This window comes from Rhodococcus sp. 14-1411-2a (assembly GCF_002259485.1).
In the GTDB taxonomy this organism is placed as follows: domain Bacteria; phylum Actinomycetota; class Actinomycetes; order Mycobacteriales; family Mycobacteriaceae; genus Rhodococcoides.
The window spans coordinates 173,015-400,224 of sequence record NZ_NPGA01000009.1 but is presented as its reverse complement, the minus strand read 5'-3'; the positions used below and the strand labels follow the sequence as shown (position 1 = coordinate 400,224).

The following is a 227,210-nucleotide window of genomic DNA, read 5'->3' as shown; positions in this document are numbered from 1 at the left end:
GTCCGGCTGCTGCGCGGTTGAAGAGTGTATCGGCGGTGACGCTCATGCTCGGCTCCGTACGAGGGTCCATCGGGTGAAGTAGGCGGCTGCGCTCACGGTGAACAACACGGCGGTCAGTGCGAGCCAACGTCCGAGAAAGGGTTCCTGGGTCAAACCGGTTGCGGCTCGGTACGATTGCGCGCCCTGAGAGAGAATGCCGGGAAAGAACATCAGGAAGGTCAGGGCGGCTCCGAGTGCGGGAACTCGAACGAAGTTCACCGGCGACACGGCCAGGCGGTGACGCGGAATGCCGGTGAGCAGCCGATCGGCCAGTGAGTAGAGCGGGAAGAGTACGGCGTCGTGCAGCAGTACCGATCCGAAGAACCACACGAGAACGGATTTCCACCACACGTCGTTGTTCCACAGAGCCTGCGGCCCCATGAGTGCCACGACGTAGCCGACCAGCGCGAACGAGAGCAGCAGACCGACCGCGTGTAGCGGGTGTCCACCGTAGATCTTCGTGAAGGCTCTCATTCGAGGTTCCTGACCGTGCGATGCAAACACTCGTGCGCGAGCGCCGCCGTTTTCACGGCGACAACTCGCGCACGGGCGTTCAGGAGACAGTGATTAAGCGGTGTTGATCGTGATGGTCGCAACGCCCACGAGCAGTCCCGGGGTCACAGCATCGGTGTTGAAGGTGCTGTTGAGCAGTCCGGCAGCGGTCTCCGAGATCTTCACCTCGGTGCCCTGCAGGATCGCGGTGTTGTCCGGTCCGGTAGCGAGCGGCTGCAGGGTGCGGCCGTCGAGATCGAACAGAACTGCGTCTGCGGCAGCTTCCTCGCCGTTGACCATGACGTCACCGGTGAGAAGCGAAGTGCCCGGATCGATGTCGAAGTTGATGAGCTCGACGACGGTCTCGCCGGCGGTCAGCGACAGGCCGCTGCCGTCGTGCATGATCTCGCCCTGGACGTAGGGGTCGACGGTGCCGGGCTCCCAGTACTTGACGTCTCCGCCGGTGATCGGGAAGCGGATGGATCCGTCTGCGAGAGTGGCGGTTCCGACGACGCCGGGCGTGAGGCCCAGGGTGGTCAGCGCGCCGGTGAAGCCGGGATCCAATGCAACTGCGGTGTCGACACCGGTGAGGCTGTCGACCTCGGCTGCGGGCTCGGGCTCGCTCTCGGTGGTTTCCATGGCCGACGCTGCCGAGGAGGTGGCGTTGTCGACGGTGTCGGACGCCTCGTCGCTGGAGCATGCGGCAAGCGGGACGATGGTGAGTGCACCGATTGCGGTGGCGGCCAAAGCTTTACGAACAGTGAACATGTCGGTCAACCTTCCGTGCTCGTCTCTCGAGCGTTGTGGGTCATTCGGCGCTGCTTGCCGAGCGGATGGGTTCCATCTCGATCCCTTGCAAGGGAGCGTGTCCACCTGTTACCCGACAAACCGGACTGTCAAACCGGAATTTTTCCGAAGGTTCACTCGGGATCAACGAAGGATCAGGTCCGCAGCTCGTTCGCCGATCACCACCGACGGCGCGTGAGTGTGTCCGCGGATGATGCTGGGCATGATCGACGCGTCGGCGACGCGAAGGCGATCGACGCCCCGCACTCGCAGCTCGGGATCGACGACACTGGCGGGGTCGTTGCCCATACGCGCAGTGCCCACGGGGTGGTACAGCGTGTGCGCATTCTGTTCGAGGGCCTCGGTGAGCAGGTCCGCCGGGGAGATGTTCGACGCCACCCTGGGGCGTACGACGTCGCCGAGCAGTCCCTTCAACGACGGGGTTTCGGAGATGGCGACGCAGGCGCGCAGGCCTTCGATCATCGCTTTGCGGTCCAGTCCGTCGGGGTCGCTGAGGTAGCGGGGTTCGACGATGGGCTTGGCCGACGGGTCGGCCGATCGGAGGGTGATCTCGCCGCGGCTCTCGGGTTTGACGAGTACCGCGCCGATGACGGCGGCGTGCGAGTCCTGGCCGACGAGTCCCTCGTCGAAGAACGGTGCCGGTCCGAAGATGAGTTCGAGGTCGGGCAGGGCCAGGTCCTCGCGGCTCTTGATGAATCCGTACGCCTCGGCGACGTTGGAGGTGAGCATCCCGCGTCGGCGCGCGAGGTAGTTGACCAACTCGGGGATCTTCTCGGCGTGGAAGAGGGAGTCTCTTTCGGTTTTCCAGCCGACGAGGGCGGCCAGGTGGTCGAGGAGGTTCTGCCCGACGCCGGGCGCGTGGTGTTGGACGGCGATGCCGTGGGACTTCAGCTGTTCCTGGTCTCCGATGCCCGAGAGCATCAGTAGTTGCGGGGTGTTGATGGCTCCGCCGGAGAGGATCACCTCTTTGCGTGCGCGCACGGTGTGTGTCTGCCCGCCGGAGGCGTATTCGACTCCCACCGCCGCGCTGCCCTCGAAGAGCACACGGGTGGCGTGTGCCTCGGTGAGGATGGTCAGGTTCTTGCGCTTCTTCGCCGGTCGCAGGTAGGCATCGGCGGTGCTCCACCGTGCTCCGCGCTTCTGGTTGACCATCGTGCGGGTGAAGCCCTTGGGCTCGGGCAGGTTCGCGGTTTCCAGCGGATAGCCTGCTTCTTCGACGCCGTCGAGGAACGACGACGTCAGATCGCGGGGGCTGCGCTGGTGGGAGACGATGAGGGGGCCGTCGGTGCCGGCGTCGACTGCCGTTGTGCCCTCGATGTTCTCGATCCTACGAAAGTATCCGACGAGGTTTCGGAAAGACCACGAGTCGTCGGACACCGCTGCCCACTCGTCGTAGTCGGCGGCGAATCCGCGCACCCACATCATCGCGTTCATCGACGACGAACCGCCGAGCATCTTGCCGCGCGGCCAATAGATGCTGCGATCACGCAGTTCCGGTTGCGGTTCGGTCAAGTAGTCCCAATCGACCTCGCTGCGAAAGAGTTTGGAGAACGCAGCGGGAATGTGGGCGAACTTGTTCTTGTCCTCGGGGCCGGCCTCGAGGAGAACCACCTCGTTGCGTGGGTCTGCGCTGAGGCGATTGGCCACCACCGCGCCTGCCGAACCTGCGCCCACCACGATGTAGTCGGCCGTCGTGCGCTGAGAGCTCATGATTTTCCTTCGGTCGTCGACGGTGGGTTCTACCCGCGCAGGGCGGAGGCGAAGATTGCCGGCAGCTTGGACCAGGACGGTGCTCCCGCGAATGCGGTGAGCAGCTTGCCCGTCGATGCTGCGGTCTTGTTGGTGACGAACCACGGTGGCTTCGGGGAGATCGAGAGTTCGCCGTTGATCAGCGAGCGCGGCATCGGCCGGAAGGGCCCGCGCACCACTGTTCGCTCGGCTCCGTCGATCAGTAAGGCGTTGTGCACGATGCCGATTCCGCTCTGGACGTCGTCGACGGTGTGGCCGGGGAATGCGCCCCAGGTGGCTGCTGCGGTGAGGAATCCGATGGCCGTCCAGGCGTTGACGGCGATGGTGCCGTAGCGCAGGTCGGCGAGCATGGTGTCGAATTTCTCCCCGAGTCCCTTGATGGTGCCGGGGGTGCCGATGATGTTGATGCCGAGGGTGCCGCTGAATTCCTCGTTCGCGGCCTGAACCGCCTTGGCTGCGAATGCTGCTCCGCTGTAGGGCAATTCGATGATGCCCATGACCGGTGCGAAGTACTCGGTCTGCAGCAGCGGTGCGTATTCACCGGGGTTCAGGTCGGTGATGAGTACGCGGCCACCGCGCTCGCCGAGGCGCTCGGCGGACGGGTAGGTGGCGGTGGCGTCGGACACTCGCTTGTCGCTGCCGGGGTAGTACGGCGCACGGGCGGGCGCGCGGTCCAGCGCGGCGCGCAGGGCGGCGACGAACTGGTCGCGCTGCTTCCATTCCGAGGACAGCACGACGACCTGCGAAGCGACACAGTTGTATCCGCTGTTGTGCAGGCGTTGGGTGGCGATGTGTTCGGCCTGGAACTCGATATCGGCGCGGCTCCACTCTCCGGGCAGAACGATGGTGGGCGAGACGCCACCGAGTTCGCTGGAGATCTCCTTGGTGAGGATCGGGTCGTTGGCCGCCTTGCGGGCAGCGCCGTCCGGGCCCGGACCGAAGACGATCGCGTCGTGCGTGATGGCGCTGCCGGTCATGTGGACATGGTCGACACGATCGTGCTGCACCAGGTAAGTGCCCACGTCGGCTCCGCCGGTGAGCAGGCGCAGTGCACCGATGTCGACGAGAGGTGCGAGGACTTTCTCGAACACCGGCAACAGCGGATCCATGATCGGGTTGAGCTTGAGTGCGACGACTCGGTTGAACGCGATCAGTTCGTACAGCGCGTCCAGCGGCGCGATCGAGGTGATGTTGCCTGCGCCGAGTACCACTCCGATGCCCGCGGTGCGGGTGGGATCGAGCTGGGCGAGGCCTGCGGTCCGCTGTGCGGTTGCACGGTCGATTCCGGGCTTCAGCCACACCTCGGCGGTGAACCCGTTGAGCAGGAGCCGCTCGAAGATGTTGAGAGGCAGCACCGAGACCGTCGTGCGCCCACCGGGTGCGGTTCCGAACGTGGCACCGGCCAGCGGGCTGCTACCGGCTTCGAGCGCCGCCAGTGTGTGCGCCACGGTGCCGAGTCCGTTCAGGAACGAGTACGGACCCGACAACCATTCCTCTCCGACGAGGGTGGACGAGGCGTCGAGTCCCTTGATCGACGCTGCCGCCGTCACCCACTCCTGCGCGTGAGCTGTGGTCAGCGCGTGCACGCGTTCGAGCAGAGCACGCCGCTCGGCCAGGGTGAGGCGTCCCCAGTTCTTCTCTCCCTCGGACAGATCGGCGAGTGCGGAGTCGACTGCCTCGGTGGGTCCCGGCGTCGGTACGGGCTTCAGGTGTGGGGTGACGTCGCTGGTCAACTTCTCGGCTCCACTCGTCGTTCGGGTACACGCTTCCACTGTGATTGTGGTCGCACTCGGACGTGGGACGCTATGGGCCACGGCTCTCAATCGGATGCAGCGGTTTGTGCAGCCGCACAATTTGGCTGTGGCGTGGCTTACACGGGTGAGGTTAGAGTTCGGTCATGACCGCCACCGAATTCGACGTGCATCCGTCACCGACCGATCTGGCCGCGACGATGCTCGACGGCGTCGACGATCTGGCTACGGAACTCGTGCGACGGATCCTGGGGGCCGAGCACGCCTACCTGGAATCGACGCTGCTCACCACCGAGCAGCTCTACGAGGCGTCGCGGAGCAATCTGGCGTCGATGCTGGGCAAGCTGTCCGGTCGTGCTCCCATGCGACTCGAGTCGGCTCGGGACGCGGGCCGACTCAAGGCGGAGCAGGGGGTACCGCTGGCTGCCCTGCTTCACGCTTTTCGGCTGGGCGGCAGGTTGGTCTGGGACGAATTGATGGAACGTTCGGACGGCCGGGCGAGTCATGCGCTGCTGGACATGGCCGCCCAGGTCTGGGCTCTGGTCGACGTGTACTCCGACGAGGCAGCGGAGGCCTATCGAGAGAGTGCCGACATGCGTGCGCGGGAGAGCGCCGAAGCCCGTGGACGCCTCATCCGGGTGCTCTTCGCCGATCACGGCGCGAATCCGACTGCGGCAGCGGACGCATTGCGCACGTTTCGCATTCCCGACCACGGCTACTTCGCGGTGGTCTCGCAGGAGCCGTTGACCGCAGCGATGGGAATCGACGGGTTGATCTCTCGCCTCCGTACCGCGGGTGCCGAATCGGTGTGGGACGCCGAGGTGGACGGCAGCGTCGGGCTGATCTGTGCCGCAACGGAATCGGAGATCGATTGCGCGTTGATCACGCTGAGCGAGCTGTGTCCGGGACGAGTGGGGGTGAGTTCGATCTTCCGGTCTCCGTCGGGTATCGGTGATGCAGTCGGTCAGGCCCGGTTGGCGAGGTCGTGCACTCCGAACGCGGCCTCGCCGTCCGCGCCGGTGCGCTACGACTCCGTGCCGGTACCGCTGCTGCTGGTCCGCGATCCCTCGTCGGGCCGCATCGCCTCGCGTCAGATACTCGGTGATCTGCTGGCGCTGCCGCGAGCCGAACGGCAGAGCCTGCTGGACACTCTCGACGCCTGGTTCTCGTGCGGCGGTTCCACCCGCGACGCCGCCGAATCGCTGCACTACCATCGCAATACGGTGTTGTATCGGCTGCGTCGCATCGCCGAGCTCACCGGACGCGACTTCCGTGATCCGATTCAAGCCGCGGAACTCTACGTCGGGCTCAGGGCGTATCAGCTGCTGACGTGAGGGTCAGTGGCTGGCGAGGACGACGTCGAGAATTCCGGCTCCCAGCGGCACCGGTACGCAGGTCGGGGGACGCGCGTTCGCCGGGTCGAGTGCGTTGAGCGCCAGCCGCAGCGCGGTGGGGTCGTAGGTGAACGTGAAGTGCGCTACCTCGGTATCGGGGCACACGTCCTGCACCACGATGTTGTGCGCTCCCGGATCCCGCAGCAGCGCATTGGTGTACGGCTGGATCACTTCGTCGACCCTCGTCGCGATGGAGGTGTACTCCACTCCGGGCACGGTGTCGCCGCCTGCATTGAGGCGTTCGAGAAAATCGGATCCGGCCATCAGTTGGGCGAGCCCTGGGCCGAATTCGCCCGCTACGACCCCGGTTGCACCCGGCACTGCCTGTACGACGGGCGCTACTCCGTACATGGTGCCGCCGTAGGTCGGTGATGCGATGCCCACCCATCTGTCGACCACGTAGGCACCGCCGAGCCTGTTGACGAAGTATCGAGCGACCGCGGCACCCTGCGAGTAGCCGACCACGTCGACTGCTCCGGCACCGGTTGCCTGAAGTATCGACAGTGTCATCGACTTCAGTTGCGCTGCACTGTCTTCGATGACGCCGTACCCGTTGGATTTGCCGTCCGGCGAGGTGCCGTAGTTGATGGCGAAGACGCAGAATCCGGCTGCTTTCAGGATGGGTGCGAAGCCGGCCCAGTCGGAGTACGCAGTGGCGTCGGTGCCGTGTACCAGAACGACGGGATTCGGGTGCGCCGCAGTGGGCTTGCAGCCCATGTCGTTGGCTCCGGGAGGTGCGGCGTCGCGATTGGATGCGGCGTAGCGAATGGCATCGGCGTGATCGGGTTGCTCGGGGGCAGCGGCGATGGGCATCAGTGGCCCCGCGTGCGCGGAGGGTGTCAGCAGCGCAGCGGCAGCGACGAGTACGAGGGTGATCAGACTTCGCCGTGGCCCGCGCATGAATAGACGGTATTCCTCGAACTGTGGAATGTCCCTATGAGTGGGGGTGTGGACTGAGAAAAGTCACAAGAATTGTTCTTCGCGCGAAACCGTGCCTGGCGCGTACACCGCACGGGACCCAGCCGTGGTGGCTGGGCCCCGTGCGGAGAGAAGGATTGCTCTGCAGGTCAGAGGCGACTCACACGCAGCCAGTCGACACTCATCGTCTGGGGGTACGGCGTGCTGTTCAGCGTCTTGCCGGTCCAGTTGTTGCCCACGGCGACGTTGAACAGGATGTAGTGCGGCCATGCGCCCGAGAACGCCTTCCAGTTGCCACCCTTCGCCTCGTACTGGGCCTGAGTGAAGGAGTATCGAGCGACCCCGTCGACGAACCAGGTGATGCTGTTCGGTAGCCAGTCGATGCGGTACGTGTGGAATCCGTTGCCGACCGGATTCATACTGCCGCCGGTCTTCACATCTTGATTGGAGTTCCACTTCGAGGGACCGTGCAAATTGAATGACGGTCCGTACAGTCCGGGAATTTCGACGATGTCCACTTCCCCTTGGCTGGGCCATGAATATTCGCCACCGGGTTGTAGACCGAGGGTCCAGAATGCGGGCAGCAGGCCCTGGGCGCTCGGCATCTTGATCGATGCTTCGATGCGCACCGGCGGCGTCACCGATTGCTTGCCCATGCTGACCACGCGGGCGCTGGTGAAGTTGTACGGTGCCCGCTTGCGGTCCGGTGGTGTCTCTCGACGCGCGGTGATGTTCAGTGAGCCGTTGAACTGGTTGGCGTTGTTCCAGGAGTCCGTATAGTACTGCTGCTCACCGGAACTCGCGCCCCAGCGGCCGGTCTGAAACCCCCATTTGGAGGGGTCGGGTCCGCCGTACCCGTTGAATTGGTCTTCCCACAGCACGGTTCCTGCTCCGCCCTGGGTTCTCGGGGGCGCGGCGAGTGACGGGGCTGCGGTCGCCGACGAGACGGCCACGGCCATCGTCGTCAGGGCGACCGCGACAATTGTGAATAGTGATCGCATGAGGGGGATTCCTGTCAGGGTCATATGTCGGTGAACAAATGTCGAAATTTGATTTCTAGCACGGCAAACTAGGCGACAGAAGTTTCTTTTGAAATGCAGGAATTCTTGCGAATACAATGAATGAATTAGCCTATGTTACTGGTCGGTAGCAAGGGTATCGACCAATGGTCTGCGGTGGTCGGTTTGTTTCAGGAGTGACCGCAGTGACTAGGGAGGGTTAGCGAAATCAGCGGTGTGGGCGAGGCGGAAGCGACTCGAGGGGGAGCCAGCGTGGAGCCGGTGACGGGAATCGAACCCGCCTCTCAACCTTGGGAAGGTCGCGTTCTACCAATGAACTACACCGGCGTGTGGTGCGGTTCGAGGTTACCAGGGCGTTCAGATGTCGATTCGCACGCCGTGCAGCAGGGTGAGGGCGTCGTGTGCTGGTACCGGCTTGGAGAACAGGTATCCCTGTGCGCGAGTGCAGCCCAGTTCGATCAGGGTGTTTCTGGCGGTCTGTGTTTCGACGCCTTCGGCGATGATGTCGAGTCCGAATGCGTCGGCGAGTCCGATGATGGATTGGACGATGGCGAGGTCGCCGGTGTTTCTGGCTCCGAGGTCGGTGACGAAGGCGCGGTCGATCTTGAGTGCATCGACGGGAAGTTCCTTGAGGTGCGACAGCGAGCTGTATCCGGTGCCGAAGTCGTCTATGGCCACTTGCACGCCGAGTTCGCGGAGTTCGCGCAGTGTCACGCGGGTGCGGGAAAGGTCCTGTACCACTGCCACTTCGGTGATCTCGAGGCAGAGGTCGGGCCCGGCTATCGAGAACTCCGTGAGTGCTCTGGCGACGGCACCGACGAATCCGTTGGTGACCAGTTGGACGGGAGATATGTTGACGCGCATGGCGATGTCGAGGTGGGGGATCTCGCGTTGCCAGTCGGCGAGGGTGCGGCAGGCGTGGTCGAGCACCCAGCGGCCGAGTTCTCCGGCGAGGTTCGTGTCCTCGGCCACCGGGATGAACGCGGACGGGGGTAGTAGGCCTCGGGTGGGGTGTTGCCAACGGACCAGTGCTTCGACTGCGGTGATGCGTCCGGTGACGAGGTCCACCTCGGGCTGGAAGTGCAGGGTGAGGGAGTCGCCTGCGATGGCGTCGCGCAGATGGATCTCGACGTCGTTGCGGAGTTCGGCTTCGGCGTGCATCTCCTCGGTGAACAGGGCGATGTCGTGCCCGCCTCCGCGTTTGGCTACCAGGGCGGCTTGATCTGCCTGCCGCAGAAGCGACTCCGCGGTGTGCTTGCCCGGCTGGCCGAAGGCGATTCCGATGCTCGCGCTTCTGCTGATGCGTTCGACTCCGAGGGTGACGGGGGCGTACATGGCGTCGGCGATCATCTCGGCGTGGTGTGCTGCGACCCGGGCCGAGCACGGCCCGGCCAGTACCACCAGGAATTCGTCGCCGCCCAGGCGTGCGGCGAGACCGGCCGACTTGCCGACGAAGCTCTGCAGTCGGTCGGCGATGGTCTGGAGGTAGTGGTCTCCGGCGAGGTGTCCCAGAAAGTCGTTCAAGGCTTTGAGTCGATCGAGGTCGATGTGCATCACGGCGACGGGACCGGGCATGGCCGGGTCGAGTCGTTCGCGGAGGTGTTGTGTGAGCGCTGTGCGGTTGGGCAGTTTGGTCAGGTGGTCGTGCAGCGCCGAGAACCGGAGTTGCTCCTCGGCGCTCACTCGCGCCTGAAGTTGGGAGAGCAGTGCCGCAATCGCTTTGAGCGCGTTGAGTTCTGCCTCGGACCACGTTCGGTCGCCGATCTTGATGAAGCCGAGGATGCCGGTGGTGCGCTCCGAGTGCAGCAGCGGGACGACGGCCATCGAGGTCGCAGAGAATCCCGACGCGTCCTCGACGCGTCGGCGGTAGTCCTCCTGCTCCGGGTCCGGCCGAAACACTGCCGGTTCGGTCAGTGTTTCGGCCAGGCGGAACACCGAGTCTGCTTCGTCGAAGTAGACCACTGCCAGTGGGTCGGGATCGGGCACGCTCAGTCGCGGTGGCCATTCTGCGCTGAGTCTGGTGGCCCTGGCCTCGAAATCGTTGTGCCGGAGGAAGCTGAAATCGATGCCCAGGTAGTCCACGAGTTGCCGCAGCACGGAGTCGTAGGCCTCGCGCACCGTCGCCGCATCGACTCCCATGAGTTCGGTTGCGACGCCGGTGACGAGGACCTCGAGCGTCTGGTTGTGCTCCAGGGCCCCACTCCCGCCTCTCGTAGACGCAGTGCAGGACTGTTCCCCCTGGTCTCCGCCGGAACTCTACCCCGATACAGACGCTGAAACAGGAAGTCTGCGACTATGTATCGGAGTTTTCGGGGCGCTACCGAGCCGCAACACCAGCGCGACGGACTCTGTGTTTTCGATTTCAAGCAGAGCGCGGAGCTCGAAACTCAACTGCTGCAGCGTTTCTGCGTGGTGCGGTGCCAGTTGTCGATATTCCTCCGCGGTGCGCGCATAGAGGAACGCGGGGGAAACCGGCTGCACTGCCAATCCGCGCAAATGCGCAGTTACCCAAACGTTCTCCGTTGCACATCCCCCGATGATGTAATCTGCTGCGGTCGATCCGGGCACGACGACCACTGCGAGTGCCGAACTCGACAGCACACGGTCGCGCATGTCGGTCCCGAGCGCTGCACCGGCGTCCCACGCATCCACGAGCTCCATGACGTCCGGCCGTTTGACGATCTCGAGCTTGGACAGGTCCGCGTCGTCGATCCCCAGAGTCGATACCTCGATTCCCCGGTCGGGATCGAGATCTCCCGGCCAGCGCAACTCGGAGAACATGTCTCGATGCAGGTGCGGTGTGAGATACCGGATTCGATCGGCGGCGGCGAGGATATCCGCGGCCGCCGCGATGGACTCGGGTGCCGTCAGCAGCACTACCCGGCCACCCTCTGCTTCTGCCGCAGCGGCGATGTCGGCGGCGATGCCGGCATCCAGGGGTGCGCCGGTGCCCATTTCTCGATTGGTGCATCGCTCGAGAACGCCGTCGAGCAGGCGTCGATCCGTGACGGGTTGTGGGTCGCCCGCACTCAGGGTGATCTCGACTCCGTGGTCGGTGACCTCGCTGCGGTCGAGCCTGCCCTGCGCGGTGGCCACCACGCGCGCGTTGAAGGCGGCCGCACCCACTGCCACGTAGCTGCCCCGGAAGGCGACGTCGAGGGTCGACGTGCGGGAACGATCCACCCCGATCCGCACGGTGCGTCCGTCACGGGTGAACGTCCACGGCTGACTGTTTCCACCGGACGGTGCCCGGCGCGCAGCGTCGAGAACGAGCGCGTCGGGATCGACGGCTGCGTGGTGAGCCTCGACGGCGGTGTCGGTCGCAGACTGCTGCGCCCTCGGCGTCGGATTCGGGGTCGCGAGCGCGTCGAGATGGGTCTCGAGATCGACGCGGATTCGTCCGGACGGCAGGTGCGCTCCGGTGCCGAAGCGTCGAACGGCTGCTGCGATGGTTGCACCGCCGAGTTGAACGTCGCCGCCCAATTGTGGCCAGGTCTCGATCGTTTCGCTCACTTCCACCATCGAGGCGGCCATCCGGGCCGAGAGCAGTGAGGCGTCGAGCTGATCGAGCACGATGGGGATCTTGTCGCGCGTGCCCAGCCCCTGCAGGCTCGTCGAGTCGATCTCGCCGAGGACGCCGTGGAACACCGGACGGTCGGGTTCGAGGTCGAAGCGCTCGACGTCGAGCAGTCCCCGGTCGGAGGTCTCCATCAGTACCGGGATCCCGCGCGAGCGGGCTGCCTCGCGGGCGCGGACCTTGACATCGAGGGAGTCGCATTCCTCGACGAGCAGATCGAGTCCGTCGAAGAACTCGTCGATGGTGTTCTCGGTGATTCCGTCCTCGGCGATCTCGACGCGCAGATACGGGTCGATTTCGGCAATGCGTCGGGCCGCGACGACCGCTTTGTTGACCCCGAGATCGAGGATGGACGCGGGAATTCTGTTGAGGTTGGACAGTTCGATCTCGTCGAAATCGGCGAGTCGAAGCGTCCCGCAGATTCCTTCGAGTGCGAGAGTGTGGGCAATGGCGTGCCCGACGCTGAGGCCGATGATTCCTATCGTGAGATCTCCCAAGGAATTCTGTTCCTCGAGGGTTATCTTGTTTCTGTTCCTGTCCAGCCGCAGGTGTCGAAACGAGCGGGGTCCGAGTACGGCGACAACCGTCTTTCGCCACGGAAAGAAAACCCACCTGTCGTTTCCGTCGAGAAAGCTCTGCTCAGGGCTGGGAAGCAGTGAGCGCAGGCCATTTCTCTGCGTCTCTCGCTCGTCCAGGAAAGTGAGGGTGGGGTCGGCTCTGAGTTCGTCGAGTGCGTCGCGCTGTGTGGCGTCCGTCTCGTCGAATATCACAGGCTTCCAGTGGTGGCCGGGCGTGGTTCGATCGTTCATGATGCGACTGCTTCCGGGAGTTCGACGGCTGCGCGGCGGTGTGCGAGCAGGGTGACCGTGTTGTGCCGCATTCGGCGCCAGGTGGCCAGGTCGGCGTTGAATGCGAGTGTTGTTCTGTCCCACCAGAACACCTCGGTTCGATAGCGATCGTCAGGATAGGGGATCGGCGCGATCTCGGTGGCGATGACGGCGCCGGTGTCGAGCCATGCGGTACGGACGTGGGAGGCCGCGGTGGCAAGGGCGTAGCGCGCACCGAGAAGTGCTGTGCTGTAGGCGGGGGATTCGGCGATCATCGCGGTGACGGCGCGGCCGTGGGGTGCGTGCTGAGCGACCCACGCGGATTTGAGTTCGACGACTCCGTGGCCGATGCGTTCGTCGAGCATGGTGTGCACGTGCCGTAGGCCTTCTGGATGGTCGGCGAATTCGATCAGTGCGTGCGATTGATCGACCGAGGAATACGGTCCTTGTACCCGTACCCCGCCGACTATTTGTCCGGTTCGGTCGAGTGCGGCGAAGAACAGCGCCGTGGTGCTGCCGTCACGAATGGCCGATATTTCGAGAGCGGTGGTGACACCGTGTCGCATATAGCTTTCCTCTGCGCCATCCAGGAATTGTTTCCACAACGCCGGATTTTCTGTGGGAGTGGTGGCCAGAACGAAGCATTGGGATCGCTGATCCCAGTACGAGGGGACGTCGAACGCAATTGTCATTTCAGTCTTCCTGACAGGAGTTTGCCGAATGTGAATGGTCGTGCCGCTCGATTGTCCGGCTTTTCCTTTGCAGAGCTATGCGCCGCGATCGGGACTCGGGTGTGTCGCGGGGGACCGCCCAGGACCAGTAGCCTGCAGAGGTGCTGCTCTCCGACCGTGACATCCGTGCCGAAGTGACCCAGGGAAACCTGGCGATCGAACCGTTCGACCCGTCGATGGTTCAGCCGTCGAGTGTCGATGTGCGGCTCGACAAGCTGTTTCGGGTGTTCAACAACACCCGCTACACCCACATCGACCCGTCGCTCCAGCAAGACGAGTTGACGACGTTGGTCGAACCCGCGGCCGGCGAGCCCTTCGTTCTGCACCCGGGTGAATTCGTTCTCGGCTCCACTCTCGAATTGACGACGCTGCCGGACTACCTGGCCGGTCGGCTCGAGGGGAAGAGCTCGCTCGGGCGGCTGGGTCTGCTCACGCACTCGACTGCAGGGTTCATCGATCCGGGCTTCAGCGGCCACATCACGTTGGAGTTGTCCAACGTCGCCAACCTCCCGATCACGTTGTGGCCGGGCATGAAGATCGGGCAGCTGTGTCTGTTCCGGCTGTCGTCGCCGTCCGAGAATCCGTACGGCAGTGCCGCGGTGGGGTCGAAGTATCAGGGTCAGCGTGGGCCGACGCCGTCGAAGGCCTACCTGAATTTCGTCCGGTCGAGCGTCGAGTAACGATCCCGCAGTTTGTTTGACCGCCGAAAAACATGACGAACGGACGGTTGTAACGGTACTCTGGTGACCTGACGTGGGTTGGGGCCTACCAGAGTGAGGTTTCTTGTGTCCGCGGTTCCCGATGTGTCCGTACTCGGCGCTTCGTTGGGGTCGAGTGGTCTCCGCAGCGTGATCAGTGCCAACGCCCGCTCCGGCGCCGTGCTGGAAGTGCACGAGCCCGTCGCGTCCCGGCCCGCACCCAACGGCCTCGCCCCCGATCCGTGGGATGCCGTCATCGCATCGGTTCACAACCTGGCGTCGGAGTATGCGTCGGCGGATTTCTATCCGGTGCTCGCATTGCGTGAGAGCGACCCAAGAGCGGCCTACGATCAGGATTTCTCCGACGGTGTCGTCCTCGTGTCCGAACTCGGTGCCCAATTGGGCGCACTACGTGAGACACGTGTGCTGGCAGGCGAACGCTGCGTCGCCCTGTTCGACGTCGGCGCGTCCGGTACCTCGGTCTCCGTGGTCGACATCGACAGCGGCGACGTTCTCGCGTCGCGTCGAACGGACGCGCTCAGTGGTGACGAGTGCGATCGAATGCTGTGCGATCACCTCATCGCGACATTCGGCGCGGCCGAGGCGCTGACGATCGAGGCTCGCAGGCGGCTCGTGCACGACGTCCGCGACGGCAAACACGAGCTGGCTCTGCTTCGCAGCGTGTCGATCACCGGGCCGTTCGTCGGCGGACGCGCGTCGCTGTGGCGTGGCAATCTCGACGAGGTCATCGGCGACGCCGTGCACCGAGCTGTCTCGATGGCCGTCGACGTCCTCGACGCGGTCGAGGCGCAGGGCGTTCGCGTCGACGCCGTCGTCGCCGTCGGCGGCGGTGCCAACATGCAGATAATTCGTCAGGTCCTGTTCGACGCGGTGTCGATGCCGGTCTATGTGCCCGAGCAGCCGGAACTGCTGGCGGCGCACGGCGCTGCTGGGATCGCTCGGACGGTGGGTCTGCGGCCTGCGCCTGCGGCACCGGAGGCGCTCACCGATCGGTTCGATGCCGTGGACCGGGATTCCGCAGACCTCGAGGTGACCGCGGTTGTCCCGGTGGTCTCGAAGCGTCCGCGGCACAGCGACACCTCCTCCAAGCGGATGACCAGGGCCAACAAGTCCCGGCATCTCGGCGGTGCGCTCGCGGCACTCGTCGCGGTGTGTGCAGCCGGCACCGTGGTCACTGCGGCGGCACGGACCAGCGGCGAGGATCCAGCGCCGTCGGTGACCACGTCGCAGGACTCCTCGCAACCCGCCCGGTCGCAGTCCGTGGTGCCTGCGGCAGACGGGTCACCCGCCGAACCCGCCGAACCCGCCGGACCGTCGGTACCGTTCGCGACCACGACGGCGACGCCGACCTCTCCTTCGGCCGGCGCGCCGCCAACGTCGTCCTCGTCTCAGACACCGGCCACGACGGTCGCCGAAAGCGCCACCGCCACACGGCGCACCGTCACCACGACCGGTGCCCCGTCCGACATCGAGCAGACAACGGCACCGAGTAGGCCCACCGTCGATCGGTCGACCGTGGTGCAGACGACGGTCCCACCTGCCGCCACGACTCGTCCGACCACAACGCGTCCCACCACGACGACCCGGACCACGACGACAACAACGCGGCCGACTCGGACGATCGACTTTTCATTGCCGGATTTCGACTTTCCGCGACGCTGACCGGTCTGCGCTTTCGGCCGTCATCGGCCCGGGCACTCGAGGCAGGATGAGCAGTATGGAGTCGATTCAGACCGAGCGCGAAGACAAGTTCGACGTCGACGCAGAATTTCAGTTGCCCACTCTCGCTGCGCTGGTGCCCACCGGCGGCGCACTGGTGTCGAGCGAGACCGACCTGAGCAGTGAGTATTTCGACACTGCGGGCCACGACCTGTTGCGACGCGGGATCACCGTCCGGCGTCGTACCGGTGACTCCGACAACGGCTGGCATGCAAAGGTCCCGGCGGAGAAGGCGCGGACCGAGATTCGGCTCCCTCTCGGCAGCGGTGCGCACAACGCGGTGCCGGACGAGCTGAACGATGTACTGCGCGGTGCGGTGATGGGCGCGCAGTTGGCCGCGGTCGCTACTTTGACGACGCGTCGAACGATCCACACCGTGTCCGACGCCGATGGGGCCGTCGTCGCGGAAATCGCCGACGACGAAGTGTCGGTGGTCTTGATCGGCGGTGCGACCGGTCCGCGGTGGCGCGAGGTGGAGGTGGAACTCGGACCCGCAGGCTCGGAGTCGTTCCTGAAGAAGGCGGGCAAGGTGCTGCGCGCCGCCGGTGCTCGGCCCTCGGCGCATCCGTCGAAGTTGGATCGTGCGCTGTCGGTGGTGCGCCAGGAACCTGCCGAACCCGGGGTGGCGCTGCTGGCGGACTATCTCGACGATCAGGCGCAGGCGATCGTCGCAGGCGATGTGTATCTGCGTCGGGGGCTGGATCCGATTCACTCCACGCGGGTGGCCATTCGGCGCTACCGCAGTACCCTCCGCGTGTTCGGGAGTCTGTTCGAGGACGAGCCGGCTGCCCAACTCGAGGCCGAACTGTCCTGGTATGCAAGCATTCTCGGTGAGGTTCGAGATCGTCAGGTGCAGCGTGCTCGGTTCGCGGCAGCGCTGCGCGAACTGCCGCCCGAACTGGTGCTCGGGCCGGTGGCGTCGCGCATCGAGAACGATCTGTTGGCCGAGCAGATCCGATACCGCGAGGCGGCGATGACCGAACTCGACGGAGATCGTTACCGCGCGCTGCTCACGACGCTGTCGGAGTGGTCGCGGGGGCTACCGATCGACGGCGAGGTTACCGACCGCGTGTTGGTCAAGCTGGCGCGCAAGGCCGGCAAGAAGGCGATCGATCGCACGAAGAGTGCCGTGCGCGGTACCGACGACGAGGCGTTGCATCGTGCACGGAAGGCGTCGAAACGTGCGCGGTATGCGGCCGAGTTGGTGGCGCCGGTGGTGGACAAGAAGGTCTCGAAAGCGAACATCAAGCACTACAAGACAATTCAGGAGGTGCTGGGAGAGCACCAGGATGCGGTGATCGCGGCGGAAATTCTGCGAACTCTCGGCGCGCGGGCAGGGACGACGGCGGGGGAGAACGGTTTCACCTTCGGCCTGCTGTTCGAGCGCGAGCGTCGCGCCGCCGAGGTAGCCCGGGACGAGGCGAGCAGGTTGGAGTTCTGATCACCGAAACCGGGATGATTCCCCGATTCGAGACTCGAAGGGTACTCTGAGTCCGAATCGAATCGGGGGAGTCGACGATCATGGCCATTGCGCTCGGGGTGCACGTCGGTGACGACGAAATATCTGCTGCGTTGGTCGAGGCCGATCTACCCGAGCTCGGCCCCATTTCCACTCGCACCGTCTCCGTCTCCTCGGCTCCCGGGGGTGTCGGGGACGCCGTCACGACGATGCTCGGAATCATGAGGGTGCAGGCGGCCCAGAACGACCTGCTGATCAGCGGGTCCGGGGTGGTCTGCGACAGCATCGCGCTCTGCGGGACCGTTCGTGCCGCTCTGGCCGCCCACGATATTCATGACGTCGGGGTAGTGGATGCCGGAGATCCGCGGTTGAACTCCGCGGTTCCATCGGTAATTGCAGCGGCACTGATCGGAGCCAAGGCCGCCCTCGCCGAGCCGGTGGCCGTTCCGACTGCGACGGGTGAAGAAGACCGAAGTGGTTCCGGCAGCGATGTGGCCGGTACGCCCCGCAGCGCGAGACTGACGATGATCGGGTTGGGCGTCGCGGTTCTCGCCGCACTGAGCGGAGCCACCGTGTGGGCACTGGCGGCGTCCGATCCAACGCAGAATTCCGTGGTCGATACCGCCGATGTTGCCGAGGTCCCGTCGAGCGGAGACAACGAAGCCGCGTCCTCGGCGGTGGTGGTCGCCGATTCGGCGGTCCCCTCTACCGACCCGTCGGCGGTTCCGGCCGTCGACACCGGGTTGCTCGAGGCCCCCGCGTACGGGCCGATGCCGGTCGGTACCTGGAGCGCAGCACCCACTGCGGGTTCGGTCCCCACTCCGTACGTCGAGGCGTCGTCGGGAGGAGGCAACTCCGGGCGCGTCGATACGGGTGGCGTCGATGCGGGTGCCGTCGATTCGGGTGGCGGCAGACCCGGCGGGGGCAACTCCGGTGGCGGTGATTCCGGCGGTGATTCCGGCGGTGGCGACTCGGGTGGCGACTCGGGTGGCGAGGAACCGACGACCGTCGATCCCCCGCCCGAGCCGGAACCCGAAACCGAGGTGCCGTCCACGGACCCGGCCGAGCCGACCACCGAGGTTCCGGAGATCACCGAGCCCACCACCGATACAGAACCGCCGACAGATTCGTTCGAATAGCCCTCGATCCGTTGATTGCATTGTGAGCGAGCGGTTTTGATACTTGTACAAGTCCTTCGCGTGACGGGTATGTGAATTCGACTCGGACACCTGAACTTCTGCTCACCCGCCGCTACCATCGGGTGATCGACCAGTAGACGGTGAGTATTCGATGACCGAACATCCCGCAGCAGAACCGGTGACCCGTACGACCATCGACAGGGCAGTGGGTGTTCTCATCGCGCTGCGTGGCTGTAGTCCGGAGGAGGCGTTCGCCGAATTGGCGGCGCACAGCTTCCGCTTCGATGTCTCGCTCGTGCAGTCCGCCCGCTCCATCGTCGCGGCTGCGCGTGGGATGGATTCGGCCAACGGTGTCGCGTGCGCGGCGATGACGTCGGCGCAGGAGGAATGGGGTCCGCTGCTGGCGGACCGTCGAGAACCGTTCGACCACGTCGCGTGAGAACGGACGGCTGATGTCCTGCTGCTTGTTATATCTCCCAAAACAAACCAAAAGTTCATCGAGATACCCAGTTTGCTGTCCAGGCGACGGTTCGGCGGTTAGTATCGGCTGGTCGGAGTAGCCAGTCGAGTCGAGGAATCATGAGAACAGTCCTTGGTGTTTCGGTGGGTTCCGCCACTGCCCGAGGGGTCGCAGTCGATGCGATCGACGAGTCGGTGCGGTCGGCCCACATCGTTCACTCGTTCGATCCCGACGACCATCTTCGGGTCGCCATCGACTTGCTGGACTCCATGTCGCGCGACCAGATGGTCGACAGAACCGACATCGTCCTGGCTGTGCCCGACGATCCCGGTGCTCGCGCGCGAACCTCCGCCTACTCCACGTACGAGGCCGATCGTCTGTTGGTCGCCTCCGAACTCGGTGCTCAGCTGCGGTATCTGCGGGGCACCGGCCAGCTGGAGGGCGCTCGTACCGTCGCGATCTGTGACGTCGGAGCGTCGGGCACCACGGTGTCGGTCGCGGATCCGGCCACCGGCACGGTCTTCAGTTCGGTGCGCACCACGCTGTTCGGGGGTAACAGCTGCGACGAGCAGGTCTCCCGCTACTTGCTCTCGATGTACGGAGCGGACGAGTTGGCGTCCGATCGCACCCGAGCAGATCTGGCGGTGTCGGTTCGTACCGCACGCGAGCAGCTGTCCAGGCTGCGGGTGGCGGAAGTTGCCGGACCTTTCGTCGGTGGGCCGGTGCGATTGTGGCGCAATACTTTCGACGATGTTCTCGAGCGCAGCATTCGTTCGCTGGAGGACTGGGTGGCCAGTGTCATCGTTGACGCTCCCTGTGCCGTCAACGCCTTGGTGATGGTCGGCGGGTGCGCCAACATCCCGACGCTGCGGCGTCTGTTTCGTCGTGATCTGATGCTGCCGGTCGTCGCGCCCGCCAATCCGGAGTCCCTCACCGCGCACGGTGCGGCTCTGATGGCAGTCGACGCGGTCGCGTCGCGTCGCCATCGCCCGCGTGGTGCCATGATCGCCAACGTTGTGCCGTCGCAACACGCCTCGATGGTGGGCATGGTGGGCTACCACGACTCTCCGCGACACCGCTCGGCTTGACCCCTCCGGCCTGGCCAACCAACGCCGTTGTTCGGTAAGTTGCTCGGGTAATGGTGAACAGTGGGGTACGAGACGGTGGGACAACAGTGGCAGAGCAGGTAGCGGAGTCCGGTACGGCAGCGACCGGCGAGGAGGCGTTCGATCCGGCGGAACACGCTCGGAGCATGGTCGGTTATCACTACCGCACCGAGGACTACTACGAGGTGGGCCGCGAGAAGGTCCGTGAATATGCCCGCGCCGTCCAGGATTTCCACCCCGCCCACTGGGATGGCGACGCTGCCGCCGCTCTGGGTCACAGCGCCCTCGTCGCACCTTTGACGTTCATGTCGCTGGTCGGCACCCTCGCGCAGAAGAAGCTTCTCCAGTCCATCGCCGAGGGTTACGACCTGAGCCAGATTCTGCAGACCGATCAGGTGCTGGTGTTCCAGAAGCCGATCCTTGCCGGCGACCAACTGACATGCGATGTCTCGCTCGATTCGTTCAAGACGGTCATGGGTCGCGACATGATGGTCACCAAGAACGTCGTGTCCAATCAGAAGAACGAATTGGTGCAGACCACGTACACCACGCTCCTCGTCGGTCGGTCGGGCGAGATCGATCCGGCCATCGCCGAGTCCGCGAAGAACTTGGTCATGTTCGGTGCGACGACGGACGTCGGCGGAGCCGATTCCGGTCAGAGCGACACACTGTCCACTCCGCAGGAGCACGAGCCGCTGATCGTCGAGGAGTACCGGGGTCGGCCGACGCAGAAGTTCGACGACGTCAATGTCGGAGACGAACTGCCGCCGCGCACGGTGCGCCTGACCCGCGGTGATCTGGTCAACTACGCAGGCGTTGCCGGTGACGCGAACCCGATTCACTGGAGCGAGCAGTTCGCCAAGCTGATCGATCTCGAGAACGTGCTGGCCCACGGGATGCTCACGATGGGCGTGGGCGGCGGCTACGTCACCGAGTGGCTCGGCGACCCGGGCGCTGTGAAGGACTACACCGTCCGCTTCACCACCCCCATCCCCGTGGACACCCACAAGGCCGCCGAAATCGTCTTCACCGGCAAGATCAAGTCCAAGGACGAGGCGACGCGCACTGCAGTCATCTCACTGGGCGCGACATTCGAGGGCAAGCGCATCTTCGGCCACCGGGCCACGGCAACAGTGCAATTGGGCTGAATGCCTGTGGCAGTGGTGTGATTAAGTGCCCTGGGCGGCACTCAATCACACCACTCGGCGGCTTAGTTGGTTCGGCCTCTGCCGCGGATCGGCTCCCCAGTTTTGGATTTCTGACTCCGATCGGCGTCGGGTATCCGAATGTGGGGAGCTGATCGGCAGGGCCTAGCGGTAAATACGCCCTTCGTTGGAATCCGCACCCCCTGTAGCGGGCGTGAATCCATGCGAGGGGCGTAGACGTGCTCACCCGGCCTCTGCCGCGGATCGGCTCCTCAGTTTGGGATTTCTGACTCCGATGGGCGTCGGGTATCCGAATGTGGGGAGCCGATCGGCCGCGAGACGGTGCGCTGGGTTCATCCACCCACGAAGATGCAGAATGGATGGCCGGCCGGGTCGGCATAGATTCGGATCGGCTCCACCGGGTCGTCGTGCAGATCCCGAAGCAGAGTAGCTCCCAAACCCGTTGCACGCGAATGCTCTTTGTCGAGTTGCGCGACAGTGTCGACGCGGAAGTCCAGGTGCAACATCTGAGGGTGTTCGCCGTCCGGCCATGTTGCGGCCGGAAGTGCGCCGACCTGCTGAAACGCGATACGCCACGAACCGTCGGGTGCGGTGATCGCGAGCCAATCCGGATTGATCGGTTCGGCGTAGCCGGGGACGTATTCGAATCCGAGTAGTTGCCGGTAGAACTCGGCGGACTCACGGGTGTCGGTGCAGTCGAGGACCACTTGATGTACCGAAATGTTCATGATCGGGTCGTCTCCTTGGAGTGCTGCACCATTGCTGATCGGGTCGATCCTGCAGAAACAGTTGACCGCATCACTGGGCATCGCACAACGCCAGACGATTACGATCCGGCCCGTTCTGTAGATCGAGGACGGCGGCGGCAGCGGTGCGCGCATCATGACGACGATGGTTCACGCCCTCGCCGAACGTGAGCAGCGATTCGGCCTGCAGTCGATGTGCGAAGCGGGAGGACTCTCGAACGCAACCATCATCGAACGGCTGTAAGTGCCTGCGGCAGTGGTGTGGTCGAGTGCCCTGGGCGGCACTCGGCCACACCACTGCGGAGCAAATTCCCTCTTGGCACTCGTGGGCGGAGAGTGCTAATTTGGGTCTCGCACAGTGAAGACGCGGCCGCCACAGGGGCGGGCGCATCGTCGTTCAGGAGGTGGTTGCTGTGCTTCGCTTCGATCCGTTCCGTGACCTCGACTCGATTGCTGCCGGGATGCTCGGCGCGACCAGTGGTTCGGACCGTGCACCCAGGTTCATGCCTATGGACCTCTACAAGCTCGATGATCACTACGTCCTCAACGCGGACCTCCCGGGTGTCGATCCGGGCTCGATCGATGTCGACGTCGATCGCGGCACTCTCACGTTGACCGCGCATCGAACCGCACCCACCAGTGATGGCGTGCAGTGGCTTTCGTCGGAACGATTTGCCGGAACGTATCGACGCCAGCTCTCGCTCGGTGACGGGGTCGACGCGGAGAAGATCTCGGCGTCCTACGACAACGGCGTCCTGACGGTCACCATCCCGCTGGCGGAGCGGGCCAAGCCACGCAAGATCGAGATCGCCCACGACAACACGCAACGAACCATCGAGACTCAGACAAGCTGAGCGCCTGCGGCAGTGGTGCGGATAGGTGCCTTCAGTGGCGCTTGTCCACACCACTGTCGTGGGTAATCGCGGCGTCGTGAAATTCCATCTCGGCAGCCAACATTCCGACGAACCACGCGTCCAGGGTCGCGTCGTCCACCTCGTCCATCGCGTCGACTTCTCGGGCCAACGCGTCCACCTGCGCGACGAACGCGGGGCGGGTGTGCATCTCGATCCACTCCTGCAGTGCCGGTTCACGATCGACAGATCTGTCCATCGCAGCGCGGCACCAGGACAGATACAGGGTCTCGGCGGCGAACATTGCGACCAGAGCTGCGGCTCTACCGTCCTTACGGGCAAGTCCCAGTGCGTAGTTCGACAGAACGGACGAGCTCTCGATCAATTCGTCCACGTCACCGTCGTACGGAAACTGCTCGCGTAGTCCGGCGAAATATTCGCGCTGCTCGCCGACGAGGTTGGACAATGACGTCACGTGATCGGTGGCGTCGTCCAACGACGTCGACTCCGCGACCACGAGCCCGAGAATGCGCACCGCGGTGAGCACGAATGCTTCCTCGATCACCAGGTAGCGCCGAAAGTCGTCGTCGCGCAACGTGCCGTCGATCGAGTCGGTGATGAAGCGGACACGCTGCGCGGCAGCAAGATTGCGATGCTGCCGCGCAGTCAGTTCGGCGGAGCGAGTCACTTTTCGGACAACCAGGTGATCAGGCCGTCGAACAGATTCGTGTATCCGAGCCATTGTTCGCAGAACTCCGGCGGTGCCCAGTGCGGTGAGCAGTCCGAGGTGAACACTGCGGAGCGGCCCTTGCCGTAGGCGCCCGCCGCCACCAGCGGATCACCGTTGATGGTGGCCGGTACGGCAACCCCGTCCTTGGCGATCACTCGGTTGTAGCCGAGCAGGGCAGGCCACTCGGTGCCGCTGCCGCTCACGGTGGGGTGGGTGCCGTCGACGACGACGGGAATCATTCCACCGGGCGTCTCCACCCGGTCGTCTTCCGGGAGCATCGTCACCGGCAGTGCGTCGGCGAGGGCCGTCTGCCGGAACGCGGCCCGAGCCTGAAACCCGGAGAACGAGAGGTATCCGCCGATCATCATCAGCGCACCGCCGTCGTGCACCCAGTTCCGAAGCTCGACCAATCGATCCTCGCCCGCCTGGAAGCGGTCGAAAACATTGGGTGCCAATTGAATCGAGTTGGCACCGATATCGGAGAGCACCACCACGTCGAACTCCGACAGCGCATCTGCGTTACCGGGGAACTGGGTGGGTACCAGGTGCGCCGGCATGTGCACCACCTCGTGCCCACGGGAGGCGAGCGCGTCCCGCAGTGGGCCGACGCCTTCGACGTAGGAATGCACGGTGAACTCGTCGACACCCTTGACGTGGGTGGACGACGTCATCCAGCTTTCACCGGCGATCAGAACTTTCTTACCCATGACGCTTCTCTATCCTTTTCCGGCCTGCTCGAAGAGCGACCTCGGGTTGTCTTGCATGATTGAGGACACGCGCTGCGGATCCAGTCCGTTGCGAACCAGCCGAGCGGCGAAAGAGACGGGCACATAGGCCAATCCGTTGCCTCCGTACTTACGCAGCATCGATTTGAGGAACAGGTCGTGGCTGAGGAGGAGTTGCGCTCCGTATCCGCCACCGACCAGACCCACAACGGCGAGGGCAGTCTCGGCGGGCGGCGGCGACTGCCCCTCCCCGGGAAACTCGAAGGGCATACCGATCATGTCGAATTCGAGGAAGACCCCGCGATCGGCGAGCGCGCACTGGTAGTCGGGATCGTTGCCCGACGGGTCCATGTGGCACAGCACCACCGCGCCTGGATCGACACCCATCTCGTCCAGAACGATATCGAGCACCGCCGGTCCGTAGCGCTTCCAACCCGGAAGATGAACGAACAGGGGCACGTTCACCTCCCGCTGAGCGACGCATGCTGCGCGAAGCGCTTTCGCCTCGTTCTCGGTGAACGACGGTGAGATTCCGATCTCGCCGATCACGCCTGGCTTCGGCGCATCCGTATCGGCGGTGAACTCGGAGATGAGCGACGCGGCGAGGGTGTCGATGCCGACTGCGGCCACTTCGGGCGGATGCGTCGACTCGAGATACCAGCCCGAGCCCATGACGACCCGAACACCGGACCGGCGTGAGTAGTCGGCGAGAATCTGTGGTCGACGGCCGATACCCGGGGGTGTCAGGTCGACGATCGTCGTTCCTCCGTTGTCTGCGAACGTCTTCAGCTCGTCGAGAACGCCGGCTGCATCGTCGACTCGGCAGTTGTCGGCACTGTGGTACGGGTTGTCGTGCAACAGCCACGCGTTCTCCGACGCGACCGGGCCGGCGAGGATCTGCGCGACAACAGGATCCGGCGACGGTGAGTAGGCGACGGAAGCGTCGTTGTGCAGGTGTTCGTGCGGCAGGACGAGTCCGAGCCGATCGGATTCGATCGCTCCGGTGACGGTGGTGACGATCATTGCTTCCCCGGTGCACTCTGCAGGTGCTTGAACAGCGAGGCCAGGGAATGTCCGCGCATGTTGATCCAGATCGCCATCAGCAGAACGACACCGGTGATGATGGGAGTCAGGAATGGACTGACGCCCAGCAGGGTGAGGCCGTTCGCGATGATGCCGGTGAGGACCGCGCCGATGACGGTTCCGATCACGGTGCCGCGTCCACCGAAGAGGTTGGTGCCACCGAGTACCACCGCGGTGATGACGGTGAGCTCGAATCCGTTGGCGGAGTTGGCCGATCCGGATCCCAGCCGGGCTGCAATGAGAAGTCCGGCGATGCCCGCGGCGAGACCGGTGAACACCAACGTCATCATCAGCACCCGGCGAGTGTTGACGCCCGAGCGGCGAACGGATTCGACGTTGGAGCCGATCCCGGTGACGTAGCGGCCGAATCGAGTGCGGTTGAGGGTGATTGCACCGATGATCACCACGCCGAGGGCGATCCAGGCGCTGGCCGAGAACCCGAGCCACGATGCGGTGCCCAGCTTGGCGAACGCCGTACCGGGAGTGATCGGGACGGAGAATCCCTCGGTGCGGTACAGGGCGATGCCGCGAATGATGGACAGCGTCGCGAGGGTGACGATGAACGGTGGAATGCCCTGGTAGGCAGCGAGCCAACCGTTGACCAGACCCCACGCGGCCCCCATCAAGGGCGCTGCCACGAAGACCACCGAGGAGTCGACGCCGGCCTGGATCAGCTCGGCGCTCATCGCGGCGACGAACGCCACCGTGGCCCCGACGGAGAGATCGATCTGACCGGTGGTGATCACGAACGTCATGGCGACGGCGATGATCAGAACCGGAGCGATCTGCGTGGCGAGGTTCGAGATGTTGGTGAACGTCAGGAACGACGATGTGGTGACCGAGAAGATCGCGGCGACAGCGACGGTGACGGCCAGCATTGCCAGCGTCGGTTTGTTCGCCTGCTGCCACAGGGTGGGTCTGCTGGCGAGCTTCTCCACGCTGGGTGGAGCGTTCTTGTCGAGAATCGTCATGATGGGCCTCCCGGCCGGGACGTGGAGTGCGTGGGTACCGGGGTACGGGTGATGAGGCCGACGAGGGATTCGATGTTCAGGTCCCCGATGGGGACGTCGTCGACGCTCTGGCCCTCGTACATGACGGTGATGCGGTCGCAGACGCGGAACAGGTCCTGCAGTCGGTGCGTCACGAGGATGACGCCGACGCCCTGGGCCGCGACGTCCGTGATGAGTTTCAGTACCGACTCCACCTCGGCGACGGCCAGTGCCGCCGTTGGCTCGTCGAGGATCAGCACGTCGGGACGGAACGACACGGCGCGGGCGATGGCGACGGTCTGACGTTGTCCGCCCGAGAGCTGCCCGATCTCCTGGTACGTCGACTTCACCTTCACGTGCAGGTCCGCCAGGATCTTCGCGGCCCGCTCGTGCATGCCGTGCCGGTCGAGGAACGGGCCCTTCCTGGGCTCGCGCCCGAGGAACAGGTTGCTGGCGACGTCGAGGGTGTCGCACAGGGCGAGATCCTGGTACACGATGCCGATCTTCTTCTGCTGTGCGTCGAGCGGCGTCGAGAAGCGCACCGGGTTGCCGTCGACGCGCATCTCACCGCCGTCGTGTTGAACGGCGCCGGCAAGGATTTTCATGAGCGTCGACTTGCCGGCGCCGTTGTCTCCGACGACTCCGAGTACCTCGCCGCGTCCGAGCCTGAGATCGACTCCGCGGAGTGATTTGACCGGGCCGTACGACTTGGTGATTCCGGAGAGTTCGATCAGGGGTGGATCCGGTGAAAGCTGTTGTGTCATGGCTCTACTTCTCCAGGTAGTACATGTAGTCGCCGACGTTCGCCGGGGTGACGATCTGCGTCGGGACAGGGATGTCTGCGGGGGCGGTGCGTCCGCAGCCGAGGTCGATGGCGGCATTCATTGCCTCGTAACCGAATTCGAAGGTGTTCTGCTGTACGACGCCTTCCAGCCAGCCGGCCTGGAGCGCGGTGACGGCCTGATCCGACAGGTCCCATCCGACGGCCTTGACCCGGTCCTGTGCGCTCTGACTGTTCACTGCGGCAACGAGACCGATGAGCGCGGGTTCGCCGGTGGCGTAGACGTATTCCATGTCCGGATTACCGGTGAGCAGGTTCTCCGCGGCGGTCTGCGCGTTCTCCTGGATGTTGCGACCGTCGACCACCGTTCCGACGGTCATGCCTGCGGCGGAGACGGTGTCGGTGAAGCCCTTCTGGCGTTCGAGCTGGATGGTGCTGTTGAGCGCGCCGACGATACCGACTGTGCCGGTGTCGTTCGCGAGCTCGGCCAGGGTGTCGCCGATCTGCGCCCCGCCCTCGGCGTTGGCGGTGCCCACCTGGGTGGAGATGGCCGGATCGTCGACGGTGGCGTCGACGGCGACGACGGGGATGCCCGCGGCAGCTGCCTTGGCCACGGACGGCTTGATTCCGTCGGTGTCGATCGCGTCGACGATGATGGCGTCGACTCCGGAGGCGATGAGGTTGTCGAACGCGTTGGCCTGTGTGACGGAATCGTCGTTGCCGCTGATGATCTGGAGATCGACACCGGCCTGATCGGCCACGTTCTGAGCTGCGTTGTTGATCTGGTTGAAGAACAGGGCCTGAAGGTTGATCGTCACCAGCCCGATCTTGAGGGTGCCGTTGTTGCCCTCGCAGGTTTCGGCGACGCGGGTGGGCTCGGGGATCGACGACGCGGCCACGTCGGTCCCACCGGCGGTATCGCTGGGAGCGGCGGAATCGCAGGACGTGAGCGTCAGCGCCACGGCAGCACCGAGAACGAGAGGGAGTGCGCGTTTGATCATGGGATCTCCTGGAGGTCGAATGGTGCGTGCGTGGAGGTGAATTCGGTCAGTTCGGTGAGGCTGGGGCAGCCGCGTGGCCCGGGGGTGGCGCAGGCGAGGGCTGCCGACACTCCCGCGAGACGTGCCGAGTCGGCCGGCGGTGTGCCTGCGTCGACGAAGGCGATGTAGGTACCGCAGAAACAGTCGCCCGCGCCGACGGCGTCGACGATCTCGACGCGCACCGCGGGTTCGGTGACGGTCTCACCCGTGGGCGTGACCAGGGTCCACCCGTGTTCGCCATCGGTGACGACGAGGTGGGTGTCGTACTCGGCGGTCAGCGTCGACCACCGCTCGGCCTCGATGCCGAAGCTGTTCTGCCAGAGACTGCGTCCGACTATCACGTGGTCTGCGAGAGCGAATGCGCGCAGCGCGGCATCGGCGTCCTCGCAGCCGTCGAGGTCGATTGCGAGGCTGACGTTCGGGGGGAGTTCGGCGGGCAGCATCGCTGCTCGATAGCCGTCGAGGAAGAGTCGGCCGCCGCCCTCGGCGAGGGTGGCGAGCACCGCAGCCAACCGGGTGGCGTCGTTGGCGTCGTCCTGGCTGATGATGGATCGGTCGCCGCCGTCGGCGATGAGAACCACTGCGGTGGAGAGGAATGCGTCACGCGGTGACCAGCTGGTGTCGACGCCGTCGTGTTCGAGTGTGGCGAGGAACTGCGTCGAACGCGGGTCCGGTCCGACGGCTCCGGCGAAGGCGACTCGGGCACCCATGCGGGCGGCGGCGACGGCGGCGTTGGCGGTCATGCCCCCGTCGATGGTGTCGACGGCCGTCGCCTGAACCCGTTCGCCGAGCACCGGCACGTGCGGAACATGCACCGTCACATCGCTGTTGGCGTAGCCGAAGAAGACGATCATGCGCTACTTGCCTGCTGCGCGGGCGACGGCGCGTACCTTGTCGCCGTCCACCCGGCCCCACCAGCGCGCGTTCTCCTTGACCGAGGAGGCGATGATGGCACCGTCGCACTCCTTCATCAGATCGCCCACGTTGCCCGCGGTGATTCCGGAGCCGATGATGACCGGGAGCACGGTGTTGTTCTTGATCACCGACACCTCGTCCACCGAGGCGGCGTCACCGGTGCGGGAGCCGGTGGCGATGAGGACGTCGGCGTCGAAGAACTCGGCGTCCTCGGTCTGCTCGGCGATGGTGCGGTCGGCGACGATGGCGTGCGCACCGTGCTTGACGTGCACGTCGGCGAAGATCTTGACCGGGGTGGCTCCGATGCGATGGCGAAAGCGAGTGGTCTTGGCAGCCTGGCCCTCGATGAAGCCCTCGTTGGCGATGTATGCGTTGGCCCACTGGTTGACGCGGACGAAGCTCGCGCCTGCGGCCCACGCTGCGGCCACGCCGCATTCGCCTGCGTTGGACAGGATGCTGACGCCGACGGCTCGGCCGAATTCTGCGACCACGGCGGCGGTGACGACGCCCATTGTCGCCGCGGTTTCGTAGCCGTGTTCACCGGGCTTGAGGAACGGGATGTCCCAATGGTTCTCGACGATGACCGCGTCGAAGCCGTTGTCGATGTAGGCGTGTGCCTCGGCGACTGCGAAGGCGGCGATCTCGGCGACGGGCTGGCCCTTGTAATGCGGGCTTCCCGGGAGCGCGGGGAGGTGGATGGCCCCGATGAGGGCGGGGGTGGTGGCGACGATGTCGGCGAGCGCCGACGGCTTGGACGGGAATACTCCCAGCGACGGTGTCGGGCTGGCTTCCGGAGGGGGCGTGCTCACGTGGGTGGCTCCTGGGATCGGGGCAATCGAGTCGGGCATGTAATCGATTACCTTGCGTATATGCACCGTAGGGGATCAGCACCCGTTCATGTCAAGGAATTCTCGAGTCGTTTATGTAAACGATTGCCTCTATCGTGTTAACCAGACCGGACGGTGTCCACGGTTCGCTACCCTCAGGCCACACCAAAGACTAGGAGTCGGATGCGCAAGGCAACGATTCGCGACGTCGCCGAACGTGCGGGCGTCTCGACGGCCACGGTGTCGCGGGCACTGTCGGGTTCTCGGCCGGTCTCGGAGGAGGTCGCCGCGGCCATCCGGCGAGCAGCGGACGAGCTGGGCTACTCCGGCAACATCATCGCCAGCTCGCTGCGTCGCAATCGCACCGACACCATCGGCATGGTGGTTCCGTCCATTGCCAACCCGTTCTTCACGTCGCTCGTCGTCAACGTCGAACACGTGCTCTCGCAGCGTGGACTGCAACTGTTCCTCTGCGATTCGCGCTCGGATCCGGCCGTCGAAGCGCAGCGTCTGCGAAGCCTGGTCTCTCGTCAGGTCGATGGCATCATCATCAGCCCGTGCCATGGTGAACGATCCGCCGACGCCGTCCGAGCCTCGGCTCGCGCGATCCCCGTCGTTCAACTGGACCGATTCGCACTCGACACGCACACCGACTGGGTGGGCGTGGACGACGATGCGGCGCAAGCACTTCTGATGGATCACCTCGCCGCCCAGGGCGCACGCAGCGCCGCGTTCATCAGCTCGGAGCTCACCAACTCCTCCACCGAGCTGCGCCGGGCCGGCTTCTTTCGGCACGCCGCCCGCGTCGGCATCGAGACGCGAGAGGAGTGGACCCAGCTGGGCGACTACTCGATCGACTGGGGACGCGAATCGTCTCGGGCGATGCTCAGTTCGGCATCTCGTCCGGATGCGGTGGTGTGTGCCGACGACCTGATCGCGCTGGGAGTGCTGCAGAGCTGCCAGGCGCTGGGGCTCGCCGTACCGTCGGACATCATGGTGACGGGATTCGACGACATTCCGTTCTCCGCCTTGAGCAATCCGCCGATCACCACCATCAGGCAGCCCCAGGAACGGATCGCTGCCGAGGCGACGCGGCTGCTGGATCAGGCGATGAACACCGACCTCACCGGTACCGCGCACATCGCGCTCAAACCTGAACTGGTGGTGCGTCAGTCGACCGTAGGCCAGGCTCGCGTCACCGCGCCGTAGGCGGCGACGGCGGCGTCGAGTTCGGCCAAGGACACGCTCTCGTCGGCCGCGTGCATCAGCGCCGGCGTGCCCGGTCCCCACACCACGATCGGGGCCGACGGGGCCGCGGCGGCCAGGATGGAAGCATCGGTGAAGTAGGTGACCGGCTCCGCTGCAACGGGATTCGGGAGTGCTGAGATCCAGTCGTTGTCCGGCGTGGTGCGTACCCCGGGGAGGTCGATCCGCGCGTCGATACGATCCACTTCCGGCTGATCCCTCCACCAGGCCAGCAGATCCCGGCCATCGCCGACGGTACGGTGGTCGATCACCACGTGGGCCGCGTCGGGCACGATGTTGGGGGCCGAACCGCCGTCGATCAGTCCGACGTTGAACGTTTCCGCGCCCAGGAATGTATCCGAGGCGAGTGGCAGTTCCTCTTTTGCGCGCGCCAACACGTCGACGAGTTTGAAGATGGCGCTCTCGCCGCGTTGCGGTGTACTGCCGTGTGCGGCAACACCTGCGGTGAACACGTCGACCCACAGCGCACCGCGATGGCCGAGGTGTACGCGGTTTCCTGTGGCCTCCGGGACTACGACGGCCCCGACTCTGCAGTCGGCGACGGCATGGCGGGCGGCCTGCGCGCCGAGCGATCCGATCTCCTCGTCGCTGGTGAGCAGGAATGCGACCGGGACACCGTCGTCGATGGCGTTGAGCACTGCGGCCGTGGCCGCCACGAGACCGGCCTTCATGTCCGAGGTGCCTCGGCCGCGTAGGACGCCGTCCTCGATGTCGGCGACGAATGGATCGAACTGCCAGTGCTTCAGGTCGCCGGGCGGGACGGTGTCGACGTGACAGGCGAACATCAGCCGCGTCGTCTCGGGAGGTGCCTCGTTGGTTATCAGCATCCACGGGTGCGGACCGTCGGTGTCGCCTTCCACGGTCAGCATCGGAGTGCGCGCTCGAAGCAGCGACAGAACCGTGTTCATGGTCAGTCGCTGCGGTGCGGGGTCGCCGGAAACGGTGCTCGTGGTGACGAGTTCAGTGAGAAGGCCGGTGGTGTCCATGGTGCAGTATGCCTCCGGTTGTGGAGCGGTCACGTGCCGCTGAGGGCGATCGACCGCAACACTGCTGCGGCGGCCGCATCCGATGCCTGTGTTGGAATCCAGTGCGACACATCGGCTAATACGGTCAAGGTGTATGCCGCGTCGACGTAGCGCTGTGCATTGTCGACGGCGGATCGTCCGATGAAGGTGTCTCCGTCACTCCAGACCATCGACGTCGGCACGGTGATGCGTAGACGGCCGATGCCCGGGTTCGAAAACGGAAGTCCGCGGTACCAGGTAACGGCAAAGGGGAGTGCGCCGTAGTCGACGATCTCGGTCTTCGTTCGTTCGAGGTCGTCTTCGGTCATTCCGCTTCGTTCGTACCACTTCTCGGCCCGTGCGCCGGGACGCATCATCCATTTCTCGGGCAGTAGCGGCAGTTGGAAGAACGCGAAGTACCAGGAGTGCATAATTTGCTTCGAGGTGAGCATCGCAGTCATGAACGAGCCGGGGTGCGGAACCGAGAACGCCGTCAGTGACGCAACGAGTTGAGGGTGTCGGCCTGCGGCGACCCAGGCGATGTTCGCTCCCCAATCGTGTCCGACCAGATGAACCGGTTGACCGATCACCTCGATCAGGGCGGCGACATCGCCGACCAACGCTCCGATGCGATAGTCCCGTCGCCGCTTCGGCCGGGCCCGCGGTGAGTACCCACGCTGATCCGGTGCGACAGTGCGGAATCCGTGCTCGTTCAGAACGGCCATCACTGCGGACCACGACGATGCCCGCTCGGGAAATCCGTGCAGTAGCAACACGATCGGGCCGTCGAGCGGGCCTTGGTCGAGGACGTCGAACACCAATCCGTCATGGGCGTACTCGGTGATTCTCTCCGTCGCGGAGCCGCTCGTCAGCATGTGCTGGGCACGGTTTGGCCTGCGAACACGGCAGCCAGGAACTGCATGGCGGCCTCGTCGCTGACGTCGTGGCCCTGCTCGGGCTGCTCCTGCGCGACGATCGGATCACCCAGAGCGCACGCCTTTTCGACGCCGTCGGCGGTCCACTGCGGCAGCACGATGTCGTCTTTCGCGCCGTAGGCCACGAACATCGGGACCTCGGTTCGCACCTGGGGGAGTGTGTAGCGACCGATTACGTCGAGCAGCTGTTGCTCGGATTGCGCTGAATCAGCGGCGAACTCGTCCGGAGCCATTGCCTCGACGGCGCGCTCCTTGCCGTCCGTGTCGCCGCCCGAGCAGGTGAGCAGCAGCTCGTTGTTGGCCTCCGCGACGCTGCCGCTGTAGTCCATCGGATCGATCGACGGGTCGACTTGCTGTGCGCCGTAGAGCAGGTACGGCAGAAGCTCCTTCTGCGGTCTGGTGAGGTTTCCGTCCGTTGCCGCCTGCACCAGGGGCGTCAGGTCCGTCGGCGGCGACAGCGACACCGATCCCACCAGGTCGAGGCCCTGACCGTAGGTGGCGGCGAGTTCGTTTGCAGCCCAGGCTGCTTGGCCACCCTGTGACAACCCGACAGCGGCCCATCGGGTGGACATGTCCGGCAGCGCGCTCTGGGCGGCGCGGGCCGCGTCGATCATGTTGTGTCCCGAGGTGCGCGGTTCCAGGTACGGGTGGGTGCCGCCGCCGGTGCCCAGGCCCTGGTAATCGGGAAGCACGGTGACGTATCCGAGTTCGGTGAAGTCCTGCACAGCGAATTGGTAGCCGAGTAGATCGGGATACAGGGTGGGTCCGCAGTCGGCCTGAATTCCTGTGGTGCCGTGCCCGTAGACGACGGTCGGCCAACCGCCCTCGGGTGGGGTGCCTGCCGGAACGGCTGCCACACCCGAGACCGCCGTGGGGGAATTGTCGACACCCGACGTGGACTCGTAGACGAATCGGTACAGCGTGGCTCCGGTGTCGGTGAGCGCTGTCGATCGATCGCCGAAGTCCTCGGAATCGAGAACGGTGCCCGGCACTCCGGTGAGGTCGTACTGCGGGGCCGGTGCGGTCGTCGTCTCGGCGGGCGTGACCGAGGGCGCGGTTACAGACTCGGGCGTGGAGCTGCACGCGACGAGCGCGCAGGTGGACGCCGCAAGAACGGCTCCGACGCGTCGAGCTCGATTCGGTCCACTGATGGCATTCACTCCCGCGTGTCTACCAGACCCTGGCGGGAATCGGCAGCCTCAACTGCCAGTGGGCGTCCGGTGGACGTCGTCGACCAGGTCGTGAATGGTGGCCGATTCGGGTAAACAACCCGGCAGCGGTGTTTGCGACCGTCGTATTCAGGGGATCAGTGCTGCTATGAAAACAGTGGTCGTCGTCAGTGCGGTCGTGGCAGTCGTGGTGTCGTTTCTGGGGTCCGGTGCGTGGATCGGAACGCCGATTGCCGAGGCGGCGGGCGGGGCGCTGAGTGCCACGTCCACGCTGGTGGCACCCGCAGGCCCGGCGTTCTCGATCTGGTCGGTGATCTACACCGGACTCATCGCCTACGCCGTATGGCAGTTCCTACCCGGCCGCACCGCACGGCACGACGCGTTGCGTGCACCGATCGTCGCGTCGATGTTGCTCAATCCCGCGTGGATTCTCGTGATCCAGTTCGGCCAGGTGTGGCTGAGCGTGATCGTCATCGTCGCCTTGCTGTTGGTACTCGTCCGCGTGTTCGTGCTGATGCAGCAGCATCGACCGGAGGGTGTGGCCGACGCGGTGATCACCGACGGCACGATGGGCATCTACCTCGGGTGGGTGTGTGTGGCGACGATCGCGAACGTCTCCGCGTGGCTGGTGAGTCTCGGATTGACGAGTGGCGCAACGGTATGGGCGATCATCGTGCTCGTGGTGGCTGCCGGTGTCGGGGTTTTTCTGGCCCAGTTCTCCGGTGGTGCGGTCGCACCGATGTTGGCGATCGTCTGGGGACTGGGATGGTTGGCGCAGGGCCGCTTCTCCGGTGAGGTGGTCGATACGGCTGTCGCTTGGGCAGCCGTTCTCGCCGCAGCGGTGGTCGCGATTGCCACGGTAGGAATACGGGTCCGTGGACGAAGGACCGTCTCGGTGGGGTGATTCCTCCTCGATCTAGTCCGATCCTCGGAGCAATGCGACAGCACCGTCGATGTTCAGCGTGGGATCGAGAACCGGCGCGGTGCTCAGGCACGCAACGATGAGGTGCACCAGCCACTCGACCATCTGCTCGACGTCGATGCGCGTGTCCTCTTCCAGCCATCGGGCCGTTGCACCATCGATTGCCGCGACGATGCTTCGTCCGACCAGCCTGACGCCGGCGTTCTCCGGGTCCAGTCCGAGCCGTGTGGCCGACGCTTCCAGCACTGCGGTGCGAGCATCTTCGAATACTTCCCAGGCTTCTGGATCGGCACCTCTGCCGCCCAACACCATTCGGAGCGCCAGACCGCGGTGCACGCGCAGGTACTCGAGATGGCTGGTCAGAGCAGCCCGTATCTGCACGTCGGGTGTCGAATCGGGAATGTCGGCGAACGCCTGCGACATCGCCGCGGCAGTGGCCCGCATCGACTCGAGGTAGATGCCTCGCTTGTTGCCGAAGTAGTGGAACAGCAAGCCGTGGGCCACATCCGCCGACTCGACGATGTCCGCCACGCCCACTTTGTCGTAGTCGGTTTCCGCGAACAGTGCGACCGCCGCGTCGATCATGCGCTGACGGGTTTCTGCGGCTCGAGCGCTTGCCCGGGTGGCCCGGGCAACCGGCTGGGTGGATCGATTCGGCACCTCGAGTCCCCTCTGTCTCGGCCTCCCCGCTCGGCTGCTGCCCACGGTTCGACACAAGACTAGGTCCTCGTCAGATGATCGGCGTGATGTGGTCATGAAGTTCGAAGCCGAGGAGTGCCTTGCCGTAGGTTTCTATCGACACTCGCGGGAGCATGACGGCGTGGCGGGCACCGACGTTGGAGTCACGCCAAATGCGCTGCAGTGCATTGACATCGGCGAAGGCTCCGGCTCCGGTGGCATCCACGAGGATGTTGAGTGCCTCGTTGATGCTCTTCAGTGCAACGGCTGCGTCGCCGCGGACGCGAGCGCGCGAGAGGAGGTCCGGGTACTCGCCGGCTTCGGCCCACCGCATGACGTCCTCCGCCGCGCGGTACGCATGCAGGTGCGCGGTGTCGACCTTCAGTGCGGCTTCGGCGAGCATCATCTGGAAGGCCACCGAGTCGGCCTGCCGGTCGAACACCGTGTAGGCCAACGCTTTCTGGGACGCCTTCGTTCGGACGAGTTCTACTGCGGCACGGCCCATTCCGAGCTGCGGTCCGACGAGAACCATGACGAGCATCGGGCCGAAGGCCGAGCGGGCGAACGCGGAGTCGGTACGTTCTGCCACGTTGGCACCACTGAATGCCGGAATCATCGAGAGCATGCGGTGTTCGGGTACGAACACGTCTTCTGCAACGACGGTGTTGCTGCCGGAGGCGCGCATGCCGGCTACGTACCAGGTGTCGTCGACGCGGTAGTCCGAGCGAGGCAGCAATGCCATTCCCTGGTCGAGCATGTCGCCGTCTTCGTCGTTGATGATGATTCCGCCGGTGAACCACTCCGAGTGCAGGCTGGCCGAGGCGTAGGGCCACGTGCCCGTGAGACGGTAGCCGCCCTCGACCTTGCGGGCGGTACCGCCGGGGGTGACGACGCCGGCAATGACGGAGTCCGGCCCGTTCGCGTAGATCTCGGCCTGGGCCTGATCGCTGTAAAGGTTTGCGGCCCAGTTGTTCACGTTGGACAAGGTGGTGACCCAGGAAGCACCCGCGTCGCCTTCGGCGATGATGGCCGAGACGTCGAGCATGGTGCGCAGATCGGTTTCGAGTCCACCGAACTTCGCCGGTGCTGCGATTCGGAATACGCCCGCGCGGCGGAGGGCGTCGACGGTGCCCTCGGAGAGGCGTCGTGCCTTCTCGTTCTCGGCGGCTCCGGCCTTCAGGTCGGGCACGAGAGCTCGGAGATTGGCAATCACATCGGTTGCGGTCGCAACGGTCGGTACTTCGGTCGTCGTCATGGCGTCGCTTTCGGTTCGGCCCCGTACCTGTGAGGCGTGTCTCACGAAAGTAGGCCTGCGTTGACCTCATGTCAATATTGACTTCGGGTCAATCGTATGGCGTAGTTGTGGGAACACCGTTGTCGAACGAAGGAATTCGGATGCTGAACATCACCATGACGCAGGAGCTTTCCGCCCCTCAGGACGAGGTGTGGTCAACTCTGTCCGACGTCAGCACCTTCGAGAAGTGGCATGCCTTGCACGAGGAGTGGGTGCAGACGCCCCCGAGGGACCTCGAGGTCGGGTCGACGATGGTCGAGAAGATCAAGATCGCCAGCATCACCGACACCATCGAGTTCCAGGTCGAAAGTCTGCGTGCGCCGGAGGGATTGGTTCTGGTGGGAGCCGGATCCACCGGATCGATGATTCGGCTGACGATGAACTGCGCCGCCCGCGGCAGCGGATCAGCCGTCACGCTCGAGTTGGAGGTGACCAGTCCGCTGTTGTTCGGAGTGGTGGGCAAGGCGCTGCAGGGCACGTTCAGGAAGAAACTCACGGCCACCCTGAACGGACTCGCGGAGTACCTCGCGTGAAACGCCGATTGCCCCGCTCTTGCGGGCGGGGCAATCGTGGATGCGACTATCAGTCGAGAAGTTCTGCGGCGTAGCCACTTTCGAGTCTGCGCTTGACGTCACCGAGGTAGCGGGCGGCATCGGCACCGTCGACGATGCGGTGGTCGTACGACAGTGAGAGGTACACGGTCGGAACGGTGCTGACGTCGGCATCGAGCGAGGAATTGACGACGGGATTGTCCGCCAACGCCTCCACCGCAGCTTTGACGAAGAACGGCAGATACGACAGTTTGTTCCCGGTTCGGTGCAGGAACGAGTCCTTGTTCTCGCGCCTGACCCGAGCAATCGCGGAGACCTCGGCTTCCACGACCGTCGTCAATTGCGCTGCCGTGTGCAGGGATTGAACCATTCGGGTGGCGATGGTTCGTCTGATTCGGGGCAGCTTCTCGATCCGGTCGGCCGTGGGTGCGGCGACCTCCGGCTCCTGATCGGCGGAAGTGACGTTCTCACCGAGCGAGGGCATCGCAACGGTGTCGGTGGTGACGGTCGCTGTCATGTCTTCTTTCGTGTGCTCGATGGGGCGGGTGTCAGTGATCGGTGACGTCGAGTGCGGCACCGACAATGGAGTCGGTATCGATCTTGTGGTGCTTGTACACCTCGTCGAGTGATCCGACCTGCCCGAAGCTGCTCACGCCCAACGATGTCGAGGCCACTCGGTTGACGGTGGCGAGGAACGCCAGAGTGTGCGGGTGGCCGTCGAGCACGGTAACCATGGGCGTCGCCCGATCGGCGGGCAGGAGTTGATCGAGAATCCACGATTCACCGACACCGCGTCCTTGCCTGGCTTGCAGCGCGCGGTAGAGCTCGCCGGGACTGGTGATGCACAGAACGTCTGCGATCACGCCGACCTTGCTCAATCGCTCGGCGGCCTCGAGTGCCTCGGTGATCACTGCTCCCATCGCCGCGATGGTCACCGTCGCACCGTCCCGACGCACCAGTGGGTATCCGCCGGCCACGACCTGGCGTCGGCGACGTTCTCGTGCCGCCGGGTCGGTGGGGACGTCGGCCTTCGACTGGTCGACGGGTCGCGTCGACAACCGTAGGTAGGCCGAGGTTCCGTCGGGCCGGCCCAGCCGCGCGATGCTGGCGAGCAGGGTCCATTCGACGTCGATGGCGAATGCGGGTTCGTAGCTGATGCAGCCGGGTTGTTCGAGACCGATCGACGGTGTCTTGATCGATTGGTGCGCACCACCTTCCGCAGCCAGTGTGACACCGGACGGAGTACCGACGAGGATCGATTGACCGCCGGCGTAGATGCCGTACGACCACGGTTCGAGGGCGCGTTCGACGAACGGGTCGTACATGACGCCGATCGGGAACAGTGGCTGTCCCCATCGGCTCCACGTGGCACCGAGTTCGCCCATCAGTCCCACGAGGTTGGTCTCGGCGATGCCGAGTTCCACGTGCTGACCGGACGGTCCTTCGCGCCAGTGCATGATCGTTTCGGCGTCGTCACCGAACCAGTCGTGCCGATCGGAGGAGGACCACACACCGACTTTGTTGACCCAGCCGCCGAGGTTGGTGGTGGAGCTGACGTCGGGGCTCACTGTCACAACCCTTTGCGCTGCTTCCGGGGCCTCACGCGTGAGGTCTATCAGCGTGCGGCCGAGGGCAGCCTGGGTGGTGGCGGTGCCCTTCGGTGTGCGGCCGATGTCGGTGGGAACGGCAGGGGGGTTCGACGCCGGAACCGGTTCGCGGCGCAGCCGTTCCGCCGTGGCAGCGCACAGTCGCCCGGCTGCGCTGTCTTCGTCGAAGCGACCCCACGGCGCAGCGGGATCCAGGTCGAGGCTGCGAGCGAGCTCCGCGTACTCGTCGACGGTCAACAGTGAGGAGTGGTTCTGCGGATGTCCCTGAGTGGGCAGACCGAAGCCCTTGACCGTGTACGCGACGATCACGGTGGGCCGGGTGTCGTCGATGCGAGAGTAGGCCTCGCGCAACGCATCCAGATCGTGTCCGCCGAGGTTGCGAATCGACTCGGTCAGCAGTGTGTCGTCGAGATCGGCGATCAGTTCGGCGATCGCTGCGGCGTCGGGCCCGGATCCTGGAAGGCGGGTGCGCACCTCGTCGGCGCTGCAGCGCAGCAAGCGCTGATACTCGGGGTTCGGCATGTCCAGAATTCGGGTGCGGAGTGCGTCGCCGCCCGGCTTGGCGAAGAGGTCTTCGAGCAATCGGCCGAACTTGACGGTGATGACCTGCCAGCCGGCAGCGTCGAACATCTTCTCGAGCCGCCGCGCCGCGATGTTGGGGACCACTCGGTCCAGCGACTGCCGGTTGAGGTCGACGATCCACACGATCTCGCCGAGCTCGGTGATGCCCGGGTCGATGACGGCTTCCCAGACTGCGCCTTCGTCGAGTTCGGCGTCACCGACCAGTGAGTACTGCCGTCCGCTGAATCCCGATGTCCTGGGGGCGGAATCATCGGCACCGAACCGACCCTCGACGAAGCGTCGGGACATCGCACCCCAGATCGGGGCCGTGGCACCGATGCCGACCGATCCGGTGGAGTAGTCGACGGTGTCGGGGTCCTTGGCCCGGGACGGGTAGGACTGCAGTCCGCCGTACGAGCGGAGAGTCGTCAGGTACTTCTCGTCCAACTCGCCCAGAAGGTAGTTGATCGCGTGCAGCACCGGCGAGGCGTGGGGTTTGACCGACACGCGGTCGCCGGGCTGCAGCTGCTCGAACCACAGTGAGGTCATGATCGAGACCATCGACGCGCAGGACGCCTGGTGGCCGCCGACCTTCAACCCTGTCGGGTTGGGCCGAATTCGATTGGCATGGTGAATCATCGACGTCGACAACCACAGCACCCGCAGAGCGATGTCGTGCAGGTCTTCGCCGTCACCGGCAGACGAACGGCGGTCGGCGGGGCTGATGCTGGTCATGACAGAGGGCTCCTGAGTCGACGGTGAAGAACGTCCTGATGCCGGCCGAGGCCGAGAGGGTGAATGAGAACGCGGACGACGCGGGACCGAGTGTGGTCCGGTGGCCCGGGCAGGCGTTCGGGTCGCGAATCGCCGAGAGAGTGCAACTGAGCTGCGATGGGGGACAGTGGACCAGGCGTCTACCCAGCTGCGCAAGTGTTGCCGTTCGAATGGTGCAGATTGCTCAATTCGAGCCCTGTGCGGGGCTCGACCTTGGTCCTACTGATCCCGATTACCCGTCTCCGGAGGCGAGTGTGTTGCCGCCACGACAGCCTCGAAGGTGTCGACGATCAATTCGACCACCGCATCGAGTTCGAGATCGGCGGTGTCGAAATACGCGTCGGCCGTTCTATCGAGAAAGCCGGTCCACCCGGAGATGGCGGCACTCTGCAACGCAGACAGGGGTTCCGAGAGCTCGGCGAGGGCCGCGACCTGCTGAGCGCCCTCCGCGCGGGCCTTCCGGACGGCGTCTTCGACGACGGAATCGCCCAGTTCTCCCTCACGGATCACCCGTACGTAGAGGGCGCGGTGGCGTTCGAGGAACTCGATGTGTCGGCGCACGAAACCTTCCACGCGAGCCCGCACGGACTGCTCACCGGCCTCGGGTTCCTGGAATTCGGCCAGGTTCGCCAGGACGTCGGCCAGCGCTGCCGCGACGAGGCCCTGTTTGTCGGTGAAGTAGTAGAACAGCAGCCCGTGGGCCACTCCTGCGCGACGCGATATGGCCGCTGCGCTGATATCGGCGCTGTTTCCCTCGGCCAGTAGCTCGATCGCGGCGTCGATCAGGGCTTGGCGACGGTCTTTCCGAGGGCGGGCACGGTGGGACCGCTCGGCTCCGGGAGGCGGGTTGGTCGACACCGATCCGACACTAGCGCACCACACGCAGACCATCCTGACCTTCGTTCAAATTCTTGACCAGTAGTCAAAGTGGACGTAGCGTCGGTCACAACAAGTGACCCGAAGAAAGGTCGTTCGATGAGTACGACGCAGGATGCAGGGAGTCGGAAAGCGTCGAGGGTGGCGCCCGATCTCATCGCCCACTGGGTGGTCAAGTCCGCTCGCACCGAGGAGATGGTGCGGTGGTACGGAGCGGTGTTCGGTGCCGAGATCGTCTATCAGGACGAGGGAATCACGTTCCTGACATGGGACGACGAGTCGCACCGGTTGGCGATCATCGCAGTGCCGAAGCCCGTCAGGTTCCTGTTCCCGTTCGCCAAGTTCAGGCGCAAGGCCTACGGAATCGACCACATCGCGTTGACGTTCCACTCCCTCGAGCGGCTGCTGGAGAACTATGTGCGACTCAAGCGAATGGACATCCTCCCCGTCTGGTCGATCAATCACGGGCCGACGATCTCGCTCTACTACGAGGATCCCGACGGGGTGCGGCTCGAGTTCCAGGTCGAGAACTTCGACGCCGAGAACACCGCGGAATTCTTCTTCACCGAGGAGTTCGCCAAGAACCCCATCGGCGTCAACATCGACCCCGATTACCTGCTCAGTCAGCTGCGCAACGGCGTGCCCCACGAGGAGCTTCGCCGACGCGAGGCCGGAACTCGGCCCGGGCATCCGGTCGTCGCGAACAAGAAGACCATCACGCCGAAAACTCTGTGACACAACAAAGCTGCTGATCCAACGAGGGGGAGGAAGAATCACATGTCTGTCAACGTAGTTCGAACAGTCGACGGTTGGTGGCGTCTCGACGGCGACCGTGCAATCCGCATCGACACCGAGGCCCAGACCACCCGCGAACTTCTCGCCGACCGCGGTGCCATCACGGGTGCGTCGGGTGCGGGTACGAGTGTCGGCGAGCTCGAGCTCGTCTCTCCGATCACCACGCCGTGCCGGGTGGTGGCGCAGCTGCTCAACTATCGATCCCACGCGATCGATGCCGGCTCCGACCCGAACACGTTGCAGCCGACATTCTTTCGTAAGTCCTCGGCGTCGGTCTCCGGCCCGTTCGATCCCATTCGCCAACCGGCCGAGGTAGCGCTGCTGGATTACGAGATCGAACTCGGAATCGTCGTCGGTGCCGAGATCCCGATCGGTACGACGGTCACCGACGACAACCTTTCGGACTACGTGGCCGGTGTGGTCGTGGCCAACGATGTATCCGCTCGTGAGATCCAGCTGACGAAAGTCCAGGTCTACGAGAGCAAGTCGTACCCCACGTTCACCCCGCTCGGCCCGAGGTTGGTGTTGCTCGACAACGACGAGCTTCGCCGCATCCCCGAGTTGCACATGACGCTGGCCGTCAACGGCGAGACCCGCCAGGACCAGACGATCGGCAACGACCTCATCACTCCGCCGGCCGAGGCGCTCACCAGGTTGGCCCGTTTTCAGAACATGACCGCCGGTGACGTCCTCCTCACCGGAACTCCCATCGGGACAGCCATTTCCGCGCCACCGAGGATCGTGCAGAAGATCGGTGAGCTGATTCCACCGGCTCTGAAGTGGAAGTTCTTCTTCGCCCGGCAGGCGAAGAATCCGAAGTATCTCTCGGTGGACGACGTGATCACCGCCGGTATCAAGACCACCGACGGGACCATCGATCTGGGAACTCAGGAGACGGTGGTCCGATGACTGCGCCGATCGTCGTGGTCGGGGCGGGACCGGCCGGCTGTACCGCCGCATTGCTGTTGGCACGTAGAGGGATTCGCAGCGTCGTGCTCGAGCGACGAGGTGCGCCGCTGTTCCACCCTGCCGCACATGTGATCAATGCTCGTACCCTCGAGATCTGGAACGAGTACAGCCCGGAACTGGCCCGCTCCATCGCTGCGATGTCGCCACCGCACGAGACGGTCAATCTCATCAGCTGGTACGGCGATCTCGCGGACGAGGCTATCGGTTCGATCGACCTGCTCTCGGACCCCGAGCGTAAGGCCATCGTCGAGAGCCAGAGCCCGTTCCTGGTCTCGCACATCGGTCAGCATCTGCTGATGCCTGCCCTGTGGGATGCGCTCGACGCCGAACCGTTGGTCGAGTTCAGGCGCGGTTGCGCTGTCGAGTCCGTCGAATCCGACTCGTCCAGCGCTCGTGTGCGTGGGCGTTGCGCGAGTGGCATCACCGATATCGAGGCCCAGTACGTGCTCGCGTGCGACGGTGCCAACAGTGCGACTCGGGACGGTACCGGGGTGGGCCTGACCGGACCGGTGCTGGCAAACATGGGTAGCGCTTTCTTCACCTCGAAGACGCTCTTCCCCGACGATGCTCGGCCGCTGCTCAGTTGGATCTACACGCCCGAGCTGTGCGGCGTGATGATCGCGCACGCCGACCATCGATACATTCTGATGACCGCCTACCTGCACCCCGAGCAGGAGATCGCCAAGGACAGTCGAGCGTTCTGGTTGCGCACACTGCCGAAGGTGTTGGGCGATCCCGAGTTCGATCTGGAATCGACCGGAACCTGGGTGATGACCTCGCAGACCGCCGATGCGTTTCGACAAGGCCGGTTGCTCCTGCTCGGCGATGCAGCGCACCGGTTTCCGCACACCGGCGGTTTCGGCCTGAACTCGGGTGTTCAGGACGCCCACAATCTGGCATGGAAGCTCGACGCGGTGCTGTCGGGCGACGCCTCCGATTCACTGTTGGACACCTACGAGACGGAACGCCGCCCGGTGGTGGAGAAGTTCGCCGAGCAGAGTGTGGCGAACCATTTCCGGATGGACGACATCGGCAAGAGAGTGGGCATCACCAACAAGATGTTGGCAAAGGCGACACAGGTGATGGGACGTCCACCGCTGAACAAGATTCCAGGAAAGTTGATCGCGCCACTGGCGGCGGGGGCGACACGGCGGCAGATGGCGCGCTCGCAGAAGGTGAACCCCGGCGCGCCCGGTTCGGCTCGGCTTCGCCGCGAGATCGCCGACGCGATTCCGGATCAGGTGGAGCATTTCGTCTCGATCGGCCTGCAGTTCGGCTATCTGTACGCCAGTTCGTTGATCGCGCAGGATCCTGCGGCCAAGCCTGCCGAAGACGTGGTGGACTACCTGCCCACCACGTACCCCGGTGCCCGCCTTCCGCACGCGGTCCTGTCGGTGAACGGCACCTCGGTGGATGCGCACGACACTCTGGATCGAAACAAGTTGACGCTGCTGACATTTGCCGGCCGCGAGTGGGATCCGGTGGTGTCCGAGCTCGACGCAGGCGGCCCAGGGGTGGTCATGGTTGCAGCCGACGCGCCGTCGGGCAACGATCGTGACCGGTTGATCGACCTGTACGAGGTAGGTAATTCCGGGGCGGTACTGGTGCGACCCGACGGACATGTTGCCTGGCGTACGACAGGTTCGGCCAGCGAGGCCGGAACGGCGCTGGCCGATTTCCTCGAGACACGGTGGCGCAGCGTGTACGACGTCGCTCGGTCCCGGATCTGACTGTCTGCGCAGCGTCACACGAGAGATGGAGAGACAATGCCCCATCCCGACCGGGTACGTTGGCAGAGCATCGATTGGAAGGGCGCGACACGGGACATTCTCTTGGAGGGCAAACGAATCCGCTTGGTCGATCTGAATCCGAGCGGCAGCGACGAGGTGGTGATATTCCTCCACGGGATCGCGGCGAGTTGGCGTTGGTTCGTCGAGATCCTGCCGGAGGTGGCGCGGACGCATCGGGCGATCGCAGTCGATCTTCCGGGGTTCGGTGACTCGCAATTCTCGCGTGCCGGTGTCAGTTTCGAGGGCATGGCGCGTGCGGTGGCGGCGGTGTGCGATGCGCTCGAGGTACCGAGAGCGACCGTCGTCGGGCATTCGATGGGCTCCATCGTGGCCACCCGCCTGGCGATCGAGCGCCCCGATCTGGTCGAGCGACTCGTCATCACCGGTGGACCCATTCTGTCGCTCACCGGCCTGGCGAGAAGCCCGGTCAAGACCTTTCGCAACCAACCACGCTCGGTGGCAACGCTTCTGATGGAGCTGGTCACGATCGGTATGCCGCTTCCTGCACGCCTTGCCCGCAGAGTTGCACATTCGCCCACTGCGCTGTCTTTGGTGCTCGGGCCGTTCGTGGAGGCACCGCGACAGCTGGATCCGCAGGTGATGGAACAGGTCATGGCCAAACTGGGCGCAACCGGGTCGTTCCCTTCCCTGCTGTCGACTGTCGCGAGCGATCCCAGCGCCGATCTGCACCGCATCACGTGTCCGACGCGGATCATCAGGGGACCGGGAGACCCCCTGTCTCCGCTGTCCGACGTCGAGCGGTTCCTGAAGGCGGTTCCCGCTGCCTCGTCGGTCGATATCGAGGGAACAGGTCACTGGCCCCACATCGAGATGCCCGACCGGTTCCTCGAAGAACTCGAGCGATTTCTGAACGACCGGACGTGATGGATCCCGATACGGATGCGGGCGGTCCCCGATACAGTGCGCGCATGCACAAAGTACCTCGCGCGATTCGGGCCATGGGCATCAATGCGGTCCGTCTGTACAACCGCCTCGAAGTGTCCGTGGCGCAACCGGTTCCCGACGAGCCCGTGCTGTTCGTGTGCAATCACGGATTCGGCGGAGTGATCGATCTGAACGTCTTCGCGTTCTCGGCTGCGTACGACGATCTGAACCTGTCCAGGGAGATCATCGCGTTGACGCACCAGATCGCGTGGACACTGCGTGCCGGGAAATTGCTCGAGCCGTTCGGCGCGCGGCCGGCCGCGCGAGAGAACGCTCTCGACGCATTCGAGCAGGGACACAATGTTCTGGTCTTTCCCGGCGGCGACCTCGATGCACTGAAGTCGTGGCGGCACCGAAACGAAATCGTCTTCGCCGGACGCAGTGGTTACGCGCGTCTCGCGATGGAAGCCGGGGTGCCGATAGTTCCGGTCGTGACCGCGGGCGCGGGTGAGTCACTCCTCGTCCTCAGCAGTGGTCGTCGCATCGCCAAGGCGCTCCGATTGAACAAGACGGCATTTCGCGTCAAGACGCTGCCGCTGTCGGTATCCATTCCCTGGGGCGTGAATTTCGGGGTAGTCGGGTTGCTTCCGTATCTCCCGCTACCGACGAAGCTGCAGACGTCGGTTCTCGCGCCGATGCGTCCCGAGCCCGACGAGTCCGCAGAGGACTTCGCACATCGCGTTCACTCTGCGATGCAGGCTGAACTCGAAGAATTGACGAAGGATCGCCTGCCGGTGATCGGCTGAGCCGTCATCCCGGTCCTTCCCATCCGCACGCTTCACACGAGGCGTAGATGCGGCTGTTGGCCGGTCCCACCAGCGGTGAATCGACGACGTTCTCGCCCAACGTGACCTGGTCGCAGATGGGACACACCCCCCGATAGTCGAGGTTGAAACTGTAGGTGAGCACTTGGACTCGATCCTGTAGGTCATGTCGACGTGGGAGCGACAGTAGACCCCGAGCCCCTCGCCCGTCGATAGCAACGGAGTTCTGGTCCACGATGGTCGGCGCAGCGTGGACCGCATGGGAGGAACGCCGTAGTGTCGGTGTCACGCCGCTCGTCCAGCGCACACAATGGTTCAGCGAAACCGAACCGACCTGCGGATCGTAGGTCGAGAAGGTCGAGTCTCATGACCGACACACCTATCCACGACGAACTGCAGAACTTCTTGAAGATGAGCACGCGCGGTGGCGATCGGACGGTCGAACCCGTTGACGTATCGGTTCCCGTCGAGGTGCCTGTGCACGCCCGCGCGCGTCATCACAGAGCCTGAGGGTACGACCACCGCACGTCTGCCCTGTTTTTCCCGCGTTCGTTACGGCTGGGCTGCGGGGTCGATCGCTGCGTGCACTCCGCCGCTGTAAGACGTCGGAAGCTCGCGGCTGCACAGAGTTTCGGCCTCGTCGGCGGAGATCCCGAGCGCTCGGAGCACGCGCTGCGTCGTGTCGTCCACGGTTGTCGCTTCGTCGCGCTCGGGTTGGGCGAGCAGCAGTCGACCCATCGACAGCAGGGAGCCGGCCACGATGGCGAGTGCGACATCTGCGTCGTCCACATCGAATCGCCCTTGGGCGGCGGCCGATTCGATATCGCGGCGTGAACGCGGTGCCAGGCCGCCGGCTGCTGCGAATGCCGCAGCCTCGGAGTTGAGCAGAACGCGACTCAGTTCCGGCTCGAGGCGGAACAGTCGTCCGGACAATCGGAAGGACTGGGTGAATTTCTCGACGGGGTCGTCCAGGCCAACGGTGAGCGAGTCGAGGAAGTCGCCGGCGGATTCGAGGGCCGCGTCGATGGCCGCCTGCCACAGCTCTTCTTTGCTCTCGAAGTAATTGTAGAAAGATCCATTGCTGACCTCGGCGGCCTGGGTTATTTCCAGAACGGGCGCGTTGGTGTTTCCGCTCGCCAGGAACCCTTGTGCGGCCCGGACGAGAGCGGCTCTGGTGCGGGCCTTGCGGCGCTCGACACGGTTGCCTTCGGTCACGGTGTGCTCCTGCTCTGGAAGGTGGCGAGAGCAGCCTATCGCGACAAATATTGACGAATTCGTCAAAAATGCTTGACTGGGCGAGGTGCGGTGAGTGACGATATCGTCAATGTCTGACGAACGTCGTCGGATCCGTGGCCGCATCGAGGACTTGATGAGAACCGACGTGTCGATTCCCCAGTACCGCAGGAACATCTACTCCACCGACGCCATTCTCGATCCGTACCCGCACTACGCCAGGTTGCGGCAGCTGGGGTCGGTGGTGTGGCTCCCGGGTCAGCAGGTGTTCGCGATCCCTCGGTATGCCGAGTGCAAGGAAGTACTGCTCGACGACGAGACCTTCATCTCGGGTGACGGCGTCGCGCTCAACCCCATCGCCAACCGGCTCGGCCGGGGCACGACCCTCAACAGCGATGGCGACGATCATGCATCGAAGCGCGCGGTTCTGGCTCACCGCCTGACTCCGAGGGCGGTTCGGAAGATGACCACGGCAATTTCGGAGAAGGCGGAAAGCATCGTCGACGTCGCGTTGAGCAAACAGTTCGTCGACGGAGTCGACGAACTCGCGACGGCGCTGCCCATGTCGATCGTGCCTGACCTCGTCGGCTGGCCCGAGGATGGCCGCGAGGACCTTCTGCGATGGGCCGGAGCAACTTTCGACTCACTGGGGCCTGTCAATCGGCATTCCGCCACCGCGGTGAAGGCCGCCACCGAGATGCTGAGTTTCTCGAAGCGGGTGGTGCGCGAGCGGTCGGTCCTACCCGGAAGTATGGGCGAGGACGTGCTGATCGCCGCCGACGACAACCGACTCGAGAAGTCGGCGTGCCCAGCAATGATGATCGACTACCTCGGACCGTCACTCGATACCACCATCGGAGCTATTTCCGGCGCGCTGGACCTGTTCGCCCGGCATCCCGAGCAATGGCAGGCGATACGGCAGAACCCGGACCTGATTCCCAACGCCGTCAACGAGGTGGTCCGGTACGAGTCACCCATTCGAGCATTTTCTCGAAAGGCTGTGCGCGACGCCGATATCAGCGGATCGAGAATTCCCGCAGGAGCCCGTGTGCTGGTGATCTACGCGTCGGCGAACCGAGACGAGCGGGAATGGGACAACCCCGACGCCTTCGACATCACCCGCGATGCGGCTCGCCAACTCGGCTTCGGCTCGGGCACGCACGGCTGCGCCGGTCAAGGATTGGCGCGTCTCGAAGCGCAGACCATGCTCCGGGTGCTCGCGCGCCGGGTCGAACGAATCGTCTCGTCGGGAACACCGAAGAGGGCCGTCAACAACGTCATTCACCGATACGAACAACTCCCACTGAAACTGGTGGCTGCAGAGAGGACATCGCAATGAGAATCGACGTCGACTGGGATCGGTGCGAAGGGCACGGAATCTGTGCCGATCAAGCTCCCAAGGTTTTCAGCCTGGACGACGAGGGCGAGCTTCGCTACGCCTTCGAGGGCGGCGACATACCCGACGACCTCGCCTCCACGGCACGTTCGGCGATCGGAGCGTGTCCCGTGGCAGCTCTCCGAGAGAGCAAGTGAGCGCCACCGACCGTCGTATCGTCATCGTCGGAGACTCCATCGCCGGGTGCACCGCCGCCCGTGAGCTCCGTGCCCGCGGGCACCGGGGTTCGATCGTCATGATCGGTGCCGACGCCGACGGCTGCTACGCGAGACCGCCGTTGTCGAAGCATATGCTCAAAGGTGAAGCGGCCGAGGCCGAGACGTGGGACATGGCGGATCTCGACCTCACCTCGATCGTCGATCCGGCGGTGTCGTTGGATGCCACACGACGAATGGTCACAACGACTGCTGGAATCGACGTTCCCTACGACGCACTGATCGTGGCCACGGGAGCGTCCGCCCGGCGCATCGCCGGTCCGGATCAGTCGGGTGAGACGGTGCTGCGGACCTTCGCGGACGTCCGTGCCCTGCGTCCGGCACTGGACGAGGCCTCCACCGCGATCGTGGTGGGTGCAGGATTCCTCGGCATGGAGGTCGCCGGTGCCTGCGCTGCACGCGGGACAGCGGTGACCGTCGTCGATGTGGATCCACCGTTGCAACGGCTCCTGGGTTCCTTTCTGTCCGACGCGATAGTCGCGCGAGCCGAGGCTGCCTCGGTCGAGTTCGTTCGTGCGGACACCCCTGTCGCGTTGGTGGGTGATCCCGTCACGGGTATCGAGTTCGCAGATCGGACGCTGACTGCCGACCTCGTTGTCACCTGCGCCGGTGACGAGCCGCAGACCGGTTGGTTGGACAGTACCGGCATCGCGGACCGGATCGGGGTCGGAATCGACTACCGTTGCGCTACAGACATTCCCGGCATCTATGCGGCCGGGGATGTCGCATACTCGCGCACAGCGTCCCGTCGAGCACCGTTCTGGTCCAATGCCGTTGCGCAGGGCAAAGTCGCCGCAGCCTCCGCGCTCGGCATCGAACCGACCTGCGCACCCACCGACGACTACTTCTGGACCGAAATCCTGGGGCTGTCCATCAAAGTCGTCGGTCCTTTACCCCTGCAGGGAGATCCGACCGTTCTGGAGGGATCCGTCGACGACGGATCTGCCCTGCTGCAGTGGACTCACCAGGACGGCCGCACCACCATCGTCGCATTTGGCATCAAGAAGCCCGTCGGTCTGCTCCGGCGGTTGGCTCGCGAGAACACTCTCTCCACTACCTGAGGAACGTTTCATGGCTACTGGCTCCACACTTGTACGACGCCTTCCCGAGATTGTCGGAATAGGCCGTGCCGCAATCGGAATCGCTCATATGATCGCGCCCACTCGCGCCAACGAACTCCTCGCCGGTCCCGACGCGGCTGTGGCAACCACGCGTGCTGCCGCCCGGACCTTCGGAATCCGGGAGATCTACATCGGCGGCGGGCTGTTCGCGGCCACCAGGTATGCACCGAAGTTTGTGCGCCCCTTGCTGCGCGCCGGGGTGGCAGTCGATGTCTGGGATACCGGTGCCTTCGCTCTGACCGCGTATCTGCCTCAGCGGACGCGGGTGGCAGGCTGCGCCATCGCCGGAGGGTTCGCTATTGCCGGTGTCCTTGCCGACACTCAGCTCTGACGATCGAAGAGGGAGAGCCGCTCAGAACACCAGTGAACGCGCAGGCAGTCCGGCCACTCCTTCTCTGGCGAAAGCTGCCCATGTCCCACGTAGCCTGGCGGCCAATGCCGTCGGTGGTGTGTTGCCCGCCAACATGGGCGCGTCCGACCATGCCTCACCGAACAGCAGCGGCAACTCGATGCAGTGGCACGCCCCCAACGGGGCACCTTTCGGTGCCCAGTCGACGCGGTACGACGCGACCCGACCACCCGCGCCGTGCCACATCTTCACCATCGAATCCACACCGAACAGCAGGTTGGTGACGAGCCGGACCACCGGAGCGGTCAGTACCGAACTGACGACGCCGAACCTGTTGAGCCACAGCATGCCAGTCACGATGTCCACGAACGGGGCGGCGTCGTCCCTGGTGTGACCGATCAGCAGTTCGACGCGAGTGGCAGTGTCACGTAGGGCAGCGTCGGGGTCACCGGAGAGGGGCTCGAGGTGCGCAACCGGCCCGAACGGCATTCCGCCCGCGGCACCGAACCTGCGCACCGCCTGTGTCACGGCACGCTCGGCATCGAGCACCTCCGACGCAGGTGCGGTGGCCGGGTCCGTGGAGAACCGAGCTGCGAAAGCCTTTCGTGCCGTGCTGTAGAGAGCCGAACGGCCCGATCGCAATCCGAGTGGTGCGCTCTGCACGATGGCTCTGGTGAACAGCCCTGCGGCCGCTTCGCATGCCATCAGCGAGAGGATGGCATCGCCGCCCGCGGACTGACCGAACAGGGTCACGTTGGTGGGATCACCGCCGAATCGAGCGATGTTGGTCGACACCCAGTGCAGTGCGGCAATCTGATCCTGAACACCGATGTTGCTGTCCCCCGTGTCCTTCGGGGTCAGGTAGCCGAAACCGCCGAGACGGAAGGTGACGCTGACGACCACCACACCCTCCCGGACGAGGTGGTCTGCGTCGTACTTCTCGGCCTCGCCGCCGCCGGAGACGTAGCCGCCACCGTGCAGCCACACCATGACCGGAAGTCCCTCGGCCGCAACGGGAGCGGTCACCGACAGCACGAGACAGTCCTCGCTCTGGTCGAGTGTGTCGACAATCGGACCGGTGACGTTGTCGAGCCGGGACGGAATCTGAATGCAGGCCGGGCCACGGCGGGTGGCGTCGCGCATTTTCCCCGGGGTGTTCACCGGTTGTGGCTTCCGAAAGCGCGTGGCGGTGGCGTAGGGAATTCCCCGTGCGTGGATCAAACCGTCGGCCTCGATCACGTCGAGGTCTCCGCTGGTCGTTCCGGTGATCGTTTGCCGCGTCGACGCGGCCGTTGTCTGGTCGTTCAATTCAAGCCCCCTGTGTCGAACAGCGTGAGCATATCGTTTGCCCGTGGCGTCATAATCGGACCATGCGGTCCAAGCAGAAGATTCTCGACGCCACGCTCAGGTTGATCGCCGAGTCCGGCTTCGAGGGCGTCACGATCGCGGCGGTGGCTCGTGCTGCTGGTGTCACGCGTCAGACGGTGTACTCGATCGTCACCACCCGCGAGGACATGATCTCCGAGGCCATGATCGGACTGGTCGTCGATGTCATGGGTGGGATACGGGACAAGGCCGATCAGGCCGAGACTCCGACGCAGTTCATCGTCGAGACGATCGTCGCCGCACGCCATCTCATTCGGCGCGAACCGGTTCTGAATTCGTTGCTGCGCTCGGGCAACGCGAATCCACTGTTCGACGCGGACATGATGGAGCGTGCGCTACCGGTGGTTCGTCAGTTCCTGGACGGATACGTCGAGCGCAATCCAGGATTCGATTCCGCGCAGTTCGACGGTATCGATGGAGTCCTCGTGCGGGTGGCGCTGTCGGTCATCCTGTTCGACGACCCCTCCATTCACGAGGACGACGGTCTGCGTCGGTACCTCGAGCGGTGGTTGATTCCCGTTCTGCCGTTTGCTCAGCCTCCAAAACTTGACACCTGAGGACACATCTGTCTAGTTTTGCACGGCGCGCGTGTGATTTGAGTCTTGATGCGTGCTGTCCGCAACCCTGGGGGGAACGTGTCGAATCTGAATCGTCGGTCATTTCTGGGCGCAACTGCAGTTGCCGGCCTGGCCGCAGTCGCGGGTACCGGGGTGGCCCGGGCGGGGGTCAGAACTCGCATTCCGCTCACCCGGGAAGACCATCGGGTGGTCGTGATCGGCTCCGGATTCGGCGGTGGCGTCGCAGCGTTGCGGCTGGCCGAGGCCGGCATTCCCGTTTTGGTGCTCGAGCGCGGAAGACGTTGGCCCACAGGGCCGAATGCAGATACCTTCCCCAATGCGACCGCGCCGGACAAGAGGATGCTGTGGTACGGCTCCAGCCCCAACCTGTTCGGTAGGCCGGTTCCGTTCGATCCGTACGTCGGACTGCTCGAGGCCGTTCCCGGAGACAACATGACCGCGCTGTGCGCCGCGGGTGTGGGCGGTGGATCCCTGATCTATCAGGGGATGAGCTTGCAGCCGTCGCGGGCGGTGTTCGAGGCACACTTTCCGGCCGAGCTCGACTGGACGAGGTTGAACGCAGTCCACTACCCCCGCGTCGCGCGAATGCTGCAGCTCGCGCAGGCCCCCGATGAGTTGATCGACACTCCCAATTACCGAGCGGCGCGGGTGTTTGCGGACAGTGCGCGGCGGGCGGGACTGCCGGTGTCGAAGATTCCGATGCCGATCGACTGGAACTATGCCCTCGACGAGACCCGCGGGGTGATGACGCCGTCGTACACCAACGGGACCGGTGCGTTCGGAGTGAACAACGGCGGCAAGCATTCTGTCGACGTCACCTACATTGCGGCCGCCGAGGCGACCGGCCTGGCCACCGTGGCGACGCAGCACAACGTCACGCATGTCGAGCGCGCCGCCGACGGCCGCTGGATCGTCCACGTGGACCGAATCGATTCCGACGGAACGGTGTTGGAGAACAAGATCCTCACCACCGGTGCACTGATCATGGCCGCGGGAAGCCTGAACACCACCAAGATGCTCGTTCGCGCGAGCGCCACCGGGGCCGTTCCCGATCTGCCGGACGAACTCGGGCAGGGCTGGGGCACCAACGCCGATCGCATCTACGTGTGGTCGAGCGTCGAGCAGAATTTCGGTACACCGCAGGGTGGTCCGGTGGTGTTCGGCAGCTTGAACTGGGACGACCCGCGCACTGCCCACACCGTCATCCAGGCATCGATACCGCCACTGGGAGTCGATGCCCGCAGCACCATGCTGGTCGGATACGGAGTCAGCAACGGCCGTGGTCACTTCGGCTACGACTCCGCACGAGATCAGGCCCAGCTGCATTGGCCGGCCAACGGCGACTCCGTCATTCAGGAGGGTTCCATCGACCCGACGGTTCGCCGGATCGCCGGTACCGGCAGCATTCTCACCGACACCAATGCGCTGTTCCCGTCCACCTGGCATCCGTTGGGCGGGGCCAACATCGGCCCGGTGTGCGACCTCGACGGCCGCGTTCACGGCCAACGCGGACTGTACGTTCTCGACGGTGCGCTGATGCCCGGAAACACCGCGGCCTGCAACCCGTCCATGACCATCGCTGCGCTCGCTGAACGAGCTCTGGACAACATCGTCGCCCGCGACCTCGGCACCGTCATCTGACACCCGGAAGAAAGAGACCATGCACCCGTATCGCGCCATGCGCTTTCGACTGATCGCCGACCGCTGGCGATGGCGGGCGATGCGAGAGTTCCTTCGGCGCAACCGCATCGATGCCGCTCTGAGCGTCGAGCAACGGGTGAACGACTATCTCGCCGTTGCCGACGCCTTCGGCCTCACCTGGCCACGAGACGAGACGCGTCTGCACGCACTCCTTCTCGGTTTCGGAGAGTCCGATCCCTCGGCGGTGAGCGGATCGATCAGAGAGAATGCAGCGTCGATGACGCTCTGCTCGGTCGTACCCTTGCGGGCCCGTGCTACCGATTAGGGACGCCTCCCACCGGCGACACGCATCGCGTCGGATCCGGGCTGTCATCGACTCGGGTGGTCCGACCATCGTCTTTCAACCGATCGTTCGCGCGCTCGACGGCGCGATCGAGGGATACGAGGCTCTGTCGCGTTTTCCGGACGGCGGAGGCACAACCGAGAGCTGGTTTGCCGAATCCGTGCACTGTGGACTCGGGGCAGCTCTCGACACGTCTGCTGTCATGAATGCGCTGAAGGAGTCCGCTCAGCTCCCGCGCGGATCGTTTCTCGCCGTCAATCTCTGTGCCGCAACACTAGTGGCCGACTTCGGGTTGGTGGGCCACCTCGTGGAATTCGGACAACGACGGCACCTGATCGTGGAGATCACCGAGCACGCCACCATCGACTACGAGGTGGGGGTGCTGGCGGCATTGGCCGAACTCAGACGCGGCGGCGTCGACATCGCCGTCGACGATGTGGGCTCGGGCTATGCGGGGCTGCGGCGACTGGTGCTGCTCGAACCCGACGTCATCAAGCTCGACGCGTTCGTTGTGCACGAGATGGGCACGAATCCGACCAAAACAGCGGTGGCCGAACTCATCCTGGAGTTTGCACGAAAAACCAATGCTCGCTGCGTGTTCGAGGGTATCGAGACAGACGACGATCTCCACGCCGCAACATCGATCGGAGCCGATCTGCTGCAGGGCTATCGGCTGGGTCGCCCTGCAGCGGTGGATCGGTTCACTACAGACTGAGGCCCCCGAGGTGCTCGGCAAGAAAGCTCTCCACCTCACGGTAGTAGCGAATACTGTTCTCCGGATTGACGAACCCGTGGCCCTCGTCGTCGAACACGAGGTAGTCGACGTCGACGCCACGCGACCTCAGGCGCTCGACGACATTGTCCGATTCTGCCTTGACGACCCGAGGATCGTTGGCACCCTGCGCAATCAGCAGAGGCGCGCGTATCGCGTCGGGCTTCGAGATCGGTGACCGTGCCAGCATGTCGGCCAGCTGATCGGAATCGGCGGGGTCGCCGACGAAGCGGTGCCAGCTGTTGATGATTCCCGGACCGATGAAGGCCGGTTGGGTCCGCATGAAGTTCGACAGGTCCGAGATGCCGACGCAGTCGATCGCCGCGGCAAACGTGTCGGGAGTGAACGATGCGCCCACCAGCGCCGCATAGCCGCCGTAGGAACCACCCATGATCGCCACTCGCTCGCGGTCGGCGTACCCAGCCTCGATCGCCCAGTCCACCGCATCGATCAGATCGTCGTGCATCGCGCCCGCAAATTCACCGACCCCGGCGTTCGTGTGCGCTGTGCCGTATCCAACCGATCCGCGAAAGTTGACCTGCAACACCGCATACCCGCGATTCGCCAACATCTGCGCGATGGGATCGAATTTCCACGAATCCCGATACCAGGGACCGCCGTGCACCACCAGAACCATCGGTAGACCCTTGGGTTCCACGCCCACCGGAAGCGTGAGATACGACGGCAGAGTCAGACCGTCACGCGCCCGAATGTTCACCGCCACCATCGGGGCCATGTTCTCGGGATCCAGATGTGGATAGGGGCGCAACAGTTGGCGACTCGATCCGGTGGCGTGATCGTAGTAGTAGGTGACGGACGGGTCGCGGTCGTGGACGAAGCTGACGATCCACTTCTGACCGGTGTCATCGGAGGACAGTGCTCCGATGTCACCGTCGGACAGTTGCTCGAGATTCTTCAGGATTTCCGCGAAACCCGGTTCCAGTGCATGGATCACCTGGCGTTCGCCGAGGTAGCGAACACCGATGAGCTCGCCGGTTGCACTGTCGCAGATCAGCGGTGGCGAGGTCTGCTCGACGGCTCGTCGCGCACCGTCGAGTTCGAGTGTCGGGTGACTGTCGACGACGGTCTCCTCGCCGGTTTCGAGGTCGAGGCGGATCAGATAGGCCAAGTCGCGCCCTCGGTTGGAACCGAGCCACATGCCGGTACCGTCCGCGGTGATCTGCATCGGACTGATGCCCAGCGGGTAGTCGGTGCCGTCGCACGACGCCACCGTGGTTTCTGCGCCGGATTCGTCCAACCGCGTGATGTCGATGGTGCCGGCCGTGGTCATCGCGGTGGCGAACACCTGGCCGTCGGTACCGAGCATCGGATACCGGCCGACGCCGGGGCTCTGCCGGATCATCGTCAGTTCACCTGTGGCGATCTCGATTTCGTACAGGTCGAACTCGGCGAGGGTCCTGGCGTTGATCAGGACGGTGTACACCCCGGCCCTGCCCCGCACGGGTTCGATGGCCACCGCGCGGGAACCGGGGAACGGCGTCAGATCGACTGCCGCGGCATCGGGATCCTCCAGGTCGACGCGGAACACGTGGTGGTTCTCGTCACCGCCGGTGTCCTGCAGATACAGCAGCCAGCGGGGGTCATCCGTCCACTGAAAATCGTGCACACTGCGCGTCTCGTCCGCGGTGACGCAGCGTGGCTCGCTGCCGGGCGACAGGTCCTCGATCCACACGTTCAGACGGTTCTTCCACGGCGTGAGAAACGCCATCCTGCTGCCGTCCGGTGAAATCGTGGCACCGGAGCGAACAGGTGGGCCGAAGAAGTCCTCGACCGAGATCAGTGGGGGTGCAGTCATGATTCGTCCTTTCGTTCGGCTGCTACAGAGCGCAGCGGGCGTCGGCCGGTGGGGATTGGAGGTCGACGAGGTAGTTCGCGACGATGGCGTTGACGCAGGGGCTCGTTGCACCGAACGCCACGGTGTGTTGTTCGCCGTCGACGGTGAGCAGCGAGCCGCCCAAGGTATTCGCCAGGTTGACGCCTCCCTCGTACGGGGTGGACGGGTCGCCGGTCACCGAGATGGTCAGGGTGTCGGGGAGTCCGTCGACGTCGGTGGCGTACGGGATGTCGAGAGTCGGCTCTGCAGGCCAGAATTCGCAGGGGTCGCGTGCGCCCTCCGGTCCGAGGCCTGCGTCGGTGAACGGTGCTATCTCTTGGATCTGCCTCTTGAGGTCCACTTCTTGTTCTGCGGTGTTGCGCTGCTCGTCCATGCAGTTGATCGCGTACAGCGCCTCGGGGAAGTTTGGGAAGGTGCCGTCGGCGTCCCGTCCGCCGAAGATGTCGTTGACCTTCAGAAGCGTATCGGCCTGTCCTGCTTGCAGTTCGGCGATTCCCTCGGTGATGACGGGCCATGCCGTGGAGTCGTAGAGCCCAGCGATCACGGCACCGTACGCGGCGTCGAAGTCCATGATGCGGCCATCGCCGGTGACGATCGGTTTGTCGATCAGCGGTCTGACGATCTGCTGGAAATTCTCGACAGCCTGGCTCGGATCGGTGCCCAGCGGGCAGTCCGGGGCGCTCGCGCATGCCGCCGCCATGTCGTCGAATGCTTTCTGGAAGTTGGTGTATTGATAGATCCTGCGTTCTGCGGTGCCCTGCCCCGGATCTATTCCGCCGTCGAGAACCATCGCGCGTACGTTCTCGGGGAACATCTCCGCGTAGACCGCACCGAGGCGTGTCCCGTAGCTCTGACCGAGGTAGCTCAGGGTGTCATCGCCGAGCACGGCCCGGAGAATGTCCATGTCGCGGGCAGCGTCGCGGGTGCCGACGTGTTCGAGCACGTCGTCGCCCCCTGATCGTTGTGAGCACTGGCTCACCAGCTGCCGTGCACCGTCCTCGGTGAGGGTTCTCGAGCCGGTGAGGACGGTGGTGTAGGCCTGTCCTGCCTCGTATTTCTCATCGGTGAAGCAGTCGATGGCCGGGGTGGACGCACCGACGCCGCGGGGATCGAATCCGATCAGATCGAATTTTTCGGTCAGCGGGCTCTGCGCCCACGTCGCCGTCGCACCTGACGCCGCCATGCTCAATCCAGGCCCGCCCGGTCCGCCGGAGTTGAGCAGGAGCGAGCCCACTTTCTCGCCTCGGGCGGGTGCTTTCAGCAGCGCGATCTGCGCCGTGCGCCCATCCGGGTTCTCGTAGTCGAGTGGCACGTCCACGCGGGCGCATTCGAATCTGGGATCGCTGGCGAACAGTTGCTCGTCGGTTGTGGTGGTGGCGTAGCCTTCACACGGCTCGAATGCCACGCTCTGGTCGTAGAACTGCTGCAGATCGGCCGACGGCTCGGAGTCTGCGTCCGGTTCCGGCGGCGACTGGCTGCAGGCACCGAGCAGCAGCATCGACGCTGACGCTGCAGCGAAGAGTTTCGCTCTCCTGTTGGCGAATAGGGGCATGGTCGGTCGACTCCTGTCGAATTGCGTTGTGATGACGTTCTATTCGGGATCGGTGGCGTTGAATGCCGCCACCTGTCGCAGCACCTCGCGTTGGGCGGGGTTGTACAGGTCTTCCACGGCGACGGAGAGTGCGCGAGTCACCCGTTGTCTGTCGCCGTCGGTGTCGGCGAACAATGCCGGGAAACGAGCCGCCAGCTGACGAACATGCGGGGCCATTCGTTCCGCCAGATCCCTGGTGGTGGCGCTGTCGGCGTCGGCCGGGAGGTCGTCGAACTCCGGGTCTGTGGGCAGCTGCGGAGTGGACCGAAGTAGGTCGCAGTAGGCGTCGAGGGCCGTCGGGCTCAGTACCGTGCTGGCGAAGGTGATGAATTGTCGGTCTGCTGTTGTCAGATGTGCTGCAGCGGCACCGAGTTCGGGTGGCAGATCGGTCGGAAGGGATTCGTGGAGAAGCATCGCGATCTCCAACCGTGCTCGCTGCAGACGCTCGATCGTTGCGCCGAGTTCGGCATCCAGGGTGCGTAGCGCCTGTTCCGGATGGTCGCGCCCATCACCCTGAGCTGCAATGTCGGCCAACGAGAATCCCAGGTCGGTCAGGCGTTTGATCTGCATCAGCCGTACGAGATGTGTGACGCCGTACTGCTTGTAGCCGTTCGAGGCACGCTCGGGCTCATCGAGTAGTCCGACATCGTGGTAGTGCCGCACCGACTTCAGGGTGGTGCCGGCGAGATCGGCGATCTGCCGAGTGCTCCAGCCCATGTCGCTCTCCTCCGGTTCGATCAGGTCGGAATCAGTGTCGACTGTGACCTAACGGCACAGTCAAGGGCCAATTCGTCTTTACGCGGGGTTCGAGTGAACCAATTGCGCTGTCGAGCGACGGAACGCCCAGACGGTGACGAGAACTGCCAGCGCGAGCAACGGGGTGCCCATTGCGATCCGGGCGAACGCGAGCCAACCGGTGGCGTCGGTGTCGTACAACCAGTCCTGAACGATGTAGCGGGCGCCGAACAACACGGCGAATGTCGACGTCGCGATGTAGTGGGCGCGGATGACCGAGCGATTGGATCGCCAGGCGTACTCGTTGCCGTACAGCGCATTCCACAGCACTCCGGTCAACGGTCGTCGGGCGAGTATCGAGGCCAGCATCAGCGCTGCTCCGGCCAGGCTCAACCAGATGCCGATGAGGAAGTAGCCGCCTGCCGACCCCGTCCAGGCGGCGATACCGCCTGCGACGACGACGCCCAGTAGTCCGCCACTGGCCTGCGCGATCGGCTCGCCTCGCTTGACCCTGAGAACAGTGATCACGAGCGCGATGGCGATCGCGACGCCGACGGCGACAGGAAGGGACACCAGGGCATTGGCGGTGACGAATGCCACGACCGGAATGGCGGTGTAGATCATTCCACTGGTTCCGCCGAGGCTGTCGAGCAGAAGCTGTGTGGCATTGACCTTTTCAGTGGTCTTGCGACCGGGAACTGTCTGCGTCTCGTTGTTGTCGTCCGATGTCGATTCCGGCGTGTTCATGGTGCCCTCCTCGTCGCTGCTTCGGTTCGCTCTTGCTTCCCCTACTGTCGTCTCGGCGACCGGGGCACAACAGTGCACACAAACATCGAATCGGATTACAACATCATCGGCCGGCCATGACGGATGTCATGTTCTGGCAGTGTGAAGACCAGGTGGGTGGCCCTCACGTTCGAGCCCACCACGCTCCACTCGCCGCCCCGAACCGGGGGATTTCACGCTTCGGGCTTCTGCAGTGGAGCACCATTCGCACTACGCAGTTCAGACCTGGGTAACCATTTTCACGTGCGGGATTCCCGCTTCCAGGTATTGCTCTCCCTCTCGAGTGAATCCGAAACGCTCGTACCATTTTTCGAGGTGCGCTTGCGCGGAGATTTCGACCACCCCGGGGTATGCCGCCAGCGCGGCCTCGACGAGGGTGCCGGCATAACCGCGTCCACGACCCGCAGTCGCGGTCGCGACGCGGCCGATGTGGACCGTGTCGTCGACGAGGACGCGAAGGGTGGCCAGCACCTCGCCGCTCTCGTCCTGGATCCAGAACAACTCCGTTGTCGGAAGTAGGTCCGCACCATCGAGTTCGGCCTCGTCGACGATCTTCTGTTCGTGGACGAAGACCGCGACCCGAAGCGCCATGATGCGGTACAGGGTGCTCGGGTCTACGCCGGCAAGCGGAGCATGGTGGAGGGCGGGCATGAGGTCCGTTTCGTCAGGGGAGTAGAACGATCCTCGCACGGTGAACACACTGGATCACTGTTGCGGGTTGTGTTCCTCGCGCAGTTTGCGTCCCTGCTCGACGGCCTGCGCATCCTTCTCGTCGTTCTTGTCCGATACCCGTGTGTCTCGCGGCGGCAGTTGCAGTCGCTTCTCGGCGACGATTCCCGCCTGGAGCTGACGACCACGTTCGAGTTCGGAATCGAGTTCGGCTCCGAACAGCAAGGCCAAGTTGGTGATCCAGAGCCAGAGCAGGAACACGATGGCACCGGCGAGTGAGCCGTAGGTCTTGTTGTAGCTGGAGAAGTTAGCGACGTAGAAGCCGAATGCGACGGTCGCCAGAATCCACACGACGATGCCCACCGCGGCACCGGAACTGATCCACTTGAACTTGGGCTGCTGCACATTCGGCGTCGCGTAGTACAGAATCGCGACGGCGAGCACGACGACGATCAGAACCAGTGGCCAGCGAGCGATGTTCCAGATCGTCAGTGCGGTGTCGCCGAGTCCGACGGCGTCGCCCACAGCCTTGGCCACGGGGCCGCTGATCGCCAGCATGACGGCGGCCAGGGCGATGAGTACCAGAGCGATGAGCGTCACCAGGAGCATCACCGGGCGTAGCTTCCAGATGGGCCTGCCCTCGTCCACCTCGTACATGCGATTCATTGCGCGGCCGAATGCGCCGACGTAGCCGGACGCGGACCACAGCGCACCGGCGATGCCGATGATCAACGCAAAGCCCGCGGTGGGTGCCTGCACCAGCTGTTCGATCGGTTCACGCAGGGTGTCGACCGCCGATTGGGGTCCGAGATCGCCGACGATCTGCAGTACGCCGTCGACCGTTGCCTGTCCCTGCCCGAACACACCCAACAACGAGACGATGGCCAGAATCGCGGGGAACAGGGACAGTACGGCGTAGTAGGTCAGCGCGGCTGCCAGGTCGGTGCACTGATCCCGAGAGAATTCACGAGCCGTCTTCTTCAGTACGTAGATCCACGAGGGTTTGGTCAGATCGGCAGGTGAGTCTGCCTTGCGGGGATCGTCGGGGTCGGCTTCGGTGGGTGCGGGATCGGTTGCTTGGTCGGCCATCAGGAGCGCATACCCGGCTACTGTCGATGAAAACAGAGTCGGCTACTTCGCGAGTCGACGCAGCGCCACCTGCGCTGCGTTGTAGCCGCCCATACCGTGTACTCCACCGCCCGGAGGTGTTGCTGCAGAACAGATGTAGACCCCGTCGATGCCGGTCCAATACGGGTTGACGCTCACGCGCGGGCGCAAGGCCACCTGGCCCGGATCGTTGGATCCGGTGACGATGTCGCCGCCCACGTAGTTGGGGTTGTACGTAGGCATCTGCGTGGTCGAGCGGACTGCCCGCGCCACGATGCGTTTCCGAACCCTCGGCGCGAAACGTTCGATCTGATCGATGATCGCCTCGCTCGCGTCGCCGGTGTATCCGTTGGGGACGTGGGCGTAGGTCCAGATCGGGTGGATGTTGCCCTGCGAGCGGGTGGGGTCGGCCAAATATTGCTGGCCGAGCAGTACGAACGGCTTTCGCGGCATGACGCCTCGGTGCACATCACGCTCCGCGGCGGCGACCTCCTCGAAAGTTCCTCCGAGATGGACGGTTCCGGCGCGTCGGGCACTGTCGTTGGTCCAGGGAATACCGTCCTCGACGGCGAGATCGAGCTTGAACGCACCGGGTCCGTAGCGCCACCGACGGTAGGGTCGTGCTACTCGCCGGGGGAGGGCGTCGCCTGCGATATCGGCGACTGCGGTGGGTGAAAGATCCAGCATCACGATGTCGCTCGTCGGAATCTGTTGCAGCCGAGTCACTCTGACGCCGGTCTCGACCTTCCCGCCGTGTTCGGTGAGGATCGACACGAGCGCATCGCTGATCGCGCGTGAGCCACCTTCGGCCACCGGCCACCCGTACTTGTGACCGGCCGCGATCATCATGACTCCGACGGCGGAGGTGGTCGGCCGAGTCAGTGGATACAGCGCGTGGGCCGCGACACCGGAGAACAACGCGCGCGCCTCGGGAGTACGAAACCGGCGGGCGGTCAGCGTCGCCGGTGCCAGGGCGTTGAGGCCGAAGTTGGTCAACGTGATCGGGTGCCGCGGAACATGCAGCAGTGGCCGGAAGAAGTCAGTTGTCAGGTCGTCGAAGCGATCCGACAGTGGCCCGAAGAATCGTTGCCACGGGTCACCGTCGACCCCGAGTCCGGCAGCGGTCTCGGTGATCGACCGAAACAGCACCCCGGCGCTGCCGTTGTCGAGGGGTTGCACCGCGTCGATCTCCGGATACGTCCACGTCAGGCCGTGGGACTCGAGATCGAGGCTGTTGAAGAACGGTGACGCCGCGCCCACCGGGTGCACGGCCGAGCAGTCGTCGTGCAGCACTCCCGGCAGGGTCAGCTCCGAGGTTCGGGTGCCGCCGCCGACCGTGTCGGCCATCTCGAGGACCGTCACCTCGACGCCTGCCTTCGCCAGCGTCACCGCAGCCGCGAGACCGTTGGGACCCGATCCGACGACGGTCGCCGTGGTCACGGTCGATCCACCGCGTCGGTGACGGTGCGGTGGCTCTGAGTTCCTCGGTACATCGGCTGACCTTCGATCATCGGGGTGGGACCAAGAGGTGAACCCTCTCGACCACGCTCAGTGCTGAGTCGGCATCCCCGCCTTCGAACACCGCAGTGTGTATTCCGCGCATGGCGCCCGTGAGCAAATGGGCGGCAGCGAGTACGTCTGTGTCGCTGTCGATTTGGAGTGCGTCTGCGGCGGCGCGGAGCAACTGGGAGATCGCGACGACGAAACTGTCGTGCCACCGTTCTGCCGAACCCTCGGATTTCGGTACTCCCAGATTCCGGAACAGGACGTGTGTTCGCGGGGAGTCGTAGATGCTCTCTGCCGCGATGCGAAGAAACGTCTGCAGCTGCTCGAGTGGGGTGCCCGGCCAGGTGGCGGCGACCGATTTCTCGTGGATGCGGTCTATCAACACTGTGGCGGCGTCGTCGACAGCGGCTTGGAAGAGCACGCGCTTGGTGGGGAAGTGGTGGAATGCGGTTCTCGGTGCGAGACCGCATCGGAGAGCGACACTTTCGATGGTGATGTCTGCGTAATCGGCGTCCCGCAGTAGGTCCTGGGTGGCCTCGATCAGTCGGGCCGCCGCGGGTCCGGGTTCGTCGGTGGTCGACGACCCGGCCCAGCGATAGAGCGTCGTGGTGTGGATGCCCAGCGAAGTCGCTACGGCGGCCGGGCTCTCGGAACCGCCGAAAGCCCGTGCGACCGCTTGCCGACGATCGGCGAGTGTGAATCTGGAGACCCTGGCCATGCTGGTGACACTACATTCCTCGTGAGGTGCCTGGACGGTGCTGAGTTCGGCCGGGATCTAGTGGAGCATCCGGGCGAGGACGGGCAGCAGGATTCGCGCGGGGACCAGACCGGCCGCGATTGCCTGAACGGTGTTCATCCGGCCCGAAACCACCTGCGGGCGAGACCGTCTGGCATCGAGCGTGCGCATGGCAGTGGCGACCACTTCGGTCGGTGTCTGGTAGCTGCCGGTTGCTGCGGCGGTGTCTCCGATGACATCGAAGAACTCGGTACGGGTGGGGCCCGGATTGAGTGCGAACACTCTGACTCCGTGCTGGGCCGACTCGAACCACAGCGACTGACTGAAACTGAGCACGAATGCTTTGGCGGCCGCATACACCGCCAGTGACGGGACGGGTTGGAACGCAGTGGTGCTGGCGACGTTGACGATGGTGCCGCTCGAGCGGGCGATCATGTCCGGCAGAAACGCCGAGCAGATGTCCACGACAGCCCGGATGTCGACGGCGATGAGGCGCTCGAAGTCGTCGGCGTCGCTGTCCACGAACGGTCCCTGCACGGCGAAACCTGCGTTGTTGACGACGAGATCGATCTGCTCGGGCACCACCTCACGGAGTCGGCGTCCGCTCGCTTCCTCGGACAGGTCCCAGGCCACTGTGCGGCAATGGATTCCGTGGTTCTGTTCGAGTTCCGTCGCCAGTGTGGTCAGCCGGTCCTCTCGTCGTGCGACGAGTACCAGATCGGAGCCGCGGGCGGCGAGCGCTCGGGCGAATTCTTCACCGATCCCCGAGCTTGCGCCGGTCACCAGCGAGCGGCCCGGCCGGTAGCGGGACCGTCGGAGATTCATCGGCTCGCCCCGAGGGGAATGCCCCCGAGCTCGGCGGCCGAGCGCCGTGCGAACTGCTCGTGCGACGTCGGCGTGTGTCCGAGCAGCTTCGGCAGAACCGTCAGGTCTCCGGCCGGGAGTCCGTAGCCGTCGTAGTGGGTCATCATCGTGCGGTACGCCTCGCGTGCATCGGCCGGCCAATTCTTCATGTCACGAGGGTTGGACGCAGCCTTGGCACCGCGAACGAGGTGGCCGATGGAGTTCAGCGTCGTCGATTGGACCGCATGCCCGACCACCGAGGCCAGGGCAGGCAGCGCGTTCAGCGAGTTCGTCAACGACGAGGGCGGGATCCGAATGGCGGTGACGCGGTGGCCGAGCACGTCGGACCAGATCTCTGCCATCTCGTGCCGGGTGAGTTCCACCGTGGACAGGTCGTAGACGCGATCGGTGTGCGGCGAGGGGTCGACGAGGATGTTCGCGGCTGCTTCGGCGACGTCGGCAACATCGACGACACCCATGACGCTGTCCGGTGAAACCGGGTACGGCATGACTCCGGCCTGCAGAAATTCCCACACTTCCAGGTAGTTCTGCATGTAGTGGGACGGCCTGAGCACCGTGGTGGGAATTCCGCTGCTCCGCAGAATTCCTTCGGCGATGTCCTTCTGGTGGTGGTGCGTCAGTTGATGCAGGTTCGGATGAATCACGGAATGGAAAACGATGTGCTGCAGCCCGTTTGCCGGTCCGATTGTGATCAGATGATCGATGATCGGCCTCTCGTCGATGATCTGCGTCGGTGCCGCGTGGTAGAGGACGTCCGCCCCGGTGAGGGCGTTTCGGAGCGTTTCCTCGGACCTGAGATCGCCTACGACGACCTCGACGGCTCCGTCTGCGCGGGTGGTCGCAGCTTGCGCCGCGTTCTTGACGACTGCTCGAACCGGCACGTTCTGCGTGGCGAGCTGTCGAACGAGCAAGCGGCCGACACCACCCGCGGCACTGGTCACTGTGATCATGGGGCCTCCTCGATGGCGGGCTCGGCGGACGCTGAGCGCGATTGCAAATATTGCACAGTGAATGCATATAACGCAAGGGATCTGTGTGCAGCGCATTCGTCCGAGCACAAACAAAAATCCGGTGCAGCTGACCGCGCTCAGCGCGGTCAGCTGCACCGGATTCTGTTCGAAATCCAGCTGGAATCGGCCTACTCGATGGTGGTCGACTCCTGCGTGCGTTCGGCCGGCTTCGGTTCGATCGAGCGCCGCGACCAGTAGCTGGCGAGAAGTGAGCCCGAGACGTTGTGCCACACCGAGAAGATGGCCGCGGGCAGGGCCGCCGCTGGACTGAAGTGCACCGATGCCAGAGCCGCGGCCAACCCGGAGTTCTGCATCCCGACCTCGATGCTGATCGCGCGTCGGCTGGCGACGTCGAGTCCGCACGCCTTGCCGATGCCGTATCCCACGGCCAGTCCCAGCGAGTTGTGCAGCACGACGGCCAGGACGATGAGGGCTCCGATGGACAGCAGAGTCGGTGCACTGGCGGCAACCACGAACAGCACCACCGCGGTGATGCCGGCGACCGAAATCAACGGCAGAGCGTCGAGCATGCGGTCGATGATCTTGGGAAACAGCAGGCGCAGAACAACTCCCAATACGACGGGAACCAGCACGATCTGCAGGATCGAGACGAACAGTCCGCCGGCGTCGACGGGCAGGAACTCACCGGCGAGCCAGAGCACGAGCAGTGGCGTGAGAATCGGTGCGAGCAGGGTGGACACCGATGTCATGGCCACCGACAGCGCGGTATCGCCCTTGGCGAGGTAGACCATCACGTTGGACGCTGTGCCGCCCGGAGCCGAACCGACCAGCACCATCCCGGCGGTCAGTGCCGCAGAGAGGCCGAGCGCGTTGGCGATTCCCAGCCCGAGCAGCGGCATCGCGATGAACTGCGCGGCCACCCCGAGCAACAGTGCCCACGGCCGTCGGGCGACCACCGCGAAGTCGGAGAGCCGCAACGTCATTCCCATGCCGAGCATGATGATCGACAGCAGCCACGGAACGGCAGGAGTGCCGCCGCTGAAAGTATCGGGAGTCATCAGGGCCAGTGCGCCCGCCGCCACGACGATCAGAGCGAACCACTTGCCGGTGAACTCGCTGACGGATTTCAGCTTGGGCATGCAGAGTCTCCAGAGGTGGTCGGGGCGCGGCCCCGGGTGGGTGCGCAACCCGTCGAGCGTAACCGCAGCGTGGAACAAGACCAATTGGACTTGTTCTGGCAGTATCAACCCTTACGTGAACCGCTGCCGGCCATATGCGAAGGACGAGAAAGTAAGGACGTCACCGTGAACAAACTCTCGACGGTGGCACTGCTGATCCTGTTGGGCGCAGCCGGAACGTTCAACGGAGTGTCGCTGACCTCGGACCCCAGCGGGCGGTCACTGGGCTTGAACGTCGGAATGCTCCCGTCGTGGCATACCTGGGACTACCGCATATCCGGGTTGTTCGTGCTGTTCTTCCTCGGGCTGGGACCGTTGATCTGCGTGGCGGCCGTGCTCGTCGACGCCTCCGAAGCAGCGCTGTACGTCGCGTGCGCGGGGCTGGTGACCATCGGGTGGGTGGTGTGGCAGATCGTTGTACTGGACATCGACGCTCCGCGCGCTCAAATTCCCCTCACCGTGTTGGGGGCCGCGTTGATCGTCCTGGCAATCGGCCAATTCCGCACGCGTGCCCGCGATCGCAGCCGGCAATAGCCGAAGGCGAGCCGCTGCACGGGATGCTCCACTCGCGGCCCGGGTCTGAGGGAATCCCCCGAGGTCGTCGAATAGTGGAGCACCAGTTGCTCAGGAGTCGGAACCTGTTCGGCGCTGTCCCGGCACGCGTCACAACACGATGGGCCCCAGAAGCGACAGGGTCAGCACAACCAGACCGCCACCGATGCGTGAGGAGATGGACAGGAAGGGAAGCAGTTCCAGTCGATCGGCGGCACCCAGTACTGCCAGGTCACCGCTCGAGCCGAAGTCGGCCAGACCCAGTCCGCCCGAGATCGCCGATTCGATGAAGTGGAGATGCACCAGCCAACCCACGAATCCAGCAGCGAAGAGGGCGACGAACACGACTGCGATGGTGGAGAACATGTACACCGGGTCGTTGAGCAGGCTGAGCACCTGCTTGAAGTCGATCGCCACGATGCTCACGGCCACCAGAATGGCGGGGATGAAGGCGTTGGCGACGAGTTTGTACCAGATATCGGCACCCTGAACCAGGAAGTCGGGGATGGGCAAGAAGATCTTCGCGATTGCGCACAACACGATCAAGAAGACATAGCTGTGGATCGACGGAACGTAGAAGGACAGGGCGTCGGCGATCATGAACAGCATTCCGGCCGTGAACAATCCGATGATGGAGCTGCGCACGGCGTCGGCCGAGGAGATGGCCTTGCCCACCGGCACGATCATTTTCGATTTCTTGACTGCCAGTTCGCCGTTGCCGTTGAAGCGGGGGAACAGGTTCGGCTTGCGCCGCCCGAGCCATGCCAAGCCACCGGCCGCGATGATGCAGACGGTATTGGCCACCACGACGGCGGGCACGAGCATCGACAGGTAGTCGGTCGCGTTGCCGCCGCTGTTCTGTGCGATGACCTCCGAGATCGGAATGGCACCTGCCGCAACGCCTCCGCCCAGTACTGGCCCGACGACGTAGAACAGCATCTTGCCCAGGCCGTACCCGGTGAGTTGCCCGATGAGGCCGAACAGTGCGAAGCACACGGCAATGGTCGCGACGATCGGCACGATGATCCGCGAGCCCGCCTTGATCAGCAGCGAGCGGTCCATACCGAGGATGCTGCCGACGATCAGCGCCGCGACGACGAATTCACCGAATGCGGACAGCGTGTAGAAGTCGTCGATCGCCGTGGCGGTGCGCTCGGGCATCAGGTTGTAGCTGAACAGCACGGCCGGAATCAGGATGGTGAGGATGACGCCGCCACCGATGCGGTTGAACCCGGGGATCGCATTGCCGATCACCATCAGTAGGCCGCCGAGGGCCATCGTGGTGGCGAAGCCCGCCGTCATCCCTTCCGCGGGGGTGAACAGATACGCCAGCACCACGATGACCAAAGCCATCGGGACGAACCAGCGCATCGGTAGGCCGAGGGTCGAGTTCATGTCCGACGAGCGTTCGCCGTCCTCGGTGACGACTTCGGATTCGGTCGGTCGGGCTGACGTCAACGTGTTCTCCTGAATTTTCGGTGCACGACGAGGGGATCGAGCTAGCGCTACGTTATGTGTTGCGGGTCACTGCGTCAACATGATTGTATGCACCTGTTCCCATAAGCCTGGTAGAAATGGCCAGAGCGCGCACTATCGAGTACCAATTGCATGCAATAGAGGAGAAGTTGTGACTGTCGACGACCGAGCCACCAACGAGCCGAGCACCCCTCGTCCGGCGTCCACCGGCCCCCTCCAGGGCCTGCGCGTCATCGAGATGGGTCAGTTGGTCGCCGGGCCGTTCTGTGGGCAGATCCTGGGAGACCTCGGGGCCGAGGTGATCAAACTCGAACAGCCGGGAACCGGAGACCCACTGCGTGAGTGGGGCCGGACGCGTCCGCAGGGTGAATCGCTGTGGTGGTCGGTCGTAGGCCGCAACAAGAAGTCGGTGACGGTGAATCTGCGTACTCCCGAGGGGCAGGGCATCGCTCGAACATTGATCTCCCGGTCCGACATCGTTGTCGAGAACTTCCGCCCGGGAACGTTGGAGCGGTGGGGGCTGGGCTACGACACGCTCGCCGCCGACAATCCAGGCTTGATTCTGGCCCGGGTCTCGGGATTCGGCCAGACCGGCCCGTATTCCTCGCGCGCCGGCTACGGCTCCATCGGTGAGGCGATGGGCGGACTGCGTTACGTCGTCGGCGATCCTTCGACGCCGCCCTCACGCGTCGGAATCTCGATCGGCGATACCTTGGCCGCGGTGTTCGCCGCCATCGGAACGCTCGGCGCGGTGTACGAGCGAACCCGCAGTGGCCGTGGACAAGTGGTGGACTCGGCAATCTACGAGGCCGTCCTGGGCATTATGGAATCGATCGTGCCGGAGTGGGTCATCTCGGGCTATCAACGTGAACGCAGCGGTGCCATTCTGCCCAATGTTGCGCCCAGCAACGTCTATCCCACCGCCGACGGCGGTTGGGTGTTGATCGCGGCCAATCAGAACACGGTGTTCGCGCGTCTCGCCGAGGCAATGGGGATGCCGGAGTTGGCCACCGACCCGCAGTTCAGCACGCACGGTGCCCGCGGCGAACGGCAGGAACAACTCGACGCGATGGTCGGGAAGTTCACCGTTCAGCACGATGCGCGCGCACTCGAAGAGCTGCTGCTGGCGCATTCGGTTCCGGTCGGCAAGATCTACCGACCCGAGGACATGTTGGGCGACGAGCAGTTCATCGCCCGCAAGAGCATCATCACCACCCCGCATCCCACTCTGGGGGAGGTGCCGATGCAGAACACGTTCCCCCGGCTCAGTCGTACCGACGGATCGGTGCGCTGGCCCGGCCCTGCGCTCAGCGAACACACCGACGAAGTACTCACTGTCGTCGGCGAATTCACGCGCGACGCCATCGATGCCTTCCGCGCCGACGGGATCATCTGATGGTGTTCGACGGTGTGCCCACGAGCGCGAGGTTGGTGGAGGTCGGCCTGCGGGACGGCCTGCAGGCGGTATCGCAGTTCGTCGGTACCGATCACAAACTCGAATTGCTCCACGGCATTCTCGATTCCGGTGTGACCACCGTCGAGATCACGTCCTTCGCGCATCCGAAAGTGTTGCCACAGTTCAGCGATGCCGAGCGAGTCATCGAGGAAGCGCCGCGCAGAGACGGGGTTCACTACAAGGCGTTGGTGCCCAATGTTCGCGGCGCACAACGGGCTTGCGAGACGCAGATCGAGGAGATCGTCTCGATCATCCCGGTCGACCGGGACATGGCCGCGAAGAATCAGAATTCGACGCCCGAACAGTTGCTGCACGATTTCGCCGCGATCGTCGCCCAGGGACACCTGTCCGGGAAGAAGGTCAGCGCCGCAGTGGCGACCGCGTTCTTCGCGCCCTGCCACGGCGCGATCGACACCGCCCAACTCGACGCGGTGGTCGAGCGGGTGATCGACGCCGGAGCGGACTCGTTGTATCTGGCGGGTACCAGTGGGGTGGAAACCCCGAACGAGTTCTACGACGGTGTCCGACGCGTCAAGAGCCGTCATCCCACCATCCCGGTGGGGGTGCATCTGCACAACCGCAACGGCTTCGGCACTGTCAACGCGTTGGCGAGCCTGTCCGCGGGAGCCGACTGGATCGAGGCGTCCTTCGGCGGCCTCGGCGGAGACATGTGGTTCCCCGGCGACCCGTCCGTCCTCGGCAACGCGCCGATGGAGGACGTGGTGGCCCTGTTGGATTCGCTTGGAATCGAGACGGGCATCGACCTCGAGACCTACCTGGCGATGGTGCGAACGAGCGAGGGGTACACCGGCACACCGTCGTACTCGTTCGTCTCCCGAGGTGGCACCCGTCAACAGCTCGCTGATGCACAATGGCCCGTGTGAGAACACCCCCGACAACCAGGCACCTACCGTGTCCGAGCTGAGCGACAAGATTCTCGACCTGCTCATCTCCGGGCTCTACAGCCCGGGCGAGAAGCTCAACGAGGCCGAGCTCGCCGGGCGGCTGGGGGTCAGCCGCACTCCGGTGCGCGAAGCGCTCGCCACTCTCGCCACCACGGGTGTGGTCACGATGGAGAAGAACAAGGGAGCCCGGGTCACCGAGTTCACCCGAGACACCGTCGAGGCGATCTATTCGTCCCGCTCGCTGCTGGAGCCGCATGCCGCCAAACTTGCGACGGGGCACTTCTCGGCCGAGGAACTGGCTGACTTGCGTCGCACGGCGCAGCGGATGCAGGACATCGTCGTAGAGGCCGCCGACACGACGGAGATCGCGAGCCTGAACAACGCCTTCCACACGGCGATCCTGTCGAAGTGTCCCAACGCACGAATGGCCGAGATGGCCATCGCTTTGCTCAAACCCCTTGTCGCAGCACGAACCTTTCGGAAGTACTCACCGAAGGAGATCTCACGCAGCGCCGCCCATCACCTCGAGATCGTCGACGCGTTGGAGTACGAGGACGAGGAGTGGGTCGAGGCCATCATGCGCGCGCACATTCGCGCCGGTTGCCACAGCGCGATCGCGGCGGATTGAGCTAACAACGCGAGCGAACGCGTCGTGAACTAAGTAGGTTCCTCAGGATGAGGGGGACGAGCGCTGAGCAGGCTAAGGCCCTCCACCGGAGTCGAGGTTGAATATCGACCCCAATGCGCGGGATACCGCGTGCAGAGTGCGATCGTGCTCAGTGAGGTGTGCGTCGCCGTCGTTGCCGCCGCTACCCAGCCCCCGGATCACCGTGCCCCAAGGTTTGGCAGACGGTAAACAGCTCCGTGGTTGAGGCGACAGCCGAGAGCCGGCACCTGCAGGTACGTCGGCCGATGGAGGGCCATCGAGTCGAGTGGCACTGTCCTGCAATGGTTGTCGCTCCAAGTGAACCGTGGCAAGGTGACCGTCACTTGAACGGCATTCTGCACTCGATGCCTGCAACCCGAGATGCCCCACCCCGAGCCCCGGAATGGAGCACAGGTCGCAGACCGTTTCAGCTCACACAGCATCGACTCGTGGCAGGACCGGTCCGGTGCGACGGGGACCTCACATCACGGGAGTTCTCACCATGCGCAGAGCCACCACTCTCGTCCTTTGCCGCCGATGGGTTCGTTCCTCTCTGTTTCGCCGTCTCGGCACCCGCTGTGGCCGCGCCCGAGGACGTCACTTTCATAGCTGTGTCCGACGGCAATTCCATCACCGGCACGTTCTCGTTCACCGGCGACAGCTACCGGTCACGTGCCTGTTTCTCGATTTCGACACCTCCGACGCGATCACCCAGACGTACGCGGTGTACGGCCTCGTCTATTCGAATGTGGAATCGACGTCCGTTTCCTTCACCGATGTCGATGTGGCAGAGGGGGAATACACCCTCGACTGGAACTGTGCCGGTTCGGGTGAGCAGTGGGGTACCGGTGTCCGCGGCGGAAGCGTAGCCCAGGTTTCGGTCACTGTGGTGACAACCTGTCGACGAGCCGGATCCTGACTGCACCGGTCAGGTGTGTTTGCCGAACGGTTAGTTCGGTTTGTGACCCATGGCCGCGACCGCCTGAAACGGCTCAGCGTTGCACGGCATTCTGCGCTCGGCGCCGCGAAGCCGAGATTCCCACACCCTGAGCCCCGGACTGGAGCACGACTTGCGGGCCCTTAGCCGGGACCCCCAAGGCCCCAACATCTAGGAACCCGCCGCCCGCCGGCATCGGATCACCGTGACTCCTGCAAGCAGTAGCCCCGCCGCCGACACGAAATCGGATTCCGTCAACCCTGTCTGGTAGTCGATCGAGTAGAGCACCCGACCCTCGATGGGGTGGTTGAAGAACAGCCACAGGATCGAGGTGGTTGTCAGCGCGATGGCCGCCGTCCGACTCGGCTTCGCGAGGCTCCATGCTGCGCAGGCGAAGACGGCGTTGAGTAATACCAACGCGTGAAAAGGGTCCATCGATCCATGATTACGCACCGAGCGGGCAGGCGCGCCATCAGACGAAAGACGAGACCGTTCGGTATCGAATTCCCGCGAGCCTATTCATACATTCGCCCACACCTCGGTGAATCCGGTAATGGAATCGGTCGATGACCGGTCTGCGTACGGCTCGAAGAATGCGTATCGAGATGCCCAAGCCTCGATTCGAGGATCCTGAACTTCCTGCTGGTTTCCGTCGGGTAAATCTATAGTTGCGGTATTTCCACGAATGTCGATTTGTACTTCATGAATTGTATTTCCGTCCTCTGAGAGCGGAGAACTGAATGTTCCGGCTGCGAGGGTTATCAATTCGGCTCCGCCTCCGGATGTTCCGGGCGACACCGAGTAGTTCCAGCCGTCCCGGGTGACGATGAAGTGGAGGGGCATGAGCGGGGACGCGCCGCCCAGTGGGTCTGCCGGTCTGTCGGTGATCGCCATGGCCGCGACACCGGGTGTGCCCCCGGGCTGCGCTGTGAACGTCCACTTCATGCCCATCGACGTCACCGGCGTGCCGAGATCCCCGGTTCTGAAGTATGCGGCTGCCGGTCCGCCGCCGGTGGGGGCAAAGGTCAACTTGCCATTGGCGATTCGCAGGTTCATGGACGGATCGGGCACCGGTGCCACCGAGGCGGCCTGGCCGGTCTCGAAAGTGCTCGGAGCCGGGCCGTCGGGCAACGCTGTGAAATCGCTGTACACCGCGAAGTTTCGGGCTTCGCCACTCGTCGTTGGAGAAGAAGTACTTTCTTCGGGTACCAAAATGGTATCCGACGACTCGCCCGCGCACGACACCGATGTCAGGGCAACGGTCGTGAAAACAGCAATCGCGGCAACTCGTAGATTGTTTGTGCGGTTCATTGTCATGAATCTCCAGGTTTCGCTATTTTCTCGTGTTTGTTTATTTCCGAGCCTGGTGTACATATATGTGAAAGCCCTTCGGTGGCAATCGACTCTTCGCTTTTTCCTGCTCTTGTGGGCCTGTCCGCAGGAGTTGCACCTGTTCACTCCCGAGTAAGGCATTCGCTGTGAATATCAATTTCCGATCCCCCTCGCCGAGTGCCTCGAAAAGTAGGCCACTTCTTCGTCGCGCTCTGTCTTCCTCTGCAGCGGTGATCGTGGCGGCGTCCGTTGCGGTGGCTCTGCCGGCACCCGCGTCGGCCGCCTCGGGCCCGATGGGCGCGCGCACATTGGGTGTCACTGCCGTTACGTTGGAGACCTCCGATTCCGTGCGGCAAGCGCAGATTCAGTCGATCAAGCAAAATGGCTTCCCCGCCGTGCGCATACCGATCCAGTGGCCACAGGTCGAAGCTGTTCAGGGCGTATTCAATTGGGCGGGTACAGACAAGCTGGTCGTGGACGCGTACAACGCTGGTCTCAATATACTGGCTGTACCCACCTATACGCCGACCTGGGCGGCGATACCCGAGGGCAGAACGTTCCTGCATCCGGGCCCAGCCGATCCGGCCACGTACGCCAACTTCACCCGCCTGGCCGCAGAGCGCTACCGGGGTCTCATTCGAAACTGGGAGATCTGGAACGAGCCCAACGTCATACACAGCTTCGCGCCGAAGCCGGATGCTGCAAAGTACAGCCAGATGCTCAAGCTGTCCTATGCCGCAATCAAATCCGTCGATCAGTACTCAGTGGTCATCAGTGGCGGGCTTTCGCCTGCCATCGACGACGGCACCAACATCAGCCCGGCTCGATTCGTCGAGGCCCTGTACGCCAACAAGGCCGGAGCGTCGTTGGACGGAATCGGAAATCACCCGTACAGCGCTCCCGATCTACTCAGCGCAGGTACGGACTGGTGGACGCCGAAGAACTCGATCGACATGATCTCGTACCTGATGTACATCAACGGCGATGGTTGGAAGAAGATCTGGACTACCGAGTTCGGCGCAGCCACCACCACGGGACAGCCGCCGTACGGCGTCACCGAGGCTCGGCAAACCGAGATCCTGGTCGACGGCATCAAGTACTTGAGGTCGCTGCCCAACGGTGGGCCCATCTTTCTCTTCGACTACCGCGACATCAACACCGGAAGTCAGAATCTCGAGGAGAACTACGGGCTGACCAGAACCAACAACACCGCGAAACCGTCCCTGGCTGCAGTGAAGGCACTGATCAACTGATCGCGATAGATTTCAGTCGAATGAATGAATTCACGAACGCAAATTGCCTGGTGTGCCCGGTTCGTGCAATCGTGAGGGCGACTGAACGTCATGGCTGGTTTGTTCGATTGGAGTACGTCCTTGTCCCGTAATTCTGGTAACACCTACAGGGTCACGGGTGCGGACCTGTGCATGATCAACAGTCGCTACATCGGCGTTGCCGGCCCGGCTCGAGGGTTGAGTGCCGAGGCTGTCAGGTTGACGCTTCAGAGTCTCGCGGATTCTGGGACACACACACGAATCGGCTTGGTGCCGAAGCACGGAACGGTCACCTGGGAGGTGTCGGAATGCCTCGGTGCCGACGCGGTCCGGGTGGTCGAGCCGTGTTCGACGTCGGGGCAACTCGAGTCGGCCATCGCGGCCGTGCGTCGCCGTGACGGAGAGCGTCTGCCGCTCGAGGTCACCATCTGCGGCGAGTACCTGTTCATCGACACAGCGCACGGGTTGAGCGATGGAAAGCTTTTCGTCGATCTGGTGGAGGCCCTGCATCTCAACGATGTTCACGGCGCGAGTGTGTGGTCGCTCGGTCCCGAGTCGAGCCATGTCATTCCGCGGGCGTTGCTGCGATGGTTCGCCCTGCATCCACTGAGGCTGCGCGACGCGTGGCGTGCGGTGAAAGGGATGCAGGCTCTCAAACAGCAGGCTCTCGCTGAGGCGGGTCAACCGGAAGACAATGAGACAGTTCCGTGGAGCCCGTCGCCTTCGGTGGTGATCAGGCAGTCCACCGCGGCCACCGAAGCCGCTGTCTCCGCTTGGCGGAAGAAGAATGCGCCGTCGGCCGGTGCGGCCACCGTTGCGCTGTGGTTGGTCCGATGCGCGATGGAACGCGTCGGTCTGGAGTCGACGCCTGCCGTCACGATCGCCATCAATTGCCGCAGGTATCTCGACGCGAAGACCACTGTCAACGGCAACTTCGCCGTCGGACTGGATGTGGCGATCTCCGGCACCCGCCCCATCGAGCCGCAGGCACGTGTTCTCGATTCCGTGTACACCTCGGGCCTTCCGCTGGCCGTTCTGGGATTGGTATCGGCGACTGTTCGGGTCAAGCCTGCTATCGACCGGACGGCTGTGTGTCGGGTGTTGCGCAATCCGAAGGTCAAGCTCATGTACTCGGATCTGGGGCGGCCGCCGTCGTGGGCCAGGGTTCCGTGGAGCGAGGGGGAGGGCAGCCAGTTCGCAGGTCTGCTCGATCCGTCGGCTCCCGATGCCATCACTGTGATGTGCGGTGTCGTCGGTAAGGAACGCACCTACTCGGTGTCGTTCCACGACAACGTGTTCGAGCGAGCGAAGATCGAAGAGGCAATGGATCTGATCGTGACCGATCCGCTCCTGTTGCTCGATTCGGTCTCCTTCGACCTGGCCGAGCAACAGGGACGCGTCTAGCGCTTGCGGCTCGTGCTTGCCATTACCGCGGCGATCGGACGAGCGTCCGAACCCTGCAACTCCCGTACCGCTGCGGCAACGTCGCGATCACGAGCCATCTTGGTGTCGATGACGAGCAACGTTCCGTCGCACAGTCCGGCGAGAACAGCTGCCGAGCCGCTCGAGGCCAGTGGCGCAGTGTCGATCACCAGGTACGAGTAGGACTTTCTGAGCGTTTCCACCAGGTCACGCATTGCGACGGTGGAGAGCATCGGTGTTGCGTCCAACCCGACGCCGACAGGAATTGCGTCGAGGTAGCGGTCGGTTGTGGGTGCTGCGATCTGGTCGGGAGCGTCCGGCTTGTCGGCAGTGTCTGCCAGCACCCCTACCAGTCCTGCGGATGCAGGCAGGCTCAATTGCTCGGCCAGCGCGGGATGCGCGGAGTCGGTCTCGATCAGCACCGTCCGGTGATCGGATTCTGCCAGTGCCGCAGCCAGATCCACCGAGAAGTCGATGGTCGACTCCTTGGCGGAGGAGCTGGTCACCAGAATCACCTGTGGACCGGTGGGTATCGATTGCAGGTGGACGCGAACCTTGCGAAATGCCTCGGCGTCGGGGCTGGACCATTTGTCGAGCTGCGCACGACGACCTTCCGGACTACGGGTGACCGGTGCGACCGGGCCGAGAACCGGTAGCCCCGTCAGTGACTCGGCGTCGGATCGCTTGGAGACCCGTCGATCGAGCGTCGCCACCAGGATGACCAGCAGGATGCCGACCAAGATTCCACCGGTAGCGCCGTAGATGAGGTACGTCGTCAGTTTGGGTGTCGTGGGGCTCGCCGCAGCTTCTGCTCCGTTGACGATGGTCACGGTGGCTCTGGCCTGGTCCTGGCCGGTCGGCGTCTCCAACGGCACGATGTAAGCGATGAACTCGTCGGACAGAGTGTTCGCGATCTCGGCTGCCCGGTCGGCAGACGAGTCGGTCACGCTGACGTCCAGTAGCACCGTCTGCGGTACGACGGTTGCCGTGACCTTGCCTGCCACCGCATTTCCGCTCAGGTTCAGTCCCAGCGCATCTGCCACCCGCTGGCCGAGGATCTCGCTGGTCAGGATCTGAGCGTACGACGTTGCGCGCTGCTGAGAGAACTGATCACCCTGGTAGGACTCGGTGGAGCTGGTACCGCCGGTGGTCGAGACGAAGAGCTGCGCATTGGAGGTGTACTGCGGCGGAGTGACCAACGTTGCGACGATCGCTGCGCCGATGCCGATCACGAGGGTGACCGCGACGATCCACCAGCGCTCGAGGAGGATTACAAACGCCCTTTTGATATCCATTGTTAGCGAAGGTCTCCTTGGTTTTCGGGGGCTGGTTCGGGTGCTGGGCGGGCAACGATCATCGATCGACCGGGGTGGATCGGAGGGGGCTGCGGGATCGTCCGATGCTATCGATATCGGCCGCGGAACAACCGTTGAGGACAACTCCGGCGACCTGCTGACCGGAGAGCGTGAACTGCTGAGCGGTCGCGCGCAGTGTCTCGAATTTGGTCTTCCCGCTTCGGGATACGATCACCAGCGCGTCGGCGAAGTGCGAAAGCCGTTGCGCGTCACTGAACTTGCTGGCGGGGGCGGAGTCCAGAATTACCCAGCCGTGCAACTGCGCGGCCCGCTCGATCAGCAGCGTCGCTCGGGGCGAATCGACCACGCGTGCGGCGTTCTCCGATGCGTGGCCCTGGGGAACGACGGAGATTCCGTCGACCTTGTTGCTCAGGGCGTCGTCGGGTGCCACCAGGTCCTCGACCACATCCACGACCGATACGACGGATTCGTCGGGTGTGCCGCTGGGCTTCGTCCGTACGTCGAAATCGATCAACGCAACGCTTTCCCCCGAGTCCCGAAGCGAATCGGCCAATTGCTGTGCGATCGAGGTGGATCCGGTCGAGACGTCCGGTGCGGTCACCAGCACGATGTGCTTCTGGTCTGCCGGGAGCGCCGCCTGCAGCGCGTCGCGGAGTTGACGGCCGGGTTCGATCCCCGTCGTCTTCGACGTCTGAGCGGGAAATGCTGCGAACAGTGGCAAACCGGTTGCCTCGATTGCGTCCTCCGGCCGGCGGATGCGTGAGTCGGCGAGGGCCAGGAGCACCGCCAGAGTGGCCCCGGCGATCAGCCCTGCGGCCGTTGCGGCACCGAGGATCAGAGTGGGAGGGAACCCGCCCGGCAGTTCGGAGCTGGTCGGTGGCTCGACGACAAGCAATTCGGCTCTGGGGGTCAAGGCCCCGGGTATGGCTTCGAGAGAGGCGATTTCGGCCATGTACTCGTCGAGGTAGGCCTGGTTGATGGCCTGGGCCGAGGACGGCGAGCCGGCCGCTGTCGAGAGCAGGATCAGCACCGTGCCGGGGACCGGGGTGGCCGTCGTACTGGCGATCAACGCTTCCGGCGTGCTGTCCAACTGCAGATCGGCGATGACCCTTCTGGCCAGATCCTGACTCTGGATCAACGCCGCATAGGACGGCAGGCGCTCCTTGGCGTACAAGTCACCGCGGTAGTAGGTGTCGGAATCGTCGCGCGGTGTCGAGACGAAGACCGTCGACTGTGACTGGTAGGACTTCGGTTGCAGCAGAAGATAAGTCGCTGCCAGACCGACCACGACGAGGCACATCACGGCCACCCAACGCCAACGCTCGGTCAGGATGCGGAAGTACTCGGTGAGTGTGCTGTTCATCGGGTCCCGTCGGGTTCGATCAGTGCTGGAGTCCGGCCGGGCGTCATTGCAGCTGCCCGAATCCGTCGGCGATCATGGCGGCGGTGAGCTTCTCGGCAATGCGCTTGTGACCCTCGGGGTTCGGGTGGATGCCGTCATCGGCCAGCAGGGAGCTCACGTCTTCGCCTGCGAACCAGCCGAGGGAGCCGGGGTCGATGAACGTGACCGCACTGTTCTCCGGCACCTCCCGGAGCTTGCCCTCGAGGTACGGCCCCACCCTGACGGGTCCCGCGTCGGAATCGAATTCCACGTCGGGATCGTCGATGAACCACGGTGCAATGGCGACTATTCTAGCGGTGGGCCACGTCTCTCGGGCCCGCTCGACGGTGTACAGGAACATGTTGCTCAGGTAGATCGGGCCGAACTGGAGGTCGTTGCGACCGGCATCGAGCACCACGACGTCGGCGTCGAAGTTCTCACGCAAACGTGGAAGACGCTCCGAGGCATTCAACGACGCAACTTCGAGTGCGCCCAGAACACGCGGCAACCGGTGGTCCGGTCCGCCGCTGATGTACCCGGTTCCTGGCTGGGAGCCGAGATTGCAATTCCACCCCAGGTTGGTGGCGGTGAGGCAGGGGTAGCCGAAGTCCGGAACGGACGAGGGGCCGACGGTGTAGCTGTCGCCCACGAACAGAGCCGAACGGGCAGCACCACGATCAGCAGTGGGCCCGGTCGAGGTGGCCGTAGTGCCGGGGTCGGAGGCCGCGGTGTCGTGGCCGAGCATCACCGCGGCAACCCCGAGTACGACGACCATCGCCAGCGCTATCACTGCACCGGTCAGCACGCGTCCACGACGGACGTTGGTCGGCGAGATTCGGCGTGGTTTCGCGCCGGGTGCCGCTGAATGCCGTGATTGCTCAGACAAAGGGAACTCCGGTGTTCTCGAGGGACGCGACGATCTGCTGGGCGAGTACTCGTTGACCGGCCTCGGTGGGGTGGATTCCGTCTTCCTGGATCATTCCTTCCGGGACCAACCAATCTTCACCCACCACGCTCAGGTACGGCAACCGGAGCATCGACGCGGCAGCGCGTACCGAATCGTCGATGACGGCGGCTGCTTCGGGAACCGGGATCTCGTGCCATATCGGGCCCATGACCACGAGTTTGGCGCGGGGTGCCCGGCGAGCCAGTTCGCCAAGGGTGTCGATCGCGCGTTGCATGATCAGTTCCGGCGGCTTGCCGACGTCGTTGATCCCGCCGACGACGAACACGACGTCCGGGTCGTCGGCCACTGCCGCGTCTATCTGGTCCGCATAGGTGCCGTTGCCGTCGGTGGCGACGTATCCGGCGCTGAAGATGCTGACGTTGTTCACCGACCATCCGGTCGACTCCGCTGCCAGCGTCGGCCATACGACCGTGTCGGGAAGACCTCTGCTGTACGAGTCGCCTACCACCGAAACTTTCAGGGGCGTGTCGGCGGCGGTGACGGTGGGGGGCGGGGCGTCGTCTCGGACGACGGCTGCGACCACGAGGGCCACGGCTGCGATGAGGGCCACGACGACCGCTGCGTTCGCCGATGGGCGTCCGAACCGGAATCGGCTCGACCGTGTCTTCGGACGATCAGGCACGACGACCTCGATCGGCCGTCGCAGCGGCGTAGGTGTCGGTCAACCTGGTTGCCACCGACCGCATGCTCAGGTCACTCCTGGCGGCCGCACGACCACGTTCGCCCATCGCCGCGGCGAGGGCCGGGTCGGTCAGCAATGTCCTCATCGCTTCTGCAATCGGGCCTTCGCCCGGAACCGTTACGATTCCGCAGCCCGTGCGGGTGACGAGGGGAGCCAGCCCACACTCGTCGGTAACCACGACGGGGATGCCGACGGCCATCGCTTCGAGGACCGACATCGGGTAGGGCTCGTTGACCGAGGGAAGTACGTAGATCGCGGCGCGGCGCATCCGATCGGGGCCTTTGCCTCCGGGCAGTGGCCCTTCCCAGGTGATCTCGGAACGGCCGGCGATGGATTCCGTCACCTTTTCGGCTTCACCTTCGTCGGGTCCGACCAGGGTGAATCGAGCCGAAAGTCCGCTGTCCAAAACTTGTTTCGCGGCACCGACGAAGTCGAGTGGACGTTTTCGTGGGTGTAGTCGGGCCAGATACAGAATTTCGGGCGTTGTATCGGTCGATTCGACGGCTTCGTACTCGGGAACGCCGTTGTTCAGCATGTCGATTCGTACTCCGTCACCGGCCACCTGGGAAATGCCTTCCCGCTCTTGGTCTGTGAGACAGAACACAGTGTGGGCCTGACGAAGCAGCCGTCGGACGAACAGGGCATCGAGCGCTGGAGCCAGGGGATTGGACTTGGGTGCGAGCATGCCGTGCGATTGGACGACGAACGGCAGGCCCAGGGTGTGCACGGCCGTCGCGAACGGCAACATCACCAGGTCGCGGGCGAGGTGGATGTGCACCACGTCGAACTCGGCACGATGCTTCCGCAGCCATGTGAGCGATGTCGGCGCTGCGAGGCCGGCGAAGCCGACACCGGGCACCAGGTTTCGCGCCTTCTTCAGCGTGAGAGGTACGCCCTCCTGCTCGGTCGGGATCGGATCGTAACCGCGAACACCCGCGGTGATCGTCACCTCGTGACCCGAGTCCTGCAGGGCCGACGCTTGATTGAGGGCGACGCGGACCGGCCCGCCGTACGCCCCGTCGGGGCTGAACAAGGTGACCGCGTGGAGAATTCGCACGTCAGCGCGGACGAATCGGTCGAATGGTCGACGGCGGTGCGAGTGCGAACGACGATGCAGGAACGTCGGCCGACACCAGCGCTGCGGCTCCGATGACGGAGTTGGCACCCACCGTGACGCCTCGAAGAACCAGCGCGCGTGCTCCCACCCAGACGCCGTTCTCGATCACGATCGGGCCGTTGTCGTACTCGAACACCGGCGAGCGGTGGTCGTGGCTGCCGGTGCAGAGAAATGCCTGCTGGGACACGCAGACATCCGATCCGATGGTGAGCTGCTCGACGTTGTAGAGGTCGCACCCCACGCCGATCCAGGTGTTGTCTGCGATCTCGAGCTTCCACGGCCACTGGATGCGCACGTCGTGCTTGATCAAGACGCCCGTGCCGATCTTGGCCCCGAAGGCGCGCAGCGCGGCGCAGCGAATGCGGTTGGGGCACCACACTTTCGTGAACACCAGGGACGAGAAGGCCACCCACAGGGCTTGATGGACGAAACCTCGACCCTTGTCGTACGAGCGCCCGCGCAGTGCGCCGAGGGATCTGACTGATGCAGTGGAGTCGGTCACGCAGGTTGTCCTTTGCGAATCAGGTCATGAGTAGCGGTAGCAAAGATGGGATGCGCGTCGACCAGTCCGCCCATACGGATCGAGGCGTTTGTAACGGTACCGGAGTGGGGCCGCGATGGAGGATGTGAGCAACCTTCAGATGCCGAGCCCAGGAGTCGTTGCATTGCTACTCTTCAGTCGAACCGAATGTGGGCAGTGTGACGGCCGAAGATCGGCGTGCGCTCGCTCGAGCAGACCTTCCAATCCCATTGCAATCGAAAGGCCCTGTCGATGAGCCTGATCCAGCTTTTCACCTGGTTGTTGCCGCCACTTCGGTTGAAGAACCGACTCCTGAACTCCTTCGGTCACGACATCGCGATGTCCGCGAAAATCGGACCCTGCTTGGTCTCGGGAGTTCGACGCGCGAAGCTCGGCGAAAACGTGCTCATCGGTCCGTTCAACACGTTCAAGAATCTGTCCCTGCTGCACCTGGAGAACGAGGCGGGGATCGGTTCGTGGAACTGGATCTCCGCCCATCCGGCCTATCAGGCGCTCGATCCGGAAGCCGGCACGCTGGCGCTGGGATACGGGGCCAGGATCGAAAGCCGTTCCTACCTCGACTGCTCCGGGACCATCGAGGTCGGTGCCTACAGTGCGGTGGGGGGCCAGCGCTGCACGTTGCAGAGCCATGAGCCGAACATGCGAGACATGATTCAGACCGTGGGACGGATCGAGATCGGCCACCACACGTCGGTCGGTAGCAACGTGGTGATTCTCAAGGGCGCGAAGGTGCCCGAATGCTCCGTTCTCGCAGCGCATTCCACGATGACGGGTAAGCCGCTCGCCGATCCCAAGCCCGGTGTGTACGGAGGGACTCCCGCAAAGTTTCTCGCTCCCATCTCGGGGCAGTGGTTCGAGCGCACCCAGATTCCCATCACCGATGTCGCGATCGACGGGGTAGTGGGTCTGGATCGGGCCTCGCTGGCGCGAGGCACCGAAGCTCCGCAGCGGGACGCTCTGCACGTGGTCGAGGCCGACGGCACTGCATGATGAGAGCAACCGCTCAGACAGCAACACTCGATTCTCCGAAGCCGGCCTCGACCGGTCTCACCTTCGAGGCCAGGCGAGCCCTCGGTAAGCGTGTCATCTCGAGCGGTGTGCTGATCATGCTCGGTGCCACGTCGGGCCTGCAGGTCATGGGCTTCACCGTCACCGGTTTCTCGGGGCTGTGCCTCCTCGTGGCCCCGGCCCTCTTCCTGACGGCGACCTCGCGCGGTGATCGATTGATCATCGCGCTGTCGACCGTGGCGTTCGCCGGGTTCATCGTCTCCTCCCAGATCAACGATCTGAGTTTCTTCGACGAACGCGTCATCCAATGGGCCTCGTTCGCGATCTACTTCGTCGGCATCACCGTCATCGCAGGTCGGGATCTCGAGCGACTCTTCTCGCTCGCGGCCGGTGTTGCACTCGGTTCCTGCCTGTACTTCCTCACGTCAGGTCTGCCTTTCGCCAGCTTGTCCACATTCGAGGATCTGTGGAAATACGCTTTCGCTCCGTACGTCACGTTGATCGGTCTGTACGTACTCGTCCGGATGAAGGTCCCGGTTCAGATTCAGGCGGTATTCCTGGTGCTGCTGGCCGGGGCCAGTCTGGTTTTGAACTTCCGGTCCCATGCCTTGGTCTGCCTCGGCAGCGCGGCCATCCTTCTGGTGACATGGCTTGCCCGTGAGAAGATCTCGCGGTTCACGCAGTTCTTGATCGTTGCCGGAGTCGGCGCGGGTCTCGGGACCCTGATCCCAGCCATCGCGCGCAGTGGAATCGCAGGCGAGGCGGTGAAAGCCAAGACCGAACTGCAGGATTCGACGGGTGTGCCTGCGATTCTGGCCGGGCGCACCGAATCCCCTCTGTCGATAGCGGCGATCCTCGACAAACCGATCTTCGGCTGGGGCAGTGCAGACAACCTGACCACCGACGTTTTCGCTCGCGGCGAGGAATTCGCGATCGCGATCGGCTTCGACCCCAACCTGCCGTTCTACGGCTTCTGGCATCTGGCGAACGGTGCCACGTCGTTGCACTCCGTTCTCTTCAGCTCGTGGGCCGAGGGCGGCGTGTTCGCTGCGGTCCTTCCGGTGTTTCTGGTGATCGCGGCACTCACCGTCATCTGGAGCTCACCGCGGTATGGAATCTGGGGTGCGATGGCAGTGCAGATTTCGGTGCAGGCGGGGTGGGACCTGTTCTTCTCCCCGATGTCGTACAACCTGCTCGCGGCGTTCGCGTTGCTCGCCGCCGTCTTCGCCAGCCGGCACCTGACTACACCCGGTAGCCGACGGTCGAGAGCATCCGAGACCGAGCACCGTGAGGTGGCCCTGCCATGAAACCCTCTGTCAGCGTGGTGATCCCCACCATCGGCCGCAGTTCCCTCGAGGCTGCTGTGCGGTCTGCACTCGCGCAGACCCATCCGGTGTCCGAGGTGATCGTGGTGGTCGACTCCGATGCCGAACCCGTTGTTCCAGAAGACGATCGGGTGACCGTGATCCACACCGGCGGCGGCGCAGGGGCCAGCAGGGCGCGTCAGTCGGGGATCGACAAGAGCACCGGTGACGTCATCGGTCTGCTCGACGACGACGACGTGTGGTTGCCGAACAAGCTAGAAGTCCAATTAGCTTCGGTACCAACGGATTCACAGTTGTGGATCGCATCCAGTCGCGTCCGTGCAATCACTGCCGAGGGCGGTTCGGAGTGGCCGGTTCGGTTGATCGGTATGCACCAGCCCGTGGATCAGTACCTGGTTCGCTTCCACTCGCTCAGGTTCGGTGGAGCGAGTGCGCAAACGTCCACGTTGCTGTTCCCCCGTGAGATCGCCGAGACGGTTCCGATGGACCTTCCTCTCGGTTCCGTGCACGACGACCCGTCCTGGCTGATCGATGTGCGTCGACGCTTTCCCGACGTCCCGATCGTGCAATCGGCCGAGGTGTTGGTGCAGTACGACATGACGTCTGCGTCGCTGTCTCGAACCGATTCCGATCAGAGCGTGGCCTACATCCAGTGGGGCAAGGAGTATCTGGCGTCCTCGGACAAACGGAGCAGGGGAGACTATTTCCTGACGAGTCCGCTGTCTTCTGCTGTCAGTGGTCGGTCGATGCGTGGGGTGATCAGGTCCCTCGTCGCAGGTGTGCGGTACGGACGACCCGGGAAGTGGGCCTGGGGGTTTGCTCTCGTGAGCACGGTGCGATTGGTGTTGATGAAGGCCATGGGAATCGCCCAGCACCTGACGAAGAGATGAGATAGGCATGTCGTCGAAGATCGAGAAGATATCCGTGGTCACGATCAGTTTTCGTGACCTGGACGGGCTGAAGAAAACTGTCGACAGCGTTCGGGCTCAACAGTGTTCGGTGCCCGTCGAGCACGTGGTTCTCGACGGCGGGTCCGGCGCGGAGGTGGAGCAGTACCTCGAGTCGATCGGCGCAGGTCTGCAGTATTGGCGCTCCGAGCGCGACAACGGACGGTACGACGCGATGAACAGGGGCATCGCGCAGACCACCGGCGACATCGTCTGGCTCATGCATTCCGGTGACTGCTTCTCCGACCCAGGTGCACTCGAGTACATCGTGGAGAACTTGAAGGACCCTCGGGCGCAGTGGGGCTACGCCAAGGTGCGCCGCGTCGGTGCCGATGGCATCGATCTCGGTGAGTGGGGTTTCATGCCCTTCGACCTTCACAACTTCACCATCGGCAAAGCGCCCATCCCGCATCAAGGTTCGTTCGTGGGTGCCGATTTCGCGAAACAGCTGGGGCCGTACGACGAAGAGTTCGGGCTGGCAGCCGATCAGCTGTATCTGATGCGAGCGGCACTGATCAAGCCTCCGGTCACGTTCGACCGTGTCGTGTGCGATTTCGACACCACGGGTGCCGGCACGGTCCGGCCCATCAAGGAGAGCTTCGCAGATCTTCGGCGGGCCTGGGACAAGCTGGACCACTACCCGTACGGCACTCGTCGACGTTCCCGCCTGCAGTCGAAGGTGATCGAACTGGTGGTTCGGGTGGCGTTCCACGGTCGCGAAAGAGTCCGCGCGATGTTGGGGAGGGCACCGGCGAATGGCGGGTAGGCACCGCGCCGACCGTGGGCAGAAGGGATTCTCCAAGCCCCACCCGGCCGCGGTCCAGGACGTGCCGCCCAACGAACTGGTGGACACCGCGGCACCGGCGGGTGGACTATCGTCCCAGGAGCAGAAGGCCGTTCTGTGGGGGACGGTCTTTCGTGTTCTCGGGACGCCGATCATGGCGCTGCTCGGGCTTCTGAACACCGCGATCATCGTGCGCGAGACCGGTGAGTCGATCTTCGGTGTCGTGTCGTTGATCGCCACGATGAGCCTGCTCTTCCCGTTCGCGGACCTCGGTATCGGAGCCGTGGTAACCAACGCCAGCTCGCGGGCCGGCAAGTTGTCCGAGGACCCGGTCACGGTGGGAACGATTCAGCGTGCCTACCGGGTGCTGGCGATGATCGCCGCTGGACTGATCGTTGCGTTCGTGCTCATCATGATCTTCGACAAGTGGGGAGCCGTCATCGGTCTCACCACCGGACCCGATGATCGATGGGTGATCACCCTGGCGGCCAGCCTGTTCGCGTTGAGCCTGCCGACGGGGCTGGGCATCCGAATCCTGATCGGCATCAACAAGAATCAGCTCGCAGTGTTGGTGCTGATGTCGAATACGGTGTTCGGTCTGCTGATCACCGTCGGGTTGATGCTCGTCGGTGCTCAGGGAATCTTCTTCGCCATTCCCGGTGTACTCGGCGCGCTTCTCGGCAACATTGTGGGAACGATTGTCGCGCTGCGAATGTCCGGCCTGGGAACGGTGGTGTTCGCGGCACCCGTGCAAGAGATGGCTCAGGTGAAGTTGCTGGCGGGTTCTCTGTGGATGCTGATCGCCAGTGTGGGGTTGCCTCTCGGCCTGCAGTCCCATCGAGTGATCCTCTCGCACTTGTCCACGCCCGAGGAGCTGTCGAGATACGCACTGATGGCTCAGGTGTACGCACTGGGATGGTCGGTGTTCTCCACCGCAGGCATGGCCTATTGGCCGGTGTTCGTGAAACGGCGGGGCGATCAGGCGGGCACCATCAAGATGTGGATCAAGATCGTGCTGGTGTTCTTCGGGGTGTCCGTCGTTGCGGCGGTGTTCATCTCGCTGCTCGGCCCCTTCGCGACGAACATCCTCTCCAGTGGCGAGGTGAAGACCGGAACGTGGCTGGCTGTGGCGTTCGGCTGCCTACTGGTGGTGCAGTGCATCCACCTTCCCGCGGGAGTGCTGCTCACGACGCCGACGGAGATGCGGTTTCAGGCGTTCTGCATCATGGGAATGGGTCTGATCAGCGTGATCGGCGGTATCTTCGTGGCTCCGGAGTACGGAGCCGTCGGAGTGGTGTTCGTTGCTGCTGCAGCAGTACTGGTCACTCAGATCGTGCCGGATTTCGCGTTCGTTCCGAGATTGGTCAAGCGACGAGATCCGGTGGAACTCGATCAGGCCGAGACGTCGGGGCCGGTCTCGGTGTAACCGAAGGCCGGGTCGGTCCAGGCGACACCCCTGCGCACCACCTTCGCGGGCACACCGCCGATCAGGCAGTCGGGTTCGTCGAAGTGACCGCGCACCACGGCACCCGCGGCCACGATGCACCCGTCGGCTATCCGCGTTCCCGCGAGAACGGTGGCCCTTGATCCGATCCACACGTGGTTGCCGATGTGAATGCCCTTCTCGGCGTGCCGGAACGGGGCGTCGGGAGAAGACCGCGTCGGGTGGAAGTCGTCGTCGATCAGGTGCACGTCCCACCCGATCATTCCTTCGTTCCCGATGGTGATCTCGCTGGTTGCAACCACGACGGACATCGGCGAGACGGTAGTCGGTCCGCTCATGGTCATCGTTGCCCCCGGCCCGATGTCCCAACGGTTTCCGGACGTGATGGCAACGGAGCCGTCCACTTCGAAGCGGCCGCGCACGCGGAGTGATCCGGCCATTCTGTTGTCGGCGAAGCCGTAGTTGTTGATGCCCAGGGCCAGGAAGCCGTTGCGGACGGTGATGTTCCCCGCGCCTCGGACGCGGAAGTTGCGTCCCACGAAAATTGGCTTGCGGCGCAGAATCATCGGTGCGGTGCGCAGCACGGTCGGACGGAACTCTCCGAACAGTAGGCCGAGTTTCGCTCGCAGTGTCATCGATGTCCTTCACGATCGCGGCGGGCCAGGTTGTGTGCGAAGTGCCGGAACCCTTCGCGGCCGGCGGATTCGCTGTACCGGGCGTTGCCCAGATCCCTCGCTGCACGGATCAGTCGATCGACCTCTACCGGGTTGCCGTCCAGAGTCATTACCGCGCGGTTGAGGGCCGCTGGGTCGCCCGGAGTGGCGAACAGAGCAGAGGAGTGTTCTACCAGTACCGAATGTGAGATGCCACCGGGTTCGGTTGCGGCCACGATCGGCCGAGAGGCCGCGACATAGGACGTCAGCTTGCTCGGCAGCGACATCTCCTTGACGCCCGGGCGCTCGTTGAGCAGCAGCACGTCGGCGGCGGCAAGCACACTGGGGTAGGTGCTTTCGTCGACGGGGTCGACGAATTTCATCGTCGGGAGTCCGTCTGCAGCAGAAACGAGTTGGCGACGCTGATTGCCGTCGCCCACCATCACATAGGTGATCGGCATCGATTGTTCGTGCGCCATCCGAGCGGCGTCGACCACCGATTCCAGTCCCTGCTTCATGCCCATGTTGCCGGTGTGCACCACTACGCGGTGGTCGGTGTCGGTCCAGCCGAGTCGCGCGCGGGCCTCGCGCGTCGTCTCGGTCGATCCCGAGATGTGCGTGAAGATCGGCAGGTCGACGATCTTGGCTGCGTCGACGCCGTTCTCTGTCAACACGTCTCGGAATCGTGGGGTGATGACGCCGATGGAGTCTGCGCGTCGGGCCAGTCGGTACTCGAACGATCCGACCATGCGCCCAGCGGTGCCGCCGGTGGTACCGGATTGGGCCGCTGCGTTTCCGCTCAGGTCGTGAACGACCACTCCCAGGGGTCGTCCTCGATGCCCGAGGGATGCGGCGAGTAGGGCCCCGAGCAGTGGGGTGACGGCGATGACGACGTCCGCGCGCGAGGCGCGCACCAATGGCGCAGCCAGGGTGGCGAAGCTAAGTTCCATCCGGGCTCGGCCGACGAGATCGGGAGCGGCGGGCACCGCATGCCGGACGCGTCGTACCCGTACGTTCCCCACCTGTTCTCGCCATGTGATGCCGCGACGGTAGCGGGGATCCTGAATTGCCCACTGCGGGTAGTGCGGAACTCCGGTGATCAGGTTTACATCCGCGCCTGCGCTGCTCAGCGCTTCCACGAGTGCGGTGTTGTACGGAGCGCTTCCGGTGGTCTCGGGTGCGTAGTGGCAGGCCACCACGCAGACGGACAACCCATGGAGCGAGGGTGATGCGTCCTGCTCGTCGGGGACTTCTGCCACGTCAGTACGCGCCGTCCGATTTGAGCACTGCCGCAGCGGTACGCCAGATGATGACGAGGTCCTGGATGATGGACCAATTGTCGACGTAGTAGTGGTCCAGTCGAATTCGCTCCGACTCGGCCACATCCGACCGTCCCGAGACCTGCCACAGCCCGGTGACGCCGGGCTTGACGAGGCTGCGGCGCTCGACGAAGTGCTCCACGTCCGCGCCTTCGCCGGGCACCAGCGGCCTGGGGCCAACGATGCTCATCTCGCCGGAGAGGACGTTGAACAGCTGGGGAAGTTCGTCGATGCTCAGTTTCCGTAGCAGCCGACCGGTTTTGGTGATTCGGCTGTCCGTTGCCGACTTGTAGAACACCGAGGTCTGCTGATTCGCATCCTCCCGTGCGTGACCGATGGCCGAGTCTGCATCGACCACCATGGTGCGCAGTTTCCAGATGCGGAACTTCTCGCCCTGCAGGCCCACTCGCTCCTGGCGGTAGAAGATCGGTCCTCGGTCGCCGACCTTGATGGCGACAGCGGCGACGGCCAGCACCGGAAACAGAACGATCAAGGCGATGGTGGCGAGCACGAAATCGAAGACCGTTTTGCTCTTCCGGGTGGCACCGTCGTACTTGGGTCGGTCGACGTGCAGCAGTGGCAGGTTGTCGATGGGCCTGATCTTGAGCCGGGGCCCGGCGATGTCTGCTACTCCGGGAGCGACGACCAGATCGATCCTGTGCTTGTCCAGCTTCCATGCCAGATCGCGCATCCGCTCGTAACCGAGGTGCTCGACGGCCGCAACGGCAACCGTTGTCGCGGAGGTCTTCCGGAGTGCTTCGTCGATTGCGGTTTCGTCACCGAGGATTTCGATGGTGCGCCCGTTCGCGTCGACGGTTGCCCCGGCGGCACCGATGTATCCCGGGATGCACGCACCGATCACTCGGTAACCGGCGTCGGCCGCGTTGTCGAAGTTGCCGGAGATTCTCTTGATCGACGTGACGTTGCCGATCACGATGACCTCGCTCAGGTAGTACCCGGCCGACCGCTTGCGGGCGAGGCGTCGCCTCCAGAATCGACGACCGGTCAACAGGCCGATGAGGCCGATCGGCAGCGCGATGGCCAGGTATCCGCGGGCGATGCCCGACTGGACGAGAAGGTCCACCACGGCGATTCCACCGAACAGCCAGCCGGTTGCCGTCACGACTCGTCGGTATTCGTCGGCACCGTTGCCGATCAGCTGTGGGTCGCGTGACTGAACGAGACCGAGCGCGAGCAGCCAGACGGTGCCGAGGCCGGCGGAGAAGGCCGTGAAGAAGATCAGCGCACTGAGGGTCTCGGGTGAGTCGGTCGCAGGGGTGCCGAACCGGATCAGTTGAGCGCTGACGAGTGCTGCGACGATGACGCAGGCATCGGTCAGCAGAACCTTGCGCCGGTAGCTGCGCTGCCATTCGGTCCGCTTCGCCGGCACGTAAGCTTCTTCGGAGGACGAGATCAGCTTGGGAAGGTCCGGCGAATTCGAGCGCGACTTAACCGGGTTGTAACCTGACGTGAGTTTGCCGAGGGCGACATTCATGTGCGGTCTCCATGTCTGGCTGTGCAACGAACAGACTGAGCGAAAAACGAACTAGTAAGTACTGACTGAACGCATTTCCCCGAGCGCTGCTCATTCTTCGCAGGATCGGGCAAAAGTGTTACTGGGCACACCTAATTTGTGTCAGGTATCACCGGATCGACGAGTAGGACGTGAGTGGATGCAGGCCGCAAGACACCGACGGTGCCGAACATTCTTGGCATCGATCGGAGTGACGTCGGTGCTGTTGGCTGCCTGTTCTTCGGCCGAGGACCCCGCTGACGAGCAGGTGGAGTCCATTACGACCGCCGCAACCGAGGGCAGTGGGTGCCAACCGTCGGTGGAGCATCTCGGCCTGACGGCGGTGACTGCGTCGGAGTCCGAAGACCTGCTGGCAAAACAGAGTTCGCTGATTTCGCAGTATGGATTCGGCGCGGTGAGACTGACAATTCACTGGCCCGTAATCGAGCCTTATCCCGGTGTTTACGATTGGAAGTCCACCGACGATCAGGTCGCGGCATTCTCCGATGCCGGGCTCGACATCTTGGGGGTGGCGACGTGGGCACCATGGTGGGACGTCGACCCGGCCAATCGGAACGTCATGCACCCGAAACCGTCGGATCCACAAAAGTTCTCCGAGTTCGCAAAATTGGCCGCAAACCGCTACAAAGACCGAATTCGCACGTGGGAAATTTGGAATGAGCCCAATACCGGCGCAACATTCGGTCCTGGTGTCGATTTACAGACGTACGTTCCGATGTTGAAGCAGTCGTACGAAAAGATCAAAAGCATTGATCTGGACATCGAGGTCCTGACCGGAGGTACCTCGCCGACCATCGACAACGACACGGACCTGAGCCCGGCAAGTTTCATCAAGGGCCTGTACGCAGCCGGCGCGGGCCCTTTTTTCGATGCCATCGCGATGCATCCCTACAGTGCCCCGGATCGTCTCAGCGAGGCGTCAGTGCAGTCGTACAGCTCCAACACTGCGATCGCGCGGATTCGCGAGACGATGATCGTCAACGGCGATCGCAACAAGAAGATCTGGTTCACCGAGTTCGGTGCCGCCTCCGGCACGGGACCGGAGAGCGTCCCCGAGGACAAGCAGGCCGAGCTGTTGGTGGACGGCATCGACTACCTACGGAGCCTGTCCTACTGCGGCGGGATCTTCCTGTTCGACTTCCGTGACTACGACACCGGCAACGCGGTGGACGAGCTGAACGCGGGGCTGGTGCGGTCTGACTTCAGCCCTAAGCCCGCGCTCGATGCCGTGATTCAGGCCGGCGGTTCCAACTGAGTTCGACGGGTGGCTTTCGCGTGCTCGAGCGTCATGGCCGGCGGTGACACCATGACGGTTCCGGGCGCGACGTCGTGCAGAATCGTGGCGTTCGCGCCGATGGTCACGTCGTTGCCGATGGTGATCGGGCCCAGTACCGCTGCACCCGCACCCACGCGGACGTTGTCACCGATGACCGGGCGGCCCTTGGCCGTGTAGCCGAGGCTCACGTGCTGATTGATCCAGCAGTTCTTACCGATGTGTTCTGCGGTGATGATCGAGCCGAGGCCGTGTTGAATGAACAGGCCGGGGCCGATGGATCCCGCTTCGAGTGTCAACGTGGACAGACCCGGATAGAGCTTCTTGAGCAGCAGCCGTTGGACCGTCCCGATGTGCCTGATGCGGTAGTGCACAAGGGTTCTGAACTCGGGTAGCGCTCCGGCGATGTAGGCGAACCGGCGGTAGGGATCGAGTGCGCTGATGGCCTCGACTTCCAGACATACGGTCCATTTGGCCACGTCTGCCGCGATGTCGTCGGCCACGCCCGCTCGCTGCACTGCTTTCCAGAGTGGGTATGCCCAGACGGACGCTGCGGAGGTGAGAAGGGATGTCTTGTCGGTCACCCGAACCACTGTAGGGGCAAGAGCCGTCACCGTCCCATCGATCAGGGGCACTCGTTGGGTGCGTCCTTGTCCGAGAACCGCTCGAGCATCCACTGGTACATCTCGTCGCCCGCATCGGCATCGGCGTGGCCTTGACCTGCCATCTCGCGGTGGACGATTCGGTCGCCGATGCGGCATCCGGCGTCGACAGCCTTGGAAACCCATGCGGGCAGGATCAATTCGTCGTCGGATCCGTTGATCACCAGCATCGGTGCCGGTGCTCGTCGCTGGGGGAGCGAGGCCTCGGTGAGCCACTCGGTGAGTCGATCGGTCGCTTCGTCCGATGCCGGCTGCACCTGTGCTGCGTCGAGTTGGGTGGACAGGGCGGCCTTCTCGGTGTCGGGCAGTGCACACGACGTCAGGCCCGTCAGCTCGCCTGCTGCTGCGCCCCGCAGGTAGTCGCTCTGCTCGAGATCGGGGTGCACCACCGACAACCCGTCGATGATCAGCGGCATGAACGCAGTTTGTGCACCGGTCAATGTCTCGTCCCGAGCGGCCTCGGCGAAGCCGGTGATGTCTGCTGCAGGCGAGGTGGACACACTACCGACGAGGTTCAGGCCCGATCCGTAGTCTGCGCTGTATTCGTTTGCGGCCCATGCTGCTTGGCCACCCTGCGATCCGCCGACGGCCATCCATTTGTCGGAGGTGTCGGGGTATTGGTTGCGCACTGCTCGCACGGCGTCGATCATGTTGAATCCGGCGGTACGTGGCTCGAGGTAGGGGTGCTCGCCCGGCCAGCCCAGTCCCTGGAAGTCTGTCATCGTCACCACGAATCCGGCCTCGGCGATGGCGGCGAGGGTGGGTGCGTAGCCCCGTAGATCCGGGCTGAGCGACGGCCCACAGTCCTGGCCGAGTCCGGTGGTGGGGTGACCGTAGGAGATGACGGGCCAGCCGCCTGCCGGTGCGTCTCCGCGGGGACGGTAGACCGTAGACGCCACCTCGGACACCTGACCGTCGTATGCGGAGACGGAACGGTAGACGACGGTGCGGGCCTCGCCGAGCTTGTCGGCAAGATTGGGATCCAGGCCTTCGACCGGGGTGGATTGAACGATGGTGCCCCGCTGATCGAGCACCGACTGGGCGATGTCGGGAAGCGGGGTATCGAGGACTGCCACCGCGCGCGGTGTCTCCTGGGAGCACGCAGCGAGCGTCAGGATGCCGACTACGGCAAGGGTTCCGACGCGACAAGCAGACGAGGCCAACATGTGTTCAGGCTAGCGTGTGCTGCGATTTCGACCGACCAAGCTCTAAGCTCGGGTAACTGACCCTCGTCGACATTTCAGGTTGGAGCAAACTCGATGAAACGCGCGCTGATCACCGGTATCACTGGGCAGGATGGTTCCTATCTGGCAGAACTGCTGCTGAGCAAGGGGTATGAGGTGCATGGCCTGATTCGACGGTCGTCCACCTTCAACACGTCGCGCATCGATCACCTCTACCAGGATCCGCACGACACCGGCGCTCGAATGTTTCTGCATTACGGCGACTTGAGTGACGGTGCTCGACTGGTCACGCTGTTGACCGAGATTCAGCCGGACGAGGTTTACAACCTCGGCGCGCAGTCGCACGTGCGGGTGAGCTTCGACGAGCCCGAGCACACCGGCAACACCACTGGCATCGGTTCCATTCGACTGCTCGAGGCCGTCCGTCTGGCGGGGTTGCAATGCCGCTTCTATCAGGCGTCGAGCTCCGAGATGTTCGGCGCAACTCCGCCGCCGCAGAACGAGGAGACTCCGTTCTACCCTCGCTCGCCGTACGGTGCCGCGAAGGTCTACGCCTACTGGGTCACCAAGAACTACCGCGAGGCGTACGGCATTTTCGCCGTCAACGGCATCCTCTTCAATCACGAATCCCCTCGTCGCGGTGAGACATTCGTGACTCGAAAGATCACCCGCGCGGTTGCGCGCATCAAGGCCGGTGTGGAGCAGAACATCTATATGGGCAACCTGGATGCCATCCGCGACTGGGGTTACGCGCCGGAGTATGTCGAGGGCATGTGGCGGATGCTACAGGCCGACGAGCCGGACGATTTCGTGCTTGCTACCGGTGGAAACTTCTCGGTGAAAGATTTCCTGGTAGTTGCGTTCGAGCGGGCCGGTTTGGATTGGGAGAAGCACGTCAAGTTCGACGAGCGCTACCTGCGTCCGACGGAGGTCGATGCTCTCGTCGGCGACGCCAGCAAGGCAGAAGAGAAGCTGGGCTGGAAAGCCACCGTGCACACACCGGAGCTGGCGAAGATCATGGTCGACGCCGATATAGCGGCTCTCGAGCATGAGGGTCGTCCGTGGATCGACCGGCCGTCGCTGCCGGATTGGGCGTGAGCGCCGTGGTGCCGGACGGGTCGCCTGCACCCGCCTACGTACCAGCTCCTCTGGATCGAGCAGCACCCCTGTACGTCGCCGGACACCGCGGACTTGTGGGGTCGGCGATCTGGCGTCAACTCGAGAACTCGGGTTTCGATCGTTTGATTGGCCGATCGTCATCCGAGCTGGATCTCAAGGACCGCGACGCGGTGTTCGCGTTCTTCGCGGAGACCAAGCCTGCGACGGTGGTACTGGCTGCTGCCAAGGTGGGTGGCATTCTGGCGAACAGTACGTATCCGGTGGATTTCTTGTCGGACAATCTTCGGATTCAGGTGAACGTGCTCGATGCGGCCTTGGCGCAGGGCGTCGAGCGCGTCCTGTTTCTCGGTTCTTCCTGCATCTACCCCAAGCTTGCTCCTCAGCCGATCAAAGAGGAGTACCTGCTCACCGGTCATCTCGAGCCGACAAACGATGCCTACGCCATAGCGAAGATCGCGGGGATCCTACAGATTCAGTCGGTTCGCAAGCAGTACGGACTGCCCTGGATCTCGGCTATGCCGACCAACCTGTACGGCCCGGGAGACAACTTCTCCCCGCAGGGCTCGCACGTACTGCCGGCGTTGATCCGCCGGTACGACGAGGCCCGCCGCGATGGTGTCGATACGGTGACCAATTGGGGTAGTGGATCTCCGCGGCGTGAGTTCTTGCATGTTGATGATATGGCGGCTGCGTGTATTCATTTGCTCGAGCACTATGACGGGCCTGATCAGGTAAACGTGGGTACCGGTGAGGACGCGACGATCAAGGAGATCGCCGGGATTGTTGCTTCCACTGTCGGTTTCGAGGGTGAGACCGAGTGGGACACATCGAAGCCGGATGGGACACCGCAGAAGCTTCTGGACGTGAACAAGCTGCGGGATGCGGGGTGGAAGCCGCAGATCGACTTGGAGGCGGGGATCGCGACCACAGTCGAATGGTATCGGCAACACGTCGACTCACTGCGCACCTGACAGGCCGAGCCGGGCCGTCCTACGTTCGACCGACATCCTTGACACCGGCCGCGGATCTGGCGCTAATAGGTGGTCGAGGGTCGGTCGGGTGGGGCACGATCGCAGACATCGGTAAAGCAGTGGACGCGTTCGGTTAACGCAGTAGAAACGTGTGACGACCTGCAGGTTTCTGTCGATCAACCTATCGTGACCAAGTGACGCAATAACCACAACAAGATCATCTGCACGACGGGGTGGCACGGAGCTGTGTCGATCACGCAAGGGTTCGGCAACGCGTACGTACCGAGGGGAAATCAGTGTCAGTCAGCGATCTGGAAGCGCAGAGTTCGGTTGTCTCGCGGCGTGACGCTCGACGGTTGCGCAGGGTGACGTCGCGTCGTGAATGGGAAACGCATTACACCGAGGGCTTGCGTGTCACCGACACGGTGGTCGTTCTCGGTGCGGTGACGGTGGCGCAGATCATCCGATTCGGGGACATCGATTTTCGTGAACCGTGGTCCATCGTCGGCTACTTCGGAATATCCGGAATCCTCGCGATTCTGTGGCTGACGTTTCTCGCCATCTTCCGTACTCGTTCTCCGCGAGTGATCGGCAATGGGTCGGAGGAGTACCGCCGCATCGTGTCGGCCACGTTCCGGCTCTTCGGAACCATCGCGATTCTCTCACTGTTGTTCCGTCTGGACATCGCCCGTCTGTATCTGGCGATCGCACTGCCCGTCGGCCTGGTCGGACTGCTGTTGAGTCGATGGGTATGGCGAAAAATAGTGTCGCGCAAGCGTGCTCGTGGCGGATATCAAACCTCGGTGCTCATCGTCGGCAGTCGTAGTTCGGCCCTGGCCATGGCCAGGTCGTTCGAGCGTTCCCCTGAAGCCGGCTACAGCGTGGTGGGTATCTGCCTACCCAACTACGAACCCGGCAACGACTCGTCGTTCACCATCGACGGCGTGGAGATTCCGGTACTCGGGGATGAACACAGTGTCGTCGAGGCCATCGAGACCTCCGGCGCAGACACCGTGGCGGTGACGGCCACCGAGCACATCGGCCATCACGGACTGCGAAAGATGGTGTGGGATCTCGAGAAGAAGAAGGTCGACCTCGTGGTGTCGCCGGGAGTGGTGGACGTGGCAGGTCCGCGTCTGGTGATGCGTCCGGTCGCGAACTTCCCGCTGATCCACGTGGAGAAGCCGCAGTACAACGGTGCGAAGCGATTCAGCAAGACGGCGTTCGACTTCCTGTTCGCCGCAGCGATCCTACTGCTGATTTCTCCGGTTCTGATCACCCTCGCCGTGATCATCAAGCTCACCAGCAAGGGCTCGATCTTCTACAAGTCCGAGCGAATGGGCATCGACGGCAAGCCTTTCCAGATGATCAAGTTCCGCAGCATGGTGCAGGACGCCGACAAGCGAGTGCAAGAACTGGCCGCCCTCAACGAAGGGGCGGGCGGGGTGTTGTTCAAGATGCGCGACGACCCACGGGTGACCCGAGTGGGCAAGGTGATGCGCAAGTTCAGCCTCGACGAGCTGCCTCAGTTCGTCAACGTGATCAAGCGTGAGATGAGCGTGGTGGGTCCGCGGCCACCGCTGCGCAGCGAAGTGGAAACGTACGACGGTGAAGTGCGCCGGAGGCTGCTCGTCAAGCCGGGCATCACCGGGCTGTGGCAGGTGAGTGGTCGATCGGATCTGTCGTGGGAGGAGAGCGTTCGTCTCGATCTCTCGTACGTCGAGAACTGGTCCATGACAGGCGATCTGCTCATCATCGCCAAGACCGCGGTGGCCGGCCTCAAGAGCGACGGCGCGTACTAGTAACTCTGCCACTCACCCTGCGGTCGGTCGGTTTTGTTCGTATCATTGCGCAATGACAACTGTGTCGCAGAACGGGCGTGATGTTTCCATGGGGCAGAACATGTTTCATGATTTCCTGGCAGATCGCATCGACGTGATCGCCCGCGTCCATCTGAACAGGTCCACCTCGCTGCACGCTGTGATCTCCGACAGTGTGGACGCCTACACCTCGGCGTTCGCGGAGTTTCACGGCACCGAGGCACCGTTGGATCTTCTGGCTCCAGAGGTCCGCGCCGAGCTGAGCGATTTCGTCCACCGCTGCGCCGAGGCCGTCGAGGAGCCGGAGAACCCGCAGTTTCCCGTTCGTCGCTGAGAAACCTTCGCTTTGCTGGTTGTTCAGCTCGTCCTGTGACTGCAGTCTCCTGGGTGACGGGCGTGATGGCCTGTGTTTACTATTCCCCTGTGTGCGCGTGATCTGAAGGCGTTGTCCTCCAGATACTTACTGTGACGCTTCGTCACGGGCTCTTGTCGAGTACGCCATTGCTCAGAACGACTGACGGGGAAGATCAGATGCGAATCACAGTGTTCGGTACCGGCTATCTCGGTGCCACTCACGCCGCGTGCATGGCCGAGCTCGGCCACGAGGTTCTGGGCGTGGACGTGGACCCGGCCAAGCTTGCGAAGCTCGAAGCCGGCGAGGTCCCGTTCTGGGAGCCCGGTCTCGAAGAGGTGCTGCAGCGCAACATCGCCGCCGGACGGCTGCGCTTCACCGCGTCGTATCAAGAAGCTGCCGACTTCGCAGAGGTGCACTTCCTCGGTGTCGGTACTCCCCAGAAAAAAGGTGAGTTCGCGGCCGACATGAAGTTCGTCGACTCGGTCATCGAGACACTCGCGCCGTTGCTCACCAAGCCGGCCGTGATCTTCGGTAAGTCGACCGTCCCCGTGGGCACAGCCGAGCGGCTGGGCAAGATCGCCCGCGAACTCGCGCCTGCCGGCGACGACGTCGAGGTCGCGTGGAACCCCGAGTTCCTGCGGGAGGGCTTCGCCGTCAAGGACACTCTGCACCCCGACCGTCTGGTGCTGGGCGTCGATCGTGCGCGTCCGGGTCGCGCCGAGGAGCTGGCTCGTCAGGTCTACGCGCAGTTGCTCGACGAGAAGATTCCATTCCTGGTCACCGACCTGGCCACGGCCGAGCTGGTCAAGGCGTCCGCCAACGCGTTCCTGGCCACCAAGATCTCGTTCATCAACGCCATTGCCGAGGTGTGTGAAGCCGCGGGAGCCGACGTCACCGTGCTCGCCGATGCCATCGGCCACGACGAGCGCATCGGCCGCAAGTTCCTCAATGCCGGCATCGGCTTCGGCGGCGGCTGCCTGCCCAAGGACATCCGGGCGTTCATGGCCCGGGCGGGTGAATTGGGCGCTGACCAGGCGTTGACGTTCCTGCGCGAGGTCGACAACATCAACATGCGACGCCGGACGCGCATGGTCGAGCTGGCACGCGAGGCTTGCGGATCGCTCCTCGGTGCTCGGGTCGCCGTGCTCGGTGCGGCCTTCAAGCCCGATTCGGACGACGTCCGTGATTCACCGGCTCTGAACGTGGCCGGGCAGATCCAGCTGCAGGGTGCAGCGGTCAACGTGTACGACCCCAAGGCCATGGAGAACTCCCGGGCTCTGTTCCCCACTCTGACCTACAACAGCTCTGCGCTCGAAGCCTGCGAGGGCGCTGACGTGGTGTTAGTGCTGACGGAGTGGAAGGAATTCAAGGCTCTCACTCCGCAGGACCTGGATGGCGTCGTGCGCAGCAAGAAGCTGATCGACGGCCGAAACTGTCTGAACCCGGAGCAGTGGCGGGCGGCCGGATGGAGCTACCGAGGGCTTGGACGCCCCTGATCGCGTTCGACCCGAACGAATGATTCATTCGATGGAATGAATTCGTGTGCTCGTTTTTCTTCGATTCGACTTCTCGTTATTTCGGCGTCTACGAGCTTCGGAGTCAGCAATATGCTTGTTTCACCCCAGGCTGGGCGGTGTAGAGGTTTGTTCAGCACGCTGTCGGGACCACTGGGTCTATGGATCGCACGATAAACGGTGCTGTAACTTGTGAGGTCTCACATTGCGGTGGTCAATTGTGGTCAGTTGTAACGTTTTTGGGCCACGGCACGGTTACACCTGGTGGGTTCCTGTCGCACATATCGCCTCGTCAGCGATGGTGTGGTAAACCGGATACCTGCTGTTATTCATTTGTGATCTGCGCCGCTCGCGTGGTGCATCGGATAGCGGCGTGGGACTATTTCAATTCGATACCAGTTGCTCTCCGGATTGGTTCGGAACAAATTCGCGCGTTCACCTCTGGTGTTCGCAGTAATGCAGAGGAGGGGAGCACGTTGGCATCTGTCGGGGCTGCACAGCGCTCTCTGTGGGGATCTCCACGTCGATCGGACGTCATGCCGACGCGCAAGCTCACCTCACGTCACGTGTGGGAAGAGCAGTACATCAGGCGCCTGCGGATCACCGACATCGTCGTCATCATCGCTTCGGTCGCGCTCGCTCAGATCGTGCGCTTCGGCGACGTCGAGACCACCGGATTGCTGTCGACGACCACCTACACCGGGGTATCCGTCGCTCTGGCAGGTCTCTGGATCATGTTCCTTGCAATCTTCCGCACGCGGTCTCCTCGCGTCATCGGCAACGGTGCCGAGGAGTACCGACGCATCGTCTCGGCCACCTTCCGTCTGTTCGGGGTCATCGCTATCGCGGCTCTGCTGTTCCGCATCGACATTGCCCGTCTGTACCTGGCAATTGCATTGCCTGTCGGGCTGCTGGCTTTGCTGCTGAGCCGGTGGATCTGGCGCAATGCCGTGACTCGACTTCGCAGCAAGGGCGAGTACAAGACCTCGGTGCTCATCGTGGGTAGCCGTACAGCGGCGGTATCGATGGCGCAATCGTTCGAGAAGTCTCCAGCATCGGGCTACGCGGTAGTCGGAATCTGCATGCCGGGGTACGAGGCTCCGCGGGACGGCGTAGTTCACATCGAGGGCACCGACATCCCGGTACTTGGTGACGAGCACGATGTACTCGATGCTATCGGGGAGTGCGGTGCGGACACTGTCGCCGTGACGGCCACCGAGCACCTCGGTCACAAGGGCATCCGCAAGATGATCTGGGACCTGGAGAAGAAGGATGTCGACCTGGTCGTCGCGCCGGGTGTCGTCGATGTGGCCGGCCCCCGACTGGTGATGCGACCCGTAGCGGGCTTCCCTCTGATTCATGTCGAGAAGCCGCAGTACAACGGTGCGACCCGCTTTAGCAAGACGGCGTTCGACCTGACGTTCGCGGCCCTGGTCCTTGTCATGATCTCGCCCATCCTGTTGGCCGTCGCCATCGCTGTGAAGACCACGAGTCGTGGCCCGGTGTTCTACAAGTCGGAGCGGATGGGCATCGACGGCAAACCGTTCTCGATGATCAAGTTCCGCAGCATGACTGTCGACGCGGACAAGCAGGTTGCCCACCTCCTCGATCAAAACGAGGGTGCCGGCGGCGTTTTGTTCAAGATGCGTGACGATCCGCGGGTGACGCCTGTCGGCAAGGTGATGAGGCGTTTCAGTCTCGATGAGCTGCCGCAGTTCGTGAACGTTCTCAAACGTGAGATGAGCGTGGTGGGACCGAGGCCTCCACTGCGCCGTGAGGTCGAGACCTACAACGGTGAGGTTCGTCGGCGACTGTTAGTCAAGCCGGGAGTCACGGGTCTGTGGCAGGTCAGCGGACGATCCGATCTGTCGTGGGAAGAGACTGTCCGACTGGACCTTTCGTACGTCGAGAACTGGTCGATGGTGGGGGATCTGCTGATCATTGCCAAGACCATGAAGGCCGTGGCTGGAAGCGACGGAGCTTACTGAGTGCCATGTCCTAGCCAGATTGAAATGCCAGATATGGGCTCGGCCCTAGAGGAGCGGAAACGATGAAGCGCGCGTTGATAACCGGCATCACCGGCCAGGATGGCTCGTACTTGGCGGAATTGCTGTTGAGCAAGGGCTACGAGGTGCACGGCCTGATTCGACGGTCGTCCACTTTCAATACCTCTCGCATCGATCACCTGTACCAGGATCCGCACGATAAGGACGCCAAGCTGTTCTTGCACTACGGCGATTTGAGTGACGGCGCTCGGTTGGTCACTCTGCTCACCGAGATCCAGCCGGACGAGGTCTACAACCTGGGTGCGCAGTCGCACGTCCGAGTGAGCTTCGACGAGCCCGAGCACACCGGCAACACCACCGGCGTCGGATCGATCCGCCTGCTCGAGGCAGTACGCCTCGCAGGTCTGCAGTGCCGCTTCTATCAGGCATCGAGCTCCGAGATGTTCGGCGCGACACCGCCTCCGCAGAACGAGGACACCCCGTTCTACCCACGCTCGCCATACGGCGCAGCGAAGGTCTATGCCTACTGGGTCACCAAGAACTACCGCGAGGCGTACGGCATCTTTGCCGTCAACGGCATTCTGTTCAACCACGAATCCCCGCGTCGTGGCGAAACGTTCGTCACCCGCAAGATCACCCGCGCGGTCGCACGCATCAAGGCAGGGCTAGAACAGAACGTCTACATGGGCAACTTGGACGCCATCCGCGACTGGGGTTACGCACCGGAGTACGTCGAAGGCATGTGGCGGATGCTGCAGGTCGATGAGCCGGACGACTTTGTGTTGGCCACCGGTGGCAACTTCTCGGTGAAAGACTTTCTCGTCGTGGCCTTCGAGCGAGCCGGCTTGGACTGGGAGAAGCATGTCAAGTTCGATGAGCGCTACCTGCGCCCCACTGAGGTGGACGCTCTCATCGGCGATGCCAGCAAGGCCGAAGCGAAGCTCGGGTGGAAGGCCACGGTGCACACGCCCGAGCTTGCGAAGATCATGGTTGACGCCGACATCGCAGCGCTCGAGCATGAGGGCCGTCCGTGGATCGACCGTCCGGCACTACCGGATTGGGCATGAGCACCGTGGCCACGAATGGGTCGGCGGTAGCCGGCTACACGCCAGGACCGCTCGATCGTGACGCGCCGTTCTATGTAGCGGGGCACCGCGGTTTGGTCGGATCGGCCATCTGGCGGCAGCTCAAGGCCTCGGGGTTCAGTGACCTGATCGGCCGCTCGTCCTCCGAATTGGACCTCAAGGATCGCGACGCGGTGTTTGCGTTCTTCGAGGAAACCAAGCCAAAGACAGTGGTACTAGCGGCAGCCAAAGTTGGTGGCATCCTGGCCAACAGCACGTATCCCGTCGACTTCCTCTCGGACAACCTGCGCATACAGGTGAACGTGCTGGACGCGGCCCTGGCGCAGAACGTCCAGCGCGTGTTGTTCCTCGGTTCGTCGTGCATCTACCCAAAATTGGCTCCGCAGCCGATCAAGGAGGAGTACCTCCTTACCGGGCACCTCGAGCCGACCAACGATGCTTACGCGATCGCGAAGATTGCAGGCATCCTGCAGATCCAGTCGGTACGCAAGCAGTACGGCTTGCCGTGGATCTCGGCGATGCCAACCAATCTGTACGGCCCGGGTGACAACTTTTCTCCGAAGGGCTCGCACGTCCTGCCGGCCCTTATTCGTCGATACGACGAGGCACGTAGAGACGGTCTCGATACAGTGACCAACTGGGGAAGCGGCTCTCCTCGACGTGAATTCCTGCATGTCGACGACATGGCAGCTGCGTGTATCCACCTGCTTGAGAACTACGACGGACCAGAACAGGTGAACGTCGGTACCGGCGAGGACGCGACGATCAAAGAGATCGCCAGTATTGTCGCATCTGCCGTCGGATTCGAAGGTAAGACCGAGTGGGATACCACCAAGCCGGATGGCACCCCGCAGAAGTTGCTGGACGTGAACAGATTGCGGAACGCGGGATGGAAACCGCGAACGTCGTTGCCGGACGGAATTGCATCAACCGTGAGTTGGTATAGAAATAACTTCACAACCCTGAGAATATAGGTAGCAGTATCGTCAGATATTAACCGGCGGGATAGGCAGCCGAAATGACAGTTCATCAATCAACCTACGCGAGAACAAGGTAGGGGTTGCAGGAAGGCTGATAGCTCATGACTTTGCTAATGCTCGCTGGCCTGGCGGCCGGAGCGTTCTTGTTCATCGAGTTGTTGCGAAAATTTCCGATGCTGCCACTCCTTCTTGCTAGCTTGGCCGCTGCAGTCGTATGGGACTTTCCTCGGTTGCCACCGTTGACCTCAGTAGGCGGAATCACTGTTTACCCGCAGGACGCCCTCATTATTTGCCTCATCGTTATATGGTTAGCGTTCACTGAACGGGCCCCCAGGCTGTGGCCAAGGCTCCTCTTCCTGTTGCTCGCATTCTTGATCTCTTTTGGTTTAATGCTTGGCATTGTCGACTTCGGCATCGCTCAAGCTGTGAACGAATCCCGGATAATCGTATGGGTCCTTGTGATACTTGCTTGGTTTTCGAGGTTTCGGGCCCAAGAAATAAATCTAGACGGCATCAACCGCGCACTAATGGCAACCGGCTGGGTATTGGTCGGCGTGGCCTTCTATCACGCTGCTCGGTACGGCTTGGGTGGTGCAGGGCAGATAAGAAGGCTAGGCGATGGGTCGATAAGTACGAGTCGTATTCTAGTATCTGGACAGGCGATGATCCTAGTAGCGTGTCTCTGTTCCCAGATGAACGTCTATTTGCGAAGGCCGAACTTCTTTTCCGCAGTAAGTATTGTCTCATTCCTCTTGGTTATTGTAGCCGCCCAAAATAGATCAACCTGGATCGCTGCCGCGATTGGCATCCTCGTAATACTGGTGCTGCTGACCGGAAAATCGATCTCGCGCGCACTGATCTTCTTTCAGTCATTTTTGCTGGTGCAGCTAATTGCACTGACTCTCGGGTTATGGGATCCGATTTTTGACGCCCTGGGCCAGAGCGCCACCGATACCAGAACCTATGAGTCAAGAACCTCGGGTTGGTCTGAATTGATTGCTCTACAGGCAGAATCTGGAATTACCTCGATCATGTTCGGACAACCCTTCGGAACCGGATTTTCTAGGATTGACACCAATGGCCAGAGCATCAACTTCGCACCACACAATTGGTATGTCTTGATCCTTCTGCGTGTCGGGGTGCTCGGCCTCCTTGCGTACCTTGCGATCGTGATTGTAGTTACACGCAAGCTATTCAGGCGCGACGTTGAACCTATGTTTGCCGCCATATGGCTCTCTTTGGCGGCATACTGTTGGTTCTATTCAATCGAGTGGTACATGGCACCGATTGCAGGGATATGCGTTGCAGTGGCATACTCGTCAATAAATTCGCAATCGAATTCAGTACAAGCCCCATGCTCGGAAGCAGTAAGCCCGCGACGCCAAGGAGTGAGTAATGAATGCTAGCTATTCGAACGCCGACATCACTGTCAGTGCCGACAATATTGCTGGCGATTGTGCGGGAAAAAAGACTATATCCCTGATTTTCATCGTCGCGTGCCACAACCGTCGCGCGCAGACCACAGCGTGTTTGGAATCTATTGAAAGGGAAGCTAGCCGAGCAGGAGTGCGGTGGAGACTGGTCGCTTTTGATGACGGTAGTTCGGATGGCACTTTCGAGGCCCTGACCAATTTCGGCGATTCGGTGACCGTGCTCTACGGGGACGGGTCCAATTTTTGGGCAAGGAGCATGGCTACGGCCGAGCGTCATGCCCTTCGTGATGTGTCGGACTCCCCCGACGATGTACTAGTTTGGATCAACGACGACTGCGAACTATTGGATGGGTGCCTTGACCAGATAGTCACGCTGTTGCGTGAGCGTAATGATGGCATCCTTGTAGGTGCAATGGTCTCAAGTGATCGCCGAACTACCTCGTACTCCGGACTCGTTTCGAAGGGTCTTCATCCGCTCAAGTTCGCACTAGTTTCCCCCAACGGAAATCTGCAAGAAGTCGACACGTTTAATGGAAATTTGGTATTTGTGCACAAACGTACTGCGCTTAGATTGGGCGGTATAGATGGTGGATTCTCCCATGCGCTTGCCGACTTCGACTACGGACTTCGCGCAAAAGAGCACGGAATACCAATAATGTTGCTACCGCAGTTTATGGGTATATGCGATCGAGATCATATCTACACTTCTTCCACGGATTCTGTCTGGGCTGAGTGGCGAAAGCACATCGCTGTCAAAGGTGGGGGTGAACCGAAGTCGCTACGGCGAGCATTGTCTCGACACTCACCGGGCACGTGGATCCTCTTTTGGGTCGGCTCGTACACGGCGTGGTGGGCCCGCGCGGTCTCACGAAGCGGGCGATTATTCGCTCAAAGGGCGTTCAAATTCTTCGCCGTGCGCGGCAAAGGGGCAATTCAGAACCGCGACAGGAACGTGCGCTAATGAAGCTGCTCACGGTCTATATGCGGGAGGTAATAAAGAGACTTCAGGAAGGCATCACCCGCCGTTTGGCCGTACGGGAAAATGTAACCGTAGGCAAGAATCTACATGTTGGCCCTGGTAGTGTAATTTGGGCTCCTCGAACCCTGCAGATCGGAGCCGATGTTTACATTGGAAAACACGTGACAATACAGGTCGATGGTCAAATCGGTGACGGGGTATTGATTGCAAACGGTGTTGGGGTGGTTGGTAGGCGGGATCACGATATGCACGACATCGGCCAAACAATCCGGCGCTCCAAATGGGTGGGCGAGGACACATCCCTTTCGGATCCCGTTTCCATAGGTTCCGACACTTGGATTGGCTACAACGCAGTCATCTACTCTGGTGTGACTATCGGAAATAGCTCAATTGTCGCCGCGGGGTCAGTAGTCGTGAAGGACGTGCCAGCAAACACTATCGTTGCTGGAGTGCCCGCGAAAGAAATTAAAGTCCGTTTCACCCCTGAAGAGTTTGAAGAGCACTGGCGCGTTTTGCGTGCCGCTGGTGTGCACTGGATAGGCGGTAGCAAGTAGTGGTTAAGATTTCAGCAGCCAGAAAGCGTGTTGCGATTATTCACCCTTGGATGCCGCAATACCGGTTGGCGTTCTTTCAGCGACTTTCCGAAAAGTTAGAATCATCCGATATTGATCTGACCGTGTATTATGGAGAAACGCCGCCGGAGTGGAAGAAAAGAAACGATTCCCGAACCCCTGATGGTATGTTTTGCTTGCCAACAAAATTTACTCGGTTTGGCGGACGACTTGTATCGCGAAAAGACGTATCTGATTTGCGTAGCGCGGGACCCTTTGACCTACTGATCTTGGAACAAGCGATCAGGAACGTCGAAACCTATCAGATTGTCCTTAATCAACGTCGTTACTGCAAAGATATTGCAATGTGGGGGCATGGTAGGACTTATACGAAAAAGAAGACTAATCTTGAGGAACGCTTAAAGCAAGCTTTGACACGCAAGTCTAGTTGGTTTTTTGGATATACCGACGCAGGGGTGCAAGAAGTAGAGCGTAATGGGTTTCCCTCGTCGTCGACGACAGTGGTTCAAAACACTATCGATGCAGACTCTCTTCGCCGAGATCTATCGTCAGTTACTGCCGAGGAGATAGCAGAATTTGAATCGTTGCATTCGCTCGGCGGCACTACTGCGGTCTACGTCGGTGGCCTTGATTCTGCAAAGAAGATACCCTTTCTTCTCGACAGTGCTCGCATAATACGAGATATGGTGCCAGATTTTACACTGCTCGTGATTGGATCAGGCGACCTGGCGGGCATGGTCGAAAAGGTTAGCTCGAATTCGCACCACGTAGTATATCTAGGGCCATTGTTTGGCAAAGATAAGGCGCTCGCCCTGAGATCCGCATCGATCATGCTAAACCCAGGACGCGTGGGGCTAGTTGCTGTCGATAGTCTTTGTTCAGGTTTGCCAATCGTAACTACGGATTGGGAATTCCATGCACCCGAGTTCGAATATTTGACCGACGGATCGACTTGTTTGGTGTCATCCTCTGATGTTGAAGTATATGCGCACCAAACTGTGAGTCTATTCAATAATCCTCAGCGCCTTCGTCTAATCCAACAGAATTGCATGGCGCAATCGGCCCAGTTCTCGACCGATGACATGGTCGCCAGATTCGCGACCGGCATAGAGTGTGCCCTTGAGCGAGGAGACTAGTCATGATTAACGCAGATATTTCTGCGCAAGGCGACCTTTTGGCCATATCATTCGCCACGCGCCCGTCTCAAGGTAGTGAAGGTGGCGTCGGATGGACATTCGTTAGGGCAGCTGGGCAGCTTGCGGAATCAACCGGTACCCATGTCGACTTGATCTGTGACGGCCGTGACGAGATCGAATTGCGGGCGGCGATGGAATTTGAATCATGGTCGAATTCTATGACTGTGCATCCAGTAGCATTGCCCAGTGCAGCGCTCGCGAAGTTCGGAAATGCTCGGACTCGTCTAAGTTACTTGGCGTGGATGCCTAAGGCTCGGCTTCTAGCTAATCGCCTCGTTGCTAATAGCCGTTACCGTGCCTCCCATCAGTTCACGTTTGCAACCGCGTCAATGCCATCGTGTTTGCCGACCAAAGCCGCAATGAGGGTATGGGGACCGCTGGCTATTCCAGACATTTCGACAAGCAGCGAATTGTCAAAGTGCAATTTTCGTGATCGCATTGGGGTGAAAGCTGGCCAGTACGGTTCTCGTACCTTCATCTCGAGTGTAAGTCGACTTATCTGCCAGAACGACAATACGCTCTTGGTTGCCAGGACGCGGGGAGTTCCTGCGACTCTAGAACCAAACGTCGTTGCAGAGCCCAGGGTCCGGGCCGTTTCAACAGACCAAATCCTGACCCTTGCGGGCAGTCTAATTGAGAGAAAAAGGCCATGGCTTGCTTTGCAAATGATAAATGATGCAAAGATGAAGGATTTCAGGCTGCAAATAGTTGGCGATGGTCCTCTACGCCCAGAGATGGAGCGTTACTGTCGCCTGGAACGCATCTCTAGCCGGGTTGAGTTCACGGGACATATCAGCCACGCAGATGCAGTTGAGCGCATCTCCATTTCTGCCGCGCTTGTTCATTTCGCAGTTAGGGAAGGCGCGGGTTGGGTGGTTGGGGAGGCTGCTGCGGGGGGCGTCCCGTCAGTTGTGCTGGGCGCTACTGGTGCGGCGACCGTCCTTAGGCTGTCAGGGGATTTGGGAGTGAACGTTGCTGAGTGCGACTCGGCTGCTCCTCCCCTCGACCAAGTTCGGGAGGCTGTCTTGCACACTGTGGAGCGTGATAACTGGCTTCCTTCGTCCCGCTGGAGTGCTAAGCGGCTTCCGGAGCTCGTCGGGCAATGGACATCCTCGCCTGAGCCGAGATCCGGCTTCGACGAGAGAGCGTGAGGCTCTGATGAAAGTGCAGGGGTTAATCAATGACGTCTAGGCTTCTCGTGCTTACGAACGAGTCGGAGCTAGGGGTGGGTGCGCCTGGCGTTCATGACGTGCTGTTGCAGCTCGACCAGGAAGGCGAGACGTCTCTCGTGGCAGTCGATAGTTGGCGACCACAGCCGGGGGAGACCAAGCTGGAGGCCTCGCGCCGCGTCAGGCTGCATCTTGCTGACGTCAATTATGATTTCCTGTTTGTTGTGAGTCCACGAGGAGGGATTCTAGAGAAATCACTCGCTGAATCTCTCGATACTCTTGTGGGGAATCGCACCGTGATAATTTGGGAAGGCGACCCAATTGCGATGTGGAAAATCGATTCTGAATTACGTTGCTGGTTAAAGGCTGCAACGTTTGTATTCAGTCAATATGGATCCCCCCAGCCAGAGATGCTTCTCTCGATCGGCGTTCGTATGATCTATCACTTGCCGGCTACCTATTGCCACGTACAGTTCAAGGACGCGGAAATTCACGAACCAGCGCTGACGTCCGCATTTGAAGCTGTAATGGTCGCGAGCAATAATCGAAGACGTTCGTTGATCTCAGCAGTTCCAGGTGCAGGTAGTCGACGTCTGGTGGCGCGCAGTCTCCGGAGAGATCTCGGTGGTAATTTCTTACTGCATGGAACGAATTGGCCACGGAAGTGGAATGTACGGTCTGTGCCATTTCGAGGTCAGATTGAAGCTATTCGTCTTGGTGCAGTTAGTGTCAATTCGGACAACACTCCAGGATGGGCTGACTCAAGCAGCAATCGATTGCCCATCTCGCTGCTAGCGGGCCGACCACATATCACCTCAAGTCACAGGGGAATGCTATGGGCTCCGGACCCCAGCGTTGGGTTGCATATGAGTCCAACGCCCGCTTCGTTAGTCGCAACCGTGCACGAATTGCTTGGTGGGGACCGTTTTTTGCTAGCGAAGAGTGGACTAAAAGCGCGGGAATGGGCGTTAGGTAGGGTTAGTCATCGACAATCAATTAGATACATGCTCCAAACGGCGGAAGTAATTCGACAGTCGGGACTTCCTAGAGACCCTTGGCTACTTCTCCCCGGCCCATGGACGCAGCATAAGAATACCCAAAAATGAGCGCAGCGGGTGTCCTGCGAGGTGCCGCTTGGACATACGGGGCGCAGATAGCAACTATCATGCTCCAGCTAGCCTACGCCGCGACGACTTCACGTTTGGTGGGCGCAGGGGGCTTCGGTACCTACGCTGTGTCACTAATCGTGGCGGGGATGGTTACCCTCCTCGCCTCCAGTGGTTTAGGGCAGTCGGTCGGACGTCTCATGGAGCTCCAAGCGGGACAGTTGTCGAAACTCAACCTCTTCTCCTGGCTAGTTGGATCCATAGCCTCAGCGTTTGTGTATCTTTCTGCAGATACTTGGGCAACTATTTGGGGTGACAGTGAAGCGGCTTCGCCGATACGCATGACTGCGGCCCTTGCCCTCGTTTCCCCTCCGCTTGGCGTAGCGACGGGCTTGATGCGGCGCACTGGTGAATTTCGCAGTCTTGCTGTACTTACTCTATTTTGCAATGCGGTAGGGATGCTGGCCGGAGGCTTCGCCGCATATCAATGGAGATCGGCGAGTTCTCTAGTAGCCTCGGCGATCATCGCGCAATGCCTGCTTGTGGTGTGCGCTACCTATCAAAGCCGAAAATATCTGTTGAGATCTCCATGCGGTTCCAAGATACGTTCCTTGGTGATATTTAGCTGGAAAATCACTATCGCCAATATGCTGTCCTATTTTACAGGAAATATCACGAGGTGGGGCGTCTCGCGAATGATGGGCCCTGCAGCGCTCGGCTCCTGGAACCGGGCCGAAGTAGTTACGACAATTCCTTTTCAGCAGCTACAATCTGCGATGGTACAGGCTGTCTACCCAGAGTTTCGCCATGATATTGATTCACCGAAACGGGCGCGGCAGGTCTGGCCTGAAATGCTAACGTTGGCCGCTTGGGTTGCTTTTCCCACAGCTTCGGTGCTGGCAGTTCTGGGTCCGGAGGTGATCCCGGTTCTACTCGGACCTGGGTGGACCGAGACGAGTCAGCTGGTTCCCTACTTGGCAGTCGCGGCTGGCTTACAATTGATTTCCACGCTACTTGCATCAGCTGTTGAGGCACTGGGGCGATTCGGATGGATCTGGTCAACTCAGGGAATTTTGATTACTGTACAGCTCATTAGCCTTTTCGTGCTATGGATATACCGCGATCTAATCGTAGCAGTATCGGCATTGATCGTAACCGGCCTAGTGCGGCATGCTTACCACGTGTTCTTATGCGTGAGGGCGAACTACATTGGTTTTCCACGACTTGCGCGCGGATATGCGGAAGCCGTCACTGCTTCTTTGCTGCTATCGGGCCCATTGTTGCTCCTATTGAATGGTCTCAGCAAAACCGGTAGTCCTTTGCCTTATTTCGTTCTGGCATTAGTGCCGCTCCTCAGTTTCGGTTGTCTCTTTGTTTTGATTCGAAGATCTCTGCTCATTGAGATACTTGCGAAGTATGGATGGATTCCATCCAAGGTCCTTTCATTACTGCAGATTCGGAGGAAATAGTGCGTATAGCGATTGTCGGCCCAGTCAGCCCGCGTGGGCTTGCGTCGTTTTTCAACCGCGAAGATGCGGTCAGGGCGATGCAAGAGGGTGGAAACTACGGTCAGGCACCCACTGCTTTGGCTGCAGCTCTGTGCGATGCCGGTCATAGCATTACCGTTGTTTCTCATCGGCGTGGACAGCCGTCCCTTGAGTTGCGAGGACCGACTATGCGCTTCATTCAGGTTGCTTCGAGGATGAAAGCTGGAAGACAGGCCTTGGACTGGTGGCGGGAAGAACGACAGAGTATGGTGGCGGTTCTCGACCAATTAAGTGTGGATATCATTCACGCACACTGGACCTACGAGTGGGCTGCGGCAGCGCTATCCTCGACGGCCGCACCTACTGTAATTACAGCAAGAGATGCGCCCTTGACGATTTTACGTTATCAGAGTGACGCTTACCGGTTACTAAGGACTGTATTGGCCTACAATGTTCGGGTGCGTGCTAGAAACAGCCTTATTCTTGCCGCATCTCCGTACATGGCAGAGCGTTGGCGGCGAGAAATGTTCTGGTACAAACCTATCCCAATTGCTCCGAACTTAGTTTCATCCGCCGTTTCAATGCGGGGAATAGCGAAGACCGAGAATCCATCGATAGTCGAAATCGCGGATTCAAGCCCCCGGAAAAACGTATGGAAACTGCTTGAATCCTTCGCGATGGTGCGTTCGGATTTCGAGAATTCAACGTTAACTCTGATTGGAGATGGTCTGTCGGAGAACGATTCGCTTTATTTAAGGGCGTGCGCGGCAAATCTAACTGACGGAGTGCGGTTTGCGGGTATGCTTGAGCGGGAGCCTTTGTTGAAAATTCTCGAACAGTCCTGGATCCATGCGCATCTATCTGTGGAGGAGAGTTTCGGCAACACATTAGTCGAGGCCATGGCATTGAGGACTTCTGTTGTCGGAGGTGCAAAGAGCGGTGCCGTCCCGTGGGTACTCGGTGACGGGGTGTGCGGTGAGCTGGTGGAAGTGAATGACGTCATTGATGTGTCAAACCGCTTGAAGGAACTGATCTCTAATCCTGACCGACGTCGACAGTTTACTGATAACGGACTGTTGCGATTGAAAGAAGTGTTTTCGGCCGAAGCCGTTGTACGTTTGCACATCGACTCGTACTCGGATGCAATTGGAGGCTTAAATTGAGAGTTTTGCACCTGATGGGTTCGCTAAACCCTAGTGGCATGGAGAGGATGTTCATTTCGGCTGCTGAGGTGCCGGTTTGGATCTCGCCGGATTCCGAATCACAAACTGTAATCGTTTGTCAGGGCACTAGTCACCCATTTCGTCTTGAATTGGAGTCTGCAGGATACACCGTCGTGGCCATTTCTCCAATAGACAGCTTTTCGGGTATTCTGCAAATGTCGAAAGTTCTTAAAGATTTCACTCCCGATATCGTCCATATCCATACCGAAGGGGCCTTTGCAGTTGCGGTTTGGTTGGTGGTCACCCGGTCGCGTAAAAGTAAGATTATACGAACGGTGCACAACATCTTTCCTACGAGAGGTCGTACATCGTTTAGCCGTCGAGTTCAGGCAGCTCTGGCGGACTTTTGTGTTGATAGTTTCATTGCGCCGTCGCCGGACGTCGCCGAGAACGAACGGGCGCTTGGGCGCAACTGTCGGGTCATATTTAACTGGGTTGGAAGCAAGTTCAGCACAAGCCATGCATTGGGTGTAAGTAACTTAACGGCAGCTAAGGAGTTAGATGCTAGCGTGCCGTCGGTTGTTATGGTGGGAAATTGTTCAAGAATTAAGAACCACCAATTTGTGCTTGATATCTTAGTCTCGTCTTCGCTCGGCCTTTACCTTCATGGTTCGGAGGCGGATGCGAGTGAAAGGGAGGTTCGGCTGCTAGATAGGATTGCGGCTGAAGGCCGTCTGCTACATCGTGGTACCGGTGACCCGTTTTATAGTCTCTTGAAAGGCTCTGTTTACCTTATGCCTTCGTTGCGTGAGGGCTTTGCAGTCGCTTTGGCGGAGGCGTTGTCTATGGGGTTGCCGTGTGTTGTGTCCGACGTTCCAGGTTTGAGATGGGCGAGAGATCTACCGGGTGTCTTTATGCTTCCGCTCGACGATGCTCGTTGGCGAGAATTGTTGACTGTAGATTGGTGTAGGTCTGTAGGTAATTTCTGGGACCGACGTACACTTGTCGATTTTAGTGCAGAGCGTGGCGTTCGCGATTACCAAAATGTCTACCGAAATGCAATTTGTTCCTGAAGACGGATTGAGCTGGGAATTTTTGACAGCGAGCGCCTGACTGGGCCGTGCTACTTGCGACTGTCTATTACAGCGGAATAGAGGAATCTAATGTTGCCAAAGACATACCGCCTCCAAAGTCGCTTCGGCTCGACGGTGAAACGGTACAACCATTCGGTACCTGTTTTCTGCATCCAGTGCGGGGCCTCTCTCACTGTGCCTGCGCGGAAGTCGAATGCGGCACCGACTGCAATGCACGGTTTCGTGAGTCGGACGCTTAACTCTTTAGCTACGTAGTCTTGCTTGGGTGTTCCGAGTCCAATCCAGACGTAATCGGCGTTCGTGGGCTTTACGTGTGCTTCACAGTCGTCAATAAAATCTTTCGTGGCCTCCGCGAAAGGCGGTGCGTACATGCCTGCTATCTGTAGGTTTGGTAGGTCTTGCTTTAGTGCAGCTTGTAGCTTGAGGAGTGTTTCATCTGTGGTTCCCAGAAAGAAGTGCTTCAATGGCTCCGTGCTCGCTCGGCTGAGAGTCAACTCAAATAAAGATGGGCCTCGGACTCTTTGGGGCTTTAATTTTCCAGACTGTGCATGCATAAACCATACTACCGGTGCTCCATCAGGGTAATTAAGTCCGGTCCCGTTTAGTAGATCGCGATACTTAGGGTCCTTCGAGGCAAGGGCAACGCAATATGCATTCGCTAAACGCACAGGTATCGGTTCTGCTTTCCTGCCAGCTTCAATAACGCGGTTCGCGGCCTCGCTTAGGGTTGTAACTTGAAACACAACATGGCCAACGCGTACACGGTTAAGCGCTGCTCTTCTGTCAGGCATCGAAGCTCCTTGGCATTGTTGCTGGGCGTGGCGGATGGTGTTGAGATTGAGCATGGGCTGCACTTCAGGCGTGCGCCAATTACCTTACCGCAAGGCCACGGTTTCATGACATCGTGCCACAATCCCGCGTTCAGTCGTGCGAAACGGCGTCTTTTTCTTCTAAGAGTTTGTTCCGCTGCTTCTGGTTCACGCATCAAGCCAATAGAATTCTCCGCGACCATCATTGCGTCCTATTGTCAAACGCACCAGTCGTGGCTCGCAAAATTCATCGTTTAGATTTGCTAATTGTTGAATTTCGTGAACATTGGGTCCTCGCAATTGCATTCTTCACGATAGTGAGTTAGCTGAATTGCAACTAGGCGTATTGCAAACTGTGGGACCGTTAGCGGGTCTTGTTTGTGTAATTTGTCGAGGTTTACCCGGGTCTCCCGGTCTCGCGGTCACACTAGCCCGGGGGTAGGCCAAGTGCTGTCGCAACTGTCTGTTCCCAAAGCTTCCCTCCTCGGAGATTTGGATGGTATCCATCGGGGTTGAGTAGGGTCGTGAGATCAGGCTCTGCCCGGTAGGCGGAATCTACGTCGATTATGCCCGTTGGCATATTTTCAGCCGCAAAGATCGTTCGTTGTGAGTCGATTGCCAAGTCGTGTGACTGCGCTTTCTGGTCTACCCGAGGGTTCTGAAGTATTACGATCGCTTGTTGATCGGACTTTGCCGCGGTCACGTTTCGAACGATTTTGCGGACGTTGTTTGCGCTCGACGTCGAGACGTCATTGTGTCCGTGGCTGACTAGAAGAAGGTCTGGCGGGGCCGGGACTAGGTCTTGGTAGTGATCAATCGAATACTGTGACGGTTTGCCGGAGGCGGATCCGTTCCAAATATTGATGACTGGAGTTCCTCCAGGGCCGAGCTTGGTCTCGCTTACGTAGGCGTTGGTTTCAACCGACCAATCATGAATAAGAACTCCTCGGCCGAGCCGTGCTAGCCGCTCGCCAAGCATATACACCCATTCGTCCTTACCGTTCCCGGTTGAATCGCCCACTACCGCGATCGTATAGGTCTCGGGAGTGAGCAGTCGTTGGCCGATCGCCTCCAGATCAGGCTTCTCGATTGTATTGTTAAGCACTGGAGCCGTGTACGACGATTCCGATGCGTCGACGGCGCGACCATTGCGGTTGGTGTCGTACATGAGTCCCACGCCAACCGCAAGGACCGTCACTATGCCGAGGACAGAGGCAATTAGCAGATTCCGTTTAGGCTCGCCGACGGGCGTTGGCAGTGAGCTACGAAGTGAGTGTATGTGCTTAGCCATGTCTGGCATTGTGCCGTAAGGCAGGGGCGGAAGGCTTGGCGAACGGGCTGACAGTAGGTAGCTGACGGCAACCGAAGCCTCAAAGAGAACAAACACGGTCAATGAGCCTGGATCGTGATGTAGTGGTAGTACGAGCTCGCGTCCATGATCGATCCCAGAATTACGATGAAAATGCCACAAGTGCGACGAACACTAGATGTTGCCGAGTACAACATCACCCTGTTGGTCAGTGGAGCGGTGAAGTGAGTGGTCCTCCGATGCCGGCCGCGGGCACCGTTGCCGCACCCAGTATGGGGAGTGTCGCGGAAGGTGCAGGGAACGAGCCGGACCCGCTTATCACGAAGGCACCGATCGCGATGGTGTCGGGCCCCAGCCATGCCAAGGGTGTGCGAGCAGTGTGTGGCGAGTGGATTGGACCACCTTTCGTTGCGGCTTGTGATTGCTTCGCGCGATGGCAAGTGGATGCTGTCCAAGGTGAACTCGTGTCCCCGACCGACCGACCCGGCCGCCATCGCCGAAGACTGGCGGGGTTCACGTCGACGCCAACGGCCATGGGCCTACGCGCGAGCGGGCTGTGAAGGCGCTGCAACAGCGTTAGCTGCAAAGGGCATGCCTTCGGGAGCGGCTTACAGCAACGTCGCAAACTTAGCGAACGAACGGATTGATGCAGGCTATCCCGCTACTGATCTGCTGCCGGTGATCTCGCGTTGAGTCGACGGAGCCGCGCAGGACGGCCAGGCGATCATTGCGCCAAGAACGTCACTGCGGCCCGCCGAGTGTCGAGAATCACCCTGGCTTTCGGTGTTGTCCGTTTTCGGCCTACCGTCGCTGCGTACGGGGTCGGGGATCGGTTGGTGGCGCGCTTGGTGGCTGGTTCGTCCAAGCCCGAAAATTGGGCCGTCTTGAGCCAGTGAAACCTCACAACGGGTCATTCACTTGATAATGCTCGCAAATCAAACGAATGAAATGTCGAAAGCGTCGCGGCGTCTCATCCGGTGCACAGGAATCAAATACCTATGTAACGATTGAGCCACGCAGTGACACGTTGCGATTTGTGCGAACGGACGAGGGAGCTCGAAGCATGGAGATACAGGATTATCTGAAAATCCTGAAGGCGCGATGGATCATCATTGCCGTCACCGTGATCGTAGCGATCCTGGGGGCCTTGACTGCGTCCTTGCTGACGACGCCGCTGTACGAGTCAAGCGCCAGAATGTTCGTCTCCACCTCCGGTGGCACGTCGGTTAGTGAGACGTACCAGGGCAACCTGTTTTCTCAGCAGCGTGTGGCCTCGTACTCCGAGTTGGTTGCGAGCGAAGCGCTCGCTGCCCGTGTTCTCGAAGTTTTGCCGCTCGGTCTGACCCCTGCGCAGCTGGCTGCCAAGGTCAAGGCGTCGTCGACTCCCGACACCGTTCTGTTCGACATCACCGCCACCGACTCGTCCCCAGCGATAGCTCGCGACATCGCTAACGCGATGGCATCGGAGCTCACCACGCAGGTGCGTGACCTGGAGACCCCAGAAGACGGAGGTACTCCGTCGGCGGGCGTCAAGACTTTTCAGCAGGCCGACTCGTCCGCATCGCCAGTCAGTCCGAACACCAAGCGCAACCTCGCCCTCGGTGCCGCCGTCGGCCTGTTGCTCGGTATCGCACTGGCAGTGCTGCGGGACCGCTTGGACAACACGATCAAGAATCGTCGTGAGATCGAGTCGATCTCCGGCAAAGCACTCGTCGGCACCATTCCCTTCGACAAGGAACGCAAGGCGCATCCGGCCGTCGATTTCCAGGACCTCACCCAGTCGGCCAGCGCCGAGGCCTTCCGTGAGCTCCGCACCAACCTGCAATTCCTCGAAGTCGATCATCCGCCACGAGTCATCGTCGTCACCAGTGCGATTCCCAGCGAGGGCAAGACGACCACTGCGCTGAATCTGGCGATCTCGCTCGCCGAAGCCGGCCACCACGTCGTTCTCGTCGAAGGCGATCTTCGTCGTCCGCGTATCTCGAAGTACATGGGCCTCATCGGTTCGGTCGGCCTGAGTACGGTGCTGGCAGGGCAAGCGAAGGTGGATGAGGTGCTTCAGCCGACCAGGTACGAGGGTCTGCAAGCAATGGCGTCCGGTCCGATTCCGCCCAACCCGTCCGAGCTGCTGGGTTCGGAAGCGTCTCGCGCCCTTCTGGTGGAGCTGCGCTCCAAGTTCGACTACGTCATCGTCGACGGAGCTCCGCTATTGCCGGTGACCGACTCGGCCGTTTTGACCACCCATGCCGACGGCGCTCTGATGGTCACCCGCTACGGGCATACCAAGAGCAACGAATTGGTCAGGGCTATCGGCAACTTGGAAACAATCGGAGCGCACGTCCTCGGTGTGGTGCTGGCATTGACTCCCTCGAAGAAGGGTGACATGTACAGCTACTCGTACAACTACGTCGCCGATACCAACTTGCCCAAGCAGGTGACACCACCGGTTCCCGCGCCTGCACCTCAGGCACCGGTCGCCTCGACGACGCCGGTGACCCCTCCCGCTCCCGCACCGGTACATGCTCCGCCGACGCGACAGTCCTCTCCTCGGTCTGCTTCCGCATCGCCTGCTGCCGGCCCGCGTACCAGGGAGGCAACCCGGGAATCCGAGGCCTACCCCAAATCCCAGCAGCCGGAGACTCTGCACAGAAACGGAACCGAAAACCCGAGACTGCGGAAGTAGCAATCAGGGAGGCCGGACTCGACTCGATTGCGAATAGTTGAGCTTCGGCCGTCCGCTCGTTCTGTGACAATTCCTGCGAGCGTCATCGCCGCCAGTAGTACCGGCGTGGAAACATTTGGGATCTGCGCTGTGGCAGCTACCGCGACAAGCAGTTGGACGACCACGGTGAGCCTGTCGCTGATGCTGGGTTCGATTTTCTTTTCTTACTGATATGTAGTTCCTGACGTGGCAGTTGATGATTACCTCGTCGAAACTACACCCGTTGTGGTCGGGAAACTTGTTGACCAGCAATGGTTTTCGTGGATCATCTGCCGACCGAAAGCGGTACCTGACGCACGTTATGCCCCCATCGGTTCGGTCGGTGGCGGGTCCGGTTTGACCGACGACGGCACCGGCCTCTTCACAATCTCGTCCGGTTCCTCGATCACCGAAGACCCATCCAACGCCGGCCTCTACCTGATCGGAGCCTGACTCATGGCCAAGAAACTGATTTCCATCGACGACTCCGCAGCCGCAGGCTCGCGTCTCCCGTCTGCTGTCCGCACCGAACTCGCCGCAGTCCCGGCGATATCCGAGAAGATCACCGCACCGACCGGTGGTTCCACCGGCCAGGTGCTCGCGAAGGCGGCGAGCGGGTACACCTGGGCCACACCCGCAGCGGGCACCGGCGTCGCCACCATCGACCGCGGCGAAGCGGTGATGAGCCGCATTCGACTCAAGACCGGCGACAACAAGATCGGGATCATCGGTGACTCCACCGGCAACTCACCTACCGAATGGGCAGACCTTCACGCCACGTATCTCGCTGCGAAGGACACCGACCGGCGCTGCGAAATACTGCACTGGAACGAGACGACCCAGGCAATGGACGCTGCCACAGTGGTTCAGCCAGGAATTGCAGGAGCCTCTGCAGGAGTCGTTTTCCATGACACCTTCACTCGCACCGCAACCGAGATAGTGGGATCTACCCCAGACGTCGGCCCAGCATGGATCGGAGACAGTAGTAACTCATCAGGCGACTGGTCACTTGACGGAACTGCAGCTTTGCGGACAGCGGATGCCACAAACGGATACGTCGTTGCGAATGGCGGTGTCGACGCAAACAGTAGGGTGACCTTCGACTTCACTGTCGGTGCCGCGACAGGCGGCGGCGACAACCAGTCGCGGTACGCCTTCCGGTATCTGAACACTCAGACCTTGCTGTGGGTGTTCATCAGCATCACAAATTCGGGGTCGGCCACGGCCTTCCTGCGCAAGACCATCGCAAACGTGACTACCACAATTACACAGCAAACCTTCACCATCGACACTGCGTCGTCAGCCGCGCCGGTCTCCTTGGTGTGCGAGGTCGTAGGCGATTCTGTGACGGTTACCGTGAACGGCACCGTAATCACGGCAACGCTGACCGCAGACGACCTGGCCGCACTCGCTGGATCAACTAAGGCCGCGTTCGGCTATGGCCGTGCCGGAAACCGGATGCTCGAATTCAAGATGGAAACTACAAACCAGGTGACAGCTCGGCTGCTACGTGTCTACAACGCATCACAGTCAGGATCAACCCTCGCCTACCAGCAGTCACGGCTGGCGACGATGCTCCCTGAATCACTTGACCTGGTGTACATCAATTCGTGCCACAACTACTCCTCGGACACTATCGCTACTTACATTCCGAAAGTGGAAGAATTCGTCACCGCGCTTCGCACCGTGCAACCCACCGCATCAATCGTCATTTCAAGCCAGAACCTACGTCGATCTCCCGCCGACAACATCGCCGCTCACGTTTCGCGAATGTCAGCCCTGAAGTCCTACGCAGTCAAGCGCGGCTACGGCTACCTCCCGGTAGCGGAGGCGTGGGCTTCGAGCGCCGCGGACCCCGCATCACTCATGCTCGCGGACGGCATCCACCCGAGCACAGGGGCGAATTCGGGTTCGGTGCTGTGGGCCGGTGTAGCGAACGCCTACATGGACGCTCGCTAGGTCACGCTGCTGGCAGTCCGAACGCAGCAGCAACGGTCTGCGCCCACAACTGCTCACCCGCAAGGTTCGGATGGAAACCGTCCTCGTTGAGCAGGGACGCAAGGTCAGGAGTTTGCATGTACGCGCCGTAGACGTCGATGACGGCGGTCGGCATGTTGTCGGCGGCAAACAAGGCTCGCTGAGACTCCACGACCTCGTTCTGCGATTGGGCCTTCTGATCCACCCGCGGGTTCTGAAGAACGACGATCGCGTCCCGGCCGTCCCCGGCAGCGGTGACGTTACGAACGATCCTGCGGACGTTGCCCGCACTGTTGGACGGCCCGTCGTTGTGCCCGTGACTGACGATGAGCAGGTCGGGCGCTTCGGGGACCAGCGCCCGGTAGTTGTCGATCGAGTACTGCGATGGCTTACCGGAGGCGGACCCGTTCCAGATGGTGACGACGGGTGCGCCACCGGGGCCTAGCTTCGTCTCGGTGACGTAACTGTCGGTGTCGATCGACCAGTCGTGGATGAGGACTCCCTTCCCGAGGCGGGCGAGTTGTTCACCGAGCATGTAGACCCACTCGTCCTTGCCGTTGCCGGTCGAGTCTCCGACGACGGCGATGGTCAAGTCCTCGGGAGCAAGAAGTCGTTGGCCGATGGCGGTCAGGTCAGGTTTGGTGATCGTCCGGTCGACCGTGGGCGGAGTGTAGGAGGACACGTAGTCGGACGTGTCGTCGCGAGTGAGAGCGCTGACGGCCGCGTACCCAGCGAGCGTCAGCGCGAGGACGACCGCTACGACCATGCCTACATTCCAATAGTCCCGGATCCACGCCGATCGTCCACTGCTGCTCTTGGCCATGCGCTGCATCATGCCGTACCGCCCGGTTCGGTCGCTCGCCAACCGCTCCCGCTACCCGCCCATAACACCAAGTGTATTTACACATGTAGGTACAGCCGGTAGGGTTCCAGGCATGGACGCAATCGATATCAAACCCGGACAGCCCTGGTACGCAGCTTTTCCCAGTGGGTACCGCTGCATCGCGGTGAAACGGATGAAGCCCAAGGTTGACGACACCTACGAGTGGGTCATCATCGGAAGCGATGGCCGGTCGACGATTGGAGACCTGCCCGAGGATCTCGAACTTCAGTCGGCAGTGCCGACGTCACGTTCGTCGGCACCGGCCCGCGCGATTCAGACGCCGAGTCGCAACTTCCGCATTCCCGACGCGGTCTACCAGCCAGCTCGGGACGTGGCCGCTGCGAACGGCGAGACGGTGACGGACGTTGTGGTTCGGAGTCTGATTCTGTACACCGAACGAGCGAATCCGCAGTCCATGTAGCCGCCCATAACGTCAAGTATCGAACCGCATTCAGGAAGCTTGTTTCGCGCATTTGAACCGCATAGGGCGACCTAAATCAGATCAACGGACTGCGGCACTTATCTTATTCGGGTCGAGAAGGGGCGTGACATCGACTGCCCCGTTTGAAAGGTCACCAGAATCTGCAACCGCAGTTTGCGTTATCTGACCGGCGTTCAACACTCCGGAACGTCGATGCTCACTGTCGGCTGATCCACCAGAGGCTGCACGGGCACCGTTGCCTCGCCGGGAGCCGAGGGCTCCTCGAGTTCCCACGTCACTGTCTGCGACTTGCCCGGCGGAATGGTGAGGTACGCAGCCTGCACCGGCCGGCCCAGCTCGGTGCCGGCCTGGATGGAGAATCCCGTGATGCCGTTGACCTTCATGGACGTGATCTTCGCGCCCTGAGTGCCGTACAGATAGACGATCGATTCGTTGGTGCCGTACTCCACATTCGGCTGGAATGTGCTTGCCACGTAGGGCGTCAGGCCGTTCGGATCCACGGTGTTAGTCAGCGTTGCCGTCACTGTCGACTTGCGGGTACCCGCTGTGCAGGATTCGGCCGCATACGTGATGTCGCGGGTCAGGTAGTAATCGAGCTTGTTGCCGCCGGCATTATTGACCACCACGTTGGCGTACGGGGCCGGGCTGTCCGGCAACACGTGACCCACCTTGGTGCCGGCCAGAATTGCCTGCTCGGCCGGGTCTGCGCTCCACACCGAGATGCGGCCCTCGCTGCCGGCGCGGCCCACCGCGTCGAGCAGAGACCTGGTGGGTGCCGCGCCCGTGGTCATCTTCTGCACCACTGCCGCCGCGATTTCCTGCAGGTATGCCTTGCGAGCCAACTGGTCGTCGCCGAACCTGGAATACGCTGTGCTGAGGGTTATTTCGACGACCTTGTCTGCGGTGATCTGCTCACCGTCGGCCAACGTGACGGGGCCGGTGGCACCGAGGATGTAGCTCAACGCGATCGGGTCGGTGGCGATGGCTCCGTTGAGCACCTCACCCGTCTGCTCCGTCCACATCGACGACCAGATCTGGCCGGCGTACGGAAAGTGCGGACTCGCATTCGAGTTGCGGAAATCGGTGGTGGTGTTTCGCGGGGCCCACAGCGCGTTGTAGTCGGGCCCCAGATCGATGGGCTGTTCCGCGAATTCGAGTTCGTTGTTGGCACCGAGAGTGTCGACCCGGGCTGTGCCGTTCTCGGCCCGAATGATGCCGTAGCCACCGAGCAACCCGCCGGTGCCCCGAGCCTCCGCGTTGGTCTGGAACGCGAGAAAGTAACTGCGCGGGCCGTTATCGCCGAGCATCGACGGCAGCAATTCACTGGCGATCCGGGTGTTGGTGAGCAGATTCGCGAGTTCGTGCGTCTGATCGATCAACGACGTGCGAGCCTCGTCCACCACGCCGAGGAAGGCGGGCTCGTCCACCTGCTGGGCCCGCTCGCTGAGCTCGTCGGCCGCTGCGGAGGTCTGCTCCAGTACCGGCTGGGCGTCCCGCAGTGCTGCGGTGTCCACCTTGCCGCCGCCCTCGACGAGGCTGCTCGGATTCAAGCTCGCGCCCGCAGCCGACGCCGGGGCGAGCACGTCCACGGACAATCCCTGCACCACGTCGCTGATCTGCGCTACCGATTTGAAGGGACTACCAAGATATGGAACGGCTTTGGCTATCGAAAACGGGATGGACGTCGTCGCCGAGACCGCATCGTCGGCGGATTCGGAGGCGCGAGCCGCTGCGGCCTCGGCCCCGGCCGAATCGCCGTCGAGCAATGCGTCCTTGGCCTGTGTGGCCGAGTCGCGAGTGGCGGTCAAACTCGACTGCGCCGAATAGGCCTCGTAACCGAGCCACACCACAAAAGCGATGACAATGACCAGAAATACCCCCACCGAGATGAGAATGGGCCGCTTTCTGCCCGATTTCCGACCCCGGGTATCGGTGGAACTGGTTGCCATCGTCGGTGGCCTCTCGGTTGAGGAAATGTATTCGAGTGCACAGCCTAAAGGGGAGTGGTCGATCTGGCGTACCTGTCTTCGATCCAGGTAGAGCATTCACAGTGTGTCGACTAGTTTGTAGTGGGCGATGAAAAGATCGACGTCGATGAGCGGTGCCGCCGGCCGAATCGAAGCCGTCAGGGTGCGGGCGTTGAGGAGGTCGGGGAGTGTCGCCAGAGGCGGACGATCGGTTCGAGGATGGCCGCTTCCCTCTGTCGGCTGCTCAGATGAACATCTACCTCGCTCAGCAGCTGGCCCCGGATGTGCCGTTCACCATTGCTCAATACGTCGAGATTCGCGGTGATATCGACCCGTCCGTGTTGATTCGCGCGACGGACATCGCCTGCCGACAGCTGGAATCGCCTGCAGTGCGGATCGGCGTGGACGACGGTCACCCGTACCAATGGTCGGACCTGCGCGTGCCGTACGCGATGATCTACCGCGATTTCACCGACCGCGAGCATCCCATCGACGATGCCCAGCGCTACATGGACGAGCAGTACCGGAAGCCGGTGGATCTGGTTCGCGACCAACTGATCGCCTCCGAAATCATCCAGGTGGGCGCTTGCCACTACTACTGGTACAGCCGGGCTCACCACATCGTGATGGACGGCCTCGGCGCAATCTCGGTGCAGGAGCGCACCGCAGCGGTGTACACCGCGTTGATCACGGGCACCGAGATCCCGAAGACCCGCGCCATCGGAGTGCGGGAGATCTACGACTACGAGGCCGCGTACCCCGACTCCTCCCGCTACGAGACCGACCGCCAGTACTGGCTCGGTCGCCTCGACGGCCACCTCGAAGCCCCCAGGCTGGCCGGCAGCCCACACGAACCGGCCGCTCCCAGCGGAGTGACGGTCAGCGTCGGTGCTGTGCTGGACGCCGACCTCACCGAAGCCGTTGCAGCAGTGGCACATCGGTGCAACTCCTCCGATGTCCCCGTTGTGCTCGCCACCTTCGCGCTCTATCTCGCGCGCATGACCGACACCGACGACGTCATGCTCAGCCTGCCGGTATCGGGCCGAGCGACCACCAAACTGCGGGAATCGTCCGGCATGATGTCCAACGTCGTGCCGCTGCGCATCGGCGTCGAACAAGGGGTCACCGTCGAAGAACTCCTTCGACGGATTCAGGTGGAACTCACCGGTGCACTTCGCCATCAGCGATTCCGCGTCGAGGACATGCAGCGGGCCACCGGCGACGGTACCGGCAGTGCCGCAGCCGGACGCGGGGTTTTCGGTCCCACGGTCAACATCATGATGTACAACAGCACAATTCGGCTCGGCGACGTGATCGGCGAATACCGCGTGCTCTCGAGCGGTCCCATCGACGACATGATGGTCAACGTCTACCCCGGTGTCGCCGGCACCAGCACCCGCGTCGACTTCCTCGGTAACCCCGCGCTCTACAGCACCGACGAGCTCGCAGCCCACCACCGACGCTTCCTGGCGCTACTGGGCGAGGTGGTCCACGCCCCCGAGGGACTCGCGGTGTCCGAGCTCGACGTCCTCCATGCCGAGGAGAAGACAGCGCTGCTCGACGGGCACTCCACGGCGACCGTCGCCCCCGCACTGCTGCCGTCGTTGCTGACGACCGGCGCGGTGGTGCGTGCCACCGGAGTCGATCAATCCAGTGACGACTTCACCAGGGTCGCGGAACACATTGCTGCGCAACTCGTCTCGATCGGCGCAGGCCCGGAGAAGCGAATCGCCGTCGCGATCGAACGCTCCTACGAATCATTGCTGGCGTCGTGGTCGGTCTCGATCTCGGGCGCCTCGTTCGTTCCACTCGACCCCGCCGAGCCCGCCCAGCGGCTGGCTGCAGTGCTCGCCGATGCGCACGTGGAATTCGGCATCACGACTCGTGCCGGTGTGGACCACCTTCCGAGCACTGTCCGATGGTTCGTCCTCGAGGACCTGCTCGACGCCGACCCGGTCGCGTTCACGCCGCCGACCCTGCACGTCGACAACGAGGCCTACGTCATCCACACCTCGGGGTCGACGGGAAAACCCAAGGCCGTCAGCGTCACTCACCGCGGACTCGCGCAACTCGCAGCCAACGTCGTCGACCGATATGCCGTCACCCCCGACTCGCGCGTACTGCAGGCGGCGTCGCCGGTCTTCGACGCATCCATCCAGGAGCTACTTGCCGCATTCGCTGCCGGTGCCACCCTGGTGATCGCCCCAGCCGACGTCTACGCCGGTCCTGCCCTCGCCGGCGTGTTGGACCGCGAGAAGATCACGCATCTGATCACCTCGCCCACCGTGCTGGCGACTCTGGACCCGGACGACCTCAGCTCCATCGACGTCTTCGACGTCGGGGGCGAGGAGTGCCCACCCGCGTTGCGGGACAGGTTCGTCTCCGCCGATCGAACGATGCGCAACGCCTACGGGCCGACCGAGGCGACGGTGTTGGCCACGTTGTCCGACCCGATGCGCGCCGCCGAACGGGTGACGATCGGTGCGCCGCTACCGGGTATTCGCGCGTTGGTGCTCGACGCGCACCTGCGGCCCACGCCGTACGGAGGCGTCGGCGAGCTCTATCTCGGTGGAGACGGACTCGCCCGCGGTTACAGCGGTCAGCCGGGCGTGACGTCGACGCGGTTCGTCGCAGACCCCGGGACAGCCGGAGCTCGGCTGTACCGCACGGGAGACATCGTCCGTCGGTCGTTCGACGGGTCCACGATGGAGTACCTCGGCCGCAGTGATCAGCAGATCCAGCTGCACGGGCGTCGTCTCGAACTCGGCGAGGTGGAGTCCGCGGCCACCACGTGTGCGGGAGTGACCGCGGCCGTGGCCGTCGTGCGCGACAACCGACTCGTTCTGTACGTCACCGGTGCCTCGGCGGAGCTGGACGGTCGCCTGCGGAACCGTCTGCCCGCCTGGATGGTTCCCAGCACCGTCGTGGTTCTCGATGCGCTACCCATGACCGCGAGCGGCAAGGTCGACCGTCGTGCGTTGCCGGCCCCCACCGCATTCGTCGATACCGAATACGTTGCGCCGCAGACCGATACCGAACGCACCGTGGCGGGAGCCTTCGCCGACGTCCTCGGTGTCGAGAAGGTGGGGCGCGAGCACTCGTTCTTCGAGCTCGGCGGTGACTCGCTCAGCGCTACCCGCGTTCTCGCACGCCTCGGTTCCGCAATCTCGTTGACCGTACTGTTCGCCGATCCCACAGTCCGCGCAGTCGCGGCGGCCATCGACGCGTCGTCTGTTTCCGAGCCGTCACTCGAACTACTCGATACCGTTGTGCCGGGGCGTATCCCGCTGTCGTACGCGCAGCAGCGGCTGTGGTTCCTCAACCAGTTCGATCCCGCATCGCCCGCGTACAACATGCCCGTGGCAGTGCGAGTCGGAGCCGGTGACGATCCCGCGATGGTTCTGACGGCTCTGCGCGACGTCATCGAGCGACACGAAGCCCTGCGCACCTACTACCCGGCCGATGACGACGGTCCGCGGCAGGTGGTGCGGCCCACCGATACCGTCCTCGTCGAGGTACCCGAGCGCACCGTCTCCGAGCGGGATCTGGACTCCGCTGTCGCAGTGGTCGCGACCGAGGGCTTCGATGTGTCGGCCGAGGTACCCATCCGCGCAACGCTTCTGAACGTGCAGGAATCCGGCGACACCGTGGTCGTGGTGGTGGTGGTGCACCACATTTCGATGGACGGGTGGTCGGTCGACCCGCTCGTACGCGACTTCGCTTTCGCCCACGCCTCTCGGGCAGCGGGTCACGCGCCCACCTGGCCGCGTCTGCGCGCGCAGTACGGTCAGTACGCGGTGTGGAACCGGGCAGTGGTGGATTCGGTTGCCGACGAACAGCTCTCGTACTGGTCGTCAATTCTGGGTGATACCGACTTCGCAGCGGCGGAGCTACCTGCGGACTTCCCCAGGCCTGCGGTGCAATCGATGAGAACGGATGCAGTTCCGTTCGAGATCGGATCGCAGTTGCACTCGGGCATTCGTGAGCTCGCCCGACGGACGAACTCGACCACGTTCATGGTCGTCCACGCCGCAGTGGCCGCGGCCCTGAGCCGCTTCGGAACCTCGAATCGGGTGGTTGTCGGGTCTCCGACGGCCGGGCGTGGACACGAAGCGCTCGACGAGATGGTGGGGATGTTCGTCGGAACCCTGCCTCTCGCAGTCACTGTGGACCCGTCGGACAGTTTCACGTCCCTGCTCGATGTAGTCCGCACGGCAGATCTCGATGCCTTCTCGCATTCCGACGTCCCGTTCGAGCGCATCGTCGACGCCCTGGCGACCGATCGATCCCTCGACCGGCATCCGTTGTTCCAGGTGATGTTGGCATTCGACAATGCGCCGCACCGATCGGTCGAGTACCTGCCCGTCTCGGTGCTCGAGATACCCACCCGCACCTCGGAATTCGATCTGACGCTCGTGCTTGCGGACGAACAGTGTGATTCGGCATCGTCGACCGGCCAGATCGAGTACGCGGTGGACCTCTATCAGCGGGCCACCGTCGAACAATTCGCGTCGGTGATTCTGGCTTTTTTGAACGCAGCGGTCGCCAACCCGGCCTTTGTCGTCGGTGATCTTGCGCTTGCCGACACGCCGGCTCTGCCGTCGTCGATGATCGACGGCACGCTGCTGGATGTGTTGAGCGGTGGCACAGTCATGTCCGGTGCTGTTGCTGTCGACGGACTGGAATCGATGACGTACACCGAGCTCGATTCTCGCTCGAACCGGATCGCACGGCTGCTTATCGCACATGGCGTCGGGCCGGAAACTCTTGTGGCCCTGTCTCTCGAACGCTCGGCCGAATACATCGTCGCGCTGTGGGCCGTGGTGAAGGCGGGCGGCGTGTTCGTGCCCGTGGACCCGCGTTACCCGGCCGCTCGCCGCGAACAGATGCTGGGGCACATCGAGATCGGCTTCGGCGGGCTCGAGTCGACAGTGCACTGGCTCGACGAGACGCAGGCCCACCAGTTCAGCGACCTGGCCCTGACGGATGCGGATCGCCTGGCAGCGCTGCAACCTGCGCACCCCGCCTACGTGATTCACACGTCGGGTTCGACGGGAACGCCCAAGCCCGTGGTGGTGACGCATCAGGGTGTGTATGCGCTTGCGCAGCAGGTCATTCCGCGGTACGGCGTGACCTCGAGTTCGCGCGTGCTCCACGGCTACTCGGTCAACTTCGATGCCGCTGTTCTCGAACTCGTCCTTGCTTTCGGGGCCGGGGCGACCATGGTGATCGCGCCGCCGGACCTACTCGGCGGGGACGAGATGTCGGCCTTCCTCACTGCGCATCGCGTCACCCACTACCTGTCCACACCCGCGGTGCTCGCCACCGTGCCGCCGACCCCCGGGATCGAGACCGTCGCCGTCGGCGGTGACGTGCTGGGCACCGGTGTCGTCGACGACTGGTCGGCCGGGCGGTCGATGCTGAACGCCTACGGTCCCAGTGAGGCGACGGTGGTGGCCACGCTGGCCGAGTCGCTTCGTGCCGGTGAACCGGTCACCATCGGTCGGCCGCTGGCGCATGTGGGAGCGCTCGTGCTCGACGACCGGTTGCATCCGGTGCCACTCGGAGGCGTCGGGGAGCTGTACCTCGCAGGCTCGAGCGTGGCTCGCGGCTACCACGCGGACCCGGCGTCGACCGCCGCGCGCTTTCTCGCGGCACCCGGCGGCACGCGGATGTACCGGTCCGGAGACCTCGTTCGGCAGCAGCCGTCGGGAATGCTCGATTTCCGCGGGCGCCGGGACGACCAGGTCCAGATCAACAGTGTGCGCGTCGAACTGGGGGAGATCGAGAGTGCACTGACGGCGCACCCCGATGTCGGTGGAGTGGTGACAGCGGTACGTGAGAACAGAATTCACGCCTGGGTGGTGGGCCTCGATGGCCAGGACGCTGCCCAGTGGCTGCTGGACCGGCTGCCGTTGTCGATGCAGCCGGCGGTCATCACCCGGATCGACGGTATTCCGCTGACCGGCAACGGCAAAGTGGATTTCACCGCCCTGTACTCGGAGGCGCTTACCGGCGGCGATCCGGCGGTGGCGCGCACGTTGGCGCAGGAGGTGGTGCTCGGAATCTTCGCCGACCTGCTGGGCATCGAGAATCCTGCCGTCGACGACAATTTCTTCGTCCTCGGCGGGGACTCCCTCGTCGCGACGCGTGCGGCAACCCGCATCAGTGCGGCGCTCGGTACCCATGTTCCGGTGCGGACCGTCTTCGAATCTCCCACCGCGCAGCAGCTCGCGTCGGCGATCGAGTTGTTGTCCGAGAACTACACTCCGCTACCCGCTCTGGTCCACGATCCGGGCGCGCGGTCGTACCCCGGTCTTGCGTCGGCCGAACGCCGAATCTGGCTGCAGAATCGATACGACCCGACATCGGCCGCGTACAACATCGCTGTCGAGGTACCGCTTCCGGCGGATCTGGAGCTCGATGTTCTGCGCGCCGCGATAGCCGATGTGCTGGAACGTCATACACCGCTGCGCACGGTGTACCCGTCGACCGCGAACGGTCCCGTCACCGTTGTTCTCGACCCGCAGATCGTGCTGTCGACGTTGGACGATGCTCACGCAGGGCACGATGCTCTGGCCCTGCACGGCTTCGATCTGACCCTCGAAGCACCGCTACGCCTCGGCCTACTGGACCGAGGCGGCGAGCGGGTGCTGTCCGTTGTTGCACACCACATCGCGGTCGACGGGCTCTCACTTCGTCCGCTGGCCCGAGATGTCGAGACCGCCCTGCTGGCCCGAATAGCCGGATCGACACCGCAATTCGGCTCTCTCAGCGTCGACTACTCGGATTACCGAGTGTGGCAGCGCACTGTGCTCGACGCCGTGGCGTCGGACCAGCTCGAGTTCTGGCGAAACACCCTGGCCGGCGTGCCGGAGTTCCTCGACCTGCCGACCGGAACCCCTGATCCCTCGGCCGATGCGACGGCCGTGGAGTTCACCGTCGGTCCGGACACCCTCACGCTGCTGCGTTCGCTCGCGCATCGTGTGGGCGCAACGGTATTCGTCGTGGTCCACGCAGCGCTGGCCGCCGTGCTCGCAGAAGCCAGTGGTACCCAGGACATCGCCATCGGGACCCCGGTGGGTGGCCGAACCGACCCGGCACTCGATCACCTCGTCGGCATGTTCGTCGGTACCGTCGTGCTCAGGACGGAAGTCGATCCGTCGACGACGTTCGAGGACTTCGTCACCGCGGTCCGCGACCGGGATCTCGATGCATTCGCGAACTCGGACGTCCCGTTCGAGCAGGTGGTGGACGCGGTGCAGCCCACGCGCGCCGTCGATACCCATCCGCTGTTCCAGGTTCTCCTGGCCTTCGGTGACACGGCAACTCCGACAATCGAACTGGGGTCGACGTCGATCACCCCGCATCGCGTGGACATCACGGACACGCAGTTCGACCTCGAGGTCCTGGTCGACGAGTCCGAGGCCGGACTGATCGGCCATCTCGGATACTCGCCCGCACGGTTCTCGCGATCGGTGATTCTCGGACTCGCCGAGCGCCTGACCGAGGTGTTGACGATGGTCTCCACGCGGCCGAACATTCGGCTGGGCAGCGCGGAGTTCGGGCACGTCCCATCGGCCGTTACCTCGCACCACGACAGCGCCCCCGGACTCACACTGGCGACAGTGTTTCAGCAGGCAGTGCAGAGTTGGCCCGACAATGTCGCGGTGATCGAGGGCTCGCGATCGCTGACCTACCGCGAGGTGGACCGACAGTCGAATGCACTGGCAGACAAATTGATCCGCGTAGGTGCTCGGCCAGATGTGCTGGTGGCGATTGCCTATCCTCGCTCCGTCGACTACCTCGTCGCGATCTGGGCCGTGGCCAAGACCGGTGCCGGCTTCCTGTCCATCGACCCGTCTCAACCCGTGGCCCGGGTGCAGGAGATCCTCGAGCGCGCTGCCCCGGTCACGGGAATCTCGGCAGCCGACTTCCATTCGGCCGGTGCCGACTGGATGAGCGTCACCGGCGACGAGCTCGATCGTGTCGATGGTCGCGAGGCACCTCACGACAGTGTGGCGTACGTCGTCTACACCTCCGGTTCCACCGGGGTGCCCAAGGGTGTGCGGGTGACGCACCGCGGCATCGCGAATCTGGTGCAGAGCCAACGAGATCTCTTCGGAGTGGAGCCGGGATCGCGGGTACTCCAGTTCGCATCGCCCAGTTTCGACGCGTCGATCTTCGAGACACTGATGGCCGTCGGTGCGGGAGCCAGCACGGTGATCGTTCCGCCCGAGGTGCACGGAGGACGCGAGCTCGAATCGCTCATCGAGCAACACCAGGTGACCCACGCGTGCCTCACGCCGACCGTCCTCCAGGTGACCGACGCGGAAGCCGTGCCGTCGCTCCGAGTGATCGTCATGGCAGGTGAAGCTGCCAATTCTGCACTGCTGCAACGATGGTCGCGTCGATGCTCGGTGTTCAACGCCTACGGCCCCACCGAGGGGACCGTCATGAGTACCTGCACCACGGACCAGCGTGAGTGGGGCCCGGCGGTGCCGGTGACCATCGGTGGACCGGTTCGCGGCTTCGACGCAGTGGTACTCGATGCCCGTTTACGCCCGGTGGGCAACAACGTCGTCGGGGAGCTCTACCTGGGCGGGGCCGGCCTCGCCGAAGGGTATCTGGGACAGAGCGGAACGACGGCGAGTAGCTTCGTTGCCGATCCGTTCGGTGACGGTCGGCTCTACCGGACAGGCGATCTGGTGCGCTGGGTTGTTCAAAGCAGCGTTGTTCGGGGTAGCGATCGTGAACTCGAATATCTGGGTCGGATCGATTCGCAGGTCAAGGTTCGCGGCCATCGCGTCGAGCTGTCCGAGGTGGAAGCGGCACTGCTGCGTCACCGAGATGTGCGTCAGGCCAGCGTGATCGGTCGTGGACAGTCGCTCGCTGCCTACGTGGTGGGCGGCATCGAACCGCGGGAGGCCCGCGAGTTCCTGGCCAGGACACTGCCGGCGTACATGGTGCCCAGTACCGTCACCGTCGTCGATGCACTGCCGATGACGTTGTCCGGCAAAGTCGATGCGAGCACGTTGCCCGAGCCCTCGATCGTGTCGACCGAACGGCGTGCCCCGGTCTCCGCGAACGAAGTACTGGTACATGCCGTGTTCTCCGACGTCCTGCAGGTGGCCGGCGAGGGCATCGGTGTGGACGACAATTTCTTCGATCTCGGTGGGCACTCCCTCTCGGCGGTGCAGGTAATGGATGCGCTGGGGGACCGGCTCGACCGTCGGCTTCCGATCAGTCTGCTGCTGGTACATCCGACGATCTCGGCCCTGGCAGCACAACTCGACGCGGGCGATCACGGTGCGGACGGTGCCTTCGAGGTGGTGCTTCCGTTGCGAACCGAGGGGGTGGGCGCACCGCTGTTCTGTGTGCACCCGGCCATCGGAATCGCGTGGAGCTACCTCTCGCTGCTCGGGGAGACCGAACGTCCGCTGTACGGGCTTCAGGTGCCCGGCATCGCCGACGACGACGCTGCGCCGACCTCGATCGAGGAGTTCGCGGAGAGATACGTGCGCGGGATCCGGAGCGTTCAGTCGCACGGTCCGTACCACCTGCTCGGATGGTCGCTCGGTGGGGTGATCGCGCATGCTGTTGCGACGCAACTGCAGTCGGAAGGTGAGGACGTCGCGCTGTTGGCGCTCGTCGACGCGCAGCTCTCGGCACCGGAGGGCGCCGCAGAGTTCGGCATCGACGATCTTGCTCGTCAGCTCGGGGTCGAGGGTGACTCGTTCGAGACCATCGTGGATCGATTGCGCGAGAACATAAGTGAACTGGCGTTTCTCACCGTGGATCATCTGCGGCGAATGTATCGTCCCGTCGCGGAGGCTCCCACCTGGGTGGCGTCGTACGCGCCTGCGGTGTTCGCGGGGCCGGTGCACTACTTCGCCGCTCGCGGCTCGCACGGTGCGGAGCAGTGGACGCAGTTCGTGGGCGGGCGGATGTCGATTCACCGGGTCGATGTGGAACACGAAGACATGCTGGGCGAGTTCGGTGCCCGTGCACTAGGCCGAGTGATCGGCACCGCAGCTGTGGGGAAAGGTGTGGCGTGATGAGCGAACAATTGGAGCCGTACGTCGATGACGTGCGAGCGCACTACGACCTCTCGGACGAGTTCTTCGCGCTGTTCCTCGACCCGAGTATGACGTACAGCTGCGCCTATTTCGAGCGTGAGGACATGACGCTGGAGGAGGCGCAGACGGCCAAGATCGACCTCGCCCTCGGCAAGCTGGACCTGAAGCCGGGGATGACGCTGCTCGACATCGGCTGTGGCTGGGGAGCTCTCGCCAAGCGGGCGGTCGAGAAGTACGACGTCAATGTCATCGGTCTGACGTTGAGCCGAAATCAGTACGAGCACGGACGCACCGTCGTTGCCGACCTGTCGACCGACCGCACCGTCGACATCCGGTTGCAGGGGTGGGAGGAGTTCGACGAGCCCGTCGACCGGATCGTCAGCATCGGCGCGTTCGAGCATTTCAGACGTAACCGATACTCGGCATTCTTCGCGAAGTGCCGCTCGGTAGTTCCCGCCGACGGACGAATGTTGTTGCACACCATCGTCATCACGCCACCCGATCCGGTTTCCGGTGGTGGCGGACTCACCCGTGAGGATGCACATTTCTCGCGCTTCATCCTGCGCGACATCTTTCCCGGCGGACAGTTGACGCTCGTCAAGGTGATCAAGGCGAAAGCCGCCGACGCCGGATTCGAGTTGCTGCGGGAGCATCCTCTGAGGTTGCACTACGCGAGGACACTCGATACCTGGGCCGAGAAACTGATCGCATCTCGCGACGAGGCCATTGCCGTGTCCTCGGAGGCGACGTACGACAAATATGTCCAGTACCTCACCGGCTCGTCGGCGCGATTCAAGAGTTCACGCATCGACGTCGTGCAATTCACGCTGGCAGCTGCAGACATACCCGAGAAGTGACAAGGATGCCCACCATGATGAAAGCTCGACTCGGTTGTGTCAGTGGACTGTTCGCTGCCGCCGTCCTGGCCGTCAGCGCGATGGCTCCCGGAACCGCTGCTGCTGCACCTCTTCCGGTCGTCGGACCCGGTAGTGGTTTCGTCACCACCGGAGGCATCGACGACCTCACCGCCTGCTCCATCGCCGCCGTCGGATACGACGACGCCGGCCGACTCGTCGCCCTGACCGCAGGCCACTGCATTCTGCGTACGGGTCTGCCCGTCACCCTCGTCGGATCGCCTGCGGCCCCGGTCGGCACGACGGCCGTCGGGCATTGGGGACCCGATTACGGCGTCATCGTCCTCGATCCCACCAAGGTCACGCCCGTGTCCAGTCTGGGCGGAGTCACCGTGACGGACATCGGGACCGGATCGGTGGGGCAGCCGGTCTGCAAAAGCGGCGTCGGCAGCGGACTGACGTGCGGCACGATCGTGGAGAACCGGGGCGGGGACCTGATGTCCGATGCCGTCACCGTCTGGGCAGACTCGGGTGCACCGCTGGTGGCAGGCACGACGCTCGTCGGAATCGCCAGCCATTCCTCGGGCGTTCCGTTGCTCAGTCCCACCGCCTACGCATCGGCGTCGGAATCGATGCGTTTGCTGAGCGCATCGGGGGCACCGGGTGCGGGCTTCCGACCGGTGGGAAGCTGATGCAGCCTGACCGCGCACAGTGAACAAGCACAGCTTCGGACACATCATCAGGGCGGGATGGCGAATCGTCGCGGTGTGCGTCGTCGTATCCGTATCTGCGGCCTTCGGTATCAGCTTGCTGGTGACCCCGGTGTACGAATCGCGGGCTCAGATGTTCGTCTCCACACCGAATCAGACATTCAGACAAGATGAGTACAGGACGGACCTGTTTTCGCAGCAGCGAATCGCGGCGTATGCGGAACTGGTGAAGGGCAATCTGCTCGCATCGACAGTTGTTGCCGACCTCGGACTCGATCTCAGTCCGGCGGAGCTGGCCCAGAAGGTGACAGTGTCGTATTCCGCAGACAACGTCGTGTTCGACATCGTCGCCACCGACAGTTCTCCGGAGCTTGCACACGACATCGCCAACACCATGGCTATCGACTTGAGTGCGGTGGTCGCAGAGCTGGAGACTCCGGAAGACGGTGGGACTCCCGCGGCGGCGGTCGGGATACGCAACCAGCCCGAGATCCCGTCTGCTCCGATCCGGCCGAACACCCCGACGTACCTGGCGTGGGGTGCTGCAGTGGGGGTGCTGATCGGAATTGCTGCGGTGCTCGTCCGTCACCGCTCGCGCGGGACTGCGCAGTAGGTCCGAACTACACCCGATCCATTCCCGCCTTGTGGGTCGGGTCGATGAGGAACAGGCTGCTGCCGTCCAATCCGTCTCTGCGGTGGATGTTTCCGCGCAATCCGGCTTCGACCAGTCGTACCGCTATTTCGTAGATGTCTTCGAGGCGATCGTCGGTGAGATCGGGCCTGATCGCCAGATGGATTTCGTCGCCGATGTGCCGCAGTACCGCTTGGAAGCTCGGGCTCACCGCGCTGTAGAGCTCCTCGCACTGGACCACCAACGCGTCGGACATGACGAAGTCGTCCTCGGCCCCGAGCAGCGGCATCACACCGAAGTCCTCGAGCAGATCGATCAGCTGCACGGCACTACGGCCGGCTGCCGTCGAGCGGTCTGCCTGTACACCGGATTCCACTTCCTTCGTCGTGAAGATCAGTGTCGCCTCGGCGCTGGGATCGAGCAGACCCAGATCGGCGCGCATCGCCTTCAGCAGCAACGAGTGCATTCTGGTGATGTACGCATGCTCGCTCTGCAGACGTTCGTGTGCCGGAGCGGGGATTCCGGTTTCGGGAGCCAGCGGGGCGAACACCCGACGATCGATGCCCGTGGACAACTCGAGCGCCAATGGATGAACGCGCCTGCGTGCGACCACCAAAGCGGCGGTGAGCGCCAGATTCAGTTGGTCGTAGGCCTTGTCCAATGCACGCGTCGCAGCCTTCAGATCACCGACTGGAGTCGAGACCACCGCCGCCGAAATCTCCTCGGCCACAACCCGATCGACGTTGGACAGCGCAAAAAGTAGTTCCTGGTATCGCGCGGTCACCTGGTCGCGGTTCCACGAGTCGTTGTCGCTGGACTGACGCACCTGACGATCGACGGCTGTGTGCAACGCCGCCAACTCCCGCGACATCACCTCCTCCTTCGCGCCGACGCGTCGAACACTCAGCGCAGCCAACGCGGCACCGAGCGCAGCGATGACGACGAGAATCAAGGTCCACACCGCAATCGCGGTCACACCGGACTCGGTAGCAGCTACGACGCTGGTAGTCATGGGCACATCATGCACGAATGTGTTACATATCGTTCTTCTTTCGCCGCTCTAACTGCCAGGTAATTGTGGGTGCGGTTACCGCCATTCGGATTCAGCCGAGCGCGGTGTGGATAGCACCGATCTCCGTCGCCGTCGCCGAACTAGCGGCTTTCGGCTGTGGTTGTGCCGCGATGCGACGCGGATCGTCCTGGGGGAGTGAGTCGATGAGAATGCGCCGGGGATGCGAGGAGGGGCCGGTGATGAGGTATTTCTGACCGGGGCGCACGCGGGCTGCTTCGGCGAGGACCTGCTCCGATGGGGGTTCGGTGTCACGCAGTTCGTTGGTGTCACGCAGTGCGTCGCTGACGATGCGGCGGGGGTCGTATTGCCGCAGGTTCATCGATTCCCATTCCGAGCGTCGGAGCGGAACGCCCATGTCTGCTTCGGCCGCGGTGCGGGTGGTGTCGACGAAGTGACGCATGCTGCGCACGGCGCGGGTGAGTTGGTGCGCGTATCCGGGGAGGCGTTGGGGGCCCAGGACGAACCCGGCGATGATCGCGACCAGGAACAGTTTCTCGAAGGTCAAGCCGAACATGAGGAGAGCTCCGGTTTCGGTGGTGTGAGGGCGCGTCTGTCGTGTACCTCGGTGATCACGATTGCTGCGCCGAACAGCGTGGCCATGGGAACCGCGACCAGGAACATCGACAGGACATCGGCGGCGGGCGTGACCAGTGCACTGAACAGGGCGATGGCGACGACGCTGATTCGCCAGCTGCTGCGTAGCCTGCGCGCGGACAGGATGCCGAGGCAGTTCAGCATCACCAGCAGGGCCGGAAGGACGAAGGCGATGCCTGTGGCCAGGACGATCTTCATGACGAAGTCGACGTAGTACGAGGCGTTGAGGATGGTGCTGTCCTGGTCGGAGGAGAACCCGGCGAGGACGCTGACCATGCGCGGGAAGATGGCGAACCCGAACACGCAGCCGGCGACGAACAGTGGAGCTGCGGCCGCGGAGAATCCGTAGACATATTTCTTTTCCCGACGCGTCATGCCGGGGGTGAGGTAGGCGAACAGCTCACGCAGCCACACCGGAGACGACACGATGACGCCGGTGAACAGGGCGATCTTCAGTTCGAGATCGAAAGCGCCGGTGACGGTTTCGAAGTTGAGGCTGGCCTGGCGGGTGAGGGCGAGTTCTTCGACGGGTGCGCGCAGGATGTCGAGGATCTGATCGGAGAGCGCGAATCCGATCGCGATGCCGACGAGCAGCGACACCGCCGCGCGAATCGCGCGGCGACGTGCCTCGCGTGCATGCGCCGCAAGCGGCATCACTCCCCGCGCGGCGGTGGCTGTGGTCACGAGGTGTGTCGGTACGGAACCGGCGTGGACGCAGCGTCGGCGAACACCGGAGCGGTCGTGTCGTCACGCGTTGTGGGCTTCTTCTCCTCGCGCACTTCGTCTTTCAGGATGCGCATCGACTGGCCGACGCCTTTCGCGAGGGACGGGAGCTTGGTGGAGCCGAAGACGAGCAGCAGGATGGCGAGAACGATGAGGGCATGCCAGCCGGTGAGGTTGTGCAACATGGTGATTCCTTCGTGGGTGTGAGGTGGGGGTGATCAGTTGGTGGGTGCGGAGCCGGCATTCGGCGGACCACCGGCCGGGGGAGTGCCGCCGCCCATCGGGGACTGTCCGCCTCCGCCTCCGGATGGGGCTGCGCCGGCGGTGGGTTCGGTGGTGGTGTCGATGGCAACGGCCAGTGATCCGACGTAGCCGGCGGTGGAGTCGCCCGAGAACGACCCCATCTGCAACTCGTAGCCGTCGCCGAACACGTTGTCGTTGTCGATGCTGCCGAGCTGGGCGAGGTTCTGCGCCGATGACGGGTAGGTGTCGAGCTGGTAGATCGCGTCGAGCATGTCCTGAGGGAATGCGATCTGCGAAGTGGCGATGGCGTTGTCTGCGGTGGTCGCCGATGCGGCGTCGGGATAGACCTCGAAATGGATGTGGGTCCAGCGGCCGCTGTAGCAACCGGGGACGATCGTGTCGAAGGTGACGGTGCCGTTGGCGTCGGCGGCCTGGATGCCGCGCAGGTACGTCTCGTCCTCGACCCCCTCGGAATACATCGAATACAGCCCTGCCGCATCGCATTGCCACAGGTACACGGCGGCGTTCTCGAAGGGGCGATTGTCGTTCGCCATGTCGGTGAGGGTGAAATTCAGCGACAGGGGCACTCCGCTGACCGTGGTGCCGCCGTCGAGGCTGGAGGTGATGTCGCGGCGAACGATTCCCGATTCTTCGAGCACATTGACGCCGTTCGAGCCGTCGGCAGGGTAAGGGCCGTTGGTTTCGTCGGGGATCTCGCTGGTTGCCGCGGTAGCTGTGCTCGACGCGGTTGCCGTTGTGACGGTGGCACTTCCAGAGTTCGACGTGCTCGAGCAAGCAGCCAACGCCACCGCGCCGGCTCCCGCGCCGACGATGCTCAGCACGCGGCGACGGGTGACCAGGGTGGTCATGTCGAACCTAGCGCCCTGGTCGACGACCTCCTCGGCGGGGCGATCGAGCAGCCGGCCCTCGTAAGCGGGTCCGGCAGAAGTGTTGGTGGGCTCCGGAATTCGGGCCATTGTGGGATCTCCTCTGAGATGGCATCGGTTGTTTTCGGTAGTGCCAATACTCTGGGACGTTCCGGTGAGGACGCTGAACCTCCGCTGCGAGGTTCCTGTGAGCGGTGTGGCCCGGATTTCCGACGGGAGATAGCTAAGGCTAGCCTTATCGCCAATGCCCTCTCGAGCCACAGGATTGTCATGACTCATCGCCTCACGTTCCGCTTCGCCGCAGTGTTCGCCGCCGTGGCAGCCGCATCCATCGCACTTGCCGGTTGCGGCTCCACCGATTCGGCCGACAGTCCGTCAGCCGCATCGTCCACCGGCGCGTTCCCGCTGACCGTGCACCACATGTACGGCGACACCACGCTGGACGCCGTACCCGAACGGGTCGCGACATGGGGATTCGGCACCACCGACGCGGTGCTCGCACTCGGTGTCCTCCCGGTGGCAATGCCGTCGGCCGAATACGGCGGAGGTGACGATCTGATCTATCCGTGGGTGTCCGACGCGATCGAGGCCTCGGGCGGTCCGGCACCGGTTCTGCTCGACAACGTCACGGACGCACTGTCCGTCGAGAAACTGCTCGCTACCGACCCCGACGTCGTGTTGGCCCCGCACTCCGGCCTCACCCGAGCCGAATACGACGCGGTGACCGCGGCCGGAGTTCCCGTCATCGCCCCGCCCGAGGAGCTGTGGTCGACGCCGTGGCGCGACGTCATCACCACCACCGGCGACGTTCTCGGGGTCCCCGAGCGCGCCAGCGATCTCGTTGCGGATCTGGACCGCCAGGTGCAGGACGCAGGCGCGCAGCATCCCGAATTCGACGGCCGCACAATCGCATACGTGTCCGAGGCTGCCGACGTGTACTACCTGCTGTTGCCGTCGGACCCGCGAGTGGAGCTGCTCGAGAATCTCGGCTTCGCCTCACCGGCCTCGGTGACCGATCTCGCGACCGACGATGCCACCTACTCGACGACCGTCTCGGCGGAGAACATCTCGAAGATCGACGCCGACGTGGTGTTCACTCAGGTCGACACCGAGGATGCCCTGCAGCAGTTCCTCGATTCGCCTGTGTCGCGCCAGATTCCGGCCGTCGCCGCCGGTGCGGTCGCCGGATTCGTCGGCCAGGAAGCCGGAGCTGCAGTGGGCCCGACGGCACTGTCGATTCCGTACTTCCTGCCGACGCTCGTCGATGGTCTTGCGGCCGCTTGTTAGGTAGCCGAGGACTGACGAGCGCTACCTCGTGGCACCACTGCGTGCTGCCTCGAGATGGTGAGCGGAGGCAGCTTTCAGGTGCGTGAGATCGGAGGCGACGGTAGCGAACGTGTATCCCTCACTCAGTCGCTGCGCCGCGAGTTCGCCGGACGGAGTGTGGATCCCTGCGGCGATTCCTGCTGCCGCTGCAGCCTTCTGGACTCGAACGATGGCTTCCTCGAACACATCGTCGACGCTCGTGTCTGTCGGTGACGAGCCACCGACGGCCAGTCGCAGATCTGATGGGCCGACGTATACCCCATCCAAACCCTCGACTGCACAGATGGATTCGACGTTCTCGAGTCCCTGTGGCGTCTCGATCATTGCGACTACCGCGGTGTCGCGATTCGCCTCGGACGGCAGTGGTCCGACCCGGAGCTGGGAGCGCATCGGTCCGTACGAGCGGATTCCGGCAGGGGAGTAGCGAGTGGACGCTACCGCGCGCTCGGCGTCGGCAGCGGAGTCGATGAGGGGAACGATGACCATTCGGGCCCCGGCGTCGAGCGCCTTCCCGATGTAGGTGGGGTCGTTCGCTTCCACGCGAACGACCCCGGCAGATCCGGCCGCCGAATCGATGGCCTGCAAACCGCGCAGCAATCCGTCGTATCCCATCAGGCCGTGCTGGAGATCCAGCGCGATGTAGTCCCAATCCAGATGTGCGAGCCATTCGGTGGACACGGGTGAATCGATGACCGACCAGTATCCGAGAATGCGCTCGCGATTGCGCAGGCGGGTGGCGAAGTCGTTGGCAGGCATGAAGTTTCCTATCGGTTGTAGGCAGGCATCGGACCACGCAACGTGGCACCGACGTCGTCGCAGGCAATCATCAGGTCCTGCGCTAGTGGGCCGCGGTTCAGGGCATCGATGTTGGCTTTCAGGTGTGTCGCTTTCGAGCCGCCGAGCAGTATCGGCCCCACCACTGGCTTGGACCGGAGCCATCGTAGAGCCAGCTCGGTCAGAGGGAAACCGGCGTCCGACGCGATGGCCGAGAGAGCTTTTATCGCCTCGAAGATCTGAGCATTCCAGTATCGGTCGCGATACATCGACGCCAATCGTGAGTCACCGAATCGCCCCTCGTTCGGAGATTGCTCGAATGAGTGCTTACCGGTGAGCAATCCACCGCCGAGTGGGTTGTAGACCATGGTGATCAGGCCGGTGACATCGGCGAATTCGACGTACTCGTCCTCGATTCGCCGAGCCAACAGGTTGTAGAGCTGTTGCGCAACGATCGGACGCGGCGCTCCGACATCCCCTGCGATGCGTGACACCTCACCGATCTGCCACGCCGAGAAGTTCGAGACGCCGAGCGCGCGAACCTTGCCCTCGGCGCGCAGGGCGGCGACCGCCTCGAGAGTGTCCTGCAGGTCCGCTGCTCGGTCGGGTTGATGCAGATAGAGCAGATCCACGTACTCGGTGCCGAGGCGGGTGAGACTTGCTTCGACGCTGAGGCGCAGGCCCTTCGGCGACAGGGGCGAATTGCCATCGGTGTCACCGAGGTACATTCCAGCCTTGGTCGCGACTGTCACCGAGTCGCGTCGGGCAGAGATGAACTTCGAGACGATGCGTTCGGACTCGCCTGCGGAGTAGCCGTTGGCCGTGTCGATGTGGGTGATACCGGCATCGAACGCGAAATCCATCAACTCGACGGCAGCGTCGAGGTCGACCGTATCTCCGAATGTCATGGTGCCCAGCACCATCGATCCGAAACCGAGGTCGTTCATCAGGACACCTCGATTCCGAAGACCTGCATCACCGAGTACACGCCCAGCGCCATGATTGCCAAGCTGCTGATGACGAGTGCCACCGTGATGCCGGGATGGGGCCGGTGCTGCTTGTCGGTTTCGTCGGAGCGCAACTTCCACACCGCGATCACCACGGCGACCAAGAAGATTCCGCCGCCGATTCCGCCGATCTGAACCATCAGAACCGGTGATTGAACGAAGAGATAGAACACAGCCCACAGCGGCGGGAACGCGACGGTCAGGATTCGGATACTCCGTCGGCGGGCAACCGGATCGTTCCAGTCCAAGACACCGAGGATGCCCAAGGTATGCGTCCAGAGCCGGGGCACGCTGGCCACCGAGCCGATCAGGGTGGACCACAGCACCGCGATGGCCCCGACGAGGAAAACGATCTCGGCCCACGGACCCAGGGTGTCGGTGTACATGCGAGACAGGGTGGTGATGACCTCGTTGCCCGCCGGTACGAGTCCTTGCGGGTGCAGAACCGACGCGCCGATCACGTAGAACGCGAGAGTGCAGACAGTGCACACCAGCCAGGAGACCGCGACATCCATGCGCATCACCCGGAGCCATCCGTCTGCACGTCGAGCACGGGCGGGGGTGCCGTCGGCCGGACCGGTCCACCGTGCGTATCCTTTTTCGATGCACCAGTAGGTGTAGGTGGTCATCTCGTCGGCACCGACACCCGTCAAGCCGAACATCGCTACCGAGACGCCGATCAGTGCCGCAGGGATGGTGAAACTCATTCCGCTGGCGAGATCATTGGTGTCCCAGCCGAATTCGGTGAACGGGAGAGCCAGGGCCAGGGCGACAGTGATGAGGGTGAAGCCAGCCACCGATGCGACGGCCAAGCGCTCGATGATCGAATACTTGCTGGTCTGCAGCAGGGCTAAGGTGCTGACGACGATGATGACCGTCCAGGCAGTGAGAGACGACCGAGACAGCGGCTCGCCGACGATGGGCAGCAGGATGGAACAGGCTGCGGCCGTTCCACCGATGATGCCGCCGCGCTGGAACATCTTGGTGAAGTCCATGCCGATCCACAGGTAGTTGATCCACCCGCCTCGGCGAGTAGTGGGACCTACGTGTGAATAGAGTTCGAGGGCAGGCTTGCCGGCCAAGATGCTGATCCGGGCCAACTCCATCTGGACCCACACCTTCACCGTCGTAGCGATGATGATGAGCCAGAGCAGTACGAAACCGGCTCTGGCACCCAATGTCGTGGTCAGGATGAGTTCTCCAGAGCCCACGACGGCAGCAGAGAGGATCATGCCCGGGCCGAGTCGACGGACACGGCCGCCGAATGTGGTGGGTGGATCGAGTACGTCGGCAGGATCGAGCGCGTAGGGGTCGAGATCTCCGACTCCCTTGCGGGTGTGGGCGGTTTGCGTCATGTTGAGGGCTTTCTCGAGGGGGAAGTACGGAGTAGTTCAGTGGGCCGAGTGCACCGGAGTGTTGCCGGCCAGTACGCGCGCAATATCGAGTGCGACAGTCGTTCCCATGGTTCGATTCGCCTCTCGGGAACACGCACCGATATGTGAAGTCAGAACGACGCCGGGTGCAGTCCGAAGTGGTGAATCTCCGAGCGGTTCGATGGCGAACGCGTCGAGTCCGGCCCCGGCGAGATGGCCATCCACCAGCAGATCGGCGAGTGCTTGTTCGTCGACCAGACCTCCGCGTGCGGCGTTGATCACCACGGCGCCGGAACGCATGGCTTGCAGTCTCGCTCGATCGAGGATCGGGCCGACACCGGCGATGGCAGGAATGTGCAGCGTCACTACATCGGAGGACGATATGCAGGTGTCCATATCGACTGCAGTGACACCGGCTTCGGTGAAGGTGGCGGGGTCGATCATGGGATCGTGAGTGATGACCTGCATGCCGAATGCTGAACCGTACGCGGCCACCATTCGGCCGATCCTGCCGTAGCCGATCACTCCCAATGTGCGCCCGGCCAATTCGGAGCCGAACACCTTGGTCCACCGGCCCGCGCGGATCTCGCGGTCGCTGGCGGTGATTCCTCGGGTCACGTCGAGAATCAGGCCGAAGGTCAGTTCCGCTACCGCCCTTGAATTGGAGCCCGGCGCGTAGACAACTGCTATTCCCCTCTCCTTGGCTGCGTCCACATCGATGTTGTCGTAGCCGACGCCGTGCTTCGCCACCACCCGCAGAGCCGGTGCCGAATCCATCAGCTCCGCGTCCACGCGGTCCAGACCGACGATCATCCCTGCTGCGTTCTGCACGTGCGCTTCGATGTCTTCGCGCGACGGAGGGCCGGCATGGCCACCTGGTTGCGTCACGGTGTGGCCTGCTGCCTCGAGCACAGTGCGAGGTTCGGACGAGTAGCGACCGAAGGTTGGGGTCGTGACGAGCACCGTGCCGGGGGTGTGTGACGGAGCATCAGCGTTTCCGATGTTGTGGGCCATGTCACGACCCAATCAGAACCGCGCGAAATGCGCAAGTGATGCGCGTCAGTTGCGCGAAACACGCACAACTGGCACTGTGGTTGCAGAACCTCCTCGCCGTGCGGAGGGGCTGTGTTCTGTATGTAGGCATCGCAACAGGAGGGGGTGGCCATGCGGCCCAGCACATCCGGCATGCTCGTCATCGCCGACGACCTGTCCGGTGCCGCCGAGGTGGCAGGCGTCTTTATCGGCTTCGCGGCGGACATCTCTCTCGGTCTCGGCCCTGTTTCGCCCGAACCGGGCGCTTCGAAGCCGAGCGCGACGGTGACAGTGCTCGATCTGGACACCAGGGCCGCCGATGCGAGCGGTGCTGCATCGATCGTGCGAGCCGCAACGAGTGGAGTTCCCGAGGGCACTCGAGTTCTCGCCAAGATCGACTCGCTTCTTCGAGGCAACGTGGCCGCAACCGTCGGTGCACTCGCCGAGGTAGGGCCGGTCGTCGTCGCAGCAGGGTTGCCGTTGTTGCGCAGAGTAATTCGTGACGGTGTGCTGTATGTCGACGGAGTTCCTCTGGCCGACACCGACCTGTGGTCGGCGGAGGCGAGCGCCCCGCCCGTCTCGCTGGCCGAGCTTGTCGGAGCAACGGTGGTAGAGATCGCCGATCTTGCGGACACCAAGGGAATCGTGCTGTGCGACATCGCCAGTGACGACGATCTCGACCGTGTAGTGGCAGCAACGGCGGCTCGGCCGGAGATAGCGTTGGTCGGCACATCGGCGCTCGCCGCTGCAGTCGCACGAACCATGCCGAAGCGTCCGCATCGTCGATCGATCGCCGCCACCGTCGATCCCGTTCTCGTCGTCGTCGGCACTGCCTCGTCGGTCGCGGTCGATCAAATCGACTGTGTGGCCGCCGATGGTGTTCGAGTCGTGTCCGTCGATGTACAGGAGCTGCTCGACGGGCGAGCGGACGCCGGCATTCTGAATGCAGCCTTGCACCGCGGCTCGGTAGTGCTCACCATCGGAGGACCGGTCGATCCGACGGCATCTCGCGCACTTGCCGCAGCCCTGGCGACGTTCGTACACGACGGATTGCGTTCACACCCAGCAGATCTGGTCTTGACTGGCGGCGAGACTGCTCGTGCCGTGATGTCGGCTCTCGGAGTGCACGCCCTCGTACCTGTCGATCAGGTGCACTACGGCGCCGTTGTCTCCGTCGCCCCCGACGGCCGCCGAATCGTCACTCGTCCAGGCAGCTTCGGCGACCGAAACAGCTTGTCCACCATTCACTCGTACCTGATCGGCTCTTCGCCGGTCGCCGACGTAAGGAACTTCGCCATGCCGTCCACCCACACCCTTGCGCTACCCGTCGTTGCCGTCACGATGGGCGACGCCGCCGGGATCGGCCCCGAGGTGATCGTGCCCGCGTTGCTCGACGACCGAGTGGCCGGCTGGTGCAACCCCGTAGTGATCGGCGACAGTCGGCGCCTGCGCCAGGCCGCCGGAGTCCTGGGACTCGACCCCGAAATCGTGACGATCGAGAGCGTGTCGGACGCCGAGTTCGCTCCGGGGCGCATCAACGTGATCGATCTGAACTTGATACCCGACGAGCTACCGTGGGGCGAGCTGTCCTCTGTCGCTGGGCACGCCGCGTACGAATACATCCGGGTTGCATCGGAATTGGCTACCGAAGGCCAGGTCCATGCGATCTGCACCGCCCCGCTGAACAAGGAGGCGCTGCACGCCGCCGGGCACATCTTCCCTGGCCACACGGAACTGTTGGCGCACCTGACCGGGACCGAAGAAGTCTCGATGATGCTCTCGACGCCCAAGCTCAAAGTCATTCACGTCACTACGCACATCGGGCTGCTCGACGCCGTCGCCAAGATCGAGCCCGGTCTGGTGGAGCGAACCATTCGGCGCGGATACGAGGCCCTGGTTCGTTCGGGAACGGCGCAGCCCAAGATCGGTGTGTGCGGCATCAATCCGCACGCCGGGGAGAACGGACTGTTCGGTTACGGCGAGGAGGACCTCAAGATCGTTCCCGCCGTCGAGAAGCTCCGCGCCGATGGACTCGACGTCGTCGGTCCGCTGCCCGCCGATACTGCGTTCTTCCTCGCCGGGCGCGGCGACTACGACCTCATCGTCGCGATGTATCACGACCAGGGGCACGGGCCGGTCAAGGTGCTCGGCATCGAGGCGGGTGTCAACATCTCGGTCGGGCTCCCCGTCATCCGTACCTCCGTCGACCACGGGACTGCGTTCGACATTGCAGGCAAGGGAATTGCCGAGGCCGGTAGCATGATCGAAGCTCTGCGACAGGCAGCCGAGCTCGCAACCACCACGGCCGAGGTCGAGTAGCGGAGGTAGAGATGGCGGTTCGAGAATCGCAGGCGAGGCGAACGGAGATCGTCCGCCTTGCCAAGACGGCCGGGCTTGCCGACGTCGAAGCTCTCTCTGCGCAGTTCGGTGTCACCGCATCGACCATCCGGCGCGATTTGGCGCAGCTCACGGCGGAGGGTCTGATCGCGCGTACCTACGGCGGTGCCATCGCGCTTGCCTCACATCCGGAGTCGTCGCTTCGTCAGCGCTCGGGCGAGAGCTTCGAGGCCAAGCGGGCCATCGCGAAATGGGCGGCCAACATCGTGCTTCCCGGCGAAACGGTGATGCTCGATGCCGGCACCACAGTCGGTGCGATGGGCGAATTTTTGCGGGATACAGAACGATTGACCGTCATCACCGCCGGCCTCACCGCTCTCGAATCCCTGGCCGACGCGGACGGTGTTCGCGTTCAGTGTCTGGGAGGAACCCTGCGTCACGTCAGTCAGGGATTCGTCGGGCCGCTCGCCGAGTCGAACCTTGCGCGAGTGTCCTTCGACAGAGCCTTCCTCGGGGCAGACGCCGTCACCGCCGATTCCGGTATCTGCGAAGCGGAGCAGGAACAGACTCGCCTCAAAGAACTGATGATGGAACGAGCGGGCAGCGTCTACGTGCTTGCTCACGCTGAAAAGCTGGGTGAGCGCCCATTCCATGCCTGGGCACCGTTGCCCGCAGGTGTCACCTTGGTGACCGACGCCGCTGCGACAACGGATCAGCTTCGCCCGTTCGAGGACGTCGGCGTCGAGGTGGTCGTGGTGTGAAAGCTAGTGCGCGTGACCCGAACTACCGCATCGCGCAACGTCTTCGAGTGCACACCCACACCGCCGACGGTCCTGGAACGCTCGATTGCGGTCTCGATGTGCCACGAGGAGGCGTCGAACAGGGCGGTGATGTCCTTCGCGGTGACGGTGGCCTCGTGCGGCGGCTCGCCCTCGGATGAATGATGGTGTGCGCCATCGTCCAGATGCCCGACGATCAGCAGCGAACCACCCGGCGCGACCCACTGCGCGATGTGTCGATAGAACTCCAACTGCGGAATCGACGGATGCGCGTAGTGGGTCATCACCAGATCCCAACGCTCGGTAGGGTTCCAGGTCGTCAGGTCTGCGTCGATCCAGGTGACGTCGACCCCGGCTGTCTGCGCCTGCTGTGCGGCGGTGTGGAGGGCGGTTGCGGAGATGTCGGCACCGGTGACCTGCCAGCCCTGCTCGGCGAGCCAGATCGCTTCCGCTCCGGTGCCGCATCCTGCGTCGAGCGCAGTACCGGGTTTCGATCCGGCTGTTTCCTCCACGAGATACGGATTGGCGGCGACGGTGTGGGACGTTCTGTCATCCCAATGGTGCTCCCAGTAGTCCTTGTCGAATGCGTGCGTCATCGATCGTCCTCTCCCGGTGGTGTGCCGATATCAGAATTACAGCCCGCGCGCAGGTGCAGCAAGTATTGTTGCAGTATCAGCAAATCGACGACGGTGATCGCGCTGTGTCAGTGAGGTACGTCGGTGATCATTCGATTGCGGCCGGCGCGCTTGGCCTGAAACATCAGTGCGTCAGCTCTGTCGAGTGTGTCGCGAAGACCTTCGTCCGGTCGCTGGAGCGTGTACCCGGCCGAGAACGTCACCCCCGAAGACGTGGTGGCGGCTGCAAGAGCCTCGAGCGATCGAAGAGCATCGCGACGATCGCAGTTGCGGAGAGTGATCACGAATTCCTCGCCGCCCCACCGTGCCAGGAGGCCATCGACGCCGATGCAGTTGCGTGCAGTCGACGCGAAGTTACGGAGCAACGCGTCGCCGGCTGCGTGGCCGAAGTGGTCGTTGAACTGTTTGAAATGGTCCAGATCGAGAACCGCGACGACTGTGTCGACCGAATGGTCGTCGACGACGGACACCGCGTAGTCCGACCAGCCGCGACGGTTGAGTGCCCCGGTCAGTTGATCGGTTCGGGACGCAAGCAGGATGCCGTCCTCGACCTCTTTTCGTTCGGTGATATCGAGAGCGGCAGCGAGCGTCCACTCGGCATCGGACGGACCGGTGAAAGGAACCAGAGTCAGGAGAACCCAGCGAATCTCGTCGTTGGGTCGGACGAACCTCACCTCGACTTTCACGGATTCTTCCGCGGCCGTACCGGCGGCCATCAGGTCCTCGACACTGCCGTGAAGCGGGAGGTCGTCCGGGTGAGTGTGCACCGTTGCGGATCGACCTATCAATTCCGAGGTGGGCAAGCCGACGAGTTCGCAGTAGGCGGCATTGACGTCGACGAAAAGCCCATCGGCGTCGGAGAGAGCTTGCGCCACGGGGCTGGAGGCGAACATGCGCCTGTACCAGTGTTCCTCCACGACGCGACGACCCGCTTTCTCCCCTTCCCGCATCGGAAGTCTAGTCGAGGGCGGGTCGAGCTCAACGGCACGTGCGTCCGCCGACTCTTGCGGGAATTGCCACCGGTAGGCAGCAAACTGGCACGAATGTACGACTTTCGGGAACCGTGTGCGCTCCCGCGCCGTCCAAGGGGTTGGGATGGCCGGCCGACGATGGGGTCTTGATGACGACGAAGTGGCGAGAAGTGACGAGCATCGAGTGCCAACAGGATTTCGACGACCTGCTCGACGTCTGTATCGACATCGCCGCCGAGCGGATCAGCGAGAATTGGGGCCTCCACGCGTTAGCTGTCGTCAACGATTTGTCCGGCGGGCAGAGGGTGCTCGCGCCGCTGCAGCCGGAGGTCGGCGGGGCATCGAACGCCGCGATGCACGAGCAACTCGTCCACGATCTGCGAGCCGTCGCCGGGGATCTGCGGTCGTACGCCATCGTCTCCGACGTGACCGGCGAGGAGGCGTCGGGCACATATCTCGAGGTTTTGCTCGAGCACCGCGAGTACGCGATGCGAATACTCGTCCCGTACCTGATGCCCGACGCCACGACCTTCGATCTGGGTCCGACGAAAGCTTCGGCGGGGCAACGGTTTCTGTGGGGCTGATGTCGCCGCAAACGCGCGCGCCTTCGTCAGGTGCGCGCGATTTCTACCCGGATCGGGGGCGAATCCGGACGCGTCTGACAAACGCGCGCGCCTTTGCGAAACCCGGGGGTGCGCGCGCCGATCACCCTCGTCCAGGAGATTGGCACTCTCAACAGTCGAGTGCCAAAATAGAGGCACATACTCACTCGAAAGGAGTCCGCAGTGACCGTCACCTCTCCCCACTTCGATTCACGTGAATTGGACGACGACATGCCACCGAAGTGGTGGAATCGGCGCATTCGTACCCGCGCTCAGGTGACCGAATATGCCGTCATGTTCGGGGCACTGTCGATCGTCTCGTTCTGGGCTGCGGGCCTCGGTATCGCGGCGGGACTCATTGCCGTCGCCTCGGCATTGTGGGCCGATCGCAGCCCCGACCTCTCCGGGCCGCCCGCCGATCGCAGCGACAGGGCGCTTGCCCTCGGGACCGGCATCGTCGGAATTTTCGTCGGCATCGGATTCGTAGTGATGGTGTTGCCGTACTGGTGATGGAGCGACTTCGTCGCATGTGACTGGAACTTCGTAGCCTGCTACGAGCTTCTGCTCACGACCCCGGGCACCCGCCTTCGAGGCCGGTCGACCGTAATGCGGTCGGCCGGTTTCGTCGTTTCGACTCGATTTCTTCGAGTATCTGCGACGGAGCGTTGCACCAACCAGATTTATATGTGACGCTGTGTAGCGTAAAGATTTGAGGACGCGGGCGGAAGGATCACCATGACTGCAGTCGACGACGCACGAACGCTCTACCGAGACAGGCTGCACGCTCTGTCGACGGCATCGGTGCATCAGCACTTCGACGCCTTCCTCGACATCCCCTGGGATGAGCCCGAATATGCGATCGTTCCCAACGATCCACTCTGGGTGCTCCCGGACGCGGACCCGCTCGGCCACACCGACTGGTACAAGTCGCTTCCCCTGGACCGGCAGATTCACATCGGGATGTACCGCCAGGCCAGCATGGTCAAGGTCGGCCTGCAGTTCGAGCAGATCCTCATCAGCGGACTCATGCAGTACGCCCTCACACTCCCGAACGATTCACCCGAATTTCGGTACTCGACGCACGAAGCCACCGAAGAGTGCCACCACACCCAAATGTTCCAGGAACTGGTGAACCGCATCGGCATCGACGTGCCGGGTGGGCCCGCGTGGTTCCGCAAAGTCGTACCGATGCTCACGGTGTTCGCCGCTCGATCGGCACCGTTCGGATTCTTCGTCGGCGTCCTCGCGGGAGAAGAGCCGATCGACCACATGCAGAAGGGCGTCCTGCGCGCCGGTAGCGTCGGACACCCCTTGGTGCAGCGCGTGATGCAGATTCACATCGCCGAGGAAGCCCGTCACATCGGCTTCGCGCATCAGTACCTCGAGCACAAGGCCCCGCGGCTCGGACGCTTCGAGAAGGCATCGATCTCGATACTCATGCCGGTCATCATGCGACTGCTGTGCGACGTGATCATGAAACCGAGCAAGCAGATGCGACGCGACCTCGACATCCCCGACGAGGTTGTCGACGCCGTCTGGTGGGACAGCGACTCCTCACGAAAGGCATTGCGCGACACCTTCGGTGACGTCCGCATGCTCGCGGGCGAGCTCGGACTGATGAACCGCGTGTCCCGACGCGTCTGGCGCGCACTCGGTATCGACGGACGGCCGTCGCGCTACCGCAGTGAGCCGTCGTTCGGCTGAGTTTCGTCGACGACGCTTTCGAGTGGCACCTGCGGGATCGCGATGCCGCGGGATGCTCCGAGTCCCTTGACCTGCAGCCAGATGGTGTCGGCCAGGAATGTCGCGAAATGATCGAGCCCGGTGCGTGTTTCGGTCTGCCCGCTCCAACTGCGCACCGCGCCCATGCAGCCGGACACCAGGCCCGCCACCCACGGCCGCACCAGCGACCAGTCGTCGGTGGTCAGGTCTGCATGCACGAGGGACAGGAACGCCGCGACGCTCACTTCCAACTGCTCGGCCAGCATGGCGTTGGTTTCTTCGAGGGGAGTAGGCGACTCGGCACTGACGTCCTGCTCGACGAAACGCGTCCACGCGGGATGCTCTGCCACCCACCGCACGTAGGTACTCACCACTCGATGGACCACATCGCGAGGAGTGCCGGTCAGTGCGAACGACGTGACCAACGTGGCCGTCAACTCCGCGCAGATCGCCCGCTGAATGGCCGTATCCAAGTCGGTGCGATCACGAAAATGCCGGTACAAGCCGGTGCGATGTACCCCGGCCTCGGCGGAAATCTGTGCGGTGGTGAGCCGCTCACCAGGAGCGATATCGCGCGCCAGCACCGTCATGGCGGCGTCGATGATATGGCGTCGACGATCGGTGTTGTGCTGTTCCCAACGCCGCTTACGGCCATCGGACTTCGGGCGCGGGCCACCGTCACTCATGCTGCATGCTCTCACGTCCACCCTGGGTGAGGCTGTCAGTTGCTGCGTTTACGAAGCGCGAACAGAACGCCGGCGGCACCGACCACGGCCACCGCTGCGCCGATCGGCCAGAGTGGGAATCCGTCGTCGGTGTCCTCTGTCTGGGTCGCGGGCGGTAGGGCCTCGTTGGTGAAGTCGAGGTCCGTTGCCGGGGGAGCGGCGGCTTGGGTGAGCTGGAACGGAATGCTGCCGGTGATCGGATGCCCGTCGGCGGAGACGACCCGATAGCCGATGGTGTAGTCCCCTCCCGCGCCGAGTCCGTCCAGATCCACTGTCACCGTGCTGCCGTCGATGATCGGATCCGAAGTCGCCCAATCCATTCCGTCGGATCCGACGACGGTCACGGTGGCGAAGTTCGACTGCACGGACTGATTGAACGTCAGCGTCACCTCGTCCGGCGCGGCGTCGAGCACGGAGTTCTCGGCAGGGTTGCTGGACTGCAGAGTTGCATGGGCAGCTGCCGGAGCGATCGACAGTGTTGTCGCGGTGAGAATGGCGGCTGCGATCACGGCCAGGCGTTTCATGGACTGCTTTCTTGTTGTGGCTACTCGTGTGGAGGTTCGCCGGTGACCTTGTGGTCTGCGAAGTTGAGGCCCTCACGCACGAGACGGGCGAGGTGACCGTCGGCCAGGCGGTAGATGACGTTTCGGCCGTCGCGTCGGGTCTCGACGAGTCCGGTGAATCGGAGCTTGGCCAAATGCTGACTGACGGCGGTGCGGGAGGTTCCGGTGGCCGTGGTCAGTGCGCTGACGTCGGCGGGGCCTCGGTCGAGTAGCCAGAGGATGTGCAGTCGGGTGGGGTCGGAGAGCATCCGGAAGGTGTCGCTGGCCGTGGCCAGGCGCGCGGAGTCCGGTTCGACGGCATGGTCGAGACTGATGCGCGGTTCCTTCTTCGGTGGCATCGAACGTCGTCTCCCTACGCGGAGGCGACCACCGACATTCGGGTGCGACTCCACAGGCGTGCTGCGGTCAGTGCCGCAAGTGTAGCCAAGCCCGTGAGCACCATCGCTGCAGTGAACAGTCCGAACCGGGCCCCGACCCACCCCGCAATCGGATAGGTGAGCAGAAACGCCGCGTGCGACAGCGAGAACTGCGCCGTGAAGATGGACGTTCGGGTGCTCTCGTCGGATTCACGACGCAGAATCCTCGCCGACGGCGTGTTGATCATCGACGTTCCGACGCCCAGCAGCGTCCACGTCGTGGCCAGCGCGATCCAGGCTGCCGACCCACCGTTCAGGGTTGCAACTGCTGTTGCTGCTGCGGTTCCCACGACGGCTGTTGCGGCTCCGGTGAGCATGAGGGTGTGGTCGTTCGTGGATCTGAGGACCCGCGGAACGAACAGTGCAGCGAGCATCGAACCGCCGCCGTAGAAGCCGAGTGCGATGGCCAGCTGGCTGCTCGATCCGCCGAACAGATCGCGAACGTAGACCACGGAATTGACCACCACCAGAGCCGTTGCTGCGGCGACCACCGTGTTCAACGCGAGCAGCCCCTGCAGTTCGGGATTTCTGATGAACGTCGTGATGCCTGTTGTCGGCGTGTTGTGTTTGGGCGCAGTGCGTTTCGGCAGCACCGTGCCCACCACCATCACCGCGGAGACGACGAACCCCAGCGCCGTGCCGACGAACAGCGTGTGAAAGCCGATGACCGTCAACAGTGCTGCGGCGATGAGTGGACTGACCAGTGACTCGAGGTCGTAGGCGAGACGCGAGAGCGTCAACGCGCGGGTGTACTGCTGCGCGTCGGGCACCACGGACGGAATGACTGCCTGAAAGGTGGGAGTGAATGTGGCCGACGCCGCCTGCAGAACGAAGATCAGCACGTAGACCTGCCACACCTGATCGACGAAGGGCAGCGCCAGCGCGGTGAGCGCCCTGACGGCGTCGGCGGTGACGAGCACGAGCTTGGTCGGGAGCGTGTTGGTCAGCGACGAAACAATCGGAGCGACAAACACATACGCGATCATCTTGATCGCGAGAGCGGTGCCGAGGACCGCACCGGCGGCACTGCCGGCGATGTCGTAGGCGAGCAGCCCCAGGGCCACCGTCAACAGACCGGTGCCCAGCAACGCGACGACTTGCGCGGTGAAGAGGCGTCGAAAGGCGATGTTTCGGCGAAGCATGGCTTCAAGGTACACATGCGTGCGCACTTGCGCACTCATATGGTTTTGCTGATTCCGAGTTCCCGCAGGCACGGCAAGGAATCTTTGGGTAGCGTTGCGCGGTCGGCGTCACAAACGAGGTGGTCCATGACCGGTATGCGGAACGCATCGAGCGAGGTCATGCGTCGCGCCGTCGATCAGTTGCCCTCGATGATCGGATACTGGGACAGCTCGCTGCGGAATGTGTACGCCAACCAGGTGTATGCGGATTACTTCGGTATCGAACCTCGGGATTTGGTCGGTAAGCACCTCAGCGAACTGCTCGGCGAGGCTCTCTTTCAGTTGAACGAGCCGTACATCACCGGCGTCCTCGCGGGCGAGCAGCAGCAATTCGACCGGACCCTCATCGACGTCAACGGTGCCGTGCGCGTCACTCAGGCAACCTATGTGCCCGATATCGTCGACGGTGTCGTCGTCGGGTTCACCGCGTTGGTCGTCGATGTCAGCGCGCGCGCAGAGGTCGAACGCGAGCGCGATCGCGCGATCCGGCTGTTCCAGAACGTCATGGAGAACGCCCCGATCGGCAAAGCGGTGATGACCCGTGACGGACGATGGCTCCAGGTGAACAAGGCCCTGTGCGAACTACTCGGCTACACCGCAGAAGAATTGCGGCAGAAAACGTTTCGAGACATCACCCATCCCGACGACATTCCCCTCGCCGACGAACACCTCAAGGGACTGGCCGAAGGGACGCTGACGAACGTGGCGTCGGAGAAGCGATACATCCGCAAGGACGGTGCCACCATCTGGGTACAGCGAAACGCGACCGTGGTGCGTGACGACGAATCCGGCGACGTCATCATCGCGCAGATCCAGGACATCACCGCCCGCAAAGCCGCCGAGGCGTCGCTCGAACGCCAGGTGCTGATCGACGACCTGACGGCGTTGGGTAATCGACGACGACTGATGGCCGAGCTGGATGCGCTGAAGGAATCGGTCGGCGAACGTCCGGTCGGAATGCTCTTCGTGGACATCGATTCCTTCAAATCCATCAACGATCGGTTCGGTCACGCGGTGGGGGACCGGGTACTCCAGGCAATCGGCCGTCGCATCCTGGACAACACCCGCGCTCGAGACATCGCCTGCCGCATCGGCGGTGACGAATTCGTAGCCCTGCTGCACTCCGCCAGATCTGCCGAGGGAGTCGAGCGCCTTGCCAACCGGGTTCGTGGCCTCCTCGCCGGCCCCTACGACATCGACGGCACTGTCGTCCCGGTCTCGGTGAGCGTCGGATGGAGTTGGGAACCGACCACCGACCCGGACGAATTACTACGCATCGCAGACGAGCGAATGTACTCGTCCAAGCGCGCCTGAGATCTGGATCAATGTGGGTTTCAGTCGGTCGGAGTGCAAGAGAGTCGCATTGATCCGGTGGATCGGGCCGGGCTGGGGAATTTCACAGCCGTGTCGGCCGTGCACCCAGTGGCGGCGCGGGGGTGGGCCCGCGGTGCTTACGTGACTCGACTCGATACGCGATGTAGAGATACAGGACGCCGGTGATGGCACCGCCCAGGCAGCTTGCAGCGATATCGAGCGCGGTGGAGCCCGAGGTGATCGTCAAGTGCATCAGGAGGAAGCCGATACCGACTGCGGGGACGAGGGCAAGCGCATTGATGTAATCGGCTCGGGTTGCGCCGCACTTCTTGCTCAGAGCCCCGGTCACGACCCACTCGCGAAATGGCTTCTGCATCTCGGCCTCCGACCTTGTGCGGTCCACTTTGCCCGTTTTCTCCACGGTACCTGATAGTTCGCGGCGCTGACTATGTCATGGGAGGGTGCAGGTATGCGTGCTCTGGTGTTTCTCGCGGTCCTTGCGATCGTGTACACATGGCCGCTGTTCGGAAGCAGCCCCGGCCAGTGGTCTGCCCTGTTCCAGGGCGTCATGATCGGCGCGATAGTCAGCACCGCGGTGACTCCCGCGAAATGGAAGGCGATCCGACGCATCAGAAGTCGACTTGTTGGGTCGTACAGTCCACCCAGGTCCTCGCGGCGATGAAATCGGGTGCAGCTGACCGCGCTCAGCGCGGCTGGCTGCACCGGATTCGATCGAGAGTAGCGACTATCTCGGCGATCACGTGGTCCATGCGTTCGGTCAGGTCGACCCAGGTGTAGCGAAGGATCGTCCAGCTCTGAATGATGTCGTTCTGCCTGATCCGATCCTGATGGAACGCGTCGTGATCGGAGTGAAATGCCCAGCCGTCGATTTCGATCACCACCATCTCGGCGAGGAACGCGAAGTCGAGTTCGTATCCGCCCCATCGATAGTTGACCACCCAGCCGCCGATCTTGCGGGCCCGGAACTCTCGAATCAAGAGACGCTCTCCCTCGGAGCGTGCACCGTTCGCTGCGACTTTCAGCAGCCGCTTCGCTTCGGGAGCGCCGGTGCGACCTGGGTTTCGTGCATCTGCCCGCTGCAATCGCTCGAGGTCGGTGTGTCGCTGAAGTGCCCGATCCATGATGTGCGCCTTACCTATCGACGCTTCCAGAACAGTGAGTTCGAGAGACGTGACACGAAGTCCGCGCCGCTCGACGATGTCCTTGTTGTGAACGTCGCGGCGACGTAGTCGGCAGCCCTCGGCGCGGCTTCGACCCCTACGCGGAGCGGTGACCTCGATGATGCTCGGCACGTCGGAGATCACCCCGTGCCAGAAGGCAGCGGCTTCCCCGCTGAGTGCAGCGTTCGGTCCTGCACCCCACACAGCGCACCGAATGCGTGCGTCCGCAGTGAATGGGCGGTCCACGACGAAGTACACCCCGCGATGAATTGTTCGCCACGCACCCGCGCGAACCGAGCGATCCACAGCGTCGCCACTCAGACCGCAGAGTGCCGCCTGCGCGCGAGTGATCACGCCGTCGTGCTGTGCCAGCCATTCATCGAGCATGTCCACTTGGACGTTGACTGCGCCGAAGCGGTTCCACAAAGCGAATCGGGTGCAGTGAACCGCGCTCAGCGCGGCTGGGTGCACCGAATTCAATCGAGGTGAAGCTGTGTGTTTGAGTCATTCGCATGAATTGGGTCGCCAAGGAGCTCGGTCTGGCTGCGACCGTTGGCGCGGGCACGGCTGCGGTGCTCATCTGGCCAATCGTCGACGGTCGGTGGTGGGACCTGACCCTCCCCATCGTCGTCGGTGGCGCGTTCGGACTGGCTGTGGGCCTGTTCGCTGTCGCCGGTGGACACTACGCAGCTCGGACTGCAGCGTTCTGGCCACCGCGGACTCGCAATCGGTGGAGACATCGATTCGCGCTGTGCTCGGCAGCGGCCGTGATGCTCTCGGTTGGCGGACTGTTCGCATGGACCAAGGCGGGCTCGGGGAATGCATCTCTGGATCCGGAGTACTTGCTAGTGCTCGGAATACTGACGTCGGTGAGCTATGCCTTCGCGTACGTTCTCGCGCCTTCGACAGCGATCGATGTGGACCGCTGACTCGGCTTGCCACCGTCCGAGCATGCATTCGATCTTCGAGTGACTGCTTCTCTACCAGTTCCGTCCGCTTCTCGTTTTTCAATGCTCGACCTGGAGTGCGCTTGATGCTGCCGAGTGTTGCGGATGGTCAACGGCTCGGGGTCGACAGGCGTCGATTGTGGGACGAGGTGACAGCGATGACCGGAAGTGCAACTGCAGCAATGAGAGTCATACCTCCGGCCACCATGGACGGCGTCGCCGCACGGTAATCCCACATCGAGTCGAGCACGATCCAAGCGCCGACGGCAGACACTGCTTGTGCTCCCACCCGCCGCTGCGTGACGTCCTTCGATGGCGCAACCGCGAACTTGCCCCACGTCATGGGTATTCGATGCCCTTCGTTGACTCGTGCAAGGCGCAGCGTCGCATCGGTCATCATCACCGCACCGAGTGCCGCGACCACAAGACCCAAAAACAACATGCTCAGTACGTTACGCAACGGCTGCGCTTCAGGTTTGTCCCCAGGTCTATCGATCTGCAGGATGTGGTCAGCGAGGTGCCGGACTCCGCTGAGGAGTGCCCATGTCTGGTGCAGTTGGATGTATCCGCGCGCCAGGCGGTGATGGCCTGCGGAGCCCGCTGCTGGGCAAAATCGGGTGCAGCTAGCCGCGCTCAGCGCGGTCAGTTGCACCCGATTCGACCTCCAATTGCTTCAGCCCGCATAGCGTCGCTGCAACAGTCAGTGGCCTTGGGAGTAGATGAACAGCGACGACTGTCGTGCGTTCCTGGTGAGCAGGACGGTCACGGGGTCTGCCGTTCCCCTTGTGGGACGCGAGGTGGACAGCATCTCGGGTTCGCAGGTCAAGCCCAGTGCAGTCCAGTTGCTCGTCGATGCAGCGGCGCACGTCACCGGTTGCAGTGGCGGATAGGAAGGGTTCGCCGCCGATAGCGCTGTGTCGTCGCCGGCCTCGCTGGGCGCGTCGAATCGGGCCCGCCACGCGGGCTGGCCGACGAACTCCGTGTGGGTGAAGGCCTGAACGAACTCGAAGCCACTCGGCACGTCGAAAGCTATGTCCTGCAGACCACGCGACACTTCTTCTTCATTCATGGACCTGCGTTCGCCGGGCTCGAACGAACTGCACGACGCGGTGAGAACGACGACCAAACCGATGAGCCAGAACCGACACAGTCCCGCCGACGAACTCATCTCGCCGCACGGCTCGATGATTGTCGCGGGATCAATGTGGGAAGTGCCTTCTTCAGCGGAGTCGAGCCGTCGTCGCCGTTGAGTAGTATTTCCATTGCGGTTCGGGCGATTTGGTCGAATGCGGTGCGAACCGAGGTCAGGGGAACCGGCAACAGTTGCGCGAGCGGGATGTCGTTGTAGCCGACCAGTGAAAGGTCCTCTCCGACAGCCAGATTGTGTCGATGCGCTGCCGACAACACTCCGAGGGCGAGGTTGTCGTTGGCTGCGAACACGGCGGTGGGACGGCCTGAGCCGTCGAGCAGATCGTGTCCTGCGCTTGCCCCGGCTTCGATTCCGTAGCCGGTCTCGATCGTCCACTCCGGGCGTGGTTGCAGGCCGGCTTCGGCAAATGCCCTGTGCGCGCCCGCCAGACGACCGACAGCACTGGACGTGAACAGAGGGCCTGTCAGCACTGCGATGTCGGCGTGGCCGAGATCGATGAGGTGACGAACCGCGAGATATCCACCGGTCTCGTCGTCGCCGATCGAGGACGGGCTCTTTCCGTCGGTTCTCAGCACCAGTACGTGTGGAATTCCGTTCTCGCGCAGGTGACTGGGGAGGGGATCGTCGGTGCGACTCGTGGCGAGAACGACCCCATCGACATTGCGCTCCAGAAGCGACTGCGCGGCGTTCCATTCGTCGGTGGGATCGTCGCCGCTCGTCGCGACGACGGCGTGGTAGCCCTCCCTGCCCGCTGCCCGGTCGATGGCCTCGAACATCAGCGCCATCACGGTGTCCGAGAGGCGCGGGACCAGGACGCCGATGGTGGCGGTGGCACCGCGTCGTAGATTCGACGCGAACGTGTTGCGCCGGTATCCGAGATGCTCGGCAATTTCGCGCACCCGTACGGCCGTCGCGGATCGGGACGGTGCGACGCGGTCGTCGAGCACACGGCTGACGGTCGAGATGCTGACCCCGGCAGCCTTGGCGACGTCACGCAGTGTGACCGCGTCTGTGCGCTCCGTCGAGAGCCCACTTCGGGTGGAACGCATGTGCAGTTCCTGACTGTTCGTTGAATCTCCTGGTACGGCCGAACTTACAGATCGCCAGCCTGCGGCGCATGCAAACGTCCCAGGAACGTTTGCATGCGCACCATGCGATGCCTGTCACCCCCGATCTTCAAAGTGATGGTTGACACATCGGCGGCGAGCGGTTTAGCGTGATGCAAACGTTCCCGACAACGTTCCCATCAGAATCTCGAGAAGGACGACAACATGAATTCACTCGATCTCCGCGGACTCAGCCCAGCACCGATCACGCCGTTCACTCGCGATGGTGAGGTCGACTACGACGCGATCCAGCGCCTCGGTTCCTGGCTCGGCAGCGTCGACGGCGTCAAGAGTCTCGTCGTCCTCGGTCACGCGGGTGAAGGCACATTCCTCACCCAGGCCGAGCAGGCCAAGGTGATCGGTGCCTTCCGCGATTCGGTCGACGGAAAGCTTCCGATCATCGCCGGCATCACCGGGGAAGGAACTGCCGTATCCGTCGAAGAAGCCAAGCGTGCGGTCGACGCCGGTGCATCTGCCGGACTGGTGTACCCGTCGCACGGTTGGCTGCGTTTCGGCTACCAGGACGGCGCACCGCAGGATCGGTACCGCGCACTGTACGAAGGATCGGGCTTGCCTCTGATCCTGTTCCAGTACCCGGACGTCACCAAGGCGACGTACAACCTCGACACCCAGCTCGAAATTGCCGCTCAGGAGGGCGTTTTCGCAACCAAGAACGGCGTTCGGAACATGCGCCGTTGGGACCGTGAGATCCCGGTTCTACGTAGGGAGAACCCGGACCTGCAGATCCTCAGCTGCCACGACGAATACCTGCTGCACACCATGTTCGACGTCGACGGCCTCCTCGTCGGCTACGGCGGCCTGGCTCCCGAACCCCTCGTCGAGCTCATTGCCGCAGGCAAGGCCAAGGACTACCCGGCCGCACGCGCCATCCACGACCGTCTGCTGCCCGTCACCGCCAACGTCTATCACCGCGGATCTCACATGGAGGGCACCGTCGCGCTCAAGGAAGGCCTGGTCCATCGCGGCATCCTCGAGCACGCCACCGTCCGCTCGCCGCTGCTGCCACTCGCCGCAGGCGCTCACGAAGAGATCGCGGCGGCACTCGATTCCGCGAACCTCGGTTCGGTAGTACCCGCGCTGGTCTGAGTTCCTTCGCAGGGACAGACCGCGTCAGATCACTCGGTCGGCATCGGTGGCCATCTTCGTCCGGCCATCGATGCCGCACACCGACCTTCGCTCGTACTTTTCGTATCCGCTCCCCACCGCGTCGAGCCGAGGGCACACTGCCTCTAGTAGCGAGTACGGAGCGTCACCAGAAAGGCTCGTCATGAGTCAACCCCGCACGACCCCAGTGGCACCAGCCGCGTCCACCATCACCGCTGATGGACCGCCTGCCATGTCGAGTCGATGGAAGACAGTCCTGAGCACGCTGGCCATGGCGGGTCCCGCCTTCATCGCCGGCGCCTGGCAATTCGGCCCCGGCAACCTGGCCAGTGCGGTCGAGGCCGGTAGCAAGTACGGCTACGCGTTGATCTGGGTCGTCGTGCTCTCGACGGTGTTCATGCTCGTGTACGCCGATATGAGCGTGCGTCTGGGAATACGGACGCCGACGTCGTTGATCAGTTCGGTCAAAGACATCCTCGGACACCGCGTCGGCGTCGCTGCCGGCTTCGGGGTCTTCATCATCACCCTGTGCTTCTCGGTCGGCAATGCCGTCGGATCCGGACTCGGGCTGTCGATGGTATTCGGCGGATCCCCGTTGATCTGGACGATTGCCTGCACGGCATTCGTGGCGCTGATCCTGTTGTTTCGCAACGTCTATCGCATAGTCGAGCGAGTGCTGCTCGTCATCGTCGGACTCCTCGGTGCCGCCTTCATCATCAGCGCGGTCATCGCGAAGCCGGACTGGTACATGGCTCTCGACGGCGTGATGCCCAGCGCCCCTTCGGGAAGCTTGCTGCTCATCGTCGCGCTCGTCGGCACCAACTTCTCACTCAACGCAGCGTTCTTCACCTCGTACGGCATCCACGAACGGGGCCGGACCAGAGGCGAATACCGTCAAACCTCCATTGCCGACACGATTCCCGGCATCGTCGCCCCCGGCATCATGACAGCGCTCGTCATCGTCGTGGCCGCTGCGGTACTCGAGAGCCAGAATGCCGAAGCGACCAGCTTGGTCGGACTGGCGAAAATATTCGAACCCATTGCAGGTCCGATCGGTTCGACCATCTTCGCCCTCGGACTGTCGGGAGCGGCCTTCTCCTCGATGGTGGCCAATGCCACGGCCGGAGGAACCATGCTCTCCGACGCGTTGGGCCGGGGAGCATCGCCCGGTACCCCTACGGCGAAGGTGACCTGCGCTGCAATCCTGGCGTTCGGTTTGGCGATCACCATCATGTTCACCTCGTCGCCGATCCAACTGATCATCGTCGCCCAGGCTCTGACCGTGCTGGTGGCCCCATTCCTCGGCTTCTTGCTCTACGTCATGAGCAACAATCGCCAACTGATGGGAGACCTCCGAAACACGTGGTGGAAGAACGCACTCGGTGTCCTCGGATTCCTCTCCATCCTGTCGCTCTCCGGTGTGCTGGTCTACGAACTTATGACTCGCTAGACCACGCGTCGCAATCGTCCCGGGCGGAAGTTCTCACGAACTCCTGCCCGGGACTTTTCTCTACCTCAACGCCACCGATCGCGGTGGGTGTGTCGTGACGAACTGTCCGGCTATCGAACCCACGAGCGCGATTCCGAAGCCGACGCACTGAACCCCGGTCATGCTCTGTCCCAGCACTATCCATCCGATGACTGCTGCAGTCAGCGGACTCAGCACGCCGAGGAGTGTGACATTGGCACTGGGGAGAGCGCGGGCACCGCGAAACCACAGTGAGTAGGCCAACGCGCCGCCCACCACTGCGAGCCAGGTGTAGCCGATTGCAGCCTCGGCATCCAGTGCCCACTGCCCTTCGTCGACGATCGGAATCAGTGGCGAGATGACCACTCCGCCGATAATCAGTTGCCACGCAGTGGAATTGAGCGGGCTGTTATCGGGTGGCACACCCCAGCGCTTGGTGAGGGCGACACCGATTGCCATGCTGACGGCTCCGACCACTGCGGCGGCGAGGCCGATGGCATCGAGTCGGATCGTTCCGGACACAGCCGTCAGCGCAACCCCGACGACGGCCAGCGCGGACCATCCAACCTGGACGGGCCGCGTTCGTCCCCAACCGAAGATCACCGATATCGCCACGATCACAAGCGGCTGCGAGGACCCCACGACGGCGGCAATTCCACCGGGTAGCCGGTAGGCCGCCACGAACAGCATCGGAAAGAACAACCCGATGTTGAGTACACCGAGGGTCGCGGTCTTCAGTCTCCATCCCTTTGCGGGAATGCCCGGAGCGATGAGCAGCAGAAGGAGCCCCGCGGGTACCGCGCGCAGCACGCTGGCGGTCATCGGCCGGTCGGGAGGAAGGAGTTCGGTGGTCACCAGGTAAGTCGTGCCCCAGAGGATGGGAGCGAGTGCGGCAGCGGCCGTCAATCCGAGAGTCGAGGGGGCGACGTCGGGCGCGCGGAGGCGTCGAGCATCGGTTGGGTGTGTCTGCATGCGAGGTGTACGCATCGGGAGCTCATCTCTGGTGCGCTGTCAGTAGATGTCTTAACGTTGAACTATCTAGCATTGAACGGTAGGACGAACGTGGCAGAATGTCAAACAATTGAGCGCTGAAGTATTGAAGGGTGGTTGGCTCGATGTCGAACGAGACACTCGACGCAGTGGATCGGATCGTCCAGCAGTGGCGGGCCGAGCGACCTGATGTGGATGTCGACCCGATGGAGGTCATCGGCCGTATCAGCCGTGCGGCGTCCGTACTGGACAGGCGCACGCAGGCTGTACTGGCCGAATTCGGTTTGCAACCAGGCGAATTCGATCTCATCGCAACGCTCCGGCGCGCCGGGTCTCCGCATCGTCTCACCGTCGGGCAGTTGCTGGACAGCGCGATGGTGACGTCGGGTGCCGTTACGCACCGTTTGAATCGGTTGACCGACAAGGGATTGGTCGAACGCGAGATCGACCCCACCAATCGTCGGGTGGTCATAGTGCAATTGACGCAGGCCGGGATCGCGGCAGTGGATGCCGCGCTACCCGCTCACGTGGCCAACGAGGAAGCTCTGCTCGGATCGTTGAATCCGGATGAGCGACGCCAACTTGCAGGCCTGTTGAAACGACTTCTTCTCGATCTCGGATAGCTGCGCCACTGACACCGTCTCTTCCGCATCCAAGCAGACTGTGGTACTTGTTGTTCCATGAACTCATTCGACACGTCGAAAGGCGCATGAGCGCCCGTAGTCACACCACCGTCGGTTTCGAAACGCCGAGGTGCAGAACATGAAGCTTGCCGAGGCCCTCGCTGAACGAGGGGAACTGATCAAGCGCACCGAACATCTGAACGTTCGGATTCTGGCGAACGCCCGCCATCAGGACGGTGAATCACCGGCCGAAGATGCGTCGATTCTGTTGTTGGAGTACACAACTGTGCTCGACCGTCTCGAGGTCCTCATTCGCAGGATCAACCGGACGAACAGCGCCGCGACGATGCGGGACGGAACAATTACCGACGCACTCGCGTCCCGTGACGTGCTGCGGATGCGTCACAGGGCGATCTCCGCAGCAGCGGACGCCGCGTCGGGACGTGAGCAGGAGCGTCGGTACGGTCCGCGACAGCTGCGGTCGGAGTTGGTGTATGTCGCAGCCCTTCCGGTCGCCGAATTGCGCTCTACTGCAGACGATATCGCCAGACAGATCCGGCTGGTGGATCTGGAGATCCAACGCATGAACTGGGAATTCGACCTGATCGAGTAGTGAATCGGTTGCCGGGTAGTAGGTAGTTTTCGTTCGAGGCGAGCACGTGCCGCGGCCGGCGGTTTTCCGGTCCTTCTCCCGCGTGGTGAGCAGCGTCCCGGGTATTCACCCGTTCACAGTGCAGCTCAGTACAATTCACGGAGTACGGCGCACACCGCACAGTGCACTACCGTGTGCTGATCGAACGAGAACGAGGGTGGGTAAGGGGCCACCCGGCATTGTGGTCTCGACGACTTTCGGAGGTTAGCCTGAACAGCATGAACGCACCGCCGATACGCCTCGAACGGCCTGCTCTGATCGTCGTCGACGTGCAGGCTGGATTCGACGATTCCGAATTCTGGGGCCCGCGGGACAATCCGTCGTGCGAAGCCAATATTGCTGCGCTTCTACGGGTGTGGAGGTCGAAGGCGTGGCCGATCGTGTTCGTTCGACACGACTCCGACAACCCGGTGTCGCCATTGTCTCCTACCGGTGCGGGGCATGCGTTCAAAGACGTCATCGAAGGAGCTCCGGATCTGCTGATCAGCAAACGGGTCAATTCGAGCTTCTACGGCACGCCGGATCTCGACGCCTGGCTACGCGCAGAGGGCATCGACCAGGTGGTGATCTGCGGGATCACCACCAATCACTGTTGCGAGACCACCGCGCGCATGGCGGGCAATCTCGGTTACGACACCTACTTCGTCATCGACGCCACACACACCTTCGATCGCCTCGCACTCGACGGAACCACGGTGCCCGCGGCGACGTTGTCGGCCATGACTGCGACAAACCTGCACGGGGAATTCGCGACTGTCGTCGTGACGGAGGATTTGCTTTCGAGCTTCTAGCCGAGCCGTTTGATACCGTTCGGTATGGTGAATCGGCGGACGACTGCAGGTCTGGCAGGACCCATCGTGTTGCTGTACCTGGGTTACTTCGCGTCGGTCCCGATACTCGAGGCCTTTTTTCGCGGGTTGTTCGAGCCGCGGCTGAACTGGGCCGAGATCGGTTGGAGTGGAACGATTGTGTTCGCATTCATGGTCGTTGCAGGACTGATTGCGTGCGTAACTGCGATACGGATTCTTGTCGACTCGCCGCGCTTTCCGGGCATCGTAGCGACCTCGGGTTCGTCCATCGGCCGAAAAATCGATTTGCTGGGTGTCACTCTCATCGGGTTTACAGTCGTCGTGATCTCGCTGATGGGCGAGGGACTGGCACTCGGCTTCTTCGCCCCCATCGTTACCGGATGGTTGTGTGTCAACACGATTCGCAACTACAGATCGCTGTCCAAGTCGGGTCGAGCTGCAACGGAGCAGTGATCCGTGAACACGGTACTTGCGCTCTTGCTGATGGTCGGAGTTTGCGCGTTCGCATACGGCGCTGCAGTCGGCTTTCGAGGAAAGGCGCTCCACGTCGACTACTACGGCCGCGACGTGCCGGACCGAGTGAAGACCACGCCGCACCTGCGTGCACGGGCGAACAGGATATTCGTGGTCTGCGGCGTCGCTGCCGCTACTTTGCTGCTGGCTCCACTGTTTTGGATCTTCACCGACTTCCAACGCGACAGAACGACGTGGGAGTTACTCGGTCTGGCGGGCTATGTCTTCATCGTCGTACTCGTGGGCAGCTACCCGTTCGCAAAAATCAAGAGTCTGTGATCATTCGGCCTTCGCTCAGGTTGGTTCAGGACCTATCAGTGACTCGACTGTCTCGCTCTCGGAAATCGATCAAGACTACGTGAAGGCCGGTGCCGAGTCCGGATAGAGCACTGTGAATCGAGGCCACCGTTCGGGTCCAGCACGGGTCGAACAACGATCTGGACGCGCTCGTCGAGTCAGGGGCCGAAACGGTTCAGCTGAGTCAAGCGGGCACTGTCAGAACCGGCCGACCGCAGTGTCGAGCAAGGTTGTCGGCTGCGGACTCGCCGCCCAATCTGCGTAGTACCGAACCGAAACCGCCGCCGGACGCACCCAGGACAATCATCGACGCGTCGTACTTCCGTCCGAATGATTCCAGTGCGCCGCCGGGAGTTCCGTAGACCGCATCGTAGGTCCATGGAACGTCGGCTCGGTCGAGTGCCTCGGTTGCACGTTCACGTTCGCGCCCTGCCTGGGCCTCGGTGTCCTCTTCGTACGTCTCCGAGTCGGGGTCGACGGGTGTGTCGGCTAGGTCGATCACGTGTACGACATGCACCGATCCTCCGATCCCCGATGCGAACTGCAGCGACCACGTCAGTGCGTGATGCGAGATGTCGCCGCCGTCGTAACCGACCACCAGCGGGCACTTGTGGGTATGGGGACCACCGTCCGGTCCGTCGATGTGCTCTACCGCGCTGCGTCGGTGGTGGTCTGAACCGGACATCATTGCCTCCTCGAATCGTGCACTGCAGAACGAACATGCGCCCTCATCAGATGTACGCCGTCGCGATCATCGCGACACCGACGACCGCAGTGGTGGCGAGCGCCGTGCCGATGGCGTTGGACGCGGCGAGCCCGTAGCGGCGGCGTTCGAGCAGGCGGATGGTCTCCACACTTGCGGTGCTGAAAGTGGTGAAACCACCGCAGAACCCGACACCGATAATTGCCTGCACCTGGTCAGGTGCAGACCGAAACATCACCAACCCCGCCACGATGCCGAGTACGGCCGATCCGGTGACGTTGATCAGCACTGTGGCGTAGGGGAATTCGGTCTTCAGTCGCGTTCGGATGACGCCGTCGAGCACGAATCTGCTCACTGCCCCGGCACTTCCGGCGAGAACGACCCACAGTGCGATCATCGCTTGTCCTCCGTGTGGGCACCGAACCGTTGCGCGAGAACTATGCCTGCCCCGGCTGCGAACGTACCGACGACCACACTGACGGTCATGTACAACGCGGCCGCCAACACCCGGTGATCTTGCAGCAGTTCCACGGTCTCGAGAGCAAAGGAGCTGTAGGTGGTGTACGAGCCGAGTACCCCGGTGCCGATACACAATCGGATTCGGCGTCGCCAGCCCTCGTCAGGGCCGGAGAGCGCAAGACGCTCCAACAGCATCCCGAGGACGAAAGCTCCGGTGAGGTTGATGACGAGAGTGGTAAAAGGGAACGGACCCGAATTGGGCGGATACGCGGTCTCGGCCGCGTATCGAACACCGGTACCTACCAGGCCGCCGAGGGCTACGGCCGCAATAGCGGCTGGTTGGGCATGCACTGGGCGGGAAGGGGCCGGGCTGTCGGGGTCGACCGGCAGGGACCCATCGGCGGTAGCGCCGTGCGTCTCGTGGAAATTGTTCATCAACCTGCTCCCTATCTGCGGACATGCGAGTGCCGAGACAGGGACTGTTGTCGGTCCGAAGACCGAGGTTCGGTTACGGCGAGCCCCACCGCCGCTGCGCGCACCGGCGCATGATCATGATGGCACACCGTGGTGCGGCTCCGCCGCAGTGGCGTGATCAGGTGCCCTGGGTGGCACTCGACCGCACCACTGCCGAAGGCACTGGGCCGTCGTAGCGAGCGATCGGGCGAATGATCTTGCTGTCATGTGACTGCTCGACGATGTTGGCACACCACCCGACCATCCGACTGCAGGCGAAGGTGGGCGTGAACATCGACCGAGGAATTCCGCAGAGCTCCATCACGACACCGGCGTAGTACTCCACGTTGGCGTACAGCTTTCGATCCGGTTTCAGATCGGCGAGCGCAGCGGTGATGACCTTCTCGACCTGAACAGCCTTGTCGATGAGCTCCCCGCCCAACTCCTGCGCAGTTTCGCGCAGCATCACCGATCGGGGATCGTCGGTTCGGTACACCGGGTGCCCGAAGCCCATGATGCGTTCGCCTGCAGAGATTTTCGCTCGCGCCCAGGCGTCCGCGGAATCGACGTCGGCGATCTCGTCCAGCCCGTCGAGAGCGCGATCCGGGGCACCTCCGTGCAACGGACCAGCGAAGGCACCGATGGCAGCACACACTGCGGATGCGATGTCCGAACCTGTCGACGCCACAACTCGCGCAGTGAACGTCGACGCGTTGAACCCGTGATCGATCGTGGCGGTGAGATATCGATCGATCGCTCGGGCACGATCGGCGTCGGGCACCTGTCCGGTGATCATGAACAACCAGTTCTGCGCGGTGGTCAGATCCTCGCGCGGTTCCACGGGTTCTTTGCCGGTCCGAATCCTGTGTACGGCAGCCAGAATGGTCGGCGTCCTCGCGCACAGACGTAGCGCGGTCACACGCTTGTCCGATTCCGACGACTCGTAGAGGGGTAGTGCGCCTGCCAGCCCCGACAACACCGTCCGTAGCGCAAAGAGGGGTTGCTCGGGACCCGATTGCGCCACCGTTCTCACCGCAGCTGCCACGGCCTCCGGCAATATTCGCAGCGGTGCCACTGTACTCAGGAATTCGGCGCGCTCGAAATCGTCCGGCAGCCGACCTTCGACCATGAGGAACCACGCGTCCTCGAAGGTCAGGTGTAGCGCGATGTCGATCGCCGAGTACTGGCGGTAGTGATAGAAACCTTCGTCGCCGCGAACATCTCCGATGGATGTGGTGGTGACAACGACGTTGTGGAGCCCCCGTGGGGCATCGAGAACGGTCATGGCTGCACTCCTTTGCGCTGGTCAACCCCTACGATCCGCGCTAACGTTGATTATTGTCAATGTTGATCGAATCAATGTGAAAGGCGGACATGACGCACGCCGACGGTCGGAACATGCTCACCACCGCGCAGGCTGCCGCAAGGCTGGGGGTCAAGCCGGAAACGGTGTACGCGTACGTCAGCCGCGGTCTGCTGACCAGCACTCGACTGACCGGCGTGCGGGGGAGTGTGTTCGACGTAGACGAGGTGGAATCTCTCGCCGGACGCGACACCGCTCGGCGTACCGATATCGGTGCCGTGGAACGAATTCGAACTCGGATCACGCTGATCGACGACGGGCATCTGTACTACCGGGGGCGTGATGCGGTGGCGCTCAGCTCGCGTGCGTTCGAGTCGGTTGCACACTTCGTCTGGACGGGTGAATTGCTGGACGAAGTCCACTTCCACGCGGACTCCGTTGTGGTGCAACGATGCAGAGAAGCGACAAGGCTGGTGTCGCCGGATTGCCGGTCCATCGATCGGATCCGCATCGCCGTCGACATCGCGTCCACCTACCGACCGATGCGATTCGACACCGGGTCCACATCCGTCGTCCGCGAGGCAGGGCAGCTGCTGGCGACGGTCGCAGCAGCACTCGGTGGTGGTTCCTCGGAGCTTTCGGTTGTCGAATCGGTCTGGGCGGCAATCAAGTCCGACTCCTCGAATCCGAACGGTCTGGCGGTGCTGCAGGCCGCGCTCGTCCTGATGGCAGACCACGGTCTTGCTGCGTCGACGCTCGGAGTTCGGGTGGCAGCGAGCACCCGAGCCAATCTGTATTCGGCAGTCTCGGCGGGTCTGGGATGCATCGACGGCCCGCTGCACGGCTCCGCTGCCGATCCCGTGTATCGGTTCCTGACGATGGCGATCGACGATCCGATAGGCGCTCTCGCAACACAATTGAGGTCCGGGGAGCGGGTGCCCGGCTTCGGGCACGTCATCTACACCGACCGAGACCCGCGTGCCGAGGAACTACTGCGACTGCTTCGGGACCCGGCTCACGGTGCGGACGCCGTAGTGATCGCTGCAGCGGACACGATAATCGAGGAGGTGAGTAGCAGATTCGATACCTTTCCGAACTCGGATTTCGCTCTCGCCACGTTCACCCTCGCCTACGGGCTCGAGTCCGACACACCGGAGATGCTGTTCGCACTCGCCCGCATTGTCGGGTGGACGGCACACGCACTCGAGGAATACGACGAAGCGCCCCTTCGCTTTCGGGTTCCAGGCATCTACACGGGGACTCAACCGGGAACCTACTGAGGCGTCGGGCAGTCCAGTAATGCGAACGCAGCAAGCAGTTGGCGACGCGCGGCAGCGATCTCGGCTGTGTTGTCGGCCAGGTGATGCAGCAGAGCGCGCTGAAAGATGCCGTCGAGAAGGATGTAGGCCGAGGCGTTGTCGAGTGCGGGAGTGGAGCCGCGAAGTTCGCAGTAACGAGCGACCACGCGCCAGATCATGTCCTCGCGACGCGCCTCGATCTCGAGCACGTCGTTGCGGAACGAGCCGTCGAACAGGGCTTGATTGCGCAGGTCGTACCAGAGTCGATGGATGCCGGCGTCCTCGGCCAGAGTGGCGAAGTACTTCTCCTCGAAGTCCGCGTACAAGCCGGTGGCGTCGACGGCGTTGGCCACCACCTCGTCGTAGCGAGTGACACACATGGCCTCGTACTGGCGAACGGCGTGCGTGATGAGGTCGAGTTTGTCGGTGAAGTAGTAGTGCAGCACGCCGTGTGAGTACTCGGAATTCTGCGCGATCTCCCGCAGTGACGTGCGCGCGTAACCCAATTCGGCCAGCGTGTGCAGCGTCGCCTCGGCCAGTTCGGTGCGCTTGGCCTCGAACTTGTTGCGGGCTCGCTCTTCGATACGCGCGCGAGGATCAACGGTCTGGGTCATGTGCCGGGTCCTTTCCGCGCGTGGTCGTCACCTCAGTGTATGCCCGACGGCCGATCGGGGGATATCGGCGGCGGCCAGATATTGGTCGCTGAAAAAGGTGTGGGCGGCACCGCGCTGCTCGGATCCTATTGCGCTACAAAGGCTGCAGTCATCCAGGTCACCCGCGTCGCCACATTCGAAATGCGAGCATCGGGAGTGCGGGTGATTGCGGTGTGCCCCGGATTTGCCGACACTGCGATGGTCGACCGACTGGTCCCGGACTTCGAAGCCGCGACCCAGATTCCGTTCGGTGACCTGGTCGCCGCGAAGCAGGGACGACTGGGAACGCCAGAGGACATCGCGGAAGTGACGTTGTTCCTCGCCTCCGACCGGGCGTCGTGGATCACCGGAAGCCACTACATCCTGGACGGAGGACTGTCGGCGTCGCTCGTCTAGGTTCGGGAGCTCCCCGTCACCCGAGGGCGACGGGGAGCAACCCTCGGGGCGTCTCGGATGCGATGTCGGTCAGCGCTTCCTGCAGGTCGGGGTATCGGAACTCGAAACCGCTGCCTGTCAACACCTGTGGATCCACCCAACGGCTTTTCAAGACCAATTCTGCCTCCGTGCGAATCACCCGTGCCCCGAACTGAAGCAGCCATGTCGGTGTCGGCAACCCGCGGCTTCGGCCCAGAGTGCTCCTCACCTTCTGCATCAGCTCCTCGTTGGTCACCGGGAACGGCGTGGCTAAGTTCACCGGGCCGGAGATGCCTGTGTTGTCGTAGAGGTGATCGAGGATGCGTCCGACATCGGCGACGTGCACCCAACTGAACATCTGGCCGCCGTCGCCCATCGTGCCGCCGAGTCCGACTCGGGCCAGGTCGATGATCGGGTTGATCGCACCGCCGCCTGCACCCAGCACTATCGACATACGCAGCGCCACTTTGCGAATCGCCACATCGGCGTCGAACAGCTCACGCTCCCAGGCGCGGGCGACCTCGACGGAGAATCCCGACCCGATGTCGCCGGATTGTTCGTCCATCGGCCTGTCGCGCGAATCGCGATAAATGGTGCCCGTACTGGCGTTGACCCACAACTCGGGTGGGTTCTGGACCTGAGCCAAGGCACGCCCGAGTTGGGCCGTCGTCTGGATGCGCGATGACATGATCTCGTCCGCGTTCGCCTTGTTGTAGCGACAGCTCACCGAGCGGCCTGCGAGGTTGACGACCAGATCGGAACCGTCGAGCACGTCGACGAGGCCGCGATGGTCGGACCATGTGGCATCACTGGATGTTCCGCGCCCGACGGTTCTGACGCGAATGCCGCGATCTTCGTAAGAGCGATGCAGGTACCGGCCGATGTAGCCGGAGGCACCGCACACGACGACAGTCGATGGTGAATCAGTCACTGGTCCAACCCTTCTGGAGAGGTCATTCGTTTCAACAGGCCGGCCACGTCGGTGACCAACCCCCGCGCCACCGGGAGACGAGCGAGGCGTACGGCTTTGGCCACCACCGGTACGAGCCCGTCGACCAGGATGCGGGTGCGTGCCTGGTTGTCCGAGGAGTCGGTGACCCAATGGAGGGTGACACCCATGTAGATCATCCAGAGCAGCTGCGGAAGAACGTCTTTCAGAGAACCGGGAACCTTCTGTTTCGACGTCTCCAAGGTGGTTCGCATGAGGTCGATGGCCATGGACCTTGCGTCGGACGATTCTTCCGAGAACGGACTGGAACTGGACCGGGTGGGCAACGCCAACTGTAGGAACGATCCACCGAAGGCGTGATACGGCTCCATCACGTCCAGGCCGGAATGCAAGACGGCAGCAAGGTTTTCGGATAGTGATCCGCCGTCGACGAGGACGCGGAGTGCACGCTCGCGGTGATCGCGCTGGATCACCGTGTACAACTCGTTGACGAGTTCGTCCTTGCCGGCGAAGTAGTAGTAGGCATTCCCGAGCGAGACGCCCGCTTCGTCGGCGATGCGACGCATCGTGGTCGCTTGGAACCCTTCCTCACGAAAGAGGCGTAGAGCTACCTCGACCACCTTGTCGCGAGTCTCGGACGTGCGAGCCATCGATTCACCTCAATTCTGAACGTGTTCAAATTCGAACATAGACCTGCTTTTGAACACGTTCAAGATCGGATGGTGGATGCCAGGGAGGGCTCTGCCCGATTTTCAGCGGTGACCACGGTGTTCGATCCCGGTTCGTCGGAAGATCTGGCCCCGATCGAGGAGAATTCCATCCATGCTGCCGCCGGAAAGGACCTACGCCGAATTTCCCTCGCCCGTCGACGGGATTCGGTGCACCTGGGAGCGGCGGTCGCAGGTGGGGGACCGGCCGTTGATCGTTCCCGACGGATGTGTGGATCTGATCTGGTTCTCCGATGGACGACTCGAGGCGGCGGGCCCGGATACCGCAGCCCGACAAGCCGTCACCCTCGGTCCGCTGGAGATGGTCGGTGTGCGTCTCGCTCCGTCCGCAGCTCGAAGGGTCAGTGCGATTCCAGTCGCTGAATTGTGTGATCAGCAACCGCATGTCGCAGCGCTGGGAGCGTCCTGGTTGGAGGCTGCCCATGTCCTTACGGGTCACGATCCGAACGGTGCGATGCCAGCGCGGCGAAAGATGCTCGCCGACCTCACCGTTCGGGCCATGAGGCCTGCGGAGGACGGGCTGGTCCTGGCCGCTGTGCAGGTGCTCGAGGCGTCGCCGGGTATCAAAGTCGGTGATCTCGCCGTCGGCTTGGGAGTCGGTGTTCGGCAGCTGCATCGGAGGTTTGTCGACGAGGTCGGCTACGGCCCGAAAACCCTCGCCCGGGTCATTCGCGTCGGGCGGCTCGTCGACGTTGCTGCCACCGTTCCCGACCTGGCGTCGCTCTCGTATGCCGCAGGCTTTGCGAGTCAGGCGCACATGTGTGACGAGGTACGTGCACTCACCACGTTGACACCGGTCCGATTTCTGGAAGAACGTCGCGGCCCGTCTTACGTAGGGTCGCTGCTATGAACCGAGAACCCTTTGTGGCAAGTAGACATGTGGCTCGAGTTATCAGCCGTACACCCGACGAGGTGTACGAGTTCGCCGCGAATCCTGCGAACTTGCCCAAATGGGCGGCAGGACTGGCGCACAGCCCGGTGACCATCGACGGTGATCGGCTTCTCGTAGATTCGCCGATGGGACAGGTGACAGTACGCTTCGTGCCGCACAACGACCTCGGCGTCCTCGATCATGACGTGACACTGCCGTCGGGGACCGTCGTGAACAACCCCGTAAGAGTGCTGAGTCATCCAAATGGGGCGGAAATTCTGTTCACGGTCCGACAAATCGAACTGAGCGACGACGAATTCGAGCGCGATCTCGGCATGGTCGCCGACGACTTGAAAAGACTCGCAGAGCTACTGGAAGGTCAGTGACCTCGTGCGTCCATCAACAGGGATGTACGCGTCCAATTGGGCCTCGACGAAGTCCGACGTCAGGTCGATCCGCCCGGCTTCGCGCCACGGACGGCCGCGCGCGTCGTCCTAGACGACTCCGAGGACAACACCCGCTACTGTCGCTCCCGTGAGGTGGTAGCTCGCGGTGACAGCTCCGAACACGAATGGTTGTGGAGTGTGGGGCGTCAGCGCGTTGGTCAATGATGCTGCAGCGGAGGCCAACCCGACACCCAGTCCAACGAGCACCCCGGATACCACGGCATCCGCGTTGATGGCGTCGAGAACGAGAGCGATCACGATGGTTGTCGCCGCCGAGCAGCAGAGCGGAACCACGTAGTAGGACAACGGGAATCGGCCTCCTGTCTGCGCCCGATCACGCCCGATCGAGCGATCCCATGTGCGCCCGAACAAGGGGCCGAACCACAGCGCGCCGAGTGCGTAGTACACAACCGCTGCCCCGGCTACTCCCAACCAGTTCACGACACTCCCCTTCGGCCCGGTTGAGTCACTCGGTCGACATCGGTCCAAGAAGTGGCGGTCATAGCGTGATCGTCTCGAGACCCGAGGCTCGGTGTATTGCAGAATTGCGACATGGAAGAAAGGCAGGTCGCGTCCAAGCCCATCGACGTTCACGAACGCTCCGGCGTGATGGCTCCTGCGCTTCTCCGTCGCTTCGACGCAACCTGGCACGAACCGGCTGCAGAGGTTCGAGATGTTGTCGACGCGTACTGGAGCGTGCGATGGGAATTGTCTGCGGACGAAACCGTCGAACAGCGAGTCCTCGAATTTCCGGCAGTCACGGTCAGTATCGAGACCGGTGCAGTGCCTGCGCCGTTCATGATCACCAATGTTCAACGCAGGGCGTGGTCCCGGACGATAGAAGGTCAAGGCTTCGTGTTCGCCATCCGGCTGCGTCCAGCTGGACTGGCTGTCGTATCCAACCTCGATCCCAAGAGACTTACTGCGGAGCAACCGATCACCGAAGAGACCGACCAACTTCTCTTCGGCATGCTCGGTAGCATTTCCGGGCAGGATTCGGCTGCCGACCATGCTGTACGGGCAGATTCAGTGATCACTGAGATGCTGGGGAAACGACCGGCGGCTGCCGAACATCTTCTCGCGAACGCCGCTGTCGATGCTTTGGCGCAGGGCATCGGCAGAAAACCCGGGCAATCGGTGGCAGGAATGCTCGGGGTCAGTGAACGTGCCGTGCAGAGGGCGCTGCGATCGTCACTCGGGATGGGCCCCAAAGCAGTCGCCCGACGGGTTCGACTACAAGAAGTGGTGCAACGTTTGTCGCTCCCCGCAGCCGATGCTGCCCGTATTGCTGCCGACCTGGGCTACGTCGATCAAGCTCACATGATCAACGACTTTCGCGGCGTCGCCGGAATTACGCCGGGAGCGTACCTTCGTGAACTCGCTGCACTCGGCCGCGCCTGAAATGAGGGTGGCGAGAGCCTCTGCAAACTCAGCGTACTTCTTGGGAAGTCGGCCCAGCCTGCGTAGCGGAGTACTCGCTGCACTGCGCGCATCGGGTGAGCAGATCGTGTGTGCACGCGACGACGTGCGCGAGAAAGCGCTCGGCACTGGCGAGTCGAGCTTGCTGCCGTCGGACTCGGGCCAGATGGTCTGCGATGACTTCAGTTCGTTCGGGCTCGTCTCGATGAAGTATCAGGCGAATGTCGGCCAAGCTGATTCCCACGTCCTGACAGGCCCTCAGCACCCGCAGTCGACGCAGGTGTTCCTCGCTGTAATCGCGGTGACCAGACGGGAGACGTTCGGGCACAACCACACCGACGTCCTCCCAATGTCTGAGGACGTGAGTCGGAACGTCGAGTTCGCGCGCAGCCTCTCCGATCTTCACTCGCCGATGGTCTCACATTGACTTCAGGTCGACCTGAACTATTACGTTCGTTCCCATGACGATCGACAGATTCGATCTACCAGAGCCGATCTTCGTGTCCGTGGGCGGCGATAGGGTGGCGACTTACGAGCTGGCTCCCGAGGTGGACGTGCCCTCAGTGGACGTTGTGTTCTGCCATGGAACTCCCTGGTCAGCTCAGGTGTGGGCGCAGGCCGCGCGCCACCTCAGCGCTGGCCATCGTGTCTACCTGTGGGACATGCCCGGATACGGCCGGTCTGCACAGGGATCCGATGTCCGGACCGACCTGCCCACCCAGATGCTGCGCTTCGCGCTGTTGCTCGACCACTGGAGGTTGAAGAGCCCCTTCGTCGTCGCTCACGACATCGGCGGTGCAGTCGCCCTGGGAGTCCATTTACTTCACGGCTGCGATTTCGGCGGGCTTTATCTGTGGGACGTGGTGACCCTCGACCCCTGGGGATCCGAGTTCTTCAGACTCGTCGCGGACAACGCCGAGGTCTTCGCCGCGTTGCCTGCACACCTGCACTCGGCGCTGGTTACCGAATACATCGCGGGAGCGGAACATCAACGACTGGACGCAGACATCGTGGCAATGTTGACCGAACCCTGGATATCCGACGAGGGTCAGCCCGCGTTCTACCGACAGATCGCCGAACTGAGTCCCGAACACACGCGGCCCATCGTCGATGCCCTTCCCCGAGTCCGCTGCAACACCTCGATCGGATGGGGCGAACAGGACCCCTGGATTCCCGTCGAACAGGCGTTTCGACTGCGGCAATTGCTGCCGGGGGAATCGTCTGTGATCACTGTTCCTGGTGTGGGTCATCTGACTCCGCTCGAAGCACCGTCGGTCACCGCTGAAGCGTTGGATGCGTGGCTAGGAATGCTTGTCCGAGAACTTCCGAGAAGCCCACGATCGTGCAGCTGACTCGCTGACATCGTTCGTCGAGCCGTCCGAGGTGCGTCTCGTGGATACTGAGTTCCGTGGTGCTGAGACGAATGGGAACGTCCCACATCGGAGGCCGAGGGGCCCAGTGGCTTCGTGAGCTGAACGAGCGACATCCATGGAGTCGCAACGATTGCTACCGGGTGCGAAGATGCGACACCGCATAGGGTTTCGACACACAATCGGGTAGACGAAGCCTGGCGTCGAGTAGAGCCGTCATGTCTCTCCTACGCGCAGAAGGCGAAAGCCTCTGCAGTGGAGCGTGAATCCAACGGCAGCACCGACAACGGCACCGATTATGGGTTGCACTTTTGTCCACCACTCGAGGAAGAGACCGACTCGGACCTGCAAGGTGATGTCAGCGGTAGTCGCGTAGGCCCGGCTCATTTGGCCGGGTTCTACGTACAGGGTTCCGGCCCATCCCGACACGGACGCGAGCAGACCCACCGTGAGCCCTAGTGCGGCGAAGGCAAGAACAACTGAGCGCATGGGGGCACAATATCGGTGCTGGGCAGAAACAGGTGTCGCGAACGACAAGGAAAGGACGCGCCTCGAATGTGGGACTTACACAGTCCGGGCGTGCTGCAGTTGCCGTCGGGCAGTCTCGTTCGTGGACGTGCCTTGCGTGTTCCGACACCTGACGGTCCGTTGCCGGACTTCGGGATCTACCTGCAGGGCAAGGATCCGGGCGAGTTCGAGTGGGACAGTCGATGGGTTCGTTGGCCCGACTTCCGGCTGCCGTCCGACTCGAAAGAGCTCGAGGTCGGACTACGAGAAGTATTGCGCCGCTGTGCAACCCAGAGAGTCGAGATCGCGAGTACCGGCGGTGAGGGGCGAACGGGCACCGCACTGGCCTGCCTGGTTGCGCTGGGCGGTATGCCGGGAAGTGCTGCAATCGACTATGTCCGGAGCAATTACTCGCACCGCGCTATCGAAACGCCCTGGCAGAGACGCTATGCGAGGACATTCGTGAAACCGAGCTCTCTGCTCTGAGCAGAATCTGCGACCCATCACGGACAGGAGGCCTAGGCTGCGATCATGGGCCAGGTCATACGAATCGATGAGCGTCGAGCAGCGCGCGCGGTGGAACCCCTGTGGCGCGAGGTGGTCGGCAGACGACTACGCGAACGCAGACACGCCCGCGGAGATACCCTCGCCGACACCGCCGCACGCGCAGGTATTGCGCCGCAATACTTGTCGGAGCTCGAACGCGGCCGCAAGGATCCGTCGAGCGAAATCCTCGCGGCCGTCGTCGGCGCATTGGGCACGTCGATGGCCGAAATCTCACGCCTTGCGCATCACGACCTCTCGCGTGGCGATGCGACGTTGATGGCCGCCTGACGTCCCTCGAGAACCTGATCGACGACGCCGTATTCGAGAGCAGCCGGTGCCGTCAACACCAGATCTCGGTCGGTGTCGTGTCGAAGCGTGTCCACGTCGCGTCCGGTGTGTGCCGCCAGAATTGCCTCCATCTCCGCTCGCACTCGGACGACTTCGTCAGCGGCCAAGATGAGGTCCGGGATGGTGCCGCGTCCCTGCGCCGCAGGCTGGTGCAACACCACCCGGCTGTGGGTGAGCGCAGAGCGTCGACCCGGTGCGCCGGCAGCGAGTAGTACTGCACCTGCTGCCACCGCTTGACCCACACATGTTGTGGCAATGGGTGATCCGATGAATTGCATCGTGTCGTAGATTGCGAGCATGGCAGCGGTGTCGCCGCCCTCGCAGTTGATGTACATCGAAATTTCCTGGTCGGGGGAGTCGGCCTCCAGATGCAGCAGCTGCGCGATCATCGCATTCGCGACCCCTGCGTCGATACCGGTACCGAGATAGACGATGCGCTCACTGAGCAGATGCGAATAGACGTCGACGACGCGTTCTCCGCGCGAATCTCGGGTGATGACATTGGGAATCGTGTACGTGCTCATCGGGCCAACTCCATTCCGAACGATGCCCGTCGCGCAGGCATGACCTGATCGAACGAGTCCACGATCGCGTCGACGAACCCGTACTGGAGGGCTGCTTCCGCGGTGAACCAACGGTCGTGCAGAGAGTCGTCGAAGATCTGCTCGCGTGTTTGTCCGGTGTCGTCGGCAATGAGCCCGAGCACGGTATCTCGGGTATGACGCAGATCGTTGGCCTGTACTTCCACTTCGACGGCCGACCCACCGATGCCGGCGGATCCCTGATGCATCAGTATTCGCGAATGCGGCAGGGCATACCGCTTGCCGCGCGTACCGGAGGACAACAGGAATTGACCTGCGCTGCAGGCCAACCCGAGCGCAAGTGTCGACACGTCGCACGGCACCAGCCGCATCACATCGCGGATCGCGAGCATCGCGGGAACCGATCCGCCGGGGGAGTGAATCCACAGAGCGATGTCGGCCGAGGAGTTGTCGGCGGCCAATGTCAACAAATGGGTGGTGAGGACCGTGCCGTTGTCGTCGTCGAGGGGGCCGTCGAGCACCAGGACTCGATGACGCAGGAGTTGGTTGCGGAGTTCGGGTGGGAACATTCGTGGCGTTTCGCTCATGGTTCGAGTGTGAGTCCCAATTCGATTGCATGCCAATAGTTCTGCTGTAGGCAGCGGGTCTGCTCACAGCTTCGCGGGTGCCAGATGGACAATGGAGAGATGACTGCACTCGAGTTCTCCGAATCCGTCGTCGTCGCTGCGTCTGTCGACGACGTGTACGCCGTTGTCTCCGACATCACCCGAACAGGCGAATGGAGCCCGATCTGCCAGGAGTGCTGGTGGAACGAGGCCGACGGCGGTGGCGTCGGATCGACCTTCACCGGCCGCAACGTGGTGCCCGGTCGCACGTGGGAGACCGTGTCGACGGTCGCCGCCGCCGACCCGGGTCGCGAGTTCGCGTGGGTGGTGGGCGACAACTTCGTTCGCTGGGGCTATACCCTCGAAACCGTCGATGGCGCAACACGACTGACCGAGAACTGGAACTTCCTGCCCGACGGCATCGCCTTCTTCCACAGCAAGTTCGGTGACGACGCGGAGAAGGAAATCGACACTCGTAGCCAGGCGGCACTCGACGGCATCCCTCGCACCCTGGCCGCAATCAAGCGAATCGTGGAAGCCGAAGCCTGATTACTGTCGGCCAGGTGCGCTGGCTGTCCACTGTTCGAGGCCGACGACGGAATCCCGCCTTTCGGCGCGAATTGTGGACACTGAGCGCACCTGCGACCGATAGCCTGTCCGCATGGCAGCGACGGTTCTGCGGATGTCCACGGTTCTCGAATCACGAGGCCCGGCAGCGGCCATTGTGCTCACTGACGAGCAGGTCGCGTCCCTCGGTTCCACCAAAACGCCACCAGTTCGGTTCACGATCGGTGGTCAGACGGTGCGTGGGCGCATCGGCCGAATGGGTGGCGAAAATCTGCTCGGGCTCAACAAGAGCGTTCGCGCCACACTCGGCGTCGAGGCCGGCGACACCGTCGACGTGACCATTGAGCTGGACGACCAGCCGCAGGTGATCGAGGTTCCGGTGGCGCTGGCGACAGCCTTGGACGCGGATCCGGCTGTCCGAGCAGCGTTCGATGCGCTGGCACCGTCGACGCGAAAGGAACACGCAAGGTCCGTCGCCGACGCGAAACGCGACGACACTCGCGAGCGGCGTATCACGGCAATCGTCCAGTCCCTGCGGCCCTGAGTGCTGCCGGCCCTGCGACGTTGCAAACGCGCGCGCATTCGTCAGGTGCGCGCGATTCCGCCATTGACCAGGTGACCAATTTGCGAGCGTCTCGCGAACGCGCGCGCGTTTGCGATGGCCGTCGGGGCTCACACCACCGCAGCGGGCGTGCTCGACGCGGCGGCCGGCGTCGGGGTGTTCTCCGACGACAGGCGAGTGAGGATCTTGATCGCCGAGGTGATGTCGGACAGTGAACGGGTGAACGGAATGCGCTGTCGATCGTCGAAGGCGTACCCCGTTCCGAATCTCAGTCCGGGTGCCAGCAGCAGTCCCTGCGACTGGGCGTCGGCGACGAGATGGCTGGATCGAATGCCGTCGGGTAGGTAACACCACAGTGCCAGGCCGCCGTCGGGAACTCGAAAGTGCCAGCCCGGCAGATGATCACGCATCAATGTGACGGTGTGATCGCGGGCCGTTCTCGACGCCTCCGCGCGGACGCGTCGTACCTCGTCGTACTTACCCAACAACTCGATTGCCGCCAGTTGATCGATGATCGAGACCGAAAGTTGGCGTCGCGCATAGGTTGCGGCGACCCGCGCCAACAGACCGGCTTCGGCGCGAACCCACCCGACTCGCAGCCCGCCCCACACCGTCTTGCTCGTGGACCCGACGGTCACCGTCGCCACGTCCGGAGTGGCGGCTCCGAAGGGCTCGATATCCGGTGAATCGTCGAGAGACAGATCGGCTGCTACCTCGTCGACGATGGTCAGTACGCAGTGGCGGTGCATGGTGGCGGACAGCTGTCGGCGGGTGTTCAGGGGGAGTCGCGCACCCGACGGATTGGAGAAGTCGGGCATGAAATACGCCAAAGTCGGTGCACTCTGCCGCGCGGCCCTGTCTGCCGCAGCCACGAACTCGTCGGTGTTGTCCGGATCGATGGGCACCGGGATGCAACGACCGCCGAGGGAGTGGACGAGTTCGACGACACCCGGATACGTCGGGTGCTCCACCAATACGCGGGCCCCGGGCTCGGTGAACGTCGCCAACACAGCGTGGATGGCGTCGGTGGCACCGGAGGTGACGAGGATGTTGTCGGCGGTGGTCGGCACTCCGCGCCCTCGGTAGTACGCGGCGATGGACTCTCGGAGCTCGAACAGACCGGACGGAGCGTACCCGCCCAAGGTGAAACGATCTCGAATCTTCTCTGCCGCAACACCGTACGCGTCGGACAACAGCGGCGATGCCGACGGGGAGGCGTTGACGAATTCCAGATTCGCAGTCTCTCGGTCGCCGGCCAGTGAACCCCACGACGGCATCGAACCCGTCGGCGACACGTAGGTACCCGAGCCTCGCTGGGCGCTGATCCACCCACCCTCGCGCAGGTGCCGGTATGCCGATGCGACCGTCACCCGACTGACGTCCAAGCTGATCGACAACGCCCGCTCGGCAGGCAAACGCGTCTGGGCCGACACCTCACCGTTCTCGATCAACCGCCGCAACTCGTCGGCGATCTCGAGGTAGAGCGGACCACCGGATCGGTTCCGCAACGTTGCTGGGTCGATCCGTGCGGCCAGATCCCGGGCCGTGATGGCGGAGGCGTCGAACGAGTCCATGCATGCCACTCTCGCACACTGGACTGCATTATTTGGAGTAAAAGCAGTCCATTGTGGTCACATGATCGCAATTGGAGCTGTATTGGTCCTGTCCATGGTGGGAGCAGGGTGGACTGTGGTCGCTCTGCACGAGGGCGGAAGAAGCGGGCCTGCCGGGCCGCCGCGGAGTCGTGTTCGGTCGGACTGACGCGGCCGTGTCTCGGCAAACGCGCGCGCATTCGTCACACGCGTTCGATTTCGCATCCGATTCGGGCCTAGATCGCGCGCACCTGGCAAACGCGCGCGCATTTGCCAGGGCAGGGGGCCGAAGCAGGTCAGGGGGCGGGAGCGGGGCGGGGGCAAGATCGGCGTACTGGGCGAGGGCGAACTCTGGACGTCGAGGTCAGTTGTCGGCGGTGATGGAATCGACGAACGGGGTCAGCAGCAGCGCCAGATCGTCGGCTGCTGCAGCGATGTCCTCGGGTGGTTCGGGGATGTAGCTCAGGGCCAATCGGACGATGGCTTTGCTGATTACGTCGGCCTGTCGTGGGCTCGCGCCCACCCATCCGCGCTGGAAGGTCTCGGACAGACGCTCACCCGCCCGCTCGATGAGCACCTCGCTGTCGGTGGTGATCAGGCGCAGAAGATCTTCCGGTGCGTCGCCGCTGTGCAGCGACCGGACGAGCGGATCCAGGCCGCTCAGCTCGAAGAACGACGAGAAGCCCTGCCGCAGAGCGGCCGACGCGTCGTTCTCGTGCTGATACAGAGCCGTTTCGCACATGGCCACGAAGAGGTCCGTCAATCTGATGGCGTACCCCTGCGCGACGCCACGCCGCGAACCGAACTCGTTGTACAGGCTCTGCCTGCTCAGCCCTGCAGCCTTGGCGATGTGGCTCATCGTGACGTTGCGCCAGTTGCGCTCGTTCAGCAGCTCTCGCAAGGCGTCGAGCGCGGTATCGCGCGCGAGAGTGGATGCGGCTTCACGGTATCGACCGGGGGTCGACGTCTGTTCGGCTGCGGGCATGAACACGACTCTATCGAACGACCGCATGGGGCCGATCCAGCCAATCTTCTCCGAGGAGTTCCCGATCGATGGGGTCTGCGCTCGCGATGAGGGATCTGATCTGTCGGATGTCCTTGGGGAAGCCGACGCCGATGGCCCCGACGAGCGTGTCGCCGCGCAGCGCACAGGCGGTGAAGCGGCGTTCCTCGATGGAGCCGCGAACCACGACGTACTCGTCCTCGGCACCGGTCCAACCCGCGAACTGCAGGTTGAGCCCGTGCTGAGTCGACCAGCCCCACGGCACGTCGAGGCTGCCGACATCGAGACCGAGTATGGACCGTGCTGCCCGGGTCGCCTGATCGACGGCACCGTTCCAGTGCTCACTCCGATAGGTGCCGCCGAGAATCGTGTTGGGGACCTCTGCCACGTCGCCCGCCGCGTAGACGTTCGGCCTCGATGTGCGCATCGACGCGTCGACCAGGATTCCCGACGCGGTCTCGAGGCCCATGTCCGCCCCGAGCTCGACGTTGGGCACCGAACCGGCGGACACCAGGACGGTGCCGGCCGACCACGAGCGTCCGTCCCGAGCGGTGGCACGGAGGGTGCCGTCGTCCTGCTCGTCGAGACTCGTCACGGTGACGTCGGTGTGCATCGTTATCCCGTTGTCCGCGTGCAGGTCTCGGTACATCTGCGAAATCTTTGGCGGCGCGATCCGGCTCAGCAGAGCCGATGCCGCTTCGAGCACCGTCACCTCGGCACCGAGCGACCGGGCTGCTGCCGCCGCCTCGCACCCGATCAATCCGCCGCCGATCACCAACAGCGATCCGGTGCGGAGGATGTCGGCATGCAGTGGTGCGACATCGGTGGCGCTGCGAAGCGTGAACACGTGACCCGGGAAATCGAGTTGCCGAGCCCGAGAACCCGTTGCCAACAGCACGGCGTCGTACGGGATCGGATCGCCCTCGTCGAGATGCACGGCCGAGTCCGTGACGGCGACGGCGGTGACGCCCGTGCGGACGTCCACGCCCTCGATGGCTGCACCCAACCGGACCTGATCGACCGACTTGGTGCCCATCAGCAGCTCCTTGGACACCGCCGGACGACGGTAGGTGGACTCCTGCTCGCTCCCGATCAGCGTGATGGAACCCGTGAAGCCCTCGGCCCGTAGCACTTTGGCGGCGGTGTACCCGGTGGCACCGGTACCGACGATCACGACCTCGGCGGGTTGCCCAGTAGTCACCCGCGCTCTACCTCGACCATCTCGAAATCGGCCTTGGCCGCGCCGCAGTCGGGGCACGACCAGTCGTCGGGAATGTCGTCCCAGCGCGTGCCCGGCTCGATGCCGTCCTCGGGCCAGCCCAGTTCCTCGTCGTACTCGAATCCACATTGAACGCAGCGATAGAGCTTCATGCCTGACTCCTGAAGTCGATTTTTTCGCGGACACCGCAGTCGGGGCACGGCCAGTCGTCGGGTACGTCCGACCACGGTGTTCCTGCCGGAAAGCCCTCTCGCGGTGCGCCGTTGGTCTCGTCGTAGACGAACTCGCACACCGGGCACTCGAACGCGGCCATCACTTCGCTCCGTGCGCGGCGAGGATCTTCTCCCGCTTGGACGGCTGAATGTTGACCTTCGTGATGTCACCGTCGTAGTGGTCGAGTACGCGGTGGTCCATCACCTTGCGCCACACCGGTGGGAAGTAGGCCAGCGAGATCATGCTCGCGTAGCCACTCGGCAGATTGGGTGCCCCGTCCATGCTGCGCAGAGTCTGGTAGCGGCGGGTGGGATTGGCGTGGTGGTCGCTGTGGCGCTGAAGGTGGTACAGAAAGATGTTGGTCACGATGTGATCGGAGTTCCAGCTGTGCTCGGGAGTGCATCGCTCGTAGCGGCCGTTCTCCTTCTTCTGACGCTGCAGGCCGTAGTGCTCGAGGTAGTTCACCGTCTCCAGCAGTGAGAATCCGTAGATGGCCTGAATCACGAGGAACGGCAACACGATCGGACCGAACACCGCGATCAGGACCCCGTACAGAACCACCGACATCAGCCATGCGTTGAGCACGTCGTTCTGAATGCTCCACGTGCTCTTGCCCAGTCGCTCCATGCGCGTCTTCTCCAGCTCCCAGGACGACTTCAGGCTGCCCCACACGCTGCGTGGCAGGAAGGCCCAGAAGCTCTCGCCGAACTTCGAGCTCGCCGGATCCTCGGGAGTGGCGACGCGAACGTGGTGGCCGCGATTGTGCTCGATGTAGAAGTGGCCGTAGAACGTCTGTGCCAGAGTGATTTTCGACAACCAACGCTCGAGGCTGTCCTTCTTGTGGCCGAGCTCGTGCGCGGTGTTGATACCGACGCCGCCCATCACGCCGATACTGATGGCCAGGCCGATCTTCGAGATCAGGCCGAGCCCTCCGTCGATGCCGAGCCACGACAGGTTGTTCGCCGACCACAGGTAGCAGGCGAACACCAGACTGGCGAGCTGGAACGGAATGTAGGCGTAGGTGCAATAGCGGTAGTACTTGTCCTCCTCCAGCGCCTTCATCACCTCGTCGGGTGGGTTGTCACCGTCGGGACCGAAGAAGCGATCGAGGATCGGAAGCAGGCCGTAGACCAGCAGCGCGCCGATCCACCACCAGACCGGCGACACGGCGGTCCAGCCGAGCTGGTTGAAGGCCCACACCAGGCCGGTAGCCAGGAATACCGCCGTGGGTGGGATCAAACCCATCAGCCAGAGGTATCGCTTTCGGTCGTGCCACTCGGCGACCGGCGCCTGCGCCTGATCGTCGACATTCGATGCGGTCATCGTCACTCCTCGTGTAAGGCCGATCACTGTGGATTGGACAATACACGGAATTTGTCAGCTCGATGGACAAATTGGCTGATTTGTACAAAAACAAGTCGTGTCGCGGTGAGGGGGCGTCGTTTGTACTCTCAGCCGGAAGCGAAAGGGATCCGCACCCAAAATGAGCCTCGACCACGACCACCCGGACGGTGAACGCCGCAGCCCTCGCGGTCGAACCGGTCGACGCATGCTTGCGGGCTTCGGACTGCTGATCGTCGTGGCGCTCGGTCTCGGTGCGTGGCTCGCGTACACCGCCAATGCCGCATACACCTACCTCGATCAGGCCCGCGAGCATGCCCAGGCAGCGAAAACTGCACTGCTGAACGGGGATACGCAGAAGGCCGACACCTCCGTGTCCGACGCGGTGCGCACCTCGGCCCAGGCGAAGGAGGCCACCGATTCGCTGATCTGGACGGCGGCCGCGGCAATTCCGTACGTGGGTCAACCGCTGGACGTCGTCTCGCAGATCACCGACGTCGTCAACGGGCTGAGCGTGGATGTGCTGACACCCTCGGTGGAGGTGGGCACCACCCTCGACCCGAGTCGGTTGCGTGGGCCCGACGGTTCCATCGACATCGCCGCCCTGCGCGACGCCTCGCCTGCGTTGTCTCGGGCGGCGGCAGCATCGGAGGTACTCGATGCCCAGGCCGAGGCAATCGAGGAACCGACATTCGTCGATCGGGTCGGTGAGGCGCGAACTCGGTTGCAGGATCAGACGCACGAGCTGACGTCTCTGTTGACCAACACCGACGTCGCCGCGAGGGTGCTTCCGGCGATGCTCGGGGCGGACGGCCCGCGCAATTACTTCTTGGCCTTCCAGACACTCTCGGAATCCCGCGGAACAGGCGGATTGATAGGCGGATTCGGCATCGTGCGCGCCGTGGACGGGAAGGTCGCGGTCGACTCGTTGGCCAGCAATGCCGAGCTTCGGATTCCGTACGACCCCATCGATCTCGGCCCCGACTTCTTCGACTTCTACGAGAGCCGCTTTCAGCCCACCCAGAACTGGCAGAACAGCAACGTCAGTCCGCACTTTCCGTACGCGGGTCGGATCTGGCAGTCGATGTGGGAGCAGGAAACAGGCGAGCGTCTCGACGGCGCGTTGGCCACCGACCCGGTAGCCCTCGGCTACATCCTCGACGCCGTCGGACCCATCACGATGGGCGACGGCGAAGTGATCGACGGATCCAACGTCGTCCGGATCACGCAGTCCGACGCCTACTTCCGCTTCCAGGACGACAACAGCGCGCGCAAGGCCTACCTGCAGGACATCGCCGCCCGGGTGGTCGCGAAGATGCAGGGCAACATCGGCTCTCCCAGTGCGCTGCTCGAAGCACTCGGCAAGGCCACCAGCGAAGGGCACATCTCCGTGTGGAGTGCGGACCCGGCACTTCAAGCGATCCTCGGTCCGACCGAGATCGGCCACGAAGTTCCCGACAGCCCCGACCCGTACGCCGCAGTGGTGGTGAACAACGGTGCGGGCGGCAAGCTCGACTACTACCTGCAGCGCAAGGTCACCTACTCCGCGCAGTCCTGCGACGGCCCGACGCGCACCACCCGCGTCGTCGCCGAGATCACCAACAACGCTCCGCTGCAGGACTACACCACTTACATCGCCGGCAGGCAGAACGACTCCACCCGATACGACGGACCGCCGGGAACCAACCGATCGGTGGTGGCTCTGTACGCAACTCGGGGCGCAACGTTGACCGATGCCACGATCAACGGAACTCCACTGTTTCTGCTGACCGCTGCCGAACGGGGCCATCCGGTGTTCTACGTGCCGGTCGTCATCGAGCCGGGACAGACCAAGACCATCGAGTACAACCTCGTCGAACCGACCGTCGCCGGCGAAGCGCAGGCACCGGTTCAGCCGCAATCGGCGCCGGCACCGACCGAAGTGGACTTCCCGGACTGCTCGTGATCGCCGGTAGGGCAGAATCCCCGGCGTGCGAAGAACTCGACTGTGGATCGCCGGGGCACTCGGGGTGGCTCTGGTCGCCGCGCTCGTGGCAGGACCACTGAAGAAGCCGGCGCTGACGGTCCGCAACGCACACTGCTTCGGGTGGAGCGTCAACGACACCGGCCCACGATTGGTGACGCTGGGCGACTCGATGGCGCAAGGCAATTCACGCGTCGACTGGGGGATTCACGGCAACACGTCGTGGTATTCGTATCTCGTGTGCGGAGACGATTCTCGCGCAGCCGACGGTGGGAATCTGGGAATCAACGGCGCGACGACGACGCAGATCCTCGCCCGAACCGACGACGCACTGGCAGCGAACCCGGACATACTCGTCGTCAACGGCGGCACGAACGACCTGGCCCGGTCGGTTCCGCTACCCCGGATCATCGACAACCTACGCACGATCCTGGACCGCGCACGCGACGTCGACACCGTCGTGATCGCCACGGTGCCGTCGTCGCGCACGGTCAGCGCAGACGACCTCAACGACGACATTCGAGCACTGGCCGCCGAGCGCGGCATACCCGTCGCCGAGTTTGCGCCGCTGCTCGGACGTCCCGGAGCCACCTTCGACGGGGTGCACCCCACCGCGAGTACGGCTGCAGCCATGGCGGCCGCGGTGGTTGTAGCCGTGGACGCATCGCGGACGTAGCCGTGCTGGTTGCCAGCGTTCAGAAGCGTGCGGCGAACGCGGGATTCCGCCGATCAGAGTCGGTAGTGAACGCTGAGGTGCGGGCTGCCTGTGGATAACCCCGAACTATCCACAGGTTTCGAAAACAGCACTGGCGCAGGCGTCGTCGATCGTTCACCGTATCGGCATGGGGGTACACACAGCGGTCGACCTGATGGCTCGGGGGATGAGCCGCAGCACCATCTCTCGCAGAACTGCGTCCGGGCAGCTGATTCGAGTGCTGCCCGGAATCTATGCGACGAACAAACCCGAGTACATCGACCTGTGCACAGCGGTAGCTCTGTGGAAGCCCGGCGCTGTGCTCAGTCATCTGACCGCTGCGTGGGTGTGGGGGTTGATCGACGAGGAGCCGACGCAGGTTACGGCGACAGTGCCGCCATCGACCCGGCAGCACGCGCCGGAGTGGGTGAAGATCCATCGACGACGCGTCCCCGAGGCGGACCGGTGCCGAGGTCTTCCGGTGGTGACGTTGGCCCAGGTGTTCGTCGACGTCGCTGCAACCCTGACGGGTGAGGAGTTGGAGCGGTTCTTCGACACGGCAATCGCGCGGCCGGCTCTGCGACGTCGAATCGCGACCGAATGCGAACGATCTCGCGGGATGCACGGCATGAAGGCAGTACGGAGACAGTTGCGTCTGTGCTGCCTCGGTACCCGATCCGAGGCCGAGCGAGTGGTGGCTCGGGCACTGTCCGCTCGACAGTTCTTCATGGAGATCAATGCGCGGGTAGGTCCGTATTTCGGCGACCTCGTGGACTTCCGGGCACGGGTGATCGTCGAAATCGACGGACGCGAGTTCCATACGTCGAGCCGAGCGTTCGACGGCGATCGTCGACGCCAGAACCGGCTGGTACTTGAGGGGTGGCTGGTTCTGCGCTACTCCGCTGTACAGGCGTTGGGCGAAACGCGACGCGTGGTCGACGAGATCATCGAGGTGGTCCGGCGTCGTCGACGTTCGATCGATGCAGTCGGTCGAGCGCTGCCGCGGACGTGAGCGTTCAAAAGCGTGAGCCGAACGCGGGATTCCGCCGATCAGAGTCGGTAGTGAACGCTGAGGTGCGTGATCAGAGGCGGCCCTGTTGGACCGCGATGACGACGAGGGCAATCACAGCAATCGTGAGGATTGCTAAGAGCGCCAAATGAATTGGATCAGTGGAACCTGGCGGTCGAACCCCGTTCGAACCCCTTTTCTGGAGCATGTCACAGACTGTAGGTCACTTTCTCGGATTGTGCACAGTATGAGTGGTACAACCGAAAACCACTCCTCTGCGAGCTCGCACATATGTTCGATAGAGAGTAGGGTCGAGTGCGGCGGAGCTGGGAGGGAAGCCCGGCTCCGCCGCCCGATCGGTGCCCCGCAGGCAAGTTCTCGAGTTCGCAGACCGGGTGATTCGTCTGTGGTTGACTTGGCCCTCCAGGTCGGGATACCAGGAAAGCTCTGCAAGGTGAACGGTCTTCGTCAGTGGTGGTCGCTTCCCGTCGACTACGGGTGGAACGTTGCGTATGCGCGTTCGCAACGAGGCTTGGACATCACCAGGGTTCTCATCGGAATTCTGTGTTGGCTCTACGCCGGTGCCGCGGCGATCGCTCTGAGCATTCCGGGATTCGCCTACAGCAGCCTCGCACGTTTGCCCCTGTGGTTCACCGTTGTCACGACGGTCCCGGTGGGGTTGATCTGGTTGATCGGCGGCTGGCCGAGCTGGCGCGTGTCGATCGCGTTCGTGCTGTACGCCGACATCGTGCTCGCGGCTGTTCTGCTCACCACCGATGGACCGTCCGCGGTACTGCCCATTGCAGCCCTGTTCACGGTCATGGGCGCTTATGTCGCGGGGTTTCACGGTCCCAAGCTGTTTGCGTTCCATCACGGCTTCGCATTCGTCACCGCCGTCGCCCTCTACGTCTCGGCAATGGTGAACGACCCGGCGGAGCGTCTACAGACCAATCTCTACTTCGTCATGCTGATCCTGGTGATGTTCGCGGGACCGTTGATCGGGCATTCCTTCCTCATGCTGTTGCGCCGAGACGCCACCGGCGCGTTCTACGATCCGCTCACCGGCCTACGGAACCGTCGGGGATTCGATGCGGCGATCGGCAACCTGGAATCTCGATCCGGTGCGAACATGTCGCTGGTCGCCGTGGTCATCGACATCGACAACTTCAAAGCGGTCAACGACAGATACGGCCACGAGCATGGAGACGCGGTCATCCGGACGACAGCGAATCGCATCCTCGAGGTCTTCCCGGCGCCGGCCGTCACGGTTCGACTGGGCGGCGAAGAATTCGCGGCCGTGTGTGTCGACGACCTCGATACGGTCGTCGAACAATCGGAGCGATTACGAGTTCGTCTGTGTGACAGCACCGACCGGGCACCGTTGACCGCGTCGTTGGGCATCGCCCATGCCGTGGTCGAGACGGGGGACGTCGAGTCCGCTGTCAACGAACTGCTGGGCCGCGCCGACGAGGCGATGTATCACGCGAAAAGGCTCGGCGGCGACCGCGTCTCCCTCTACGGAGGCGACTCGCCGTTGAGCCGTGACGTGGACGAATTGCAGTGACGACGCCGAGCCGAGGTCCGTGTCGGAACCCGGCTCGACGCCGTCGATCGTGCTGTACACGAACTGCTACGCCACCTCGGCCGCGAGCGCGGACTGCGTTCCGACGTCGAACACCGGGTTGGTCAGGTGCACGTCGAGGCTGTTTCCTGGGCCTGCGATGATGCCGTTGAGCACCGAGGTGAACGCGCCGCAGTTCTGGAACTGCGGAATGGTGTAAGTGCCCTTCACGTGGGCATCGGCCTGATTGTTCTGGATCAGATCGATCGCGTCGAGCGAACCGGTAAGTTCGGCAGTGGTCTCGGCGGTGACGCAATTGCTACCCGCGGGAATGAGATCGACCGACGCCGACCCCGCGGACCCGGTGTCGATACCCAGAGGCTTCACCGAGTCGATACGAATCTTGAAGCTCTGCTGCACGGCGAGATCCAACGTGGGTGCCTCCGCGGGACCGCCCTGGGTGAGGGTGCCCGACACCGGCGTCGGATCGACGATCGAAATGGTGAAGTTCGCCAACGTTGCAGGGCCGAGTTTCAAGTCGGCCGATGCCTGCGGCAGTGCGAGCGTGCCGGTCACCGTCCCGCCGACCAGGTCGACGTCCGTGACGAGGTCGGTGGTGGGGAAGACGACCGGCTGACCGGTCTTGGCGATGATCGTCGTCGTGTCTGCCTGAAACGTGATCGGAAGCGTGTCGGCAGCGTTGGCCGGGGCGGCCACCATCGTCGCCAATGCGACGGACGAGGCCAGTGCCGCCATCGTGACGACAGTCCTGTTGCGGATTTTCACGTGCTCTCCTTCGAGGAAATGGATTGTGCTGGAACGTAATCGGAGGATGTCGATCAGGACAGTGTGAAGGCCGGATTCGGCTGGACCGACAGGCTGTCGACCGTGCAGTTGCCGGACATGGGCTGGTCGGTCGAGGTGAGGGTGTTGGTCATGTTGTCGAACGAACCGGCGAGGGTGGCCGGGCCGCAGTTGTATCCGACGAGCGAGAATGCCACGTTGGAGACCTCACCGGTGGTGGCACTGGTGGGGGTCAGAGTCCACGGCAGGTTCTTCAGCTGCGGCAGGCCGCACAGGCGGTTGGAACCGCTGATCTTCGCGTCGGTGATCGATGCAGAGGAGCCGTCGGCGCTGGTGCTGCCGGAGAGTGTGATGGAACAGCTCACGGGAACTCCGAACGAGGCGGGCGTGCTCACGACGATCGTGCCGGGTGCGGTGAAGGCGGTTCCGGCCGGAGAGATGGTGGCGGCACCGGCATCGGCGGCACCGACTGTCGCCCCGGTGATGGCAACGGCGGCGAGTACGGCGGCGAGTGTACGAGAGCGGGTCGGCGGGTTGAGCGTCATCGATCGATCCTCCATGTCCAGGACGGCTCCGGGAGCCCACGCGGGCGGCCGGTGGCGGCCGGTGCTCCGGCAACCGGGATGGACGTTAGGTGTGCGAACCATATGTCGGAATTGCTTCGTTCAAGTCTGTGAGAAGTCACAATACGGTCGGTACGTTTGTTGTTTGCCGTGGTAACGAAAGTGGGCTTCGGTTCCGAAAGTCCACTCCGTCATGGGTTTTCGGCCCGATTTCGAGCTCGGAGGGTTCCGAGCCGCGCGGCCGACCCAGCGGAAGTTCCGTTATCGGAGCGTTATGCAAAGTTATCCAAACGAGATAGTTGTGGTGTCTGTCGTGACACCTCCGTCGTCCAACATTGAGTCAGCGAGAAGAAACTACGAGAATCAGGTTTGAAGATCAGCCAACCCCCACGTGACGGGGGTGGTTTTTTCGTGTCAAACTGTGGTGTGACGTTCGCGCTGGCCGAAGCAGGATCTGCAGTCGACACGGACACGGGAGAGCTGACGGTGCAACCGTATTTCGCCCCGGTCTGTCGGCTGGACAACGGCGCGCTCGCAGCGATCGAAGTTCAACTGCGAGGTCCGCAGAACGGTCCGCTCGCCTCCGCCGACGCGCTCAAGCGCGCAGCCAGAGCAATGGACGCCAAGCGCGAACTCGACGCCCTTGCGTGGGGAGTGGCTCGGGTAAACCAGTCGGTGCGGTTGCCGATGCTCGTCTCCATGGACGTCGACTCCCTTGCTGCACTCGATTCCGCCACCGAGGAACAGTTGCGCCGCGACATCGTGGTCGTCACCGAGGCGGCACTCGTCGACAGTCCGGCCCGCACCCTCGCTGCGATCGACAAGGCTAGGCGTGACGGCAAAGTGGTGGCCGTCGATGACGTCGGTCGTCGACCGCAGTCGATGACCCTGCTGCCGCTCATCGAACCCGACGTGATCATCCTCGCTGGATCGATGGTCTCCCGGCGTCCCGATCTCGCCACCGCACGTACCGCTCACGCCGTCTCGGCTCAGGTGGAACGAACCGGCGCGGTGGTGGTCGCCAGCGGAGTCGACACGGCACTGCACCGCACTCGCGCGCTCGGACTCGGAGCGACCTACGGGGTGGGTGAGCTGTATCCGGCGGCCGAGACCACCGAGGAGCTCCCCGCGGACGCCGCGGAGGTGATGCCGCCGTTCCCGACCTGGAGCACACCTGCTGTCGCCGCCGAGTCGCCGTACGCCATCGCGTCGGCGGGAAAGACAGCCACCCGCAGCACCAAGCGTCTACTGGTGGCGATGAGTACCTCGCTCGAGATGCAGGCTGCGGTCTCAGGTCCGGAAACGTTGGTACTCGGTACTTTTCAGCGAGCAGAGCACTTCACCTCGAGCACCCGTGCGCGTTGGGTCTCGATGGCCGAGCAGATCTCGTACGCCGGCGTGTACGGCGTTGGCATGGGCTACGTCCAAGAGGGCGGCATCATGCATGCGCCCCTCGACCCGACGGATCCGCTGGTGGAGGAGTGGAACGTGGTGGTGTTGGGTCCGCACTTCTGTGGAGTGCTCGCAGCGATCGATCTGCACCGCGGCGAAGTCGACGCCGATCGTGAGTTCGATTACGTGATGTCGTACGACCGTGCGACAGTAGTTCGTTGTGCGCGTGCGATTCTCGCGCATTTCTGACGCAACGACGACCGCGTTCCCGGACGGGATGTTTCGGGCAGCCATGGCAGGGCATACGGCACAGCAGGTGATGAAGTAGTCCGGACTGCCCCATTGCTCAGGCCCCGTGCGTTGAAAAAGCAGCGTACGGGGCTGCCTGAACAGTTACCGCGCGGTCGAAGCCATGTCCACCAACTCCTGAGCGATGTCGCGAAGCTTTCGGTTGGAGTCCTGCGATCGGTCTACCAGTAGCGCGAACGCCGCATCCGCGCTGATGCGATGCGTTGCCATCAACATTCCCTTGGCCTGTTCGATCGGTGCTCGCTGCGAGAGCGCCCGTCCGATAGCGTCCGGTAGCCCGAAGTCGGTTGCGTTCGCTGCGGTCATGCAGACATTCTTGCGCGACTTGCTCCGGCGCAGGTCAGACCCGAGAAGACGCGCCGAAAAACCGTCGAACAGAGTTGCCCACGTTACCGACTTCGTAGTGTTCCGTGACCGCGGTGTTACAGAGCTTCGGCGCTGTCAGGCGGCGGGATTGGACAGCGGCCGTCCGATCAGGAACTCGAGAGTGCGGTAGGCGTCGGTCCGCCGCCCGTTGCTCGCATTGTCGTGATACGCGGCACCGGCGACGACCACGCCGACCGGAATACGGCCGGACTCGATATCGCGCGCCGTCTGCTCGGCGCAATTGCGCAACACCGGGCAGTCGGCGCACAACCGCCATGCCTTCTCTGCGCGCTTGCGTCCGTGCCGAGGAAGTTGTTGCGAGTCGTAGGCATCCATGTCTTCGATGCACGCACCCTTGAGGCGCCAGACCTGGTCATCCGTCATCGTCATGATCCGTTTCGCGTCGTGCCGATCGTTCCAGGACCCATGTTCCCCGTCACGCGGAACTCGAAACACCCAAATGCCTTGCGCCGCCGCAGGCCCGCCGGGTCAGACCGTACGACGAGCGGCGACCCTCGACGCTGCGGCCGCCGCCGCGATGGTCACCAGTGCGCCGAGCACGATGGCAGGGCCTTCACCGGGAGCCAGCACACCGCTCTGCGCGCCGAGTGTCACGGCCGAGACCGGAACGCCCAGCTGGGCTGCCGCGAGTATCCCGAGTCGGGTGGGCTGGCCGGTCAGGCGCATCGCACCGTGCACCGCGATGGCACCGAAGCCCAAGACGAGCCCCAGCACGATCATCTTCGGGTGACCGGCGAGGGCACGTAGATCGAGGGATGCACCGAGCCAGACGAAATACAGTGGTCCCAGAAATCCTTCGGTGATGGCGAACAGTTGTTTGGCAAGGCGACGCGGTTCTCCGATGGCGGCAATCGCCAGGCCGAAGCCGAAGCCGGCCAGCATCACCGAGGCGTGAGTGTGGACGGCGAGTGCCGCGAGGCCGAACAGCAGAACCAGGTTCAGTCGCAGTTCGAGCGCGAGTTTGCGCTGAGCAGACACCCGATGCACGCGCCAGCGCAGTCCCGAGATGTCGAAGTGTCGCAGGACGACGAAGATCACCGCGGCAGCGAGCAGAACCGTCGCAGATCCCAATGCGGCCGGACCGGCCCGCTGTGGATCGATCACGAGGGGCAGCGCGACGATGCAGACTGCATCGGCGAGCGCGATCTGCGGCAGGAGGGCCATCAGGCCCGGAGCGGTCATGGTTGTGGACTCGACGATCGGCATGACGACAGCGGCCGAGGACGACGCCATCAACACCGCGTACAGACCGAGATGAGGCGGATCGAACGCTGCCGAAACGGCCCAGCCGAGCGCGGTTGCGAGCAGCCCGACGGCCACCGCTCGAGCGGCACCGACCCCGACACCGATGCGCAGTCGCGGGTCGCGAATCGGTACCTGACTGCCGGCCACGAACATGACGAGCGCAAAGCCCACCTGCGCGAGGAAGCTCAGCGTCTGCTCGCTCGGGTCGACAACGCCGAAGCCTGTGTAACCGAGTGCAATTCCGGCGACGAGTTCTCCGATGACGACGGGTATCCGAAGCCCGCGTGGAAGCGCCAGCAGTGGGCCGAACAATCCCACCGCGGCACACAGGGCGAGCGTCTCGAAGGTCATGCGCCCGCGCCGGTGTCAGGCAGAGTTCAGCGTCGGGCGTCGACTCGACGGCAGCGCCGACGCAACGAGATCACGAGGGTGCAGCGCCCCCTGCTCGGTCATCATCACCCGCATCCGATACTCGACCACACGCAATTGCGCAGCCAACGGGCTACGCATCAACGCGAACTCGTAGTCCGTACCGGCGGAACGGAATTCGGTGTCGAGATCGGTCATGTCATCGTCTCCTCGGATGCAGGGAACACAGCGGCAAGCGAGTCGGCAATCGTCCCGGAGGTGTCGATCACGGTTGCACTGGGCCAGGGGCGTCGGGCACCGGCCATGGCGTCGTACACGGCCTGCGACGCGTCCGAAGCGCCGCGTGGACGGGTCGTAATACGTTCGAGCGCAATGTGTTCGGGCGTCCGGCATTCGATCTCGACAAGATCGCTGTGGGTGCCGGCGGCCAGTTCGAGCGCGTGCTCGCGCGACTTCTCGTCGTTCCACGAGGCGTCGATGACGACCGAACGGCCCATCCCAACCTGCTCGCGCGCCCGGTGCATCAATTCGGCATAGGTGGATGCTGTCTTCTCAGAGGTGTACAGCCCGCATCCGACTGCCGACGGATGCGGAGACCGTGGATCGAGCCCCGCGCTCTCCTTGCGCACCACATCGCTCGACAACACCACCGCCCCGGTACGTTCCGCGAGTGCGGCCGCCACCGTGCTCTTGCCGGTGCCGGGCAGGCCTCCCACCAACGTGATGGTGATCGAGGACGCCAGGTGGTCCAGCGCGAGTCGCATGTGGGCGAGCGCGTCGGTCTGCGAGGCCGCATGACCCTGATGAAAGCGAAGGCAGGCGACCTTGGCGCGAACCGTTGCGCGGTAGGCGATGTAGTGATCGATCAGAGAGCAGGGAGGATCGTCCTCGGTCGCCTCGAGGTACGACGCCACCAAGCGTCGAGCTGCGTCGGGGCGTCCCTGGAATTCGAGATCCATTGCCAAGCAGGCGACGTCGTCGATTCCGTCGAGGAAGCGAAGTCGGTCGTCGAAATCGAGACAGTCCAGTATTCGTGGGCCGTCCGGTAGGCAGAAGATGTCGTCCGAGAGAAGGTCCCCGTGTCCGTCGACTATGCGGCCTCGCGAGATCCGGTGATCGAACAGGGCCGCACGGCCGGCGACGTAGCGAAGAGATAGATACTCGAGTTCGTCGACGAGTGCGGTGTCGAGGACGCCGACCGCAAGTGTGCGCAGCTCACGAATGTTGTTGCGCCATCGCTCGTCCAGAGCGCTCTGTCGTCCCTCGTCGTCGATGCGGGTACTTCGGGGACTGTTCCGATGGGCGACCGCGACAGTCTGTGCGACGAGGTCGACGACGGTGCCGATATCGTCGCCTGCCGCGGCGCGGGTGGACAACCGGGTGGAATCGGGGAGGCGTCGCATCTTCAACAGTGGTTCGGCGGGCCCGCCGCCAGGATCGGTGAGCTCGGCGATACCGATATATACATCGGGCGCGAATCGGGAATTCAGTAGGAACTCTCGGTCGCATGCGGTCCATCGGGAATCGACGGTACGGAAGTCGAGGAAGTCCGTCTCGATCGGCTTCTTCATCTTGTAGGCGACATCACCGAGTAGAAACACATAAGCGCTGTGCGTTTCGTGGACCTCTGCGGTGCCGACGACCGCCGGGCCTGTTCGGTCGCAATCAACTACTGCAGGCATGAAACATCCTTCGATGGATTTGGGGGAGAACAAGATCGACGGCACTACCGCGAAGGATGGTCGCGGTCCTGTAGAAAGTGTTGCCAGTCCCTGTCCCACTGCCGCATTCGTGAACGTTCGCCGGCCCTGGCGGTGAGATACACCAGACCACCGACGACGACTGCACCGAGGAACCACACGAACACGGCCGTGGCAGTTCCGTTGACGACGGCACCGGCGGCGGTCTCGGGAGCGCGTACGCGGTTTCCGTCCGCATCGCGCCAGATCGGAGTCGTCTCACCGATCTGCACAGCGGACGGCACCTGGGCCGATCCCGACCGGATGGAGCCGTCCGGCGCGCTCCACTGCACAGTCGCGGTACCGCTGGCGGGCACGGCACCGTCCGTCTCGGACCGCTCGGTCCTGACGGAGTCGATCACTCGGGCATCGACTCGAACGTATTCTGCGCGTTGCTGTTGCGCGCGCAACGACAGGTCGCTGTACGTCACCGAACCGATCGTCGCTGCCACGGGAACCAGCAGGAGAAGTACCGCGATCCCGACGGCGAAAGCCGCTCGTTCGATCCTGTCCGGCAGCCGCATCAGTGGATTGGAGATCCACGGACTGTGTCGCCACCACCGGTGCGCGAGTTCCGAGAACATGACCGTCACCTACTCCCACCCGAAGTGCATTCGTTTCCTACGAGTCTCCGGCGTCGGGCAGTGGATCCGTAAGGGCACAAGGTCCCGATGAGCCGGGGGCTGTCGGCAGTTCGAGGACTCAACGCACCACGAGAATCGGGCAGCCCGACGCATGCACCAGCGACTGGCCGACCGATCCGGTGAACGGACCCGTCCATGGCCCTGGCTCGCGGCTGCCGACCACGAGGAGGTTTGCGGTGGCCGATGCGAGTCGAAGCTCGTGCTCCGCGGACGCGTCGAGCAGATGCAGGTGCACGTCGACTGTGGGATGCATGGACTTGGCAGCGTCGAGGCGTCCGCCCAGCCATTCGAGTGCTCGGATCTGTTCCAGCTCGGCATCGTTCGCGACAGGCCGACGGTGGGGCGATCCGACGTGCAGCGCGGTGAGTGGGACCTCGAGTGCATCGGCGAACCAGAAGGCCGCCTCGATCGCTCGGGTGCAGGAGTCGGAGTGATCGACGCCGACGACAACCGGAGAGGTCGGCGTGAGATCCGCGTGCTGGGGACGCCACACCAGGACCGGGCACGACGATTCTTCGACGATGCGAGTTGCGTTGCGGCCGAACAGCACATCTCGGATCGGGCCCGATTCACGACCTCCGATGACGATCAGATCAGCAGTGTGCGACAGCGCGCCGAGAACGGAGGCGATGGGATCGTCCGTCAGAATCGAATCGATTGCGATGCGGGGGTCGAGACCGAAGAGTTCACGGCGAGCCGATCGGAGAAGGCGTCGACCGTGCAGTCGCTCCAACGACCGGGCCGATTCGCGAGAGGTGAGTGCGTGCACGAGCCGAATGCGCGCGCCGGTGACAGAGGCAAGGCCCGCGGCCCAGGACAGGGCGTCGCGGGACTTCGATGTGCCGTCGAGCGCGACGACGATGTCACCCCAGTTGGTCTTCGCCCAGAAGCCGGGAGCGACCGGGTTGTCCGTGGGTCGGTGTCGCGGCTCTGCGTTCACCATGACCGGCCTGCCATGGGCGGCAGGGCGCGGCGTATCTCCGCCGAGACGGTCTTCAGATCGTCGTCGATTGCTCGTTCCGCTTGCAGGCGCTCGAGTTCGACACGGGCACGATTGGACGTCAGTGGGAACAGGTGGCCGTGGACGCGCGCGGTGGCGTACAGGCGGCCGTAGGTGGTGCGGACTGCGTCGTCGACGACTGAGCGCGTCAGATCGGGGAACCTCGCGGCGAGCATCGCGGCAATCGATGTCAATTCGTCGTGCAGCAGTCGGGTGGTCGGTGGTGCGTCGGTGATGGTCATGAAGATCGGCTACCTCGCGCTCGTGGAGATGGAGTGCTCCTCCCCTGAGCGTTCCCGGCGCGGCCCGTGCGATGTAGGGCCTTTCGTCGGCTGGCCGGTTATCGAAGGGCCCTCATGGGTCCGGACGAGGCCGAATCAGCTCAGAAAGACCGCGTCGACGACGACGTATCCGGCCACGGCGAACACGAGGTAGGCGAACAAACGTTGTAGCCGCGCGGTATCGACTCGACTTCCGAAGTGCGCGGCCACGAGGGAGCCGACGATCGCGGTGCCTGCGAAGGCGAGGGTGATCGACCAGTCGATGGTCGTACCACTCAGGTGTGAGAACAGACCTGCGACGGAGTTCGCGACGATGATGACCAGCGAGGTTCCGACAGCGACCGACATCTCTATGCCGAGCATCAGCACCAGTACCGGAATGATCAGGAAGCCGCCTCCGACGCCGAACAGCCCGGTCATGAATCCGACGGCAAGACCGGCCGGAATCGAACGTGGCGCGCAGCGTCTCCAGTTGATACCCGATGTCGATGTCTTGCAGGCTGTTCCGATATCTCCCCGCTCGGCGAGCATCCGCGCTCCTGCGGCAACCATCACGGCGGCGAAGCCGAGCAGCAGAACCCTGTCCGGAAGCAACCGGCCGAGTGCACTGCCGGCGAACGTCGCTGGAATGCCGGTCGCAGCGAACACGGCCGCCAGCCGCCATTCGACTCGGTGGGCTCGCAGCTTCGGTATCACTCCCACCGCGGAGGCGGTACCGACGACGATCAGCGAGACGGGGATCGCTTCCTCCACGCCGAGGCCGAGGGCGAACACCAACACCGGGACCGCAAGAATCGATCCGCCTCCACCGAGTAGGCCGAGCAGAATTCCGATCACCGCACCGAATCCGAGCGCCAGCGCCAACGTCATCGTGTGTTCACTCCCATGGTTGCTGTTCTCTTCATACCCCAAGGGGGTACTTGACATACCCTAGGGGGTATTGCACACTGTGTCTACCGCCCCGCGAAATTCGCCCGGAGACAGCCAGATGGAGGAAATCATGATTCTCGAGCAGTACTACCTCGAATGCCTTTCCCACGCTTCGTATCTGATCGGCGACGAGAGCACCGGACGCGCGATCGTCGTCGATCCTCGTCGCGACATTGCCGAGTACCTGGACGATGCGGCGAAGTACGGCCTCACGATCGAGGGCGTCGTCAACACCCACTTTCACGCAGACTTCGTCTCGGGTCACCTCGAATTGGTCGACGCGACCGGCGCGTGGATCGGCTTCGGTGAATCGGCCGAGACCGACTACCCCATTCGAAGACTGCGCAACGGGGAACGTCTGTCCCTCGGCGAGGTCGAACTCGAGATCTTGTCCACTCCGGGTCACACCTGGGAGTCGATCTCGGTCTTGGTTCGCGAGCATCCCGGGGCCACCCCGACCGCCGTGCTCACCGGAGACTCCCTGTTCATCGGCGATGTCGGGCGACCCGATCTCGTCAATCTCGGGGACGGGTCCACCACCGACCTTGCCAGAGCGATGTATCGGACGGTGCACAACACACTACTGACGCTGCCCGACGAGGTCGTCGTCATGCCCGCCCACGGAGCCGGCTCGTCCTGTGGCAAGAACCTGTCCACCGAGTTGACCTCCACCATCGGCGAGCAGCGGGCGACCAATCCGTCGGTGCAGCCGATGACCGAGGATGCTTTCGTTGCGCTGGTCACCGACGGTCAACCGGCGGCGCCGTCGTACTTCTCCGCCGACGCCGCGATGAACAAGCAGGTGCACCCACTGCTGTCACCGAGCCGCACAATTCCTGCGCTGACGCCGGAGGAGGTGCGAGGCGAGCTTTCTGCCGGCACCCGAGTGCTCGACGCGCGGAGTGTGGACGACTTCGCTGCCGGCCATCTTCGGGGATCGGTCAACGTGGGTTTCGACGGTCGCTTCGCCGAGACCGGCGGCATGGTCGCGGAGATCGGCGGACGGATCGTTCTCATCGCGTACCCGGGGGACGAGCAGGAAGCCGCGCTGCGGTTGGCCAGAGTCGGCTCGGACAACGCGATCGGCTACCTGGTGGTGGACCGAGACGGAACCTTTCCCTCGGAGCTGACCGAACTGGTCGAGACCGCTCCGCGCACCACGGTGGAGCAACTCGATGCCATGCTCGCAGCGGACGAAGTGACACTGGTGGACATCCGCAATCCGGGTGAACGTGACCTCGGCACGATCCCGGGAGCGACACCGATACCCCTGGCGCAGCTGCGAACTCGACTCGAACACGTTCCGACGGGTAAGCCGATCGTGGTGCACTGTGCAGGCGGCTGGCGTTCGAGTGTGGCCGCCTCCTTGCTCCGTGCACAGGGATTCGAGGACGTCTCGGATCTGCTGGGTGGTTACAACGCCTGGGCCGACGCCCACGTTCCGGCCTGACATTTCACCGAATCGCAGAGGAGAGAATCATGTGTTATCCCGTCACCTGCAACACCTGCAACAAGACCGGCTGGGGTGGTTGCGGCAACCATGTCGACGACGTCATGGCCACGGTGTCCGTGGCCGACCGCTGCACCTGCGGTGAGGCAACAGCGTCACCCGTCTCGGAGCGTCCGAGCATGCGGTCGTTGTTCGGTCGCTGAATCACCCTGGGCAGCAGGGACCTTGTGCCCTAGTTCATGCGGTGCGCTGCGGACAAGCTGGACCGATGATATCGACAACGCGGGTGGCCACCGAACGCACTCGACGCTGGCCGTGGCTCGGCGCAGTCTGCGGAGGTGCATCGATCAACGCGTTCGGTGCCGCGATCGGATTGGTCTCGGGGGCAATCGATCCGAGTCCTTACGTGCAGGGGACGTTGCCTGTCACGCTCACAGCGCTCTCACTGGTGTTGGTCGTCGGCATACCGATGGGGCTTGCTGCGGCGTCTGCCTTCGCAGGCGGCGGACGGTCGGGCCCGATGGCTCACATCGCCGGCGTGCTCCTCGTGGCCTGGATTGTGGTTCTAGCGGCCGTGACCGGTGAGACGAGTTGGCTGCTGGGATCGTTCGGTGTGCTGGGTCTCGTCATTGCTCTGCGCGGTTGGCGGATGACGGTTGCCGCGGGAAAGTCCGCGTATCTGTTGTCGGACGACGTATGAGGTTGCTGATCTGCACCTCGGGTCGGCATGGCGCGACCCACAGTCTGGGCCAGGAAATGGGTCGAGTCTTCGAGCACGAGGGCGTCGACGTCGACATCCAAGCCCCGGAATCCGTGACCCGCGTGGACGGTTACGACGCGGTGATCATCGGCAGCGCCGTCTACTCCGATCGCTGGGTTCCGGCCGCGAAGGCTCTGGTCGACAGGGTGTCCAGGTCCGACCATCCACCCGTCTGGCTGTTCTCCTGTGGACCGCTGCACTCGAGCGATCGGCCGGTCAACGTCATTTCCGACGCGGCACACGCGGTGTCGGTGTTGCATGCCATCGCTCACCGAACGTTTCCCGGAAGGCTTGATCCCGAGAAACTTTCGGTGGGGGAGCGTCAGATCTTCGACAACTCCGGTGCAGTCGCCGGAGACTTCCGCGACTGGGTGCTCGTGTGCAACTGGGCCCGAGAGATACTCGCCTGTCTCACGGCTGGGACACCGGGCTCGTGACCTTCTGAGATCTGCCTGTACCGAGACGCTGAGCGGGCGGGCAGACGTGCTCGTGTATCTCGGCTGCCAACTGCGCCACCGATTCGGTCAAGACCGTATTGGCCTCGATCATGTCCTGGAGTAGCGCGGTGTTCGAAAGGGTATGTACGGCAACCTCACTGCTCACCGAGTCCGCACGTTTTGCCGAGATCAGCAGAATCGCTCCCTGTAGTCCCGCGATCATCGACAGGAACAGGTTGAGCAGGATGAAGGGGTAAGGGTCGAATCCGTCGCTCTGGTTGTAGGCGGCCCACAGCGCCATGGTGCCCAGGAACAGGAACACGAACGGCCAGGAGCCCATTCCGTTTCGGACGTAATCCGCCGCTCGCTCACCGGTGGTCAGTGCGTCACCGGTTCGGACCCCGGGGTGTCGTCGCCACAGGTTCATTGCTCGCAGGTGTTCGATCGGGAGTGTGCAGCAGTATCCATGCTGCCGAGTGTGGCCGAGGTCGGCGACCAGTGCCAGGGACGAAAGCCCCTGCTCCTCGGGCCTTTCTGCTCCCGACCTGTCGGTTCGGGATACGTCCCGAACCTGCGGTGACTTCCGGCCCTACATGCCGAGTGTCGCAGCGCCGACCATCGACGGTGTGCATTGCTCGATGGTCGAGAACGGCATTGGTTTCGATAGTTGGAGGAAGTCCACGATGAAAGCTGCTGTTGTCACCGAGTTCGGCGGACCCCTGGTCGTCAAGGACATCCCGATTCCGGAACCGGCACCCGAGCAGGTGCTGGTGAAGATGGAGACGTGCGGGGTCTGTCACACCGATATCCATGCTGCGCAGGGGGATTGGTCGGCCAAGCCGACCCTGCCGTTCGTTCCCGGGCACGAAGGCGTCGGAGTGATCGAAGCGGTCGGATCCCAGGTGTCGAAGGATCGAATCGGCGAGCGGGTCGCGATCGCGTGGCTCGGTTCGGCGTGCGGCGAATGCGATCATTGCGTATCGGGCTGGGAGACGCTGTGCGAGAAGCAGCAGAACAGTGGCTACTCGATCGACGGGGCATACGCCGAATACGCTGTGGCCCATGCGAAATATGTCGTCCGCGTTCCCGACGGCATCTCCTCGTTCGATGCCGCTCCGCTGACCTGCGCCGGCGTCACCACGTACAAGGCGGTCAAGGTAGGTGGCGTCACCCCGGCACAGCGTGTGGCCATCTTCGGCGTCGGCGGACTCGGTCACATGGCAGTGCAGTACGCCAAGATCGCCGGAGGATTCGTCACCGCCGTGGACATCGAGGACGAGAAGCTCGAACTCGCTCGTGAACTCGGCGCAGACCACACCGTCAACTCGGCGACGACCGATCCGGTGGAGGCCATCCAGGAACTCGGCGGAGCCGACGTCGCCATCGTGCTGGCCGTCATCCCCAGCGTGTTCGATCAGGCATTCCGGTCCCTGCGCCGCGGCGGTCGGCTGGTGTGCGTGTCCATGCCCGCGCACGGTGTGTTCCCGGTTCCGATCTTCGAGACGGTCGTCGGCGGAATCTCCGTCCTCGGTTCGATCGTCGGCACCCGAAAGGATCTGCGTGAGGTGTTCGCTTTGCACGAGGCCGGGCGGACCACGGTATCTGCCGTCTCGCGCAAACTCGACGAAGTGAACGAGTGCTTCGACGACCTCATGGGTGGCCGCGTCACCGCTCGTCAGGTGTTCGAGTTCTGAGCGCGCACGGCCCCGATCTCGGGTCGATGTTCCCGTAATGTCCGAAACGCCGTAGGGTTCGGAAGGGCAGACACGTGCTCGATCAGCATGTGTGCTCACTACGAATCGAGCAGCGATGCACGCGGAGAACCCCGCCCCGGAGCAACCCGTCACCGACGAGTTCGACGACGATTTCGCCGCCGCCCTTGCCGGGCTCGGCCGGTTGGCGATGAGCACGATGTCGCTACCGGAAACCCTCTCGCACGTTGCGGAATTCGCGGTGCGGGCCATCCCGGGTGCCGATGGAGCCGGGTTGACGTTGTTGCATCCCAACCTTCCCGCGACGATCGTGGCCAGCGAGGATTTCGTCCGTGTGGTCGACGACATCCAGTACGGACTGGGCCAGGGTCCGTGCATCACCGCAGCGAAGGAGGGCATCACCGTTCGGTCGGGTTCGCTCGACGCCGATCCGCAGTGGCCCGAGTTCGGACCTCAGGTGGGCCGGCTGGGTGTGCACAGCGTGTTGTCGCTGCCGTTGATCACCAAGTCGGTGGTACTCGGCGCGATGAATGTCTACGCGCACAAGCCGAATGCCTTCGACGATCGAGCGGCCGAACTGGGCGAGTTGTTCGCCGTGCCCGCGGCGATTTCGGCTCAGAATGCCCGTGCGTTGGACAGTGCAGTGCAGCTGACCGAGCAACTGGAAAAGGCATTGGGCAGTAGAGCCGTGATCGATCAGGCCATCGGCATACTGATCAGTAGAACCGGATGCAGTGATGCCGAGGGGTATGACAAGCTTCGCGACATCAGTCAGACCGAGCACAAGAAGATCGCTGTGGTGGCCCATTCCATGGTCGCCGAGGCGATGAAGGTGGCACGCGCGCGTCGCCGACGCACATAGACCGGACAAAAGCGCGTAGCGTCGACTATGCGGGTGCACTCGAGGCATGGACTCCGACTTTGGCCTCGCGCCTGCACCGGACGATGGAGATCCATCGTGGCAGGATTCACGGAAGAATCGAACAGGCGGTCGGGCCGCACGGGATTCTCGATGAAATTGCAGCCTCGTCTGCTCGCCGATCTGGCGCGATTGACCACAGCACTCGACAGCTCCACCGTCGACCTCGCACAACTGGTGGACCGACTGTCCGCGGATATCGACGCGGCCGTATCGGCCGTGGTCTCGATAACCCTCACCGTGATCGTCGACGGTGAGTACTTCGAGGTGTCGGCATCGACCGGGAACAGTGCCGACCACGAGCCGGCATCATCGCTCAGGCTCACCCTCACCGACCCGCTCAGCATCGGGACCGAGAAGTATCTGCTCATTCTGTCCGGCACCGCAGGCGCTCTCGTGGACTTCGCCGCCGATGTGAGTTTCACCCTCGGACTCGGCGGCGACTCCGCAGTTCTCGATCGACACCTGCGCGGTGCGGGCGAAGAGCGGTCCGCCTACGCGCTCGCTTCGGTGAGCGAAGTGAATCAGGCGATCGGAGTGCTCATCGCCGGCGGGCGCAGCGCGGCGGAAGGCCGTGCCGAACTGCACCGATTGGCAGCGCAATCCGGGACGCCCACAGCCGAAGTGGCTCGAAGAACCCTGCGTGACGCACGCGGATGGTTTCCGCCGCAGGGTTCCTGACCCACAGTGTCACCGCCGGGATTCAGCGGAAACGATGCTCGATGACGCTGCGAGGCAACTGCAATGGGCTCGGGTAGGCCACGAGAACCCTGTTGCCGTCCGGATCGCACCCGTCGACGAAACTGACTCCGTCGGCTGTGTGGGCGTACGTGGACGGGTAGTGCTTGCGGAGCCGAGCCCCGATCTCGTTGAGTGACTCGGCGCGTTGAGCCGACCACATGATCTCGCTGACTCCCAGAGCTGTCACCGGTCGCGGCAAGGACATTGGGTCGGCGTGCAGATAGATCTGAAAGCCGTTTCGCGCCAGCAACAGTGCGGCGTCCGCTTCTCGGAGGGAGACGGTGAACTCGAACACCGAGCAGTAGAAATCGATGGACCGCTCGAGTTCCCGAACCCTGATCAGCGCCGATGCCACGGCCACCGTCGCAATGTGCGACGGTGTGGGCACGGCGGCCCCGCTAGTGATGGTCCCTCGAATGAACCACCAGCACTGGGCAATGTGCATGCTCCGCGCACTGCGAGCTGACGGATCCGAGGAGCAGTCCGACGAATCCGCCGTGCCCTCGGCTGCCGACAACGAGAATCTCGGCGTCATGGCTGGCCTCCAGCAGGACTTTTGCTGCAGAACCCTGTCTCACAACCTGTTTCAGGCCTACGGGCAGATCGGTGCCGAACGCAGCAGCGGTAGCCTCGGCGAGAATCGTCTCGGCGTTCTTCGCGGGCTCGACTTCGACGACGTAACCGGTGTCCATGTACGGCTGGTACTGCCAGACTGTGACTGCCTCCAACGTGGTCGACAAGGCGGTGGCCAACTGCTGCGCACGTTGCAGGGCGAGGATCGACGAAGGTGATCCGTCGACTCCCACCACGATGGGGCGGCCGGTCGGCTCGGTGTCGGTCATGAGGATGGGCCTTTCTCGGGTGATGAACTTTTGTCAACGGCGGAGGTGGAGGGTGAAAGCCGCTTTGTGAGGACACCGATGATGTCTCCGGCCCACTCGTCGACCTCGGCGCGTGATCTGTCGTCTCCGTCGCCGGCGTTGATCATTCGGACCACCGCGCGCTCGAACAACGACAATGTCGATCGATCGAGCTTGCCGCCGAACACCTTGTGTTCGATTGCCCAGGACGCCTCGCTCCACTTCGACTTCGCAGTGGGCGGTGTCCCGCTACCTATGGGCCCGCTGGAGAACAGCCACACCGGCCTGGTCTCGAGTTCGGATTGCTCACGGGCGACGAGCGACCGGGCATCACCGAGCCAGCGGCCCATGTAGACGCCGCTTCCGAGTACGACGGCGTCGTACTCGGCGATGCTGTCCACCTCGGCTGCATCGCGGACGTCGACCGTGGCCGCGGTGGCGGTGTCGGACAGTCTCGCGGTCAGCGCCGAGCCCAACCACTGTCCGAGCTCGCGGGTGGAACCGTGACGGCTTGCCGTTGCGATCAGGATGCGCATGATGCCTTCTGCTTTCTTTCTCGAGGTACGGCGTTCGGTCAGCAATGGAGTTGTGCTGTCAAGAGATCCACGGATGTGCGGTATTGCGCCAAGTCGATATCGCCACGTGCGTACCGCGCGGCGAACAACTCCTCCAACGTGTCGGGACCGGTAACGGCGCGCGCTCTTGCCCAGGCGGGAGTGCGAACCCCGGACCGCAGCACTGCGAGCAAACAGAGTGCTGCGACAGCGAAAGCGAATGTGAGGGAGAGTGTCATGCCGGTCGGTCCTGTCGGTGGTTGCTCGTGAGGATCACTGACGACGACTCTGCCGCGCGGGAGCGCCTGGAAACAGGGACTTAGGACCCTCAGCGGTCGCCGAAGGTGTTCGCGGTGAGCGGCCGAATGGATCTGCACCACCGGGGGTTCCGTCGTCCGTCGCCGGTCCCTGGCGATTGGGTACTTCGTACCCTTCCGGGCCGGGTCGACGCATCGCTAGCGTGCAAGTGGACAGCGGAACACCCCACAGAGAAGAGCCTGTCATGAGGAACAATGCATCCCATTACGATCGGGTCGGTCGCTCCTTGCCGTCCGACAGTGATCGGCGTCTGACCCTGACTCCACCGAACGAGAATGACTGGGAAACAGGTGAAGTCGACGGTGCGTGGCTGTCGTACAGTGACGACCTCGACTACGAAGCACCCGATCTCGTCGCTGCCCTGTCGCGGCGGCTCGGTCCGATCGATCGAGTGCTCTATCGCCTCGACGAGTGGCAGAAGGCACCCCGGCGCGTCACCGTAGGCGCACGGAGAATTCACCTGGACGGCTACCGGTTTCAGCCACACCACACACTCGGTGTTCGCACTCGCGACGGCGACAGTGTGACGCTGCTCGTGGTACCGCCGTTGATGAGTGGGCTTGCGGCGCAGGTACTGCTACACGGTGCCGGTCAGCGCGGAAACACAGAGACGGTGCAACAGTTGCTCGGATTGACGTTGACCGACGCATCCGGCAGCAGCATCGAAGACAAATGACAGTTCTGGTCCCGACCGAGGACGGCCGCAGCCTCGAAGTACTCGATACAGGGCCGGTCGACGCGCTTCCACTCGTCTATCACCACGGCACCCCGCAGGGTGCAGTACCGTTCCAGACCCTCGAACGGGCAGCTGCTGCACAGGGATTGCGGGTCGTCTCCTACTCGAGGCCGGGGTACGGAGCATCCTCCCCACGTCCGGACGGTGCGACCACCGCTACGGTGGCGGATGACGCCGCCGACACGGAGGCAGTGCTCGACCACCTCGGCATCGGCGAATTTCTCACGATCGGCTGGTCAGGTGGGGGACCGCGTGCATTGGCCTGTGCAGCACTGCTGCCCGGTCGGTGCCTCGCTGCCGCCTGCTGCGTCGGGATCGCTCCGGCCGCCGACTACGACGGCGACATTCGCGACGGAATGGCCGAGGAGAACATCGACGAGTACACGGCCGTGTTCGCCGGCGTCGAAGCCTTGGAGTCGTTTCTCGATATCCGAAAAGGGTTCTTCGGTGTCACCCCGGACCAGGTAGCGGCAGGATTGGGAGCGTTGGCTCCACCGGTCGACCGCGCCGCGCTGACCGAGGGACTCACCGAGTACCTCGCCGCATCGGTCAACGCGGCCGGACGTCAAGGCATCGTGGGCTGGCGTGACGACGACCTGACCCACACGCGCCCATGGGGATTCGACCTGAGCGAGATCAGCACACCGGTGTCGATATGGCAGGGCAGTCTTGACACGATGGTTCCGTTCGCCCACGCTCGTTGGTTGGCGGCGAACGTCGCAGGAGCGCAGGCCCATCTGATCGAAGGAGAGGGACACATCTCCCTGATGAGCCGGGTCAACGACATTCTGGACGATCTCCGCCGACTGGGCGGGGTGTTCTCGAAAGGTTAGGCGTGTTGGGCCGTCGCAGCATTTGCTGCGATGGTGCGCAGCATCTTTCTGCTCATGACGAATCCGATGGGCTCGACGAAGTAGCGCCCGAAGACCAAGCGACTCTTCAATGTTGCAGCGTGCGAATACCGTCCCCGCTCGATCAGTCGAGTTCTTCCACCGGGCAGGGCGCGCAAATGAAACGACCAGAGTGCCCGGTCGGCCGAGTCGGGGTCTGCACCGAGCAGCACGAAGGCGGTTCCGTCGTCGACCAGCGTCACTGTCAGAGATGGTGATTGGGGATGCAGAATCACGTCGTCGCCGACCTCGAGAGTCTGGAATCGAGGGTCGATTCCCGTCGCCGACGTGATGTTGCAACCGACCATGTTCTCCAGTCCGCGGTAGCTGTAGAAGCCTGCCCGCTGCTGGCCGAGTTGAATCAACCAAGGCCACACGAGATCCGGTGTCGTGTCGATATCGATCGCATGGGTGTACGTCCACGCCGGGTGTGGCACGCTCTCGTCACCAGGCAGTGCTTCGTCTACCTCGGCCGGCGTCGCGCCCCACGTCGTGCGCCACTTGCGCAGAGGAATCGAGGCCAGGACATGGAACGCGATGAGGCTTGCGCCACCGGCAGACGCGGTCAGTTCGTTCATGGTGATTTGTCCCCCTGTTGTGAGATCGATGTCAGGCATCGCGTCGGCGAAGGAGATATGCCGCGAGGGCGAGCAGCAGGACCGTCCACAGTGCTGCGACTCCGAAACCCTGCCAGGGAGTGAGCAAGTCGGAGGGAGCTTGCCGGGGTGAGGCGATCAGACTGCCGGCCTGCGAGGGCAGGTACGCCTGGATGTGCCGTCCGACGGTGCCGGGGATCAGTTGGGTGAGCGGTGCCAGTACGAGAACGAACCCGATCATGCCCGTGATGGCTCCCGCGGTGTGTCGGACGATGGCACCGACGGCGACCGCCATGGCGCCGAGCAGCGAAAGGTACAGGCCGGCACCGATCACCGCTCGCAGCACGCCGGGATCGCTCAGCGACACAGATGCTTTGGAGTCCATGATGGCCGAACCGAGGAAGAATGTGGGGAATGCCGTGATCTCCCCGATGACGAACACGACGGCCATGAACACACCGGTTTTGGCCGCCAACATCGGTATTCGTGAGGGCACCGCCAGCAGACTGGCCCTGATCGTGCCGCTCGAGTATTCGCTCGTGACCACCAGAACACCGAGGACACACACCGCCAACTGGCCGAGTTGGAACCCTGCCCCCAGGATCTGGCGTGCCGGGTCGGAGACGATCTGAAGCTGGGAAACCGGATCGACGTTGTCCCAGTACGCGACCGTGAACCAGGTGAAGAAGCCGGTGAAGCCGATGGTGAGGATCACCAATGTGGCCAGCGACCAGATCGTCGATCGCAGTGAGATCAGCTTCGTCCACTCCGAAGTCGCCAGTCCGACAACATCGTCGCGATGGTGTTCTCGCTCGGGGGGCTTGGTTGCGGTGCGCGGTGCGGTGATACTCATGATGTCGCCTGTCCGCGAGAGTGAGCGACGAGCGGACGGTCGTGTTCGACGTCGTCGAGGTGGGTGAGGGTCATGAACGCTTCTTCCAGCGATGCCTCCTGCGGGGTCAGCTGATAGATCGCGATGTTCTGCTGTTGGGCGAGCTCCCCGACCTGGTGTGCGGAGAGATCACGAACGGTGAGTCCGTCGTGACCGAGGGCATCGCTCGAACCTCCGGCCGCGTCGACCACCGTTGCGAGCCGCGCAGAATCGGAGGACGAGACCAGCACCGACGCTCGACTGCTGCGAGCTATCAACTCCGCGGGCGTGCATTCGGCGATCAGCTTGCCGTGATCGATGACCACGAGATGGTCTGCGGTCTGCGCCATCTCGCCCATCAGATGGCTGGAGACGAAGACGGTTCGTCCCTCTCCCGCCAGGTTCTTCATGAGGTTGCGCATCCAGTAGATGCCGTCCGGGTCCAACCCGTTGATCGGCTCGTCCAGAATGAGCACCGCCGGGTCGCCCAGCAGGGCTGCAGCGATTCCGAGTCGCTTCCGCATGCCGAGCGAGAACGATCCGGTACGTTCGCCGCTGACGTCGCGAAGCCCGACCAGCTCCAGAACATAGATGATCCGAGACGTTGAAATACGTTGCGTACGAGCCAGATACAGCAGGTGGTTGTAGGCCGATCGCCCTGGGTGGACGGCCTCGGAGTCCAGCAGGGTTCCCACGGTGAGCAGCGGCTTGTTCAACTGGGCGTACTCGACGCCGCCGATCAGTGCAGTGCCGGCGTCGGGACGATCCAAGCCGACGATCAACCGCATCGTGGTGGACTTACCCGACCCGTTCGGGCCGAGAAATCCTGTGACAGTGCCGGGTTCGACAACGAACGACAAGTCGTCGATGACGAGCTTGTCGCCGTAGCTCTTGCTCAGCGCGCGTACTTCGATCGGATAAGGCATGGTGTTCGTTCCCCTGTGGCGGCGAGTCGTTCGGAGTGAGCAGACGTGCGCTCAGGCGGCGGGACGGTGTTCGTCGACGCGGTGGACCTCGATGGTGCAGTCGTCCAGCACTGCGGCGATCGCAGCGACCGCGACGAGGACGGGTGCGACGATCGCGACCGCTACACCTGCAGTCACCGGTATCTCGATGATGGTGTGCCCCTGATCGTTCTTCACCACGATTCGCCGAATGTTGCCGTCGTGCAGCAACTTCTTGACCGTTTCGGTCAACTTCTCACCGCGAACCCGGAGAGTGTCGGTGGTCGGGGTGGATGGGGTGCTGTCGGATTCGCTCATGGCTACAGCCTGCTGCCGCAGGCTTCGCTCGCGTAGGGCATTTGTACCCTCGTTCGTGGGCGAACGACAGTCCGCGCGCGTTATCACTCGGGATCTGCCGCTGCCGTTGCGGTGATCCGCGCGAGGCGGCGGCCGGGCGACGGAACGACTGTGACCGGGCAGTGCGCACGCGCCAGCACCGACCGGCTGGTGGACCCGAGCATCATCTCTCCGTAGCCGCCGCGCCCGTGACTGCCGATCACCAGAAGTTGAGCGCCCTGTGCATGATCGAGTAGAGCCTGCACCGGCCGGTCCTTGACCACCACGGTGCGCACCGCCACCGTGGGATGACGACGTGTGTGCGGCTCGAGCATCCGGGTCAGTTGATCCGCCGCTGCGGGCCGATTGGCCGGCCATTCCAATCCTCGAATCGGAAGTCCGACCGTCAGATCCGCGTCGGACCAGCTGTGCACTGCCGTGAGCGGAGCCGACCGCACGGAGGCCTCCTCGAATGCCAGCGCCACCGCCGCCGCGCTCGCTCTCGTTCCGTCCACCCCGACGACCACCGGATGCGTCGTGTCCAGGCCGTCGCCCGACCAACCACGCACCACCGTGACCGGGCATCGAGCATGGGTGGTGACGGCGAAACCGATCGACCCGAGTGATCGTTGCTCGGCCCCGCCGAGACCGCGGGTGGCGATGACGACCATGCGGGCGGTGGTCGAGAGGTCGAGCAACGTGGCAACGGCGGGGTTCTCGGACGAGACGGTGTCGATGCCGATCGGACCGGCCGTCGCGCTCACGCGGGACGCCAGCGCCCTGGCCTCGTCCAGAATCGTTCTGATTTCCGATCTCGATTGTTCGACAGCGGGTTCGGGGAGTATCCCAACCCCCGTCAGCGCCTTCGGAAGTGACATCGCCGAGACGAGAACCAGATCGGAGCTGTGGAGGTGTGCGTCGAGAACTGCCCAGCGCACTGCATCCAACGCTGCAGCTGATCCGTCGACTCCGACGACGGTCGGTAGTGAACCCATCGTGCGACCTCCTCGGTCGTGGTGTCGGAACATCCATCAGACGCCTCGCACAGCCTCGGGCGCGGCAGGACAACAACACCGACACGAAGGACTTTGGTCCATTGATTCGGTGACGAAAGGTCGGGCCGGCCGTACCTGCGACCCGTAGGCTCGGAAGTCGAGGCGCCCAGTGTGGACGCAGGTGAGGGGTGTCGCTGTGGTCACGGTGTTCTTGGTGGACGATCACGAGATCGTGCGGCGTGGTCTGATCGACCTGATCGACTCCGATCCGGACCTCGAGGTCATCGGTGAGGCGGGCAGTTGCGCTCAGGCGCTGGCCCGAATCCCGGCCCTACAGCCGGACGTTGCCGTGCTCGACGTGCGCCTGCCCGACGGCAACGGCATCGAACTGTGCCGCGAACTCCTCGATCGCCTGCCGCTCCTCAAGACCATGATGCTGACCTCGTTCACCGAGGATCAGGCCATGCTCGACGCCATCCTCGCGGGCGCGAGCGGCTACGTCGTCAAGGACATCACCGGCATGGAGCTCACCCGCGCGATCAAGGACGTCGGGTCCGGTCGGTCGCTGCTGGACAATCGAGCAGCGGCGGCGCTGATGGACAAACTGCGAGCCGGAACGGCGACCCCAGGACCTATCGACCACCTCACCAGCCAGGAGCGCACGCTGCTGGATCTGTTGGGAGAAGGCCTCACCAACCGGCAGATCGCAGCCAGGATGTTCCTGGCGGAGAAGACGGTGAAGAACTACGTCTCTCGGTTGCTGGCCAAGCTCGGGATGGAGCGGCGTACCCAGGCTGCGGTGTACGCGTCGAAGCTCGCCGATACCGCTCCGTCGGCCGGACAACCGGGGTCGCGGGATGGATGACCACCGCGCGGAGACCACGTCCTCGTTGCCGCAGTTGCGACTCGGTGAACTGTTGGCCGAGGTTCAGGACCGGATAGGCCGAATCGCCGACGCCAGAGTCCAGGCCGACGGGCTGCTCGACGCCATGCTCGTCATCACCTCCGGCCTCGATCTGGAAGTGACACTGCGCTCGATCGTGGAATCGGCCGTCGACCTCGTCGATGCTCGGTACGGCGCACTCGGCGTCCGCGGCGACGGTCACGGGTTGAGTGCGTTCATCAATCACGGCATGGACGAGGACACACGAGTGGCCATCGGCCCGCTCCCCACCGGGCGCGGGGTGCTCGGACTGTTGATCGACCAGCCGAAAGTGCTGCGCCTCGAGGATCTCTCGGCGCACCCGGAGTCGGTGGGATTTCCGCCGAACCACCCGCCGATGAAAACTTTTCTCGGCGTCCCGATTCGGGTTCGTGACGAGATATTCGGCAACCTCTATCTCACCGAGAAGAAGGACGGCAAGCAGTTCACCGAGGACGACGAGGTCGTCACGAAGGCGCTGGCGTCCGCGGCCGGCATCGCCATCGAGAACTCGCGACTGTACGAGGACTCACGGGTACGCCAGGCCTGGATGGAAGCAACTCGGGACATCGGCACCGAGCTGCTCGCCGGGACGGACATCGACGAAGTGCTGCAGATGGTGGCGCGGAAAGCATTGCACCTGACCGGTTCCGATGCGGCGTTCATCGCGGTTCCCGAGGACGGTGACCAGCCGTTCGAGGATGTCACCGAACTGGTCGTCACGGTCAGCGAGGGGCTCGGATCCGATCGCATGATCGGAGCAGTCATTCCGATCGAGGGTTCGAGCTCGGGATCGGCATTTCGACGTCGAACACCGTTGCGCAAGGAACGACTCGAGTACGGTGCCAAGGAATTGGGCTCGGCTTTCGGGCCCGCACTGATTTCACCCTTCCGCGTCGCCGAGGGCGTGAGCGGCGTCCTGGTGGTGCTCCGCACAGAGGGGCGGGGGCCGTTCGACGATTCCCAACTCGAGCTGGTCTCGAACTTCGCCAATCAAGCTGCATTGGTGATGCAGATCGCCAATTCCAGCCGCCGGATGCACGAACTCGAGGTGTTGTCGGACCGGGACCGAATAGCCCGCGACCTGCACGATCACGTGATTCAGCGAATCTTCGCCGCCGGATTGGCTTTACAGAGCACTCTGCAGCGCACCGAGTCCGAGGAAATTCGGGTGCGACTGTCCAGGACGATCGACGACCTGCAGGACACGGTGCAGGACATCCGGACGACGATCTTCGACTTGCAGAGCACGTCCCACTCGGCCACGCGATTGCGTCAACGCATCAATGCGGCGGTACTCGAACTCACCGAGAACGTCGATATCCGTGCCGTCGTGCGGATGTTCGGGCCTCTGTCGGTTGTGGACACCAAGCTCGCCGATCATGCCGTTGCCGTCGTTCGTGAGACGGTCAGCAACGTCGTCCATCACGCGCAGGGCGACACTGTGACCGTAACCTTGTCGGTGGGCGACGAGTTGCAGATCGTCGTGTCCGACAACGGGATCGGGATGCCAGAGGACACCACCGCCAGCGGACTGTCCAACCTCGGTGCCCGTGCTGTCGAATGCGGTGGGTCGATGAACATCGGTCCCGGCTCCTCCGGACGCGGCACCGATGTGACCTGGTCGGTACCGCTGCCCTGACGGGTGCAGTCGTTCGTCACCTGTTTCGGTGACCTCCGGCCGCTGCGTCGGGTGGGTGTGCGCTCGTAGCGTTCTCGGTGAAGGTGCAGAACCTATCGTCGCACCACCGAGAGGAACCCGATGAACAGTGCACACACCGCCGGACCCGTCGTGGTCGGTATCGACGGATCGGAGACCGCGCTCGATGCGGTCCGATTCGCCGTGCAGGAGGCACGTGGGCGGGGGACGTCGCTTCGTTTGATCCACGTGATCGCCGGCCACGACGAGCCCGAAACCGTCTACGGCGCTCCGGATGTCGACGGCGACTATGCCCGCGCGGCATTGAGTCGCGCAGCGCATGTGGCCGCATCGATCGATCCGGCGATTGCCGTGGAATCGGTCGTTGCACACGGGCGGCCCGAATCGGTGATGTCGACCGAAGCGGGATCTGCGTCTCTGCTCGTACTGGGGACCACGACCGGCAGTGCAGTGACCGCCTGGGTACTCGGATCGATGGTCGGAGCCGTGGTCGAAGCATCGCCCAACCCCGTGGCGATCGTCCGGCACTTCGACGCCGAACGCCGCGGACCGGTCGTCGCGGCGCTGGGTGATGCCGACATTTCACAAGCCGATGTTGTTGTCGCTCAGGCGTTTCACGAGGCATCGATCAGGTCGGCCAGCGTGTTGGCGGTGCACACCCAGGCCGTCTCCTCCATTCTCGCGTCCGCCCTCAGTGGACCCGGTGACGGGCTACACCCCGAATCGGCAATGGACGTTCGGCTCGAACCCTTCGGCGCGGACTACCCAGACGTTCGCGTGGCGTCGGTGTACGCCGAGGCCGACTCGGGATCGGAACTCGTGGCGGTCTCCGAGACGGCCCAGCTGATGGTGGTCGGCCACGAGCGAGACAGAGTGCCGGGACGAACACTGACCGCCGTACTGCGGCATGCCCATTGCCCCGTCCTCGTCGTCCCGCACGCATGAGTACCTCGAGGCAGTCTCCGATCGTCGTCGGTGTCGACGGCTCCGGCTCGTCGCTCGACGCAGTCGGGTGGGCCGCTCATGCGGCCGAGTTGCGTGGGGTACCGGTGAAGCTGGTGTCCGCCTATCAAGTCAAGGTCCTGTACACCAGCTTCGTCGCGCTGCCGTCTCACATCGGCTCCGAGGAGCACAAAGCCGCCGAGTCGGTCCTGGCCTGGGCTTCGCTGGTTGCGCGACGGTCGGTGAAGGACCCCGACGGTCTCGAGATCATGAGCGAATCGATTGTGGGCCCGACGATTCAGGCCATGCTGGAGCAGTCCTCCAGTGCCTCGATGATGGTGGTGGGCTCGCGCGGCAACGGCGATTATTTCGCTGAACTGCTCGGCTCGGTGAGCACCGCGGTGGCCGTTCAAGCGCACTGCCCGGTGGTCATCGTGCCGAAAAGTGTGGAGCTGCATTCGTCGGGAGGCCCTGTTGTCCTCGGCGTCGACGGGTCGCCGCACAACCAGAACGCCGTTCGGTTGGCATTCGACGAAGCCTCGCTCCGAGGAACGGAATTGGTTGCAGTGCATGTGTCCACGGACGAACCGATCTCCTCGCCCGACGCGTCCGCGACCGACAGATCCGATGCGATCGTGTCGAACGGCCGAACCGTGTTGGCGGAGAGCCTGTCCGGCTGGAGCGAACAGTATCCGGACGTCGTGGTCCAGCAGAAAGTGCTGCGCGGCAACGTGGTCGAGAAGATCCTCGAGGTGTCACCGCGCGCCCAGGCCGTGGTCGTCGGTTCGAGCGGACGCAACGGTTTCAGCGACAGACTTCTCGGATCCACGGTTCGTTCACTGGCCCACCGCGTCGACTGCCCGTTGATCATCGCCCGCGGGTAGCTCGACGGGTCCGGCAGTCACGACCACCGCCACTGCCGGATCTCGGGGAGGTCCTCGAAATGCTCTCGGATGTAGGCGTCGTGTCGTGCCAGTTGGTCCTGGCAGTGTTGCCGTAGTGCCTCGGCACCGGTCGGCGTGGTTGTTGTCCGGTCGAGTGCCGCGAGGGCGAGATGGTAGCGACTGATCTTGTTGAGCACCACCATGTCGAACGGTGTTGTCGTGGTGCCCTGCTCGATGAATCCGCGCACGTGGAACCGCTGGGCGTCCGGTCGGCCGTGCACCAGTTGGTGCACCGCACGGGGATAACCGTGGAACGCGAAGACCACATCGACCGAGGTGGTGAACAGGTCCGCGAACTGCTCGTCGGAGAATCCGTGGGGATGATCGCCGACGGGGAGCAGCGCCATCAGATCGATGACGTTGACCACCCGAACCCTGAGCTCGGGAGTCCACGTCCGCAACAACTCTGCGGCAGCGAGGGTTTCCTCGGTCGGGACGTCGCCTGCACACGCCAGAACGATCTCGGGATCTTCCTCGGCGTCGACCGATTCGGTGCCGGCCCAGTCCCAGCGGGACGCACCTGCCGCTGCATGCGCCCGCGCCTCGGGAAGCGTCAGATACTGCGGGTGACTCTGCTTGTCCACCACCAGAACGTTGACGTGACCTCGACTGCGGAAACAATGATCGGCAACCGCGAGCAGCGTATTGGAATCCGGTGGCAGCCACACGCGCACCACATATGATGCCAGAGGAATGACCGCGTCGATCAGTCCGGGGCCCTGATGGCTGAATCCGTTGTGGTCGTTGCGCCAACACGTGCTGGTGAGCAGCACGTTGAGCGAGGCGACGGGTGCCCGCCACGCGAGTGTTGCCGCGTGCTGAAGCCACTTGGTGTGCTGGATCAGCATCGACACGCTCACCATGGCGAAGGCCTCGTAGCTGGCGAACAGGCCGTGTCGACCCGACAGCAGATACGCCTCCAGCCAGCCCTCGCACAGATGCTCGCTGAGCACCTCCATCACGCGACCGTCGGGACCGAGATCGTCGTCGAACTCGGTGGTCGGCAACTGCCAGCATCGATCGGTCACCTCGAACACCGCCTGCAGCCGGTTGCTCGCGGTCTCGTCGGGACAGAACAGGCGAAAGTTGCCGCCGCCGTGGGGTTGTGCGTTGTCGAGGTAGATATCACGCATCATCTCCCCGAGCACGGTGGTCGTCTCGTGCGACGTGCGCCCCGGGGACTCCACGGTGAGCGCATAGTTCTCCAGATCGCGAATGACCAAGGGCTGCAGAAGTAGTCCTCCGTTCGCATACGGCGTGGCACCGAGACGTTCGGTGCCCGACGGAGCGAGCTCGCGAATCGAGTCGACGGGAGCGCCGTCGTCGTCGAACAGCGATCGGGGGTCGTAGGAGAGCAGCCACTTCTCGAGCTGCGCCAGATGCGACGGGTTCTCGCGGACTTCCGACAGCGGTACCTGGTGCGCCCAGTGGGTGCCCTCGATGAGCTTGCCGTCCACCTCGTGCGGCCCGGTCCAGCCCTTGGGGGTGCGCAGAACGATGGCGGGCCACTCGATGTCGTGCTGTGGTTCTCCGTTGCGGGCGGCGTGCTGGATTGTCTCGATCGCGTCGTGAGCTCGCGTGAGGGCTGCGTGGAGCGCAGGGAACACCTCTCGTGGGTCGTCGCCTTCGACGAAGAGGGGTGCCCACCCCTGGCCGCTCAGATAGTCGGCTACCGATTGATCGGTGCTGCGTCCGAGAACCGTCGGTCCGGAAATCTTGCCGTCGTTCAGATGCAGGATGGGCAAGACGGCGCCGTCGCGAATCGGATTCAGAAAGGCCGGGATCTTCCACGAACCGGACAGGGGACCGGTTTCGGCCTCACCGTCCCCGACGACACAGGCAACGATCAGATCAGGATTGTCGAACGCGGCACCGGCGGCGTGGACGAGGGCGTAACCCAGCTCGCCGCCCTCGTGAATGCTGCCCGGAGTCTGGACGCTGACATGGCTCGGAATGCCGCCGGGAGTGGAGAACTGACGGCACAGCCGTCGAACGCCCTCGTTGTCGAGCGAGATGTTCGGGTAGATCTCGCTGTAGGTTCCCTCGAGGTAGGTGTTCGCCACCAACGCCGGACCGCCGTGGCCAGGACCGGTGACGTACAGCCAATCCGAATGGGTTCGACGAATCACCCGATTGAGGAGGGTGTAGATCATCGAGAGTCCGGGACTGGTGCCCCAGTGCCCGAGCAGCCTCGGTTTGATGTGCGCTACCTCCAGAGGACGACGCAGCAATACGTTGTCCTGCAGATAGATCTGCGCCACCGTCAGATAGTTCGCCGCAGCCCAGTAGCGCAGGTCGGCATCCAATTCATCTGAGCTGTAAGAAAACTCGATCGACTCCACGCTCATCGATCGGTGGGAACGACGACGACGGGAACATCCACCGAATGCAACACCGCACGCGAGGTGGAACCGAGAAGCATCGATGCGAATCCACCCCGACCGCGGCTTCCCACGACGATCAACTGCGCTGCCTCCGACGCTCGGACCAGCTCACGAACAGGCCTGTCCTGAACCACCACTCGATGGATGGTGACGTCCGGGTAGTCCTCCGACCAGCCGGCCAGGCTCTCCGCCAACGACGTCTTCTCGGCGAGTTCGGAATCGACCCACGGACCCTCGTCGTCGCGCGTCAACACGCTGCCGAGTTCGAGGTCGCTCCAGGCGTGTACAGCGACGAGGTCGACTCCGCGCAGTGACGCTTCCTTCAGAGCGAATCCGATCGCAGGCTGACTGTTGGCGGTGCAATCCACCCCGACGACAACCGGACCGTCGCTGACGATGTTCGATTTGACTACTGCAACAGGGCATTTGGCATGCGTGACCACTGCGGTACTGACCGACCCGATCAACCCGCCGGTGAACTCGCCCAGACCCCTCGACCCCACGACGATCATGGCGGGAGCGACGTCGAAGTGCGTCAGATTCCGTGCAGCAGAGCCGTGTTCGAGGCGCGTATCGAGAATCAGCGAATTGCCGGCGGCAGTCTTGTGCGCAACATCGACCGCTGCGGTCAGCACACGCTTGGCCTCGACGTCCGGGTCCGAGAATGCACCGATCCGGAGACTGATGGCATCCCCGTAGGTTCCCGGCGCGAACAGAGACGACGTGACCAACTCGAGCGGAGCGTGGCGTCGAACGGCCTCGCGCGTTGCCCAGCGGACCGCGTCGAGCGATGTGGCAGATCCGTCGACTCCGACGACTACCCGACTCGATGCATTCATGACGAATTCCCGTCCATTGACTTGCGTGTGCAGATACCCACCGAGCATGGCTCGGATCGGCTCGCCGCCGACAGAGGCGGAAGTCCTTCGGTGCGAGGCGGAAGTCCCTGCCGGCTACCCCTAGGGGGTATATCTTGCTATCGTCGGCGACATGCATCGAGTGATCCGACGCCGTCGCCAGGGCATTGCCTCGGCGGCCGGATTGCTGATCGCACTGACGATCTTCGGGGTGCTGCTGATGCACTCGGCGACGCCGACCGCGTCGGCGAGCAACGAACACGCTGCCATGGCGTCGGCGATGCACCATGAGGGGCCCGTGCAGGTGGCGGTCGGTGAACACGACTGCCCGGCGGCGCACCAGATGATGCATCCGTGCGCGGGAACCACGGTGTCGTGGGCTGCTCTGTCGGTTCCGTCGACGAGCGTCGACATCGGCTACTCGCTGATATCGGCGGACGGCATCGGTGGGCGCACCGACTCCATCTCGGAGCGTGCTCCGCCGTGGACCCTCTGGGAGCTGGACAGATCGGTGACCTTGCGAGTGTGACAGGGAGCCCGGTGAACGTACGACCACCGGCGGATTCACTCATCCCTGTATTTCGCACTCGTTCAAGGAGTTTCACATGCGTACAACACTCGTCGCTTCGCTGGCTGCTGCCACCGTGAGCGCATTTCTCGTCGCAGGCTGCAGCAGCGACACCTCCGACTCGTCGATGGACGGCCATTCGATGGGCTCGTCGAACTCGTCGTCGGCGTCATCGAGCCAGTCCGACGCGTCGGCAGAATTCAACGATGCGGACGTGATGTTCGCGCAGATGATGTACCCGCATCATGCGCAGGCGGTCGAAATGGCGGCAATGGTCCAGGGCCGCACCGACAATCCGGACGTCGTGGCGTTGGCGTCGGCGATCGAGGCCGCACAGCAACCGGAAATGGACCGAATGACCGCCTGGCTTGCCGAATGGGGTCAGCCCGCGCCCTCGTCCGACATGGGTGAGATGGGCGGAATGGACCACAGCTCGGGCATGGGCATGATGGCCCAGGAGGACATGGACGCGTTGAGTGCGGCCACCGGTGCCGAGTTCGACCGCCAGTGGCTGACGATGATGATCGAGCATCACGAAGGCGCGATCGAGATGGCGAACACCGAGATCGCGGACGGCTCGAACCCCGACGCACAGGAAATGGCTCGCACGATCGTGGCCACGCAGCAGCAGGAAATCGACACCATGCGGGCGCTGCTCGGCTGACCCGGATCGACACCGAGGGCCGCACTCCTGATCAGGGGTGCGGTCCTCGAGTAGGCTGGCCACTCGGAGAGTCCTTCTCTGCGGTCGGTCCGAGGGAGAATATTCACATGGCACGTCCACGGGTATTGGTCATCGGCGGAGGATTCGGCGGGCTGCACGCGGCGCGCCGTTTGCGTAACGAGGACGTCGATGTCACCGTGCTCGAGCGCGGCACCTCTCACGTCTTCCAGCCACTGCTCTATCAATGCGCCACCGGTCTGGTGTCCGAGGGTTCGATCGCCAGTCCGCTGCGGCACCTACTGCGTAAGCAGAAGAACGTGTATGTGGCGCTGGGTGAAGCGACCTCGGTGACCGCGGTGGGTGACGGTGGAGTGGTGACGGCCAGTCGGTTCGACGGCTCGACCTTCGAGCTGCCCTACGACTACCTCGTCGTTGCCGTCGGAATGCAGCAGGCGTATCACGGCCACGACGAATACGTGCAGTGGGCACCGGGGATGAAGACCCTCGACGATGCCCTCGCGATCAGGCGAAAGCTGATCTCCGCCTTCGAGATGGCGGAGTCTCTGCCCACCGTGGAGGAACGCCGACCATGGCTCACGTTCGCCGTGGCGGGGGGAGGCCCGACCGGAGTCGAATTGGCCGGTCAGATAAGGGAACTCGCGACTCGGGCGTTGGCGAAGGAGTTCGACACCATTCACCCGTCGGAAGCGCGGGTGCTGCTCTTCCACGGCGGTGACCGCGTCCTCGAATCGTTCCCCGATTCCCTGACGAAGAAA

General features: G+C 63.2%; 228 protein-coding genes, 1 tRNA gene and 1 pseudogene (2 of these 230 running past the window's edge). 109 read left to right on the top strand and 121 right to left on the bottom strand.

Going from position 1 to position 227,210, the window contains the following annotated elements; translation table 11 throughout:
* From CH291_RS07455 to CH291_RS07435, 5 genes are all read right to left on the bottom strand, one after another.
* Positions 1–46 carry the 5' end (the start) of a methyltransferase domain-containing protein gene (locus CH291_RS07455; protein WP_094640605.1) on the bottom strand. The gene continues 620 nt to the left of window position 1, outside the view, so only the first 46 of its 666 coding nucleotides appear in the window; it begins with the start codon at positions 44–46; its stop codon lies beyond the left edge, outside the window.
* Positions 43–513, bottom strand: coding sequence for a hypothetical protein (locus tag CH291_RS07450; protein WP_094640606.1), 471 nt, complete (start codon positions 511–513; stop codon positions 43–45). Before CH291_RS07450 ends, CH291_RS07455 begins: the two co-directional genes overlap by 4 nt.
* A gap of 93 nt (positions 514–606) precedes the next feature.
* A complete protein-coding gene (locus CH291_RS07445; RefSeq protein WP_094640843.1) occupies positions 607–1,299 on the bottom strand; it encodes a hypothetical protein in 693 nt (230 codons plus the stop codon).
* Positions 1,300–1,461: 162 nt separating this feature from the next.
* Positions 1,462–3,048 carry a GMC family oxidoreductase gene (locus CH291_RS07440; protein ID WP_094640607.1) on the bottom strand — a complete coding sequence of 529 codons (1,587 nt, stop codon included), beginning with the start codon at positions 3,046–3,048 and terminating at the stop codon, positions 1,462–1,464.
* A 29-nt stretch (positions 3,049–3,077) separates the two neighbouring features.
* Positions 3,078–4,796, bottom strand: a complete 1,719-nt coding sequence (locus CH291_RS07435) for an aldehyde dehydrogenase family protein (RefSeq protein ID WP_179276477.1) — start codon at positions 4,794–4,796, stop codon at positions 3,078–3,080.
* Positions 4,797–4,984: 188 nt separating this feature from the next.
* On the opposite strand from CH291_RS07435, the gene CH291_RS07430 reads away from it, so the two are divergent.
* The gene (locus CH291_RS07430; protein WP_094687073.1) at positions 4,985–6,172 is read left to right on the top strand and encodes a PucR family transcriptional regulator; all 1,188 of its coding nucleotides are present in this window, start codon (positions 4,985–4,987) and stop codon (positions 6,170–6,172) included.
* Between the two features lie 3 nt (positions 6,173–6,175).
* On the opposite strand, the gene CH291_RS07425 is transcribed toward CH291_RS07430, so the two are convergent.
* From CH291_RS07425 to CH291_RS07400, 6 genes are all read right to left on the bottom strand, one after another.
* Positions 6,176–7,132, bottom strand: a complete 957-nt coding sequence (locus CH291_RS07425; protein WP_094640609.1) for an esterase/lipase family protein — start codon at positions 7,130–7,132, stop codon at positions 6,176–6,178.
* A 167-nt stretch (positions 7,133–7,299) separates the two neighbouring features.
* Entirely contained in the window at positions 7,300–8,151 is an 852-nt protein-coding gene (locus CH291_RS07420) for a glycoside hydrolase family 16 protein (RefSeq protein ID WP_082898707.1), read from the bottom strand.
* Positions 8,152–8,422: 271 nt separating this feature from the next.
* Positions 8,423–8,496, bottom strand: a tRNA-Gly gene (locus CH291_RS07415).
* Between the two features lie 30 nt (positions 8,497–8,526).
* The gene (locus CH291_RS07410) at positions 8,527–10,308 is read right to left on the bottom strand and encodes a putative bifunctional diguanylate cyclase/phosphodiesterase (RefSeq protein ID WP_094687072.1); all 1,782 of its coding nucleotides are present in this window, start codon (positions 10,306–10,308) and stop codon (positions 8,527–8,529) included.
* Positions 10,309–10,425: 117 nt separating this feature from the next.
* Positions 10,426–12,555 (bottom strand): Rv1355c family protein, encoded by a 2,130-nt coding sequence (locus CH291_RS07405; protein ID WP_094687071.1) that lies wholly within the window; start codon positions 12,553–12,555, stop codon positions 10,426–10,428.
* Positions 12,552–13,265: a hypothetical protein gene (locus tag CH291_RS07400; protein ID WP_094687070.1), complete on the bottom strand. Its 714-nt coding sequence runs from the start codon at positions 13,263–13,265 to the stop codon at positions 12,552–12,554. Before CH291_RS07400 ends, CH291_RS07405 begins: the two co-directional genes overlap by 4 nt.
* Positions 13,266–13,405: 140 nt before the next feature.
* Here CH291_RS07400 and dcd point away from each other — a divergent pair, with 140 nt between their 5' ends.
* The 7 genes from dcd (at position 13,406) to CH291_RS07365 (ending at position 21,054) form a co-directional block, all read left to right on the top strand.
* On the top strand, positions 13,406–13,984 hold the full coding sequence (gene dcd, locus CH291_RS07395) for a dCTP deaminase (protein WP_068049238.1): 579 nt from the start codon (positions 13,406–13,408) through the stop codon (positions 13,982–13,984).
* A 168-nt stretch (positions 13,985–14,152) separates the two neighbouring features.
* The gene (locus tag CH291_RS07390) at positions 14,153–15,685 is read left to right on the top strand and encodes an Hsp70 family protein (protein WP_094687069.1); all 1,533 of its coding nucleotides are present in this window, start codon (positions 14,153–14,155) and stop codon (positions 15,683–15,685) included.
* A 55-nt stretch (positions 15,686–15,740) separates the two neighbouring features.
* Positions 15,741–17,183 carry a CYTH and CHAD domain-containing protein gene (locus tag CH291_RS07385; RefSeq protein ID WP_094640612.1) on the top strand — a complete coding sequence of 481 codons (1,443 nt, stop codon included), beginning with the start codon at positions 15,741–15,743 and terminating at the stop codon, positions 17,181–17,183.
* A gap of 80 nt (positions 17,184–17,263) precedes the next feature.
* Positions 17,264–18,340: a hypothetical protein gene (locus CH291_RS07380; RefSeq protein ID WP_094687068.1), complete on the top strand. Its 1,077-nt coding sequence runs from the start codon at positions 17,264–17,266 to the stop codon at positions 18,338–18,340.
* A 151-nt stretch (positions 18,341–18,491) separates the two neighbouring features.
* A complete protein-coding gene (locus CH291_RS07375) occupies positions 18,492–18,779 on the top strand; it encodes an ANTAR domain-containing protein (protein WP_094640614.1) in 288 nt (95 codons plus the stop codon).
* Between the two features lie 140 nt (positions 18,780–18,919).
* Positions 18,920–19,888 (top strand): Hsp70 family protein, encoded by a 969-nt coding sequence (locus tag CH291_RS07370; protein WP_256980761.1) that lies wholly within the window; start codon positions 18,920–18,922, stop codon positions 19,886–19,888.
* A 50-nt stretch (positions 19,889–19,938) separates the two neighbouring features.
* A complete protein-coding gene (locus tag CH291_RS07365; RefSeq protein WP_094687067.1) occupies positions 19,939–21,054 on the top strand; it encodes a fused (3R)-hydroxyacyl-ACP dehydratase subunits HadA/HadB in 1,116 nt (371 codons plus the stop codon).
* Between the two features lie 350 nt (positions 21,055–21,404).
* On the opposite strand, the gene CH291_RS07360 is transcribed toward CH291_RS07365, so the two are convergent.
* A complete protein-coding gene (locus CH291_RS07360) occupies positions 21,405–21,800 on the bottom strand; it encodes a VOC family protein (protein WP_094687153.1) in 396 nt (131 codons plus the stop codon).
* A 133-nt stretch (positions 21,801–21,933) separates the two neighbouring features.
* Between CH291_RS07360 and CH291_RS07355 the strand changes: the two are divergent.
* A pseudogene (locus CH291_RS07355) lies at positions 21,934–22,062 on the top strand (steroid 3-ketoacyl-CoA thiolase); the annotation flags it as partial.
* A gap of 169 nt (positions 22,063–22,231) precedes the next feature.
* Positions 22,232–22,672 carry an Hsp20/alpha crystallin family protein gene (locus tag CH291_RS07350; RefSeq protein WP_068049287.1) on the top strand — a complete coding sequence of 147 codons (441 nt, stop codon included), beginning with the start codon at positions 22,232–22,234 and terminating at the stop codon, positions 22,670–22,672.
* Between the two features lie 31 nt (positions 22,673–22,703).
* On the opposite strand, the gene CH291_RS07345 is transcribed toward CH291_RS07350, so the two are convergent.
* From CH291_RS07345 to CH291_RS07310, 8 genes are read right to left on the bottom strand one after another with little or no spacing between them, the layout of a single operon-like run.
* On the bottom strand, positions 22,704–23,357 hold the full coding sequence (locus tag CH291_RS07345) for a TenA family protein (protein ID WP_094687066.1): 654 nt from the start codon (positions 23,355–23,357) through the stop codon (positions 22,704–22,706).
* Entirely contained in the window at positions 23,354–24,106 is a 753-nt protein-coding gene (locus CH291_RS07340) for a glutamine amidotransferase (RefSeq protein WP_094687065.1), read from the bottom strand. Before CH291_RS07340 ends, CH291_RS07345 begins: the two co-directional genes overlap by 4 nt.
* 9 nt (positions 24,107–24,115) lie before the next feature.
* A complete protein-coding gene (locus CH291_RS07335; protein WP_094687064.1) occupies positions 24,116–25,147 on the bottom strand; it encodes a phosphotriesterase family protein in 1,032 nt (343 codons plus the stop codon).
* Positions 25,144–26,178 carry an ABC transporter permease gene (locus CH291_RS07330; RefSeq protein ID WP_068049295.1) on the bottom strand — a complete coding sequence of 345 codons (1,035 nt, stop codon included), beginning with the start codon at positions 26,176–26,178 and terminating at the stop codon, positions 25,144–25,146. Before CH291_RS07330 ends, CH291_RS07335 begins: the two co-directional genes overlap by 4 nt.
* Positions 26,175–26,960, bottom strand: coding sequence for an ATP-binding cassette domain-containing protein (locus CH291_RS07325; RefSeq protein ID WP_068049297.1), 786 nt, complete (start codon positions 26,958–26,960; stop codon positions 26,175–26,177). Before CH291_RS07325 ends, CH291_RS07330 begins: the two co-directional genes overlap by 4 nt.
* 4 nt (positions 26,961–26,964) lie before the next feature.
* Positions 26,965–27,978: a substrate-binding domain-containing protein gene (locus CH291_RS07320; RefSeq protein ID WP_068049299.1), complete on the bottom strand. Its 1,014-nt coding sequence runs from the start codon at positions 27,976–27,978 to the stop codon at positions 26,965–26,967.
* Complete coding sequence (locus CH291_RS07315) at positions 27,975–28,871, bottom strand: carbohydrate kinase family protein (RefSeq protein WP_068049301.1); 897 nt, start codon at positions 28,869–28,871, stop codon at positions 27,975–27,977. The genes CH291_RS07320 and CH291_RS07315 overlap by 4 nt, the downstream gene beginning before the upstream one ends.
* A 3-nt stretch (positions 28,872–28,874) precedes the next feature.
* Entirely contained in the window at positions 28,875–29,741 is an 867-nt protein-coding gene (locus CH291_RS07310; RefSeq protein WP_231893772.1) for a BtpA/SgcQ family protein, read from the bottom strand.
* A gap of 201 nt (positions 29,742–29,942) precedes the next feature.
* Here CH291_RS07310 and CH291_RS07305 point away from each other — a divergent pair, with 201 nt between their 5' ends.
* Positions 29,943–30,968 carry a LacI family DNA-binding transcriptional regulator gene (locus CH291_RS07305; protein WP_068049304.1) on the top strand — a complete coding sequence of 342 codons (1,026 nt, stop codon included), beginning with the start codon at positions 29,943–29,945 and terminating at the stop codon, positions 30,966–30,968.
* Here CH291_RS07305 and CH291_RS07300 read toward each other — a convergent pair.
* From CH291_RS07300 to CH291_RS07290, 3 genes are read right to left on the bottom strand one after another with little or no spacing between them, the layout of a single operon-like run.
* Positions 30,929–32,011 (bottom strand): M20/M25/M40 family metallo-hydrolase, encoded by a 1,083-nt coding sequence (locus tag CH291_RS07300; RefSeq protein WP_094687152.1) that lies wholly within the window; start codon positions 32,009–32,011, stop codon positions 30,929–30,931. The genes CH291_RS07305 and CH291_RS07300 overlap by 40 nt on opposite strands.
* A gap of 29 nt (positions 32,012–32,040) precedes the next feature.
* Positions 32,041–32,904, bottom strand: a complete 864-nt coding sequence (locus CH291_RS07295) for an alpha/beta fold hydrolase (protein WP_094687063.1) — start codon at positions 32,902–32,904, stop codon at positions 32,041–32,043.
* Positions 32,898–34,124 carry an alpha/beta hydrolase family protein gene (locus tag CH291_RS07290; protein ID WP_094687062.1) on the bottom strand — a complete coding sequence of 409 codons (1,227 nt, stop codon included), beginning with the start codon at positions 34,122–34,124 and terminating at the stop codon, positions 32,898–32,900. The genes CH291_RS07295 and CH291_RS07290 overlap by 7 nt, the downstream gene beginning before the upstream one ends.
* A gap of 157 nt (positions 34,125–34,281) precedes the next feature.
* Here CH291_RS07290 and CH291_RS07285 point away from each other — a divergent pair, with 157 nt between their 5' ends.
* Positions 34,282–35,037, top strand: coding sequence for a tryptophan-rich sensory protein (locus CH291_RS07285; RefSeq protein WP_094687061.1), 756 nt, complete (start codon positions 34,282–34,284; stop codon positions 35,035–35,037).
* A 12-nt stretch (positions 35,038–35,049) separates the two neighbouring features.
* Here CH291_RS07285 and CH291_RS07280 read toward each other — a convergent pair whose 3' ends face one another.
* Together CH291_RS07280 and CH291_RS07275 are read right to left on the bottom strand one after the other, a co-directional pair.
* Complete coding sequence (locus tag CH291_RS07280; protein WP_179276469.1) at positions 35,050–35,715, bottom strand: TetR/AcrR family transcriptional regulator; 666 nt, start codon at positions 35,713–35,715, stop codon at positions 35,050–35,052.
* 70 nt (positions 35,716–35,785) lie between these two features.
* On the bottom strand, positions 35,786–36,988 hold the full coding sequence (locus CH291_RS07275) for an oxidoreductase (RefSeq protein ID WP_094687059.1): 1,203 nt from the start codon (positions 36,986–36,988) through the stop codon (positions 35,786–35,788).
* Positions 36,989–37,128: 140 nt separating this feature from the next.
* On the opposite strand from CH291_RS07275, the gene CH291_RS07270 reads away from it, so the two are divergent.
* Complete coding sequence (locus CH291_RS07270; RefSeq protein ID WP_179276468.1) at positions 37,129–37,560, top strand: type II toxin-antitoxin system Rv0910 family toxin; 432 nt, start codon at positions 37,129–37,131, stop codon at positions 37,558–37,560.
* Positions 37,561–37,609: 49 nt separating this feature from the next.
* Here the strand turns inward: CH291_RS07270 and CH291_RS07265 are convergent, their stop codons facing one another.
* The 3 genes from CH291_RS07265 to CH291_RS07255 form a co-directional block, all read right to left on the bottom strand.
* Positions 37,610–38,095: a 2-oxo acid dehydrogenase subunit E2 gene (locus CH291_RS07265; RefSeq protein ID WP_094687151.1), complete on the bottom strand. Its 486-nt coding sequence runs from the start codon at positions 38,093–38,095 to the stop codon at positions 37,610–37,612.
* Positions 38,096–38,126: 31 nt separating this feature from the next.
* Positions 38,127–40,481: a transketolase-like TK C-terminal-containing protein gene (locus CH291_RS07260; RefSeq protein ID WP_094687057.1), complete on the bottom strand. Its 2,355-nt coding sequence runs from the start codon at positions 40,479–40,481 to the stop codon at positions 38,127–38,129.
* Positions 40,482–40,739: 258 nt separating this feature from the next.
* The gene (locus CH291_RS07255; protein ID WP_179276467.1) at positions 40,740–41,378 is read right to left on the bottom strand and encodes a TetR/AcrR family transcriptional regulator; all 639 of its coding nucleotides are present in this window, start codon (positions 41,376–41,378) and stop codon (positions 40,740–40,742) included.
* 117 nt (positions 41,379–41,495) lie between these two features.
* Here CH291_RS07255 and CH291_RS07250 point away from each other — a divergent pair, with 117 nt between their 5' ends.
* The 5 genes from CH291_RS07250 to CH291_RS07230 are packed head-to-tail and all read left to right on the top strand — an operon-like array spanning position 41,496 to position 46,641.
* Entirely contained in the window at positions 41,496–42,131 is a 636-nt protein-coding gene (locus tag CH291_RS07250; RefSeq protein ID WP_094687055.1) for a VOC family protein, read from the top strand.
* Between the two features lie 42 nt (positions 42,132–42,173).
* The gene (locus tag CH291_RS07245) at positions 42,174–43,100 is read left to right on the top strand and encodes a fumarylacetoacetate hydrolase family protein (protein WP_094687054.1); all 927 of its coding nucleotides are present in this window, start codon (positions 42,174–42,176) and stop codon (positions 43,098–43,100) included.
* A complete protein-coding gene (locus tag CH291_RS07240) occupies positions 43,097–44,890 on the top strand; it encodes an FAD-dependent oxidoreductase (protein ID WP_094687053.1) in 1,794 nt (597 codons plus the stop codon). Before CH291_RS07245 ends, CH291_RS07240 begins: the two co-directional genes overlap by 4 nt.
* Positions 44,891–44,926: 36 nt before the next feature.
* Positions 44,927–45,835, top strand: coding sequence for an alpha/beta fold hydrolase (locus CH291_RS07235; protein ID WP_094687052.1), 909 nt, complete (start codon positions 44,927–44,929; stop codon positions 45,833–45,835).
* A gap of 44 nt (positions 45,836–45,879) precedes the next feature.
* Entirely contained in the window at positions 45,880–46,641 is a 762-nt protein-coding gene (locus CH291_RS07230) for a lysophospholipid acyltransferase family protein (RefSeq protein WP_094687150.1), read from the top strand.
* A 4-nt stretch (positions 46,642–46,645) separates the two neighbouring features.
* Here the strand turns inward: CH291_RS07230 and CH291_RS26720 are convergent, their stop codons facing one another.
* Positions 46,646–46,804, bottom strand: a complete 159-nt coding sequence (locus tag CH291_RS26720; protein ID WP_156516151.1) for a hypothetical protein — start codon at positions 46,802–46,804, stop codon at positions 46,646–46,648.
* Between the two features lie 221 nt (positions 46,805–47,025).
* Here CH291_RS26720 and CH291_RS26715 point away from each other — a divergent pair, with 221 nt between their 5' ends.
* Positions 47,026–47,169 carry a hypothetical protein gene (locus CH291_RS26715; RefSeq protein WP_179276466.1) on the top strand — a complete coding sequence of 48 codons (144 nt, stop codon included), beginning with the start codon at positions 47,026–47,028 and terminating at the stop codon, positions 47,167–47,169.
* 42 nt (positions 47,170–47,211) lie between these two features.
* On the opposite strand, the gene CH291_RS07225 is transcribed toward CH291_RS26715, so the two are convergent.
* The gene (locus tag CH291_RS07225) at positions 47,212–47,874 is read right to left on the bottom strand and encodes a TetR/AcrR family transcriptional regulator (RefSeq protein ID WP_094687051.1); all 663 of its coding nucleotides are present in this window, start codon (positions 47,872–47,874) and stop codon (positions 47,212–47,214) included.
* Between the two features lie 154 nt (positions 47,875–48,028).
* Here CH291_RS07225 and CH291_RS07220 point away from each other — a divergent pair, with 154 nt between their 5' ends.
* The 4 genes from CH291_RS07220 to CH291_RS07205 all read left to right on the top strand — a co-directional run bounded on the left by CH291_RS07220 (position 48,029) and on the right by CH291_RS07205 (position 50,955).
* Positions 48,029–49,231, top strand: a complete 1,203-nt coding sequence (locus tag CH291_RS07220) for a cytochrome P450 (RefSeq protein WP_094687149.1) — start codon at positions 48,029–48,031, stop codon at positions 49,229–49,231.
* A complete protein-coding gene (locus CH291_RS07215; RefSeq protein ID WP_068049336.1) occupies positions 49,228–49,425 on the top strand; it encodes a ferredoxin in 198 nt (65 codons plus the stop codon). Before CH291_RS07220 ends, CH291_RS07215 begins: the two co-directional genes overlap by 4 nt.
* Entirely contained in the window at positions 49,422–50,564 is a 1,143-nt protein-coding gene (locus tag CH291_RS07210) for an NAD(P)/FAD-dependent oxidoreductase (RefSeq protein WP_094687050.1), read from the top strand. Before CH291_RS07215 ends, CH291_RS07210 begins: the two co-directional genes overlap by 4 nt.
* Before the next feature lie 88 nt (positions 50,565–50,652).
* Positions 50,653–50,955, top strand: a complete 303-nt coding sequence (locus CH291_RS07205; protein WP_256980760.1) for a hypothetical protein — start codon at positions 50,653–50,655, stop codon at positions 50,953–50,955.
* Positions 50,956–50,976: 21 nt separating this feature from the next.
* On the opposite strand, the gene CH291_RS07200 is transcribed toward CH291_RS07205, so the two are convergent.
* Positions 50,977–52,281 carry a carboxylesterase family protein gene (locus tag CH291_RS07200; RefSeq protein ID WP_256980759.1) on the bottom strand — a complete coding sequence of 435 codons (1,305 nt, stop codon included), beginning with the start codon at positions 52,279–52,281 and terminating at the stop codon, positions 50,977–50,979.
* 62 nt (positions 52,282–52,343) lie between these two features.
* Between CH291_RS07200 and CH291_RS07195 the strand changes: the two genes are divergently transcribed.
* The 4 genes from CH291_RS07195 to CH291_RS07180 all read left to right on the top strand — a co-directional run bounded on the left by CH291_RS07195 (position 52,344) and on the right by CH291_RS07180 (position 55,636).
* A complete protein-coding gene (locus CH291_RS07195) occupies positions 52,344–52,916 on the top strand; it encodes a TetR/AcrR family transcriptional regulator (RefSeq protein WP_094687048.1) in 573 nt (190 codons plus the stop codon).
* A gap of 78 nt (positions 52,917–52,994) precedes the next feature.
* Complete coding sequence (locus tag CH291_RS07190; protein WP_094687047.1) at positions 52,995–54,578, top strand: GMC oxidoreductase; 1,584 nt, start codon at positions 52,995–52,997, stop codon at positions 54,576–54,578.
* A gap of 19 nt (positions 54,579–54,597) precedes the next feature.
* Positions 54,598–54,903, top strand: coding sequence for a hypothetical protein (locus CH291_RS07185; protein ID WP_094671144.1), 306 nt, complete (start codon positions 54,598–54,600; stop codon positions 54,901–54,903).
* Positions 54,890–55,636, top strand: coding sequence for an EAL domain-containing protein (locus CH291_RS07180; RefSeq protein WP_094687046.1), 747 nt, complete (start codon positions 54,890–54,892; stop codon positions 55,634–55,636). The genes CH291_RS07185 and CH291_RS07180 overlap by 14 nt, the downstream gene beginning before the upstream one ends.
* On the opposite strand, the gene CH291_RS07175 is transcribed toward CH291_RS07180, so the two are convergent.
* From CH291_RS07175 to CH291_RS07125, 11 genes are all read right to left on the bottom strand, one after another.
* The gene (locus CH291_RS07175; protein ID WP_094687045.1) at positions 55,626–57,509 is read right to left on the bottom strand and encodes a S9 family peptidase; all 1,884 of its coding nucleotides are present in this window, start codon (positions 57,507–57,509) and stop codon (positions 55,626–55,628) included. The two genes, CH291_RS07180 and CH291_RS07175, sit on opposite strands and share 11 nt — an antisense overlap.
* Positions 57,510–57,531: 22 nt before the next feature.
* On the bottom strand, positions 57,532–59,100 hold the full coding sequence (locus CH291_RS07170; protein ID WP_218829015.1) for an alpha/beta hydrolase: 1,569 nt from the start codon (positions 59,098–59,100) through the stop codon (positions 57,532–57,534).
* 39 nt (positions 59,101–59,139) lie between these two features.
* Complete coding sequence (locus CH291_RS07165) at positions 59,140–59,856, bottom strand: MerR family transcriptional regulator (protein ID WP_094687044.1); 717 nt, start codon at positions 59,854–59,856, stop codon at positions 59,140–59,142.
* Positions 59,857–59,934: 78 nt separating this feature from the next.
* A complete protein-coding gene (locus CH291_RS07160; protein WP_094687043.1) occupies positions 59,935–60,621 on the bottom strand; it encodes a DUF3159 domain-containing protein in 687 nt (228 codons plus the stop codon).
* Positions 60,622–60,879: 258 nt separating this feature from the next.
* The gene (locus CH291_RS07155; RefSeq protein ID WP_094687042.1) at positions 60,880–61,311 is read right to left on the bottom strand and encodes a GNAT family N-acetyltransferase; all 432 of its coding nucleotides are present in this window, start codon (positions 61,309–61,311) and stop codon (positions 60,880–60,882) included.
* Positions 61,312–61,365: 54 nt separating this feature from the next.
* Positions 61,366–62,418, bottom strand: coding sequence for a YihY/virulence factor BrkB family protein (locus tag CH291_RS07150; RefSeq protein WP_094687041.1), 1,053 nt, complete (start codon positions 62,416–62,418; stop codon positions 61,366–61,368).
* Between the two features lie 42 nt (positions 62,419–62,460).
* Positions 62,461–63,876 carry a phytoene desaturase family protein gene (locus CH291_RS07145; RefSeq protein WP_094687040.1) on the bottom strand — a complete coding sequence of 472 codons (1,416 nt, stop codon included), beginning with the start codon at positions 63,874–63,876 and terminating at the stop codon, positions 62,461–62,463.
* A 67-nt stretch (positions 63,877–63,943) separates the two neighbouring features.
* Entirely contained in the window at positions 63,944–64,660 is a 717-nt protein-coding gene (locus CH291_RS07140) for a TetR family transcriptional regulator (RefSeq protein ID WP_094687039.1), read from the bottom strand.
* A gap of 57 nt (positions 64,661–64,717) precedes the next feature.
* A complete protein-coding gene (locus CH291_RS07135) occupies positions 64,718–65,503 on the bottom strand; it encodes an SDR family NAD(P)-dependent oxidoreductase (RefSeq protein ID WP_068049363.1) in 786 nt (261 codons plus the stop codon).
* A complete protein-coding gene (locus CH291_RS07130) occupies positions 65,500–66,492 on the bottom strand; it encodes an SDR family oxidoreductase (protein ID WP_094687038.1) in 993 nt (330 codons plus the stop codon). Before CH291_RS07130 ends, CH291_RS07135 begins: the two co-directional genes overlap by 4 nt.
* 188 nt (positions 66,493–66,680) lie before the next feature.
* Positions 66,681–67,652, bottom strand: a complete 972-nt coding sequence (locus CH291_RS07125; protein WP_094687037.1) for a bile acid:sodium symporter family protein — start codon at positions 67,650–67,652, stop codon at positions 66,681–66,683.
* Between the two features lie 165 nt (positions 67,653–67,817).
* On the opposite strand from CH291_RS07125, the gene CH291_RS07120 reads away from it, so the two are divergent.
* Positions 67,818–68,225, top strand: coding sequence for a hypothetical protein (locus CH291_RS07120; protein ID WP_094671128.1), 408 nt, complete (start codon positions 67,818–67,820; stop codon positions 68,223–68,225).
* A gap of 129 nt (positions 68,226–68,354) precedes the next feature.
* On the opposite strand, the gene CH291_RS07115 is transcribed toward CH291_RS07120, so the two are convergent.
* Entirely contained in the window at positions 68,355–69,701 is a 1,347-nt protein-coding gene (locus CH291_RS07115) for a 2-hydroxycarboxylate transporter family protein (protein ID WP_255183109.1), read from the bottom strand.
* 169 nt (positions 69,702–69,870) lie between these two features.
* Between CH291_RS07115 and CH291_RS07110 the strand changes: the two genes are divergently transcribed.
* The 3 genes from CH291_RS07110 to CH291_RS07100 are packed head-to-tail and all read left to right on the top strand — an operon-like array spanning position 69,871 to position 72,708.
* The gene (locus CH291_RS07110) at positions 69,871–71,115 is read left to right on the top strand and encodes a CaiB/BaiF CoA transferase family protein (protein ID WP_256980758.1); all 1,245 of its coding nucleotides are present in this window, start codon (positions 69,871–69,873) and stop codon (positions 71,113–71,115) included.
* 14 nt (positions 71,116–71,129) lie between these two features.
* Complete coding sequence (locus CH291_RS07105; protein ID WP_256980757.1) at positions 71,130–72,059, top strand: hydroxymethylglutaryl-CoA lyase; 930 nt, start codon at positions 71,130–71,132, stop codon at positions 72,057–72,059.
* A gap of 28 nt (positions 72,060–72,087) precedes the next feature.
* On the top strand, positions 72,088–72,708 hold the full coding sequence (locus tag CH291_RS07100) for a GntR family transcriptional regulator (RefSeq protein WP_068049384.1): 621 nt from the start codon (positions 72,088–72,090) through the stop codon (positions 72,706–72,708).
* A 1,126-nt stretch (positions 72,709–73,834) separates the two neighbouring features.
* Here the strand turns inward: CH291_RS07100 and CH291_RS07090 are convergent.
* A complete protein-coding gene (locus CH291_RS07090; RefSeq protein WP_179276464.1) occupies positions 73,835–74,098 on the bottom strand; it encodes a hypothetical protein in 264 nt (87 codons plus the stop codon).
* An 84-nt stretch (positions 74,099–74,182) separates the two neighbouring features.
* Positions 74,183–75,037 carry a hypothetical protein gene (locus CH291_RS07085; protein ID WP_143545897.1) on the bottom strand — a complete coding sequence of 285 codons (855 nt, stop codon included), beginning with the start codon at positions 75,035–75,037 and terminating at the stop codon, positions 74,183–74,185.
* Between the two features lie 188 nt (positions 75,038–75,225).
* On the opposite strand from CH291_RS07085, the gene CH291_RS07075 reads away from it, so the two are divergent.
* The gene (locus tag CH291_RS07075) at positions 75,226–76,248 is read left to right on the top strand and encodes a cellulase family glycosylhydrolase (protein WP_094687030.1); all 1,023 of its coding nucleotides are present in this window, start codon (positions 75,226–75,228) and stop codon (positions 76,246–76,248) included.
* Positions 76,249–76,419: 171 nt separating this feature from the next.
* Positions 76,420–77,670, top strand: a complete 1,251-nt coding sequence (locus tag CH291_RS07070; RefSeq protein ID WP_094687029.1) for a hypothetical protein — start codon at positions 76,420–76,422, stop codon at positions 77,668–77,670.
* Here CH291_RS07070 and CH291_RS07065 read toward each other — a convergent pair.
* Genes CH291_RS07065 through CH291_RS07040 form a run of 6 tightly spaced genes read right to left on the bottom strand, consistent with a single transcriptional unit; the run spans position 77,667 to position 83,653 of the window.
* Complete coding sequence (locus CH291_RS07065) at positions 77,667–78,983, bottom strand: polysaccharide biosynthesis tyrosine autokinase (RefSeq protein ID WP_094687028.1); 1,317 nt, start codon at positions 78,981–78,983, stop codon at positions 77,667–77,669. The genes CH291_RS07070 and CH291_RS07065 overlap by 4 nt on opposite strands.
* Before the next feature lie 58 nt (positions 78,984–79,041).
* Positions 79,042–80,367, bottom strand: a complete 1,326-nt coding sequence (locus CH291_RS07060) for a Wzz/FepE/Etk N-terminal domain-containing protein (RefSeq protein WP_094687027.1) — start codon at positions 80,365–80,367, stop codon at positions 79,042–79,044.
* A 43-nt stretch (positions 80,368–80,410) separates the two neighbouring features.
* Positions 80,411–81,271 carry an SGNH/GDSL hydrolase family protein gene (locus CH291_RS07055; protein WP_143545896.1) on the bottom strand — a complete coding sequence of 287 codons (861 nt, stop codon included), beginning with the start codon at positions 81,269–81,271 and terminating at the stop codon, positions 80,411–80,413.
* Positions 81,264–81,974, bottom strand: a complete 711-nt coding sequence (locus CH291_RS07050; protein WP_179276463.1) for an SGNH/GDSL hydrolase family protein — start codon at positions 81,972–81,974, stop codon at positions 81,264–81,266. Before CH291_RS07050 ends, CH291_RS07055 begins: the two co-directional genes overlap by 8 nt.
* The gene (locus tag CH291_RS07045; RefSeq protein WP_094687024.1) at positions 81,967–83,091 is read right to left on the bottom strand and encodes a glycosyltransferase; all 1,125 of its coding nucleotides are present in this window, start codon (positions 83,089–83,091) and stop codon (positions 81,967–81,969) included. Before CH291_RS07045 ends, CH291_RS07050 begins: the two co-directional genes overlap by 8 nt.
* Before the next feature lies 1 nt (position 83,092).
* On the bottom strand, positions 83,093–83,653 hold the full coding sequence (locus CH291_RS07040; protein WP_094675920.1) for a colanic acid biosynthesis acetyltransferase: 561 nt from the start codon (positions 83,651–83,653) through the stop codon (positions 83,093–83,095).
* Between the two features lie 270 nt (positions 83,654–83,923).
* On the opposite strand from CH291_RS07040, the gene CH291_RS07035 reads away from it, so the two are divergent.
* Genes CH291_RS07035 through CH291_RS07015 form a run of 5 tightly spaced genes read left to right on the top strand, consistent with a single transcriptional unit; the run spans position 83,924 to position 89,182 of the window.
* The gene (locus tag CH291_RS07035; RefSeq protein WP_143545895.1) at positions 83,924–84,682 is read left to right on the top strand and encodes an acyltransferase; all 759 of its coding nucleotides are present in this window, start codon (positions 83,924–83,926) and stop codon (positions 84,680–84,682) included.
* A complete protein-coding gene (locus CH291_RS07030; protein WP_143545894.1) occupies positions 84,679–86,007 on the top strand; it encodes a hypothetical protein in 1,329 nt (442 codons plus the stop codon). Before CH291_RS07035 ends, CH291_RS07030 begins: the two co-directional genes overlap by 4 nt.
* A complete protein-coding gene (locus tag CH291_RS07025) occupies positions 86,004–86,915 on the top strand; it encodes a glycosyltransferase family 2 protein (RefSeq protein ID WP_094687021.1) in 912 nt (303 codons plus the stop codon). The genes CH291_RS07030 and CH291_RS07025 overlap by 4 nt, the downstream gene beginning before the upstream one ends.
* 7 nt (positions 86,916–86,922) lie before the next feature.
* Positions 86,923–87,738 (top strand): glycosyltransferase, encoded by an 816-nt coding sequence (locus tag CH291_RS07020; protein WP_094687020.1) that lies wholly within the window; start codon positions 86,923–86,925, stop codon positions 87,736–87,738.
* Complete coding sequence (locus CH291_RS07015) at positions 87,728–89,182, top strand: lipopolysaccharide biosynthesis protein (protein ID WP_094687019.1); 1,455 nt, start codon at positions 87,728–87,730, stop codon at positions 89,180–89,182. Before CH291_RS07020 ends, CH291_RS07015 begins: the two co-directional genes overlap by 11 nt.
* Here CH291_RS07015 and CH291_RS07010 read toward each other — a convergent pair.
* From CH291_RS07010 to CH291_RS07000, 3 genes are read right to left on the bottom strand one after another with little or no spacing between them, the layout of a single operon-like run.
* Entirely contained in the window at positions 89,149–89,835 is a 687-nt protein-coding gene (locus tag CH291_RS07010) for an acyltransferase (protein ID WP_094687018.1), read from the bottom strand. The two genes, CH291_RS07015 and CH291_RS07010, sit on opposite strands and share 34 nt — an antisense overlap.
* Positions 89,832–91,112 carry a glycosyltransferase family 4 protein gene (locus CH291_RS07005; RefSeq protein ID WP_179276462.1) on the bottom strand — a complete coding sequence of 427 codons (1,281 nt, stop codon included), beginning with the start codon at positions 91,110–91,112 and terminating at the stop codon, positions 89,832–89,834. Before CH291_RS07005 ends, CH291_RS07010 begins: the two co-directional genes overlap by 4 nt.
* Before the next feature lies 1 nt (position 91,113).
* Complete coding sequence (locus CH291_RS07000) at positions 91,114–92,667, bottom strand: sugar transferase (protein WP_094687016.1); 1,554 nt, start codon at positions 92,665–92,667, stop codon at positions 91,114–91,116.
* Between the two features lie 229 nt (positions 92,668–92,896).
* Here CH291_RS07000 and CH291_RS06995 point away from each other — a divergent pair, with 229 nt between their 5' ends.
* Positions 92,897–93,961, top strand: a complete 1,065-nt coding sequence (locus tag CH291_RS06995) for a cellulase family glycosylhydrolase (RefSeq protein WP_179276461.1) — start codon at positions 92,897–92,899, stop codon at positions 93,959–93,961.
* Here CH291_RS06995 and CH291_RS06990 read toward each other — a convergent pair.
* Entirely contained in the window at positions 93,940–94,563 is a 624-nt protein-coding gene (locus CH291_RS06990; RefSeq protein ID WP_256980756.1) for a serine O-acetyltransferase, read from the bottom strand. The two genes, CH291_RS06995 and CH291_RS06990, sit on opposite strands and share 22 nt — an antisense overlap.
* A gap of 41 nt (positions 94,564–94,604) precedes the next feature.
* Positions 94,605–95,807, bottom strand: coding sequence for a lipase family protein (locus CH291_RS06985; RefSeq protein ID WP_094687013.1), 1,203 nt, complete (start codon positions 95,805–95,807; stop codon positions 94,605–94,607).
* A gap of 93 nt (positions 95,808–95,900) precedes the next feature.
* Between CH291_RS06985 and gmd (CH291_RS06980) the strand changes: the two genes are divergently transcribed.
* From gmd (CH291_RS06980) to CH291_RS06905, 16 genes are all read left to right on the top strand, one after another.
* Entirely contained in the window at positions 95,901–96,923 is a 1,023-nt protein-coding gene (gene gmd / locus CH291_RS06980) for a GDP-mannose 4,6-dehydratase (protein ID WP_094687012.1), read from the top strand.
* Between the two features lie 8 nt (positions 96,924–96,931).
* Positions 96,932–97,915: a GDP-L-fucose synthase family protein gene (locus CH291_RS06975; RefSeq protein ID WP_143545902.1), complete on the top strand. Its 984-nt coding sequence runs from the start codon at positions 96,932–96,934 to the stop codon at positions 97,913–97,915.
* A 296-nt stretch (positions 97,916–98,211) separates the two neighbouring features.
* Entirely contained in the window at positions 98,212–99,717 is a 1,506-nt protein-coding gene (locus CH291_RS06970) for a sugar transferase (protein ID WP_373455110.1), read from the top strand.
* A 52-nt stretch (positions 99,718–99,769) separates the two neighbouring features.
* Positions 99,770–100,069 (top strand): hypothetical protein, encoded by a 300-nt coding sequence (locus CH291_RS06965; protein WP_143545892.1) that lies wholly within the window; start codon positions 99,770–99,772, stop codon positions 100,067–100,069.
* Between the two features lie 197 nt (positions 100,070–100,266).
* Positions 100,267–101,586: a UDP-glucose dehydrogenase family protein gene (locus CH291_RS06960; protein WP_094687010.1), complete on the top strand. Its 1,320-nt coding sequence runs from the start codon at positions 100,267–100,269 to the stop codon at positions 101,584–101,586.
* Between the two features lie 554 nt (positions 101,587–102,140).
* Positions 102,141–103,592 (top strand): sugar transferase, encoded by a 1,452-nt coding sequence (locus CH291_RS06955; protein WP_094687009.1) that lies wholly within the window; start codon positions 102,141–102,143, stop codon positions 103,590–103,592.
* A 62-nt stretch (positions 103,593–103,654) separates the two neighbouring features.
* Entirely contained in the window at positions 103,655–104,677 is a 1,023-nt protein-coding gene (gene gmd / locus CH291_RS06950) for a GDP-mannose 4,6-dehydratase (RefSeq protein ID WP_094687008.1), read from the top strand.
* A complete protein-coding gene (locus tag CH291_RS06945; RefSeq protein ID WP_094687007.1) occupies positions 104,674–105,669 on the top strand; it encodes a GDP-L-fucose synthase family protein in 996 nt (331 codons plus the stop codon). Before gmd (CH291_RS06950) ends, CH291_RS06945 begins: the two co-directional genes overlap by 4 nt.
* A 107-nt stretch (positions 105,670–105,776) precedes the next feature.
* Positions 105,777–107,081, top strand: a complete 1,305-nt coding sequence (locus CH291_RS06940) for an O-antigen ligase family protein (protein ID WP_094687006.1) — start codon at positions 105,777–105,779, stop codon at positions 107,079–107,081.
* On the top strand, positions 107,071–108,069 hold the full coding sequence (locus CH291_RS06935) for a glycosyltransferase family 2 protein (protein WP_094687005.1): 999 nt from the start codon (positions 107,071–107,073) through the stop codon (positions 108,067–108,069). Before CH291_RS06940 ends, CH291_RS06935 begins: the two co-directional genes overlap by 11 nt.
* The gene (locus CH291_RS06930; RefSeq protein ID WP_094687004.1) at positions 108,069–108,641 is read left to right on the top strand and encodes an acyltransferase; all 573 of its coding nucleotides are present in this window, start codon (positions 108,069–108,071) and stop codon (positions 108,639–108,641) included. The genes CH291_RS06935 and CH291_RS06930 overlap by 1 nt, the downstream gene beginning before the upstream one ends.
* Entirely contained in the window at positions 108,641–109,795 is a 1,155-nt protein-coding gene (locus CH291_RS06925) for a glycosyltransferase family 4 protein (RefSeq protein WP_143545891.1), read from the top strand. The genes CH291_RS06930 and CH291_RS06925 overlap by 1 nt, the downstream gene beginning before the upstream one ends.
* Positions 109,796–109,797: 2 nt before the next feature.
* Complete coding sequence (locus CH291_RS27380) at positions 109,798–111,006, top strand: glycosyltransferase (RefSeq protein ID WP_094687002.1); 1,209 nt, start codon at positions 109,798–109,800, stop codon at positions 111,004–111,006.
* A 1,120-nt stretch (positions 111,007–112,126) separates the two neighbouring features.
* Positions 112,127–113,599 (top strand): oligosaccharide flippase family protein, encoded by a 1,473-nt coding sequence (locus CH291_RS06915; protein ID WP_094687001.1) that lies wholly within the window; start codon positions 112,127–112,129, stop codon positions 113,597–113,599.
* Positions 113,551–114,780, top strand: coding sequence for a glycosyltransferase family 4 protein (locus CH291_RS06910; protein WP_094687000.1), 1,230 nt, complete (start codon positions 113,551–113,553; stop codon positions 114,778–114,780). Before CH291_RS06915 ends, CH291_RS06910 begins: the two co-directional genes overlap by 49 nt.
* A 38-nt stretch (positions 114,781–114,818) precedes the next feature.
* The gene (locus CH291_RS06905; protein ID WP_179276459.1) at positions 114,819–115,853 is read left to right on the top strand and encodes a glycosyltransferase; all 1,035 of its coding nucleotides are present in this window, start codon (positions 114,819–114,821) and stop codon (positions 115,851–115,853) included.
* Positions 115,854–115,903: 50 nt separating this feature from the next.
* Here CH291_RS06905 and CH291_RS06900 read toward each other — a convergent pair whose 3' ends face one another.
* Positions 115,904–116,665, bottom strand: coding sequence for a WecB/TagA/CpsF family glycosyltransferase (locus tag CH291_RS06900; protein ID WP_094687144.1), 762 nt, complete (start codon positions 116,663–116,665; stop codon positions 115,904–115,906).
* Between the two features lie 445 nt (positions 116,666–117,110).
* The gene (locus tag CH291_RS26520; protein WP_179276458.1) at positions 117,111–117,974 is read right to left on the bottom strand and encodes an SGNH/GDSL hydrolase family protein; all 864 of its coding nucleotides are present in this window, start codon (positions 117,972–117,974) and stop codon (positions 117,111–117,113) included.
* Between the two features lie 1,081 nt (positions 117,975–119,055).
* Between CH291_RS26520 and CH291_RS06895 the strand changes: the two genes are divergently transcribed.
* From CH291_RS06895 to CH291_RS06885, 3 genes are all read left to right on the top strand, one after another.
* The gene (locus CH291_RS06895) at positions 119,056–120,675 is read left to right on the top strand and encodes a polysaccharide biosynthesis tyrosine autokinase (RefSeq protein ID WP_094686998.1); all 1,620 of its coding nucleotides are present in this window, start codon (positions 119,056–119,058) and stop codon (positions 120,673–120,675) included.
* 225 nt (positions 120,676–120,900) lie between these two features.
* Positions 120,901–121,146, top strand: a complete 246-nt coding sequence (locus CH291_RS06890; protein ID WP_143545889.1) for a hypothetical protein — start codon at positions 120,901–120,903, stop codon at positions 121,144–121,146.
* Between the two features lie 3 nt (positions 121,147–121,149).
* On the top strand, positions 121,150–122,652 hold the full coding sequence (locus CH291_RS06885; RefSeq protein WP_094686996.1) for an SGNH/GDSL hydrolase family protein: 1,503 nt from the start codon (positions 121,150–121,152) through the stop codon (positions 122,650–122,652).
* 1 nt (position 122,653) lies between these two features.
* On the opposite strand, the gene CH291_RS06880 is transcribed toward CH291_RS06885, so the two are convergent.
* The gene (locus CH291_RS06880) at positions 122,654–123,493 is read right to left on the bottom strand and encodes an SGNH/GDSL hydrolase family protein (RefSeq protein WP_179276457.1); all 840 of its coding nucleotides are present in this window, start codon (positions 123,491–123,493) and stop codon (positions 122,654–122,656) included.
* Between the two features lie 193 nt (positions 123,494–123,686).
* On the opposite strand from CH291_RS06880, the gene CH291_RS06875 reads away from it, so the two are divergent.
* Positions 123,687–123,974 carry a hypothetical protein gene (locus CH291_RS06875; protein WP_218829014.1) on the top strand — a complete coding sequence of 96 codons (288 nt, stop codon included), beginning with the start codon at positions 123,687–123,689 and terminating at the stop codon, positions 123,972–123,974.
* 194 nt (positions 123,975–124,168) lie between these two features.
* Here the strand turns inward: CH291_RS06875 and CH291_RS06870 are convergent, their stop codons facing one another.
* Positions 124,169–125,944 (bottom strand): DUF4012 domain-containing protein, encoded by a 1,776-nt coding sequence (locus CH291_RS06870; protein WP_094686993.1) that lies wholly within the window; start codon positions 125,942–125,944, stop codon positions 124,169–124,171.
* Between the two features lie 206 nt (positions 125,945–126,150).
* Here CH291_RS06870 and CH291_RS06865 point away from each other — a divergent pair, with 206 nt between their 5' ends.
* The 4 genes from CH291_RS06865 to CH291_RS06850 are packed head-to-tail and all read left to right on the top strand — an operon-like array spanning position 126,151 to position 138,218.
* The gene (locus CH291_RS06865) at positions 126,151–136,020 is read left to right on the top strand and encodes a non-ribosomal peptide synthetase (protein WP_094686992.1); all 9,870 of its coding nucleotides are present in this window, start codon (positions 126,151–126,153) and stop codon (positions 136,018–136,020) included.
* The gene (locus tag CH291_RS06860; RefSeq protein WP_094686991.1) at positions 136,020–136,898 is read left to right on the top strand and encodes a cyclopropane mycolic acid synthase family methyltransferase; all 879 of its coding nucleotides are present in this window, start codon (positions 136,020–136,022) and stop codon (positions 136,896–136,898) included. The genes CH291_RS06865 and CH291_RS06860 overlap by 1 nt, the downstream gene beginning before the upstream one ends.
* A 14-nt stretch (positions 136,899–136,912) precedes the next feature.
* Positions 136,913–137,587: a hypothetical protein gene (locus CH291_RS06855; protein ID WP_094687143.1), complete on the top strand. Its 675-nt coding sequence runs from the start codon at positions 136,913–136,915 to the stop codon at positions 137,585–137,587.
* 19 nt (positions 137,588–137,606) lie between these two features.
* Entirely contained in the window at positions 137,607–138,218 is a 612-nt protein-coding gene (locus CH291_RS06850) for a YveK family protein (RefSeq protein ID WP_094686990.1), read from the top strand.
* A 7-nt stretch (positions 138,219–138,225) separates the two neighbouring features.
* Here the strand turns inward: CH291_RS06850 and CH291_RS06845 are convergent, their stop codons facing one another.
* The 5 genes from CH291_RS06845 to CH291_RS06825 form a co-directional block, all read right to left on the bottom strand.
* Positions 138,226–139,248, bottom strand: coding sequence for a hypothetical protein (locus CH291_RS06845; protein ID WP_094686989.1), 1,023 nt, complete (start codon positions 139,246–139,248; stop codon positions 138,226–138,228).
* Between the two features lie 91 nt (positions 139,249–139,339).
* Positions 139,340–139,822, bottom strand: coding sequence for a preprotein translocase (locus CH291_RS06840; protein WP_256980754.1), 483 nt, complete (start codon positions 139,820–139,822; stop codon positions 139,340–139,342).
* A complete protein-coding gene (tatC, locus tag CH291_RS06835) occupies positions 139,810–140,586 on the bottom strand; it encodes a twin-arginine translocase subunit TatC (protein WP_255183115.1) in 777 nt (258 codons plus the stop codon). Before tatC ends, CH291_RS06840 begins: the two co-directional genes overlap by 13 nt.
* On the bottom strand, positions 140,583–140,810 hold the full coding sequence (locus CH291_RS06830) for a twin-arginine translocase TatA/TatE family subunit (protein WP_094686988.1): 228 nt from the start codon (positions 140,808–140,810) through the stop codon (positions 140,583–140,585). Before CH291_RS06830 ends, tatC begins: the two co-directional genes overlap by 4 nt.
* Before the next feature lie 33 nt (positions 140,811–140,843).
* Entirely contained in the window at positions 140,844–141,845 is a 1,002-nt protein-coding gene (locus CH291_RS06825) for an intradiol ring-cleavage dioxygenase (RefSeq protein WP_094686987.1), read from the bottom strand.
* A gap of 180 nt (positions 141,846–142,025) precedes the next feature.
* Here CH291_RS06825 and CH291_RS06820 point away from each other — a divergent pair, with 180 nt between their 5' ends.
* The gene (locus CH291_RS06820) at positions 142,026–143,042 is read left to right on the top strand and encodes an ABC transporter substrate-binding protein (protein ID WP_094686986.1); all 1,017 of its coding nucleotides are present in this window, start codon (positions 142,026–142,028) and stop codon (positions 143,040–143,042) included.
* 21 nt (positions 143,043–143,063) lie between these two features.
* Here the strand turns inward: CH291_RS06820 and CH291_RS06815 are convergent, their stop codons facing one another.
* Genes CH291_RS06815 through CH291_RS06800 form a run of 4 tightly spaced genes read right to left on the bottom strand, consistent with a single transcriptional unit; the run spans position 143,064 to position 147,249 of the window.
* The gene (locus CH291_RS06815) at positions 143,064–143,837 is read right to left on the bottom strand and encodes an HpcH/HpaI aldolase family protein (RefSeq protein ID WP_094686985.1); all 774 of its coding nucleotides are present in this window, start codon (positions 143,835–143,837) and stop codon (positions 143,064–143,066) included.
* 8 nt (positions 143,838–143,845) lie between these two features.
* Complete coding sequence (locus CH291_RS06810; protein ID WP_094640697.1) at positions 143,846–144,802, bottom strand: aldo/keto reductase; 957 nt, start codon at positions 144,800–144,802, stop codon at positions 143,846–143,848.
* Complete coding sequence (locus CH291_RS06805; RefSeq protein WP_094686984.1) at positions 144,802–146,217, bottom strand: Nramp family divalent metal transporter; 1,416 nt, start codon at positions 146,215–146,217, stop codon at positions 144,802–144,804. The genes CH291_RS06810 and CH291_RS06805 overlap by 1 nt, the downstream gene beginning before the upstream one ends.
* Before the next feature lie 36 nt (positions 146,218–146,253).
* Positions 146,254–147,249 carry a phosphoglycerate dehydrogenase gene (locus tag CH291_RS06800; RefSeq protein ID WP_094686983.1) on the bottom strand — a complete coding sequence of 332 codons (996 nt, stop codon included), beginning with the start codon at positions 147,247–147,249 and terminating at the stop codon, positions 146,254–146,256.
* A 150-nt stretch (positions 147,250–147,399) separates the two neighbouring features.
* Between CH291_RS06800 and pdxA the strand changes: the two genes are divergently transcribed.
* Positions 147,400–149,586 (top strand): 4-hydroxythreonine-4-phosphate dehydrogenase PdxA, encoded by a 2,187-nt coding sequence (pdxA, locus tag CH291_RS06795; RefSeq protein ID WP_068055269.1) that lies wholly within the window; start codon positions 147,400–147,402, stop codon positions 149,584–149,586.
* Positions 149,587–149,597: 11 nt separating this feature from the next.
* On the top strand, positions 149,598–150,365 hold the full coding sequence (locus CH291_RS06790; RefSeq protein ID WP_068055266.1) for a DeoR/GlpR family DNA-binding transcription regulator: 768 nt from the start codon (positions 149,598–149,600) through the stop codon (positions 150,363–150,365).
* Here CH291_RS06790 and CH291_RS06785 read toward each other — a convergent pair.
* Together CH291_RS06785 and CH291_RS06780 are read right to left on the bottom strand one after the other, a co-directional pair.
* A complete protein-coding gene (locus tag CH291_RS06785) occupies positions 150,317–150,979 on the bottom strand; it encodes a class I SAM-dependent methyltransferase (protein ID WP_094686982.1) in 663 nt (220 codons plus the stop codon). The genes CH291_RS06790 and CH291_RS06785 overlap by 49 nt on opposite strands.
* A gap of 107 nt (positions 150,980–151,086) precedes the next feature.
* Positions 151,087–151,968, bottom strand: a complete 882-nt coding sequence (locus CH291_RS06780; RefSeq protein ID WP_094686981.1) for a GGDEF domain-containing protein — start codon at positions 151,966–151,968, stop codon at positions 151,087–151,089.
* Positions 151,969–152,159: 191 nt separating this feature from the next.
* Between CH291_RS06780 and CH291_RS06775 the strand changes: the two genes are divergently transcribed.
* From CH291_RS06775 to CH291_RS06765, 3 genes are all read left to right on the top strand, one after another.
* Entirely contained in the window at positions 152,160–152,573 is a 414-nt protein-coding gene (locus CH291_RS06775; RefSeq protein WP_218829013.1) for a hypothetical protein, read from the top strand.
* A 201-nt stretch (positions 152,574–152,774) separates the two neighbouring features.
* Positions 152,775–153,101 (top strand): hypothetical protein, encoded by a 327-nt coding sequence (locus CH291_RS06770; protein ID WP_094686979.1) that lies wholly within the window; start codon positions 152,775–152,777, stop codon positions 153,099–153,101.
* 225 nt (positions 153,102–153,326) lie between these two features.
* Positions 153,327–154,295 carry an AurF N-oxygenase family protein gene (locus CH291_RS06765; RefSeq protein ID WP_094686978.1) on the top strand — a complete coding sequence of 323 codons (969 nt, stop codon included), beginning with the start codon at positions 153,327–153,329 and terminating at the stop codon, positions 154,293–154,295.
* On the opposite strand, the gene CH291_RS06760 is transcribed toward CH291_RS06765, so the two are convergent.
* From CH291_RS06760 to CH291_RS06745, 4 genes are read right to left on the bottom strand one after another with little or no spacing between them, the layout of a single operon-like run.
* Positions 154,268–154,999, bottom strand: coding sequence for a TetR/AcrR family transcriptional regulator (locus tag CH291_RS06760; RefSeq protein ID WP_141215212.1), 732 nt, complete (start codon positions 154,997–154,999; stop codon positions 154,268–154,270). The genes CH291_RS06765 and CH291_RS06760 overlap by 28 nt on opposite strands.
* 35 nt (positions 155,000–155,034) lie before the next feature.
* Positions 155,035–155,562 carry a copper resistance CopC family protein gene (locus tag CH291_RS06755; protein ID WP_068055243.1) on the bottom strand — a complete coding sequence of 176 codons (528 nt, stop codon included), beginning with the start codon at positions 155,560–155,562 and terminating at the stop codon, positions 155,035–155,037.
* Between the two features lie 20 nt (positions 155,563–155,582).
* Positions 155,583–155,939 (bottom strand): ArsR/SmtB family transcription factor, encoded by a 357-nt coding sequence (locus tag CH291_RS06750; protein ID WP_032396178.1) that lies wholly within the window; start codon positions 155,937–155,939, stop codon positions 155,583–155,585.
* 14 nt (positions 155,940–155,953) lie between these two features.
* Positions 155,954–157,159: an MFS transporter gene (locus tag CH291_RS06745; protein ID WP_094686976.1), complete on the bottom strand. Its 1,206-nt coding sequence runs from the start codon at positions 157,157–157,159 to the stop codon at positions 155,954–155,956.
* A gap of 126 nt (positions 157,160–157,285) precedes the next feature.
* Between CH291_RS06745 and CH291_RS06740 the strand changes: the two genes are divergently transcribed.
* The gene (locus CH291_RS06740) at positions 157,286–158,512 is read left to right on the top strand and encodes a GGDEF domain-containing protein (protein ID WP_179276455.1); all 1,227 of its coding nucleotides are present in this window, start codon (positions 157,286–157,288) and stop codon (positions 158,510–158,512) included.
* A gap of 82 nt (positions 158,513–158,594) precedes the next feature.
* On the opposite strand, the gene CH291_RS06735 is transcribed toward CH291_RS06740, so the two are convergent.
* Both CH291_RS06735 and CH291_RS06730 read right to left on the bottom strand, forming a co-directional pair.
* Positions 158,595–158,888 (bottom strand): hypothetical protein, encoded by a 294-nt coding sequence (locus CH291_RS06735; protein WP_094686974.1) that lies wholly within the window; start codon positions 158,886–158,888, stop codon positions 158,595–158,597.
* Positions 158,889–159,216: 328 nt separating this feature from the next.
* The gene (locus CH291_RS06730; protein WP_094687142.1) at positions 159,217–160,080 is read right to left on the bottom strand and encodes a type IV toxin-antitoxin system AbiEi family antitoxin domain-containing protein; all 864 of its coding nucleotides are present in this window, start codon (positions 160,078–160,080) and stop codon (positions 159,217–159,219) included.
* A gap of 125 nt (positions 160,081–160,205) precedes the next feature.
* Between CH291_RS06730 and CH291_RS06725 the strand changes: the two genes are divergently transcribed.
* Entirely contained in the window at positions 160,206–160,622 is a 417-nt protein-coding gene (locus tag CH291_RS06725; RefSeq protein WP_094686973.1) for a hypothetical protein, read from the top strand.
* A 127-nt stretch (positions 160,623–160,749) separates the two neighbouring features.
* Here the strand turns inward: CH291_RS06725 and CH291_RS06720 are convergent, their stop codons facing one another.
* The 3 genes from CH291_RS06720 to CH291_RS06710 all read right to left on the bottom strand — a co-directional run bounded on the left by CH291_RS06720 (position 160,750) and on the right by CH291_RS06710 (position 162,839).
* Positions 160,750–161,082: a hypothetical protein gene (locus CH291_RS06720; RefSeq protein WP_143545887.1), complete on the bottom strand. Its 333-nt coding sequence runs from the start codon at positions 161,080–161,082 to the stop codon at positions 160,750–160,752.
* A gap of 258 nt (positions 161,083–161,340) precedes the next feature.
* Positions 161,341–161,808 (bottom strand): hypothetical protein, encoded by a 468-nt coding sequence (locus tag CH291_RS06715; protein WP_094686971.1) that lies wholly within the window; start codon positions 161,806–161,808, stop codon positions 161,341–161,343.
* Positions 161,805–162,839, bottom strand: coding sequence for a LacI family DNA-binding transcriptional regulator (locus CH291_RS06710; RefSeq protein WP_143545886.1), 1,035 nt, complete (start codon positions 162,837–162,839; stop codon positions 161,805–161,807). The genes CH291_RS06715 and CH291_RS06710 overlap by 4 nt, the downstream gene beginning before the upstream one ends.
* Positions 162,840–163,061: 222 nt before the next feature.
* Between CH291_RS06710 and CH291_RS06705 the strand changes: the two genes are divergently transcribed.
* Positions 163,062–164,003: a dihydrodipicolinate synthase family protein gene (locus CH291_RS06705; RefSeq protein ID WP_094686970.1), complete on the top strand. Its 942-nt coding sequence runs from the start codon at positions 163,062–163,064 to the stop codon at positions 164,001–164,003.
* Positions 164,004–164,027: 24 nt separating this feature from the next.
* On the opposite strand, the gene CH291_RS26705 is transcribed toward CH291_RS06705, so the two are convergent.
* Positions 164,028–164,186 (bottom strand): hypothetical protein, encoded by a 159-nt coding sequence (locus CH291_RS26705; RefSeq protein WP_179276454.1) that lies wholly within the window; start codon positions 164,184–164,186, stop codon positions 164,028–164,030.
* Positions 164,187–164,253: 67 nt separating this feature from the next.
* Between CH291_RS26705 and CH291_RS06700 the strand changes: the two genes are divergently transcribed.
* Positions 164,254–165,471 carry an Nramp family divalent metal transporter gene (locus tag CH291_RS06700; RefSeq protein ID WP_256980753.1) on the top strand — a complete coding sequence of 406 codons (1,218 nt, stop codon included), beginning with the start codon at positions 164,254–164,256 and terminating at the stop codon, positions 165,469–165,471.
* A gap of 60 nt (positions 165,472–165,531) precedes the next feature.
* Here the strand turns inward: CH291_RS06700 and CH291_RS06695 are convergent, their stop codons facing one another.
* Entirely contained in the window at positions 165,532–166,461 is a 930-nt protein-coding gene (locus CH291_RS06695; protein ID WP_256980752.1) for a DMT family transporter, read from the bottom strand.
* 143 nt (positions 166,462–166,604) lie between these two features.
* Here CH291_RS06695 and CH291_RS06690 point away from each other — a divergent pair, with 143 nt between their 5' ends.
* The 5 genes from CH291_RS06690 (at position 166,605) to CH291_RS06670 (ending at position 169,355) form a co-directional block, all read left to right on the top strand.
* Complete coding sequence (locus tag CH291_RS06690; protein WP_068055208.1) at positions 166,605–167,102, top strand: MarR family winged helix-turn-helix transcriptional regulator; 498 nt, start codon at positions 166,605–166,607, stop codon at positions 167,100–167,102.
* 139 nt (positions 167,103–167,241) lie between these two features.
* Positions 167,242–167,715 (top strand): DIP1984 family protein, encoded by a 474-nt coding sequence (locus CH291_RS06685; protein WP_094686968.1) that lies wholly within the window; start codon positions 167,242–167,244, stop codon positions 167,713–167,715.
* A 257-nt stretch (positions 167,716–167,972) separates the two neighbouring features.
* Positions 167,973–168,545: a cysteine hydrolase family protein gene (locus tag CH291_RS06680; protein WP_094686967.1), complete on the top strand. Its 573-nt coding sequence runs from the start codon at positions 167,973–167,975 to the stop codon at positions 168,543–168,545.
* Positions 168,546–168,572: 27 nt separating this feature from the next.
* Positions 168,573–169,016 (top strand): hypothetical protein, encoded by a 444-nt coding sequence (locus tag CH291_RS06675; protein WP_143545885.1) that lies wholly within the window; start codon positions 168,573–168,575, stop codon positions 169,014–169,016.
* A gap of 3 nt (positions 169,017–169,019) precedes the next feature.
* Positions 169,020–169,355 (top strand): hypothetical protein, encoded by a 336-nt coding sequence (locus CH291_RS06670; protein WP_094670326.1) that lies wholly within the window; start codon positions 169,020–169,022, stop codon positions 169,353–169,355.
* A 202-nt stretch (positions 169,356–169,557) separates the two neighbouring features.
* Here the strand turns inward: CH291_RS06670 and CH291_RS06665 are convergent, their stop codons facing one another.
* The 4 genes from CH291_RS06665 to CH291_RS06650 form a co-directional block, all read right to left on the bottom strand.
* Complete coding sequence (locus CH291_RS06665) at positions 169,558–170,058, bottom strand: universal stress protein (RefSeq protein WP_179272151.1); 501 nt, start codon at positions 170,056–170,058, stop codon at positions 169,558–169,560.
* 46 nt (positions 170,059–170,104) lie between these two features.
* Entirely contained in the window at positions 170,105–170,473 is a 369-nt protein-coding gene (gene crcB / locus CH291_RS06660; RefSeq protein WP_094686965.1) for a fluoride efflux transporter CrcB, read from the bottom strand.
* Complete coding sequence (gene crcB, locus CH291_RS06655; RefSeq protein WP_094686964.1) at positions 170,470–170,970, bottom strand: fluoride efflux transporter CrcB; 501 nt, start codon at positions 170,968–170,970, stop codon at positions 170,470–170,472. Before crcB (CH291_RS06655) ends, crcB (CH291_RS06660) begins: the two co-directional genes overlap by 4 nt.
* A 157-nt stretch (positions 170,971–171,127) precedes the next feature.
* A complete protein-coding gene (locus tag CH291_RS06650; protein ID WP_094686963.1) occupies positions 171,128–172,273 on the bottom strand; it encodes a citrate/2-methylcitrate synthase in 1,146 nt (381 codons plus the stop codon).
* 89 nt (positions 172,274–172,362) lie between these two features.
* On the opposite strand from CH291_RS06650, the gene CH291_RS06645 reads away from it, so the two are divergent.
* Positions 172,363–173,571 carry a citrate synthase gene (locus tag CH291_RS06645; protein ID WP_094686962.1) on the top strand — a complete coding sequence of 403 codons (1,209 nt, stop codon included), beginning with the start codon at positions 172,363–172,365 and terminating at the stop codon, positions 173,569–173,571.
* On the opposite strand, the gene CH291_RS06640 is transcribed toward CH291_RS06645, so the two are convergent.
* The gene (locus tag CH291_RS06640; RefSeq protein WP_068055190.1) at positions 173,565–174,203 is read right to left on the bottom strand and encodes a TetR/AcrR family transcriptional regulator; all 639 of its coding nucleotides are present in this window, start codon (positions 174,201–174,203) and stop codon (positions 173,565–173,567) included. The genes CH291_RS06645 and CH291_RS06640 overlap by 7 nt on opposite strands.
* A 39-nt stretch (positions 174,204–174,242) precedes the next feature.
* Here CH291_RS06640 and CH291_RS06635 point away from each other — a divergent pair, with 39 nt between their 5' ends.
* The gene (locus tag CH291_RS06635) at positions 174,243–174,638 is read left to right on the top strand and encodes an SDR family NAD(P)-dependent oxidoreductase (protein WP_256980751.1); all 396 of its coding nucleotides are present in this window, start codon (positions 174,243–174,245) and stop codon (positions 174,636–174,638) included.
* Between the two features lie 16 nt (positions 174,639–174,654).
* Here the strand turns inward: CH291_RS06635 and CH291_RS06630 are convergent, their stop codons facing one another.
* Positions 174,655–175,587 carry a TIGR01777 family oxidoreductase gene (locus CH291_RS06630; RefSeq protein WP_094686961.1) on the bottom strand — a complete coding sequence of 311 codons (933 nt, stop codon included), beginning with the start codon at positions 175,585–175,587 and terminating at the stop codon, positions 174,655–174,657.
* On the bottom strand, positions 175,584–176,255 hold the full coding sequence (locus tag CH291_RS06625) for a TetR/AcrR family transcriptional regulator (protein WP_094686960.1): 672 nt from the start codon (positions 176,253–176,255) through the stop codon (positions 175,584–175,586). The genes CH291_RS06630 and CH291_RS06625 overlap by 4 nt, the downstream gene beginning before the upstream one ends.
* A gap of 172 nt (positions 176,256–176,427) precedes the next feature.
* On the opposite strand from CH291_RS06625, the gene CH291_RS06620 reads away from it, so the two are divergent.
* The gene (locus tag CH291_RS06620; RefSeq protein WP_094686959.1) at positions 176,428–177,183 is read left to right on the top strand and encodes a helix-turn-helix domain-containing protein; all 756 of its coding nucleotides are present in this window, start codon (positions 176,428–176,430) and stop codon (positions 177,181–177,183) included.
* Positions 177,180–177,590 (top strand): SRPBCC family protein, encoded by a 411-nt coding sequence (locus tag CH291_RS06615; protein ID WP_256980750.1) that lies wholly within the window; start codon positions 177,180–177,182, stop codon positions 177,588–177,590. Before CH291_RS06620 ends, CH291_RS06615 begins: the two co-directional genes overlap by 4 nt.
* Positions 177,591–177,698: 108 nt before the next feature.
* Here CH291_RS06615 and CH291_RS26700 read toward each other — a convergent pair whose 3' ends face one another.
* Positions 177,699–178,091 carry a DUF1761 domain-containing protein gene (locus CH291_RS26700; RefSeq protein ID WP_068055174.1) on the bottom strand — a complete coding sequence of 131 codons (393 nt, stop codon included), beginning with the start codon at positions 178,089–178,091 and terminating at the stop codon, positions 177,699–177,701.
* A 111-nt stretch (positions 178,092–178,202) separates the two neighbouring features.
* Here CH291_RS26700 and CH291_RS06605 point away from each other — a divergent pair, with 111 nt between their 5' ends.
* Positions 178,203–179,051 (top strand): helix-turn-helix domain-containing protein, encoded by an 849-nt coding sequence (locus tag CH291_RS06605; RefSeq protein WP_094640724.1) that lies wholly within the window; start codon positions 178,203–178,205, stop codon positions 179,049–179,051.
* 28 nt (positions 179,052–179,079) lie between these two features.
* On the opposite strand, the gene CH291_RS06600 is transcribed toward CH291_RS06605, so the two are convergent.
* Entirely contained in the window at positions 179,080–179,475 is a 396-nt protein-coding gene (locus CH291_RS06600; RefSeq protein ID WP_094686957.1) for a MerR family transcriptional regulator, read from the bottom strand.
* Between the two features lie 55 nt (positions 179,476–179,530).
* Between CH291_RS06600 and CH291_RS06595 the strand changes: the two genes are divergently transcribed.
* The 3 genes from CH291_RS06595 (at position 179,531) to CH291_RS06580 (ending at position 181,780) form a co-directional block, all read left to right on the top strand.
* Entirely contained in the window at positions 179,531–180,421 is an 891-nt protein-coding gene (locus CH291_RS06595) for an alpha/beta fold hydrolase (RefSeq protein ID WP_094686956.1), read from the top strand.
* Between the two features lie 573 nt (positions 180,422–180,994).
* Positions 180,995–181,432: a protein-tyrosine phosphatase family protein gene (locus CH291_RS06585; protein WP_094686954.1), complete on the top strand. Its 438-nt coding sequence runs from the start codon at positions 180,995–180,997 to the stop codon at positions 181,430–181,432.
* Positions 181,433–181,477: 45 nt separating this feature from the next.
* The gene (locus CH291_RS06580) at positions 181,478–181,780 is read left to right on the top strand and encodes a helix-turn-helix domain-containing protein (RefSeq protein ID WP_255183123.1); all 303 of its coding nucleotides are present in this window, start codon (positions 181,478–181,480) and stop codon (positions 181,778–181,780) included.
* Here CH291_RS06580 and CH291_RS06575 read toward each other — a convergent pair.
* Both CH291_RS06575 and CH291_RS06570 read right to left on the bottom strand, forming a co-directional pair.
* Positions 181,738–182,364 carry a ClpP family protease gene (locus tag CH291_RS06575; RefSeq protein ID WP_094640729.1) on the bottom strand — a complete coding sequence of 209 codons (627 nt, stop codon included), beginning with the start codon at positions 182,362–182,364 and terminating at the stop codon, positions 181,738–181,740. The two genes, CH291_RS06580 and CH291_RS06575, sit on opposite strands and share 43 nt — an antisense overlap.
* A complete protein-coding gene (locus CH291_RS06570; protein ID WP_094640730.1) occupies positions 182,361–182,969 on the bottom strand; it encodes a ClpP family protease in 609 nt (202 codons plus the stop codon). Before CH291_RS06570 ends, CH291_RS06575 begins: the two co-directional genes overlap by 4 nt.
* 99 nt (positions 182,970–183,068) lie before the next feature.
* Here CH291_RS06570 and CH291_RS06565 point away from each other — a divergent pair, with 99 nt between their 5' ends.
* Positions 183,069–183,536 (top strand): SRPBCC family protein, encoded by a 468-nt coding sequence (locus CH291_RS06565; protein WP_094687141.1) that lies wholly within the window; start codon positions 183,069–183,071, stop codon positions 183,534–183,536.
* A gap of 112 nt (positions 183,537–183,648) precedes the next feature.
* Complete coding sequence (locus CH291_RS06560) at positions 183,649–184,098, top strand: YdeI/OmpD-associated family protein (RefSeq protein WP_094686953.1); 450 nt, start codon at positions 183,649–183,651, stop codon at positions 184,096–184,098.
* 128 nt (positions 184,099–184,226) lie between these two features.
* Here the strand turns inward: CH291_RS06560 and yczR are convergent, their stop codons facing one another.
* From yczR to CH291_RS06530, 6 genes are all read right to left on the bottom strand, one after another.
* A complete protein-coding gene (yczR, locus tag CH291_RS06555; protein WP_094686952.1) occupies positions 184,227–185,690 on the bottom strand; it encodes a MocR-like transcription factor YczR in 1,464 nt (487 codons plus the stop codon).
* Between the two features lie 382 nt (positions 185,691–186,072).
* Positions 186,073–186,693, bottom strand: coding sequence for a TetR/AcrR family transcriptional regulator (locus CH291_RS06550; protein ID WP_094687140.1), 621 nt, complete (start codon positions 186,691–186,693; stop codon positions 186,073–186,075).
* A gap of 10 nt (positions 186,694–186,703) precedes the next feature.
* Positions 186,704–187,912 (bottom strand): NAD(P)/FAD-dependent oxidoreductase, encoded by a 1,209-nt coding sequence (locus tag CH291_RS06545; RefSeq protein ID WP_094686951.1) that lies wholly within the window; start codon positions 187,910–187,912, stop codon positions 186,704–186,706.
* Entirely contained in the window at positions 187,909–188,082 is a 174-nt protein-coding gene (locus tag CH291_RS06540) for a rubredoxin (RefSeq protein ID WP_027495558.1), read from the bottom strand. Before CH291_RS06540 ends, CH291_RS06545 begins: the two co-directional genes overlap by 4 nt.
* Entirely contained in the window at positions 188,079–188,243 is a 165-nt protein-coding gene (locus CH291_RS06535) for a rubredoxin (RefSeq protein ID WP_094686950.1), read from the bottom strand. Before CH291_RS06535 ends, CH291_RS06540 begins: the two co-directional genes overlap by 4 nt.
* The gene (locus CH291_RS06530) at positions 188,243–189,466 is read right to left on the bottom strand and encodes an alkane 1-monooxygenase (RefSeq protein WP_094687139.1); all 1,224 of its coding nucleotides are present in this window, start codon (positions 189,464–189,466) and stop codon (positions 188,243–188,245) included. The genes CH291_RS06535 and CH291_RS06530 overlap by 1 nt, the downstream gene beginning before the upstream one ends.
* A 160-nt stretch (positions 189,467–189,626) precedes the next feature.
* On the opposite strand from CH291_RS06530, the gene CH291_RS06525 reads away from it, so the two are divergent.
* The 4 genes from CH291_RS06525 to CH291_RS06510 all read left to right on the top strand — a co-directional run bounded on the left by CH291_RS06525 (position 189,627) and on the right by CH291_RS06510 (position 194,714).
* Positions 189,627–191,429, top strand: coding sequence for a DUF4012 domain-containing protein (locus tag CH291_RS06525; protein WP_256980749.1), 1,803 nt, complete (start codon positions 189,627–189,629; stop codon positions 191,427–191,429).
* A gap of 25 nt (positions 191,430–191,454) precedes the next feature.
* Entirely contained in the window at positions 191,455–192,123 is a 669-nt protein-coding gene (locus CH291_RS06520; protein WP_179276453.1) for an SGNH/GDSL hydrolase family protein, read from the top strand.
* Between the two features lie 166 nt (positions 192,124–192,289).
* Positions 192,290–193,153 (top strand): DUF559 domain-containing protein, encoded by an 864-nt coding sequence (locus tag CH291_RS06515; RefSeq protein ID WP_094670298.1) that lies wholly within the window; start codon positions 192,290–192,292, stop codon positions 193,151–193,153.
* 451 nt (positions 193,154–193,604) lie between these two features.
* Positions 193,605–194,714: a GGDEF domain-containing protein gene (locus tag CH291_RS06510; protein WP_176460191.1), complete on the top strand. Its 1,110-nt coding sequence runs from the start codon at positions 193,605–193,607 to the stop codon at positions 194,712–194,714.
* Positions 194,715–194,780: 66 nt separating this feature from the next.
* On the opposite strand, the gene CH291_RS06505 is transcribed toward CH291_RS06510, so the two are convergent.
* Complete coding sequence (locus tag CH291_RS06505) at positions 194,781–195,497, bottom strand: hypothetical protein (protein WP_094640755.1); 717 nt, start codon at positions 195,495–195,497, stop codon at positions 194,781–194,783.
* 53 nt (positions 195,498–195,550) lie between these two features.
* Positions 195,551–196,060, bottom strand: a complete 510-nt coding sequence (gene praA / locus CH291_RS06500) for an alkane oxidation protein activator PraA (RefSeq protein WP_094640756.1) — start codon at positions 196,058–196,060, stop codon at positions 195,551–195,553.
* A gap of 429 nt (positions 196,061–196,489) precedes the next feature.
* On the opposite strand from praA, the gene CH291_RS06495 reads away from it, so the two are divergent.
* Positions 196,490–197,719, top strand: a complete 1,230-nt coding sequence (locus CH291_RS06495; protein WP_255183127.1) for an EAL domain-containing protein — start codon at positions 196,490–196,492, stop codon at positions 197,717–197,719.
* A 144-nt stretch (positions 197,720–197,863) separates the two neighbouring features.
* Here the strand turns inward: CH291_RS06495 and CH291_RS06490 are convergent, their stop codons facing one another.
* The 9 genes from CH291_RS06490 to CH291_RS06450 all read right to left on the bottom strand — a co-directional run bounded on the left by CH291_RS06490 (position 197,864) and on the right by CH291_RS06450 (position 204,314).
* Positions 197,864–198,085, bottom strand: coding sequence for an ANTAR domain-containing protein (locus CH291_RS06490; RefSeq protein WP_094640758.1), 222 nt, complete (start codon positions 198,083–198,085; stop codon positions 197,864–197,866).
* A 135-nt stretch (positions 198,086–198,220) separates the two neighbouring features.
* On the bottom strand, positions 198,221–198,529 hold the full coding sequence (locus CH291_RS06485; protein ID WP_037193923.1) for a WhiB family transcriptional regulator: 309 nt from the start codon (positions 198,527–198,529) through the stop codon (positions 198,221–198,223).
* A gap of 105 nt (positions 198,530–198,634) precedes the next feature.
* On the bottom strand, positions 198,635–199,762 hold the full coding sequence (locus CH291_RS06480) for a cation:proton antiporter (protein WP_094686947.1): 1,128 nt from the start codon (positions 199,760–199,762) through the stop codon (positions 198,635–198,637).
* Positions 199,763–199,777: 15 nt separating this feature from the next.
* Positions 199,778–199,978 carry a hypothetical protein gene (locus CH291_RS06475; protein WP_068055050.1) on the bottom strand — a complete coding sequence of 67 codons (201 nt, stop codon included), beginning with the start codon at positions 199,976–199,978 and terminating at the stop codon, positions 199,778–199,780.
* Positions 199,975–201,462, bottom strand: coding sequence for a bifunctional aminoglycoside phosphotransferase/ATP-binding protein (locus tag CH291_RS06470; protein ID WP_094686946.1), 1,488 nt, complete (start codon positions 201,460–201,462; stop codon positions 199,975–199,977). Before CH291_RS06470 ends, CH291_RS06475 begins: the two co-directional genes overlap by 4 nt.
* 44 nt (positions 201,463–201,506) lie before the next feature.
* Positions 201,507–202,103, bottom strand: coding sequence for an Rv1733c family protein (locus tag CH291_RS06465; protein ID WP_143545884.1), 597 nt, complete (start codon positions 202,101–202,103; stop codon positions 201,507–201,509).
* A 118-nt stretch (positions 202,104–202,221) separates the two neighbouring features.
* A complete protein-coding gene (locus CH291_RS06460) occupies positions 202,222–203,106 on the bottom strand; it encodes a universal stress protein (protein WP_094686944.1) in 885 nt (294 codons plus the stop codon).
* Complete coding sequence (locus tag CH291_RS06455; protein WP_094686943.1) at positions 203,100–203,405, bottom strand: three-helix bundle dimerization domain-containing protein; 306 nt, start codon at positions 203,403–203,405, stop codon at positions 203,100–203,102. The genes CH291_RS06460 and CH291_RS06455 overlap by 7 nt, the downstream gene beginning before the upstream one ends.
* Before the next feature lie 135 nt (positions 203,406–203,540).
* Complete coding sequence (locus CH291_RS06450; protein WP_068055043.1) at positions 203,541–204,314, bottom strand: sulfite exporter TauE/SafE family protein; 774 nt, start codon at positions 204,312–204,314, stop codon at positions 203,541–203,543.
* A gap of 130 nt (positions 204,315–204,444) precedes the next feature.
* Between CH291_RS06450 and CH291_RS06445 the strand changes: the two genes are divergently transcribed.
* From CH291_RS06445 to CH291_RS06435, 4 genes are all read left to right on the top strand, one after another.
* Positions 204,445–205,824 (top strand): MBL fold metallo-hydrolase, encoded by a 1,380-nt coding sequence (locus CH291_RS06445; protein WP_094670351.1) that lies wholly within the window; start codon positions 204,445–204,447, stop codon positions 205,822–205,824.
* Between the two features lie 29 nt (positions 205,825–205,853).
* Positions 205,854–206,027: a hypothetical protein gene (locus tag CH291_RS26695; protein WP_179276452.1), complete on the top strand. Its 174-nt coding sequence runs from the start codon at positions 205,854–205,856 to the stop codon at positions 206,025–206,027.
* Positions 206,028–206,092: 65 nt separating this feature from the next.
* On the top strand, positions 206,093–206,524 hold the full coding sequence (locus tag CH291_RS06440; RefSeq protein ID WP_143536621.1) for a hypothetical protein: 432 nt from the start codon (positions 206,093–206,095) through the stop codon (positions 206,522–206,524).
* On the top strand, positions 206,521–207,021 hold the full coding sequence (locus tag CH291_RS06435; RefSeq protein WP_094686942.1) for a flavodoxin domain-containing protein: 501 nt from the start codon (positions 206,521–206,523) through the stop codon (positions 207,019–207,021). Before CH291_RS06440 ends, CH291_RS06435 begins: the two co-directional genes overlap by 4 nt.
* On the opposite strand, the gene CH291_RS06430 is transcribed toward CH291_RS06435, so the two are convergent.
* The gene (locus tag CH291_RS06430) at positions 206,996–207,448 is read right to left on the bottom strand and encodes a DUF1003 domain-containing protein (RefSeq protein ID WP_094686941.1); all 453 of its coding nucleotides are present in this window, start codon (positions 207,446–207,448) and stop codon (positions 206,996–206,998) included. The genes CH291_RS06435 and CH291_RS06430 overlap by 26 nt on opposite strands.
* 256 nt (positions 207,449–207,704) lie before the next feature.
* On the opposite strand from CH291_RS06430, the gene adhP reads away from it, so the two are divergent.
* From adhP to CH291_RS06415, 3 genes are all read left to right on the top strand, one after another.
* Complete coding sequence (gene adhP / locus CH291_RS06425) at positions 207,705–208,715, top strand: alcohol dehydrogenase AdhP (protein ID WP_094687137.1); 1,011 nt, start codon at positions 207,705–207,707, stop codon at positions 208,713–208,715.
* A 115-nt stretch (positions 208,716–208,830) separates the two neighbouring features.
* Complete coding sequence (locus tag CH291_RS06420) at positions 208,831–209,595, top strand: GAF and ANTAR domain-containing protein (protein ID WP_068055038.1); 765 nt, start codon at positions 208,831–208,833, stop codon at positions 209,593–209,595.
* A 150-nt stretch (positions 209,596–209,745) separates the two neighbouring features.
* Positions 209,746–210,333: a hypothetical protein gene (locus tag CH291_RS06415; protein ID WP_068055037.1), complete on the top strand. Its 588-nt coding sequence runs from the start codon at positions 209,746–209,748 to the stop codon at positions 210,331–210,333.
* 22 nt (positions 210,334–210,355) lie between these two features.
* Here CH291_RS06415 and CH291_RS06410 read toward each other — a convergent pair whose 3' ends face one another.
* From CH291_RS06410 to CH291_RS06400, 3 genes are read right to left on the bottom strand one after another with little or no spacing between them, the layout of a single operon-like run.
* On the bottom strand, positions 210,356–210,781 hold the full coding sequence (locus CH291_RS06410; RefSeq protein ID WP_256980748.1) for a VOC family protein: 426 nt from the start codon (positions 210,779–210,781) through the stop codon (positions 210,356–210,358).
* 10 nt (positions 210,782–210,791) lie between these two features.
* Positions 210,792–211,235 (bottom strand): universal stress protein, encoded by a 444-nt coding sequence (locus CH291_RS06405; protein WP_068055036.1) that lies wholly within the window; start codon positions 211,233–211,235, stop codon positions 210,792–210,794.
* Positions 211,232–211,789, bottom strand: coding sequence for a flavodoxin domain-containing protein (locus CH291_RS06400; protein ID WP_094686940.1), 558 nt, complete (start codon positions 211,787–211,789; stop codon positions 211,232–211,234). The genes CH291_RS06405 and CH291_RS06400 overlap by 4 nt, the downstream gene beginning before the upstream one ends.
* Positions 211,790–212,309: 520 nt before the next feature.
* Here CH291_RS06400 and CH291_RS06390 point away from each other — a divergent pair.
* Positions 212,310–212,801: a DUF5994 family protein gene (locus CH291_RS06390; protein WP_143545883.1), complete on the top strand. Its 492-nt coding sequence runs from the start codon at positions 212,310–212,312 to the stop codon at positions 212,799–212,801.
* Positions 212,798–213,694, top strand: coding sequence for an alpha/beta fold hydrolase (locus tag CH291_RS06385; RefSeq protein ID WP_094686938.1), 897 nt, complete (start codon positions 212,798–212,800; stop codon positions 213,692–213,694). The genes CH291_RS06390 and CH291_RS06385 overlap by 4 nt, the downstream gene beginning before the upstream one ends.
* On the opposite strand, the gene CH291_RS06380 is transcribed toward CH291_RS06385, so the two are convergent.
* From CH291_RS06380 to CH291_RS06360, 5 genes are all read right to left on the bottom strand, one after another.
* Positions 213,691–214,329: an SRPBCC family protein gene (locus CH291_RS06380; protein ID WP_094686937.1), complete on the bottom strand. Its 639-nt coding sequence runs from the start codon at positions 214,327–214,329 to the stop codon at positions 213,691–213,693. The two genes, CH291_RS06385 and CH291_RS06380, sit on opposite strands and share 4 nt — an antisense overlap.
* Positions 214,330–214,360: 31 nt before the next feature.
* Entirely contained in the window at positions 214,361–215,200 is an 840-nt protein-coding gene (locus CH291_RS06375; protein WP_094686936.1) for an ABC transporter permease subunit, read from the bottom strand.
* Positions 215,197–216,144 (bottom strand): ATP-binding cassette domain-containing protein, encoded by a 948-nt coding sequence (locus CH291_RS06370; protein WP_094686935.1) that lies wholly within the window; start codon positions 216,142–216,144, stop codon positions 215,197–215,199. Before CH291_RS06370 ends, CH291_RS06375 begins: the two co-directional genes overlap by 4 nt.
* A 51-nt stretch (positions 216,145–216,195) precedes the next feature.
* Positions 216,196–216,480, bottom strand: coding sequence for a DUF4342 domain-containing protein (locus tag CH291_RS06365; protein ID WP_094640774.1), 285 nt, complete (start codon positions 216,478–216,480; stop codon positions 216,196–216,198).
* An 83-nt stretch (positions 216,481–216,563) separates the two neighbouring features.
* Positions 216,564–217,493 carry a universal stress protein gene (locus tag CH291_RS06360; protein ID WP_179276451.1) on the bottom strand — a complete coding sequence of 310 codons (930 nt, stop codon included), beginning with the start codon at positions 217,491–217,493 and terminating at the stop codon, positions 216,564–216,566.
* 196 nt (positions 217,494–217,689) lie between these two features.
* Between CH291_RS06360 and CH291_RS06355 the strand changes: the two genes are divergently transcribed.
* The 4 genes from CH291_RS06355 (at position 217,690) to CH291_RS06340 (ending at position 221,901) form a co-directional block, all read left to right on the top strand.
* Positions 217,690–218,358 carry a response regulator gene (locus tag CH291_RS06355; RefSeq protein ID WP_068055658.1) on the top strand — a complete coding sequence of 223 codons (669 nt, stop codon included), beginning with the start codon at positions 217,690–217,692 and terminating at the stop codon, positions 218,356–218,358.
* Entirely contained in the window at positions 218,351–220,057 is a 1,707-nt protein-coding gene (locus tag CH291_RS06350) for a sensor histidine kinase (protein ID WP_094670272.1), read from the top strand. Before CH291_RS06355 ends, CH291_RS06350 begins: the two co-directional genes overlap by 8 nt.
* Positions 220,058–220,177: 120 nt before the next feature.
* Positions 220,178–221,020, top strand: coding sequence for a universal stress protein (locus CH291_RS06345; protein WP_094686933.1), 843 nt, complete (start codon positions 220,178–220,180; stop codon positions 221,018–221,020).
* Positions 221,017–221,901, top strand: coding sequence for a universal stress protein (locus CH291_RS06340; protein ID WP_068055643.1), 885 nt, complete (start codon positions 221,017–221,019; stop codon positions 221,899–221,901). Before CH291_RS06345 ends, CH291_RS06340 begins: the two co-directional genes overlap by 4 nt.
* A gap of 17 nt (positions 221,902–221,918) precedes the next feature.
* Here CH291_RS06340 and CH291_RS06335 read toward each other — a convergent pair whose 3' ends face one another.
* Positions 221,919–224,309, bottom strand: coding sequence for a phosphoketolase family protein (locus tag CH291_RS06335; protein ID WP_094686932.1), 2,391 nt, complete (start codon positions 224,307–224,309; stop codon positions 221,919–221,921).
* A complete protein-coding gene (locus tag CH291_RS06330) occupies positions 224,306–225,184 on the bottom strand; it encodes a universal stress protein (RefSeq protein ID WP_094687135.1) in 879 nt (292 codons plus the stop codon). Before CH291_RS06330 ends, CH291_RS06335 begins: the two co-directional genes overlap by 4 nt.
* Positions 225,185–225,335: 151 nt before the next feature.
* On the opposite strand from CH291_RS06330, the gene CH291_RS06325 reads away from it, so the two are divergent.
* From CH291_RS06325 to CH291_RS06315, 3 genes are all read left to right on the top strand, one after another.
* Positions 225,336–225,731: a DUF6153 family protein gene (locus tag CH291_RS06325; protein WP_094686931.1), complete on the top strand. Its 396-nt coding sequence runs from the start codon at positions 225,336–225,338 to the stop codon at positions 225,729–225,731.
* Between the two features lie 76 nt (positions 225,732–225,807).
* Positions 225,808–226,434, top strand: coding sequence for a DUF305 domain-containing protein (locus CH291_RS06320; RefSeq protein ID WP_094686930.1), 627 nt, complete (start codon positions 225,808–225,810; stop codon positions 226,432–226,434).
* Positions 226,435–226,541: 107 nt separating this feature from the next.
* A protein-coding gene (locus tag CH291_RS06315; protein ID WP_094686929.1) for an NAD(P)/FAD-dependent oxidoreductase crosses the window boundary here: on the top strand, positions 226,542–227,210 show its 5' portion. It continues 639 nt past the right edge of the window; 669 of the gene's 1,308 nt are visible here — the first part of the coding sequence; it begins with the start codon at positions 226,542–226,544; the stop codon falls past the right edge of the window.

Bases quoted from the DNA above. Each gene is read 5' to 3' on its own strand.
- CH291_RS07450 (WP_094640606.1), bottom strand. From the start codon at position 513: ATGAGAGCCTTCACGAAGATCTACGGTGGACACCCGCTACACGCGGTC.
- CH291_RS07445 (WP_094640843.1), bottom strand. From the start codon at position 1,299: ATGTTCACTGTTCGTAAAGCTTTGGCCGCCACCGCAATCGGTGCACTC.
- CH291_RS07440 (WP_094640607.1), bottom strand. From the start codon at position 3,048: ATGAGCTCTCAGCGCACGACGGCCGACTACATCGTGGTGGGCGCAGGT.
- CH291_RS07430 (WP_094687073.1), top strand. From the start codon at position 4,985: ATGACCGCCACCGAATTCGACGTGCATCCGTCACCGACCGATCTGGCC.
- CH291_RS07425 (WP_094640609.1), bottom strand. From the start codon at position 7,132: ATGCGCGGGCCACGGCGAAGTCTGATCACCCTCGTACTCGTCGCTGCC.
- CH291_RS07420 (WP_082898707.1), bottom strand. From the start codon at position 8,151: ATGCGATCACTATTCACAATTGTCGCGGTCGCCCTGACGACGATGGCC.
- CH291_RS07410 (WP_094687072.1), bottom strand. From the start codon at position 10,308: ATGGGAGTCGATGCGGCGACGGTGCGCGAGGCCTACGACTCCGTGCTG.
- CH291_RS07405 (WP_094687071.1), bottom strand. From the start codon at position 12,555: ATGAACGATCGAACCACGCCCGGCCACCACTGGAAGCCTGTGATATTC.
- CH291_RS07400 (WP_094687070.1), bottom strand. From the start codon at position 13,265: ATGACAATTGCGTTCGACGTCCCCTCGTACTGGGATCAGCGATCCCAA.
- CH291_RS07385 (WP_094640612.1), top strand. From the start codon at position 15,741: ATGGAGTCGATTCAGACCGAGCGCGAAGACAAGTTCGACGTCGACGCA.
- CH291_RS07380 (WP_094687068.1), top strand. From the start codon at position 17,264: ATGGCCATTGCGCTCGGGGTGCACGTCGGTGACGACGAAATATCTGCT.
- CH291_RS07375 (WP_094640614.1), top strand. From the start codon at position 18,492: ATGACCGAACATCCCGCAGCAGAACCGGTGACCCGTACGACCATCGAC.
- CH291_RS07370 (WP_256980761.1), top strand. From the start codon at position 18,920: ATGAGAACAGTCCTTGGTGTTTCGGTGGGTTCCGCCACTGCCCGAGGG.
- CH291_RS07365 (WP_094687067.1), top strand. From the start codon at position 19,939: ATGGTGAACAGTGGGGTACGAGACGGTGGGACAACAGTGGCAGAGCAG.
- CH291_RS07360 (WP_094687153.1), bottom strand. From the start codon at position 21,800: ATGAACATTTCGGTACATCAAGTGGTCCTCGACTGCACCGACACCCGT.
- CH291_RS07340 (WP_094687065.1), bottom strand. From the start codon at position 24,106: ATGGGTAAGAAAGTTCTGATCGCCGGTGAAAGCTGGATGACGTCGTCC.
- CH291_RS07335 (WP_094687064.1), bottom strand. From the start codon at position 25,147: ATGATCGTCACCACCGTCACCGGAGCGATCGAATCCGATCGGCTCGGA.
- CH291_RS07330 (WP_068049295.1), bottom strand. From the start codon at position 26,178: ATGACGATTCTCGACAAGAACGCTCCACCCAGCGTGGAGAAGCTCGCC.
- CH291_RS07325 (WP_068049297.1), bottom strand. From the start codon at position 26,960: ATGACACAACAGCTTTCACCGGATCCACCCCTGATCGAACTCTCCGGA.
- CH291_RS07320 (WP_068049299.1), bottom strand. From the start codon at position 27,978: ATGATCAAACGCGCACTCCCTCTCGTTCTCGGTGCTGCCGTGGCGCTG.
- CH291_RS07315 (WP_068049301.1), bottom strand. From the start codon at position 28,871: ATGATCGTCTTCTTCGGCTACGCCAACAGCGATGTGACGGTGCATGTT.
- CH291_RS07305 (WP_068049304.1), top strand. From the start codon at position 29,943: ATGCGCAAGGCAACGATTCGCGACGTCGCCGAACGTGCGGGCGTCTCG.
- CH291_RS07300 (WP_094687152.1), bottom strand. From the start codon at position 32,011: ATGGACACCACCGGCCTTCTCACTGAACTCGTCACCACGAGCACCGTT.
- CH291_RS07295 (WP_094687063.1), bottom strand. From the start codon at position 32,904: ATGCTGACGAGCGGCTCCGCGACGGAGAGAATCACCGAGTACGCCCAT.
- CH291_RS07285 (WP_094687061.1), top strand. From the start codon at position 34,282: ATGAAAACAGTGGTCGTCGTCAGTGCGGTCGTGGCAGTCGTGGTGTCG.
- CH291_RS07275 (WP_094687059.1), bottom strand. From the start codon at position 36,988: ATGACGACGACCGAAGTACCGACCGTTGCGACCGCAACCGATGTGATT.
- CH291_RS07270 (WP_179276468.1), top strand. From the start codon at position 37,129: ATGCTGAACATCACCATGACGCAGGAGCTTTCCGCCCCTCAGGACGAG.
- CH291_RS07265 (WP_094687151.1), bottom strand. From the start codon at position 38,095: ATGACAGCGACCGTCACCACCGACACCGTTGCGATGCCCTCGCTCGGT.
- CH291_RS07260 (WP_094687057.1), bottom strand. From the start codon at position 40,481: ATGACCAGCATCAGCCCCGCCGACCGCCGTTCGTCTGCCGGTGACGGC.
- CH291_RS07250 (WP_094687055.1), top strand. From the start codon at position 41,496: ATGAGTACGACGCAGGATGCAGGGAGTCGGAAAGCGTCGAGGGTGGCG.
- CH291_RS07245 (WP_094687054.1), top strand. From the start codon at position 42,174: ATGTCTGTCAACGTAGTTCGAACAGTCGACGGTTGGTGGCGTCTCGAC.
- CH291_RS07240 (WP_094687053.1), top strand. From the start codon at position 43,097: ATGACTGCGCCGATCGTCGTGGTCGGGGCGGGACCGGCCGGCTGTACC.
- CH291_RS07235 (WP_094687052.1), top strand. From the start codon at position 44,927: ATGCCCCATCCCGACCGGGTACGTTGGCAGAGCATCGATTGGAAGGGC.
- CH291_RS07230 (WP_094687150.1), top strand. From the start codon at position 45,880: ATGCACAAAGTACCTCGCGCGATTCGGGCCATGGGCATCAATGCGGTC.
- CH291_RS26715 (WP_179276466.1), top strand. From the start codon at position 47,026: ATGACCGACACACCTATCCACGACGAACTGCAGAACTTCTTGAAGATG.
- CH291_RS07220 (WP_094687149.1), top strand. From the start codon at position 48,029: ATGAGAACCGACGTGTCGATTCCCCAGTACCGCAGGAACATCTACTCC.
- CH291_RS07215 (WP_068049336.1), top strand. From the start codon at position 49,228: ATGAGAATCGACGTCGACTGGGATCGGTGCGAAGGGCACGGAATCTGT.
- CH291_RS07205 (WP_256980760.1), top strand. From the start codon at position 50,653: ATGATCGCGCCCACTCGCGCCAACGAACTCCTCGCCGGTCCCGACGCG.
- CH291_RS07195 (WP_094687048.1), top strand. From the start codon at position 52,344: ATGCGGTCCAAGCAGAAGATTCTCGACGCCACGCTCAGGTTGATCGCC.
- CH291_RS07185 (WP_094671144.1), top strand. From the start codon at position 54,598: ATGCACCCGTATCGCGCCATGCGCTTTCGACTGATCGCCGACCGCTGG.
- CH291_RS07175 (WP_094687045.1), bottom strand. From the start codon at position 57,509: ATGACTGCACCCCCACTGATCTCGGTCGAGGACTTCTTCGGCCCACCT.
- CH291_RS07170 (WP_218829015.1), bottom strand. From the start codon at position 59,100: ATGCCCCTATTCGCCAACAGGAGAGCGAAACTCTTCGCTGCAGCGTCA.
- CH291_RS07165 (WP_094687044.1), bottom strand. From the start codon at position 59,856: ATGGGCTGGAGCACTCGGCAGATCGCCGATCTCGCCGGCACCACCCTG.
- CH291_RS07160 (WP_094687043.1), bottom strand. From the start codon at position 60,621: ATGAACACGCCGGAATCGACATCGGACGACAACAACGAGACGCAGACA.
- CH291_RS07155 (WP_094687042.1), bottom strand. From the start codon at position 61,311: ATGCCCGCCCTCCACCATGCTCCGCTTGCCGGCGTAGACCCGAGCACC.
- CH291_RS07150 (WP_094687041.1), bottom strand. From the start codon at position 62,418: ATGGCCGACCAAGCAACCGATCCCGCACCCACCGAAGCCGACCCCGAC.
- CH291_RS07140 (WP_094687039.1), bottom strand. From the start codon at position 64,660: ATGGCCAGGGTCTCCAGATTCACACTCGCCGATCGTCGGCAAGCGGTC.
- CH291_RS07135 (WP_068049363.1), bottom strand. From the start codon at position 65,503: ATGAATCTCCGACGGTCCCGCTACCGGCCGGGCCGCTCGCTGGTGACC.
- CH291_RS07130 (WP_094687038.1), bottom strand. From the start codon at position 66,492: ATGATCACAGTGACCAGTGCCGCGGGTGGTGTCGGCCGCTTGCTCGTT.
- CH291_RS07125 (WP_094687037.1), bottom strand. From the start codon at position 67,652: ATGCCCAAGCTGAAATCCGTCAGCGAGTTCACCGGCAAGTGGTTCGCT.
- CH291_RS07090 (WP_179276464.1), bottom strand. From the start codon at position 74,098: ATGGACCCTTTTCACGCGTTGGTATTACTCAACGCCGTCTTCGCCTGC.
- CH291_RS07085 (WP_143545897.1), bottom strand. From the start codon at position 75,037: ATGTACACCAGGCTCGGAAATAAACAAACACGAGAAAATAGCGAAACC.
- CH291_RS07070 (WP_094687029.1), top strand. From the start codon at position 76,420: ATGATCAACAGTCGCTACATCGGCGTTGCCGGCCCGGCTCGAGGGTTG.
- CH291_RS07065 (WP_094687028.1), bottom strand. From the start codon at position 78,983: ATGGATATCAAAAGGGCGTTTGTAATCCTCCTCGAGCGCTGGTGGATC.
- CH291_RS07060 (WP_094687027.1), bottom strand. From the start codon at position 80,367: ATGAACAGCACACTCACCGAGTACTTCCGCATCCTGACCGAGCGTTGG.
- CH291_RS07035 (WP_143545895.1), top strand. From the start codon at position 83,924: ATGAGCCTGATCCAGCTTTTCACCTGGTTGTTGCCGCCACTTCGGTTG.
- CH291_RS07030 (WP_143545894.1), top strand. From the start codon at position 84,679: ATGATGAGAGCAACCGCTCAGACAGCAACACTCGATTCTCCGAAGCCG.
- CH291_RS07025 (WP_094687021.1), top strand. From the start codon at position 86,004: ATGAAACCCTCTGTCAGCGTGGTGATCCCCACCATCGGCCGCAGTTCC.
- CH291_RS07020 (WP_094687020.1), top strand. From the start codon at position 86,923: ATGTCGTCGAAGATCGAGAAGATATCCGTGGTCACGATCAGTTTTCGT.
- CH291_RS07015 (WP_094687019.1), top strand. From the start codon at position 87,728: ATGGCGGGTAGGCACCGCGCCGACCGTGGGCAGAAGGGATTCTCCAAG.
- CH291_RS07010 (WP_094687018.1), bottom strand. From the start codon at position 89,835: ATGACACTGCGAGCGAAACTCGGCCTACTGTTCGGAGAGTTCCGTCCG.
- CH291_RS07000 (WP_094687016.1), bottom strand. From the start codon at position 92,667: ATGAATGTCGCCCTCGGCAAACTCACGTCAGGTTACAACCCGGTTAAG.
- CH291_RS06985 (WP_094687013.1), bottom strand. From the start codon at position 95,807: ATGTTGGCCTCGTCTGCTTGTCGCGTCGGAACCCTTGCCGTAGTCGGC.
- gmd (WP_094687012.1), top strand. From the start codon at position 95,901: ATGAAACGCGCGCTGATCACCGGTATCACTGGGCAGGATGGTTCCTAT.
- CH291_RS06965 (WP_143545892.1), top strand. From the start codon at position 99,770: ATGACAACTGTGTCGCAGAACGGGCGTGATGTTTCCATGGGGCAGAAC.
- CH291_RS06960 (WP_094687010.1), top strand. From the start codon at position 100,267: ATGCGAATCACAGTGTTCGGTACCGGCTATCTCGGTGCCACTCACGCC.
- CH291_RS06955 (WP_094687009.1), top strand. From the start codon at position 102,141: ATGCCGACGCGCAAGCTCACCTCACGTCACGTGTGGGAAGAGCAGTAC.
- gmd (WP_094687008.1), top strand. From the start codon at position 103,655: ATGAAGCGCGCGTTGATAACCGGCATCACCGGCCAGGATGGCTCGTAC.
- CH291_RS06945 (WP_094687007.1), top strand. From the start codon at position 104,674: ATGAGCACCGTGGCCACGAATGGGTCGGCGGTAGCCGGCTACACGCCA.
- CH291_RS06940 (WP_094687006.1), top strand. From the start codon at position 105,777: ATGACTTTGCTAATGCTCGCTGGCCTGGCGGCCGGAGCGTTCTTGTTC.
- CH291_RS06935 (WP_094687005.1), top strand. From the start codon at position 107,071: ATGAATGCTAGCTATTCGAACGCCGACATCACTGTCAGTGCCGACAAT.
- CH291_RS06930 (WP_094687004.1), top strand. From the start codon at position 108,069: ATGAAGCTGCTCACGGTCTATATGCGGGAGGTAATAAAGAGACTTCAG.
- CH291_RS27380 (WP_094687002.1), top strand. From the start codon at position 109,798: ATGATTAACGCAGATATTTCTGCGCAAGGCGACCTTTTGGCCATATCA.
- CH291_RS06915 (WP_094687001.1), top strand. From the start codon at position 112,127: ATGAGCGCAGCGGGTGTCCTGCGAGGTGCCGCTTGGACATACGGGGCG.
- CH291_RS06910 (WP_094687000.1), top strand. From the start codon at position 113,551: ATGGATTCCATCCAAGGTCCTTTCATTACTGCAGATTCGGAGGAAATA.
- CH291_RS06905 (WP_179276459.1), top strand. From the start codon at position 114,819: ATGGAGAGGATGTTCATTTCGGCTGCTGAGGTGCCGGTTTGGATCTCG.
- CH291_RS06900 (WP_094687144.1), bottom strand. From the start codon at position 116,665: ATGCCTGACAGAAGAGCAGCGCTTAACCGTGTACGCGTTGGCCATGTT.
- CH291_RS26520 (WP_179276458.1), bottom strand. From the start codon at position 117,974: ATGGCTAAGCACATACACTCACTTCGTAGCTCACTGCCAACGCCCGTC.
- CH291_RS06895 (WP_094686998.1), top strand. From the start codon at position 119,056: ATGGAGATACAGGATTATCTGAAAATCCTGAAGGCGCGATGGATCATC.
- CH291_RS06885 (WP_094686996.1), top strand. From the start codon at position 121,150: ATGGCCAAGAAACTGATTTCCATCGACGACTCCGCAGCCGCAGGCTCG.
- CH291_RS06880 (WP_179276457.1), bottom strand. From the start codon at position 123,493: ATGGCCAAGAGCAGCAGTGGACGATCGGCGTGGATCCGGGACTATTGG.
- CH291_RS06875 (WP_218829014.1), top strand. From the start codon at position 123,687: ATGAAGCCCAAGGTTGACGACACCTACGAGTGGGTCATCATCGGAAGC.
- CH291_RS06870 (WP_094686993.1), bottom strand. From the start codon at position 125,944: ATGGCAACCAGTTCCACCGATACCCGGGGTCGGAAATCGGGCAGAAAG.
- CH291_RS06860 (WP_094686991.1), top strand. From the start codon at position 136,020: ATGAGCGAACAATTGGAGCCGTACGTCGATGACGTGCGAGCGCACTAC.
- CH291_RS06855 (WP_094687143.1), top strand. From the start codon at position 136,913: ATGATGAAAGCTCGACTCGGTTGTGTCAGTGGACTGTTCGCTGCCGCC.
- CH291_RS06845 (WP_094686989.1), bottom strand. From the start codon at position 139,248: ATGACTACCAGCGTCGTAGCTGCTACCGAGTCCGGTGTGACCGCGATT.
- CH291_RS06840 (WP_256980754.1), bottom strand. From the start codon at position 139,822: ATGTTCGGCTTGACCTTCGAGAAACTGTTCCTGGTCGCGATCATCGCC.
- CH291_RS06830 (WP_094686988.1), bottom strand. From the start codon at position 140,810: ATGTTGCACAACCTCACCGGCTGGCATGCCCTCATCGTTCTCGCCATC.
- CH291_RS06825 (WP_094686987.1), bottom strand. From the start codon at position 141,845: ATGGCCCGAATTCCGGAGCCCACCAACACTTCTGCCGGACCCGCTTAC.
- CH291_RS06820 (WP_094686986.1), top strand. From the start codon at position 142,026: ATGACTCATCGCCTCACGTTCCGCTTCGCCGCAGTGTTCGCCGCCGTG.
- CH291_RS06815 (WP_094686985.1), bottom strand. From the start codon at position 143,837: ATGCCTGCCAACGACTTCGCCACCCGCCTGCGCAATCGCGAGCGCATT.
- CH291_RS06810 (WP_094640697.1), bottom strand. From the start codon at position 144,802: ATGAACGACCTCGGTTTCGGATCGATGGTGCTGGGCACCATGACATTC.
- CH291_RS06805 (WP_094686984.1), bottom strand. From the start codon at position 146,217: ATGACGCAAACCGCCCACACCCGCAAGGGAGTCGGAGATCTCGACCCC.
- CH291_RS06800 (WP_094686983.1), bottom strand. From the start codon at position 147,249: ATGGCCCACAACATCGGAAACGCTGATGCTCCGTCACACACCCCCGGC.
- pdxA (WP_068055269.1), top strand. From the start codon at position 147,400: ATGCGGCCCAGCACATCCGGCATGCTCGTCATCGCCGACGACCTGTCC.
- CH291_RS06790 (WP_068055266.1), top strand. From the start codon at position 149,598: ATGGCGGTTCGAGAATCGCAGGCGAGGCGAACGGAGATCGTCCGCCTT.
- CH291_RS06785 (WP_094686982.1), bottom strand. From the start codon at position 150,979: ATGACGCACGCATTCGACAAGGACTACTGGGAGCACCATTGGGATGAC.
- CH291_RS06780 (WP_094686981.1), bottom strand. From the start codon at position 151,968: ATGCGGGAAGGGGAGAAAGCGGGTCGTCGCGTCGTGGAGGAACACTGG.
- CH291_RS06765 (WP_094686978.1), top strand. From the start codon at position 153,327: ATGACTGCAGTCGACGACGCACGAACGCTCTACCGAGACAGGCTGCAC.
- CH291_RS06760 (WP_141215212.1), bottom strand. From the start codon at position 154,999: ATGAGTGACGGTGGCCCGCGCCCGAAGTCCGATGGCCGTAAGCGGCGT.
- CH291_RS06755 (WP_068055243.1), bottom strand. From the start codon at position 155,562: ATGAAACGCCTGGCCGTGATCGCAGCCGCCATTCTCACCGCGACAACA.
- CH291_RS06750 (WP_032396178.1), bottom strand. From the start codon at position 155,939: ATGCCACCGAAGAAGGAACCGCGCATCAGTCTCGACCATGCCGTCGAA.
- CH291_RS06745 (WP_094686976.1), bottom strand. From the start codon at position 157,159: ATGCTTCGCCGAAACATCGCCTTTCGACGCCTCTTCACCGCGCAAGTC.
- CH291_RS06740 (WP_179276455.1), top strand. From the start codon at position 157,286: ATGACCGGTATGCGGAACGCATCGAGCGAGGTCATGCGTCGCGCCGTC.
- CH291_RS06735 (WP_094686974.1), bottom strand. From the start codon at position 158,888: ATGCAGAAGCCATTTCGCGAGTGGGTCGTGACCGGGGCTCTGAGCAAG.
- CH291_RS06730 (WP_094687142.1), bottom strand. From the start codon at position 160,080: ATGCTCGATGAATGGCTGGCACAGCACGACGGCGTGATCACTCGCGCG.
- CH291_RS06725 (WP_094686973.1), top strand. From the start codon at position 160,206: ATGAATTGGGTCGCCAAGGAGCTCGGTCTGGCTGCGACCGTTGGCGCG.
- CH291_RS06720 (WP_143545887.1), bottom strand. From the start codon at position 161,082: ATGTTGTTTTTGGGTCTTGTGGTCGCGGCACTCGGTGCGGTGATGATG.
- CH291_RS06715 (WP_094686971.1), bottom strand. From the start codon at position 161,808: ATGAGTTCGTCGGCGGGACTGTGTCGGTTCTGGCTCATCGGTTTGGTC.
- CH291_RS06710 (WP_143545886.1), bottom strand. From the start codon at position 162,839: ATGCGTTCCACCCGAAGTGGGCTCTCGACGGAGCGCACAGACGCGGTC.
- CH291_RS06705 (WP_094686970.1), top strand. From the start codon at position 163,062: ATGAATTCACTCGATCTCCGCGGACTCAGCCCAGCACCGATCACGCCG.
- CH291_RS26705 (WP_179276454.1), bottom strand. From the start codon at position 164,186: ATGACGAGCCTTTCTGGTGACGCTCCGTACTCGCTACTAGAGGCAGTG.
- CH291_RS06700 (WP_256980753.1), top strand. From the start codon at position 164,254: ATGTCGAGTCGATGGAAGACAGTCCTGAGCACGCTGGCCATGGCGGGT.
- CH291_RS06695 (WP_256980752.1), bottom strand. From the start codon at position 166,461: ATGCAGACACACCCAACCGATGCTCGACGCCTCCGCGCGCCCGACGTC.
- CH291_RS06690 (WP_068055208.1), top strand. From the start codon at position 166,605: ATGTCGAACGAGACACTCGACGCAGTGGATCGGATCGTCCAGCAGTGG.
- CH291_RS06685 (WP_094686968.1), top strand. From the start codon at position 167,242: ATGAAGCTTGCCGAGGCCCTCGCTGAACGAGGGGAACTGATCAAGCGC.
- CH291_RS06680 (WP_094686967.1), top strand. From the start codon at position 167,973: ATGAACGCACCGCCGATACGCCTCGAACGGCCTGCTCTGATCGTCGTC.
- CH291_RS06665 (WP_179272151.1), bottom strand. From the start codon at position 170,058: ATGTCCGGTTCAGACCACCACCGACGCAGCGCGGTAGAGCACATCGAC.
- crcB (WP_094686965.1), bottom strand. From the start codon at position 170,473: ATGATCGCACTGTGGGTCGTTCTCGCCGGAAGTGCCGGGGCAGTGAGC.
- crcB (WP_094686964.1), bottom strand. From the start codon at position 170,970: ATGAACAATTTCCACGAGACGCACGGCGCTACCGCCGATGGGTCCCTG.
- CH291_RS06650 (WP_094686963.1), bottom strand. From the start codon at position 172,273: ATGACCGTTCTCGATGCCCCACGGGGGCTCCACAACGTCGTTGTCACC.
- CH291_RS06645 (WP_094686962.1), top strand. From the start codon at position 172,363: ATGACGCACGCCGACGGTCGGAACATGCTCACCACCGCGCAGGCTGCC.
- CH291_RS06640 (WP_068055190.1), bottom strand. From the start codon at position 174,203: ATGACCCAGACCGTTGATCCTCGCGCGCGTATCGAAGAGCGAGCCCGC.
- CH291_RS06635 (WP_256980751.1), top strand. From the start codon at position 174,243: ATGCCCGACGGCCGATCGGGGGATATCGGCGGCGGCCAGATATTGGTC.
- CH291_RS06625 (WP_094686960.1), bottom strand. From the start codon at position 176,255: ATGGCTCGCACGTCCGAGACTCGCGACAAGGTGGTCGAGGTAGCTCTA.
- CH291_RS06620 (WP_094686959.1), top strand. From the start codon at position 176,428: ATGCTGCCGCCGGAAAGGACCTACGCCGAATTTCCCTCGCCCGTCGAC.
- CH291_RS06615 (WP_256980750.1), top strand. From the start codon at position 177,180: ATGAACCGAGAACCCTTTGTGGCAAGTAGACATGTGGCTCGAGTTATC.
- CH291_RS06605 (WP_094640724.1), top strand. From the start codon at position 178,203: ATGGAAGAAAGGCAGGTCGCGTCCAAGCCCATCGACGTTCACGAACGC.
- CH291_RS06595 (WP_094686956.1), top strand. From the start codon at position 179,531: ATGACGATCGACAGATTCGATCTACCAGAGCCGATCTTCGTGTCCGTG.
- CH291_RS06585 (WP_094686954.1), top strand. From the start codon at position 180,995: ATGTGGGACTTACACAGTCCGGGCGTGCTGCAGTTGCCGTCGGGCAGT.
- CH291_RS06580 (WP_255183123.1), top strand. From the start codon at position 181,478: ATGGGCCAGGTCATACGAATCGATGAGCGTCGAGCAGCGCGCGCGGTG.
- CH291_RS06575 (WP_094640729.1), bottom strand. From the start codon at position 182,364: ATGAGCACGTACACGATTCCCAATGTCATCACCCGAGATTCGCGCGGA.
- CH291_RS06570 (WP_094640730.1), bottom strand. From the start codon at position 182,969: ATGAGCGAAACGCCACGAATGTTCCCACCCGAACTCCGCAACCAACTC.
- CH291_RS06565 (WP_094687141.1), top strand. From the start codon at position 183,069: ATGACTGCACTCGAGTTCTCCGAATCCGTCGTCGTCGCTGCGTCTGTC.
- CH291_RS06560 (WP_094686953.1), top strand. From the start codon at position 183,649: ATGGCAGCGACGGTTCTGCGGATGTCCACGGTTCTCGAATCACGAGGC.
- yczR (WP_094686952.1), bottom strand. From the start codon at position 185,690: ATGGACTCGTTCGACGCCTCCGCCATCACGGCCCGGGATCTGGCCGCA.
- CH291_RS06550 (WP_094687140.1), bottom strand. From the start codon at position 186,693: ATGCCCGCAGCCGAACAGACGTCGACCCCCGGTCGATACCGTGAAGCC.
- CH291_RS06540 (WP_027495558.1), bottom strand. From the start codon at position 188,082: ATGAAGCTCTATCGCTGCGTTCAATGTGGATTCGAGTACGACGAGGAA.
- CH291_RS06535 (WP_094686950.1), bottom strand. From the start codon at position 188,243: ATGGCCGCGTTCGAGTGCCCGGTGTGCGAGTTCGTCTACGACGAGACC.
- CH291_RS06530 (WP_094687139.1), bottom strand. From the start codon at position 189,466: ATGACCGCATCGAATGTCGACGATCAGGCGCAGGCGCCGGTCGCCGAG.
- CH291_RS06525 (WP_256980749.1), top strand. From the start codon at position 189,627: ATGAGCCTCGACCACGACCACCCGGACGGTGAACGCCGCAGCCCTCGC.
- CH291_RS06515 (WP_094670298.1), top strand. From the start codon at position 192,290: ATGGGGGTACACACAGCGGTCGACCTGATGGCTCGGGGGATGAGCCGC.
- praA (WP_094640756.1), bottom strand. From the start codon at position 196,060: ATGACGCTCAACCCGCCGACCCGCTCTCGTACACTCGCCGCCGTACTC.
- CH291_RS06490 (WP_094640758.1), bottom strand. From the start codon at position 198,085: ATGACCGCAGCGAACGCAACCGACTTCGGGCTACCGGACGCTATCGGA.
- CH291_RS06485 (WP_037193923.1), bottom strand. From the start codon at position 198,529: ATGACGGATGACCAGGTCTGGCGCCTCAAGGGTGCGTGCATCGAAGAC.
- CH291_RS06480 (WP_094686947.1), bottom strand. From the start codon at position 199,762: ATGACCTTCGAGACGCTCGCCCTGTGTGCCGCGGTGGGATTGTTCGGC.
- CH291_RS06475 (WP_068055050.1), bottom strand. From the start codon at position 199,978: ATGACCGATCTCGACACCGAATTCCGTTCCGCCGGTACGGACTACGAG.
- CH291_RS06470 (WP_094686946.1), bottom strand. From the start codon at position 201,462: ATGCCTGCAGTAGTTGATTGCGACCGAACAGGCCCGGCGGTCGTCGGC.
- CH291_RS06465 (WP_143545884.1), bottom strand. From the start codon at position 202,103: ATGTTCTCGGAACTCGCGCACCGGTGGTGGCGACACAGTCCGTGGATC.
- CH291_RS06460 (WP_094686944.1), bottom strand. From the start codon at position 203,106: ATGGTGAACGCAGAGCCGCGACACCGACCCACGGACAACCCGGTCGCT.
- CH291_RS06455 (WP_094686943.1), bottom strand. From the start codon at position 203,405: ATGACCATCACCGACGCACCACCGACCACCCGACTGCTGCACGACGAA.
- CH291_RS06450 (WP_068055043.1), bottom strand. From the start codon at position 204,314: ATGACGTTGGCGCTGGCGCTCGGATTCGGTGCGGTGATCGGAATTCTG.
- CH291_RS06445 (WP_094670351.1), top strand. From the start codon at position 204,445: ATGATTCTCGAGCAGTACTACCTCGAATGCCTTTCCCACGCTTCGTAT.
- CH291_RS26695 (WP_179276452.1), top strand. From the start codon at position 205,854: ATGTGTTATCCCGTCACCTGCAACACCTGCAACAAGACCGGCTGGGGT.
- CH291_RS06440 (WP_143536621.1), top strand. From the start codon at position 206,093: ATGATATCGACAACGCGGGTGGCCACCGAACGCACTCGACGCTGGCCG.
- CH291_RS06435 (WP_094686942.1), top strand. From the start codon at position 206,521: ATGAGGTTGCTGATCTGCACCTCGGGTCGGCATGGCGCGACCCACAGT.
- CH291_RS06430 (WP_094686941.1), bottom strand. From the start codon at position 207,448: ATGAACCTGTGGCGACGACACCCCGGGGTCCGAACCGGTGACGCACTG.
- adhP (WP_094687137.1), top strand. From the start codon at position 207,705: ATGAAAGCTGCTGTTGTCACCGAGTTCGGCGGACCCCTGGTCGTCAAG.
- CH291_RS06420 (WP_068055038.1), top strand. From the start codon at position 208,831: ATGCACGCGGAGAACCCCGCCCCGGAGCAACCCGTCACCGACGAGTTC.
- CH291_RS06415 (WP_068055037.1), top strand. From the start codon at position 209,746: ATGAAATTGCAGCCTCGTCTGCTCGCCGATCTGGCGCGATTGACCACA.
- CH291_RS06405 (WP_068055036.1), bottom strand. From the start codon at position 211,235: ATGACCGACACCGAGCCGACCGGCCGCCCCATCGTGGTGGGAGTCGAC.
- CH291_RS06400 (WP_094686940.1), bottom strand. From the start codon at position 211,789: ATGCGCATCCTGATCGCAACGGCAAGCCGTCACGGTTCCACCCGCGAG.
- CH291_RS06390 (WP_143545883.1), top strand. From the start codon at position 212,310: ATGAGGAACAATGCATCCCATTACGATCGGGTCGGTCGCTCCTTGCCG.
- CH291_RS06385 (WP_094686938.1), top strand. From the start codon at position 212,798: ATGACAGTTCTGGTCCCGACCGAGGACGGCCGCAGCCTCGAAGTACTC.
- CH291_RS06380 (WP_094686937.1), bottom strand. From the start codon at position 214,329: ATGAACGAACTGACCGCGTCTGCCGGTGGCGCAAGCCTCATCGCGTTC.
- CH291_RS06375 (WP_094686936.1), bottom strand. From the start codon at position 215,200: ATGAGTATCACCGCACCGCGCACCGCAACCAAGCCCCCCGAGCGAGAA.
- CH291_RS06370 (WP_094686935.1), bottom strand. From the start codon at position 216,144: ATGCCTTATCCGATCGAAGTACGCGCGCTGAGCAAGAGCTACGGCGAC.
- CH291_RS06365 (WP_094640774.1), bottom strand. From the start codon at position 216,480: ATGAGCGAATCCGACAGCACCCCATCCACCCCGACCACCGACACTCTC.
- CH291_RS06360 (WP_179276451.1), bottom strand. From the start codon at position 217,493: ATGGGTTCACTACCGACCGTCGTCGGAGTCGACGGATCAGCTGCAGCG.
- CH291_RS06350 (WP_094670272.1), top strand. From the start codon at position 218,351: ATGGATGACCACCGCGCGGAGACCACGTCCTCGTTGCCGCAGTTGCGA.
- CH291_RS06345 (WP_094686933.1), top strand. From the start codon at position 220,178: ATGAACAGTGCACACACCGCCGGACCCGTCGTGGTCGGTATCGACGGA.
- CH291_RS06340 (WP_068055643.1), top strand. From the start codon at position 221,017: ATGAGTACCTCGAGGCAGTCTCCGATCGTCGTCGGTGTCGACGGCTCC.
- CH291_RS06335 (WP_094686932.1), bottom strand. From the start codon at position 224,309: ATGAGCGTGGAGTCGATCGAGTTTTCTTACAGCTCAGATGAATTGGAT.
- CH291_RS06330 (WP_094687135.1), bottom strand. From the start codon at position 225,184: ATGAATGCATCGAGTCGGGTAGTCGTCGGAGTCGACGGATCTGCCACA.
- CH291_RS06325 (WP_094686931.1), top strand. From the start codon at position 225,336: ATGCATCGAGTGATCCGACGCCGTCGCCAGGGCATTGCCTCGGCGGCC.
- CH291_RS06320 (WP_094686930.1), top strand. From the start codon at position 225,808: ATGCGTACAACACTCGTCGCTTCGCTGGCTGCTGCCACCGTGAGCGCA.